191 protein-coding genes and 2 riboswitches (2 of these 193 cut by a window edge) are annotated in these 230,686 nt (G+C 63.8%); of the genes, 74 read left to right on the top strand and 117 right to left on the bottom strand.

All coding sequences use genetic code 11. The features are described 5' to 3' along the window. The 3 genes in view from RHO23_RS17250 to RHO23_RS17260 are tightly spaced (at most 5 nt apart) and all read left to right on the top strand, a layout consistent with a single transcriptional unit that may run on beyond the window. Nucleotides 1-580, top strand: partial view of an urea amidolyase associated protein UAAP1 gene (locus RHO23_RS17250; RefSeq protein ID WP_264920212.1) — the 3' portion only. The gene continues 254 nt to the left of window position 1, outside the view; 580 of the gene's 834 nt are visible here — the last part of the coding sequence; its start codon lies off the left edge, out of view; it ends in the stop codon at nucleotides 578-580. Next, the gene (locus RHO23_RS17255) at nucleotides 577-1,185 is read left to right on the top strand and encodes an urea amidolyase associated protein UAAP2 (protein WP_264920213.1); all 609 of its coding nucleotides are present in this window, start codon (nucleotides 577-579) and stop codon (nucleotides 1,183-1,185) included. The genes RHO23_RS17250 and RHO23_RS17255 overlap by 4 nt, the downstream gene beginning before the upstream one ends. Before the next feature lie 5 nt (nucleotides 1,186-1,190). Further along, nucleotides 1,191-3,173, top strand: coding sequence for a 5-oxoprolinase/urea amidolyase family protein (locus RHO23_RS17260; RefSeq protein ID WP_423489248.1), 1,983 nt, complete (start codon nucleotides 1,191-1,193; stop codon nucleotides 3,171-3,173). A 182-nt stretch (nucleotides 3,174-3,355) separates the two neighbouring features. Here the strand turns inward: RHO23_RS17260 and RHO23_RS17265 are convergent, their stop codons facing one another. After that, nucleotides 3,356-4,684: an alpha/beta hydrolase family protein gene (locus RHO23_RS17265; RefSeq protein WP_423488079.1), complete on the bottom strand. Its 1,329-nt coding sequence runs from the start codon at nucleotides 4,682-4,684 to the stop codon at nucleotides 3,356-3,358. Between the two features lie 102 nt (nucleotides 4,685-4,786). Between RHO23_RS17265 and RHO23_RS17270 the strand changes: the two genes are divergently transcribed. After that, nucleotides 4,787-5,389 (top strand): TetR/AcrR family transcriptional regulator C-terminal ligand-binding domain-containing protein, encoded by a 603-nt coding sequence (locus RHO23_RS17270; RefSeq protein ID WP_423488080.1) that lies wholly within the window; start codon nucleotides 4,787-4,789, stop codon nucleotides 5,387-5,389. Nucleotides 5,390-5,854: 465 nt separating this feature from the next. Here RHO23_RS17270 and RHO23_RS17275 read toward each other — a convergent pair whose 3' ends face one another. The 6 genes from RHO23_RS17275 to RHO23_RS17300 form a co-directional block, all read right to left on the bottom strand. Beyond that, on the bottom strand, nucleotides 5,855-7,795 hold the full coding sequence (locus RHO23_RS17275) for an ArnT family glycosyltransferase (RefSeq protein WP_423488081.1): 1,941 nt from the start codon (nucleotides 7,793-7,795) through the stop codon (nucleotides 5,855-5,857). A 450-nt stretch (nucleotides 7,796-8,245) separates the two neighbouring features. Next, the gene (locus tag RHO23_RS17280; protein ID WP_423488082.1) at nucleotides 8,246-9,724 is read right to left on the bottom strand and encodes a sensor histidine kinase; all 1,479 of its coding nucleotides are present in this window, start codon (nucleotides 9,722-9,724) and stop codon (nucleotides 8,246-8,248) included. 1 nt (nucleotide 9,725) lies between these two features. Then, nucleotides 9,726-10,430 carry a response regulator transcription factor gene (locus tag RHO23_RS17285; RefSeq protein WP_423488083.1) on the bottom strand — a complete coding sequence of 235 codons (705 nt, stop codon included), beginning with the start codon at nucleotides 10,428-10,430 and terminating at the stop codon, nucleotides 9,726-9,728. Between the two features lie 220 nt (nucleotides 10,431-10,650). Beyond that, a complete protein-coding gene (locus RHO23_RS17290) occupies nucleotides 10,651-11,520 on the bottom strand; it encodes a 3-hydroxybutyryl-CoA dehydrogenase (RefSeq protein ID WP_423488084.1) in 870 nt (289 codons plus the stop codon). A gap of 156 nt (nucleotides 11,521-11,676) precedes the next feature. Next, nucleotides 11,677-12,969 carry an isocitrate lyase gene (aceA, locus tag RHO23_RS17295; RefSeq protein ID WP_030096386.1) on the bottom strand — a complete coding sequence of 431 codons (1,293 nt, stop codon included), beginning with the start codon at nucleotides 12,967-12,969 and terminating at the stop codon, nucleotides 11,677-11,679. 271 nt (nucleotides 12,970-13,240) lie between these two features. After that, complete coding sequence (locus tag RHO23_RS17300; protein WP_423489249.1) at nucleotides 13,241-14,005, bottom strand: acyl-ACP thioesterase domain-containing protein; 765 nt, start codon at nucleotides 14,003-14,005, stop codon at nucleotides 13,241-13,243. Nucleotides 14,006-14,248: 243 nt separating this feature from the next. Between RHO23_RS17300 and RHO23_RS17305 the strand changes: the two genes are divergently transcribed. Then, complete coding sequence (locus RHO23_RS17305; RefSeq protein ID WP_423488085.1) at nucleotides 14,249-15,142, top strand: lysostaphin resistance A-like protein; 894 nt, start codon at nucleotides 14,249-14,251, stop codon at nucleotides 15,140-15,142. On the opposite strand, the gene RHO23_RS17310 is transcribed toward RHO23_RS17305, so the two are convergent. The 4 genes from RHO23_RS17310 to RHO23_RS17325 all read right to left on the bottom strand — a co-directional run bounded on the left by RHO23_RS17310 (nucleotide 15,139) and on the right by RHO23_RS17325 (nucleotide 34,466). Next, entirely contained in the window at nucleotides 15,139-15,942 is an 804-nt protein-coding gene (locus RHO23_RS17310) for a GAP family protein (RefSeq protein ID WP_423488086.1), read from the bottom strand. The two genes, RHO23_RS17305 and RHO23_RS17310, sit on opposite strands and share 4 nt — an antisense overlap. 166 nt (nucleotides 15,943-16,108) lie before the next feature. After that, complete coding sequence (locus RHO23_RS17315) at nucleotides 16,109-23,839, bottom strand: amino acid adenylation domain-containing protein (protein ID WP_423488087.1); 7,731 nt, start codon at nucleotides 23,837-23,839, stop codon at nucleotides 16,109-16,111. Continuing rightward, a complete protein-coding gene (locus RHO23_RS17320; RefSeq protein WP_423488088.1) occupies nucleotides 23,836-34,212 on the bottom strand; it encodes an amino acid adenylation domain-containing protein in 10,377 nt (3,458 codons plus the stop codon). The genes RHO23_RS17315 and RHO23_RS17320 overlap by 4 nt, the downstream gene beginning before the upstream one ends. Before the next feature lie 23 nt (nucleotides 34,213-34,235). Further along, nucleotides 34,236-34,466: an MbtH family protein gene (locus tag RHO23_RS17325; RefSeq protein ID WP_005062145.1), complete on the bottom strand. Its 231-nt coding sequence runs from the start codon at nucleotides 34,464-34,466 to the stop codon at nucleotides 34,236-34,238. 646 nt (nucleotides 34,467-35,112) lie between these two features. Here RHO23_RS17325 and RHO23_RS17330 point away from each other — a divergent pair. Next, nucleotides 35,113-35,400 carry a hypothetical protein gene (locus RHO23_RS17330; RefSeq protein WP_423488089.1) on the top strand — a complete coding sequence of 96 codons (288 nt, stop codon included), beginning with the start codon at nucleotides 35,113-35,115 and terminating at the stop codon, nucleotides 35,398-35,400. A gap of 1 nt (nucleotide 35,401) precedes the next feature. Here the strand turns inward: RHO23_RS17330 and RHO23_RS17335 are convergent, their stop codons facing one another. After that, nucleotides 35,402-35,647, bottom strand: coding sequence for a hypothetical protein (locus RHO23_RS17335; protein WP_078321457.1), 246 nt, complete (start codon nucleotides 35,645-35,647; stop codon nucleotides 35,402-35,404). 61 nt (nucleotides 35,648-35,708) lie between these two features. Continuing rightward, entirely contained in the window at nucleotides 35,709-36,488 is a 780-nt protein-coding gene (mtf2, locus tag RHO23_RS17340) for a fatty-acid O-methyltransferase Mtf2 (protein WP_030096379.1), read from the bottom strand. Nucleotides 36,489-36,668: 180 nt separating this feature from the next. Here mtf2 and RHO23_RS17345 point away from each other — a divergent pair, with 180 nt between their 5' ends. Further along, a complete protein-coding gene (locus RHO23_RS17345; RefSeq protein WP_264920316.1) occupies nucleotides 36,669-37,928 on the top strand; it encodes a glycosyltransferase in 1,260 nt (419 codons plus the stop codon). 3 nt (nucleotides 37,929-37,931) lie between these two features. Here the strand turns inward: RHO23_RS17345 and RHO23_RS17350 are convergent, their stop codons facing one another. The 8 genes from RHO23_RS17350 to RHO23_RS17385 form a co-directional block, all read right to left on the bottom strand. After that, nucleotides 37,932-38,720: a TylF/MycF/NovP-related O-methyltransferase gene (locus RHO23_RS17350; RefSeq protein WP_030096377.1), complete on the bottom strand. Its 789-nt coding sequence runs from the start codon at nucleotides 38,718-38,720 to the stop codon at nucleotides 37,932-37,934. A 114-nt stretch (nucleotides 38,721-38,834) separates the two neighbouring features. After that, nucleotides 38,835-39,959 (bottom strand): acyltransferase family protein, encoded by a 1,125-nt coding sequence (locus tag RHO23_RS17355; RefSeq protein WP_046256033.1) that lies wholly within the window; start codon nucleotides 39,957-39,959, stop codon nucleotides 38,835-38,837. After that, entirely contained in the window at nucleotides 39,956-41,224 is a 1,269-nt protein-coding gene (locus RHO23_RS17360) for a glycosyltransferase (protein ID WP_057968086.1), read from the bottom strand. The genes RHO23_RS17355 and RHO23_RS17360 overlap by 4 nt, the downstream gene beginning before the upstream one ends. A gap of 49 nt (nucleotides 41,225-41,273) precedes the next feature. Continuing rightward, a complete protein-coding gene (locus RHO23_RS17365) occupies nucleotides 41,274-42,074 on the bottom strand; it encodes a TylF/MycF/NovP-related O-methyltransferase (RefSeq protein ID WP_030096374.1) in 801 nt (266 codons plus the stop codon). Between the two features lie 219 nt (nucleotides 42,075-42,293). Further along, nucleotides 42,294-43,028, bottom strand: coding sequence for a class I SAM-dependent methyltransferase (locus RHO23_RS17370; RefSeq protein WP_064410442.1), 735 nt, complete (start codon nucleotides 43,026-43,028; stop codon nucleotides 42,294-42,296). 190 nt (nucleotides 43,029-43,218) lie between these two features. Then, nucleotides 43,219-44,346 (bottom strand): acyltransferase family protein, encoded by a 1,128-nt coding sequence (locus RHO23_RS17375; protein WP_030096372.1) that lies wholly within the window; start codon nucleotides 44,344-44,346, stop codon nucleotides 43,219-43,221. A 164-nt stretch (nucleotides 44,347-44,510) separates the two neighbouring features. Then, nucleotides 44,511-45,584, bottom strand: a complete 1,074-nt coding sequence (locus RHO23_RS17380) for an NAD-dependent epimerase/dehydratase family protein (RefSeq protein ID WP_423488090.1) — start codon at nucleotides 45,582-45,584, stop codon at nucleotides 44,511-44,513. A gap of 140 nt (nucleotides 45,585-45,724) precedes the next feature. After that, a complete protein-coding gene (locus RHO23_RS17385) occupies nucleotides 45,725-46,984 on the bottom strand; it encodes a glycosyltransferase (protein ID WP_064409654.1) in 1,260 nt (419 codons plus the stop codon). Nucleotides 46,985-47,448: 464 nt separating this feature from the next. Here RHO23_RS17385 and rfbA point away from each other — a divergent pair, with 464 nt between their 5' ends. Further along, complete coding sequence (rfbA, locus tag RHO23_RS17390; RefSeq protein ID WP_064409655.1) at nucleotides 47,449-48,315, top strand: glucose-1-phosphate thymidylyltransferase RfbA; 867 nt, start codon at nucleotides 47,449-47,451, stop codon at nucleotides 48,313-48,315. A gap of 135 nt (nucleotides 48,316-48,450) precedes the next feature. Next, nucleotides 48,451-48,789, top strand: a complete 339-nt coding sequence (locus RHO23_RS17395; protein ID WP_030096368.1) for a hemophore-related protein — start codon at nucleotides 48,451-48,453, stop codon at nucleotides 48,787-48,789. 95 nt (nucleotides 48,790-48,884) lie between these two features. On the opposite strand, the gene RHO23_RS17400 is transcribed toward RHO23_RS17395, so the two are convergent. Genes RHO23_RS17400 through RHO23_RS17410 form a run of 3 tightly spaced genes read right to left on the bottom strand, consistent with a single transcriptional unit; the run spans nucleotide 48,885 to nucleotide 55,120 of the window. Continuing rightward, nucleotides 48,885-51,818 (bottom strand): RND family transporter, encoded by a 2,934-nt coding sequence (locus RHO23_RS17400; protein ID WP_064409656.1) that lies wholly within the window; start codon nucleotides 51,816-51,818, stop codon nucleotides 48,885-48,887. 9 nt (nucleotides 51,819-51,827) lie between these two features. Continuing rightward, on the bottom strand, nucleotides 51,828-54,707 hold the full coding sequence (locus RHO23_RS17405; protein WP_030096366.1) for an RND family transporter: 2,880 nt from the start codon (nucleotides 54,705-54,707) through the stop codon (nucleotides 51,828-51,830). After that, on the bottom strand, nucleotides 54,704-55,120 hold the full coding sequence (locus tag RHO23_RS17410) for an MmpS family transport accessory protein (RefSeq protein ID WP_030096365.1): 417 nt from the start codon (nucleotides 55,118-55,120) through the stop codon (nucleotides 54,704-54,706). Before RHO23_RS17410 ends, RHO23_RS17405 begins: the two co-directional genes overlap by 4 nt. Nucleotides 55,121-55,654: 534 nt before the next feature. Between RHO23_RS17410 and ramB the strand changes: the two genes are divergently transcribed. Both ramB and RHO23_RS17420 read left to right on the top strand, forming a co-directional pair. Beyond that, complete coding sequence (ramB, locus tag RHO23_RS17415; RefSeq protein ID WP_030096364.1) at nucleotides 55,655-57,085, top strand: acetate metabolism transcriptional regulator RamB; 1,431 nt, start codon at nucleotides 55,655-55,657, stop codon at nucleotides 57,083-57,085. Beyond that, nucleotides 57,082-57,615, top strand: coding sequence for a carboxymuconolactone decarboxylase family protein (locus RHO23_RS17420; RefSeq protein ID WP_423488091.1), 534 nt, complete (start codon nucleotides 57,082-57,084; stop codon nucleotides 57,613-57,615). Before ramB ends, RHO23_RS17420 begins: the two co-directional genes overlap by 4 nt. On the opposite strand, the gene RHO23_RS17425 is transcribed toward RHO23_RS17420, so the two are convergent. Continuing rightward, nucleotides 57,612-58,601, bottom strand: a complete 990-nt coding sequence (locus RHO23_RS17425) for an aldo/keto reductase (protein WP_070932695.1) — start codon at nucleotides 58,599-58,601, stop codon at nucleotides 57,612-57,614. The genes RHO23_RS17420 and RHO23_RS17425 overlap by 4 nt on opposite strands. Before the next feature lies 1 nt (nucleotide 58,602). Continuing rightward, a complete protein-coding gene (locus RHO23_RS17430; protein ID WP_030096361.1) occupies nucleotides 58,603-59,022 on the bottom strand; it encodes a MerR family transcriptional regulator in 420 nt (139 codons plus the stop codon). Nucleotides 59,023-59,253: 231 nt separating this feature from the next. On the opposite strand from RHO23_RS17430, the gene RHO23_RS17435 reads away from it, so the two are divergent. From RHO23_RS17435 to RHO23_RS17450, 4 genes are read left to right on the top strand one after another with little or no spacing between them, the layout of a single operon-like run. Next, nucleotides 59,254-60,786, top strand: coding sequence for an APC family permease (locus RHO23_RS17435; RefSeq protein ID WP_423488092.1), 1,533 nt, complete (start codon nucleotides 59,254-59,256; stop codon nucleotides 60,784-60,786). Further along, nucleotides 60,783-62,042 carry an acyl-CoA dehydrogenase family protein gene (locus tag RHO23_RS17440; RefSeq protein ID WP_423488093.1) on the top strand — a complete coding sequence of 420 codons (1,260 nt, stop codon included), beginning with the start codon at nucleotides 60,783-60,785 and terminating at the stop codon, nucleotides 62,040-62,042. The genes RHO23_RS17435 and RHO23_RS17440 overlap by 4 nt, the downstream gene beginning before the upstream one ends. Next, nucleotides 62,039-63,220 carry a GNAT family N-acetyltransferase gene (locus tag RHO23_RS17445; protein ID WP_423488094.1) on the top strand — a complete coding sequence of 394 codons (1,182 nt, stop codon included), beginning with the start codon at nucleotides 62,039-62,041 and terminating at the stop codon, nucleotides 63,218-63,220. Before RHO23_RS17440 ends, RHO23_RS17445 begins: the two co-directional genes overlap by 4 nt. Nucleotides 63,221-63,229: 9 nt before the next feature. Further along, the gene (locus tag RHO23_RS17450) at nucleotides 63,230-64,558 is read left to right on the top strand and encodes an NtaA/DmoA family FMN-dependent monooxygenase (RefSeq protein ID WP_064409663.1); all 1,329 of its coding nucleotides are present in this window, start codon (nucleotides 63,230-63,232) and stop codon (nucleotides 64,556-64,558) included. Nucleotides 64,559-64,561: 3 nt separating this feature from the next. Here RHO23_RS17450 and RHO23_RS17455 read toward each other — a convergent pair whose 3' ends face one another. Genes RHO23_RS17455 through RHO23_RS17475 form a run of 5 tightly spaced genes read right to left on the bottom strand, consistent with a single transcriptional unit; the run spans nucleotide 64,562 to nucleotide 68,756 of the window. After that, nucleotides 64,562-65,062 (bottom strand): beta-class carbonic anhydrase, encoded by a 501-nt coding sequence (locus RHO23_RS17455; protein ID WP_423488095.1) that lies wholly within the window; start codon nucleotides 65,060-65,062, stop codon nucleotides 64,562-64,564. Between the two features lie 31 nt (nucleotides 65,063-65,093). Further along, a complete protein-coding gene (locus RHO23_RS17460; protein WP_423488096.1) occupies nucleotides 65,094-66,233 on the bottom strand; it encodes an SMI1/KNR4 family protein in 1,140 nt (379 codons plus the stop codon). Nucleotides 66,234-66,287: 54 nt separating this feature from the next. Continuing rightward, nucleotides 66,288-67,685 (bottom strand): dihydrolipoyl dehydrogenase, encoded by a 1,398-nt coding sequence (lpdA, locus tag RHO23_RS17465; RefSeq protein ID WP_046256037.1) that lies wholly within the window; start codon nucleotides 67,683-67,685, stop codon nucleotides 66,288-66,290. 38 nt (nucleotides 67,686-67,723) lie between these two features. Further along, entirely contained in the window at nucleotides 67,724-68,485 is a 762-nt protein-coding gene (locus RHO23_RS17470) for a hypothetical protein (protein WP_064409665.1), read from the bottom strand. Next, nucleotides 68,478-68,756, bottom strand: coding sequence for a putative holin (locus RHO23_RS17475; protein ID WP_030096352.1), 279 nt, complete (start codon nucleotides 68,754-68,756; stop codon nucleotides 68,478-68,480). The genes RHO23_RS17470 and RHO23_RS17475 overlap by 8 nt, the downstream gene beginning before the upstream one ends. Nucleotides 68,757-68,834: 78 nt before the next feature. Between RHO23_RS17475 and RHO23_RS17480 the strand changes: the two genes are divergently transcribed. The 3 genes from RHO23_RS17480 to RHO23_RS17490 all read left to right on the top strand — a co-directional run bounded on the left by RHO23_RS17480 (nucleotide 68,835) and on the right by RHO23_RS17490 (nucleotide 71,998). Further along, a complete protein-coding gene (locus tag RHO23_RS17480; protein WP_064409666.1) occupies nucleotides 68,835-70,862 on the top strand; it encodes a prolyl oligopeptidase family serine peptidase in 2,028 nt (675 codons plus the stop codon). A gap of 59 nt (nucleotides 70,863-70,921) precedes the next feature. Beyond that, nucleotides 70,922-71,359, top strand: a complete 438-nt coding sequence (locus tag RHO23_RS17485; protein ID WP_064409667.1) for a hypothetical protein — start codon at nucleotides 70,922-70,924, stop codon at nucleotides 71,357-71,359. Between the two features lie 447 nt (nucleotides 71,360-71,806). Continuing rightward, the gene (locus RHO23_RS17490; RefSeq protein WP_046256038.1) at nucleotides 71,807-71,998 is read left to right on the top strand and encodes a hypothetical protein; all 192 of its coding nucleotides are present in this window, start codon (nucleotides 71,807-71,809) and stop codon (nucleotides 71,996-71,998) included. A gap of 8 nt (nucleotides 71,999-72,006) precedes the next feature. On the opposite strand, the gene RHO23_RS17495 is transcribed toward RHO23_RS17490, so the two are convergent. From RHO23_RS17495 to RHO23_RS17515, 5 genes are all read right to left on the bottom strand, one after another. Continuing rightward, the gene (locus RHO23_RS17495) at nucleotides 72,007-72,843 is read right to left on the bottom strand and encodes a hypothetical protein (protein WP_064410444.1); all 837 of its coding nucleotides are present in this window, start codon (nucleotides 72,841-72,843) and stop codon (nucleotides 72,007-72,009) included. A gap of 72 nt (nucleotides 72,844-72,915) precedes the next feature. Continuing rightward, nucleotides 72,916-73,782: a polyphosphate kinase 2 gene (gene ppk2 / locus RHO23_RS17500; protein WP_030096347.1), complete on the bottom strand. Its 867-nt coding sequence runs from the start codon at nucleotides 73,780-73,782 to the stop codon at nucleotides 72,916-72,918. A gap of 58 nt (nucleotides 73,783-73,840) precedes the next feature. Beyond that, nucleotides 73,841-75,367 (bottom strand): aldehyde dehydrogenase family protein, encoded by a 1,527-nt coding sequence (locus tag RHO23_RS17505; RefSeq protein WP_057964354.1) that lies wholly within the window; start codon nucleotides 75,365-75,367, stop codon nucleotides 73,841-73,843. A gap of 41 nt (nucleotides 75,368-75,408) precedes the next feature. Then, nucleotides 75,409-75,936, bottom strand: coding sequence for a mycothiol transferase (locus tag RHO23_RS17510; protein ID WP_264920330.1), 528 nt, complete (start codon nucleotides 75,934-75,936; stop codon nucleotides 75,409-75,411). Next, on the bottom strand, nucleotides 75,933-77,126 hold the full coding sequence (locus tag RHO23_RS17515; RefSeq protein WP_044105043.1) for an MFS transporter: 1,194 nt from the start codon (nucleotides 77,124-77,126) through the stop codon (nucleotides 75,933-75,935). The genes RHO23_RS17510 and RHO23_RS17515 overlap by 4 nt, the downstream gene beginning before the upstream one ends. Before the next feature lie 202 nt (nucleotides 77,127-77,328). Here RHO23_RS17515 and RHO23_RS17520 point away from each other — a divergent pair, with 202 nt between their 5' ends. From RHO23_RS17520 to RHO23_RS17540, 5 genes are all read left to right on the top strand, one after another. Continuing rightward, entirely contained in the window at nucleotides 77,329-77,667 is a 339-nt protein-coding gene (locus RHO23_RS17520) for an ArsR/SmtB family transcription factor (protein ID WP_030096343.1), read from the top strand. 58 nt (nucleotides 77,668-77,725) lie between these two features. Further along, on the top strand, nucleotides 77,726-78,169 hold the full coding sequence (locus RHO23_RS17525) for an SRPBCC family protein (protein WP_423489250.1): 444 nt from the start codon (nucleotides 77,726-77,728) through the stop codon (nucleotides 78,167-78,169). A gap of 228 nt (nucleotides 78,170-78,397) precedes the next feature. Continuing rightward, complete coding sequence (locus RHO23_RS17530; RefSeq protein ID WP_423488097.1) at nucleotides 78,398-80,077, top strand: PE-PPE domain-containing protein; 1,680 nt, start codon at nucleotides 78,398-78,400, stop codon at nucleotides 80,075-80,077. A gap of 275 nt (nucleotides 80,078-80,352) precedes the next feature. Continuing rightward, nucleotides 80,353-80,517, top strand: a complete 165-nt coding sequence (locus RHO23_RS17535; RefSeq protein ID WP_044105041.1) for a hypothetical protein — start codon at nucleotides 80,353-80,355, stop codon at nucleotides 80,515-80,517. A gap of 38 nt (nucleotides 80,518-80,555) precedes the next feature. Further along, nucleotides 80,556-82,067: an alpha,alpha-trehalose-phosphate synthase (UDP-forming) gene (locus RHO23_RS17540; protein ID WP_057964350.1), complete on the top strand. Its 1,512-nt coding sequence runs from the start codon at nucleotides 80,556-80,558 to the stop codon at nucleotides 82,065-82,067. Here the strand turns inward: RHO23_RS17540 and RHO23_RS17545 are convergent. The 12 genes from RHO23_RS17545 to RHO23_RS17600 form a co-directional block, all read right to left on the bottom strand. Next, complete coding sequence (locus RHO23_RS17545; RefSeq protein WP_064409673.1) at nucleotides 82,064-82,567, bottom strand: hypothetical protein; 504 nt, start codon at nucleotides 82,565-82,567, stop codon at nucleotides 82,064-82,066. The genes RHO23_RS17540 and RHO23_RS17545 overlap by 4 nt on opposite strands. After that, nucleotides 82,546-83,226: a mammalian cell entry protein gene (locus RHO23_RS17550; RefSeq protein WP_423488098.1), complete on the bottom strand. Its 681-nt coding sequence runs from the start codon at nucleotides 83,224-83,226 to the stop codon at nucleotides 82,546-82,548. Before RHO23_RS17550 ends, RHO23_RS17545 begins: the two co-directional genes overlap by 22 nt. Further along, the gene (locus RHO23_RS17555; RefSeq protein WP_423488099.1) at nucleotides 83,223-84,752 is read right to left on the bottom strand and encodes an MCE family protein; all 1,530 of its coding nucleotides are present in this window, start codon (nucleotides 84,750-84,752) and stop codon (nucleotides 83,223-83,225) included. Before RHO23_RS17555 ends, RHO23_RS17550 begins: the two co-directional genes overlap by 4 nt. Then, on the bottom strand, nucleotides 84,752-85,960 hold the full coding sequence (locus RHO23_RS17560) for an MCE family protein (protein WP_044105039.1): 1,209 nt from the start codon (nucleotides 85,958-85,960) through the stop codon (nucleotides 84,752-84,754). The genes RHO23_RS17555 and RHO23_RS17560 overlap by 1 nt, the downstream gene beginning before the upstream one ends. Then, nucleotides 85,957-87,363, bottom strand: coding sequence for an MCE family protein (locus tag RHO23_RS17565; protein ID WP_046254895.1), 1,407 nt, complete (start codon nucleotides 87,361-87,363; stop codon nucleotides 85,957-85,959). The genes RHO23_RS17560 and RHO23_RS17565 overlap by 4 nt, the downstream gene beginning before the upstream one ends. Next, nucleotides 87,360-88,418, bottom strand: coding sequence for an MCE family protein (locus tag RHO23_RS17570; RefSeq protein WP_264920335.1), 1,059 nt, complete (start codon nucleotides 88,416-88,418; stop codon nucleotides 87,360-87,362). Before RHO23_RS17570 ends, RHO23_RS17565 begins: the two co-directional genes overlap by 4 nt. Then, a complete protein-coding gene (locus RHO23_RS17575) occupies nucleotides 88,411-89,445 on the bottom strand; it encodes an MCE family protein (protein ID WP_030096333.1) in 1,035 nt (344 codons plus the stop codon). Before RHO23_RS17575 ends, RHO23_RS17570 begins: the two co-directional genes overlap by 8 nt. A 2-nt stretch (nucleotides 89,446-89,447) precedes the next feature. Beyond that, nucleotides 89,448-90,647, bottom strand: coding sequence for an MCE family protein (locus RHO23_RS17580; protein ID WP_264920336.1), 1,200 nt, complete (start codon nucleotides 90,645-90,647; stop codon nucleotides 89,448-89,450). A gap of 6 nt (nucleotides 90,648-90,653) precedes the next feature. Continuing rightward, entirely contained in the window at nucleotides 90,654-91,460 is an 807-nt protein-coding gene (locus tag RHO23_RS17585) for an MlaE family ABC transporter permease (protein ID WP_043076719.1), read from the bottom strand. A 53-nt stretch (nucleotides 91,461-91,513) separates the two neighbouring features. Continuing rightward, nucleotides 91,514-92,281 (bottom strand): MlaE family ABC transporter permease, encoded by a 768-nt coding sequence (locus tag RHO23_RS17590; RefSeq protein ID WP_005071300.1) that lies wholly within the window; start codon nucleotides 92,279-92,281, stop codon nucleotides 91,514-91,516. 225 nt (nucleotides 92,282-92,506) lie between these two features. After that, nucleotides 92,507-93,412, bottom strand: a complete 906-nt coding sequence (locus RHO23_RS17595) for a 3-oxoacyl-ACP reductase (RefSeq protein WP_030096330.1) — start codon at nucleotides 93,410-93,412, stop codon at nucleotides 92,507-92,509. A 96-nt stretch (nucleotides 93,413-93,508) separates the two neighbouring features. Further along, nucleotides 93,509-93,700, bottom strand: a complete 192-nt coding sequence (locus RHO23_RS17600) for a ferredoxin (protein WP_030096329.1) — start codon at nucleotides 93,698-93,700, stop codon at nucleotides 93,509-93,511. A gap of 228 nt (nucleotides 93,701-93,928) precedes the next feature. Here RHO23_RS17600 and RHO23_RS17605 point away from each other — a divergent pair, with 228 nt between their 5' ends. The 4 genes from RHO23_RS17605 to RHO23_RS17620 all read left to right on the top strand — a co-directional run bounded on the left by RHO23_RS17605 (nucleotide 93,929) and on the right by RHO23_RS17620 (nucleotide 98,711). Continuing rightward, nucleotides 93,929-95,107 carry an acyl-CoA dehydrogenase family protein gene (locus RHO23_RS17605; RefSeq protein ID WP_057968116.1) on the top strand — a complete coding sequence of 393 codons (1,179 nt, stop codon included), beginning with the start codon at nucleotides 93,929-93,931 and terminating at the stop codon, nucleotides 95,105-95,107. A gap of 16 nt (nucleotides 95,108-95,123) precedes the next feature. Beyond that, entirely contained in the window at nucleotides 95,124-96,245 is a 1,122-nt protein-coding gene (locus tag RHO23_RS17610; RefSeq protein WP_070921005.1) for an acyl-CoA dehydrogenase family protein, read from the top strand. Between the two features lie 9 nt (nucleotides 96,246-96,254). Further along, entirely contained in the window at nucleotides 96,255-97,760 is a 1,506-nt protein-coding gene (locus RHO23_RS17615) for a long-chain-fatty-acid--CoA ligase (RefSeq protein ID WP_423488100.1), read from the top strand. 93 nt (nucleotides 97,761-97,853) lie between these two features. Next, a complete protein-coding gene (locus RHO23_RS17620; protein ID WP_423488101.1) occupies nucleotides 97,854-98,711 on the top strand; it encodes a DUF559 domain-containing protein in 858 nt (285 codons plus the stop codon). Between the two features lie 84 nt (nucleotides 98,712-98,795). Here the strand turns inward: RHO23_RS17620 and RHO23_RS17625 are convergent, their stop codons facing one another. Together RHO23_RS17625 and RHO23_RS17630 are read right to left on the bottom strand one after the other, a co-directional pair. After that, nucleotides 98,796-99,911: an NAD(P)H-dependent flavin oxidoreductase gene (locus RHO23_RS17625; protein ID WP_064409682.1), complete on the bottom strand. Its 1,116-nt coding sequence runs from the start codon at nucleotides 99,909-99,911 to the stop codon at nucleotides 98,796-98,798. A 3-nt stretch (nucleotides 99,912-99,914) separates the two neighbouring features. Beyond that, nucleotides 99,915-101,567 (bottom strand): acyl-CoA synthetase, encoded by a 1,653-nt coding sequence (locus RHO23_RS17630; RefSeq protein WP_070915681.1) that lies wholly within the window; start codon nucleotides 101,565-101,567, stop codon nucleotides 99,915-99,917. Between the two features lie 53 nt (nucleotides 101,568-101,620). Between RHO23_RS17630 and RHO23_RS17635 the strand changes: the two genes are divergently transcribed. Further along, entirely contained in the window at nucleotides 101,621-102,430 is an 810-nt protein-coding gene (locus RHO23_RS17635; protein ID WP_423488102.1) for a crotonase/enoyl-CoA hydratase family protein, read from the top strand. Between the two features lie 15 nt (nucleotides 102,431-102,445). Next, entirely contained in the window at nucleotides 102,446-103,075 is a 630-nt protein-coding gene (locus RHO23_RS17640) for an LON peptidase substrate-binding domain-containing protein (protein ID WP_078353962.1), read from the top strand. Here the strand turns inward: RHO23_RS17640 and RHO23_RS17645 are convergent. Continuing rightward, nucleotides 103,072-104,103 (bottom strand): LLM class F420-dependent oxidoreductase, encoded by a 1,032-nt coding sequence (locus RHO23_RS17645; RefSeq protein WP_046256042.1) that lies wholly within the window; start codon nucleotides 104,101-104,103, stop codon nucleotides 103,072-103,074. The genes RHO23_RS17640 and RHO23_RS17645 overlap by 4 nt on opposite strands. A 77-nt stretch (nucleotides 104,104-104,180) precedes the next feature. Here RHO23_RS17645 and RHO23_RS17650 point away from each other — a divergent pair, with 77 nt between their 5' ends. From RHO23_RS17650 to RHO23_RS17665, 4 genes are read left to right on the top strand one after another with little or no spacing between them, the layout of a single operon-like run. Continuing rightward, nucleotides 104,181-105,170: a Zn-ribbon domain-containing OB-fold protein gene (locus tag RHO23_RS17650; RefSeq protein ID WP_423488103.1), complete on the top strand. Its 990-nt coding sequence runs from the start codon at nucleotides 104,181-104,183 to the stop codon at nucleotides 105,168-105,170. Further along, nucleotides 105,170-106,237: a thiolase domain-containing protein gene (locus RHO23_RS17655; protein WP_057968121.1), complete on the top strand. Its 1,068-nt coding sequence runs from the start codon at nucleotides 105,170-105,172 to the stop codon at nucleotides 106,235-106,237. The genes RHO23_RS17650 and RHO23_RS17655 overlap by 1 nt, the downstream gene beginning before the upstream one ends. Before the next feature lie 2 nt (nucleotides 106,238-106,239). Beyond that, complete coding sequence (locus tag RHO23_RS17660) at nucleotides 106,240-107,436, top strand: thiolase domain-containing protein (protein ID WP_101312035.1); 1,197 nt, start codon at nucleotides 106,240-106,242, stop codon at nucleotides 107,434-107,436. Further along, nucleotides 107,433-107,834, top strand: a complete 402-nt coding sequence (locus tag RHO23_RS17665) for a nuclear transport factor 2 family protein (RefSeq protein WP_057964338.1) — start codon at nucleotides 107,433-107,435, stop codon at nucleotides 107,832-107,834. The genes RHO23_RS17660 and RHO23_RS17665 overlap by 4 nt, the downstream gene beginning before the upstream one ends. 61 nt (nucleotides 107,835-107,895) lie before the next feature. Here the strand turns inward: RHO23_RS17665 and RHO23_RS17670 are convergent, their stop codons facing one another. Further along, nucleotides 107,896-109,242 (bottom strand): FAD-dependent oxidoreductase, encoded by a 1,347-nt coding sequence (locus tag RHO23_RS17670; RefSeq protein ID WP_030096315.1) that lies wholly within the window; start codon nucleotides 109,240-109,242, stop codon nucleotides 107,896-107,898. 123 nt (nucleotides 109,243-109,365) lie between these two features. On the opposite strand from RHO23_RS17670, the gene RHO23_RS17675 reads away from it, so the two are divergent. Next, the gene (locus tag RHO23_RS17675; RefSeq protein ID WP_078353959.1) at nucleotides 109,366-109,836 is read left to right on the top strand and encodes a nitroreductase family deazaflavin-dependent oxidoreductase; all 471 of its coding nucleotides are present in this window, start codon (nucleotides 109,366-109,368) and stop codon (nucleotides 109,834-109,836) included. A 3-nt stretch (nucleotides 109,837-109,839) separates the two neighbouring features. Here the strand turns inward: RHO23_RS17675 and RHO23_RS17680 are convergent, their stop codons facing one another. Continuing rightward, entirely contained in the window at nucleotides 109,840-110,361 is a 522-nt protein-coding gene (locus RHO23_RS17680) for a gamma carbonic anhydrase family protein (protein ID WP_064409687.1), read from the bottom strand. 140 nt (nucleotides 110,362-110,501) lie between these two features. Between RHO23_RS17680 and RHO23_RS17685 the strand changes: the two genes are divergently transcribed. Then, nucleotides 110,502-111,701, top strand: coding sequence for a Rieske 2Fe-2S domain-containing protein (locus tag RHO23_RS17685; RefSeq protein ID WP_070915682.1), 1,200 nt, complete (start codon nucleotides 110,502-110,504; stop codon nucleotides 111,699-111,701). Between the two features lie 52 nt (nucleotides 111,702-111,753). Continuing rightward, nucleotides 111,754-112,185: a hypothetical protein gene (locus tag RHO23_RS17690; protein ID WP_078353958.1), complete on the top strand. Its 432-nt coding sequence runs from the start codon at nucleotides 111,754-111,756 to the stop codon at nucleotides 112,183-112,185. A 1-nt stretch (nucleotide 112,186) separates the two neighbouring features. On the opposite strand, the gene dtd is transcribed toward RHO23_RS17690, so the two are convergent. Genes dtd through RHO23_RS17715 form a run of 5 tightly spaced genes read right to left on the bottom strand, consistent with a single transcriptional unit; the run spans nucleotide 112,187 to nucleotide 117,059 of the window. Next, nucleotides 112,187-112,618 carry a D-aminoacyl-tRNA deacylase gene (dtd, locus tag RHO23_RS17695; RefSeq protein ID WP_078353957.1) on the bottom strand — a complete coding sequence of 144 codons (432 nt, stop codon included), beginning with the start codon at nucleotides 112,616-112,618 and terminating at the stop codon, nucleotides 112,187-112,189. Nucleotide 112,619: 1 nt separating this feature from the next. Beyond that, nucleotides 112,620-113,924 (bottom strand): FAD/NAD(P)-binding protein, encoded by a 1,305-nt coding sequence (locus RHO23_RS17700; protein ID WP_078353956.1) that lies wholly within the window; start codon nucleotides 113,922-113,924, stop codon nucleotides 112,620-112,622. After that, nucleotides 113,921-115,084 (bottom strand): sulfotransferase family protein, encoded by a 1,164-nt coding sequence (locus RHO23_RS17705; protein ID WP_057964333.1) that lies wholly within the window; start codon nucleotides 115,082-115,084, stop codon nucleotides 113,921-113,923. The genes RHO23_RS17700 and RHO23_RS17705 overlap by 4 nt, the downstream gene beginning before the upstream one ends. Before the next feature lie 17 nt (nucleotides 115,085-115,101). Beyond that, the gene (locus tag RHO23_RS17710; RefSeq protein ID WP_070915686.1) at nucleotides 115,102-115,887 is read right to left on the bottom strand and encodes an SDR family oxidoreductase; all 786 of its coding nucleotides are present in this window, start codon (nucleotides 115,885-115,887) and stop codon (nucleotides 115,102-115,104) included. Then, on the bottom strand, nucleotides 115,887-117,059 hold the full coding sequence (locus tag RHO23_RS17715) for a hypothetical protein (protein ID WP_078353955.1): 1,173 nt from the start codon (nucleotides 117,057-117,059) through the stop codon (nucleotides 115,887-115,889). Before RHO23_RS17715 ends, RHO23_RS17710 begins: the two co-directional genes overlap by 1 nt. A 119-nt stretch (nucleotides 117,060-117,178) precedes the next feature. Here RHO23_RS17715 and RHO23_RS17720 point away from each other — a divergent pair, with 119 nt between their 5' ends. From RHO23_RS17720 to cysC, 4 genes are all read left to right on the top strand, one after another. Further along, nucleotides 117,179-118,099 carry an IclR family transcriptional regulator gene (locus RHO23_RS17720; protein ID WP_070921020.1) on the top strand — a complete coding sequence of 307 codons (921 nt, stop codon included), beginning with the start codon at nucleotides 117,179-117,181 and terminating at the stop codon, nucleotides 118,097-118,099. Nucleotides 118,100-118,187: 88 nt separating this feature from the next. After that, nucleotides 118,188-118,565 (top strand): hypothetical protein, encoded by a 378-nt coding sequence (locus RHO23_RS17725; RefSeq protein WP_070921021.1) that lies wholly within the window; start codon nucleotides 118,188-118,190, stop codon nucleotides 118,563-118,565. A gap of 190 nt (nucleotides 118,566-118,755) precedes the next feature. Next, nucleotides 118,756-119,709 (top strand): sulfate adenylyltransferase subunit CysD, encoded by a 954-nt coding sequence (gene cysD, locus RHO23_RS17730; RefSeq protein WP_078353953.1) that lies wholly within the window; start codon nucleotides 118,756-118,758, stop codon nucleotides 119,707-119,709. Next, on the top strand, nucleotides 119,709-121,610 hold the full coding sequence (gene cysC, locus RHO23_RS17735) for an adenylyl-sulfate kinase (protein ID WP_070921023.1): 1,902 nt from the start codon (nucleotides 119,709-119,711) through the stop codon (nucleotides 121,608-121,610). Before cysD ends, cysC begins: the two co-directional genes overlap by 1 nt. On the opposite strand, the gene mycP is transcribed toward cysC, so the two are convergent. From mycP to eccCa, 3 genes are read right to left on the bottom strand one after another with little or no spacing between them, the layout of a single operon-like run. Continuing rightward, the gene (mycP, locus tag RHO23_RS17740) at nucleotides 121,607-123,007 is read right to left on the bottom strand and encodes a type VII secretion-associated serine protease mycosin (RefSeq protein ID WP_070921422.1); all 1,401 of its coding nucleotides are present in this window, start codon (nucleotides 123,005-123,007) and stop codon (nucleotides 121,607-121,609) included. The two genes, cysC and mycP, sit on opposite strands and share 4 nt — an antisense overlap. 26 nt (nucleotides 123,008-123,033) lie before the next feature. Then, entirely contained in the window at nucleotides 123,034-124,512 is a 1,479-nt protein-coding gene (gene eccD / locus RHO23_RS17745) for a type VII secretion integral membrane protein EccD (RefSeq protein ID WP_070921024.1), read from the bottom strand. Nucleotides 124,513-124,517: 5 nt separating this feature from the next. Beyond that, the gene (gene eccCa, locus RHO23_RS17750; RefSeq protein WP_070921025.1) at nucleotides 124,518-128,546 is read right to left on the bottom strand and encodes a type VII secretion protein EccCa; all 4,029 of its coding nucleotides are present in this window, start codon (nucleotides 128,544-128,546) and stop codon (nucleotides 124,518-124,520) included. Between the two features lie 104 nt (nucleotides 128,547-128,650). Between eccCa and eccD (RHO23_RS17755) the strand changes: the two genes are divergently transcribed. Then, a complete protein-coding gene (gene eccD / locus RHO23_RS17755; RefSeq protein WP_070921026.1) occupies nucleotides 128,651-130,156 on the top strand; it encodes a type VII secretion integral membrane protein EccD in 1,506 nt (501 codons plus the stop codon). A gap of 6 nt (nucleotides 130,157-130,162) precedes the next feature. On the opposite strand, the gene eccB is transcribed toward eccD (RHO23_RS17755), so the two are convergent. Further along, complete coding sequence (gene eccB, locus RHO23_RS17760) at nucleotides 130,163-131,677, bottom strand: type VII secretion protein EccB (RefSeq protein ID WP_078353989.1); 1,515 nt, start codon at nucleotides 131,675-131,677, stop codon at nucleotides 130,163-130,165. Nucleotides 131,678-131,807: 130 nt separating this feature from the next. On the opposite strand from eccB, the gene eccE reads away from it, so the two are divergent. Next, the gene (gene eccE, locus RHO23_RS17765; protein ID WP_232784612.1) at nucleotides 131,808-133,526 is read left to right on the top strand and encodes a type VII secretion protein EccE; all 1,719 of its coding nucleotides are present in this window, start codon (nucleotides 131,808-131,810) and stop codon (nucleotides 133,524-133,526) included. Here eccE and RHO23_RS17770 read toward each other — a convergent pair. The 4 genes from RHO23_RS17770 to RHO23_RS17785 all read right to left on the bottom strand — a co-directional run bounded on the left by RHO23_RS17770 (nucleotide 133,523) and on the right by RHO23_RS17785 (nucleotide 136,297). Then, nucleotides 133,523-134,644, bottom strand: coding sequence for a glutamate--cysteine ligase (locus RHO23_RS17770; RefSeq protein WP_030096302.1), 1,122 nt, complete (start codon nucleotides 134,642-134,644; stop codon nucleotides 133,523-133,525). The two genes, eccE and RHO23_RS17770, sit on opposite strands and share 4 nt — an antisense overlap. An 8-nt stretch (nucleotides 134,645-134,652) precedes the next feature. Continuing rightward, on the bottom strand, nucleotides 134,653-135,372 hold the full coding sequence (gene sodC / locus RHO23_RS17775; protein WP_064409695.1) for a superoxide dismutase[Cu-Zn]: 720 nt from the start codon (nucleotides 135,370-135,372) through the stop codon (nucleotides 134,653-134,655). Nucleotides 135,373-135,423: 51 nt separating this feature from the next. Then, the gene (locus RHO23_RS17780; RefSeq protein WP_030096300.1) at nucleotides 135,424-135,888 is read right to left on the bottom strand and encodes a LytR C-terminal domain-containing protein; all 465 of its coding nucleotides are present in this window, start codon (nucleotides 135,886-135,888) and stop codon (nucleotides 135,424-135,426) included. Between the two features lie 61 nt (nucleotides 135,889-135,949). Next, nucleotides 135,950-136,297, bottom strand: coding sequence for a DUF3263 domain-containing protein (locus RHO23_RS17785; RefSeq protein WP_030096299.1), 348 nt, complete (start codon nucleotides 136,295-136,297; stop codon nucleotides 135,950-135,952). Between the two features lie 176 nt (nucleotides 136,298-136,473). On the opposite strand from RHO23_RS17785, the gene RHO23_RS17790 reads away from it, so the two are divergent. From RHO23_RS17790 to RHO23_RS17815, 6 genes are read left to right on the top strand one after another with little or no spacing between them, the layout of a single operon-like run. Further along, complete coding sequence (locus RHO23_RS17790) at nucleotides 136,474-137,067, top strand: peptide deformylase (protein WP_030096298.1); 594 nt, start codon at nucleotides 136,474-136,476, stop codon at nucleotides 137,065-137,067. 14 nt (nucleotides 137,068-137,081) lie between these two features. Then, nucleotides 137,082-137,981, top strand: coding sequence for an N-acetylglutamate synthase, CG3035 family (locus tag RHO23_RS17795; RefSeq protein WP_070923076.1), 900 nt, complete (start codon nucleotides 137,082-137,084; stop codon nucleotides 137,979-137,981). Nucleotides 137,982-137,990: 9 nt separating this feature from the next. Then, complete coding sequence (locus RHO23_RS17800; protein ID WP_070923077.1) at nucleotides 137,991-138,791, top strand: exodeoxyribonuclease III; 801 nt, start codon at nucleotides 137,991-137,993, stop codon at nucleotides 138,789-138,791. Between the two features lie 43 nt (nucleotides 138,792-138,834). Next, nucleotides 138,835-139,518, top strand: a complete 684-nt coding sequence (locus RHO23_RS17805) for a hypothetical protein (RefSeq protein WP_423488104.1) — start codon at nucleotides 138,835-138,837, stop codon at nucleotides 139,516-139,518. Continuing rightward, nucleotides 139,506-140,099 carry a hypothetical protein gene (locus tag RHO23_RS17810; RefSeq protein WP_423488105.1) on the top strand — a complete coding sequence of 198 codons (594 nt, stop codon included), beginning with the start codon at nucleotides 139,506-139,508 and terminating at the stop codon, nucleotides 140,097-140,099. Before RHO23_RS17805 ends, RHO23_RS17810 begins: the two co-directional genes overlap by 13 nt. Beyond that, nucleotides 140,096-140,644: a hypothetical protein gene (locus tag RHO23_RS17815; protein WP_418037188.1), complete on the top strand. Its 549-nt coding sequence runs from the start codon at nucleotides 140,096-140,098 to the stop codon at nucleotides 140,642-140,644. Before RHO23_RS17810 ends, RHO23_RS17815 begins: the two co-directional genes overlap by 4 nt. On the opposite strand, the gene RHO23_RS17820 is transcribed toward RHO23_RS17815, so the two are convergent. After that, on the bottom strand, nucleotides 140,607-141,905 hold the full coding sequence (locus RHO23_RS17820) for a hypothetical protein (protein ID WP_418037186.1): 1,299 nt from the start codon (nucleotides 141,903-141,905) through the stop codon (nucleotides 140,607-140,609). The genes RHO23_RS17815 and RHO23_RS17820 overlap by 38 nt on opposite strands. A gap of 45 nt (nucleotides 141,906-141,950) precedes the next feature. Further along, entirely contained in the window at nucleotides 141,951-143,687 is a 1,737-nt protein-coding gene (locus tag RHO23_RS17825) for an MFS transporter (RefSeq protein ID WP_057964158.1), read from the bottom strand. A 216-nt stretch (nucleotides 143,688-143,903) separates the two neighbouring features. Then, a riboswitch (TPP riboswitch) is annotated at nucleotides 143,904-144,012 on the top strand. On the opposite strand from RHO23_RS17825, the gene thiC reads away from it, so the two are divergent. The 3 genes from thiC (at nucleotide 144,003) to RHO23_RS17840 (ending at nucleotide 147,111) form a co-directional block, all read left to right on the top strand. Continuing rightward, complete coding sequence (gene thiC, locus RHO23_RS17830) at nucleotides 144,003-145,634, top strand: phosphomethylpyrimidine synthase ThiC (RefSeq protein ID WP_057968777.1); 1,632 nt, start codon at nucleotides 144,003-144,005, stop codon at nucleotides 145,632-145,634. (Overlaps the previous riboswitch by 10 nt.) A gap of 2 nt (nucleotides 145,635-145,636) precedes the next feature. Next, a complete protein-coding gene (gene thiD, locus RHO23_RS17835; RefSeq protein WP_423489251.1) occupies nucleotides 145,637-146,470 on the top strand; it encodes a bifunctional hydroxymethylpyrimidine kinase/phosphomethylpyrimidine kinase in 834 nt (277 codons plus the stop codon). Continuing rightward, a complete protein-coding gene (locus RHO23_RS17840; RefSeq protein ID WP_423488106.1) occupies nucleotides 146,467-147,111 on the top strand; it encodes an alpha/beta family hydrolase in 645 nt (214 codons plus the stop codon). The genes thiD and RHO23_RS17840 overlap by 4 nt, the downstream gene beginning before the upstream one ends. On the opposite strand, the gene RHO23_RS17845 is transcribed toward RHO23_RS17840, so the two are convergent. Continuing rightward, nucleotides 147,108-147,728, bottom strand: coding sequence for a TetR family transcriptional regulator (locus RHO23_RS17845; RefSeq protein ID WP_030096286.1), 621 nt, complete (start codon nucleotides 147,726-147,728; stop codon nucleotides 147,108-147,110). The genes RHO23_RS17840 and RHO23_RS17845 overlap by 4 nt on opposite strands. Nucleotides 147,729-147,834: 106 nt before the next feature. Beyond that, on the bottom strand, nucleotides 147,835-149,352 hold the full coding sequence (locus RHO23_RS17850) for a PucR family transcriptional regulator (protein WP_081349466.1): 1,518 nt from the start codon (nucleotides 149,350-149,352) through the stop codon (nucleotides 147,835-147,837). 158 nt (nucleotides 149,353-149,510) lie between these two features. Between RHO23_RS17850 and RHO23_RS17855 the strand changes: the two genes are divergently transcribed. The 8 genes from RHO23_RS17855 (at nucleotide 149,511) to RHO23_RS17890 (ending at nucleotide 161,357) form a co-directional block, all read left to right on the top strand. Then, on the top strand, nucleotides 149,511-150,947 hold the full coding sequence (locus RHO23_RS17855; RefSeq protein ID WP_423488107.1) for a gamma-aminobutyraldehyde dehydrogenase: 1,437 nt from the start codon (nucleotides 149,511-149,513) through the stop codon (nucleotides 150,945-150,947). A 2-nt stretch (nucleotides 150,948-150,949) separates the two neighbouring features. Then, the gene (locus tag RHO23_RS17860; protein ID WP_070941490.1) at nucleotides 150,950-152,893 is read left to right on the top strand and encodes a primary-amine oxidase; all 1,944 of its coding nucleotides are present in this window, start codon (nucleotides 150,950-150,952) and stop codon (nucleotides 152,891-152,893) included. Between the two features lie 2 nt (nucleotides 152,894-152,895). Then, nucleotides 152,896-153,795 carry a universal stress protein gene (locus RHO23_RS17865; RefSeq protein WP_423488108.1) on the top strand — a complete coding sequence of 300 codons (900 nt, stop codon included), beginning with the start codon at nucleotides 152,896-152,898 and terminating at the stop codon, nucleotides 153,793-153,795. Next, nucleotides 153,788-155,329: an APC family permease gene (locus RHO23_RS17870; protein ID WP_423488109.1), complete on the top strand. Its 1,542-nt coding sequence runs from the start codon at nucleotides 153,788-153,790 to the stop codon at nucleotides 155,327-155,329. Before RHO23_RS17865 ends, RHO23_RS17870 begins: the two co-directional genes overlap by 8 nt. Before the next feature lie 136 nt (nucleotides 155,330-155,465). Beyond that, complete coding sequence (gene gabT, locus RHO23_RS17875; RefSeq protein ID WP_057968781.1) at nucleotides 155,466-156,821, top strand: 4-aminobutyrate--2-oxoglutarate transaminase; 1,356 nt, start codon at nucleotides 155,466-155,468, stop codon at nucleotides 156,819-156,821. Next, entirely contained in the window at nucleotides 156,821-158,275 is a 1,455-nt protein-coding gene (locus tag RHO23_RS17880) for an NAD-dependent succinate-semialdehyde dehydrogenase (protein ID WP_423488110.1), read from the top strand. Before gabT ends, RHO23_RS17880 begins: the two co-directional genes overlap by 1 nt. A gap of 52 nt (nucleotides 158,276-158,327) precedes the next feature. Further along, nucleotides 158,328-159,353, top strand: a complete 1,026-nt coding sequence (locus RHO23_RS17885) for an agmatine deiminase family protein (protein WP_070941492.1) — start codon at nucleotides 158,328-158,330, stop codon at nucleotides 159,351-159,353. Between the two features lie 3 nt (nucleotides 159,354-159,356). Further along, the gene (locus RHO23_RS17890; RefSeq protein WP_423488111.1) at nucleotides 159,357-161,357 is read left to right on the top strand and encodes an amidase; all 2,001 of its coding nucleotides are present in this window, start codon (nucleotides 159,357-159,359) and stop codon (nucleotides 161,355-161,357) included. Nucleotides 161,358-161,361: 4 nt separating this feature from the next. Here the strand turns inward: RHO23_RS17890 and RHO23_RS17895 are convergent, their stop codons facing one another. Then, the gene (locus RHO23_RS17895; RefSeq protein ID WP_030096276.1) at nucleotides 161,362-162,312 is read right to left on the bottom strand and encodes a TauD/TfdA dioxygenase family protein; all 951 of its coding nucleotides are present in this window, start codon (nucleotides 162,310-162,312) and stop codon (nucleotides 161,362-161,364) included. Between the two features lie 95 nt (nucleotides 162,313-162,407). Here RHO23_RS17895 and RHO23_RS17900 point away from each other — a divergent pair, with 95 nt between their 5' ends. Further along, nucleotides 162,408-163,124, top strand: a complete 717-nt coding sequence (locus RHO23_RS17900) for an NUDIX hydrolase (protein WP_057968785.1) — start codon at nucleotides 162,408-162,410, stop codon at nucleotides 163,122-163,124. A 7-nt stretch (nucleotides 163,125-163,131) separates the two neighbouring features. Here RHO23_RS17900 and RHO23_RS17905 read toward each other — a convergent pair whose 3' ends face one another. From RHO23_RS17905 to thiO, 8 genes are all read right to left on the bottom strand, one after another. Further along, the gene (locus RHO23_RS17905) at nucleotides 163,132-163,527 is read right to left on the bottom strand and encodes a hypothetical protein (RefSeq protein WP_030096274.1); all 396 of its coding nucleotides are present in this window, start codon (nucleotides 163,525-163,527) and stop codon (nucleotides 163,132-163,134) included. Nucleotides 163,528-163,565: 38 nt separating this feature from the next. After that, entirely contained in the window at nucleotides 163,566-165,062 is a 1,497-nt protein-coding gene (locus RHO23_RS17910; protein ID WP_057968786.1) for a M28 family metallopeptidase, read from the bottom strand. 128 nt (nucleotides 165,063-165,190) lie between these two features. After that, nucleotides 165,191-166,690 carry a M28 family metallopeptidase gene (locus RHO23_RS17915; RefSeq protein WP_423488112.1) on the bottom strand — a complete coding sequence of 500 codons (1,500 nt, stop codon included), beginning with the start codon at nucleotides 166,688-166,690 and terminating at the stop codon, nucleotides 165,191-165,193. Nucleotides 166,691-166,708: 18 nt separating this feature from the next. Further along, nucleotides 166,709-167,461 (bottom strand): ABC transporter, encoded by a 753-nt coding sequence (locus RHO23_RS17920; protein WP_070921042.1) that lies wholly within the window; start codon nucleotides 167,459-167,461, stop codon nucleotides 166,709-166,711. Further along, the gene (locus RHO23_RS17925; protein WP_217340437.1) at nucleotides 167,461-168,414 is read right to left on the bottom strand and encodes an ABC transporter ATP-binding protein; all 954 of its coding nucleotides are present in this window, start codon (nucleotides 168,412-168,414) and stop codon (nucleotides 167,461-167,463) included. Before RHO23_RS17925 ends, RHO23_RS17920 begins: the two co-directional genes overlap by 1 nt. 17 nt (nucleotides 168,415-168,431) lie before the next feature. Beyond that, complete coding sequence (locus RHO23_RS17930; RefSeq protein ID WP_057968811.1) at nucleotides 168,432-169,154, bottom strand: thiazole synthase; 723 nt, start codon at nucleotides 169,152-169,154, stop codon at nucleotides 168,432-168,434. Between the two features lie 65 nt (nucleotides 169,155-169,219). Next, complete coding sequence (gene thiS / locus RHO23_RS17935; RefSeq protein WP_057964150.1) at nucleotides 169,220-169,417, bottom strand: sulfur carrier protein ThiS; 198 nt, start codon at nucleotides 169,415-169,417, stop codon at nucleotides 169,220-169,222. Further along, entirely contained in the window at nucleotides 169,414-170,475 is a 1,062-nt protein-coding gene (gene thiO, locus RHO23_RS17940; RefSeq protein WP_057968812.1) for a glycine oxidase ThiO, read from the bottom strand. The genes thiS and thiO overlap by 4 nt, the downstream gene beginning before the upstream one ends. Beyond that, nucleotides 170,474-170,589: riboswitch (TPP riboswitch) on the bottom strand. (Overlaps the previous gene by 2 nt.) Nucleotides 170,590-170,613: 24 nt before the next feature. Between thiO and thiE the strand changes: the two genes are divergently transcribed. Beyond that, on the top strand, nucleotides 170,614-171,300 hold the full coding sequence (gene thiE, locus RHO23_RS17945; protein WP_264920416.1) for a thiamine phosphate synthase: 687 nt from the start codon (nucleotides 170,614-170,616) through the stop codon (nucleotides 171,298-171,300). Nucleotides 171,301-171,343: 43 nt separating this feature from the next. On the opposite strand, the gene RHO23_RS17950 is transcribed toward thiE, so the two are convergent. Then, on the bottom strand, nucleotides 171,344-171,715 hold the full coding sequence (locus RHO23_RS17950) for a hypothetical protein (RefSeq protein ID WP_264920418.1): 372 nt from the start codon (nucleotides 171,713-171,715) through the stop codon (nucleotides 171,344-171,346). Between the two features lie 9 nt (nucleotides 171,716-171,724). Further along, complete coding sequence (locus RHO23_RS17955) at nucleotides 171,725-172,273, bottom strand: NUDIX domain-containing protein (protein WP_030096264.1); 549 nt, start codon at nucleotides 172,271-172,273, stop codon at nucleotides 171,725-171,727. Nucleotides 172,274-172,349: 76 nt separating this feature from the next. Between RHO23_RS17955 and RHO23_RS17960 the strand changes: the two genes are divergently transcribed. Genes RHO23_RS17960 through RHO23_RS17970 form a run of 3 tightly spaced genes read left to right on the top strand, consistent with a single transcriptional unit; the run spans nucleotide 172,350 to nucleotide 176,940 of the window. Next, nucleotides 172,350-173,678, top strand: coding sequence for a hypothetical protein (locus RHO23_RS17960; RefSeq protein ID WP_064409740.1), 1,329 nt, complete (start codon nucleotides 172,350-172,352; stop codon nucleotides 173,676-173,678). Then, nucleotides 173,675-174,658: a glutamate ABC transporter substrate-binding protein gene (locus RHO23_RS17965; protein WP_217340435.1), complete on the top strand. Its 984-nt coding sequence runs from the start codon at nucleotides 173,675-173,677 to the stop codon at nucleotides 174,656-174,658. Before RHO23_RS17960 ends, RHO23_RS17965 begins: the two co-directional genes overlap by 4 nt. Beyond that, the gene (locus tag RHO23_RS17970; RefSeq protein ID WP_057968813.1) at nucleotides 174,658-176,940 is read left to right on the top strand and encodes a serine/threonine-protein kinase PknG; all 2,283 of its coding nucleotides are present in this window, start codon (nucleotides 174,658-174,660) and stop codon (nucleotides 176,938-176,940) included. The genes RHO23_RS17965 and RHO23_RS17970 overlap by 1 nt, the downstream gene beginning before the upstream one ends. Here the strand turns inward: RHO23_RS17970 and RHO23_RS17975 are convergent. Genes RHO23_RS17975 through fgd form a run of 5 tightly spaced genes read right to left on the bottom strand, consistent with a single transcriptional unit; the run spans nucleotide 176,929 to nucleotide 184,545 of the window. Beyond that, the gene (locus tag RHO23_RS17975; RefSeq protein WP_070915717.1) at nucleotides 176,929-178,047 is read right to left on the bottom strand and encodes an acetate kinase; all 1,119 of its coding nucleotides are present in this window, start codon (nucleotides 178,045-178,047) and stop codon (nucleotides 176,929-176,931) included. The two genes, RHO23_RS17970 and RHO23_RS17975, sit on opposite strands and share 12 nt — an antisense overlap. Further along, entirely contained in the window at nucleotides 178,044-180,131 is a 2,088-nt protein-coding gene (gene pta / locus RHO23_RS17980) for a phosphate acetyltransferase (RefSeq protein ID WP_423488113.1), read from the bottom strand. The genes RHO23_RS17975 and pta overlap by 4 nt, the downstream gene beginning before the upstream one ends. Next, nucleotides 180,128-183,121 (bottom strand): alpha-mannosidase, encoded by a 2,994-nt coding sequence (locus RHO23_RS17985; RefSeq protein WP_423488114.1) that lies wholly within the window; start codon nucleotides 183,119-183,121, stop codon nucleotides 180,128-180,130. The genes pta and RHO23_RS17985 overlap by 4 nt, the downstream gene beginning before the upstream one ends. 31 nt (nucleotides 183,122-183,152) lie before the next feature. After that, a complete protein-coding gene (locus RHO23_RS17990; protein ID WP_030096257.1) occupies nucleotides 183,153-183,503 on the bottom strand; it encodes a nitroreductase/quinone reductase family protein in 351 nt (116 codons plus the stop codon). Between the two features lie 28 nt (nucleotides 183,504-183,531). After that, nucleotides 183,532-184,545: a glucose-6-phosphate dehydrogenase (coenzyme-F420) gene (gene fgd / locus RHO23_RS17995; protein WP_030096256.1), complete on the bottom strand. Its 1,014-nt coding sequence runs from the start codon at nucleotides 184,543-184,545 to the stop codon at nucleotides 183,532-183,534. A gap of 85 nt (nucleotides 184,546-184,630) precedes the next feature. Between fgd and RHO23_RS18000 the strand changes: the two genes are divergently transcribed. Continuing rightward, nucleotides 184,631-185,362, top strand: coding sequence for an MBL fold metallo-hydrolase (locus RHO23_RS18000; protein WP_030096255.1), 732 nt, complete (start codon nucleotides 184,631-184,633; stop codon nucleotides 185,360-185,362). A gap of 24 nt (nucleotides 185,363-185,386) precedes the next feature. Here the strand turns inward: RHO23_RS18000 and RHO23_RS18005 are convergent, their stop codons facing one another. The 7 genes from RHO23_RS18005 to RHO23_RS18035 form a co-directional block, all read right to left on the bottom strand. After that, on the bottom strand, nucleotides 185,387-186,766 hold the full coding sequence (locus RHO23_RS18005; RefSeq protein WP_423488115.1) for an NtaA/DmoA family FMN-dependent monooxygenase: 1,380 nt from the start codon (nucleotides 186,764-186,766) through the stop codon (nucleotides 185,387-185,389). Next, nucleotides 186,751-187,863: an LLM class flavin-dependent oxidoreductase gene (locus tag RHO23_RS18010; RefSeq protein ID WP_057968797.1), complete on the bottom strand. Its 1,113-nt coding sequence runs from the start codon at nucleotides 187,861-187,863 to the stop codon at nucleotides 186,751-186,753. The genes RHO23_RS18005 and RHO23_RS18010 overlap by 16 nt, the downstream gene beginning before the upstream one ends. Then, nucleotides 187,860-188,900, bottom strand: a complete 1,041-nt coding sequence (locus RHO23_RS18015) for an LLM class flavin-dependent oxidoreductase (protein WP_423488116.1) — start codon at nucleotides 188,898-188,900, stop codon at nucleotides 187,860-187,862. The genes RHO23_RS18010 and RHO23_RS18015 overlap by 4 nt, the downstream gene beginning before the upstream one ends. 92 nt (nucleotides 188,901-188,992) lie before the next feature. Further along, the gene (locus tag RHO23_RS18020; protein ID WP_064409746.1) at nucleotides 188,993-189,481 is read right to left on the bottom strand and encodes a GNAT family N-acetyltransferase; all 489 of its coding nucleotides are present in this window, start codon (nucleotides 189,479-189,481) and stop codon (nucleotides 188,993-188,995) included. A gap of 1 nt (nucleotide 189,482) precedes the next feature. After that, entirely contained in the window at nucleotides 189,483-190,415 is a 933-nt protein-coding gene (locus RHO23_RS18025) for an ABC transporter substrate-binding protein (protein WP_423488117.1), read from the bottom strand. Then, on the bottom strand, nucleotides 190,412-191,173 hold the full coding sequence (locus RHO23_RS18030; protein WP_057964143.1) for an amino acid ABC transporter ATP-binding protein: 762 nt from the start codon (nucleotides 191,171-191,173) through the stop codon (nucleotides 190,412-190,414). Before RHO23_RS18030 ends, RHO23_RS18025 begins: the two co-directional genes overlap by 4 nt. After that, the gene (locus tag RHO23_RS18035; protein ID WP_057964142.1) at nucleotides 191,170-192,051 is read right to left on the bottom strand and encodes an amino acid ABC transporter permease; all 882 of its coding nucleotides are present in this window, start codon (nucleotides 192,049-192,051) and stop codon (nucleotides 191,170-191,172) included. The genes RHO23_RS18030 and RHO23_RS18035 overlap by 4 nt, the downstream gene beginning before the upstream one ends. 123 nt (nucleotides 192,052-192,174) lie before the next feature. Between RHO23_RS18035 and RHO23_RS18040 the strand changes: the two genes are divergently transcribed. Beyond that, nucleotides 192,175-192,570, top strand: coding sequence for a PPOX class F420-dependent oxidoreductase (locus tag RHO23_RS18040; protein ID WP_030096247.1), 396 nt, complete (start codon nucleotides 192,175-192,177; stop codon nucleotides 192,568-192,570). Here RHO23_RS18040 and RHO23_RS18045 read toward each other — a convergent pair. Then, on the bottom strand, nucleotides 192,567-193,187 hold the full coding sequence (locus RHO23_RS18045; RefSeq protein WP_423488118.1) for a TetR/AcrR family transcriptional regulator: 621 nt from the start codon (nucleotides 193,185-193,187) through the stop codon (nucleotides 192,567-192,569). The two genes, RHO23_RS18040 and RHO23_RS18045, sit on opposite strands and share 4 nt — an antisense overlap. 97 nt (nucleotides 193,188-193,284) lie before the next feature. Between RHO23_RS18045 and RHO23_RS18050 the strand changes: the two genes are divergently transcribed. Then, the gene (locus tag RHO23_RS18050; protein ID WP_423488119.1) at nucleotides 193,285-194,790 is read left to right on the top strand and encodes a carotenoid oxygenase family protein; all 1,506 of its coding nucleotides are present in this window, start codon (nucleotides 193,285-193,287) and stop codon (nucleotides 194,788-194,790) included. On the opposite strand, the gene RHO23_RS18055 is transcribed toward RHO23_RS18050, so the two are convergent. From RHO23_RS18055 to RHO23_RS18075, 5 genes are all read right to left on the bottom strand, one after another. Continuing rightward, nucleotides 194,764-195,216: an NUDIX hydrolase gene (locus tag RHO23_RS18055; RefSeq protein ID WP_423489252.1), complete on the bottom strand. Its 453-nt coding sequence runs from the start codon at nucleotides 195,214-195,216 to the stop codon at nucleotides 194,764-194,766. The two genes, RHO23_RS18050 and RHO23_RS18055, sit on opposite strands and share 27 nt — an antisense overlap. A 119-nt stretch (nucleotides 195,217-195,335) precedes the next feature. Next, nucleotides 195,336-196,019, bottom strand: a complete 684-nt coding sequence (locus RHO23_RS18060; RefSeq protein ID WP_423488120.1) for a hypothetical protein — start codon at nucleotides 196,017-196,019, stop codon at nucleotides 195,336-195,338. 53 nt (nucleotides 196,020-196,072) lie between these two features. Then, nucleotides 196,073-197,002 (bottom strand): hypothetical protein, encoded by a 930-nt coding sequence (locus RHO23_RS18065; RefSeq protein ID WP_423488121.1) that lies wholly within the window; start codon nucleotides 197,000-197,002, stop codon nucleotides 196,073-196,075. 23 nt (nucleotides 197,003-197,025) lie between these two features. Next, a complete protein-coding gene (locus tag RHO23_RS18070; RefSeq protein ID WP_423488122.1) occupies nucleotides 197,026-197,256 on the bottom strand; it encodes a ferredoxin in 231 nt (76 codons plus the stop codon). 1 nt (nucleotide 197,257) lies between these two features. Continuing rightward, complete coding sequence (locus RHO23_RS18075; protein ID WP_423488123.1) at nucleotides 197,258-198,613, bottom strand: cytochrome P450; 1,356 nt, start codon at nucleotides 198,611-198,613, stop codon at nucleotides 197,258-197,260. A 366-nt stretch (nucleotides 198,614-198,979) separates the two neighbouring features. Between RHO23_RS18075 and RHO23_RS18080 the strand changes: the two genes are divergently transcribed. After that, on the top strand, nucleotides 198,980-199,606 hold the full coding sequence (locus RHO23_RS18080) for a TetR/AcrR family transcriptional regulator (RefSeq protein ID WP_423488124.1): 627 nt from the start codon (nucleotides 198,980-198,982) through the stop codon (nucleotides 199,604-199,606). Between the two features lie 57 nt (nucleotides 199,607-199,663). On the opposite strand, the gene RHO23_RS18085 is transcribed toward RHO23_RS18080, so the two are convergent. The 7 genes from RHO23_RS18085 to RHO23_RS18115 form a co-directional block, all read right to left on the bottom strand. Beyond that, complete coding sequence (locus RHO23_RS18085) at nucleotides 199,664-202,657, bottom strand: RND family transporter (protein WP_423488125.1); 2,994 nt, start codon at nucleotides 202,655-202,657, stop codon at nucleotides 199,664-199,666. A 10-nt stretch (nucleotides 202,658-202,667) separates the two neighbouring features. Continuing rightward, a complete protein-coding gene (locus tag RHO23_RS18090; protein WP_064409753.1) occupies nucleotides 202,668-203,141 on the bottom strand; it encodes a hypothetical protein in 474 nt (157 codons plus the stop codon). A 62-nt stretch (nucleotides 203,142-203,203) separates the two neighbouring features. Next, nucleotides 203,204-204,436 (bottom strand): O-succinylhomoserine sulfhydrylase, encoded by a 1,233-nt coding sequence (locus tag RHO23_RS18095; RefSeq protein WP_423488126.1) that lies wholly within the window; start codon nucleotides 204,434-204,436, stop codon nucleotides 203,204-203,206. Continuing rightward, nucleotides 204,433-204,858, bottom strand: a complete 426-nt coding sequence (locus tag RHO23_RS18100; protein WP_030096241.1) for a rhodanese-like domain-containing protein — start codon at nucleotides 204,856-204,858, stop codon at nucleotides 204,433-204,435. Before RHO23_RS18100 ends, RHO23_RS18095 begins: the two co-directional genes overlap by 4 nt. 11 nt (nucleotides 204,859-204,869) lie before the next feature. Beyond that, nucleotides 204,870-205,319, bottom strand: a complete 450-nt coding sequence (locus RHO23_RS18105) for a nuclear transport factor 2 family protein (protein WP_070915722.1) — start codon at nucleotides 205,317-205,319, stop codon at nucleotides 204,870-204,872. Continuing rightward, a complete protein-coding gene (purT, locus tag RHO23_RS18110) occupies nucleotides 205,316-206,674 on the bottom strand; it encodes a formate-dependent phosphoribosylglycinamide formyltransferase (protein WP_423488127.1) in 1,359 nt (452 codons plus the stop codon). The genes RHO23_RS18105 and purT overlap by 4 nt, the downstream gene beginning before the upstream one ends. A gap of 77 nt (nucleotides 206,675-206,751) precedes the next feature. Next, on the bottom strand, nucleotides 206,752-207,069 hold the full coding sequence (locus RHO23_RS18115) for a UBP-type zinc finger domain-containing protein (protein ID WP_081343238.1): 318 nt from the start codon (nucleotides 207,067-207,069) through the stop codon (nucleotides 206,752-206,754). A gap of 60 nt (nucleotides 207,070-207,129) precedes the next feature. Here RHO23_RS18115 and RHO23_RS18120 point away from each other — a divergent pair, with 60 nt between their 5' ends. After that, nucleotides 207,130-208,710: a Na+/H+ antiporter gene (locus RHO23_RS18120; RefSeq protein ID WP_030096238.1), complete on the top strand. Its 1,581-nt coding sequence runs from the start codon at nucleotides 207,130-207,132 to the stop codon at nucleotides 208,708-208,710. A 4-nt stretch (nucleotides 208,711-208,714) separates the two neighbouring features. Here the strand turns inward: RHO23_RS18120 and RHO23_RS18125 are convergent, their stop codons facing one another. Both RHO23_RS18125 and RHO23_RS18130 read right to left on the bottom strand, forming a co-directional pair. Next, nucleotides 208,715-209,377 carry a PaaI family thioesterase gene (locus RHO23_RS18125; RefSeq protein ID WP_030096237.1) on the bottom strand — a complete coding sequence of 221 codons (663 nt, stop codon included), beginning with the start codon at nucleotides 209,375-209,377 and terminating at the stop codon, nucleotides 208,715-208,717. Beyond that, nucleotides 209,374-210,669: an adenylosuccinate synthase gene (locus RHO23_RS18130; protein ID WP_030096236.1), complete on the bottom strand. Its 1,296-nt coding sequence runs from the start codon at nucleotides 210,667-210,669 to the stop codon at nucleotides 209,374-209,376. The genes RHO23_RS18125 and RHO23_RS18130 overlap by 4 nt, the downstream gene beginning before the upstream one ends. Before the next feature lie 148 nt (nucleotides 210,670-210,817). Here RHO23_RS18130 and RHO23_RS18135 point away from each other — a divergent pair, with 148 nt between their 5' ends. Next, nucleotides 210,818-211,489, top strand: coding sequence for a diacylglycerol kinase family protein (locus tag RHO23_RS18135; RefSeq protein WP_423488128.1), 672 nt, complete (start codon nucleotides 210,818-210,820; stop codon nucleotides 211,487-211,489). Nucleotides 211,490-211,499: 10 nt separating this feature from the next. Beyond that, nucleotides 211,500-212,264 carry a site-2 protease family protein gene (locus RHO23_RS18140; RefSeq protein ID WP_046254975.1) on the top strand — a complete coding sequence of 255 codons (765 nt, stop codon included), beginning with the start codon at nucleotides 211,500-211,502 and terminating at the stop codon, nucleotides 212,262-212,264. Nucleotides 212,265-212,277: 13 nt separating this feature from the next. Here RHO23_RS18140 and RHO23_RS18145 read toward each other — a convergent pair whose 3' ends face one another. Further along, nucleotides 212,278-213,189, bottom strand: a complete 912-nt coding sequence (locus tag RHO23_RS18145) for a cation diffusion facilitator family transporter (protein WP_046254976.1) — start codon at nucleotides 213,187-213,189, stop codon at nucleotides 212,278-212,280. Between the two features lie 141 nt (nucleotides 213,190-213,330). Beyond that, the gene (locus RHO23_RS18150; RefSeq protein WP_030096232.1) at nucleotides 213,331-213,759 is read right to left on the bottom strand and encodes a DUF3151 domain-containing protein; all 429 of its coding nucleotides are present in this window, start codon (nucleotides 213,757-213,759) and stop codon (nucleotides 213,331-213,333) included. Between the two features lie 103 nt (nucleotides 213,760-213,862). Between RHO23_RS18150 and RHO23_RS18155 the strand changes: the two genes are divergently transcribed. Then, nucleotides 213,863-214,642 carry a hypothetical protein gene (locus RHO23_RS18155; RefSeq protein WP_030096231.1) on the top strand — a complete coding sequence of 260 codons (780 nt, stop codon included), beginning with the start codon at nucleotides 213,863-213,865 and terminating at the stop codon, nucleotides 214,640-214,642. Here the strand turns inward: RHO23_RS18155 and RHO23_RS18160 are convergent. From RHO23_RS18160 to fbaA, 3 genes are all read right to left on the bottom strand, one after another. Continuing rightward, nucleotides 214,639-224,778 (bottom strand): hypothetical protein, encoded by a 10,140-nt coding sequence (locus RHO23_RS18160; RefSeq protein ID WP_423488129.1) that lies wholly within the window; start codon nucleotides 224,776-224,778, stop codon nucleotides 214,639-214,641. The two genes, RHO23_RS18155 and RHO23_RS18160, sit on opposite strands and share 4 nt — an antisense overlap. 288 nt (nucleotides 224,779-225,066) lie before the next feature. Beyond that, entirely contained in the window at nucleotides 225,067-225,561 is a 495-nt protein-coding gene (locus RHO23_RS18165; protein ID WP_423488130.1) for a hypothetical protein, read from the bottom strand. 93 nt (nucleotides 225,562-225,654) lie between these two features. Then, a complete protein-coding gene (fbaA, locus tag RHO23_RS18170) occupies nucleotides 225,655-226,698 on the bottom strand; it encodes a class II fructose-bisphosphate aldolase (RefSeq protein ID WP_064410460.1) in 1,044 nt (347 codons plus the stop codon). Between the two features lie 134 nt (nucleotides 226,699-226,832). Here fbaA and RHO23_RS18175 point away from each other — a divergent pair, with 134 nt between their 5' ends. Then, nucleotides 226,833-227,492, top strand: a complete 660-nt coding sequence (locus tag RHO23_RS18175) for a DedA family protein (RefSeq protein ID WP_046256056.1) — start codon at nucleotides 226,833-226,835, stop codon at nucleotides 227,490-227,492. Nucleotides 227,493-227,594: 102 nt separating this feature from the next. Next, nucleotides 227,595-228,059, top strand: coding sequence for a hypothetical protein (locus RHO23_RS18180; RefSeq protein WP_423488131.1), 465 nt, complete (start codon nucleotides 227,595-227,597; stop codon nucleotides 228,057-228,059). 15 nt (nucleotides 228,060-228,074) lie between these two features. Here RHO23_RS18180 and RHO23_RS18185 read toward each other — a convergent pair whose 3' ends face one another. The 4 genes in view from RHO23_RS18185 to RHO23_RS18200 are tightly spaced (at most 31 nt apart) and all read right to left on the bottom strand, a layout consistent with a single transcriptional unit that may run on beyond the window. Continuing rightward, entirely contained in the window at nucleotides 228,075-228,503 is a 429-nt protein-coding gene (locus tag RHO23_RS18185) for an acyl-CoA thioesterase (protein WP_070915729.1), read from the bottom strand. 1 nt (nucleotide 228,504) lies between these two features. Continuing rightward, nucleotides 228,505-229,602 (bottom strand): glycoside hydrolase family 76 protein, encoded by a 1,098-nt coding sequence (locus RHO23_RS18190; protein WP_057966230.1) that lies wholly within the window; start codon nucleotides 229,600-229,602, stop codon nucleotides 228,505-228,507. Nucleotides 229,603-229,633: 31 nt separating this feature from the next. Continuing rightward, on the bottom strand, nucleotides 229,634-230,308 hold the full coding sequence (locus RHO23_RS18195) for a TrmH family RNA methyltransferase (RefSeq protein ID WP_109418781.1): 675 nt from the start codon (nucleotides 230,306-230,308) through the stop codon (nucleotides 229,634-229,636). A gap of 1 nt (nucleotide 230,309) precedes the next feature. Beyond that, nucleotides 230,310-230,686, bottom strand: partial view of a hypothetical protein gene (locus RHO23_RS18200; RefSeq protein ID WP_064409764.1) — the final stretch only. Its footprint extends 538 nt past the window's final position; 377 of the gene's 915 nt are visible here — the last part of the coding sequence; the start codon falls outside the window, past its right edge; it ends in the stop codon at nucleotides 230,310-230,312.

Here is a 230,686-nt window from a genome sequence, read left to right on the forward strand (position 1 = left end):
TGCCCCATGGGAGCGGCTCAACGTCGCCGACACCGTCAAGGTGCCGTGGCAGGCCTATCTCGGCACCGGTCATCCCTTGCTCTCGGATCAGGGCCGGGTGCTGGCCACCATCGTCGCCGACAGCTCCGGACATCACGACACCTTCTGCGGAACCAGCACGCTGACCGCGAATGCCACCAAATATGGAGCGGGCGATCTCTATTCGAATAGTCCCGCGGGCCGCGAGCTGTTCACGCTGGCCGCCGCAAAGCACGGGCTGGCTCCGCGGGACATCGGTCCATCGGTGTCGTTCTTCCACGGGGTGCGTGCCGAGGCCGACGGCGCACTACACAGCACCGGCACCGCCGGCGCGGGGGCTGCGGTGGATCTGCTGATCCACCTGCCGGTGATCGCCCTGCTGGTGAACACCGCCCACCCCCTCGATCCGTCGCCGACCTTCGACACCGGACCCGTCCAGGTGCTGGCCTGGCCCGCGCTCGATGAGTTGGCCGATCTGCCCAACAACGATCCGGAATACCAACGTGCGGTGCTCAACACCGAAGACGCCTGGGCCGCCGCCCGGAACGGAGGAACACTGTGACAAGCACGGTTCTCGACGAAGTCGTCCCTGCCCGTGCCCCGTGGAGCGCTGTCGTCGCCGCCGGTGATGTGCTCACGATCATCGACCTGAAGGGCAACCAGGCCGTCGACACGCTGTTGTATTCGGCAACCGACACCGCAGTGCGCTATTCGGCACAGGCGACCATCGCGGCGCAGTCAAACCTGTTCCTGCGCAGTGGAACAGTGCTGCGCGCAGAAGACGGTAGCCCGCTGATGACCATCGTGGAGGACGAGGTCGGCAGCCACGACACCATCGGTGGGGCATGCTCGCAGGAATCGAACACCCTGCGTTACGGCCACCACACCAAACACCAGCACGCGTGCGTGGAGAATTTTCTGCTGGAAGGCGCCAAGTGGGGCCTGGGTAAACGAGACCTGGTGTCCAACATCAACTTCTATATGAACGTCCCGGTGGATGAGGACGGGACGCTCGGGATTGTGGACGGCCTTTCAGCACCGGGAAAGAAGATCAAGCTCCGGGCCGAGGTGGACACCCTGGTACTGGTGTCGAACTGCCCGCAGATCAACAACCCGTGCAACGGATTCGATCCCACCCCGGTACGAATGGTGGTGGAGAGCGTATGAGCATCATGACGGTCACCGCACCGGGCATGCTCACGACGGTGCAGGACTGGCCCGGACGCACCGGGTACTGGCAGGTGGGTGTGCCACCGTCCGGCCCGATGGACGACCTGTCTTTCCGACTCGGCAACAAGGCCGTCGGCAACTCTGAGGGCGCCCCGGGGCTGGAGGCGACACTCGCCGGTCCCACCCTGCATTTCACCGAAGACACACTCGTCTGCGTCACCGGGGCGCCGGCACTGGTCACCGTCAACGGCAAGCCGGTCCCCCAGTGGCGTGCCGTCACCGTTCCCGCTGGCGGCACGCTCGCAGTGGGTGCCGCGGCCGACACCGGTATGCGGATCTACGTGCTGATTGCCGGCGGCATCGAGGTGCCGCACTTTCTGGGCAGCGCAGCCACCTTCACCCTCGGCGGGTTCGGCGGTCCAGCGGGACGTGCCCTGGCCGCCGGGGATGCCCTCCCGCTGGGGCACTCCGACGGCACCGAACCGCAATGCATTCCCGGTGACGCGCAACCGGCCATCGGCCATCACTGGGAGCTCGCGGTCACCGAGGGGCCACACGGCGCACCCGACTTCTTCACCCGCAGCGATATCGACGAACTGCTGTCCACCGACTACGAGGTCCACTTCAACTCCGACCGCACCGGGGTGCGCCTCATCGGGCCCAAACCTCAATGGGCGCGCACCGATGGTGGTGAGGCGGGCCTGCATCCGTCGAATATCCATGACAATGCGTATTCGATTGGCGCCCTGGACTTCACCGGCGACACCCCCATCTTGCTCGGCCCCGATGGCCCCAGTCTGGGCGGGTTCGTCTGCCCGGTCACGGTGGTTTCGGCCGACCGGTGGAAGCTGGGGCAGCTGCGCGCCGGCGATACCCTCCGATTCGTCAGAATCGAGGCCTCTCGCAGCGCGTCGCTGCGCTCGATCGGTATCGATCGGCGTGGGCACTGGCCCTCGGTGTTCTCCACTCGTGGCGACGGCGACGACGGCGTACTGGCCTACCGTCCGGCACGCGAAGACGCACCCGATGTGACGTACCGGCGCAGCGGCGATGACAACATTCTGGTCGAATATGGCGACATCACACTGGATTTGGCTCTACGCGCGCGCGTCCACGCATTGCACCAGCGGCTCGAGGACACCCACACCAACGGCATCGTCGATCTGACTCCGGGCATCCGTTCGCTGCAGGTGCACTTCGATCCCGACAGCCTGCCCATGGGCAAGGTGTTGGGACTGCTCGACGATATCGACGAGCATCTGCCTGCCTCCGACGAGCTGGTGGTGCCCAGCCGCCGGGTGGCCATGCCTCTATCGTGGGACGACCCATCGGCCCGCGACGCTATGGAGCGCTACCGCCTGGGTGTGCGCGCAGATGCCCCGTGGATGCCATGGAATATCGAATTCATCAGGCGCATCAATGGCCTAGACACCGTCGACGACGTCTATCGCACGGTGTACGACGCGTCATATCTAGTGCTGGGTCTGGGTGATGTTTACCTGGGCGCACCCGTGGCCACCCCCGTCGATCCCCGGCATCGCCTGGTGACCACCAAGTACAACCCGGCGCGTACCTGGACCCCCGAGAACGCCGTCGGCATCGGCGGGGCGTATCTGTGCATCTACGGTATGGAGGGACCCGGCGGATATCAGCTGGTGGGGCGGACCGTACAGATCTGGAACCATCGGCACCCGGACAACGCCGGCGCATTCGAACCCGGAACGCCGTGGCTGCTGCGGTTCTTCGACCAGATCAGCTGGTACCCGGTGAGCTCCGAAGAGCTGCTCGAGCTGCGCGACGAGCTTGCCACCGGACGCGGCACCGGCGGCGTCACGATCACCGACGGTGAGTTCTCCATGGCCGAATACTCAACGTTCCTTGCCCAAAACGCGACGTCAATAGGCGAGTTCCGCGATCACCAACGCTCGGCATACGCGGCCGAGCGCGAAGCATGGAGCACTGCGGGCGAATTCGCCCGGGTCTAGCAAGTGAGCGCCCCGAACCCCTCGCTCGCGAATACCGGGGCGTGTCACTTTGCTGTCTGAATTAACCACCCCAGGCGATCTTGGTCAAGAGAAATGGGCACACCGACATTTCCAGGGCCCAAAAGTAGGGGCTTCCGCCAACAACCCGGCTGTGGCGCGGGCCCTCGCGGGCACCATGTGCGCTATGACGACACCGGTGTCGCCAGCTGCTCCCGCAGAAACCGGACCGCTAGACCGAACCACGCCTCGGCGTTCTTCATTGCGCAGTGGTCATCGTCCGCATACAGCACCAGCTGCGCATTCGGCGCATAGGTCGCGATGTCAACGGAATCTTCCACCCGCACCAGCGTGTCCTTGGCGCCGTTGATGACCAGAAGGGGCATTGTGATGCGCGGCAGATGATCTCGTAGCGTCAGCTGCTTCACCTTCCCCATCATGTCCACCAGGCCTCCGGCGCCGATCGTCCGTTGGATGGTGGACACAATGACTTCGGGCACGCCGAGAGAACCCGAGGGTGCAAGGCTTCTGTCGGCTGGGGCGCCATTTGCGACGACGGCACACAGCCGCGGGTCGACTGCTGCCATACGCGTTGCCCAGTAGGCACCAAAGCTGACACCCAGCATCCCCATTCGTTCCGCGTCCACCCGATTGTGGGCGGCGAGATAATCGATCACCGCGCGATAGACCTGCTCAGACTGCGCTGTCAGGGGTTGGCGGTAGTGATAAGTGCCTGGCATCTCCATGATGAAGTAGGCCATTCCCTCGTCGCGGTACTTCAGCAGAGGCAAGGTCGTTTCGGCCAGTGAGCCTTCCAGTCCATTCGTGATCAGCACGGTCGGCAGCTGGTCCGCACCCTCCGGCGCCACCAGATAGCCACGCACTTCATCGTCACCGCATGGAATCCGCACCATTTCGATAGCCAGCCCCATCGCCGGAGCGAGCGCGGTAAGAACGATCTCGCATAGACGGTGCGAGGTTTCGTAGGCCCGGAGTCGGCTAGGGCTCCACCCTGGCCATGCCGCCGCGAACTCGTACACCAGAGCTTTGATAAGCGCATCCAAGGCCACTGCGGCAGAGAGTGATTCGGGGTGGCGACGAGAGAATTCCGATACGGCACCTGGCGGCGCGATCGCACCTCGATCCGCAAGGATTTCTACCGCCGGCGCGAGGAGTTCACCGAGCCTGCGGGTCTGCTCTGGGCTCGGCGCGTCCAGCAATTGGCGCGTCGAGGGTGCGCCAAGGACCGACAGCGCGCCATCGGCGACCACAAGATGTTCGGTGGCGTACCCCTGCCAATGCTGCGCCCAGCGGTCATCGTCGAACGACCGGCAGGCGGCCAGTTGCGCACTGAACACCGCAGGTTCGATTCCGCCGAGGTAGGTGAATCTGTCGATGAACAACGCGGGCAGGAACGGCGCGGCTCCGAATCGGCGTGCCGCGTACTCGGTGGTGCCAGTGAACGCCATCGCGCTCACGAATACGCGATTCACCTGGGACTTTAGTGAGGCCATGATCTCTTCCATCCAGTCGACATTAACGCAAATAATCTGCGTTAACAGCACGGTAGGCGCACTGGCCCATTAACGCAATAGACCTGCATTACGCTGGCGGAGATGATGCCTCGCGAAGACGAGATTCCGCACGAGGTGCAGCGCCGCCCTGGCGGCCGTTCTGCACGCGTTCGCACCGCGGTTCTGGACGCAGCGCTGGAGGCGATAGCCGAGCTAGGTCCCGGTGGCGTCACGATCAGCGAAATCGCGAGGAGAGCCAATGTCCATGCCACGTCTATTCAGCGACGTTGGGGCACTGCCGAAAACGTCATGCTCGATGCACTACTGGACCGTAGCCAGCAGGAACTGCCGATTCCCGACACAGGCGCACTGCGTGAAGATCTCATCGAGTTCGCCAGCTCGCTTGCCGCATACCTAGCCACTCCCCTCGGTGCCACGCTAGCCCGAACAATGGCTGTGGCCGGAGATGACCCCGAATTATCCCAAGGGCGTCAAAGGTTTTGGCAGATCCGGAACGAGGTGGCACAAGTCTTGATCAACAGAGCGATCGATCGCCGCGAGCTGGCTGCGACTGTCAACCCGGCGCTGGTGGTCGAAATATTGGTGGCACCTCTACATTTTCGGGCCTTGCTGACCCGACAACCGGTGGACGAGAACCTCATTGTGCAGATTGTCGAGACGATACTGCGGGGACTGGCCCCGTAAGGCCCGCATCTGAGCTCTTAGACGAGCATGTGGCCGACGCAAGTGCCGGCCACATGCTCGCGGGTGTGCCTACGGGATGAACGGGCCCCCAGGCGGCGGTGGAACAGCCGGCCCAGGACCGTTAGGCATAGGAAGACCCGGTCCCGGGTTGCCCGGCGGAGGAGGCATTCCCGGGCCGGGAATGCCTGGGCCCGGAATCGGCGGAGGAGGCTCCGCCGAGGCAACGGCGACGCTAACACCTAAGGCGCCCATACCTATTCCACTCACCACGACAGCGCCGCTGAGCACTTTCCTAAGGTTCACTTTGACTCCTTCTCGGTCTGATGAGTCCTCTCGACCCATCGATTACGCACGCTAACGAGGAAGTTCATGAACACCCTTGGTCAGAACTATGTGCACGCTGTGCGATCAGATCTGTTGTGGCGAATTCACGAGACTGGCTATTATCCAGTCGATTTCGCCAGATCAAGGCCGAGGTACGCCGGCCGACTTGATGGTAGTCAAATCATAGAGAGTGACTCCGTCGATGCTGATCTCCTTAAATCTCCCGGTGATCCAGTCGGTGATCTTGTCAGCCTCGGTCGGTTCATCACGCTTGTCCGCTCCCGGCGGGAAGCCCGGGGGCCCGTCATGTGCGGGCGCGATGAAATAGTGAACCTGGCGATCCGCGACGTACTGCTGGAACTGTTCGAGCGTGGGCGAAGGATCACCGGATCCGAATCCGCCAAGCGGTACCACTGGACGATCAGTGGCCAGTTGATACGGCGCCGCATCCATCGAGCCCTTCGCGGCAGCCACCCAGGTGTAGCTCCCCGCGTTGTCCAGCAGCTGCGCAACAATTTTGGCGGTGACAGGTTGCTGCCGAGGCGGACCAGCAGGCATCCCGCTCGGCCCTGGCAGCGGCGGGCCTTGCCTATCTCCGCTGGAGGGCCCTGCGGTGACAATGCCACCGGTGTGCGCGGTGACCAATGTCTGTAGCGAGTAGGCCAACGATCCAGCGCCACCGGCAACGACGGCGCCGATCAACGCGGCATATGTGATGCCGCTCTGAAGTTCGGCGGACAGAGGACGCGCCATACGCAGGACTATCGCCAGCGCCGCGAAGATCCCGGCCGCCAGGACGATCCACCGCAATGCCGGAACGAAATCTGGTGTACGGCTTAATAACACCCACGACCACAATCCGGTGACGGCAACGGCGACGGCAAGAACACAGGTAATCCATCGCCTATCCCGGTACTGCCAGAGATGCGCCACTCCTATACCGGTCAGCGCGGCGATCGCCGGGGCAAGTGCCACGGTGTAGTAGTCGTGATAGATCCCGCTCATAAAACTGAACACGACACCCGTGCTGAGCAACCAACCACCCCATAACAAGTAGTGAGCCCGCACGGTGTCAGCGCGGCCCGCCCCTCGGCGCAGTACCAGGCCCACCATCAGGAAGACCAGCGCGGCCGGGATCAGCCATGAGATCTGGCCTCCTGAACCCGCATTGAACAATCGTGCCCACCCGACTTCTCCACCGAATGGTGGCGCACCCACCATCCCGGGCGGCGGTGCCGGCAGATTCCCATGATCACCACCGCTCAAGCGATCCAGCCCGTTGTACCCAAAGGTCAAGTTCAGGAAGCTGTTGTCGGCAGAACCACCTACATACGGACGCCCGTCCGCGGGAGCGAGTTCCACCAGTAGCACCCACCAGCCGGCCGCACCGACCATCGCCGCAACGCCAGCCACCAACTGCAGGGCACGAGTGCCCCATCGAGCCGGCCCGCAGATCAAATAGGTCAGTCCCAGCGTTGGCACGATCAGCATGACCTGCAACTGTTTGGTGAGGAAGCCTAATCCAATAAAGAGGCCGCACAAGACAATCCATCGTGTCCGCCCGTCCTCCAATGCCCGAACCAGCGCCCACACCGCCGCGATGAGCAGGAATACCAGCAACGCGTCGGGGTTATTGAAACGGAACATCAGTGTGGCCACCGGGGTTAGCGCAAGCGCTGTACCCGCAACCAGGCCTGCGGAGGGCCCGAAGCTTTTCCGCACGACCACGTACAGCAGCGCTACCGAGGCGACACCGAGTAGAACCTGGGGAATCTGGATGGACCAGGTGTTGACGCCGAAGATCCGTGCGGATATCTCCATGGGCCACAATGACGCCGGGGGCTTGTCAACCGTGATCGCATTACCGCCGTCGGCCGACCCGAAGAGAAATGCCTTCCAGCTCTGGGTACCGGCCTGCACTGCTGCCGAGTAATAGGCATTCGCCCACCCATTTCTGCTCAAGCCGTACATCCAGGCGACCGCCGTGACAACAAGCAGCAGCGCAAATCGTCCGCGGCTGCGCCTCGTGGTCGGCGTATCCGCTGGCGATTTCAGGTCCGGGGTGCGGACGGTATCAACCATGCCCAGATTGTCTGAGGGACCGATGGGCGAACACTATGGCCAACCTGTGCGCGCGCTATGAATGCGGACCCCGATTGCCCAGGACCTCATAGCCGCCTCATATCCAAGAACTAGCCGGCGCCCACAGACTCGGCAAAAGATCGTTATCGAAGAACATATTTCACAAGAGAGCGAGGTCTCCACCATGAGAAGAAACATCGCCGATCGCGCCGTCCTGGCCGGCACGATGACCTGTGCATCGGCCGCGATCGCTATCGGGTGCGCCGCCGTGTCCGCCGCCGCACCCGCCTTCCCTCCTCCGCCGCCCGTCCCAGGTCCTGGGCCCATCGTTGGCCCAGGGCCGATGTTCCGACCCGACCCCTTCGGCGGCCCGCAGCCGCCCCCGCCGCTCCTGCCCTTACCGGGTCTTGGTCCATTACTTGGGCACCCACCGTTCTGAGGGCCCGGTGGTTAGGCGACGGCGGCGGGCAGGATCACCACGAACGCGGTGTCACCCGGCGCGCTGCGTACGCTGATCGAGCCGTGGTGCGCCTTGACGACGGCCGCCGCTATCGCCAACCCCAGGCCAGTGCTGCCACCCCGGCGCGACCGTGATGTGTCGCCCCGAGCGAATCGCTCAAAGATCTCCGATTGCTGTTCAGTGGGTATCCCCGGACCGTCGTCGCGCACCATAAGCCTGAGCTGATCTCCCTCAACCACCAGGTGCACGGTGACCGTCGTTCCCGGAGGAGTATGAATTCTGGAGTTGGACAGCAGATTAGCTATGACCTGATGCAGCCGAGCCTGATCGCCGGCGAGAACCACTGGTTCATCGGGCAGGTCGATCAACCAATTGTGTTCCGGTGCGGCGATATGCGCGTCACTGACGGCATCCACCGTCAACTGCGAAAGATCTACCGGCACTCGTTCGAGTGGGCGGCCAGAGTCCAGCCTCGCCAACAGCAGCAGATCGCCGACCAGCTCGGTCATGCGGGCAGCCTCTGATGCCACCCGGCCCATCGCATGGGCCACGTCGGCCGGTACCCGATCACTGTTGCGTTGCGCCAATTCGGTATAACCGCTGATCGCCGCCAACGGGGTGCGCAGCTCGTGGCTCGCGTCGGCGACGAACTGGCGCACTCGGGTCTCACTTGCGTGCCGCGCTGACAGCGCGTCCGCAATCCGTTCGAGCATGCGGTTCAAGGCCGTACCGAGCTTGCCTATCTCCGTATGCACTTGGGCAGGAGACACCGAAACGATGGGCGACGGCAGATTGACCTCACCTCGCTCCAAGGGCATGTCCGCCACCGTGAGTGCCGCGCCGGCCACATCCGACAGGGGCGCCAGCTGGCGGCGCACGACAACAACACCGGCGACGGCGGCGGCGGTCAGCGCCACAGCACCCACCACACAGAAGATCGCGAAGAGTGACAGCAGGGTGTTGTCCACCCCGGAAGCTGGCAATCCAGTGACGATTGCCGTTCCGTCCGCTGCGACGGCCCGAGTGAGTCGATATCTGCCCAGGCCATCCAGCTCCACGGTGGTGCATCCGTCCTCGCCAACCGTGGACAACTGTTGGTACGCGGTCTCCGTAAGCCTTTGTCGGGCACCGGTTACGGTGATCACAGCAGCCTCGGCCGCCCGTCCGTCTCGGATGACGGCGCCCACCGTTCCCGTGGATTGGCCAGGCGCGTCCAGGAAGATCGGTCCCGGTCCGGCCAGCCGTGGCACACCCGGCATCGGCGGCGGCGGACCGAGGTCGAACAAGGTCACCGACCTGAAGCTGGCGTCACGTACTTGCTCATCAAGCTGTTCAATCAGGAAGCGGCTGGTCGCGAGCATGCTCCCTGCACCGATACAGACACACACGAGGGCCAGTAGCGTGACCTGCACCGCCAACAGACGAGCGCGCAACGACCATGCCGAAGGCCTGCGAAATCGTAAAGGCATGTCAGTTAATAGGTTTCAAGACATATCCGGCACCTCGAAGGGTGTGGATCATCGGCTCACGGCCGGTGTCGATCTTCTTACGCAGATACGACACATACAGCTCGACGATGTTGGACCGCCCACCGAAGTCGTAACTCCACACGTGATCCAGGATCTGGCCCTTGCTCAACACCCGTTTGGCATTGCTCATCATGAACCGCAGTAACTCAAACTCTTTAGCCGTCAAGGTAATCGATTCACCCGCACGACTAACTTCGTGGCTGTCTTCGTCGAGGACAAGGTCGCCGACGATGATCCGCGCGTCGGCCGAATCGGAAGTTATCCCCGTCCGTCTCAACAGCGCTCGCAGGCGTAGGACCACCTCTTCCAAACTGAACGGCTTGGTCACGTAGTCGTCACCGCCCGCCGTAAGTCCGGCGATCCGGTCTTCCACGGCGTCCTTGGCCGTTAGTAGGAGCACGGGCATACCCGGGTACATGACACGCAACCTGCCCAGCACCTCCAGCCCGCTCATGTCCGGCAACATGACGTCCAGCACCACCACATCTGGGGTGAATTCGCGGGCGGTGGTGATCGCTGTCATTCCGTCGGAGGCAGTGGCAATGTCCCAACCTTCGTACCGCAACGCCATCGAGATCAGCTCCGCCAGAGATTCTTCGTCATCGACGACAAGCACCCTGATCGCACTTCCATCGAAGCGGGACATCGGAGGTCCTACACCCGCGCGCGAACCCGTTCCACCTGACATGACCACTCACCAATTCTCTCGAACGGGCTATGCATCCCCTTTGTGCAAGCTGTGCGCAGACTGTGCCCGTCCCCTAACCATCAAGCGACGCTATCGCCAAACACGGCGAGGGCGCACCGTTCGCACACGATCGGGCTGAGATCTGTGCGTACGGTGCGCCCTCGCGCAGTGGAGTGGCTTACTTGACCTTGTATTCGTAGAACCCGACGCCACTCTTCTTGCCCAGGCGCCCGGCCTCGACCATCCGGAGCAGCAGCGGCGGGGCCGCATACAGCGGCTCCTTGTACTCGTCGTACATCGAATCGGCGATGAGCTTGAGGGTGTCCAGGCCCACCAGGTCCGAGAGGCGTAGCGGTCCCATCGGGTGCGAGAGCCCCGCCACGACCGCCTTGTCGATGTCTTCGACTGTGGCAAAACCAGATTCGGCCATCCGGATGGCCGCCAACAGGTAGGGAACCAGCAGGAAGTTGACCACGAAACCGGAGCGATCGGCAGCACGGACAACCTGCTTACCCAGCACCTCGCTGGCGAAGGCCTCGGTGCGCGCGGCTGCCTCGGGCGTGGTTACCAGCGTCGAGATGAGCTCGACGAGCGGCAGGACCGGCACCGGGTTGAAGAAGTGCAGCCCCAGCACGCGGCCTGGATTCTTGGTCGCCGCAGCGATCTTCATGATCGGGATACTGGAGGTGTTCGACGCGAGAACCGCATCGGGATCGGTGATCACCTCGTCGAGCTTGGCAAAGATCGAGGATTTGATGGACTCATCCTCGATGACCGCCTCGATGACCAGCTGACGATCAGAGAAGTCGGCCAGGTCGGTGGTGAACTTCAGGTTGGCGACGGCGGCATCGCGCTCACGCTCGGTGATCTTCCCCGCGGAGACGCCGCGGTCCAGCGACTTGGTGATGCGGTCGCGACCGGCAGTCGTCAGCGCCTCGGTGGTCTCGAACACCAGGACGTCGACACCGGCACGTGCCGACACCTCGGCGATACCCGCGCCCATCTGTCCGGCGCCGATAACTCCTACGCGCGTGATTCCATCCGTCATCTTCGTGCTACTCCCTGAACATCGTTGTTAGTTTTGACTTTCCAGCACACAGGCCCCGCCCAACGGGATACGTGGGCGGGGCCTGTGCTGTCAACTCAGTGGGTCACACCGAGAGTCTTGACGTGGGCGCATTGCCCGGCTAGAGCTCGGCTCTGCTTAGTGGAACTGACCCTCTTCGGTCGAGCCCTTCAGCGCCGCGGTCGAGGTGTTCGGGTCCACGGTGGTGGCGATCCGGTCGAAGTAGCCGGCGCCGACCTCACGCTGGTGCTTGGTGGCGGTGTAGCCACGAGCCTCAGCCGCGAACTCGCGCTCCTGCAGATCGACGTAGGCGGTCATGCCCTCGCGGGCGTAGCCGTAAGCCAGGTCGAACATCGAGTAGTTCAGGGCGTGGAAGCCGGCCAGGGTGATGAACTGGAACTTGAAGCCCATGGCACCCAGTTCCTTCTGGAACTTGGCGATGGTCGAGTCGTCCAGCGCCTGCTTCCAGTTGAAGGACGGGCTGCAGTTGTAGGACAGCAGCTGGTCCGGGAAGTCGGCCTTGACGGCCTCGGCGAACTTGCGGGCGACCTCCAGGTCCGGCACACCGGTCTCCATCCAGATGAGGTCGGCGTAGGGCGCGTAGGCCTTGGCACGCGCTATACAGGGCTCGATGCCCTTCTGCACGTTGTAGAAGCCCTCGGAGGTGCGCTCACCGGTGACGAACGGCTTGTCGCGGTCGTCCACATCGGAGGTGATGAGGGTGGCGGCCTCGGCGTCGGTACGGGCGATGACGACGGTCGGGGTGTTGGCGACGTCAGCGGCCAGGCGCGCGGAGGTCAGGGTGCGGATGTGCTGCTGGGTGGGGATCAGCACCTTGCCACCGAGGTGGCCGCATTTCTTCTCCGAGGCCAGCTGGTCCTCCCAGTGAGTACCGGCGGCACCCGCGGCGATCATGGCCTTCTGCAGCTCGTAGACGTTCAGGGCGCCACCGAAACCGGCTTCACCGTCAGCGACGATCGGCACCAGCCAGTTGTCGACGCTGGTGTCACCCTCGACGCGGGCGATCTCGTCGGCGCGCAGCAGGGCGTTGTTGATGCGGCGAACCACGGCCGGCACCGAGTTGGCCGGGTACAGGCTCTGGTCGGGGTAGGTGTGGCCGGAGAGGTTGGCGTCACCGGCAACCTGCCAACCCGACAGGTAGATGGCCTTGAGGCCGGCACGGACCTGCTGCACGGCCATGTTGCCGGTCAGCGCGCCCAGCGCGTTGATGTACGAGTCGTCGTCCTTGGTGACGGCGTCCCACAGGATTTCCGCGCCACGGCGGGCCAGGGTGTTCTCCTCGACGACGCTGCCCTGCAGCTCTTCGACCTGGGCGGCGGTGTAGTCGCGGGTGATGCCCTTCCAGCGGGGGTTGGTGTCCCAGTCCTGCTGGATTTCGGCCGCGGTGCGCGGCTTGCCGACATTCGACATTGGTGCTCCTCTGTTACTTGCCCTGGCGTTTGGCTGTCGCAGACAGATTGTTAACGCCCAGGCACGTTCACTGCGTTGACTGTTACGACGATGTCACAGACCATATGCGCAGGTCCACCCGTTCCCGATGCCAATTTTCGCTAGGTATTAACGGGCTTTTGCTAACCTTGCGAAGCGGCTAATCGTACGCCCGTACTGTTGCTACCGATCGGTAACCAACAATCCCCTGTTCAGAACGCTCGTACTGTTAAACCGTCGACACCGCGTCTAGTTATCGAGCGAATATCGATGCGAGAGCCTTCACTTCGTCGCCAACGACATATGTGAGCGTTGTAACACTGCGACCGGGGACGCCGAGCTCGGTTCCGTCCTCGTAGACGTTGGTGATGATTTCGAGCTTGTCTCCCAGCGAAACCGCGGAGTCGTGCTCGAGGCTCACCCGATAGGGGCCCGACAGCAGCTCCGGATTCCGCGAGAGGTGATCCTCCACGATGCTCCAGTAAACGGAGTTATTCATATGGTCGAACAGGTCCATGTCGGTGAAGCGCACTGGGAAGTCCCGGACATCGGTCGCGGTCTCTCGATTACCGGGCTTGTTGTAGGGCTTCCACCGCAACCGGTCCACCTCCGTGGTGGACGCGACGGTGGCCAGGAAGTCGTCGTCAATACGCGCCGGACCCTGGGTCTCGCGGCTGACGTGAATCCAGAACGCCTCGGACTCGATAAGGCCGCCCGCTCTGCCATCCACCCGCACCCGCATTTGGCACCACCGATTAGAAGTGGCCGAACACCAGCGGCGCAGCCACAGCGCCTCCCTGAACTCAATCGGCTTGATCACGTCGATCATGGTGCGGCGGACTATCCAGTGCGGGTGGCTGTCCTCGGCCTCCACGCCCCGCAGGTGATCTTGGCCGATGTCCTGGATATGCCGAGCGGCCCCATCTAGCCGTAGACGCCCGCCGGAGTCGACGTCGGCGATGCGGACGGGCCAACGCCCTTCGTAGACGTGAGGATGCGCGTGCGGAACGGGCATCATGTCCTTGTCGAGGCCGGTGCTGGCTTCCACGCTCACGGTTCGGTCCTTTCGCGAGGTCACGCCGGCTGCCGGCACGACGGAGACTGCGTCAACCGCGCATTCTTCGCAGTCCATGGTCCCATAACCGAAACCGGCCAAACATCGACAGCATGTCACGGCGTATTCGATTGAGGGCCAATTGATCTCGCATGCTTGACGGCTCGTTCACGCAGCGTGCTCTCCGCTGGGTCATACGATCACCTGGTGGTAGCCACGCGGCCGGAAGGTAACTACCGGGTCGGCCGAGGTCTTCTCACGGCCGCCGGCCTGTTGTTCGTCATCGCCATCGGGGGACTCGCGCTCACCGGACACACCCTGGTCCGATTCTCCTCCGATGAAGCGGCCGGCCCCTATCCGCTGTGGATGCCGCTGGCCTCAACCTTGATCGTGCTGCTGCTCACGCGCCTGGTACCGCCGCATCTTCCGGCGATCGACCCGCTTGCCAGCATCGATCGGCGGCGCCTCATCCGTGAGGTGTGGGTACTGGTGGGAGCGGCCCTCGCGTTCCCCGCCCTGATCGTCACGGCGACGGCCGCTGGGGTACCACGTGATGCCGTGTACAGCTCCATCAAGGTGCTGATGTTTCTCGTGATCCCCCTGTTGGCCTTTCGGATGCTCCGTGGGGACGGCCCCAAGGCTCGATGGAGAACCCGCCTGGACCGCACCCGCATACTGGCGCCGATCGTTCCGGTTGTCGCATGGATCGCACTCGCCCGACTGGGCCCCCTCGCACCGCCGGCCAGCGCACTGTCCGGCCTGCCCGACCCCGTCACCGTGGCGGTGGCATCGCTGATCACGCTGCTGACCGCGGGCGTGCTCGAGGAGGTCTTCTACCGGGGCTTTGTGCAGACCCGGCTGGAATCAGTGGTCGGCCGCTGGCCGGCCATCGCCACCGCGTCGGTGCTCTTCGCCGCCATGCACATCGCCTCGCATGTCCACGCCACCACCGTGGCCGTGGACCTCGCGACCATCGTGGCGGTTCAGGGAACGTTCGGCGTGATGCAGGGCTATCTATGGAGCCGATACCGAAACATCTGGGCTCCGATAGCCATTCATATCGCCGTCAACCTGATCTACCTCGACATGCTCATCAGCTAGACGATGCCTACGCCGGTAAGCACCTGCCAGACCCCGACCACCGCGAAAAGGATGAGCAGCACCAGCTGCCGGTGGGCAAGGGCCCAATTGTGAACCGGTTCCAGCACGGCTTGAGTCCTCGCCGGGGCGATCACGTAGCTGATGAGAGCCACCTCGAAAACAGCAAGCATCGCGAAGACGAAGACGATGGCAGCCAGAACCTGCGTACCCATCGAGGTTCCCGAGCCGACGATGATGGTGTCGACAAGGAGCACCAGCGGAGGCGGCGGCATGTATCCGATGCCGAGGACCAGGGCGACCCACAGCGCCCCGTTTTCCCAGGCGCCCTTGCCATGGTGAAAAAGACGCCGAAACTTCGACACCACAACGGCGATGGCACTTCTGATGCGGCCGACGGACTGGGGTTCGGCGGTCGGCGTCTCCGGATCGAGGACCAAAACCGATGAATCCCCGCCCGCGCCGGCGGCGACGGGCTGATTCTCTCGCTTGCGCGACCGAAGCCGCACCGCGATCACCACGGCGAGCGCAATGCACAACACACCGGTGCCCAGCTGGAGAGGCTTGACGGACGAACCCGGGTCTGCCGTCGCAAGGTTTTTCGCGAAGGACGCGAAACTCGGGACGAGATGCAATGCGAAAAGCGCGATAAGGAAGGACGGCACATTCACGATCAGTGCGCCAACCCAGAAGGCCAGGAGGTTCTGCACCGGGCGAGGCCGGGAGATGACCACCAAAATCAGGCCAAGCAGCACCGGATTGAGTGACATCAAAAATGCCAACCCCAACAGTTCGCGCCACATAACGGTAACCCTACTCTGTTTGCTCGCGAATGGCAGTGCCAGCCGAAATACAATGAATCATGCTGAATGCACTCATGAGACCGCTAGTCATTCCGATAGTGCGCAGCCCAAATAACTTAGCCGTCATGAATCGACGTGCGTTACGGCCCCGACCATTTCTCGCACGTTAAAGCAATCCATGCAATCGCAAGTCGGTCGCGTATTTGGCGATGATTGGCGCCGAGACTTGCGGAATGTCGTGACCGGAACCGATCTTGGCCTCCCGCACCGCGGCCTGGAATCGGTCGGCCGGGGCCATGGACCCCCGCGAGGGATCTGGCGGCTGACCGTCCCAGCCGTGATCCTGCAAGATTTTCAGCATCTGCAACACAGAGCCTTGGCGTTGATGATCCGGCAAAGCGTGCAGGCCGGCCTCAAAGCGCGCCACCCATTCACTGAAATCGCTGACGCGTTCGATCGGGTGACCGGCCTCGATCAACCAATCGACGTACTCGTCGATCCCGATGCCGTCGTCATGTGGATTCATCACGTGATACGTCTCGAATCCGGTGAACGCTCCGGTAGACGAGCCCGCTGCCTGTCCTCCCAGCGTCGTAATCGCCTCGGCGACGAATTCCACAGGAAGGCCGTCGAAGTGCGCGCGTTGACGATCGCCTTCGTCGGTCAGCCGGTAGACGGAATGGGGCGCAACACCGGTGGCGACAATGCTCAGCACCATTCGGGCGACCGTATCGGAGGCATTGACCTGGCCCGCGTAACTGGTACCGACCATGATCATGCCCGAGCGGAACACCCTGACCGGCAAGCCAACCTGCTCGTGGGCCTCGCGGAGCAGCACCTCGCCCGCCCACTTGCTGTTGCCATACCCGTTGGCGTAGCTCCCGTCGGAAGGACGAATGGCGCTGATGAGCCGGATATCGGCGTCCTCGACAAAGGTTGACTTCTCGATCTCGCGCCCCACGTCTGCCGTCGACACAAACGTGTACGGCTTGAGCTTCGAGGTCAGCGCGAACCGGATCAGCTCCGCCGTGCCGACCACGTTGGGCCCGAACAGCTCGCTGTAGGGCAGAACGCTGTTGACCAGCGCCGCGGAATCGACGATCAGGTCGACGGTCTCGGACAGCCGTCGCCAGGTCTCGTCATCCAGACCAAGGCCAGGTTCTGCCTTGTCACCGGCGATTACCTGCAGCCGGTCAGCGGCGAGCGCTTCATAAACCCGGATGAGTTCGGCGTCTCCGCTGTCGAAGGTCTTGTCGAGACGACGTCGAGCATCTTCGTCAGACTTGGCACGCACGAGGCAAATCAGCGTGCCATCAACATCTTCCAGTTCCTTGAGCCATTGCAGCACGAGGTAGCGCCCCAGGAAACCGGTGGCCCCGGTCAGCAGCACAGTCCGCGGACGCGCGTTGGCACGCGGCAGTGCCGGAGCCGCTTGCAGCGTCGCCTCGTCGATGAACTTGTCCAAGGTGAGGTCGCTGGCCCGCACCTCCAACGCGCCGGGTCCGTGCACGGACGCATAGGTCGGCCCGCTGGCTCCGGAGCTTGCGGCGCCGTCCAGATAGACGCTGAGGCTGCGTACCGACGGGGACTCGAACAGAGTTCGCACCGCCAGCTGGGCATCGAGCGACGTGTTGATCGCGGCAACCACGCGCATCGCGGAGATCGAGTCGCCACCCAGATCAAAGAACGAATCGTCGGTCCCGACCCGATCGACACCCAGCACCTGGGCGTAGATGCCGGCGACCGCCTCCTCAATCGCATTGGCAGGCGCGCGGTAGCGGGCCCTGTCGTCGTACTCAGGTATCGGAAGGGCACGCTTGTCGAGCTTGCCGTTGACGGTGAGCGGCAACGCCTCCAGCCGTACCACCGCGGCAGGGACCATGTAAGGCGGCAGTCGCTTGGCCAGGGAGCTGCGTAGTTCGGCGGGCTCACCGGCCCCGATGAAGTAACCGACCAGGCGTTTGTCTCCGGGACGGTCCTCACGGGCGATCACGGCCGCCTGCTCTACCCCGTCCAGGTCGGCCAGAGCGGCCTGGATCTCACCGAGTTCGATGCGGAAACCGCGAATCTTGACCTGCTCATCGGCACGGCCCAGGTACTCGAGCTGGCCTCCGGCGACCCAGCGCACCAAGTCCCCGGTGCGATACATGCGCGCCCCCGGCTCCCCGAACGGGCATGCCGTGAACCGCGATGCGGTCAGCCCTGCACGGCCGACATAACCGATGCCGACGCCAAGTCCGGCCACATACAACTCGCCGACCACACCCGGCGGCACCGGACGCATCCACCGGTCCAGGACAAACAGCGCGGCGTCGGGCACCGGAACACCGATCGGCACCACACCCGATCCGGCGATCAACTCGCCGAACGTGGCATAGATAGTGGTCTCGGTCGGACCGTAGCCGTTGATCATCACCCGGCCAGGTGCCCACTTGTCCACCACTTCGGTGGGGCAGGCTTCACCCGCGACAACCAGCGTCATGTTGTCCAGACCTTCCGGGGACAACATTCCGACCGCCGAGGGGGTTTGGAACAGGACGGTGACCTTCTCCCGGATCAGCAGATCACGGAAATCGTCCGGGGACCGCACCACCGAATCCGGAACGATCACCAACCGGCCACCGTGCAGCAGCGCGCCAAAGATCTCCCACACGGTGATGTCGAAGACAAGAGACCCTGCCTGCGTCCACACCTCGCCCGGCCCGGTGGGCATGTGAGTGAGCGGGAACTTAAGGGCCTGAGTCACATTGGCGTGCGCAATGGCCACACCCTTGGGAACACCGGTCGTTCCCGACGTGTAAATCGTGTACGCAATGTCATCGGGTGCCGGGGTGAGCAGCGGCGTATGGCCGTAAATCGCGCCGGTGGGGTCGTCTTCGGCATCATCGAACTGGACGACGGAGACTCCGGATCCGTCAAACCGTGCGCGCAGCTCGGCGGTCGTGACAGCCGCGACCGGCACGGCGTCGGACAGCATGAACTCCAGTCGTGTATCCGGTACCGAGGGATCGATCGGCAGATACGACGCTCCGGTCTTGAGAATCGCGAGGATCGCCACGATCGCGTCATCGGAGCGGGGCATCAAGAGCGCCACCGACTCTCCTGGACCGGCACCGTAGATCGCCAGCAGATTCGCCAATCTCGTTGCGGCCTCGTCCAACTCGCCATACGTAGTCGAGCGGCCCTCGAACGTCAGCGCCACCGCCTCCGGGGCACGATTGACCTGCTCGGCGAACGACTCCGGAATGGACAGCACCGGCTCCGGCCCCCGCGCCAGCACCTTGCGATTGCCCCAGCCATCAAGCTGTTGGTGCTCGCTGGCCTTCAGCACATCGAGTGCCGAGAGCCGTTGCGAGGCGTCGGCAACCATCGACGTCAGCACCCGCTCGAACCGGTCGAATACGGCCTCGATCTGGGTCGCGTCGAACTTGTCGGTGTCGAATTCGACGCGAATTCCCAACTCATGACCGGGTAACGCCATCACCGACAGCGGGTAGTGGTTGTACTCGCGCGTGACGAACTCGGTGATCGCCAGCTCCTGCACACCCGTGAACGCGCTGGTGTCAATCGGATAGCTCTCATACAGGAAGAGGGTGTCGAACAATTGCTCGTGGCCCGCGATGTGGTGAATCTCGTTAAGGGCCAGATGCTCATGCTCGATGGTGTCGTTGTGGGCACTCTGCAACTGCGCCAACAGCTCTGAGACTGTGGTGGTCGCGGTGGCGCGCGCCCGCACCGGCACCGTGTTGATGAGCAGACCCACGATCGAGTCGGACCCGGCCAGCTCGGCGGGCCGGCCCGAAACCGCCGTACCGAATGCGACGTCGTGCTGTCCGGTCACCACCATGAGCAGCTGCGCCCAGGCGGCCTGCAGCACCGTGCTGATCGTGGTGTGCTGCGACCGCGCGAGATCGGCGAGGGCCTGCGTGGTCTCAGCCGACACCCGATAGGACTCGACACCTCTGGCACCCGGAGGCGCGGGCGGTGCGACGAGCGTGGGAGTGTCGAAGCCCTCCAGCACCGTGCCCCACGCCGAGCGCGCTGCGTCACGATCCTGTTCCGCCAGCCAGCTCACGAAATTGCGGTATGAGGACGGCGCCGGGAGCCGATGCCCGAAGTAGCTCGCGAAGATCTCCTGCAACAGGATCGGCAACGACCAGCCGTCGATGACGACGTGGTGGAACGTCAGCACGAACCGGTGCTTGTTCCCTTGGGTGCGAATCAGCGCTGCGCGCAACGTCGGTCGATCGGCAAGGTCGCAGACCGCGGCACGCTCGGCGGCGCAGAGCCGCTGAATCTCTTCGTCAGGAGTCAGATCGTCCCCACGAAGGTCGAGGTATCGCCATGCGATGACCGGATCGGCAAGAATCACCTGTACCGGATCTCCGTACTGAGTGCAGAACCGGGCCGCCAGGTTGGGGTGGCGGCGCACCACTGAGTGCACCGCGTCGCGGAGCCTGAGCTGGTCCACCAGACCGGTCACCGTGATGTCGAGCTGCACCGCATAGAAGTCGACTCCGGCTGCCTCGTCTTCCAGTACGCCGGCCGCACGGGCGAAAGTGGTGTGGAAGAGCAGACCCTGCTGTATCGGTGTCAGCGGGAGCACGTCAACGATGTTGTGCTGTTCATGCAGCTCATCGATCTGCAGTTGGCTCAACTGTGCGGGCGCGATATCGGACGGAGTCAATCCGCCGCCGCCGTTGCGGACATACGCGCAGATTCCGGCGAGTGCTTCGAACCACAGCTGACTCAGCCGCTGCACCTGGGGTTCGGTGACCGACGAGGGCGCCCATGTCCACCCGGCCCGCAGATGCGCGCCGGATTCGTCACCGAGTCCACCCTCCACGATTCCGGCATTGAGATCCACCGTGTACATCAGCGGCATCGACACCGAAGACGCCACGCTGGTCGAGGTCAAGCTGTCCTCGTTGATCCGCCACAGGTCGTCCCCGAGATCGGCTGCCCCGGCACCAAGGCGCCCGAGATAGTTGAACCCGATGACCGGCTCCGGCGCGGCCAGATCCACATCGCGGTTCAGGTAACGCAGCAGTCCATAGGTCAACGGATCGGGAAGTGCGCGCAGTTGTTCCTTGGCGCCCTTGATGATTGGCCCCAATTCGGCAGCTCCGCCGGCAACTTCCTGCCAGGACAGACCCCGTACGCTCAACGCCACCGGGTACTTGGTGGTGAACCAGCCGACGGTACGCGACAGATCGACATCGTCTGCCAGCTCTTCGTGACGCCCATGACCCTCGACGCCGATGCCGACCGAATCCACATTCGAATCCAGGAATTCGTTCCACGCCAGCCCGAAAGCGATCAGCAGGATGTCTTGCACCCCAGCGTGAAACGCCGCCGGGACTTCACTGAGCAACTCGCGGGTGGTCTCGGCGTCGAGCGATACCGACAACGTCTTGGCAGTGGCGTAGGTGTCCAGCTCGGGCAGCACGGCAGGTAATGGCGCGGGAACCGCGGTCACCTCTCGCCAGGTGTCGGCCGTTGCGAGCACGTCGTCCGAATGCGCGTGCTCGTCGAGCAGCGACGCCCAGCGGGCGAACGAGGTCCCTCCGGTCGGCAACTCCACCGGTTGCCCGCCATGGTGCTGCGCCCAGGCGATGTTCAAGTCTTCCAAGAGAATTCGCCACGACACACCGTCAACGGCCAGGTGGTGAATCATCAGGGCCAGCTGCCGGGTCTCGGGGATCCAGACCGCACTCAGCTCAGCGCCCGCGGCCGGATTCAGCTGCGCGCGGGCCGCCACCAACTCCGCATCGGACAAGGTCTCGGCGACACGCAGGCAATCACGCGCGTTCACCGCCCCCTTCTCCGGGACGGTCAGCGACCACACGTCGGCATCGGGAGCGTCGCTGTCCTCGGCACGCAACCGCAGGGTGGCATGCCGGTCCAGCAGCGCCTGCAGCACGACGACGACGTCGTCCTCGGTCACCCCGGCGGGTGCCTGCAGCACGATCGTCTGATTGAACTGGTCGGTGGGACCTTGTACGCCGTGCAGCCAGTGCATGATCGGCGTAGCCGACACCGGGCCGATGCCCTCGTCGACGACTCCGGACTGGCCGTCCGAGAGCACGGCCACCGCCGCTACCCCACTGACGGTCTGTTCGACGAAGATGTCGCGTGGCCGGCACACCACCCCGGCCGCCCGCGCCCGCGACACCACCTGCATCGACAGGATGCTGTCGCCACCGAGATCGAAGAACGACTCGTCGACGCCCACGCGATCGACTCCGAGAACCTGGGCGTAGATATCGGCCAGGATCTTCTCGACAGGTCCGGTCGGTGCGCGGTAATCCGTACCGACACTGCGATATTCGGGTGCGGGAAGGGCACGCTTGTCCAGCTTGCCGTTCACTGTCAGGGGCAGCGTCTCCAGCACCACCACTGCGGCCGGAACCATGTACGCCGGGAGCCTTTCGGCCAGTGCGGTGCGTGCCTCCACCGGGTCGGCGCTCCCCATGATGTAGCCGACAAGGCGCTTGTCGCCGGGACGGTCCTCGCGGGCGATCACCACCGCCTGCTCGACTCCATCCAGGCGGGCCAGTGCCGCCTGGATCTCACCCAGCTCGATGCGATACCCGCGGATCTTCACCTGCTCATCGGCGCGGCCCAGGTACTGCAGCTGGCCGTCCTCACCCCACTGCACCAAATCTCCGGTGCGATACATCCGCGAGCCCGGCCCACCGAACGGGCAGGCGAGGAACCGCGATGCGGTCAGTCCCGAGCGATGCGCATAACCGGGCGCGACGCCGTTGCCCGCGACGTAAAGTTCGCCGACCACGCCCTCGGGCGCGGGCCGCAGCCACTTGTCCAGCACGAACAGCGCCGCCCCGGGCACCGGCGAACCGATCGGTGCCACATCCGAACCCGGCCTCAGCGGTCCACTCATCGCCGCGTAGATCGTGGCCTCGGTCGGGCCATAGGCGTTGATCATCGTTCGTCCGCTGGTGGCCCATCGATCCACCAGTTCGGTCGGGCAGGCTTCACCGGCCACGATGAGCGTCGTCGACTCCAACCGTTCAGGCGACAGCATCCCTGCGGCCGAAGGTGTCTGGCACAGGACGCTGACCTTCTCGCTGATCAACAGCTCGTGCAGCTCATCCGGTGAGGACGCGATCGATTCCGGGACCACCACCAGGCGTCCGCCGTGCAGTAGCGCACCCCAGATCTCCCACACCGAAACGTCGAAGACCAGCGAATGCCATTGCGACCAAACCTGGCCGGGTCCGGCCGGTAGATCCGCGCGCACCGCGTCCACCAACTGGGTGACGTTGTGGTGGGTGACCGCAACCGCTTTGGGTACCCCGGTCGTGCCCGAGGTATAGGTCATGTACGCGAGGTCATCGGGCTCCGGGGCGGGGAGCGCGGAACTGGGCTGGCCGTCGATCAGGGGATCGTCGATTTCGGTGACCCGCACATCGAGTCCATCGAATCGCGAGCTCAAGTCGGCCGTGGTGAGAACCGCCACCGGTTCGGCGTCCGACACCATGAACTTGATGCGCTCGTCCGGATGGGCAGGGTCGATGGGCAGATAGGCAGCACCCGTCTTCAGCACCGCCAACAGCCCGATGATCGCCTCGCCCGAGCGCGGAACCAGCAGCCCCACAACCTCTCCCGGGCCGGCTCCATTGCCCGCCAACAGATGGGCGATGCGGTTGGTGACCTGATCCAGGTCGCGATAGGTCCAGGACCTATCCCCGCATACCAGCGCGACGGTCTCCGGCGCGCGCTCCACCTGGACCGCGAACAGCACCGGGATCGCGACGGGTTCGGCGGTGGGCTCGGTGAGCACCGCGCGGTTACCCCATTCGTCGAGCCGGTCGTGATCGTCGTCGTCGAGAAGATCCATCGACAACAAAGTCCGGGTGGGATCGGCGCTCATGCGGGCTCCTTCTTGTTCCCTTTGACATCGGATGTCATGGCCTCCAGCACACGCTGGAACCTCTTGACCAACTTTCCAATTCGGACGGCGTTGAAGACGTCAGTGTCAAATTCGACGCGGAGTCCCAGCTCGTGGCCCGGTGTGGCTTGCACCGCGAGCGGGTAGTGGTTGTACTCACGATTACTGAACCCGGTGATGGACAACTCGTGCACACGCGATAGTGCAGCCGTGTCGATCGGGTAGTTCTCGTAGACGAACATAGTGTCGAACAGCTGATCGTGCCCGACAGCATGGTGAATCTCGTTGAGCGCCAGATGCTGATGTTCCAGCGTGTCTCCGTAGGCGCCCTGCAGCTGGTTCAACAGGTCGGCGATGGTGGTGGTCGGCGTGATGGTCGCGCGGACCGGCACGGTGTTGATCAACAAACCGACCATCGATTCGGCGCCGACGAGATCGCTGGGCCTGCCCGACACCGCGGTGCCGAACGCGACATCGTTTTGGCCTGTGAGCCACATCAGCAGCTGCGCCCATGCGGCCTGCAACACCGTACTGACCGTGGTGCGGCAGGAGCGTGCGAGTTCACCGAGTGCCTGTGTGGTCTCAGCGGACACCTCGAAGGACTCCACCCCACGTCGACCCAGCACTATCCGGCCGGGCGGACCGACGAGTGTCGGGGTCTCAAAACCTTCGAACACCTCACGCCAGGCCGACCGTGCGCTGCTGTTGTCCTGTGCGGCCAGCCAGGTGACGAACCGGCGGTACGACACCGGCGCCGGAAGCCGCTCGCCGAAGTAGCTGGCGAAGATCTCTTGCAGCAGGATCGGCTTGGACCACCCATCGAGCACGATGTGGTGATTGGTCAGCACGAACCGGTACTGGTCCTCCCCGGTTCGGGCCAGCGCGGCCCGGAAAGCCGGTTGTCCGGCGAGGTCGCAGACCGCAGCCCGCTCTGCGGCGGAGAGCCGGTCCACCTGTTGCTCCACGTCCAGGCCACCGTCCGCGTCGAACTCGACGTACTGCCACGCGAGTTCGGGAGCGGCGGGGATGAGCTGTATCGGTTCGCCGAATTCCTCGTAGAACGTGGCAACGACGTTCGGGCGCCGCTTGATCGCGGTGTGCACGGCCTCCTGGAGCCGCTTCGGATCGAGCGGGCCGCTCAGGGCGACATCGAGCTGCACCGCGTAGAGATCGTCACTGCCGTCCATCGCTTCCGGTGCCAGATTGGAGTGGAACAACAGCCCCTGCTGCAGCGGCGTCAGCGGCAGCACATCGGCGATCTGATACTGCTCGTGCAGCTGGTCGATCTGCGACTGACTCAGTCGCGCCGGAGCGACATCGGACGGAGTCAGTCCGCCGCCACCGGTGCGCACATGCGAGCAGATCCCGGCCAACGCGTCGAACCAGAGCCTGCTGATCCGGTCGACCTGATCGTGACTCAACGCCGAAAGCGCCCACGTCCATGTCGCGTGCAAGCGACCCGAGTCGGGCCCGGCACCTTCCATCACGCCGGCATTGAGTTCGACGGTGTGCCCCAACGGAGTTGGGACCGAGGTCGCCGCGGCCGTGATCGACACCCCATCCGGGTCTATCCGCCAGAGATCCTCGGACAGATCTGCACCGCCGGCGCCGAGGCGGCCCAGGTAGTTGAACCCGAGCGCCGGGTCCGGTCCCCCGACGCCTGCGTCGGGGTTCAGGTACCGCAAGAGTCCGTAGGTCAGTCCGTCCGGCAACGCGCGCAGTTGTTCCTTGGCGTCCTTGATGATTGGGGCCAGTGCGGAGTCACCGGCCACCACGTGCGCCCAGGACAGCTCACCCACTGCCAACGAGACCGGGTACTTACTGGTGAACCAGCCGACGGTGCGGGACAGATCCGCATCGCCTGCGAACTCTTCCTGCCGACCGTGACCCTCGACGTCGATGCCGATCGGGGCTCCACCCGAGCCGAGGAACTCGTTCCACGCCAGGGCGAAAGCGATCAGCAGGATGTCCTGGACTCCGGCGTGGTACGCCGCGGGCACCTCTCCCAGCAGTTCCCGGGTGAGATCGGCGTCCAGCGAGACCGACAACTGTCCCGCGCTGGCATAGGTGTCCATCGTGGGGTGTGCCGCGGGCAACGCGGCCGGGATCGCCTCTACCTGGCGCCAGGCGTCGGCCAACGCCACCACGTCGGCGGCGCGTGCGTGCTGGTCGAGCAGTGTCGCCCACCGGGCAAATGATGTTCCTCCCGGCGGCAGTTCCACCGGCTGTCCACCGTGATGCTGTGCCCAGCCAATGTTGATGTCTTCCAACAAGATGCGCCATGACACCGCATCCACCGCCAGGTGGTGAACGATCAGCACCAGCCGACTGCTGCCGCGCTCCCACAGTGCGCTCAGCATCGAACCGGTGGCAGGATTCAACCGCGACCGCGCCTGACGCAGCGCCTCATCGGTAAGAACGTCCACGGTAAGCAGGCACTCGCGTGCGTCTACCGCCCCTGCCTCCGGAACCAGAAGCGACCATTCGCCGTCGCTGTCTTCGGCGCGCAGCCTCAGGGTGGCGTGTCGATCCAGCAGGGCTTGCAGCACGGTGACCACGTCGTGATCGGCCACTCCCGCGGGAGCCTGCAGCACCACGGTTTGGTTGAACTCGTCGACCTTGCCGCCGAGCCCATGCAGCCACCGGATGATCGGCGTGGCCACCACCGGGCCTGTGCCCGCGTCGACAACAGCCGTCTCGCCATCGGCGAACACCGCGACCTGAGCCAGCCGCGAGACGGTCTGCTCGACGAAGATGTCACGTGGCCGCAGCAGCAGACCGGCGGCGCGCGCACGGGCAACCACCTGCATCGACGAAATGCTGTCTCCGCCAAGGTCGAAGAATGAATCGTCGACGCCGATCTGTTCGACACCGAGCACTTGCGCGTAGATGCCGGCCAGGATCTCCTCGACAGCATCCTCGGGCGCCCGATAGTGGTCGGCGTCCTGATACTCCGGCGCCGGTAGCGCCCGAGTGTCGAGCTTGCCGTTGACTGTCAACGGCATGGCGCCCAGGACCACGACGGCCGCCGGAACCATGTAGGCGGGCAGTCGCTCGGCCAGCACCGCGCGCACCGCGGCGGGATCCAGGGTCCCCTTGGTTGATTCGGTGATGTAACCCACCAGCCGCTTATCGCCGGGGCGGTCCTCGCGCGCGATCACCGCTGCCTGATCCACGCCTTCCACACGGGCCAGTGCCGCGTGCACCTCACCAAGTTCGATGCGGTACCCACGGATCTTCACCTGCTTGTCGGCGCGTCCCACATACCGCAGTTGGCCGTCTTCGCCCCACTGCACCAGGTCGCCGGTGCGGTACATCCGCGAGCCGGGCGCCCCGAACGGGCATGCGACGAAACGGGTTGTCGTCAGGTCCGAACGCCCCAGGTATCCACTCGCCTGGCCGGACCCCGCCACGTACAGCTCACCGACCACACCCACCGGCACCTGCCGGAGCCAGCCATCCAGCACGAAGAAGGCCAGATGCTCCAGCGGCACGCCGATCGGGCTGCTGTTGCTATCGACGTCTCCGCTTCCAATCTCGCGGAACGATGCGTGCACCGTCGTCTCGGTGATGCCGTACATGTTGATCATCCGGGGAAGCCCGGGATGGCTGTCGAACCAGGGCGAAAGACGCTGCGGTTCAAGTGCCTCGCCGCCGAAGACTACCGTCTGCAGCTTGAGCTGCTGTCCCACTTCCGGTTGCATCGCATCGGCGGTCTGCAACGCGTAGAAGGCCGAAGGAGTTTGGCTCAGGACGCTGACTTGTTCACTGACAAGCATGGCGTGCAGATCTTCAGGGGAACGGACAACCGCGTCGGGCACGATGAGCAGCCGGCCCCCGTACAGCAGCGCGCCCCAGATTTCCCATACCGAGTAGTCGAAGGCCAGGGAGTGGCATTGCGTCCAGACCTGTCCCAGATCCAGTTCTGCGTCAAGCGATTCCAGCAGCTGTGCGACGTTGCGATGGGTAACCGCCACGCCCTTGGGCGCGCCGGTGGTTCCCGAGGTGTAGATGATGTAGGCGATGTCGTCGACAGCGGGGACGGGCAACGCCACGTCGGATTGCCGATCCACGGCGGGATCGTTGATATCGATGGCGGGTATCCCGGACGCGCCCAGTCGCGGCAGCAAGTCCGCCGTCGTGACGGCGGCGATCGGCGCCGCATCGCCCAGCACGAACTCCACCCGGGAATCCGGATGTGCGGGGTCGATAGGTAGATATGCCGCGCCGGTCTTCAGTACCGCCAAGATCGCCGCGATCGCCTCCCCGGTACGGGGGAGCAACAGCGCCACCCGCTCACCCGGGCGGGCTCCACGGCTGACCAGATGATTCGCCAGCCTGTTGGCGGTCGCATCCAATTCGCCATAGCTCCAGGAACGTTCACCACAGGTGATCGCGATTGCTTCCGGCGCCCGTATCACCTGTGCGGCAAAGAGTTCCGGGATCGACGTCAATGCCAGTTCCGGGCGGGTCAACACCGCGCGGTTACCCCACGCATCCAACCGGTCATGCTCACCGGCATCGAGCAGGTCGATCGAAGACAGCCGGGTGGCCGGGTCCGCGACCATGGCCGCCAGCACCTGACGGAACCTGTCAACGATGATCTCGATCGTCGCCAATTCGAATACATCGGTATCGAATTCGACTCGCAAGCCCAGCTCATGGCCCGGCATGGCCACAACCGACAACGGATAATGGTTGTATTCGCGGCTGCTGAAGTCGGTGATGGCCAGCTCCTGCACACCCAGCTGTGCGCCGACGTCGATCGGGTAATTCTCGTACACGAACAGCGTGTCGAAGAGTCTGTCGAGGCCGATCGCATGGTGAATCTCGTTGAGCGCCAGGTGCTCGTGCTCCACGGTGTCGTTGTGGGCACGTTGCAACTGATCCAGCAGATCCGCAACAGTGCTGGCCGCGTTGATGTTTGCCCGCACTGGCACCGTGTTGATCAACAGACCGACCATTGATTCCGCGCCAGCGAGGTCGCTGGGCCTGCCCGACACCGCAGTGCCGAATGCGACGTCATGCTGCCCGGTCAACCAGGTCAGCACCTGCGCCCACGCGGCCTGCAGCACTGTGTTCACGGTGGTGCGCTGCGCACGTGCCAATTCGGATAGTGCGCGGGATATCTGCTCCGGCATCCGATACGACTCCGAGCCCCTGCGACCCGATGAGGCAAGCGAACCAACCAGCGTCGGGGTCTCGAAACCGTCGAGTGCCACACCCCATGCTCTTTGCGCCGCAACGCGATCCTGCGCTGCCAACCAGGTGACGAAGTTTCGGTACGGCGCGGGCGACGGTAGACGCTGCCCGTAATAGGCACCGAATATCTCCTGCAGCAGGATGGGCAGCGACCAGCCATCGATCACGATGTGGTGAGCGGTCAGCACCAGCCGATGCCGGCTTTCCGCGGGGCCACCGAGCCCGGAGATGAGCGTCGCCCGAAAAACCGGCTCGGTGAAAATCCGGCAAACCGCCGCACGTTCGGCCGCACACAGCTGCTCGACTTGCTGATCGACATCGCCAACCAATTCGGCATGCTGCCAAGCGATCACAGGCTCTGCGGGGATGACCTGTACCGGCTCCCCATACTCCTCGCTGAAGCGGGCGGCCAAATTCGGGTGGCGTTTCACCACCGCGTACACCGCGTCACGCAAGCGGCTCGCATTCAGGGGACCTGTGACTGTGAGACCCAACTGCACCGAGTAGACGTCGTCCTCGACGGAATCCCCGGTGGCCTCAGCAAATCCCGCCTGGAACAGCAGGCCTTGCTGCAGCGGGGTAAGCGGCAGCACGTCGGCAACTTCGTACTGCTGCACCAACGCGTCGATCTGCTGCTGAGTCAAGCGTGCAGGCACCAGATCAGACGGCGTCAGGCCGCCTCCGCCGGAACGCACATGAGCGCAGATCCCGCTGAGAGCCTCGAACCACAACCGGCTGAGACGTGCGGCCTGTGCGTCGTCCAAAGCCGAAGGCGCCCAGGTCCAATTGGCCCGAAGTTCTGGTCCGGACTCGGCGTCCGAATTTGTCTCGACGATCCCGGCGTTGAGCTCCACCGAGTGGGCCAATGGCATCGAAATGGCCGCAGCCACATCGGTCATCGACAGGCTCTCGTGGCTTATCCGCCAGAAGTCCTCGGAGAGGTCAGCCGCTCCCGCACCCAGGCGCCCGAGATAGTTGAACCCGATTGTCGGCTCCGACCCGGTCAGCCCGATATCGGCGTTCAGATAACGCAGCAAACCATAGGTCAGCCCATCTGGCAGCGCACGCAGCTGCTCCTTGGCCGCCTTGATCACCTGACCGAGGGCCGACTCGCCCGCTGTCACCTGTGCCCACGACAGCTCCCCTACCGCCAAGGCCGCCGGGTACTTGGTGGTGAACCACCCGACGGTGCGCGACAGGTCGATGCGACGGTGCACGGCTTCGCCGATTTCTTCCTGACGCCCGTGCCCCTCGATGTCGAACGCGATCGGCGCGCCCCCGGCGCCCAGGAACTCGTTCCAGGCAAGCCCGAAGGCGATGAGCAGAATGTCTTGCACCCCAGCATGAAACGCCGCGGGTACCTCGCCCAGCAGATGCCGAGTGGTCTCGGCATCCAATGACAAGGACAGACGTCCAGCGTTGGCGTACGTGTCGGTGGCCGGCTGAACCGCGGGCACGTGTGCGGGCGCGGCCAGCACCTCTTTCCACACGTCGGCCTGCGCCACCACCTCCGTGGACCGCGCGTGTTCGGAGAGCAGTGAAGACCAGCGGGCAAAAGATGTTCCACCGGCCGGCAGCACCACATCGGCTCCGCTGTGATGCTGCGCCCACGCGATATTCAAGTCTTCCAACAGAATTCGCCACGAAACACCGTCGACAGCCAGGTGGTGAATCACCAGCACCAGCTGCTTGGTGTCGGGAATCCACGCCGCGCTGAGCATCGTTCCGGTGGCCGGGTTCAGCCGAGAACGTGCCGCTACCAATGTTTCATCCGACAACGCGTCAACGACGCGTAGGCAGTCGCGGGCGTCTATCGCCCCCGTCTCCGGGACGAGCAGCGACCATTCGCCATCGTCGTCCGTGGCACGTAACCGCAGGGTGGGGTGGCGATCCAGCAATGCCTGCAACACCGCAACCACGTCGTCCTCGGACACGGCCCCGGGTGCCTGAACCACGAGTGTCTGGTTGAACTCGTCGATCGTGCCCGCCGAATCCTGCACACCGCGCAGCCAGTGCATGATCGGCGTGACTTCTACGGGACCGAGACCCTCGTCCACCACATCGGCTTCGCCACCGGAGATTTCGACGACAGCGGCCAGCCGCGACACCGTCTGTTCGATAAAGACATCGCGCGGTCGGCACAGCACGCCCGCCGCCCGGGCGCGCGCGACCACCTGCATCGAGAGGATGCTGTCGCCGCCCAGATCGAAGAAGGAGTCGTCGACGCCGACACGATCGACACCGAGCACCTGGGCGTAGACGTCGACCAGAATTTCCTCGACGGCGGTGGCGGGGGCGCGGTAGTCGGCCCCCAGTCCGCCATATTCGGGAGTCGGCAATGCGCGGGTGTCCAATTTGTTGTTGGACGTCAAAGGCAATGTCTCAAGCACCACCACCGCCGCGGGAACCATGTAGGGCGGAAGGCGTTTCGCCAAGGTGCTGCGCGCTTCGGCGGGGTCGACGGTCCCGGTGACGTAGCCGACGAGACGTTTGTCTCCCGGCCGGTCTTCCCGGACGATCGCGGCGGCATGGTCCACTCCGTCGAGTGCGCTCAACGCCGCTTGGACTTCACCGAGTTCAATACGGTATCCGCGAATCTTGACCTGCTCATCGGCCCGGCCCAGATACTGCAGTTGTCCGTCGTCGCCCCACGAGACCAGGTCCCCGGTGCGATACATGCGGGTACCGGGCTGCCCGAAGGGGCATGCCACAAAGCGGGAGGCCGTCAGATCGGAGCGACCGATGTATCCGGAGGCGACGCCCTCACCGGCCACATACAGTTCTCCGACGACGCCGGCAGGCACCGGTTGCATCCACGTGTCCAACACGAAGAGCGCCGCGCCGGGTACCGGCGCGCCAATGGGGACAGCGGAATCCGGCGCCCCTGCCACCAGCGGCGCACTGATCGCCACGCACATCGTGGTCTCGGTCGGACCGTACGCGTTGATCATCACCCGCCCGGGAGCCCACCGCTCCACGACCGAGGCAGGGCATGCCTCCCCGACCACCGCGAGCGCCGTGGACTCCAGGCCTTCCGGGGAAAGCATGGCCACAGCCGACGGAGTCTGCGTAAGTACGGTGACCTGTTCGGCGACCAGCACGTCGTGGAAGTCCGCGGGTGAGCCCGTGATCGATTCGGGGATGACCACTAGCCGGCCACCGCGCAGCAACGGCCCCCAGATCTCCCATACCGAAACGTCGAACGCCAGAGAATGGCACAGGGGCCATACGCCAGGGTTTGGTAGGCCGGCATCCAGCGACGACATCAGCTGGGTGACGTTGTGGTGAGTGACTGCCACGCCTTTGGGCGCTCCCGTGGTTCCCGAGGTGTAAATGATGTAGGCGATGTCATCTGGTCGAGCACCCGGCGCGGGAGCCGAGGGCTCCGTCTCGGCAGCGGAGGGATCAAGGTCGATGATCGGCAGATCGAAACCGTCCAGTCGCGCCCTGAGTCCGGCTGTGGTGATCGCGGCCGCCGGCGCCGCATCGCCGACGATGAACTCGAGCCGCGACGCGGGTACCGCGGGGTCTATAGGCAGATATGCCGCCCCGGCTTTCAATACGGCGAGTATGCCGATGACCGCCTGAGCAGAGCGGTCCGACAGCAGGACCACGCGGTCACCGGGACCCACGCCTTGCGATACAAGCTGACCCGACAGCGCATCGGCGGCCTTGTCCAGCTCTCGGTACGTCAGAGTGTGCGCACCGAAGGTCAGCGCCGGCGCCTCGGGATCGGCGGCCACCTGGGAGGAGAACAGTTCGGGAATCGATACACGCGTGGCAAGCGGCCCCGCGAGAACCGCACTGTTGCCAACCTCAGCCAAGCTCGTGAGCTCGTCGTTGACCAGGGAATTCAGAGAGGAGAGCCGCCGATCAGGATCGGCCGCCATCTCCGATAAGAGCCGCTGCAACCGCTCCGTGAGGTTCGGCACTCCGAACTTCGAGAACGGCAGTCCGTCGCCCGAGGTGCTCAGGAGTAGTTGGTCACTGGCTCCGATAAAGAAGAGTCCGAAGTGCCCCATGGGGCCGTGGTTGGTGTACGTCGCCGTGGCGGGCACACCAGCGAGGTCCAAGGTGAGTCTCATGGGGATGAAGTTGATGGCGACGCGATTTCCCGCCTGCCGGGGACCCCGGAGACCGAATTCGCCGCCGTCCAGGACATGCGCCGGGAATCGTTGATGCTTGAGCAGTTCGCGAATGCGCACATCGACGTGCTGGCAGAATTCGGCGACTGTGGACTCCGGCGGGGCACTAAGTACCAGCGGCACCACGCCGGCCAGCATCCCCGGAAGCGTCTTTGACTCGGGACGAACACGGCGGCTAACCGGGAAGTCCAGCGCCACTTCCGACCCGCTCGTGGACCACCCGCGCACCAACAACGCACAGGCGGCTGTGATAACCGAGTACCGGCGAACACGCAAAGCCTTTGTCAAGTCTTTGATTTCGCCGACTACCGCGTCATCGATCTGAACCGACGCTGTCGGTGTGTAGCCCTCATGGCCCTCATGGGCATGGGGCGGGCGGGGGTCCAGGCCACTGTCCGGCGGAAGGTTACGGCTCCAGTACTCCCGATCCTCTGCGTAGTCGGTGGAGGCTTCGTACTCCGCCTCCAGCTCGACCAGATCCTGCAGGGTGCCGAAGTAGGCGTCGGGAATCGGATCCCCCGCGACCAGCGCGGAGTAGATCGATGCGATTCGGCGGCTCACGATCGCCATGCCCAAGCCGTCCAAGTTGATGTGATGGCACAGCCCGAACATGTAGTACTGATCGTCGGCCGTCCGGATCAACGCGAATTTCAGCAGTTGGTCGGTCAAAGGCATCAATGTGCGTTGGATCGACGAGGCGATCTGGCGAGCGTGCTCGACAGGATCTTCTGAATCACGGACGTCATGGAAGTCCAACACGAGTTCCGAATGGTCAATCGCCCTCTGAACGATCTGACCATTGACCTCAAGGAAGGCGGCCCGCGCGGGTTCGGCTTCATTGATTGCCTGGCGGACGGCTTGCTCAAGTAGAACTCGTTCTACTTTTCCTTCGATTCGAACCAAAAGGCCAAGCTGCCACTCCGCACCGACGAGACCGCTTTCCTGGGAAAGCCAGATATCCAATTGTCCGCGCGAAAGCGGCAATGCCCCGTCTTCAGACTCCAACATTCGCCTACCCCCTCTCCGAAGGTTCAGCGCCCAAGACCCCCACCCTGCGCCAATCTCTCGCGCAGGCTCTTCGGCCGGATATCGGTCCAGTTTTGTTCGATGTACTCCAGGCAGGCGGCACGGTCCGCTTCACCAAATACAACCCGCCAGCCATCAGGCACATCGGCGAAAGCCGGCCATAGGCTGTGCTGCTCCTCGTCGTTGACCAAGACGAAAAAGCTTCCCTTGTCATCATCGAATGGATTGATGCTCACGCTTTCTCCAGGTTGCTTCGGTGGACATCGCAAACATACGGCTGAATTTATAGCGGCGTAGCGGGTTTCACAAAGTTCTAATCTTCGCAACTTTGACACATCGTTGCTTACTACCGCAACTAATTAGCCACAATATCGGTATGAATGTATTTATCCAGGTCAAGTATGGTTAGATAGATCTCTAGTTGTTGCGATGAACGCGCATATGAGTATACCAAGTCTGAGCACGCCACGTGAGGCGAGCGCGGGGCCGTCAGCGAGAGCAATCAAGTGACCACCGGTTCGCCTATCGTCCAGCAAAGTATGATACTAGAACTGGAGACGCACGTTACCTAATATTGAGGCTTGCTGCGCGTCTTAATCAAGTAACTTGAAGAAGTAGCCCACAGCTCGATATTTGGATGTTTTTCGAGTTCAGGTAACAGGTCGGGCCATTCCGTTACATTGCGCGCTGCGCCGAGAGTGTTACAACCTGGGGCGTATCGAATGAACTCGCCGCGACCTGAATTCTGATTCAGCCGAGAACTGATGGGGCAGAAGCCGCCCTAGCAACAGAATGTGACGGAGTATCGGGTACCTGGAAGTAAATGTGGTGACAAACCACTACGAATTAAGTTCTCGTCTATAAGAAATACCGAAGATATCCATGGCAGTTTGGCCACCTCAGCGGCTCCAGTCGGTGCTGCAACAAATTCCACGAAAAACATTGTTATGCGGGCATCGCCAGAAATATCCTGTGGCCGCGAAGATCGTCCATACCCGCACCGATTACACCGAGCACAGCATCCTCACAGCGTTCCTCGTCGCACATCGCCAAAAGTGTGCGGAAGCCGCGCGCGAGACCGCTTTGACCAACGATGAGAGCGCCCGAGAAGACGATATTTTCATGCGGACCGCGCAGCCCCGGCCCATGGCGAGCCCGCTACCGAAATAGTTCAGTCGCCGAGGTGCTCGGGACGGGCTTGCGTTCCCTCGATGGGCGACGATCCGGCTGGCATCAGCATGACAAACACCGGTAGTCGCACCACGGCACCATTAAGGATCGGCAGCCGGATCGCGACGGAGACGACCTCCAGCTCGAGGCGCTTACCCCGCCGAGTCTCCATCTCCAAGCGCCCGGGTAACTGCCTGGGCGTCGCGAGCCAGTCCAGACCGCGCTCTATCGACTCGACGACGTTCATGCTTTGACTATACCCACTCGACGATGAAAATCCTTGTCGGAAGACGAATCTGCCGCAAGGCCTATGCCTTGGTGAAGCTGTACATCCGATACTCCACCGCTCCCCCGCTCCGTAGGTCCTCGTAAGCACGCTGAGCCGGCGCAAACCTGCGAACCAACCCGCGCAAGAGTCTGGGCGTAGCGCGATCGATCACGTACCGCCAGCGCTCCAGGTTCTTCTCCATCCCGCGCCGGACCTCGACATTGATCCCCCGCTCGGACACCATCCGTAGCGGCGCGTTCGCGAGCGCCACCTTCCACCCAGCGACATCCTGAGCGCTGCGCGCATCTGCGTACAGAAAATGTCCGCCCGGACGAAGCACGCGCGCCACCTCGGTGAGAAACACCGGAAATTGGGGATACAGGTGCGACGACTCGATATTGATCACCGCATCGAAGGACTGATCGGTGAATGGCAGGTTCTGCGCATCTCCGTGCGTGAACTCCAGGCCCGGAAGATTGTGCCGTTTGCGACAGAACTCGATACCGTCCGGATTGAGATCCAGCCCCGTGTAGGACGTCGGATGCAATGTGCGTACGAGGTAGGAAGCTCCGCCGCCGTGTCCACAACCGACCTCCAGCACCCGCCTACCGTCGAGCTCCGTCTGGGTAGCGGTGCTGTGGTAGAGCTGAATGGAATACCGATCGGGCTCATCGGAAGCCGACAACGGCACATCCATCGCCGGATCCTCTTCGTAGCCGTAATTGAGGAACACGACGTTCTCTGTTTCGAGCTTACGGGTGGCATGCCGGTAGATGAACTTCTGCACCGCCTGAGTGAACTGAGCGTTCAGCTTGAAGATGACCCAATCTCGCGACTTCCGAACCGGATGACTGCGCACCATAGACGAATTATGGCAGAGTTCTGAGTTTCAGGCTGGCTTATCGAACTCCGAACTGCCTTGCGACAGTTGGAGAACCAGAGATAATGACTCAGTTATTCGGTCCACCAACGCGACAACGACTGAAGGGCCAGGAACGGAATGAAGTTTGCGCTGGCGTGCTACGGCACTCGCGGCGACGTCGAGCCCTCCGTCAGCGTCGGATGCGAGCTGACCCGACGAGGACACGACGTCTGCGTGGCTGTCCCCCCGGACCTCGTCACCTTCGCGGAGTCGGCTGGACTGGCCGCGGTTCCCTATGGCCCGGAACTACAGGATTTCCTACAGGACGAGTTCCTCCGGAATTTCTGGACTCAGTTGGTACGCAACCCCGTCGGTACGCTGCGTGAGCTTTGGGCGCCGATTGCCCGGTACTGGAGTGACACCAGCGCGACGCTCACCTCGGTGACAGACGGGGCTGATCTGTTGTCGACAGGACTCAACTTCGAGCAATCGGCCGCCAACGTGGCCGAGTATTTCGACATCCCCCTGATGATGCTGCACCACTTCCCGATGCGACCCAACGGTCAACTGCTTCCGATGCTTCCGGCACCGCTCGTACGATCGGGCGGAATGCTCTCCGAATGGCTGCTGTGGCGCGCCACGAAGGACGCCGAGGACACGCAGCGACGCGAGCTCGGCTTACCCGAGGCCACCGGACCCTCGCCGCGTCGGATCGCCCGCAGCGCAGCCATCGAAGTACAAGCCTACGACGCGGTCTCCGTTCCCGGACTGGCCAATGAGTGGGCGAAATGGAATGGCAAGCGGCCTTTCGTCGGCGCCCTCACGATGGGTTTATCTACCACCGCCGACCATGAGGTGGCGTCCTGGATCGCCGCGGGGAAACCGCCGATCTGCTTCGCCACCGGCAGCATTCCGCTCGAATCACCGGCCGCCACCATCGAGATGATTAGTTCTGCGTGTGCGGAACTGGGTGAGCGGGCGCTTGTCTGCGCCGGCGGCACCGATTTCGGTGACATCGTCCTACCCGACCATGTCAAGGTCGTGGGCGCCGTCAACTACTCGGCGGTCTTCGCCGCCAGCCGAGCCGTTGTTCATCACGGAGGTTCGGGCACCACGGCCGCGAGTCTGCGAGCCGGTACCCCCACGCTGATTCTGTGGAGCACTGCCGATCAGCCGTACTGGGGAAACCAGCTCGGCAGGTTGAAAGTCGGTGCTGCTCGCCGGTTCTCGGCGACCAATCAAAAAACACTGGTGGCCGATCTGCGTCGTATCCTGGTGCCCGAGTACGCGGCGGCCGCCCGAGAGTTGGCGACTCGGATGACCAGCCCTGAGGAAAGCGTCACCAAGGCCGCAGATCTCTTCGAGGCCGCCGCCCGCGGTAAGGCAAGTAAGAAATGACCCTTACTGCGGTGGTTTGATAATCAGACCCTGGCCGGTCGGCAAGGCCACGATGTATACGCCCAAATCGCGCGCCACCTCATCCATGGCAATACGCTGTTCGTCGCGACCGCGATTCGCGTAGTCGTCCAGGAGCACAAATGCTCCTGGTGAAAGTCGCGGCCAGAAGTATCGCAGTGTCGCGACTTCGGGTGGTGCGCAGTTCATGTCGATATGCAGGAATGCCACCGCATCGGCGTGGACTTCCTCAAGCGTTTCGGGAACTGCTCCAGCGATGACGCGCTGGTTCTTCCACTGCGCAAAGTTCGCCTTGACGCTGTCCACGGAGCTCACGTACATGCCGTTGCGTACGAGTTCCTCGCTCTTCTCGAGCGCCCCCGAGTCGCGTTCACCCGCGCTGACGAAGCGCGGGTCGAGTCCGGCGAACGTGTCGAGGAGATAAAAGGTCTTCCCCAGCCGATCCCAATCGAGGTACTCCATGATGGCGCTGCTCAAAAAGCCGTAGCTGACGCCACATTCGACGAAGTCACCCTTCACCTTGCTCGCACTGGCAGCCGCCCACAGCCCGACATGTACGCGCCAATGCCACTGATACCAGTCGGTGCCACCGAGCGCGCGGACACCGCGCTGGTATGCACGCTGGAACGCCGGGTCATCGAGGAATGCGTGATTGTTGAAACAAATCAGCGCATCGTTCGAATAGACGTTGGGCAGGAGCGTGCGCGCAAGCCAATATTCCTTGCGAACCGCCCACAGCCAAATACGGGTACGGAGCGTTAGCTCATCTGCCACAGCGGAAACGATAGCATCCGTCGTCAGGTTGGAGATGAGAAAAGCGCGTGGCGAATCGATTCAATCACGTCGAATAGCTATGGCTCACAAGCTGATCGATGCCATATCCGGCCCTCACACCGCATCGCGCTCCACCGGCGCCGCTGGCGCGGTGTCTACCTCTGCGGGACGTTTTCGGTTCAGTCGAGACTTCAGCGAGATCGCTTGCTTTTCCACCACAAACCAACTGAAGGCCGCTAGCGGCACGGTGGCCGCCGTGGCAATAGCGAAGAACAGCAACAGATTCAGACTACCCAGTCCCATGACGACCAGTAGCTGTTGCACGGGATAGGCATAGATGTACGTACCGTAAGACAGGTCGTTGCGCAGGTTCAGTCGTGGATTGTGGATGAGCGAGCCCGACACTATGACCGCATACGCCAACGGCAAAGCCGCGATATCCCGATAGTTCTCCAACAGTCCGGAAGCCAGCACGATCACGACGCTCACCGCAACGAGCGACCAGCGCGCGGGAATGACGTCTTTGTACTGGTTCAGCAGGGCTCCTGCCGCGAACATGACAGCGAACCGTGCCACCATCTGCGCGATAGAAGTCGCCGCGAAGACCGGGTACGAGAGATACGCCGTGGCACAAAGGAATAGCACGAAGGCTGCGGGAACAACCCATCGCCGCTTCAGGAGTCCGACGACGCCCAGCACTGCCACCGCGATGTAGCAGATCATCTCGAAGACAAGCGTCCAGATTGACCCGTTCCACACGCCCGGCCATGGGACACCGCGCGGGGTGCCATCGACACCGGCGTAGTACACGTTCAGTAGGCCATTGTTGATGACGTACTCGACCGGCTTGTGCGACGAGAACAACGCCGAGACCGAGCCGCCCTGGATGAGGACACTGATCGGGGCTATGACGAACGCGATGATCAGTAGACACACCCACAGCCCCGGGAAGATGCGAAGGCCACGGGCAATCGCGAAGTCACGAAGCTTGGGTTTGCGCAGCCAGCTCGCGGTGATGAGAAAGCCCGATATCGCAAAGAAGCCGTCGACGCCGACCTGTTCGATGAGTTGCTCGAATGGGCGATAGGTGATCGTTCGACCGGTCAGCGGCCAGGAGTGCCAGAAGATGACGCTGACCGCCAGGATCAACCGCCATGCGTTGAGCGCATTGTTTCTCGGGTCGAATACCTGGCCGAGCGTCGAGTTTCTCGCTGGCCTCGGCCCCTCGGGCCCACTCACGCGGAACACCTTGAGCGAGCAAACTGCTCCATGGCATCAGCGGCGGCCTCCGCGCTCTCACCCGGTTTGGTCATTCCGTTGGCGAGCTCGCGAGCCCGGTCAACGTAGTCCGGTGCAAGAATCTGGCGCAGATCCGCAATCAGAGATTCTCGCGTGGTGGTCGAAAAACGCCGCGTGGTACCCACTTTCAGCTTCTTTATCTGTCCACCCCAAAGCGTCTGATTGGCATCCATCGACAAGATCAACGTGGGGACCCCGGCGCGCAGGCTTGCCGCGGTTGTGCCGGACCCCCCGTGATGCACGACCGCCCGGCAGGCCGGAAAGACCGTCGCATAGTTGACTGCTCCCACGACCTTCACGTGGTCGGGAAGCTGCGCATCGCTGAAGTCTGTCCATCCCGCGCCTATCAAGGCCCGCTCTCCCAGCTCCGCGCACGCCGAGCCGATCATCTCGAGTGCGGCAGTGGGGGATTCGACCGGCATACTGCCAAATCCGAAGAAGATTGGCGGCGTCCCGGCAGCGATCCATGAGGCGACGTCACCGTCGGCCTCGGCGGTCAACGCCATGGTCAGCGAGCCGACAAACGGCCGCAAGCCATCCCATTCCTTCCACTCCTCGGCCAGGCCTGGAAAACAGACCTCGTCATAGCCCTGGATCTCCAGGGAGCCGCGCTCGGCGATCCGCTGAGGCGACGGCCGTGAGGCCTTGGGTAGGCGGAGCTCACGCCGCTGCGTGTCCTCCACCTTCTTATTCAGGCGCCAAGCAAACCAATCGAACGCTGTCATCGCCGCACGCCCCAACCGGGACGGCAGGATGGTGACAAGCTGACCGTTCGGCCGCATCGGGATGTGATGAAGTGTGACCAATGGAATGTCATGGTATTCAGCGACATTCGCAGCGGGCTCCTGGTAGCTCTGGCCCGCGAACAACACATCGGCATCCTGGGCCGCGGACATCAGCGTGGTGTTCATCTGCGCCCAGCATTCGTCGCTCAGCTCCCACATCTGACGCCACATCGTCCGAATCTCCCCCACCTTCCAGAAGGTGTGGAAGAAGAACGTCCAGAAATTGCGATACACGTCCAGCCAGGTCTTCGTATCCAACCCGTAGGAAACAGTCTCCAGACCAGCCGACTCCGTGAAGCCGATCAGGTCGGGCGGCACAGCCATGACCACATCGTGTCCCCTGCGCTGTAACTCACGAGCCACGACAACAGAGGGCTCGACATCACCCCGGGTTCCGTAGCTCGCCAGCACAAACTTCATCGCCTCTAACGCCTTTCGGGTATCGCGGTTCAGCGGAGTCGGGCCGCCGTCATTCCTTACGCCAGAACACGCCTGTTCCGTCAATTTCCTTGATCTCGGCGGTTATCCCGTGCTTCGTGCGGTAATCGGTGACGGCCTGTTTGCACGAGTCGAGCGCGTGGTAGTCGTCGATGATGCAAAAGCCCCCGGGAGACAAACGTTCGTAAAGCCCGTCGAGCGCCTGGATTGTGGATTCATAGAGGTCGCCATCAAGCCGCAATACAGCGATTTGTTGAATCGGGGCATCATGCAGCGTGTCTTTGAACCAGCCTGGAACAAATCGAACCTGGTCATCCAACAATCCATAGCGCTGGAAATTAGCCCTGACATTCTTTTCGGTCACCGCCAGGATCGGCGCCGCAAGGTGCAGCCTGTCGCCCTTGTCCGCCTTGTAATGCGCGGTATCCGGCGGAGGTACGCCCTCGAACGAATCGCAGAGCCACACGTTCCGCGTGGTGTCCCCATACGCGGCCAGAACCCCGCGCATCAGGATGGACGCACCACCGCGCCACACACCGCATTCGACCAGGTCGCCAGGCACATCATCGGCAAGCACCGTCTCGACGCACTGCTGCAGACTGGTGAGTCGCTGCATACCGATCATCGTCAGCGCATCCGCCGGCCAATCCAGGCCCAAGTCACGCTTGTGCGCGTCGAACGGACGCTTGCGCACAAGCACGTAGTCGCCAAATTTGAAAAAGGGGCGGTGCAGCCAGTTCCAACCCACTGGCACAAGTTCATCAACTCCGTATCGGGTGAGGTCCTGTCGAAGCAGGCCCAGATAAGCGGATCGAGTGTCGTAATCGGTCACGGTCAAGAACTGCCCCTATCTCGAAATGCTGGTGTCCCGTCCCAGCGCTAACAATAGCCGTCTGTGCGACTCCGTCGACACGTTTCGGACCGGGCTACTCCCCTTGTAGGGGCTGCATTTTCAGCAGAATCTGTCAAGAATTCTTGTGAACGAATGTCGCCAAATATCTGCGGCACGCTGGCGATCGGAGATCCTGCCACCCTTCATTAATATTCAGCCTCATCGGAACACGGCACGGGGTAGCCGCTTCGACTCTTCTGCGCGATGAATCACGACTACGGAGTCGAACACCTCGATCCGGTCGATGATGGTGGCCGCGAACGGCACCTCGACTGTCTCAAGCCGCTTGGGATGGTCCTCCATGATCTGGTAGACCGAGCTCATCTCCATATAATGAGCGTGCATAGCGTCCATCAGCCATTTGGTGAAATCGATGAACGATTGGCGCTGGTCACGATAGATCGTCCAGTAGTTCGCGCAGACGTCCTCCACGATGTAGACCCCGCCGGGCCGCAGGCGCGGAAATAGATACCTGAACGACCCGATCATCTGTTTCGGGGTGTGGCCACCATCATCGAGGACGGCGTCGAACGGGCCGAACTCCTCGACCACCGTACCGAGAAAGTGCGGATCGGTCTGATCACCGATCCGCACGTGGATACCGCGCCCCGGATCGTCGTGCTGCGCAGACTTGGGGCTGATGTCCAGGCCCACAATGGTGGCCTGAGGCAGGTGTTCCCGCCACATCTGTAGGGATCCACCCCGATCCACCCCGATCTCGAGCATTCGCTCGATCCCGGTGAGCGCACGCTGGTAGATGGGCAGGTAATGACGCAGCTTGTGGACGTTATCGGTGTTCTCGAAGATCCTCCCGATGGGGGTTTCCGCCGGTGCCGAGTTGTCGGCCCGCATCGAGACCGTCCTGGCCAGGTCCGGCCCCAGCGCACCGAGCATTCGACGGCGGGACCCGTACGGATAACGCCGCGCAATGAACGGGGGTTTGCGCTGCAGTGCCAGACGGAAGAGCGGCATGATCACGAGATCCTTTGCTGTCCTTTGATGTTCGAAGAACATCGCCCATTCTCAGAATCCCGAAATGCCATGCGAATCAGCCTACCGACATATCCATGGCGACACCTGTGCGCTAACTGTCCTCGCGCGGCGATAGAGCCCGCTCTCGCGGCGCGAGGCTATCCGAACCCGCGGGCCCCGCACGCGTCGCTGCCTGATCGGCATGCTTGCGTTTGAGGCGCGACTTGAGCGCGAGGGCACGCTTCTCGACCAGGAACCAACTGAATGCGGCGGGCACCAACGTCGCACCCGCCGAAACTATAAAGAAAACAAACGGATTCAGGCTGGCGAGGCCTGCGACAGCTAAGAACTGCTGCGTCGGCGAGGCATAGATATAGACACCGTATGACAGGTCCGTCTGGATATTCATACGCTTGTTCTTGATCAGCACACCCGAAACGACGACGGCGTAAGCAAGCGGAAGAGCGCCGATGACGCGGTAGTCGGGCAACATGCCCGACGCCAGCACAATCACCACGCTCACCGACACAAGCGACCACCGGGCCGGAATCACATCTCGCCACTGATACAGCAGTGCACCGGCGGAAAACATGATGGCACTGCGCACCGCGAGCTGCGGAATTGTCCACAGCCCAGGGAAGGTCAGCGGCGGCAGGAGAATCGCCGCAATCGTTGCCAGTATCAGTATCACCGGTGCGGTCCAGCGACGGCTAGCGAGCCCGAGCAGCCCCAGCCCCGCTACGGCGATGTAGCACATCACTTCGAATACGAGCGACCACAGGGACGCGTTCCAGATTCCCGGATACGGGATATCGCGCGGCGTCCCACCCACGTCGAACTGGAGCTGAATCAGCGCGCTGTTCTTCAACATGTATTCGATCGGCGCACTGGAGAACAGCAGCCTCGCGGCCGATCCGCCCTGGATCGCAACACTGAGCGGAGCGATGACAAACGCCGTTACCGCCAGTACCACGTAGTACCCGGGCAGGATGCGCAGGGCTCGCGCGATGAAGTAGTCGCGCGAGCTGGGATTACGGAGCCAACTAGCAGTGATCAGAAATCCCGAAAGAGCAAAGAATCCGTCAACTCCTACCGAAAACAGCAGTTGAAGTATCGCCTTGGATTCCACCACGTGACCCGTGAGCGGAAACGAGTGAAAAAGGATCACCTCTGTCGCCAAGGCGAGCCGACATGCGTTCAGCGCGTTGTTTCGCGGATCGAATACAGAACCGAGCTTCATGCGCCTCCACCACTCTTCGCCGGAAGCGTCATCGTATCGTCATCTCAGTTCGAGATCAGGCTTTCCGGTGTTTCCACATGTAGTTGGAAAACATTGTCACAACTGATGATTCATATTCGCGACAGGGTTTCTCGCCACCAGACCACAGTGGGGCGGCGATGTGCTCAAAAGCGATTCGGGCAGTCCTTGTCGATCCATTCCAGAAGTGCGTGCAGGCCATCCTCGAGCGTCCACTTCGGGCTCCACGCGAGCTGCTCGATTGCCGGCTCGACGTCACAGCTCGCGGCGCGCACATCGCCATCCCGAAACTTCCCGACAACGGTGGGCTCGGGCGCCGCACAGATGTCCGCAACCTTACGAGCCAACTCATGAATGGTTGTCGCAGTGCCAGAACCGATGTCGAGAGTGCGTCGCTCGACTGCGGGTGTGTGAACCGCGGCAAAGAGCGCATCGACAACATCGTCGATGAAGACGAAATCGCGAACTATCCGTCCATCCTCGTACACCTCCAAGGACTGCTTCTCGCGTGCCAGACGCGCGAAGAGCGTGACGATTCCGGTGTACGAGTTGGTGAGTGACTGACCGGGCCCATACACATTCTGCAGACGCAGAACGCTGAGGTTGGTGTCATGAGCGGCCGCCCAGGAAGCCAACAGATGTTCTTGGGCAAGTTTCGTACCCGCATAGATATTGGTGGGCCGGGGCTCGGTCCTACTGGCGCAGCTGGCGAGCGGCTCCGAAGGCTCACCGGTGGGACCCTTCGGATCCCACTGGCCGGCAAGTAGCTGGGCATGGCTGCGCGGGTGTGGGTAGAAGACTTCTGCACCGGACCGCCAGGCACCTTCGCCGTACACCGCGCGCGATGATGCAAGTACCAGCTGGTCGGGCACAAACGCCGTACGGCTCAGGGCATCAAGGAGTTGGGTGGTACCCACCACATTGACCGAGCCGTGACGCGTCGCTTCCGAAAGCGACTGCGCGGTACCCGTCTCCGCAGCCAAATGGACAACCTGCGCGGGTTCGAACAACCGCAGCACGGCATCCCAGTCGGGGGCATGGGTCACGTCACCCGTGAACAGCCGCACCGATGGCGGGAGGTCGATGTCCCGGCCCCTGGCATGCACCTGAGGATGTAGGACGTCCATCACCGCGACGTCGTATCCCGCCTGCACGAGGCGGTTGGATAGCGCGGATCCAATGAATCCCGCTCCACCAGAGATGAGTACAGATGTCGACAAAGCCGATTCCTCCCGTTCTTTACGGACCAGCCAGGTAACCGGCACGCACCGGTAATGCGTTCCGGGTCAATGATATCGATGGTCCAGATGACATCGCGCGGGGTTCTTCCCGCATGGACTGCCGCGCGACGACAACTGACCTAAACACGAGCAGCCCGCTCCTCCAAAAGGTCAGCTGCCTTGCCCACACTCTCGTACGGCTTGGACATGTGGGGAGCGATCTCCCGAGCCCGAACCGCATAGTCGGGGCTGAGGATCTCCCGCAGGTCCGAGACCAAGGTGTCCCGGGAAGTGGTCGAAAAGCGCCGAGAGGCGCCCACTTTCATGCGCTTGAGCTGATTTCCCCAGAATGGCTGATCACCGACGGTCCACAGGATCAAGGTAGGTACTCCGGCGCGCAGGCTCGCGGCCGTGGTGCCCGACCCACCGTGGTGAACAATCGCCCGACTCACCGGAAAGACTGCCGCATAGTTCACCACGCCGACCACCTTGACGTGCTCGGGTGGACGCACGGCGCTGAAGTCGGTGGCGCCGGCGCACACCAACGCACGCTCCCCCAATTCCGCGCACGCTGAACCGATCATCTCGACGGTCTCCGCCGGAGATTCCACCGGAATGCTTCCCGAGGCGAAACAGATAGGCGGTGGACCGGCGGCAATCCAGGACATGACCTCGTCATCGGCCGCAGTGGTCAACTCCATGGTCAGTGCCCCCACGAAAGGCCTTCGCTCGCCGTACTTCGCCCACTCATCTGCCAGCCCGCGGAAGCAAATACGGTCGTAGGCCTGGATTTCCAGTGAGCCACGCTGCCCGATCCGCCGCGGCGAAGGGCTTGTCGCCTTCGGTAAACCCAGCTCGCGACGTTGCGCATCCTCCGCCCTCTTGGTCACACGCCAGGTCAACCAGTCGTAGGCGGTCATCGCTGTGCGGGTCACCGGCGGCGGCAGGACAGGAAAGAGCTGACCATTGGGGCGCCACGGCATGGTGTGTAAGGCAACCAGCGGGATTCCGTAGAACTCGGCAACATTGGCGGCCGGCTCCTCATAGCCCACACTGGTCGACAGCAGATCCGCCCCTTCGGCCACCGACACAAGGGCCTTACTCATTTCCGACCACTGTTCGGTTACCAGTTTCAGCGCCTGCTGACACAACGCAACCAAATCCTGAACCCTCCAGAAATGACGGGTCCACGACATCCACAGGTCGCGATACTCATCGAGCTGGGGCCCCACCTGGACGCCATAGGGAACTGCCGAGAGCCCGACCGACTCGGCGAAGCCGATCAAGTCTGGCGGCACCGCCATGCGCACTTCATGGCCTCTGCGCTGCAGTTCTCGTCCGACAGCAACGGCAGGTTCGATATCGCCGCGCGTGCCATAACTTGCCATGGCAAATTTCATGACGGTGTCGACCTCCCCGATATGTTAGGTACTCGCAGAATGGCCGTCGGTGTTGCCGGTCATTATTACCGATCTTGTGCTTCTCGGATAGCCTCACGAGGACAGGCATACATCCGTCTCCAAATTCCAGAACATCAATTCAGCTACAGCCGAAAGAATTCCGCTTCGCGGGTTGCCACACTAAAATCGCTATCGCACAGGAATGCGGCAATGCAATACCGGCCGGCCCAGGTTCGGCAGGTCGCACGATATGCATATACGGCTGCGGGCGCGCCGGAACCACCTTGACATACTTTGTCGCCACGCACCGTTCACCAAAGCGGCCCGCATGCCCGCTGCCGGCGTTTGATTCCGTCGGCATTCCGCCTACATACGCGATAGGGTGGCCTACGGGTTGCGCCACGACAATGTACAAATTGTCCCCGCCGCAACCGAACTCGCATTGTCGTCGAGTAGGAGCACACATGCGCGGCATCATTCTCGCGGGCGGTTCGGGCACGCGCCTGCATCCGATAACGACGGGTGTCAGCAAGCAGCTGCTACCGGTGTACGACAAACCGCTGGTCTACTACCCGCTCTCCACGCTGATCATGGCCGGGGTCCGCGACATTCTGGTGATCACCACCCCCTCGGACGCCTCGGCATTCGAGCGACTCCTCGGAGACGGCTCGGCATTCGGCATCAACCTGACCTATGCGGTCCAGCCCAAGCCCGAGGGCCTGGCACAGGCGTTCGTGATCGGAGCCTCGCATATCGGCAACGACACCGCGATGCTCGCCCTGGGTGACAATGTCTTCTACGGGCCCGGCTTGGGCACGAGTTTGCGCCGGTTCGAGAACATCAGCGGTGGAGCCATTTTCGCGTACTGGGTGGCCAACCCGTCGGCATACGGTGTGGTGGAGTTCGATGCCTCCGGCGTCCCATTGTCCCTGGAAGAAAAGCCCGCGACGCCGAAATCCCACTATGCGGTGCCCGGTCTGTACTTCTATGACAACGACGTCATCGAGATCGCGCGCTCGCTGAAGAAGTCGGCTCGGGGTGAGTACGAGATCACCGAGGTCAACCAGACTTATCTGGACCAGGGACGTCTTTCTGTCGAAGTGCTACCGCGTGGAACCGCGTGGCTGGATACGGGCACCTTCGATTCACTGCTGGACGCGAGCGACTACGTGCGCACCATCGAACGCCGGCAGGGCCTGAAGATAGGCGTACCGGAAGAAATTGCGTGGCGCGCAGGTTTCATCAATGACGACCAGCTCGCTGCGCGCGCTCAGGAGCTGCTCAAGTCTGGATACGGAAGTTACCTACTTGAGCTCTTGCAGCGGAAATAACCCGATCCTCTGGTCGTCGGTAACGCAATGGACGGTGAGACGTATAAATAGTCATGGGTCTGAGAACACCCTGGGCCTTGAGTTTCAGTGAATACGTAAAGTTGATGTGGTCGGTACGAGGAGGCAATTGAGAACATGAACAAAAAGTCATTGACGAAGATTGCGGCGGTGGTAGGCGGTGCCACGCTGGCGTTGAGCGCCGGCGCAGGGCTCGCATCCGCCGACCCCGTTACAGACGAGATGGTGAATAGCACCTGTACGTACGATCAGGCGAACGCGGCACTGCACGCGGAGAACCCAATGGCCGCGGAGTACTTCGACGCGTCGCCACCCAACCAGCAGTTCATGCGAGAGTTCCTCGGTGCGCCGAAAGACAAGCGGATCAGCATGATCAACCAGGTGAGGGGCAATCAGGGGATCGAGTACGTTATCCCCGTCTTCCAGCAGATGGTGCGCAGCTGCCACAAGTACTGAGTCTTCATACGCAAGGGCCGGGCCGAGGTGAACTCGCACCCGGCCTTTTGCGTATGCGCCGCGTCAGGCACAGAATCAGTTGAACGACAACATGATTAGTCGTTGAATTTCGGCAGTTCCGTGGTCGGCTCGTCATCGTCGAGGCGGCCCGGGGCAGGCGCCGCCGGACGCGCACCCACCGGCGCAAGCAGCGCACTCGGCGGACGCGGCCGCACTCGCTGCGGCCACCAGAACCACCGGCCCAGAAGAGCAGCGATTGCCGGCGTCATAAACGAACGGACGATCAACGTATCGAACAACAGGCCCAGCCCGATCGTGGTTCCAATCTGACCGATGATCTGCAGATCACTGACCACCATCGAGGCCATGGTGGCCGCGAACACCAATCCGGCTGAGGTGACGACCTTTCCGGTGCCACCCATCGCGCGGATGATGCCCGTGTTCAGCCCCGCGCCCAGCTCTTCTTTCATACGAGAGACCAGCAGCAGGTTGTAATCGGATCCGACCGCCAAAAGGATGATCACGGACATCGCCAGCACCATCCAGTGCAGATTGATGCCAAGGATGTACTGCCACAGCAGAACGGACATGCCAAAGGACGCGCCCAAGGAGAGGGCCACCGTTCCGACGATCACCAAGGCCGCGATGAAGCTTCGGGTGGTGATGAGCATGATGATGAAAACCAGGCAGATCGCCGCGATGCCCGCGATCAGCAGGTCGTACGTGGAGCCGTCTTTCCAGTCCTTTGCGGTCGACGCGGCGCCGGCCAGATAGATCTTGCCGCCCACCAGTGGCGTTCCCTTGAGTGCCTCTTCTGCCGCGTTCCGAATCTGCTCGATCCGCGTGATGCCCTCCGGCGACATCGGATCACCGTTATGAGAGATGATGAACCGCACCGTCTTTCCATCCGGCGACAGGAACGAACTCATCGCGCGCTGGAAGTCCGGGTTCTTGAACACCTCTGGAGGCAGGAAGAACGAATCGTCGTTCTTGGAGGCGTCGAATGCCTGCCCCATGGCCATCACGTCATTGGTGGATTCGTCCATCGAAGCGAACTGCCCGGACATGGTGGCGTACATGGTGAGTACCGAGGTGCGCATGCTCTGCATGACCGAGATCATCTGAGGGAACTGGACAAGCAGCTGCGGCATGATGGCGTCCAGCTGATCCATGTCCCTGACCAGAACCATCAGCCCGTCATCGAGCGCGTCGACCGCGTCCATCGCATCGAAGATCGATCGAAGCGAGAAGCAGATCGGGATATCGAAACAGTGCTTCTCCCAATAGAAATAGTTGCGTATCGGCCGAAGGAAGTCATCGAACAGCGCGATGCTGCCCCGCAAGTCGTCGGTCAGCTGCTGCACCTCGTGGGTATGGCCCGTCATGCGGTGCGTGGTCTCGGACATCTGCTTCATCACGAGGTACGTGCGCTGCATCGTCGCGATCATCTTCGACATGTCGTCGGCCTGCTTTTGCATGTCGGCGATGCGCTTCTTCTGGAAACGGGTCGCCTGCACCTGGCCGGCGCTTTGCAAGCTGAGCAGGAAGGGCACCGATGTGTTGGCGATCGGAGTTCCCTCGGGCCGGGTGATCCCCTGCACCCGCGAGACTCCCCGCACCTTGAAAATGGCCTTCGCCACCTTGTTCAGCACCAGGAAGTCGGCCGGGTTCCGAAGGTCCCGATCGGTTTCGATCAACAACACATCGGGCGTCAGTCGCGACTCGGAGAAGTGACGTTGCGCGGCAGCGAATCCCTGATTGGCCGGGATATCCCCGGAGATGTACAGCCGGTCGTTGTAGCTCGTCTTGTATCCCGGCAGCGTGGACAACCCGACCAGTGCCACGGCCAGTGAGGCGACCAGGATCGGTGCGGGCCAGCGGACAATGGCCGTACCGAGCCCACGCCACCGCTGAACCCGCAGCTTGCGCTTGGGTTCAAGCAGTCCGAATCGGCTGGCCACCGCAATACCCGCGGGTACCAGGGTCACCGCGACCGCGACGGCCGTCAGCATTCCGATGGCACAGGGGATTCCCATGGTCTGGAAATAGGGCAGCCGCGTGAAATGTAGACACAGAATGGCTCCGGCGATGGTCAGTCCGGAAGCCAGGACGACGGGAGCCACACTGCGATATGTGGTGTAGTAGGCCGTTTCCCGGTCCTCACCGGCCTGGCGTGCCTCTTGATAACGACCGAAGAAGAAGATCCCGTAATCGGTGCCTGCGGCGATGCTCAAGAAGACCAGCATGTTGACGGCGAACGTCGACAACACGAAAACATCGTGGTAGCCCAGGAACGCCACAATGCCTCTGGCCGCGGCTAATTCGACACCCACCATGATCAGCAGCAGGATCACGGTGACAACAGAGCGATAGAGGATCAACAACAGCGTGAAGATGATGACCACGGTGACCGCGGTGATCTTCAGAATCGATTTGTTGCCGGCATGCTGCATGTCCGAAGCGAGCGGCGCCGCACCGGCCACGTAGACCTTCACATCGGTGGGAGCCGAAGGCAGTGTCCGATTGACGATTTCGCGGATCGCGGCCACTGATTCGTCACCCATGGCGGTGCCCTGATTGCCGACGAGATTCAGCTGCACATATGCGGCCTTTTCATCGGGACTCTGCACACTCGACGATGTCAGTCGATCTCCCCATAGATCCTGCACGTGCTCTACGTGTTTGGGATCGTTACGCAGCTCGCGGATCAGTCCGGCGTAGTACGTATGCGCGTCCTCGCCGAGTGGGTCCTTCCCCTCGAGCACGATCATCGCGGAGCTGTCCGAGTTCGATTCGTTGAAGTCCTTGCCCATGCGCATGATGGCCTTGACGGCCGGCGCGTCTTGGGGCATCAGCGATACCGAACGCTCTTCTGCGACGTTCTCCAATGCCGGAATCGCCTTGGTCAAGTCCCAATTGACCGATGCCAGCGTCGTATACAGAATCAGCGCCAGCCAGCCCAGGATGATCAGGGGCGACAGGTTTCGTATGGTTCGCGCGATGAACGGGCGCGACTTCTCGGTACTCATGCGCCGCCGCTAGTTCCTCTGCAGCACGGAACGGACGAGGCGCGGTCCCTTCCACCCGTGCACCGCACCGACCGGCCGGGGCGACACCTGCAGTGGCCACCAGAACCACCGGCCCAGGAGCGCGGCAATGGCCGGGGTCATGAACGCTCGCACGATCAAGGTGTCGAACAACAGACCCAAACCGATCGTGGTTCCCACCTGCCCAAGGGTGAGCAGGTCGCTGACGATCATGGAGCCCATCGTCGCGGCGAAGACCAGCCCGGCAGCGGTCACCACCTTGCCGGTACCGCCCATCGCCCGGATGATGCCCGTATTGAGGCCGGCGCCTAACTCCTCTTTCATGCGCGAGACGAGCAACAGGTTGTAGTCAGAGCCCACCGCGAGCAGCACGATGACCGACATGGCCAACACCACCCAGTTGATCTGGATGCCGCAAATGTGTTGCCAGACAAGCACAGACAGACCAAACGACGCACCCAGCGACAACGCCACTGTTCCGACGATCACCAGCGCGGCAACCAAGCTTCGCGTCATCAGCAACATGATGATGAAAATGAGGCACAGGGCGGCGACCCCCGCGATCAAGAGGTCGTATTTTGATCCATCGACCAGCTCACTGACACCCGCCGCCGTACCCGCCAGGGAGATCTTGGCGTGCTCCAGTGGAGTTCCCTTGAGCGCTTCCTCCGCGGCGGTCTTGATCGGATCCACTCGCGCAATGCCTTCGGGTGTCGCGGGATCTCCACGTTGAGAGATAAGCATGCGCGTCGACTTGCCATCGGGCGACATGAAGATCTTCATGACCCGCTTGAAGTCCTTGTTGTTCAGCACATCCGGCGGTAGATAGAAGGAGTCATCGTTCTTCGATGCGTCGAACGCCTTGCCCATGGCCGTCGAGTTCTCGGTGGATTCATCCATCTGCGCGAAGATGCCGGACATCGTGCTGTGCATGGTCAGCATCGATTCGCGGGTGCTCTTCATGGTGTCGATCATGATGGGGAACTGCTCGAGCAGCTGCGGCATCAGCCTGTCCAGCTCGTCAAGATCGCCCACCAGAGTCTGCATCTTGTCGGTCACCTGATCGACGCCGTCGAGCGCATCGAAGATCGACCTGATCGACCAGCAGATGGGAATGTCGAAGCAGTGCTTCTCCCAGTAGAAGTAGTTACGGATCGGCCGCCAGAAGTCTTCGAAATTCTCGATATGGTCCCGCAGCGTGGACATATCTTTCTGAAGATCGTGCGTGGTGCTGACCATCCGGTGAGTGGTCGCCACCATCTGTTTCATCAGATCGAACATGCGCTGCATGAGCGCGATCGTCGTGCCCATGTCATCGGCCTGCTTGAGCATGTCGTCCATGCGCGCACGCTGGAACGGCAGGCTCAACCGCTGGCTCGCGTTCGACATGCTGAGCATGAACGGCACCGACGAGTGCTCGATCTGCGTTCCCTCGGGACGCGTGATGGACTGCACGTTGGCGATGCCGGGGACCGCGAAGACCGCCTTGGCCAGCCTGTTCAGCACCAGCAGATCGGCCGAGTTACGCATGTCGTGATTGGCCTCGACCAACAGGATGTCGGGCGTAGACATCTTCGATTCCGGGAAGTGCCGTGAGGCGGCCACGAGTCCCTGGACCGCGGGGATGTCCTTCGGTATGTACTTCGCGTCGGTGTAGCTGGGGTTGTATCCCGGCAGCGTCAAAAGCCCGATGAGTGAGATGGCCACCGTCCCGGCCAGGATCGGTCCGGGCCAACGCACAATCGCGGTACCCAGCCGCCGCCAGCGCCGTGTCGTCACCTGGCGCTTGGGGTCGAACAGCCCGAAGCGGCTACCTGCGGCGATGCACGCCGGAACCAGGGTGAGCGCAACCGCCACCGCGACCAGGATGCCGACCGCGCCCGGGATGCCCAGCGGCTTGAAGTACGGCAGCCGGGTGAAGTGCAAACACGCGATCGCACCGGCGATGGTCAGGCCGGATGCCAGCACGACCTTGGCCACCCCGCGGTAGGCGGTGTAGTAGGCGGTCTGGCGGTCCTCGCCCGCCTGACGCGCTTCCTGATAGCGCCCGGTGAAGAAGATTCCATAGTCCGTACCTGCGGCGATGCCCACAGACACGAGCAGGTTGACCACGAAGGTGGTGAGACCCACGATCCCGTGCATACCGAGGAACGCGACCAGTCCTCGCGCAACCTGCAGCTCGATGCCGACGGTGAACAGCAAGATGATGACCGTGATGAATGACCGGTAGAGCAGGAGCAGCATCAGGAAAATCACGCCAACACTCACCAAGGTGATGAGGATGACCGTCCGGTTTCCGCTCTCCGACATATCGGAGACGACGGCGGCGGGACCCGTGACATAGGTCTTGACCCCCGGCGGCAGCCCCGGAGTGTCTTTGACGATCTTCTGAACGGCTTCCACGGATTCGTTGGCATCAGCCTGGCCGAATCGCCCGGTGAGATTCAATTGCACATACGCGGCTTTGCCATCGGCACTCTGGGCGGCGCCGGCGGTTAGCGGGTCACCCCAGAAGTCCTGGATATGCTGCACATGTTTCGGATCGTCCTTCAATTGGCGGACGACGGCGTCGTAATACTTGTGCGCATCGTCGCCGAGAGGGTTCTCCCCCTCGAGCACGATCACCGCGACGCTCTCGGAATTAGATTCCTGGAAAACCTTCCCCATCTGCGTCATTGCTTTGACGGAGGGCGCGTCCGGCGGGCTGAGGGAGACCGAATGCTCCCTTTCGACGATCTCCAGCGGCGGCACCTTGACGGTCAGCAGGACAGTGATCGCAAGCCAGCCCAAGATAATGAATACCGCACCCTTGCGGATAACGGTCGCCATTATCGGTCGGTGTGATTGACCTTTGCCGTCGCCCTCGCTCATGCGGCCTTCAGCAGGCATGAGGTAAAGGCATTGGTCTGATTTGTCACCTTCTCGGACTTAACCTCATCGTCCACGATGATGCGGCATCCGATACTGCGGCCATCCCCCTGCGCCATGATGCTTCCCACCGCTGTCGTCTTACCGATCTCGAATTTCACCGACCATGGCAATGGAATTTTCTGAATGAACAGCGGATCGCCATTGACATCGAAATAGCTGATATCGGCCACATTCCCCGGCGATCCGAAAACCTCGTACGACATCTTCTTGGGATCAAACGATTTGGCGTCACTGACATTCGTATCGGCATACGACGGACGGTTCTCAGAACCGAATACACCGTGAAGCCGCGACACCGTAAAACCGCCGGCACCAATTACCGCGAGCACCAGTAGTGGAATCCACAGACGCATCAAAAGCCGAAGAATCGTAACCCTCCTCGTCTATCTCCGCATCCGGCACCATGCTCGGACATGCACATCCCAATTGCAAAACGCGGAACACCTCAGCGGCGCTCCCCGGCCGTTAAAGATTAGACCATGCATGAGAGTCGCGTATGTACCCGTTGCACACCCGATATGCAATGAGTAGCACGCTATTTTGGATACGGACGTGTACAGATTTACTGCATACCGCCATGGGCAACCACGATCGCCCGATTCTCCAATTCCTACGAATGGGTGAACGGATGGCTAATCAGCAGCTGAGACCCCCCTTTGTGACCTCAGGGCCGAACCAGCAGCCACAGTGGCGCCGGTCATAGCGAGAGACAGCTCAGCCAGCCATGTTCGCCCGTCACCCCCTCTCGGATAGGCCCAGAAAGCAAACCAGCTTGATTGCTCGCTGGCATCCGGTGCGCGCATCGCGATTCGGAGAGCATCCTGGGCCTATCCGAACCTTGCCAAGACTGCGAAGGAGGAGTTCGCAAAGCGCGTAGGCTGGTCAGCGTGTCCAAGACGTACGTTGGAGGGCGCCTACGTCAACTCCGCAGCGAACGCGGGTTCAGCCAAGCTGCGCTCGCCCAGATGCTGGAGATCTCCCCGAGCTACCTCAACCAGATCGAGCATGACGTCCGCCCCCTGACCGTCGCGGTGCTGCTGCGTATCACCGAGGTGTTCGGCGTCGACGCGACGTTCTTCTCCTCCCAGGACGACAGCCGCCTCATCGCCGAGCTGCGCGAGGTGGTGCAGGACAAGGACCTGGATATCGACGTCGATCCTGCCGAGATCGCCGATGTAGTCGCCGGGCACCCCGCACTGGCGCGTGCCATGGTCAATCTGCATCGGCGCTACCGGATCACCACCACGCAGTTGGCCGCGGCCACCGAGGACCGATACACCGACGGCAGCGGCAGCGGATCGATCACCATGCCGCACGAAGAGGTGCGCGACTACTTCTATCAACGGCACAACTATCTCCACGAGCTCGACACCGCGGCCGAAGACCTGACAGTTCGGATGCGCATGCACCGAGCGGACCTCGCCAGAGAGATCGCCGACCGCATCACCGAGGTCCATGGCGTGCAGATCGCCCGGCGCATCGATCTCGGCGACAGCGTCCTGCACAAGTACGACCCGGTATCCAAGACGCTGGAGATCAGCAACCACCTCTCCGGAGGTCAGCAGGTATTCAAACTGGCCGCCGAGCTGGCGTACCTGGAGTACGGCGATCTCATCGACACCATGGTTGACGACGGCAAGTTCACCTCCGAGGAATCACGCAAACTGGCGCGGCTGGGGCTGGCCAACTACTTCGCCGCTGCCACAGTGCTGCCGTACCGGCAGTTCCATGGGGTGGCCGAGGACTTCCAGTACGACATCGAGCGTCTGTCGGCGTTCTACTCGGTGAGCTACGAGACGATCTGCCACCGGCTGTCGACCCTGCAGCGTCCGTCGATGCGCGGGGTCCCCTTCTCATTCGTCCGGGTCGATCGTGCCGGAAACATGTCGAAACGTCAGTCAGCCACCGGTTTTCACTTCTCCTCCAGCGGCGGTACCTGTCCGCTGTGGAACGTATACGAGACCTTCGGCAACCCGGGCAAGATCCTGGTGCAGGTGGCGCAGATGCCCGACGGGCGCAACTACCTCTGGGTGGCACGCACCGTCGAACGGCGTGCGTCGCGGTATGGACAGCCGGGTAAGACCTTCGCGATCGGGCTCGGATGCGAGTTACGGCATGCGCACCGACTGGTCTATTCGCAGGGTCTGGATCTGTCCTCCGAGGGCGCGACGACACCCATCGGCGTGGGCTGTCGGGTCTGCGAACGCGACAATTGCCCGCAACGTGCCTTCCCCGCACTCGGGCGGGCTCTGGACCTTGACGAGCATCGCAGTACGGTGTCGCCATACCTTGTTCAGCAAGAAGGAGCCCGACAATGAGCGATGGTCGCATCCCACCAGGTGGTCTACGCGAGCTCGGACCGATCAACTGGGTAATTGCCAAGGGGATGGCACGCGCGATCAGCGCACCGCAGATGCACCTGGCGACCACGCTCGGGCAGACGGGCACCAGGTTCTGGCCGTGGCTGGCCTATTCCGGCGCCATCCTGCGCGGCACCAAGCTGTCCACCCGTGACACCGAGGTAGTGATCCTGCGCGTGGCCCACGTGCGCGAATGCGCGTACGAGCTACAGCACCACACCCGCATCGCCAAGTCCGCCGGGATAGATCACGCATATCAAGAGCGCATCTTCGCGGGGGCCGGGGCCGAGGGACTCTCCGACAAGGAGCGCGCCCTCATCACCGGTGTCGACGAAATCCTCAACACCAGAACACTTTCCGATGAAGCATGGGAGGGACTCTCGAAGTTCCTGGACCGCCGCCAGCTCATCGGCTTTTGTCTGCTCGTCACGCAGTACGACGGCCTGGCCGCGACCATGTCGTCGTTGCGCATCCCGCTAGACCTCTAATCATCGAGCAAGGCCATCAGATCCTCGTGGTAGCGCTCGCCCACGGCGGGCGCGACCGTCTCCAACTGCGATAACTGCGCATCGGAGAGGACCACGTCCACGGCTGCCGTGTTTTCCTCGACACGTGCGGCCTTCGTGGTCCCGGGGATCGGCGCGATGCCCTCGCCGCGAGACAACAGCCAGGCCAGCGCGATCTGAGCCGCTGTGGCCCCCGTCTCGGCCGCGACGGCTTCGACGGCGCCGACGATCGCGCGATTTCGTTCGAGGTTCTGCTGGCTGAATCTCGGCAGGTTCTTTCGAAAATCGCCGTCTGCCAACTGATCCGCGGACTGTATTGATCCCGCCAGGAACCCACGGCCCAGGGGCGAGTAGGGCACCAGACCGATTCCCAACTCCCGCAGGGTCGGCAGCACCGCGGACTCCACATCCCGCGTCCACAACGAGTACTCCGACTGGACCGCCGCGATCGGATGTACCGCATGCGCGCGGCGGATGGTGGCCGCCGAAGCTTCCGACAACCCGATGTGGCGGATCTTGCCCTGCGCCACCAATTCGGCCACCGCACCCACCACCTCTTCGATCGGCACCGTGGGGTCGACGCGGTGTTGGTAGTAGAGGTCGATGTGATCGATTCCCAGCCGGCGCAACGATCCTTCCACCGCGACAGCAATATTCGCCGGCGAGCTGTCGGGCTGGAACGTCGCACCGGTGGCATGCGAAATCAGTCCGAACTTCGTCGCCAGCACCACCTCATCGCGACGGCTCGCGATGGCCTTACCCACCAATTCCTCATTGGTGTACGGGCCGTAGATTTCGGCGGTGTCGATCAGGCTGACGCCCAGATCGAGCGCGCGATGGATGGCCTGGATGGACCGAGTGGCATCCGGACCGCTTTCCGCGGCCAGAGGTTGATAGCCCGACGACATCGACATGGCGCCGAGCCCGATCCTTGACACCGATAGCTCACCAAGCTGCGTGTACTTCATGTCAGTTCTTCTTTCCTCCGGCGGGTTGAGCCGAGGCGTCATTGACCGACTCCGTGTAGTGCGCAACCTTGAAATCAACGACCGCAAGGTCCTCGGTGAGCCGCTCCATCGTGGCCAGGATTCGGACACGCTGCGCGAACAGCAGCTCCAAACGCTCGGCGTGTGTCTCCGCACCGCCCGACAACAACTCGATGAACCGGCGCATGTCCCGCACCGGCATACCTGTGCGGCGCAGCCGCAGCATCAGCTCGACACGTTCGATGTCATCGGTGCGAAAGCGACGGCGGCCCCCCGCGTCCCTGGCCACCCGGGGAAACAGTCCCTCCCGTTCGAACCAGCGCAACGCATCAATCGACAGGCCAGTTCGTTCGGCGACGTACGAGATGGGGAACCCCTCGTTCTGCGGCTCACTTGTGCTCACAAAAGCCACGGTAGAACCTGGAGTCAACTCCAGGTCAAGTGGAGATTCCGCGCAGGGCGCCACGAAAGTCCGCGCTGGTACCAGCGACGGTGCCACGGAGGCCGTTGACACCTTCCCGATGCCGCCGCACCATCGGAACATGCGCTTGGCCCAGGACTGTAGGTAGGCGCGCGATTTCGTTTGCGCGCTGCCTGTTTCAGCCCATCTCCCGCCAAACGAAGGCCTATCCGCATGTCCGCTTCCGCCCATCAGCTCACCGTCAACGGCAGATCTCTTCAAAACGCCGAATCTCACGGCCTCGAGCGCGACGCCGTCGGCTCCTGGGGCGTCTTCGCACAGGGATTGGCAGCGGCAGCCCCCAGTGTCGCGGTCGCAACGGTGCCGTTTTCGCTGTTCGTAGCGGCCGGCAAGGGTGCCGCCTGGGCCGCGGTGATCGGCCTGGTGGCGGTGATCCTGATCGCCACCACCATCAGCTTTCAAGCCAAACGGACCGTGTCCTCGGGCTCGCTCGGCACGTATGCCGGCAATGGATTGGGCCCCGGTGCCGCGTACGCCGCCGGATTCAGCCTGCTCATCGGATACATCACCTTCGCGACCACCGGGACTCTCGGCGGCGTGCTGTACTTCGAATCCTTCCTTGACGCAATCGGAATCCACTCGGAGGCAACGTTCTTCAAGCTCGCGCTGGTCGCCGTCGTCGTCGCGGTCGCTGTCTATCTGCCCTACCGCGGCGTCTCCATCTCCGCGAAATATGAGCTCGTCTTCGAAATTATCGCCACCGCACTGATTTTGATCATCATTGTGGCCTCGTATGTCAGCTACGGCTGGCGCATCGACACCGAGCAGTGGTCGCTGTCCAACTTGGGTAACAGCACCACCTTCATCGCGGCGGTCACCGCGGTCGGTGCGTATGCGGGATTCGAGAGCGTGGCGTCCCTCGGCGCCGAATCACGCGACGCGCACCGCACCATTGCCCGCTCGCTGCTGCGCGTTGTGCTGATCATCGGCGTGCTCTACATCCTGGCCACCTACCCGCAGATCCTGCAGTTCCGGAACATCGACGGCGACAGCGCGATACTCCCCCAGGTCGCTACGAATTCCGGTGTGGCATGGTCGATCTACCCGATAAGCCTGGCGGTGACCATTGCGTTCATCGTGTTCGTCACCGCCGTCATCAACTCTGCGGCGCGCGGGCTGTTCACCCTGGCCCACGAGGGAGCGCTTCCAGCCACACTCGCCAGGGTCCATCCCGTCTACAAGACCCCTGTCGCCGGCATCTTCCTTATCGGAATCATCGCGGCGGCCTTCTCCGTCACCGCCACCCTCAGCTCGGTAGGCCGCTTGGTGTTCGACGTGTACGGAAACTACGTGGCCAACTGGGGCTTTCTCACCAGCTATCTGCTGGTGGTGGTGGCCACCCCGATCTGGCTGTACCGCATCAGAGCACTCACGCCCGCGCGGCTGGCGGTGTCGATAGCGGCCACCTCGGCCATCGGGTATGTGATCTTCAGCAATTTCTACCCGGTCCCCGCTTTTCCGTTCAACATCCTGCCGCTCATCTTCGGCGCGATTCTGCTCGCCGGGCTGCTGCGCTACTGGTACCTGCGAGCCCGGCGACCCGAAGTCGCGGCCCGGATCGGCTCCATCCAAACACTTTCCGATTCCGAGAGGGAACGGCTGACCGAGCTCGGCATCCTCGAAGTCCTGCACGAGGAGCCGGCCGCCGAACCCAAAACCGCTGATTCAGGAGTTCTCGTCAAATGACCACCGTCGCCTCTTCGCTCACCCGCGCCTACCTGGGAGTCGGCGACACCGAGTTCGCCGCGTGGACGCGGGTCGCCCAACGCGCCGCCGAGCAACTGGCAGCCACCGCGCTGGAAAGAGATCGTGCCAACCAGAATCCCGTCGCCGAGATCGGACTGTTGCGCGAGCACGGGCTACTGTCCTTCGCCACGGCCCACGAATTCGGTGGTGCCGGAGGAAGTCTGACGCAGGCGCTGCAGCTCGGCCGGATCATCGCGGCGGCAGACGGGTCCATCGGCCAGCTGCTGGTCTACCACTACTCCAACGGCGTGTGGACCCATATCCTCGGGTCTGCGGCCCAGCGCGAGCACGTCGCGCGCGGGGTCGGCGAGCACGGCTGGTTCCAGGGCAGCGTCAGCAATCCACGCGATCCGGGCATCACGGTAACCCCGATAGCGCAGGGATACCTGGTCAACGGCAAGCGCACCTTTGCCACCGGGGTCGCGGTGGCCGACCTGATCACCGTGCTGCTCTACGAACAGGAGCCGATCAACGCGATCATCCCCCGCGACCGGGAAGGCCTGCGGTTCAACGACGATTGGGACAACCTCGGGCAGCGTCTCACCGCAAGCGGCAGCGTCGAATTCGACAATGTGCTGCTACGCCACGACGAGGTGCTCACCGGACTTGACGAGTACGGTGACCGCCGCGAGCTCCGTGACGGACTGCGGGCGTTGTTCAGCCAGTTGATCTTCGTCCACCTGTATCTCGGGATCGCCGAGGGCGCACTCTCCGCCGGTGTCACCTACATCAAGGACAAGGGCCGTCCATGGCCCGAGGCGCATTCCACGGAGGTCACCGAGGACCCGTACCACCAGCAGCTGCTGGGGCGGCTGTCCGCAGGGGTGGCCGCCGGGATCGCCTTGGCCGATGCGGTGACCCGAGAGTTCGAACAGACCCTGGCGTCCGGACACGAACTGTCCGCGGACCAGTGGGGTGCGCTGGCGGTTCGCGTTGACCAGGCCAAGTCCATCGCCACCGAGGTAGCCTTGGATGTGACGCACAACATCTTCCAGGCCACAGGGGCTCGGTCGACGGCCAATTCCGTTGGACTGGACATCTATTGGCGCAACGCCCGCACGCACACCACCCACGATCCGCTGCCCTACCGGCAACGCGAGATCGGCCGATATCTATTGACCGGTGAGTGGCCCTCACCGCGCAGCCTCAACGGGCTGGGACGCCTCGCCGAGGCGACACAGGGCAAGCAATCGTGACGGACATCCGCTTCCTGCAGACCTCCGAGGAGCGGGAGCGTGCCTTCGCGGTGTTCTGGCGGGCCATGGTCGGGCTGCCGCCCCTGGGTGATCTCGCGACCGACGGATTGCTGGAACCCGGGCGCTATTTGGGAGCATTCGACGGCACGGAGCTGGTCGGCGGGGCCGATTCCTACACCAGCTGGCTCACCGTCCCCGGTGGTTCGCGCATTCCACACGCGGCAGTCACACATATCGGCGTGCTACCCACCCACACCCGGCGCGGAATCCTCACCACTTTGGTCTCACGACAGCTCGCCGATATCGCGGGACGAGGCGAGGTCGTGGCCAGCCTGCGCGCCTCTGAAGCGGTGATATACCGACGCTTCGGCTACGGGGTGGCAACCAGTAGCGCGACCTATCGCATTCAGCGGCGACGGGCCCTGCCACAGAGCCCCACCGACTCCCGTTCGATCACCCTGCTCGATGCGGCGGCGTCACCTGAGGTGCTCGCCGCGATCTACGACCGTGCGGCATGGACCGGGGCGGTGGCACGTCCACCGCAATGGTGGCGACTACACGAGCTGATCGATGCGTCCGCCCCGGGCAAGCCATATGTGGTCACTCATCCGGACGGCTACGTGAGATACCGCCCGCGCGACACCGCCGAGTGGTTCACCAGCAGCGCACGCACCATCTCCGTCGACGATCTTGTCGCGCACAGCGATGACGCCTACCGCGCGCTGGTCGGTCACCTGCTGGATCTGGACCTTGTCGACGTCATCGAGATCGGCCCCCGCCCCATCGATGACCCGCTCCCCCACCTGGTGACCGATCCCCGCTCGGTGACGGTCACCGGCGTCCGCGACGAGACCTGGCTCCGGCTTGTCGATGTCGAGGCGGCGTTGGCAGCGCGCACGTATGCGGACACGGCACCGGTGGTGATCGAGGTACAGGACGACCTGCTGCCACATAACTCGGCGAGGTTCGCGGTGGGCGCGGACAAGGTTCGGCGTACCCAACACACCCCCGATGTGTCACTCGATATCGCCGCCCTCGGCTCGGTGTATCTCGGTGGAAATTCGTGGACGCAACTGGCGCGTGCCGGACTGGTGTCCGCGCAGTCCGCCGGGGCGATCACCTCCGCCGACGCCCTGTTCTCCACCGGTGCACAGCCTTTCGCCGGTACCAATTTCTAGGAGCGCACTGTGACTGATGGTCTTCGCCAACTTCACCTCCTTGCCTTCGGCAATGTGCGCTCGGGCGGCGCGTGGCGACTTCCCGGCGTGCGGAACGGTCCCGCGAATCAGCTCGATACTCTGGTCGCCACCGCGAGAGCGGCCGAGGCGGCCAAGTTCGATGCCATCTTCTTCGCCGACGGCCTCAACTTCGGCCCGGAGGCCACCTGGGCGCACAAGTCCACCGAGGACTTCGAACCACTCACGGCCACCTCATACCTGGCCGCCGTCACCGAACGGCTCGGCTTGGTCGTCACCGGCTCATCGACCTTTCAACCGCCGTATCACCTAGCACGCCAACTACTATCGCTGGACCACCTCAGTGCGGGACGCGCCGGGTGGAACCTAGTGACGAGCTTCGCACAGGCCGCCGCCGCCAACTTCGGCGAGCGTGGCTTCCTCCCGCACGATGAGCGCTACCGTTTGGCCGAGGAGACTCTTCAGGTGGTGAAGGCCCTGTGGCATTCTCTGGAGGCGGACACCGTCATCGAGGACCGCGCGACCGGAATCTACAATGATGTCAACAAAATTCACGTGACCAATCACGACGGTGAGTTCCACAAGGTCAAGGGCCCGCTGGGCGTCACACCCTCCCGCCAGGGGCAGCCGGTGATCTTTCAGGCCGGATCTTCCACCACAGGTAGAGCGTTCGCCGCCAAACATGCTGAGGTTGTCTTCACCGGGCAGACCGATATCGACCGCGCGAAGAGCTTCTATCGACAGCTCCACGACGAGGCCCGCGCCTCCGGACGGTCCTCGCTACCCTTGGTCACCCCGTCTCTCGGCGTCGTTGTCGGCTCCACCGAGGCCGAAGCACATGCCACGGAAAGCACTGTGTACGAACACTTCATCCCCGAATATCAGGCGGGATGGCTCCTCGAAGTGGACGTCAACGTCGTCGGCGCCGATCTGGACGGTCCCGTGCCCGCGTCCGCGTTCCCGGACAGCACCGAGACCCATCAAACCGCGCTCGCCGGATACAAACACCTTGCCACCGTGGGCAATCCAACAGTTCGCGAGTTCCTCTACCGCACCCTGAACGCGTTCGGCACTCGCTTTGTCGGTTCCGCGGAACAGGTGGCCGATCAGATCGAACGGTGGTTCACCGAAGGTGCGGCCGATGGATTCATTCTGAGCACGTCGGGCCTGCCCGGCCAGTTCGAACTGTTCACCGAACAGGTGGTGCCGATCTTGGTACGCCGTGGCCTCTTCCGCGCCGAATACACGGGAGCCACGCTGCGCGACCACCTGGCCTTGCCCTGGCCCGCCCCGGTGCGTACACCCGCTCTGCTTGCCTGAGCACTAATCCTCAGCGCCGACTTCGCGCAGCGTTCCGTCCTTGACGTCGTAGATGAATCCGCGCACGCTGCCCTTCCACGGGACAAACGGGTTGGCCTTGATCCGCGCCAGGGACTGGCGGACGTCTTCGTCCAGATCGGTGAACGCCTCGGCCGACCACGGCGGTTTGATACCGGTCTCGTCCTGAATCGAACGTTTGAAGGCGTCGTCGGTGAAGGTCAGCATGCCGCAATCGGTGTGGTGGATGAGAATGATCTCCTCGGTTCCCAGCAGCCGCTGCGAGATGGCCAATGACCGGATCTCATCCTCGGTGATCACCCCGCCCGCATTGCGGATGACGTGCGCGTCACCTTCGTGAAGACCAAGCAGACCATACGGATTCAGGCGTGCATCCATGCACGCGACAACCGCGACCTTGCGGCCCGGCGGCAGCGGCAGATCACCCTTGTCGAAGTGGGCCGCATAGGCCCGCGCGTTGTTCAGCAGCTCGTCAGTGGTCGACATGGCGCGAAGCTACGCGCGAGCATATACATGGTCAACGGTTACGAGCGGTCTGATCCCAGATGTGATCGCACACCCTCAACAAGTACTCACGGACGCAGCCGTACGGCGGATGCCAACCACCGTTCAACTCGGACATCGCATCGCGAACCAACCCGCGGACCTCGCCGTCCGGGCGGACGGCAAGTAGCTCGCCAGGCGCAACAGCGAAGGGTACGGCGGAGCTCGAACCCACGATCTGCAGCACCGACAGTCGCTCGCGCGTTCGAGGTCCGAACATGGCCACACTTTGACGTTCGAGTTCGTCGTGGAATTCCTGCGCGCTGAGAATTCCTTCCCGCCAACGACTCCCGTCAAGGATCTGCCCTATGGACAACACCTCGCCGATGTAGCTGCTGGTCAATCCATTAGTGGCCGCCAGGAGTTCCCGGTGTTCGGAATCCAGCGCGGCGCCGAGATGCGCTGCCAGCAAGTTCAATTCGGACTGACTGGCGCCGGGACGGCGCTGCGCAGGAGTCACGGACTTGACAAGCGCTGTCAGCTCCGCAAGCTTCGCGACGATCTCGGCCATCGTCGGTGGTGACGAGCGGATATCGCGCCCCCAGGTTCGGGCATGCGGGCCCATCTCCTGCTCGGCCAGGTACATTCCCTGCTCAAGATTCTCGTGATGTAGATACGAGTACAGGTCCGGCCACATCGTCCGCGAATCGATGTCGAGCCGGAACACACTTCCCGCTCGTGCTTCATCGGACTGCCCGGTGTACAGATAGAGGCAGCCGGCATAGCCGTTGCCGGTATCGGCGATCGGCGCGAACTGGGTCGAATCGTCGGCGACACCCAAGTCTTCGGCGGTATCTGTCTCATCAAACCATTGCGCGATGGTGCGAGCAGTCTCACCCCAGCGATCGCCGACACCAATATGGCTGGTGCCCAACAGGTTCGTACTGAAGTGGTAGCTCTCCCAGCCATCAGCCACACCGAGGAACTCACGGTACTGCGGATCTAACGGACGGCCGAGCCGTTCCTCGGTAGCGCGAAGTTGTTCCTCAGTGGCACCAGGATTTGGGTGGGTCACCGGATACAGTCCGTCGTCCACCGAGGCATGCCGCTGCTTGTTGTCGATCATTGCGTCGAGTAGTTCACGCCAAGCGTGCATTCCAACTGGTTCCGCCACGTTTCCCCCTCTACCGGCCAGCAGATTACGACGGGCCCCCCGGCCCGCGACAGATCAGAAGTTGATCATGTGCCCGGCGAGTCCATGGAACGCCTCCTGCAGCGCCTCGGACAGCGTCGGGTGAGTATGCACGTTACGAGTCAGCTCGTTGACCGTCAGATCCCACTTCTGCGCGAGCGTCAGCTCGGGCAGAAGCTCGGAAACATCGGGACCGATCAGGTGCCCGCCGATCAATTCGCCGTACTTGGCATCGGCGATCAGCTTCACGAATCCGGTCGGATCGGCGAGGCCATGCGCCTTGCCGTTCGCGGTGAAGGGGAACTTCGCGACCTTGACGTCGTAACCCTCGGCGCGGGCCTGCTCCTCGGTGAGCCCGAAGCTGGCCACCTGAGGCTGGCAGAAGGTCGCCCGCGGCATCATCCGGTAGTCGCCCAGCTCCAATGTTTCTGCACCGGCGATGGTTTCGGCGGCAACAACAGCCTGCGCCTCGGCGACGTGAGCCAGCTGCAGCTTGGAGGTGACGTCACCGATCGCGTAGATGTGCGGCACATTGGTGCGCATCCGCTCGTCAATGGCGATCGCGCCGCGGTCGGTCAGCGCGACACCCGTCGTGTCCAGGCCAAAGCCCTCGACGTTCGGCGCAAATCCGATGGCTTGCAACACCTTGTCGGCGACGAGCTCGCTCTCCTGCCCGTCCTTGCTGACCTTGACCGTGACCTGCGAGCCATTGTCGGTGATCGACTCGACCTTGGTGCCCGTCAGGATCTTCACGCCCAGCTTCTTGTACTGCTTCTCGATCTCCTTGGACACCTCGGCGTCCTCGTTGGGCAGCGCGCGCGGCAGGAATTCGACGATGGTGACGTCCACGCCGTAGTTCTTGAGGACGTATGCGAACTCCATACCGATGGCCCCGGCGCCCGCGATGATGATCGATCCGGGCAGCTCGCGGGTCATGATCTGCTTCTCGTAGGTGACCACGTTCTCCGAGAGCGACGTCCCGGGCACGAGCCGCACACTGCTACCGGTGGCGATGATCACATTGGAGAAGGTCAGCGTCTCGGTGGCGCCGTCGGCCTTCTTGACCGCCAGAGTGTTGGCATCGGTGAAGGTACCCACGCCTTCATATTCGGTGATCTTGTTCTTCTTCATCAGGAAGTGCACACCGGCCACACGCCCCTCGGCGACCTTACGGCTGCGGTCGAACGCGGCACCGAAATCGAACGTGGCCTCACCGCTGATGCCGAATGTCTTGGCTTCCTTGGTGAAGATGTGGGCCAGCTCCGCGTTACGCAGCAGCGCCTTGGACGGGATACATCCGACATTGAGGCAGACTCCGCCCCAATACTTCTCCTCAACAATGGCTGTGGTCAGGCCCAACTGGGCTGCGCGAATAGCCGCGACATAGCCACCGGGACCGGCTCCGAGAACGACGACGTCATAGTGTGCAGTCACGAGCTCCACACTAGTAGGACGATGTCAGGTGAGGAGCGTCAAGCCCGGTCTCGATACTGAATGCCCCAACTGCGCAGCGGTTCCGGGCACAGTGACTGAACTCCGGGCACCGAAGGTGCGGTGCACGCCACATAGCCGTACTTGACACCGGCGGCCGCCACCGAGATCGCGGGCGCCGTCAGCACGGCAAAAGCGAGCGCGACCACTATGGGGAGCGGTTCGACCATGGCCAACAGCAGCGCGACCACCACGCAGACAAACACCCAGATCAGAACGTAGGTGACCGCGACCGTCCGGTCGTTCGGCAACAACGTCTCGAACCAGTGCTGGTACAGCAGCAGTCCGACCGCCCCGGCGGGAATCCACACCGCCAGCAACAGCAACAGCAATACCCAGCGCTTCAGGAAGGCTGGTTCCCGTTCGGCGGGCACCCGTACCGGCTTCGCCGGTTCGTCGGCGAGCACCGGAACCGCGCCGGTGTAGGGATCGGGCGTCATCGATTCGGCCGACGTGACCGGCATCGCGCCGGTGCGGTCGCTAGCGACGTCAAACGCTGCGGTCAGCGGCAACGCATCGGTGTCGATGCGGCCGGTGGTCACCAGGTCTTCGTCATCCTTGAACGCCGAGAACGCGGTGAAGGTGGCGGTATCCAATCCGTCTCTGGTCCTACCGCCATCGATCGGCACGGCCAGCGGATCGGCCAGGTCGCCCTCGACGATGCTCGGCTTCTCCGTGTCGTCCACAAGCTCGGCTTCAGCGCTCGTCTTTTCGACGGTGTTTTCTGCATTTTTGTCAGACACTGTGAATCACCTGTATCGCCGCAAGAATCCCGAACCACCCGGGAGAAATCGCCAGCACGAATGCCGCCGCAGCCGTCATCCATTTACGCGTGGATGCGATCAAGATGAAGAAACCGATCAAGCTCGGTACCGCGACAACAACGCCGATGAAGAGGTCGGGCCGCACTGGTTCGTGCGCGATGAACACGCTAGACATCCCAGCGACAAGTCCAACTGCTATCCCCAGCAGCATCGCGCTGGCTACAACCTGCGCGCGTGGCAGTGGTATCACGAGAAAACTCCTGCTCGGTGTTCTGTCCGCCCCCGGGCCACCTTCGACCATACTGCGATCACTGGCACACTGGCTCAAATGACGTCGGCGCGCCGCTCCCTGGACCCACATCTCTGGCTCGAAGACATCGGCGGCGACGAGCCGCTGAACTGGGTACGCGAACACAACTCGATAACAACCGGCGAGTTTTCCAGTGCACGTTTTGACCAAATGCGGGCCGAGGCGCTGGCCATTCTCAATACCGACGCACAAATCCCGTATGTACGTCGGCGAGGCGAATTCCTCTATAACTTCCGACGCGATGCCAACAACGCCCGTGGCCTTTGGCGGCGAACCACTTTGGATCAATACCGTCTCGATGAACCCGAATGGGATGTCATCATCGACCTCGACGCCCTGGCGGTCAGCGAGGATGAGAACTGGGTCTGGGCGGGTGCCACGGCACTACGCCCCGAGTTCAACCGGGCGCTGGTGAGCTTGTCGCGCGGCGGATCCGATGCCGTGGTGGTACGCGAATTCGATCTGCAAACACGACAGTTCGTGACGGACGGTTTCGTGTTGCCCGAGGCCAAGACTCAGATCGGTTGGATCGACGCCGATACCGTGTTCGTAGGCACCGATTTCGGGCCCGACAGTCTCACGGATTCGGGATATCCCCGTCTGGTCAAGCGCTGGAAGCGCGGACAGTCCCTCGATGATGCGGAACTGGTTTTCAGCGGCGAATCCTCGGATGTGATGGTGGGCGCGAGCTTTGACGACACCCCCGGCTTCGAACGCACCCTGATCAGCCGGGCCACCGACTTCTTCAACTCCGAAGTACACGAGCTGAGTGTCGATGGCGAGCTGCTGCATATCGACGTCCCCACCGATGCCTCGGTGTCGGTGCACCGCGAATGGCTCCTGGTCGAACTCAAGTCGCCGTGGCAGTTGGACGGCGCCGAGCACTCCGCCGGGACCCTGCTGGCCGCTCGCTATGCCGATTTCCTCGCCGGGGACCGGACCGTCACCCCGGTGTTCATTCCCGATGAGCATGCGAGCCTGCACCACTACGCGTGGACGCGCGAACGGCTTACCGTCGTGATCCTGCGCGACGTGGTCAGCGAGATCATGGTGTTTACCCCGGGCAGCTGGGACTCCGAACCACTAAGTGGTGTGCCCTCCAACGCCACCACGCAGATCGTCGCGATCGACGACCTCGGCGATGAGATATTCCTTGACACATCGGGTTTCACCCAGCCGTCCACACTGCTACATGGCACAGCAGGCACTGCGGGGGCCTCGGTATCCCCGATCAAATCGGCACCGTCCTTTTTCGACGGCAGCTCCTTTGACGTGACCCAGCACTTCGCACGGTCAGACGACGGGACCGCAATTCCTTACTTCGTCGTGCGCCCCAGCGGATCCACCGAAGCGGGACCCACCCTGCTCGGCGGATACGGCGGTTTCGAGGTCTCCAGAACTCCCGGCTATGACGGCGTGCTGGGCAAACTGTGGTTGTCTCGCGGCGGCACCTACGTGCTGGCCAACATCCGCGGAGGCGGCGAGTACGGTCCGGTATGGCACACCCAGGCAATGCGCGAAGGACGTCATCTGGCGTATGAAGACTTCGCCTCTGTTGCAAGGGATTTAGTGGAGCGGGGCATCACCACCGCGGCACAGTTGAGCGCACAGGGAGGCAGCAACGGCGGTCTATTGATGGGCGTGATGCTCACGGCATACCCGGAGCTGTTCGGCGCGCTGGTGTGCCAGGTGCCACTGCTGGACATGCGGCGTTACCACCTGCTACTTGCCGGCGCCTCCTGGGTGGCCGAGTACGGCGACCCGGACAATCCCGATGATTGGGAGTTCATCTCTAAATACTCTCCTTACCAGAATATTTCGCCCGAGAAGCGCTATCCGCCCGTCCTGGTGACCACCTCGACCCGCGATGACCGCGTCCACCCAGGGCATGCACGCAAGATGACCGCCGCGCTACAAGAGGCCGGGCAACCGGTCTGGTACTACGAGAACATCGAGGGTGGCCACGGCGGTGCGGCCAATAACGACCAGTCGGCATTCAAGGCGGCCTTGGCCATCGAGTTCCTCTGGCGCCAGCTCACACCCTGACCCGAAATCTCAGGGCGATCCCCGATGCGGCCGCGGTGGGCGGAGCAGACAATGGCTCCATGAGCGAATCCAACACCGTTCCACCATGGGTCAACAAGATGGTCAGGGGCCTGCTCCGCAGTCCGCTGCACCCTGTGCTCAGCGGCAACATCGCGTTGTTCACCTTCACCGGACGCAAGAGCGGCAAGGAGTACAACGTGGCCGCCACCTACATTCGCGACGGCGATGTACTGACTGTCTTCACCGACAGGGCATGGGCCAAGAACTTGCGCGACGGGCGCCCCGTCACCGCATTGGTGCGCGGCAAGCGGCTCGATGGCACTGCCGAGTTGTCCACCGGCCCCCAGATCGCCGGGCCACTGGCCGACCTGCTGCACAGAGTGCCGCGCGATGCCAAGTACCACAACGTGCGGCGCAACGCGGACGGCAGCCTCAACCAGTCCGATATCGACAGGGCCGCCGCCACCGAAAGCATGGTGACCGTGCGCCTGTCATGACCCACGTCACTTAACGATGGCGACAGTCTCGCAAATCACGCCACCCAGCCAGACAAGCATCAGCGAATCACGCACTGACACGCATGCAGTTTGCTCGATAGCTTTTTCGCCTCGTCAACCACCACTCCACCCGATCGCAAAACCGCAGCTCACAGGTGCTAACTACTGCAAGCACTATAGGATTCGATTCTTAATTTCCCAGTTCAGAGGCGGGGGAAAATTGAGGGATGGGACCGTGCCATCGGACGCCGTTACCGAAATCGAGACCTATCTGTGACCGTCGCGGGTTGTTGCCGTTAGGTGTGCTCGGCTAGCTTGGTAGCTAGCTGAATTATTGGCCTTGGCAAAGTTGCCTGGCGGGCCGTAGTTATTGACCGACATGAGGCGAGCGCATTGCAGCGCTTACAGATCGTCGGTAGTTGGAGCCAGATTGCCGTGAGGTGCACGATGAGAAACGACTTGTTCATCGGCTTGAGTGAGAACGGGTGGGACCGTGCTCCGTGGGATACCGAGCCAGAGTTTTCGCCCACCGAGCTAGACATCCTGCTGGATCGTCGGCTGTCCGTCAGTGACGCCGCCGAACGTGTCGGCTGCGTGGAGCACGACGTGCAGCGCATCCGCGACGCACACGCCGCCTGACGTTCACGTCAGCGCCGCAACAAACCGCCCACCAGCCCCGACACCACACCCACCACAATCACCAGGCCACCGGCCGCCATCGTGAGGCTCAGCCAGTGGTGGGCATTGCCGATTGCCTGGGTGACCAGGCTGTCGGCAACATCGCGCAGATTGTCGTTGACCCGGCTCAATGGCCGATCCAGGTAGCGCCGCCCGATCTCCAGCCCCGCCCACCCGGCCGTGCCCACCAGTAGTGCCGAAATGCCAAGCCCGACAAGGCCCTTGGCGCGGCTACGGACCGCCAACTGAGTCAGCCCCGCGAGGACGAGGGTCAAACCGAAGGATATCCACACGGCAAGCTGACCGAAGCGCGCCACCGGCACCAAACGACCCGGCGTCAGACCTGCCAGGTTGTCGTCGGTGACCGAGACCTTCAGTGTCTCCGGCGCTTTGATGGAAAGCCCCTGCGGCACCAGGCTCTTGATCATGGGCGCCACATCGATCTGCCAGCTGCCCTGCGAATCACGTTGCGCCGAGTTCGAGTTCGTGAACAACCACTGGTGTGCCATCCGATTCACCGAAGCGAAGTCCGCCCGGAACTGCGGGCCACCGGTGTACGTGGCGGTCAACTCCGCGACCTGGGTCTCGTTGACACGCGAGCCCTGCTTCTTTCCCAGCGACACGATCTGGGTGGTGAGTTCCCCGGCAATCGCCCGCTGCACCCTCGGGTCGTCAGCCGCCGGCGCGGTCAATGCCACATAGCCGTTCTCATCGACAATCCGGGACTGTGTCCAGGCCGCCGTCACCGTCAGAGCCAGCGCGGCAGTGGTCAGCAGCCACAGCAGGACCGCGAACAGGAATCGCATCGAGCCCAGGTTAGTCCGGCCGTCCGCACCGAGGCGACTTCGGGATCTGGAACCGGAGGTCGGCGGCGGGATCTAGTCCGTGAGCGCGCGCCCCAGGATCAGTGGATCGGCCTGACCGACGACGTCGACATCCTTGTCGTCGTAGTCGAACTTGCCCAGAACGTGCCGCATCGCGCTGACGCGGGCCCGCTTCTTGTCATTGCTCTTCACCACGATCCACGGCGCGTGATCGGTGTCGGTGAGCGAGAACATCTCTTCCTTGGCCCTGGTGTAGGCATCCCACTTGTCCAGGGAAGCCAGATCCATTGGTGAGAGCTTCCACTGACGCACCGGGTCAACCTGCCGGATCGCGAAGCGGGTGCGCTGCTCGGCGGAGGACACCGAGAACCACAGTTTGGTCAGGCTGATGCCGTCGTTGACCAACATCTGCTCGAAAAGCGGTGCCTGGTGGATGAATTCGGAATGCTGCTCGTCAGAACAAAATCCCATGACGCGCTCGACACCGGCACGGTTGTACCAGGAGCGGTCGAAGAACACCATCTCGCCGGCAGCCGGCAGATGCGGAACATACCGCTGGAAGTACCACTGGGTGCGTTCCCGTTCGGTCGGCTTCTCCAGCGCGACCACGCGGGCACCACGGGGGTTGAGGTGCTCCATGAACCGCTTGATGGTGCCGCCCTTCCCGGCCGCATCACGCCCCTCGAAGAGGATGACGTGCCGGGCGCCGGTGCGCTTGCTCCAGTTCTGCAGCTTGAGCAGCTCGATCTGCAGCAGCCGCTTCTCCAGCTCGTACTGATGGCGACTCATGCGCTCGTCGTACGGGTAGTTCTCTCGCCAGGTGTCCACCGCGACGCCGTCGGGCGCGATGAGTACCGGATCGTCATCGTCATCGTCGTCGACGGTGTAGCCCTGCGCAGCGGCGGTAATGGTCTCGGTCACCAGCGGAAACTAACCCCGGCAACCGTCGCCAGGGTGGCCGACGAGTGAACGTGAGGTGTCAGCGGCGGAAGGGGCGCAGTGCCTTGTTCGAGAGCTTGGTCAGGCTCTTGAGCGCCACCGGCGCGAGCCAGCTCGGTCCGCTGTACCAGAGCGGCTCACTGGGCAGCGTCACCCGGGTGTCGACGATGGCCTCGGTACGGCAGTACTTGAGCAGACCGCTGGCGCCACCGAAGCGCGATCCCATCCCCGAGCCCTTCCAGCCACCGTGCGGCGCGGTCAGGCAGGACAGGTTCATGATCACGTCGTTGATGTTGACGGTACCGCAATCAAGTTGCAGTGCAATGCGTTCGGCGCGCCTTCGGTCCTTGGTCCAGACGCTGGCAGACAGCCCGTACTCGCTGTCATTCGCCAGGGCGATCGCCGTGGACTCCTCGGAGAACCGCATGATCGGCAGCGTGGGACCAAAGGTCTCCTCCCTCATGCAGTCCATGGAATGGTCCACGTCGACCAGCACGGTCGGAGCGTAGAAGGTACCGCCGCCCGGAACCCGCGCGCCGCCGGTGAGTGCTCGCGCACCCGACGCAACCGCTTGGCGCACATGCCGATCCACGACCTCGAGCTGATTCTCGTCAATCATGGCGCCGACGCTGTGATCCATCCCGGCGCCGATCTCCAGACTGCGCACCTCGTCGACCACCAGGTCGACAAACTGTTCGTAGATCGAGTCGTGGACATACACCCGCTCGACGGAGACGCAGGTCTGACCGGCGTTGAACATGCTGCCCCACACCGCGGCATGGGCGGCACGTTTGACGTCGGCGTCCGCGAGCACCAGCATCGGGTCCTTGCCGCCGAGTTCCAGGCTGACCGGGGTGAGGCGGCGCGCGGCGCGCTCCATGATCTTCTTGCCGGTGGCCGTCGATCCGGTGAACTGGATGAAGTCGACGTTGTCGATCAGTGCCTCGCCGACCTCACGTGCGCCGTGGACAATCTCGAACACCGGCGGCGCTCCGATTTCCTCCCAGCCGCGTGCGATGAGTTCATCGGACAGCGGTGTGCGTTCGGAGGGCTTGAGCAGCACCGAACAGCCCGCCAACAGGGCCGGGATCACATCCCAATATCCAAGTGCCACAGGATAATTCCATGGTGAGATGACTCCTACGACCTTGCGGGGCCGCTGATGCAGGGTGATCTTCTTGGTGTTCATGGCGATGGACGAGGCCGGCCGCGACTCGGGTGTTAAGAATTCCGCCGCACGAGGCGCGTAGTACGCGATGATCGCGAGAATCGACGGAATCTCGATGCCCGCGTCGATCTTGGACTTACCGGTCTCGGCGATCAACTGGGCCTCGATACGCGGCGTGTTATCGGTCAGCCACTGCGCGAAGCGGGCCAGTACCTTGCCGCGCCCCTCGGGCCCGAGTCGCTCCCACGACGGCTGCGCCTTCGCCAGTTGTGTGGTGATCACGGGGATATCCGCGGGATCGGTCCAGTTCACCTGCCCGACGACCTGCCCGTTCGCGGGATTGCGTACGTCGCGGGCGGCGCTGTGGGCGGTGCCGAGGTTTTCAGACGTCGTTGTCATTAGAGGAGTCTGGCACGCGGGGACCCACGTCGCCATCCCCACTAGTTGGTTGGAATCATCCCGCGCAGGTAGGCGGCTTGACCCAGGTGCTGGGCACAGTCGTCCACGATGCTGACCAGCCGGACACTCGCGGTGACCGGCGGATCCCAGTGCTGATCGACAACACGCGCAAGTTCGGAATCGGTCAGGGTGTCGACATAGCGCAGTGTCATTTCGTGCACGTCCTGGTAGTAGCCACTAAGTAGGTCGACCGTCGCGATCACCTTGGCCACATCCTCGGGCGTGTGCCCGTATCCGTTGGAGTCGGCGGGCAGGTCGAGACCGAATCTCGGCTCCCAGCCGCGGGCCGTCCACACCGGCTCGGCACCCGTGATGGCACAGATCTGCACGTCCTGACAGCGCGCCGAATGCCAAATGAGCCAGGAGATGCTGTTCGCGTCCGGCGTGGGCCGATAGGTCACCGCCGTATCCGACAGACCATCGGTCACCTCACCGACATGTTCGATGATCCGGGTAAAGCTGTCACGCAACAGTTCCCGCGCAGACGCGGCTGCCTCGAAGTCCGTCACGGTTTGACGGTACGCCCGGCCTTGGGCGCTGCCTTGGTCGCGGGCGCGCTCATCGTCAGCGCACCTGCCGCACAGCCACAGACAAGCACCGCGAAGATGGGCAGCAGCAAGGCGGTGTTGAGGGACAACGCATCGGCAAGCCAACCGATGAGGGCCGGCCCACCCAGCACCGCGACATAGCCGGTCCCGACCACCCACGACAGCACCCGGCCCTCGTGTTGTTCGTCGATATTGCCCGCCACGGTGAATACCTGCGGAACGCCACCGGCAAGCCCGAGGCCCACGGCCGCCCAGCCCGCCATGGTGAGAGGCAGCGCCGGCGACGCGATGACGGTCAGCAGACCGACCGCGGCCAGCGCACAGCCCCAGCGCAGGACCAGTACCCGGCCAACTCGTTCGACGAGCTTGTCGACGGTGAAACGACCCACCGTCATGGCCGCCATGAACACGCCGAATGTGAACGCACCCCATGAATGGGAGGCGCCCAGGTGCTCCTGTGCGTGCAGACTGCTCCAGTCGGTCGCCGACCCTTCCGAGAGCATCAGCAGCATGGCCAATACGCCCAGGAGAAAGACCTGACCCCGGCGGCAGGTGACCGCGGGCGGCAGCGTGTACGGCACGGTGTCCGGCGCTTCGGCCTCACCGACGCGCAGCTTGTCCTTCAACAGCACACTGGCCGACGATCCCAGCACCACCAGGCACAGCACGGTGACGCCGAGGACCGTGACGAAGACCGGCACGTGCACCGCGAACGCCACGGTTCCGATACCGGCGCCCACCACGTTGCCCACCGAGAACACCCCGTGGAACGAGGCCATGATCGGCCGGCCGTAGAAACGCTCCACGTCGACCGCGGCAGCATTCATCGCGACATCGGTGACACCGACGGCGACACCGCACAGGAACGCGCCCGCTCCGGCGATCCACACATTCGTGGCCGACAGCGGGATATTGACGCCAAGCGCCATCGCGGCGCCTCCGGCAACGGCGATAGGCCCGCTGCCGAATCGGTCGACAAGCACACCGCTGATCAGCATGCCCACCAGCGCGCCGCCACCCAAGACCAGCACCACCAGGCCCAGCGCCGTCGAGGACATCCCCGTGGCCTGCTTCATGGTCGGCAGGTGCACAGCCCAGGTGGCCACCACGAGCCCGAACGATGCGAATACACCGATAACGGCAATCCGCATACGCAGCGGTTTCGTCAAGAAATAGTCCTCACCTCGGCGTTGAGCCGGCGATCACGCCCCCACCGCGACCTCGGCGAGCAGCACTCACCGGTACCTGTTGACCACAGTACTGACCCTGACCATGACGGGCCGCAGCAGCGCCACATCGCCTTCGCCTAATATATATCTTGACATTCATATGATGCCATGGTGATATGAATCCATGGACGCCTTCATGGTGATCGCCGACCCGACCCGACGCCGGATCATCGACACCCTGCGCGAAGGAGCGGCCGATGTCACCACGCTGATCGAACGACTCGATGTTTCGCAGTCCCTGGTGTCCAAGCACCTCGGCGTCCTGCGCGATGCCGGCACGGTTCGCGTGGAGGTCGCCGGGAAGCGCCGCGTCTACCACCTGGCCGACGATCCCCTGCCCGCCGTACTGGCCTGGGTAACGCCCTATCACCGCAAGTGGGCCAACGCGTTCGATCGCCTCACCCATCTCATCGACAGCGACGCCGACGATCATGACAACACGAAGGACGACAACCGTGACTAATCCCCTCGATGCCACCCTCGCGCCGTGCGACGATCACGACGGCAGATGGGTCCTGACCATGTCCCGCGAGTTGAACCATTCGCCAGAGAAGGTGTGGCAGTGGCTCGTTGACCCCGACAAGTTGCGTCAGTGGTCACCCGCAATACCCGATCGCCCACTGGATTCGGTGGGAGCAGCTCAGGTCCGGGAGACCTCCGCAGATCCGGTACTCGACGGTGAAGTGCTCACCGTCGACCCGCCACACGAGCTGATCCATCGCTGGGGCCCCGACGACACCCTGCGCTGGCGAATCGAGCCCACAGAAAAGGGATGTCGGCTGACCCTCGAGCACTCGATGTCCGATCGCGGTAATGCGTCGGGAAATGCTGGCGGTTGGCACATCTGCATGGACACTCTCATCCTCGCCGTCGACGGGACACCGCGCGGCCGCGTGGTTGGACTCGATGCCATGACTCACGACTGGCAAAGCCTCAATGACGGATACGCAAGGATGCTCGGCTGAGCGCTCACAGAATTTGCTGAAAATCCTCGACCACACTGCCGGCGAGCCAGCTAATTTGGATACGATTCTGCGTCTAAATTAACCGTTGACCAGGCACTACAACCGCAGTGGTCAATATGTTCGCTTCGGCTGATTCACCCCTCTCAGAGTATGGCGTAAACGCTTTGCCCTACTTACTCTCATGCCACCGCATTCGGCAACGGCGCCGAAAGCACAGGAGGGGTCCTGATGGCTGCGCAGCATTCGGTTTTGGGGAAACGTCGCTCGCTCAAACGCTCGGTGGCCACCGCCGCCGCGGTGGCGGCGACATGCACCGTGCTGACACCGGTCGCCATCGAGTCGCGAACCATCGCCTCGACGCTCGCGTCCTATGTCATCGGTGTTGGCGGCCGCGGCGACGGCGCTGGCACGAACATTCCCGCCAAGCTCGGCGGCCTCAACGGCTTCTACGACCCTTCTTCCGACACGTACGTCCCCGTTTCCTATCCGGGGACGATGTGGCCCGTCGACGGCCTGCGGGACAAGACCTTTCGCCAGTCTGTCACTGCGGGGCACACGGTACTGGCCCAGGAGATTGCGACCCATCCGGGGCAGAAGGTCATCATCGGCTACTCGCTCGGCGCGGTAGTCGTCAACGAGTCACGCAAAGACCTCGAAGAGCAGTACGGACCCAACGGAAACCCGGATATCCAATTCGTCCTCATCTCCAACGCTTACAAGCCCAACGGGGGCATACTGGCCCGCTTCCCTGGTATCTGGATTCCGTTCATGGATATCTACTCGACCCAGCCTGCGAAACCGGACATCTTCACCACCACGGACATCACCAACGAATACGACACGATCGGCGATTTCCCGGCCTACTTCAACCCGCTGGCCATCGCCAATGCCCTTGTGGCATTTCCGTATACACATCCCGACCAGTTCTATGACGGCACCGATCTGGATAAGTACGACGACGCGAACGCCATTGCCGACACGACCCAGATCGACGGCAGCACGACCAAGTACTACTACGGAGACGGCACGACCAAGACGGTGGTCACCAACGCGAACGGCTCCACATCCACCTACTACGTCGTGCACAACGAACATCTCCCGCTGCTGCAACCGCTGCGCGATCTCACCAACCCGATAGGCGCTTCCTTCGTACTGGATGCCATCGAGCCCACCCTGCGGGTGTTCATCGACATGGCCTACGACCGCGAGACCGGCCCGGGCACCGTAAAACCGTTCAGTCTCTTCACTCCATCGAAGAAAATCGTCGATGCAGTCAAGAAGCTGCCCGGTGCCATCGAGGAAGGCGCCGAGAACTTCCAGAACGGACTGCCCGGGACTGGGGCGCCCAAGCAACCGGCACAGGTCGACAAAACCGCCAGTCCCGCTGCTCCCCAGTTTGATTCCACAACGGCCACACCGCCCGCGGCCCAGACACCCGCACCGACCAAGCTCTCCGATCCGGCCGCAATCGCGGTCAGCGCAAGCACCGTGCCCACCGCGCAGGCCGAGATAGAGACGGGGACCAAACCCGAGGCCACGCCCGACGAGAACCCGGACCATGGCAAGCCTGCCGTCGCAACCGTCAAGGACATCGACACGTCGAAAAACACAACGAGGCCGACCCTGCGCCTTCCGAAGCTTCCCGCGTCACGCCCGGGAACAACACCTAAGAATCCGAAACTCCCGTCGATCAGAGAAGGCCTCAAGTCGATACCGGGCCTGGGCACCCGCAATGCGCCCGGCACCACCGGCACCGGCGGCACCGGTTCGGGGCCCAGCAAGGAAACCGTCGGCGCCGGAGATGGCGGTACTGCCGAATCCGGGGCCCACGCCGGCCCCGGTGACCACGCGAACTCGGGCGATCACGGCAAATCCGGGGACAACCATTCCGGGAGCAACGCGGCCTGACCCGACCGCCGCATCACGAATCAGCCGGATCAAAACCTCCGCGTTCTGGCGCGGGACCGAGTCAACGTGCCGGGGCTGGGCGAAACATGCGCAAAGATGGCTGTGATCAGGGCTTCCGCACCATCAATGCCCTTCCGGAGCGGGGCACATCCCGGAGTATTGGGACCCAAAATGCGGGATCGCACTGGGTCGACGGCAGGTAAGTAGCAACCCCTCAGAGTGATGTGCGCATTCCTCATGTGGGCGCCTGGCACTGCGTCGCCTAGACTGGGTGAATGCCAGCCAAGACCGAACCAGCCGCGATCGACGACCTCGAGCCGCTGGCCGACGAGACTGCCCACCAGGCGCAGCGCGTCGTGGCCGCGTACGCGAACGATGCCGACGAGTGCCGCATGCTGCTCGCGATGCTGGGTATCGGGCCAACCAAGGTCGACGCGTAACTCATACGTCTCCTCGCGATTCGTACTGAGAAACAAACATGGTGCCTCGATCGGATGAGCGATCGGCCGTCGAGCCCGCCTTCGGCGGCTCCGACTTTGTTGTCGTCGCCAACCGCCTCCCGATCGACCTGGTAAAGCTGCCTGACGGTTCTACTACCTGGAAGCGCAGCCCCGGCGGTCTGGTCACCGCCATGGAGCCGCTGCTCCGCAAGCGCCGCGGCGCTTGGGTGGGCTGGCCGGGTGTCGCCGACGCCGATGTCGAGCCGGTCTCCGAGGACGACATGGTGCTCTACTCGGTGCGACTGTCGACCCAAGAGGTCAACGAGTACTACGAGGGCTTCTCCAACGCCACCCTGTGGCCGCTGTATCACGATGTGATCGTCAAACCCGAATATCACCGGGAATGGTGGCAGGCCTACGTCGATGTGAACCGTAAGTTCGCGGAGGCAACGGCGGCGGTGGCCGCCGAGGGCGCCACCATCTGGGTGCAGGACTATCAGCTGCAGCTGGTGCCCAAGATGCTCCGCATGCTGCGCCCCGACCTGACGATCGGGTTCTTCCTGCACATACCGTTCCCGCCCGTCGAACTGTTCATGCAGATGCCCTGGCGCACCGAGATCGTCGACGGTCTGCTCGGCGCCGATCTCATCGGGTTCCATCTGGCCGGCGGTGCCCAAAACTTCATGTACTTGGCACGAAGATTGGTGGGCGCCAGCACGTCTCGCGCATCGATCGGCGTGCGCTCGCGGTTCGGCGAGATACGGGTGGGCTTCCGCACCGTGAAGGTGGGCGCGTTCCCCATCTCCATCGACTCGGCAGAGCTCGACAGTGTGTCCCGCAGTAAGCACATTCGCCAGCGCGCCAAGGAGATTCGTGCCGAGCTCGGCGGTCCGCGCAAGATCCTGCTGGGTGTCGACAGACTCGACTACACCAAGGGCATCGATATCCGGCTACGCGCCTATGAAGAACTGCTCGCCGAGGGCCGCGCCAGCAGCAGCGACACCGTCTTCATCCAGCTCGCCACCCCCAGCCGCGAACGCGTCGAGAGCTACAAGAAGATGCGCGGCGATGTGGAGCAGCAGGTCGGTCACATCAACGGCGAGTTCGGCGAGGTCGGCCATCCGGTGGTGCATTACTTGCATCGGCCGGTACCGCGCGAAGATCTCATCGCCTTCTTCGTCGCCGCGGATGTCATGTTGGTGACTCCACTGCGCGACGGCATGAACCTGGTGGCCAAGGAGTACGTGGCCTGCCGCAGCGATCTGGGCGGCTCGCTCGTACTTTCCGAATTCACCGGCGCCGCAGCGGAACTACGCCAGTCCTATCTGGTCAATCCGCACGATATCGACGGCGTGAAGGACGGAATCGAGTCGGCGCTCAACCAGACCCCTGAGGAAGGGCGCCGCCGCATGCGGGCGCTGCGCCGCCAGGTACTCGCGCATGACGTGGATCGATGGGCGCGCGCATTCCTGGAGGCGCTGGCCACACCGGCCACCGGCGATTCGATCGCGCCGGAACAGCCGGCGGTGCTGGGCGGCGAACCCCTTTAAAGCGGCGTGATGTAGGAGATCAACCACTTGTCTCCTGCGCGCGTGTAATCCACCTGAATCGACGACGAGTCGTACACCGGAGTGCGCGACTGGTCCGTGATGGTGCGATTCATGTACACCACCACCTGCGCCGAGTCTCTATGCGCGGCAATGATTCCGGTGCCCACGATACTGGTCTGGCTGACGATCTTGCGCTGCTTGGCCTGCGGGATGATCTCCCGGTTCGCCTTGTCTTCGAATTCACGCCGGTACTCGGGGGTCAGCCCCGCGTACTGTTCGTCGAGGCTGCGCTCGACGGTCTGATAGTCGTATCCGAAGATACTTCCCACCTGCTTGCCGGCCTGCTTGATCAGTGTCTGTCCCGCAGCCCGACTGGCGATGGTATCGACCCGGTGCCAGTACATGCCGCCGGCCACGGCGGACAGCCCGATCACGGCCAGCACCACAACCGCGACGAAAGTTCTTGTCAGCCAGCGCATCAGCTCTGTCCGTCCGGCCATCTCAGGTCATATGCGGTCATGTTGCCCTGCTGGTCCTCGGCGACGATCATCCGCATGCGGTACGACTTGGAGGGCTCATTGACCCCCGAGTCTGCGTTGGTGAGGGTTACCCGCGCGGAGATGAGTATCGAGGCTTTCTTACTCACCTCGTCGACGCTCTCCAGGCTCGCCTTCTTGATCACCACCTCCGAGCTGGTGCCGGTTTGGTGATACAGCGCTTTGAGATTGGCGGTGTTGTCGGGGTTGAAGGTGCCCCGTAGCGGTCCGCTGGTGCTGTTGACGAACTGGTCGACGTTCTTGTCGATGCTGTCCGGGCTGTAGGTCATCATGTTCGTCACCGTCTGCACAGCAGTGTCGACGAAATGCTGGTCGCGAGCGGCTCGCACGTCATCGCGGTGCTGGGCACGACCCATGAGCGCCAGTGCCGCCCCCAATGCGCCAATCAGCGCCACTGCCAGCACCGATGCCACCCATGCCACAGCGCGCGCGTTTCCCCGTCGACGGGAATCGGAAACGGAGGGTTCGGGTTTCGACCGGACCTCGGTGCGGCCCAGGGACACACTGATGGGCTCGGCACTGGTCTCACTCGTGGGGCCGGCCGGCCGGGCCGCCCGCCGACGCGTTGTCTGCGACGTGGCCTTCGGCTCGTCTTGGGTCATACCGGCTTCGGCCCCAGCATCAAATCCGCCCACGTCTCCGCCTCACTACCGCGGTCCAGCGCGGGCGCGTACACACTCGGCTGGTTGTTGGCATCGAGGAACACACCATTCTTCGGATCATAGGCACGTGCCGCCATCGGCTCCGATTTCGCTGCTACCGGCATCACGTCGCCACCGGCCGGCGGGGCCTCCGGAGCCGGTGGAGGTGGCGGCGGCAGCGTCGGAGTACCCGGATCCGGCTCGGCACCCGGCGGTATGTTCGGGAACTTATTGGGCGGCAGGATGTTCCGCGGATCCTCCACCGGGGTGCCATAGGGTGCGGGCGGGCCGCGCCACGGGTTACTGCCAATCGGCACGTATCCACGCGGGTCACGGCACAGCTGAATGGTCGGTGCCCGCTTTCCGGGGAACTCCTGGCACGGGTAGTTACGCGCGCCGCGTACCGCGCTGGGATCGTTCTGGGCGGTCTTGCAGTACATGTCCCTGGGCAGCTCGCGCAGGGTCTCATCGGCCGGGGTACGCATCAGCGGTGCCGGGACGAAACCGGTCAGGCATGGCGGCGGGTCACCCAGGTTCAGCCGGAAGTCCAGCTTCGCGCCCTCGTCCATCGGGGCACCGCCGGCGACGGTCAACAGCGCGGAGAACAACGCGGGCAGGATCACCAACGACTGCTCGATGGACTTGTTGTAGATGACGCCGACCCGCCCCAGATTGGCCAGGCTCGCCGCGAGCACCGGGAACGACGGGCGAATACCCGCGAACAGTTCGGAGGCTTCCTCGGCGGCACCCGGTGCCACCTTGAGGAACTGCCGCAGCTGCGGGTCGGCCTTGGCGAAATGCTCAGTCAATGCCGCCAGGCTGGAGACAGACCCGCGGATGTTGTCACCGCTACGGATCTGGGCATCCAGCAGTGGCCCCACCTGTTCGATCAGCTTGGTGGTGCTGCCGTAGTCGGCGTTGGCCTCCTGGATCAGCAGCCGCGACGAATCGATCAGCCGGGAAAGTTCCTGACCGGATCCGTTGAATGCCTTGAACGCCTCGGACAGCACCTCGCGGAGCCGGGTGTCCGCGACGGTGTTGACCAGCCCGTCTGCCTGGCGTAGCAGGGTGGACACATCGGTGGGGATGGCGGTGCGATCGGTACCGATCACGTCACCTTGCCGGAGGCTTCCGGCAGCACCCGTGGGGGGCGGCACCAGATCTACGTACTGCTCGCCGATGGCGGAGACGCTCTTGACGACGGCCCGCACATTGCCGGGCACCTTGACGTCGTTGTTGAGCCGCATGCTGGCGGTGACGCCCTCGGGAGTCAGCGCCACATCGGTGACCCGCCCGATCTGCACGCCACGGTAGGTGACGTTCGCGTTCTGATACAGGCCGCCCGAGGCAACGAACTGCGCCTTCACATCGTGTTTTCCGATGCCGAGCGCGGTAGGCACCCTGAGGTAGAAGATCGCCATCAGCGCGACACTGATCACCGTGACGGCCGCGAAAATCATCAGCTGGATCTTGATCAGCCGTTCCATCAGCGACCACCTCCCTGTGGGGCGGCCGGGGCTGCGGGGGCAGGCAAATCGAACGGGCTGGTCTCCTTGCCGTTCAGGTTGGCCATGGATCCGATGAGCCATTCCGGTGGATTCACCACATCGTTGAAATGTTGCATGTTCGGGTCGAAGAACGATGTGGTGAAAAGCGTTTCACCCAGGCGCCGAGCGGTCAGGTCGAACGTCACGAAGACATTCAGGTAGTCACCGCGCACCGCGTTGCGCAGGTACTTGGTGCTGAACGGGAACGTGGGCAGTAGGTCCAGGCTGTCGATCAACACGTCGCGGTTCTCGGCCAGTGCCCGCACCACCGGATACAAACCCTTGAGGTCGGCGACGAGGTCTTCCTTGGTGGTTCGGAGCACCCGGTCAGTGATCTTCGCGAGGTTGCCCACCGAGCGGAACGCCTCGATGATGTTGGCGCGATTCTCGTTGAGCACCTTCAGCGCGGGTTCGATTGAATCGATGGCGCGCCCAAGGCTTTCCTTGTGTTCGGCTAGGACTCGGGAAAACTTGTCGATGCCTTGCATGGCCGAGATGATGTCGTCCCGCTGCGCGTTCAGCGAGGAGATCAGCGTGGCGAGTTTGGGCAGCACCTGGGTCAGGTTGCCGGTACGTCCCTTGAACAGGTTGTAGGTCTCGTCGGTGATGTCTTGTATCGCACCGAGATTGCCCTTGTTGACCACGACGGAAAGCGCGGAGAGCACCTCTTCGGTGCTCGGGTACTTGCCGGTGCGGCTCAGCGGAATCGTGGCACCACCGGTCAGCCTGCCCACCGCGGGCTCGCCGGTCGGGGCGGCCAGCTCGATGTGCTGCGAGCCGAGCAGGCTGGTCTGGGCGACCTTGGCGACCGCATTGGCCGGCAGTTGCACCTCCGGCCCCAGAGACACCTTGACTCCGGCATACCAAGAGCCGTCGGGCTTTTGGTATGCGTCGATGCCCGACACGCTGCCCACCGTCACGTCATCCACCATGACCGGGGAGTTCTGCGGCAGCGTCGTGACATCGGGCAGCTCAACGGTGATGGTGTAGGACCGCGATCCGTGTCCCGCGGTCCCGGGCAGGTTCAGCGAGTTGAGCCCGTTGAACTGGCACCCACTGGCCACCACGGCGACACCGACGCCGATCGCCACGCCGCGCAGTGTGCGATGAGAGCCTCGCGCGAAGAGCGTTGAACTCAGACGGCTCATCGCGGTCCTCCAGGAACAGCAGGTGGTGCGGGCTCATCCGCAGCCGCGGGGAATCCCGGCGGCACCGGTCCTGGCTCTGCGGGACGCAGCTCCGTGCCCGGGGGTGGCGGCGCATTGACTTCCTCGGGCCCGAGCATCAACGCACTGAGGTCCTGTGGTGATGGCTTCGGCGGCGGCGGTGCGCCGTTGGGCCGAACCCACACCAGATCCTCGCGGGGGGCCTCGGACTTCGCCTCCGTCTCAGGAGTGTCGTAGATGATCTGTCCCTTGTACGCCGAGATCTGGTTGATCGGGTGCAGCAGGATCGGGGCGTAGTTGAATGTCGCGCGGCGTAGCACGGGGCCCATCCGTTCACGGCAGATCTCGGCCCGCTTCAAATACTCGGTCTTGGTGCCCGTTTCGAACACACCACCACAGATGAACTGCACCGGGTTGGCCAGGTTCGGAATCGAGAGCATGCCGTTCAACGTGCCTGCCGCGGGGTTGTAGATGTTGTAGAAGTTGGCCAGACCGTTCGGCGCAACGTGCAGGATCTGCTCGACGTCGTCGCTTTGGTCCGAGAAGATCTTCACGAAATCGCTCAGCTTGTTCACCGAGTCGACGAGCGCAGAGTTGGTGTCTCCCAGGAAACCTCGCACATCGGTGAGGGCCTGGTTGAGGGCGCCCAAGGTGGCTCCGAGGTTCTCGGTGCTGGCTGCCAGTACCTTCGACACCGATGCCAGGTGGGTGCTGAACTGCACTATCTGTTCATTGGAGTTCGCCAACGCATCCACCAGCACCTGCAGGTTCTTGATGGTGCCGAACAGGTCCGTGCGCGAGTCACCGAGCCGCCCGGCCGCCTGCGAAAGTTCACGCACCGCGTTGCGGAACGAGTCGCCGTTACCGTCGAAGGTGCTCGCCGCCTGGTTGATGAAATCACTGACCGGCCCCTTGGATTCACCCTGCGGCCCCAGGCTGTCGCTGAGCTTGGCCAGTTCGGTCTTGACCTCGTCCCATTCGATCGGGACGGCGGTCTTGTCCAGCCCCAACGAGGCACCGTCGGCGAGAGCCTGCCCCTCGGTGTAGGCCGGGGTCAGCTGAACAAACCTGGCGGTCACCAGGTTTGGCGCCATGATGATCGCCTGTGCGCCTTCGGGCACCTTGAACTTGTCCGGGAGTTCCATGGTGACCTTCACATCACCCTCGCGCGGCTCGACAGCGGTGATGCGCCCTGCCTTCACGCCAAGGATGCGAACGTCATCACCCGGGTACAGCCCGACGGCCGAGGCGAAATGCCCGATGATCTTGTGGGTGCCGCGACTGGGCCACACCCAGTACAGCAGGCCACCCACGAGGGCCACCGCGAGCATCGCGAAGACACCCTTCTGGATCCAGGGCCTGAGACGGTTCTCCGGTGTTGTCATGGCGATTTCGGCCTCATGACTTGGCGTTCACCGATCAGACCATTCAGGTAGTCCGAGAGACTGGCAGGCAGCTTGCCGGGCTGGAAGTAGGTGTCGAACATGACGGCCGTCAGCGTGGCGGGCGGGAAGCCGTAGACGTTGACGTGGAAGCCGGGTCCGGAGGAGACGACCTCGCCGAGCGCAGTGCCGTATCCCGGCAGACGCTTGAGCGCCTCACTGATATGGGCCTTGCGGTCCAACAGATCATCGAGCACGAGGTTCAGTTTCTCCATGGTGGGCCGGAATTCCTGGCGGTTGTCGGCCACGAATCCACTGATCTGCTGGGACAGTCCCTGCACACGATTGATCAGCTCGGCGATCGCCAAACGCCGCTCGTCGAGCGCCGCGAATAGTTGATTGCCATCGGTGACAAGCTTGTTCACCTGCCCGGCACGCTCGGAAAGAATCCCGCTGACAGACTTGGCACGGCTCAACAGCTGTTCGAGGGCGGCGTCGCGGGCGTTGAGCGTGCGCGAGAGCGAGGCGACACCGTCCAGGGCACCGCGCAGCTGCGGGGTGGCATCACGCATCGCGTCCGTAATGACCTGTAACGACTGGTCCAGCTGCGCCTTGTCTATTCCGCCCGCCGATGCGCCCAGGTCGCTCAGCGCACTGTTCAGTGTGTATGGAGTCCTGGTGCGGCCCAACGGAATCTCGGTGATACGCCCCGCCCCGGCCGGCGTCACCGACAGCGATTTCTCACCCAACACAGTGGTGGTTCTGATTGCCGCCAGCGACTGGTCGCCCAGGCGGATGGAACGATCGACAGTGAAGTCCACGCGAACCTGGTTGCCCGCCAAGGACACATCCTTGACCTGGCCCACCTTGATACCCGAGACGAAGACGTTGCCGCCAGGCTCCAGGCCGCCGGAGTCCGCGAAGAATCCGGTGTACTGCTTGCCCTGCGGCCAAAACGGCAGACCCGTGTAGCCGAACGCGACGAGTACCAACATCGACACCACGGCGATACCGAAGATTCCGGTGCGCACCGGATCTTTCTCTTGGATGTCACTCATTTTTGAAGGAACACCTGCCCTTCGACGGGTCGGGCGGTCCACCGAACGGGATCAGCCAGTCGGTTCCGACGGGGCCGTTGACCTTGATCCGGATAGAGCAGTAGTAGATGTTGAAGAACGATCCGTAGGCACCAAGAGCGTTGAGCCGCAGGTAGTTTTCCGCCAGATTCTCCACAACGACGTTGATATCGGCCTTACGCTCGTCCATCCGGGTGGCCAGCTGGCGAGTCTGTTCGATGGTGCCCTTGATGTACGGGCGGGTGTCCTTGAGCACCGATTCCAGCGACGAGGCTGTCGACGCAAGCGGCGGTAGCGCTCCGGCGACCACGTCGCGCTGTTGCGCCAGACCGGAGACGAGTTGCTGCAGCTGATCGACGCTCGATGAGAACTGGCTGCTCTTCGAGTCGATGGTGCCAAGCACTTCGTTGAGGTGATTGATCACATCGCCGATCAGCTGATCGCGTTCCGCCAAGCCTGAAGTGAACGAGGACGTATCGCCCAACAATTGGGAGAGCGTCCCGCCCTGTCCCTGCAGGATCTGGATGAAAGCGTTGCTGATCTCGTTGACCTTCGCGGCGTCGAATCCCTTGAGCACGGGCCGAAGTCCACCGAGCAGCGCATCCAGATCGAGAGCGGGCTGAGTGTGGTCTTTGTCCAGCGTTCCGCCGTCGGGCAGCTTGCGTAATTCTCCGGGGCCCGACGTGATCTCCAGGTACCGGTCTCCGACCAGATTCTCGTATCTGATGATCGCCCGGCTCGAGCTGTAGAGCTGATACTTCGAGTCGACGTCAAAAGTGACCTCGACATTGTTGTCCTTGGTCAGAGATACGTCCTTGACGCGGCCGACCGGCACACCCGCGATGCGTACCTTCTGCCCCGATCGCAGGTCCGACGCCGTCGTGAACGTCGCGTGATACCGCTTGCCGGAACCGAATCTGAACTCGCCGAAGGTGATGATCAGCCCCGCCGCCACCAACAGCATCACGACGGTGAAGACGATAACTTTGAGCCGCGTCCCTGTGTTCATCGCTAGAACTCACTTCGCTTCGCGAAGGCACCGTTGTAGAGATACTGCAGGGTGTCCGGAGCGTTGACTTGCAGCTCTTCCAGTGGCTTGTACGGGATGTACGCGTTATCGGTCACCAGGAAGGGCGATCGGTACCATGACCCGTTCTGCGCCTTGGTCGGAATATTCGGTAGGCCACGGCAATTCGGGCCACCGGAGCCGTTCACGATGGGCAGGCTGTCCGGATAGGTGTACACCGGCGCACCCAGCGGGAAGCTGTTACTCAGAAACAGGCCGGGCCGTACGCCGCCGATGAGCGGGGTGAAGGTCACCAGCGCCTTGGAGATGGCCTGCAGTGTGCACGGGATTTCCGGTGAATACCTGCCCAGCAGCGTAGTGGGAGCGCGCAGCCGTTGCAGCGCCGCGGTGAGGTCCTTCTCTGCGGGGGTGAGGGTTTCGTATCCGTTGTTACCCAGCCCAATTGCCGCAAGCAGCGTTGCCTTGAGGTCCTGCTGTTGATCCACGACGGTGCGGCTCAGTGTGGGCAGATTGTCGAGGATGCGCACGATGTTCGGCGCGGCATCGCCATAGATCTGCCCCACCTGTCCAGCTTTCTGGAAATCCTGTTGCAGGGTAGGAAGTTTGGGATTCAGCTGATCCAGGTACTGGTCGAGCTCGACGAGCCCCTGCCCGAAGTTGTCCCCGTTGCCGCGCAGCCCCTCGCCGACCGCGGTCAGGGTGGCGTTGAGGTTGACAGGGTCGATCTTGCCGAGCAGCCGGGTCAGGTTCTCGAAAACGGTGTTGACCTCAAGGGCCACCGCCTCGGCGGTCACCGTAGCGCCTGGCCTCAGCGACGAGTCCGACGGCTGTTGCGGGGCAAGGAACTCCACGGATTTCGCGCCGAAGACAGTGGTACCCGCAATGCGGACAGTGGCGTTCGAGGGAATCAGCCGCAGGTCCTTGGCATTGACCGCAAGCTGCAGCTTGGCCTGGTCATTGGCATAGGTGATCGACTTGACCTTGCCGATCTGCAGCCCGTGGAACTTGACCTTGCCGCCCTCCTCCATCACCAGACCCGCACGGGGCGAGACGACGGTGATGGGCTTGGTATCGGCGAAGGCGTCGTTGTACGCCAGGTAGGTCAGCACAGTCAGCGCCACCAGCACGGCGGCGAGCACCGTGCCGGCTAGCCGGACGGACCGGCGCGACGATTCTCCTGACATGTGGCCCTAGCCCGAGAGATTGAAGTTGCCGGACCCGCCATAGACGGCGAGTGAGATGAACAGGGTGACAAGCACAACCACGATGAGGGACGTGCGTACCGCCTGGCCGACGGCGACGCCCACGCCCACTGGTCCGCCGGAGGCATTGAATCCGTAGCTGGTGTGCACCAGCATCACCACGACTGACATGACTATCGCCTGCAGGAATGACCACAACAAATCTGTGGGCACCAAGAAGGTGTTGAAGTAGTGGTCGTACACGCCCGGCGACTGCCCGTTGATCATGACGGTGGTCGCGCGGGATGCGAAGAAGGCCGCCAGCACCGACAACGAATACAGCGGGATGATGGCGATGAGCCCGGCCACCAGGCGGGTGGACACCAGATACGAGACCGCGTGGACCGCCATCGTTTCCAGCGCGTCGATCTCCTCGGCCACACGCATCGCGCCGAGCTGGGCAGTTGTTCCGGCGCCGATGGTGGCCGCCATCGCGATACCCGCCACCACCGGCGCGACGATGCGCACATTGAGGAAGGCGGACAGGAAGCCCGTGAGTGCTTCGATGCCGATATTGCCCAGCGAGGAATAGCCCTGCACCGCGATGACGCCGCCGGAAGCCAGGGTCAGAAACACCGCGACGCCCACGGTTCCGCCGATCATCACCAGGGCCCCGGTGCCCATGGTGATCTCGGCGAGTACCCGGATGGTTTCCTTGCGGTACTTCGTCAACGCCGCGGGGATGTAACTCAGCGACTGAGCGTAGAAGAGTGCCTGCTCGCCGAATTTGTCGAACGAGCGTCCCAGACCACGCATATACCGGACGGTATAGGAGGTCACGGTGTGCGTCGAAAGATACGGTCCGGTCACTAGTGTTTCACCAGGACTCGCACGCCGATTGCCGTCATGACCACGTTGATGACGAACAAACAAATGAAGGCGTAGACGACGGTCTCATTGACCGCATCGCCGACGCCCTTGGGTCCACCTTTGACGGTGAGTCCGCGATAACAGCCGACCAGGCCCGCGAAGATGCCGAATAGGAAGGCCTTGACCTCAGAGATCATCAACTCGCCCAGACCGGTGAGCACCGTGAGGCCGTTGATGAAGGCGCCAGGGTTGACGCCCTGCAGGAACACCGAGAACACGTACCCGCCGACCATGCCGATGGCGCACACCAGACCGTTCAGCAGCAGCGCGACGAAGGTCGAGGCGAGCACCCGCGGCACCACCAGTCGCTGGATCGGGTCGATGCCCAGCACCTGCATCGCGTCGATTTCCTCGCGAATGGTGCGCGCGCCCAGGTCGGCGCAGATCGCCGTGGCACCGGCACCCGCCACCACGAGCACCGTGACAACCGGGCCCAGCTGCGTGACGGTGCCGAAGGCCGTGGCGGCACCCGATAGATCCGCCGCACCGATCTCACGCAGCAGGATGTTGAGCGTAAAGGCCACCAGCACCGTGAAGGGGATGGCAACCAGGAGCGTCGGCAGCAACGAGACCCGCGCGATGAACCAGGTTTGATCCAGGAATTCCTGGCCCTGGAAGGGGCGGCGGAAGATGTTGCGGAACGTGGCCAACGACATGGAGACGAAGCCGCCGACGGCGCGCGCGGGCGCCGCGAGCTGCTGCTTCAACCTTCGCTCCTGTCTCACACATCGTTGCCTCTGCCCGACCACCCGGTTAACGATCGACGTGTACCTACCACGCTGTGAGGCGCATCATATTAACGAGAAAAAATTCTTAGTGTCAATTCATCATTGGGCAGGCAAATCGCACGCAGCGTCCACTTTGCGCTGGGATTTTGATGCGATATTTAGAACCGGTTCTAATCTTGGCCGCGCCCCGTACCGTAACGCTCGTTAACCTTCAGACATCAGCGCGGTCGCCGAGAACGTTCGCTTGGGGTCATGTCCAGCAAAGAAATCGGCCAGCGCCGAATTCAGTGCTGACGGATCCCACGCATCCGACTCCGCAGTGAACTTCGCCTCCACTGTAGGCGCTGCCAACAACGTCACGGTGGGTCCGTACACGATGAAGAGCTGACCGTTCACCTGCTCGGCGGCGGGCGAGGCCAGGTACCGCACCAATGTCACGACATGCTCGGGAGACAGCGGATCGATCGAGTCCTCGGGCGCGTCGCCAAAGACATCGGCAGTCATCGCGGTACGGGCGCGTGGGGCGATGGCGTTGGCCCGCACTCCGTAGCGACCGAGGGCGCGCGCGGCCGACAGCGTCAGCGCCGTGATACCGGCCTTGGCAGCGCCGTAGTTGGCCTGCCCCTCCGGCCCGAGGAGACCGGCCTCAGACGAGGTATTGATAAGGCGGCCGTAGATGGGGGCACCAGCCGCCTTCGACGCACCGCGCCAGTAGGTGGCGGCGTTGCGGGTCAGCAGGAAGTGGCCGCGCAGGTGCACGTGGATGACGGCGTCGAACTCCTCGTCCGACATGTTGAAGAGCATCCGGTCCCGCGTGATGCCGGCGTTGTTGACCACGGCGTGCAGCCCACCGAGCGATTCGGCGGTGGAGATCAGCTCGTCGGCGGTAGAGCGCTCACCGATGTCACCGGCGACGGTCACACCCTTGGAGCCCACCGCGGCGATCTCGTCGAGCACATCGCTGCCCTCCAGGGCGGGCGCGATGTCGTTGACGATGACCGTCGCTCCGGACCGGGCCAGGCCGATGGCCTCGGCGCGGCCGAGCCCCGCCGCAGCTCCGGTGACAATGGCGACGCGGCCACTCAGGTCAGCATCAGCAATCGCGCTCATAGTGTTTTCCCTTCAGTCCCATGCATTCGACGCACCCCGATCACGCCGGCACCGCTTCGCCGAAGGCGAAGCAGGCCGGGCGATTTACGAATGCCTCTAGTCTTTGCGAATCAAAGCGGCGCGCGGACACTCCGCGATCGCCTGTTCGACCAGATCTTCCTGATCGGCCGGTACTTCCTCCTGCAAGATGACGACATAGTCGTCGTCATCGACGTCGAACACCTCTGGAGCGATCCCGAGACACACCAAGTTGCCTTCACAACGGTCAGGAATTACACCGACACGCATTGGAAACCTCTTTCCGGCGCTAAATGACTCGGCGAGCCGACGTCATCGTCTATTTGGGCTGTATCGCCAGACTACGACACGTGACCCACGACACAACCCGGGTAACTCCAGGATCTCTGGGCTCAGTTTGTGCCGTGGCGCCGCGTCTGGACTCCCTAGACTAGAACGTGTTACAACTCTTGTGTCAACGTGGGTCACACCTGAGGGCCACGGCAGCGGAGGTCACACATGCATATCGCCTACACGCCCGAGCAGGAAGAGCTGCGCCGCGAGCTACGCGCGTACTTCGACAAACTGCTGACCCCGGAGCGGCGCGAGGCCTTGGCGTCCAATCAGGGTGAGTACGGCAGCGGCAACGTCTACCGCGAGACCGTGGAACAGATGGGTGCCGACGGCTGGCTCGCTCTGGGCTGGCCCAAGGAATTCGGCGGCCAGGACCGCTCGGTGATGGATCAGCTGATCTTCACCGACGAGGCCGCAATCGCCGGCGCCCCCGTACCGTTCCTGACCATCAACAGCGTCGCGCCGACGATCATGCACTTCGGCACCGACGAGCAGAAGAAGTTCTTCCTGCCGAAGATCGCGGCGGGCAAGCTGCACTTCTCCATCGGATACTCCGAGCCTGGCGCCGGCACCGACCTCGCCTCACTGCGCACCTCGGCTGTTCGCGACGGCGATGACTACATCATCAACGGCCAGAAGATGTGGACCAGCCTCATCGAGTACGCCGACTACATCTGGCTGGCGGTGCGCACCAACACAGAAGTAAAGAAGCATCGCGGTATCTCCATGCTCATCGTGCCCACCACCGCGGAGGGCTTCTCGTACACCAAGGTCCGCACCATGGCCGGGCCCGGCACGAGCGCTACCTACTACCAGGATGTGCGTGTCCCGGTGACGAGCCGCGTCGGTGAGGAGAACGCGGGCTGGAAGCTGGTGACCAACCAGCTCAATCACGAGCGGGTGGCCCTGGTCTCCTCGGCGCCGATCATCACCGCACTGCGCGAGGTACGCGAGTGGGCACAGAACACCAAGGGCCCCGGCGGCCGGATCATCGACGCCGAATGGGTTCAGCTGAACCTGGCGCGCGTGCATGCCAAGGTCGAATACCTCAAGCTGATCAACTGGGAGCTGGCCTCCGCCACCGATGCCGCTCCCTCCCCCGCCGATGCCTCCGCCACGAAGGTCTTCGGCACCGAGTTGGCCACCGAGGCCTACCGACTTCTCATGGAGGTACTCGGGACGGCGGCGACACTGCGTCAGGACTCCCCCGGTGCGCAGCTACGCGGACGCGTCGAGCGGATGCACCGGGCCTGCTTGATCCTCACATTCGGCGGCGGCACCAACGAGGTTCAGCGCGACATCATCGCGATGACTGCACTCGGCCAGCCTGCGGCGACACGCTAGAAGGGACTGCACTGCAATGGATTTCTCCCTGACCGAGGCACAGACCGACCTTGCCGGCCTGACCCGTACCATCGCGTCGGCGATCAGCACTCCGGAGCGCCAGAAGGAGCTCGACAAGCAGGACAGCCGATTCGACTGGCAGCTGTGGACCAAGCTCGTCGAGGCCGACATCCTCTCGACCGCGGCTCCCGAATCGTTGGGTGGCGGCGGATTCGGCGTGCTGGAGCAGTCGTCGATTCTCGTCGAACTGGGCCGCGAACTCGCCGCGGTTCCGTACCTGGAGTCGGTGGTGCTGGCGGCTGGAGCGCTCGCCGCGTTCGGTTCCGAAGCACTGCAGAACGATTGGGCCGCACCGGCCGTCGCCGGTAAGAAGGTGCTGACCATCGCGCTCGACGGCGAACCGGGCGAGGGGCCCGTCGCTGCCCGGGCCGAAGGCGCCGGTCACGTGCTGACCGGCAATCGCGTGCTGGTGCCGTTCGGCGTCGAGGCCGATGCGTACCTGGTACCCGCCGAGACCGAAAACGGTGTCGCGGTCTTTCTCGTGGCTGCCGACGATGCCGGCGTCACTCAAGAAACATTGCACACCACCGGCAAAGACAGCTCCGCTGAGCTGATTCTCTCCGAGGTTCCCGTTCCTGCTGACCGCAAGGTCGGCGGCGTCGAGGTCCTGGAGTGGCTGCGGCTGCGGGAATCTCTGGGGCACAGCGCCTATCAACTCGGCGTTCTGGAGCGGGCGCTGGAGCTGACCGCCGACTACGCGCGCACCCGCGAGCAGTTCGGCAAGCCGATCGGTGGCTTCCAGGCGGTGGCTCAGCGGCTGGCCGACGGCTACATCGACGTCAAGGGTCTGCGCCTCACCCTGTGGCAGGCAGCATGGCGGGTCTCCGAAGATGCCCCCGCAAGCGGGAGGGACCCCCACCCCGCTCTCGTCGACGTCGCCACGGCCAAGTTCTGGGCCTCCGATGCCGGCCACCGCGTCGCACACACCGCAGTCCACGTGCACGGCGGCGTGGGTATCGACGAGGACCATCCGGTGCACCGCTACTTCCTGGCCGCCAAGCGCGGCGAGTTCGCCTCGGGCAGCGCGACGGAGCAACTGCGCCGCATCGGCCGCGAACTCGCCGATACACCTGCCTAGTATCTGGTTGTGAGCACGGCGGAGAGCACAACGGTCACGCAGCTGCTGGCGAACCTGGCCGATGTTGAGGACCGAGGGCTGCATTTCGAGGGTTCGTTCACGTCGTGGCGTGAGCATGTGGCCGAAAGCCGCCGCCTGGCATCGGTATTGCGCGCACGCTTGGACCCGTCGAAGCCGCCGCATGTCGGTGTGATCCTGGAGAACACCCCCGGGTTCGCGCGACTCCTTTCCGCGGCCGCACTAGGTGGCCTGGTGCTGGTGGGTTTGAATTCAACACGGCGCGGATCAGCTTTGCAGCGTGATGTCGAGCTCGCCGACTGCCAATTCATCATCACGGACGAGTCCGAAACCGTTGTCGACCCACAACATCCGCTGATCGAGGTCGCCGATGTGCGACCGGATGAACTGTTCATGCTCATCTTCACCTCGGGCACCAGCGGAGACCCCAAGGCCGTCCAGATCACCCATACCAAGGTGGCCTCGGCGGGGGTCATGCTGTCCTCGCGCTTTGGTCTCGGTCCCGCAGATGTCTGTTATCTCTCGATGCCGATGTTCCATTCCAATGCGGTGCTCGCGGGCTGGTCGGTGGCCGTCGCTGCCGGTGCATCGATTGCGTTGCGCCGCAGGTTCTCCGCCTCGGGCTTCCTCGACGACATCCGCACATACGGGGCAACGTATGCCAACTACGTCGGTAAGCCGATGTCGTATGTGCTGGCGACACCGGAACGGCCCGATGACGCCGAGAACCCGTTGAAGTTCATGTACGGCAACGAGGCGGCTGCCGGCGATACCGACCGATTCGCCAAGCGATTCGGCGCCTTTGTGGTGGATGGGTTCGGGTCGACCGAGGGCGGGGTGGCGCTGGGCTGGGCGCCTGGGACGCCGCCCGGTGCGATAGGCCCCTTGACCCCCGAGGTTCAGATTCTGAATGTTCAGACCGGACAGCCTTGCCCCCCTGCGGTTTTCGACCAGAGCGGCAAGGTGGTCAACGCCGAGGAGGCCACCGGCGAGCTGGTGAATGTGACCGGCCCCGGACGATTCACCGGCTACTACAAGAACACAGAGGCCGATGCCGAGCGCATGGTCGAGGGTAAGTATCGCAGCGGCGACCTCGCCTATGCCGACGAAAACGGGTTCGTATACTTCGCCGGACGCCTGGGCGATTGGCTGCGGGTCGACGGCGAGAACCTGGGTACCGCCCCCATCGAGCGCGTGCTGCTGCGCCATCCGGATATCACCGAGGTTGCCATCTATGGCATTCCGGATCCCACCGTCGGAGATCGTGTCATGGCGGCCCTGATCGTACGCAACGGGTTCGAGGCATCGAAGCTGGGCGAGTTCCTCTCCGCGCAAGAGGATCTCGGACCCAAACAGTGGCCGTCATTCGTCCGCATAAGCACCGATCTCCCGCGTACCGCGACATTCAAGGTGATCAAGCGGCAGCTGTCGGCCGAGGCGTTGGAAACCAGCGACCCGCTGTGGCGGCTCTCCGGGAGCATCTACATTCAGCACTGACGCCCAGTGTGCGGATCCGGTCGAAATCTCGCCGATATTCGACACTATCCGCACACTCGAGAGACTGTCGGTGGTCGGTGCAAGGCTGCCATCATGGGGGACGTACCGTGGCCGTTCATCAGGGATGAGGCGCTCGCGAATCACCTGGTCACTGAGTACGCCCTCCGCGGATTCACCGCGCTGTACCCCGCCATATATGTGCCTGCGGGCGCCGAAGTCACACCGCGCAAGCGAGCCGAAGCGGCATGGCTATGGTCGAGGCGCCATGGCGTGCTCGCCGGTACATCCGCGGCGGCCGTCCATGGCACAAAGTGGCTGCCGCAGAACGATCCCGTCGAACTCATCCACACCAATCGTCGTGCTCCGCGGGGGATCTCGGTATGGAGCGACCGTCTGCTCCGCGACGAGCAGACGGTCATCGACGGACTACCCGTAACCACACCCGCACGCACCGCGTTCGACATCGGACGACGCAACGCGATCGACATGGCGGTGGAACGTCTCGACGCCTTGATGAATGTCACCGGAACATCCGTCGCCGATATCGAAACCGTGGTGGCACATCACCGAGGTGCCAGAGGCCTGACAAGGCTCGCGCATGTCCTCGACCTGGTCGACGGCGGCGCCGAGTCACCTTGGGAGACACGCACCAGACTCATCGTGGTGCGGGCAGGCTTCGCAGCTCCACAGACTCAACTCGTTGTACGTAACCGGTTCGGCGACTTCGTCGCGCGCCTCGACATGGGGTGGAAGGACCATAAAGTGGGTATCGAGTTCGATGGCGCCCAGCATTGGACGGACGCGGGTCAACGCTCCCGCGATATCGATCGCGCCAAGGAACTGGCGGACGAAGGATGGCGCATCGTTCGCGTGAGCTCCGACATGGTGCGCCATCGTGCGGGAACGATCGTCTCCAGGGTCGCTGAAGCATTCACTGCACTGGCCGCGTAAGTCGAGTGTGCGGATCCGGTCGAAATCTCGCCGATATTCGACACTATCCGCACACTCGGCGACTAGGAGGGCGGCGAGTAGAGCCTAGCCGCGGATCTTGTTCAGCTTGTCGACAGTGCTCTCGAAACCGGCCACCAGGTCGGCCACGATCTCGGCGGTAGGCCGAATCTCGTTCATCCGCCCGACGATCTGCCCCGCGGGGAAGCAGACAGTCTCCGGGTCATGCGCACGATTCATCCGCTCGTGTGCCCCGCTGACCAGAATGTTCTGTAGCGGCATCGGCAGCGGCGTGGGCGCACCCTCGGCATCCCAGGCCTGAGTCCACTTGGTCTTCAGCAGTCGCGCGGGCTTTCCGGTGTAGATACGGGTGCGCACGGTGTCGCTGGAGGTCGCCTTCAACAGTGCCTGCTGCACCACGGAATCGCCACCAGCGGTGACGGTTCCAAGGTCATACTCGGCGGCGGTCAGCCAGATAGAGCCGGTCCACACACCCGAGGCACCGAGCGCCAGGGCTGCCGCGGCTTGTCTGCCGCTACCGATACCGCCGGCCGCCAGCACCGGGGCGCTGCCGTCGAGGGCATCCACGATCTCGGGCCAGAGCACCATGGATGCCACATCGCCGGTATGTCCACCGGCCTCATAGCCTTGGGCCACAACGATATCGACACCGTTCTCGACATGCCGTTTGGCGTGTTCGGCCTTACCCGCCAGCGCGGCGACCGGCACGCCGTGCTCGTGCGCCTGGTCGATCACATCCTTGGGCGGGGAGCCGAGCGCATTGGCGATCAGCTTGATCGGATGCTTGAGCGCGACCTCCACATGTGAGCGGGCCACCGAATGCAGCCAGCCCAGCACCCCCGCCGACTCACGTTCGCCCGGCAGTGGGGGCACGCCCAGGTCGGCAAGAGTCTTCTCGACGAAGTCTTTGTGCCCCTGCGGAATCAGTTTGTCGATATCCACCGCGGTGCCCTCGGTGGGCACCTTGGCCGGCATTACGATGTCGACACCGTAGGGCTTGCCGTCGGTGTTCTCATCCATCCAATTCAGAACGGCGTCCAACTCATCGGGATCGTTGAAGCGGACACACCCCAGCACACCCATCCCGCCCGCGCGGGTGATGGCTGCGGCGACCTTCTCCGACGGCGTGAAACCGAATATCGGATAACGGATTCCGAACCGCTCACAAAGGTCGGTATGCATGGCTCAGGCTCCCGTGTTGACGTGCTTGGTGTTCACGAGGTCCACCTTCTCGGTTTCCGAGACCTCTTTGGCCCAGCGGTAGTCGGCCTTGCCCGCAGGATTTCGCTTGACGGTGTCCACAATCCAGACGCTGCGCGGCACCTTGTATCCGGCAATCTCCTTGCGCGCATGGGTGTCCAGGTCTTCGAAAGTGAGCTCCACGCCGGGACGCACCGCGACGACAGCACCCACATGCTGACCCCACTTCTCGTCGGGCACACCGACGACAACCGCGTCGAACACGGCGGGGTGGCCCTTCAGGACGCTCTCGACTTCCTCAGGGAACACCTTCTCGCCGCCGGTATTGATCGACACCGATCCGCGGCCCAGCATGGTGACGGTGCCGTCCGCTTCGACGGTCGCCCAGTCACCAGGGATCGCGTACCGCACACCGTTGAACGTCTTGAACGTCTCGGCAGTCTTCTTCTCGTCCTTGAAGTATCCGACCGGGATGTGCCCACTCTTGGCGATGAGACCCCGCACCCCGGAACCGGGCTGGATCGGAGTGCCTTCCTCGTCGAGAACCGTTGTGGTGGAACTGATCTTCACGGTTGGGCCACCCGGATGCATCTGCCCCTTGGTAACGGTGGACAACCCGCCGGTACCGGTCTCGGAGGCGCCGATCGCATCGGTGATCACCCGGTTGGGCAGCAGTTCCAGGTACCGCTCCTTGACCGTCTGCGAGAACAGTGCGGCACTGCTGGCCAACACCCACAGCGAGGACAGATCGCGGGCGCGGCCCACCTCGGTATCCAACGCGTCGATCAGCGGTCGCCCGATCGCGTCGCCGGCGAAGAACAGCATGTTGATCTTGTGCTTCTCGATGAGTTCCCACACCTCTTCGGGGTTGAACTCGGGCGCGAGCACCGTGGTGCGCCCCTGGAACAGGGCCATGAAGGTCGCGGCCTGGGTGGCGCCGTGGATCATCGGTGGGATCGGGAAACCGATGAATGGAGCGGCCTCGGCTCCCTGCTTGGCCAGGTCCCACTCACCCTCGATGTACTCGCCGGTGACGTAGTTGATCCCGCCGAACAGCGAGCGGTAGATGTCCTCGTGCCGCCACATCACACCCTTTGGGAAGCCGGTGGTGCCGCCGGTGTAGATCAGGAAGATGTCGTCGGGGCTGCGCTCGGCGAAATCACGTTCCGGGGATCCCTGCGCCAGCGCATCTGCGAACGCGACGCCGCCGTACGGCGAGTAGTCGAGGTCGGTTCCGTCCTCGACAACAATCGCGGTCTTGACGTTCGGGGTGCTCGGCAGGACGTTCGCAACCTTGTCCGCATACCGGCGCTCATGCACCAGGGCCGCCATATCGGAGTTCTCGAACAGGTAGTGCAGCTCGGCCTCGACGTACCGGTAATTCACGTTGACCGAGATCGCGCGGATCTTGACGATGGCCGTCAGCGCCACGACGATCTCGATGCCGTTGCGGCAGTACAGGCCGACCTTGTCGCCGGGGCCAACGCCCTGGCTCTGCAGATAGTGCCCCAGCCGGTTGGACTGCTCCTCAAGCTCTGCGTACGTCAGCTTTCGGTCACCGGAAATGATGGCAACACGATCGGGCATAGTGTCGATTGCATGCTCAATGAGGTCGGCAATGTTAAGGGCCATGTCCATAAATTAGAACGTGTTACATTTTTAGACAAGCCCCGGCCCAATGAAGGAGCCTCATGACGGACACAGTGACCGAACAGGACGCCCCGCACGCCCTGGTGGAACTCCGCGATCACGTCCTCATCGTGACGATGAATCGTCCGCACGCACGCAACGCCCTGTCCGGGGAAATGCTGGAAATCATGACGCAGGCCTGGGACCGCGTCGACAACGATCCCGACGTTCGCGTCTGCATCCTGACCGGCGCAGGCGGGTACTTCTGCGCCGGAGCGGACCTCAAGGCCATGAACAAGCGCGCCCCGGGCGACCAGTTCTCCGACGGCAGCTACGACCCGTCCGTCATCCCCGGTCTGCTCAAGGGCCGGCGCCTGACCAAGCCGCTGGTCGCAGCCGTCGAGGGCCCCGCGATCGCCGGCGGCACCGAAATCCTGCAGGCCACCGATATCCGCGTCGCGGGTGAGAGCGCCAAATTCGGTGTCTCCGAGGTGAAGTGGAGCCTGTACCCGATGGGCGGGTCGGCCGTGCGCCTCCCCCGCCAGATCCCGTACACGGTCGCCTGCGACATCCTGCTCACCGGCCGGCACCTCAAGGCCCCGGAGGCCAAGGAAATCGGGCTCATCGGCCACGTCGTACCCGACGGCCAGGCACTGGACAAGGCCCTGGAGCTCGCGAACATGATCGCCGCGAACGGACCCCTGGCGGTGCAGGCGGTCCTCAAGACCATCCGCGATTCTGAGGGCCTGCACGAGAACGAGGCCTTCAAGGCTGACACCAAGGTCGGCATCGGGGTCTTCACCAGTAACGACGCCAAGGAAGGCCCCCGCGCCTTCGCCGAGAAGCGCGCCCCCAACTTCACCGGTACCTAGACCGGCCCACATAGTGTGGGCGGCGTGACGCCCATGTTCCCGCTGCAGTCGGTACTGCTGCCGGGTGAGCCCCTGCCGCTGCGCATCTTCGAGCCGCGCTACGTCGCCCTGGTCCGGGACGTGATGGCCGCCGACCGTACCTTCGGCACCGTTCTGATCGCCCGCGGCAGAGAGGTGGGTGGCGGAGACGTCCGCCACGACGTCGGCACCGCGGTCCGCGTCCTGGACTGCGAGTCCCTCGGCGCGGAGCGCTTCGCGTTGCGTTGTGAGGGCGCACATCGAATCCGCATCAACCGGTGGCTCGACGACGATCCGTATCCGCGTGCCGAGACCGAACCGTGGCCCGATGAACTCGATGAGCGGGTGCTGCCGTTGAGCGCTCTCAACGAGGTGCAGGCACGTATCGAGAACCTGCTGCGCCGGGTCGCGACCGCACAACAGGTGCGCCTGCCCCGCCGGTGGTCCATCGCCACCGGGCTACCCAGCGGCGCCGAGAAGCGGCTGTACGCGTTGGCATCTCGAGTACCGATGGGTCAGGCCGATCGGCACGCCGTGCTGGCAGCACCGACGTTGGAGACGCGGTTTCACGCACTGAATGAGGCCGTCGACACCGTCACCGCGATGCTCGACTTCCGCGAGGTTTAGGTCAGCGCCGCCAGCTGTTTGACGTGCGCGACACTGCGGCAACCGACCACCAGCATGGTGACCCCCGCGGCCTCCCAGGTCTTGATCTGCTCACGTACCTCTGCCTCGGTTCCGACGATGGTGGTGTCGAGCACCAACTCATCCGGAATCACTTCGGCCGCCTTGTCTTTGCGGTTGGTGCGGAACAGCTCGGTGACCTCATCAACCACCTCGCCGTAGCCCATGCGCCGATACACCTCGGCGTGGAAGTTGAGTTCGACTGCGCCCATGCCCCCGATATACAAGGCGGAGAACGGCTTCAGCTGGTCGAGCACCGAGCGGCGGTCGTCGGTGACGATCACCTGCGCGGTGGCGGCGATCTCGAAGTCCTTGCGGCTGCGCCGGGCGCCGGGACGCGAGAAGCCCTCGTCGAGCCATTCGTTGTACATGTCGGCGAGCCGCGGCGCATAGAACATGGGCAGCCAGCCGTCGGCGATCTCAGCGGTGAGCGCCACATTCTTAGGGCCCTCGGCCCCGAGGAAGATGGGGATATCGGCACGCAGCGGGTGCACGATCGGCTTGAGCGGCTTGCCCAGCCCGGTGGCCTTGTCCCCGGTCAACGGCAGCGGATAGTGCGGGCCGTCGCTGCGTACGGGCGCCTCGCGAGCCAATACCTGCCTGATGATGTCGATGTACTCGCGAGTGCGGGCCAGAGGCTTGGGGAATGGTTGTCCGTACCAGCCCTCCACCACCTGCGGCCCGGACACGCCCAGCCCCAGGATATGGCGGCCACCGGAGAGATGATCCAGCGTCAGGGCTGCCATGGCACAGGCCGTGGGTGTTCGCGCCGAGAGCTGAATCACCGAGGTACCCAACCTGATTCGGCTGGTGTCCGACCCCCACCAGGCCAACGGGGTGTACGCGTCGGAACCCCAGGCCTCGGCCGTGAAGACGGCGTCGAATCCGCCCTCCTCGGCGGCGGCCACCAGTTCCGGCGCGTTCTCCGGCGGGGAGGCCGACCAGTACCCCAGCTGCAATCCGAATTTCATGGCCCGACTGTAACCGGCGGGATATGCCGCGACCACCACCCTTGCGAAAAAAACTAGAACTTGTTCTACTCGGAGGTGTGACAGTCAGCCAAAGCAGCACAACCGGGCAATTGCCCCTCCTGACGGCACCCCTCGAACTGTCTTTTGATTACACCCGTTCGGTGGGACCGACCCTCTCCCAGTTCTTCACCGCCCTGCGCGATCGGCAGATCGTCGGCACCCGCGGCAGCGACGGCCGGGTTCACGTACCGGCGGCCGAGTACGACCCGGTGACCTACGCACCCCTGACCGAGGTGGTGCCCGTATCGAGTGTCGGCACGGTCCAGTCGTGGTCCTGGCAGCCCGAGCCGCTCGAGGGCCAACCGCTGGCCAAACCGTTCGCCTGGGCACTCATCAAGCTCGACGGTGCCGACACCGCGCTGCTGCACGCCGTCGACGCAGGGGATGCGGGCTCTGCCGGTATCGAGACCGGTGCCCGCGTCCACGCGGTATGGGCCGATGAGACCGTCGGCGCGATCACCGACATCGCCTACTTCGCACTCGGAGACCGTCCGGCCGACGTGCCCGCGCCCGCACCGGATCAGGAGCCGGTGACCATGCAGGTCACCCCCATCCGGCTGGAAGTTCAGCACATCACCTCACCGGAGGAGAGCGCCTACCTGCGCGCGCTGGCCGAGGGCAAGCTGCTCGGCGGCCGCACCGGCGCCGGTGGACGCGTGTACTTCCCGGCGCGTGGGGCCGATCCGCTGACCGGTGAGCCCACCTCGGACCTGGTGGAAGTGGCCGACAAGGGCGTCGTCACCACCTTCGCGATCATCAACATCCCCTTCCCCGGGCAGCGCATCAAGCCGCCGTATGTGGCCGCATATGTGTTGCTCGACGGTGCCGATATTCCGTTCCTGCACCTCGTCTACGACATCGATCCGGCGGATGTCCGCATGGGTATGCGAGTCGAGGCCGTGTGGAAGCCCAAGGAGGAGTGGGGATACGGGATCGACAACATCCAGTACTTCCGCCCCACCGGTGAACCCGACGCCGACTACGAGACCTACAAGGACCGGATCTGATGAGTTCCGCTGCCCCCGCAGTAGCAGTTGTGGGCTTCGCCCACTCCCCTCACGTACGCAGCACCGAGGGCACCACCAACGGTGTCGAGATGCTGGTGCCCTGTTTCCGGGAGATCTACGCCGACCTCGGAATCACCAAGTCCGATATCGGCTTCTGGTGCTCGGGATCATCCGATTACCTGGCCGGTCGTGCCTTCTCGTTCATCTCGGCGATCGACTCGATCGGTGCGGTGCCGCCCATCAACGAGTCTCATGTGGAGATGGACGCGGCGTGGGCGCTGTACGAGGCCTACATAAAGATCCTCACCGGGCAGGTGGAGACCGCACTCGTCTACGGATTCGGGAAGTCCTCCGCCGGCACCCTACGCAGAGCCCTTGCCCTGCAGACCGATCCATATACCGTCGCCCCGCTATGGCCCGATTCGGTGTCGTTGGCGGCGCTGCAGGCGCGGGTCGGCCTGGATTCGGGGAAGTGGACCAAGGAGCAGATGGCACAGGTTGCCCTCGACGCCCTCGGCCGCGCCCAGCGCGTGGATTCCGAGGCCCCGGCCTCGAGCGTCGACGAGCTGCTGGCGCGCGAGTACTTCGCCGATCCCCTGCACAAGCACGACATCGCCCCGATATCCGATGGCGCCTCGATCATGGTGCTGGCCTCTGGTGACCGCGCCCGCGAGCTACGCGAAAACCCGGCGTGGATTACCGGATTCGAACATCGGATCGAGACGCCGATACTCGGTGCCCGAGATCTGACCACTTCGCCGTCCACGGCTGCCTCCGCGGCCGCCGCGACCGGCGGCGACCCCGGCTCCATCGAGGTGGCCGAGTTGTACGCACCGTTCAGCCATCAGCAACTGATCCTCGCCGAAGCCATTGGCCTCAAGGACTCCACGACCGTCAACCCTTCGGGCGGCACCCTGGTGGCCAACCCAATGTTCTCGGCCGGGCTGGAGCGGATCGGCTTTGCCGCACAACATATCTGGAATGGTTCGGCAGGAAGGGTGCTGGCCCACGCGACCAGCGGGCCCGTACTTCAGCAGAACCTCGTCGCGGTGCTGGAGGGTAAGTAATCGTGGGTGCATCAAAAAACCTCGCTGCTGTGATCGGCACCGGGCAGACCAAGTACGTGGCCAAGCGCCAGGACGTCTCCATGAATGGCCTTGTCCGCGAAGCGATTGACCGGGCAATGACCGATGCGGGTGTCGGCTGGGACGATATCGACGCCGTCGTCGTGGGTAAGGCCCCCGACTTCTTCGAGGGCGTCATGATGCCCGAGCTCTTCATGGCGGACGCGATCGGCGCGACCGGAAAGCCCATGATCCGGGTACACACCGCCGGTTCGGTCGGCGGCTCCACCGGCGTGGTCGCGGCCAGCCTGGTGCAGTCGGGCAAGTACCGCCGTGTGCTGGCACTGGCCTGGGAGAAGCAATCGGAGTCGAATGCCATGTGGGCGTTGTCGATTCCGGTGCCCTTCTCGGTGCCCGTGGGCGCGGGTGCGGGCGGCTACTTCGCCCCACATGTGCGCGCATACATCGAACGCTCCAAGGCTCCGCTGGACACCGGAGCGATCGTCGCGGTCAAGGACCGGCTCAACGCGGCGAAGAACCCACTGGCGCACCTTCACCAGCCGGATATCACCGTCGAGAAGGTGATGGCCTCTCCGATGTTGTGGGACCCGATCCGCTTCGACGAGACCTGCCCGTCCTCGGACGGCGCATGCGCAATCGTGGTGGGAGACGAAGAAACCGCCGATCGCCGTATCGCCGACGGCCATACGGTCGCGTGGGTGCATGCCACCGCGCTGCGCACCGAGCCGCTCGACTACACCGGGCGCGACCGGGTGAATCCGCAGGCAGGACGCGACGCCGCGGCGGCATTGTGGCGTGACGCGGGAATCACCAGCCCGATCGACGAAATCGACGCCGCAGAGATCTACGTGCCGTTCTCGTGGTTCGAGCCGATGTGGCTGGAGAACCTGGGATTCGCGGCCGAGGGTGAGGGCTGGAAACTGACACAGGCCGGCGAGACCGCCATTGGTGGCCGGATCCCCGTCAACGCCTCCGGCGGCGTGCTCTCCTCGAATCCGATTGGGGCCTCGGGCCTCATCCGGTTCGCGGAGGCCGCCATCCAGGTGATGGGTAAGGCCGGCGATCATCAGGTACCGGACGCCAAGAAGGCGCTGGGCCACGCGTATGGCGGCGGTTCGCAGTACTACTCGATGTGGGTCGTGGGAAGCGAAAAGCCCGCAGGGAATGGGAGTAAGGCATGAGCCTCGCAGATGAAGCGGGCAAGCGTTCCCGCGCAGCCGTCGAAGCCCGCGACAAGCAGGCCTGGGTCGATAACTTCGCCGACGACGGCGTAGTGCAGGATCCGGTGGGTCCGTCGCCGTTCGATCCCGAGGGCAAGGGGCATCGCGGCAAGCAGGCCATTGCGGCTTTCTGGGACAACATCATTGCGCCCACCGAGAACCTGGATTTCATCTTCGACGCCACCTACGACTGCGGCACACATCAGGCCAACGTGGGCCGGATCGTCACCACGATGAACGGTTACCAGATGACGGCCGAGGGTGTGTTCACCTACGAGGCCAATGACGAGGGCAAGCTCGTCGTGTTGCGTGCGTACTGGGAGTTCGACAAGGTGGCGGGGACCGCCAAGAAGGTCTGACTCCGCCGAACCACATAAAGACCCCCGCGCTCGCAGCGACGGGGGCCTTTATGTCTTCGCGCTAAGAGGCCTGGCGACCGGCGCTGATCATCTCCTCGCGCGGTACCACTTTGATGCGTTCGCGGCCCTGCTCCTCGCCGAGGGCTACCTCGTGAGCATCGAGCCGTTCCCACTCCTCCCACGTGGTGTAGTCAATCCCGCTTCCCCGTAGATGCGCGAAAACCGCATCGGGGTCGGAGATTTCGGCGGGTTGAATACCCGGGAGGTCTGCAAGCAGGCTGGAAATCGTCTCGGCTGCATCGGATTTGGTGTGTCCGATCAATCCCACGGGCCCGCGCTTGACCCAGCCCGTGACGTAGGTCGATTCGACCGGGATTCCGTCGATATCGAGCACCCGCCCGGCGTCGTGCGGGACAACCCCGGCGTGGTGGTCGAACGGCAGGTCCGCCAGGTGCGAGGAGATGTAGCCGACCGCGCGGTAGACCGCCTGCACCGGCCAGTCGGTGTATTCGCCTGTTCCCCTGACAGTTCCGTCGCCGATGAGTTCGGTGCGCTCGGTGCGCAGGGCTTCGACCCGATCGATCCCCAGCACGGCCGCCGGCGACTGGCACAGGTGGATGTGGATGCGATGCGGCGCGCCGGTGGGCTCGGTGTCCAGGTACTTCATCATGGTGTCGACGACGAGCTTGGTGGCCTTACTGGAATTGATGGCCTGCTGACTGCCCTCGTCGATCTCAAATCCCTCTGGGTGCACGATGACATCCACACTCGGCGAGTGGGACAGCTCGCGAAACTCCATGGGGCTGAACTTGATCTGCGCCGGACCGCGCCGCGCGAAGACGTGTACGTCGGTGGCCTGGTTGAGCGCCAGGCCCTGATAGACGTTGTCGGGGATCTCGGTGCTGAGCTGTTCGTCGGCAGGCTTGGCCAGCATGCGCGCGATATCCAGGGCCACATTCCCGGCTCCCAGCACCGCGACGCTCTTGGCCGTCAGCGGCCAGTCCCGCGGTACATCGGGGTGACCGTCGTACCAGGAGACGAAGTCGGCGGCACCATAGCTTTCCGGAAGGTCGATACCGGGGATGTCGAGATCACGGTCGGCGCGCGCGCCGGTCGAGAAGATCACCGCGTCGTAGAAGCGCCGCAGATCCGAGAGCTTGATGTCGGTGCCGTAGTGGACATTGCCGATGAACCGAATCTCGTCGCGCGAGAGCACCCGGCGCAGCGCCTTGATGATCTCCTTGATGCGGGGATGATCGGGAGCCACGCCGTAACGCACCAAACCATAGGGCGCGGGCAGTCGATCGAACACATCGACCTGCGCCTGCTCGTACTCCTTGGTGAGGATGTCGGCGGCGTAGATACCGGCCGGACCTGCGCCGATAACCGCGACTCGGATCTTCCTCATGCCATCCCCTTTGATTCGGACATCGATTAGGTAAGGCAAGCCTAAAAAGAATTCCGAAGAAAGTGGGACGCACGTCCAGAGATCCTGGTCACACTCCCGATCGCATCTCAGTAGCCTGAACGCGTGCTCATCGCGCTCATCCTCATCGTCGCCGCGGTTCCGCTCGCCCTATTCACACTGCTCGTAGTCGGCATCCGGATGCAGATCCCCGCGATACTCAACGCGGTCCGACGGTTCAATCGCGCCGTGACCAACCCCAGAGTGATGACAACCGCCGGTACCGCATCCACATCAACAGCGGTCATCCATCACACCGGCAGGAACAGCGGACGTGCCTACGAGACCCCCGTCGAGGCCTTCGACACACACGAGAACACCGTGCTCATCCTCTTGCCGTACGGCGCGAACGCCGACTGGGTTCGCAATGTCATCGCACAGGGCGGGGCCGAAATGATCCGGGCCGGGGAAACTCTGCGCCTTACCAACCCACGCGTGGTCCGCACCGCCGAAGTGCGTACCCAGCTGCCCGCCAAGGAACTGCGAATGCAGCGGATATTCAACGTGCCCGACTGCCTGCAGCTGAGCAGGCCATAGCGGTTACGTGTCCAAACCTTCCAGGTAGCGCTTCCCCAGCGCCTGGTAGGCGGCGGGAACGCCCTTGGTGAGGAACTCCGCGGGGGTGCCCGCGACGGGCCCCTTGACCTTGGCGGGTGAGCCCATCACCAGCACGTCCTCGGGGATTTGACTGCCGCCGAGTACCAACGAACCCGCGGCCACCATGCTGCGCGAGCCGATCGAGGCGCCGTCGAGCACTGTCGCGTGATTTCCGATCAGGGCGCCGTCACCCACGGTGCAGCTGTGCACCAGGCACATGTGCGCCACCGTGGCTCCCTCACCGATATCGACCGGCATCCCCGGGTCGCTGTGCAGCACCGACCCGTCCTGGATGTTGGCGCCCGCCCGGATCACAATCGGCGCGTAATCGGCGCGGATGACCGTGTTGAACCAGATCGAAGCGCCGGCTTCCACCGTGACATCTCCGATGAGACAGGCGGTCGGCGCGACGAACGCCTCAGGGTGGACGCTCGGGCTTTTTCCGTCGAGTGAGTACAAAGGCATGCGCAGACCCTAGCCAAGGGCCTTATTTGCGCTTGTGGCAGGCACATTTCTTGCGCCCCGGGGGGCCAAAACTGTAACATGTTCTAGTTGAAGATGGTCGCCACAGCGACCAGCATCGAAACACTGGAGGCAGCCCCGCCATGAGCACAGATACCGCAGGAATCGGCGTTCGCGAGATCGACGTTGGCGAGCTTCCCACGCGCTATGCCCGTGGTTGGCACTGCCTGGGCGTCGCAGAATCGTTCAGGGACGGAGAGCCGCACGCCATCGACGCGTTCGGCACCAAGCTGGTCGTATTCGCCGACACTCAGGGCGATATCAAGGTCCTCGACGGATACTGCCGTCACATGGGCGGCGACCTCTCCCAGGGCAGCATCAAGGGCGACAACGTCGCCTGCCCGTTCCACGACTGGCGCTGGGGCGGCGACGGCAAGTGCAAGCTGGTGCCCTACGCCAAGCGCACCCCCAAGCTGGCCCGCACCCGCAGCTGGACTACCGACGTTAAGAGCGGTCTCCTCTTCGTCTGGCATGACGCCGAGGGCAACGGCCCGACGGATGATGTGGAGATTCCGGAAGTCCCGGAGTTCGCCGACGACGGCTGGACCACCTGGGACTGGAACACCATCGTCATCGAAGGTTCCAATTGCCGTGAAATCGTGGACAACGTCACCGATATGGCGCACTTCTACTACATCCACTTCGGATTCCCGACGTTCTTCAAGAATGTCTTCGAGGGGCACATCGCCTCGCAGTACCTGCGCACCGTCGGCCGTCCCGATGTGCAGCTCGGTGGTTCCTCGCAGTACACCGGCGAGCAGATCCTCGATTCGGAAGCCTCGTACTTCGGGCCTTCCTTCATGATCAACTGGCTGCACAACAACTATGGCGGCTACAAGGCCGAGTCGATCCTGATCAACTGCCACTACCCGATCGACCAGAATTCCTTCGTGCTGCAGTACGGCGTCATCGTGCAGAAGCCCGAGGGCATGGACGAGAAGATGACCGGCAAACTCTCGCGCGCCATGACCAAGGGTGTGGGACAAGGCTTCCTGCAGGACGTAGAGATCTGGAAGAACAAGACCCGCATCGACAACCCGCTGCTGGTCGAGGAGGACGGCGCCGTCTACCAGATGCGCCGGTGGTACTCGCAGTTCTACGTCAACAAGGCCGACGTCACGGCGGAGATGACGGACCGCTTCGAGCTTGAGATCGATACCAGCAAGGCCAATGAGTTCTGGCATGGTGAGGTCGACGAGAACCTGAAGCGGCAAGCGGACGAAAAGGCTTCCGCAGAAGCTCAAGCCGAGGCCGAAGCTCCCGCCGAGGCGACGCAAAGCTAGTGCCATGACCGAAGTTTCAGCATCGACTGAGGCCAACACCAGCCCTCCGAGCGTGGAGGAGCTGGCTCAGTCGATGCTGGCTTTACATGGCGCCCACGACGATCATGACCATGCCCCGACGGGCAGGCCGAACGGCCATTGGTCGAAGGCTCCCGCGTTCGAACACAACCCGGAGCAGGCCGCGCTTCTGCATGAGGCGACCGAGAGCGACAAGCAACGGTATCTGACCTCCGGTCTGCAGGAGGTCGACTGCCGGTTCTGCCACGGCTCGGTAATGGTCAAGAAGCTGGGCGTCAATCACACCGCGGTGCAATGGAATACCGAAGCAGCCGGACGCTGTGCCTACTTCGCACAGATGCGCGAGGAAGGCACGAACACCGCGCGGGTGCGCGGGTGTCCGCGACTGTCCGACAGCATCGCGCATGCCGTCGCCGAGGGGTGTCTCGACCCGATCTGCACGGCGCCCCCACCCGGGGACGGCTGAGCTAGAGCTCCAGCAGCACGGTCACCGGGCCGTCGTTGATCAGTTCAACCTGCATGTGCGCCCCGAAAATCCCGGCTTCCACCTGTGCGCCGAGATTGCGCAGTGCGTCCGCGAATACCGCGACGATGGGTTCGGCGACACTTCCCGGCGCCGCGGCATTCCATGCGGGACGACGCCCCTTCTTCGTGTTGGCATACAGCGTGAACTGACTGACCACCAGTACGGGGGCACCGACCTCGGCGGCCGACTTCTCCTCATCGAGGATGCGTAGTCGCCACAGTTTTTCCGCGAGTTGCGCGGCCGTTTGGGCATCATCGTCATGGGTAACACCCACCAGGGCCAATAACCCCTGGCCTTCGGGGCGGATCGCACCGACCACCTCCCCCTCGACGGACACTGTCGCCGAAGTGACCCGCTGCACCAGAACACGCACGCTACGACCCTATCAGCGCTGCCAGTTTTTCCGCCTGTGCTCGAATCTCCACGAATGCCGTTGTTTCCCAGAGATTTCCACGCCGCAGTGGCCCTATTGCCCACATCGGCACCACCCCAGGCAGCAGCCTTCCATCGGTATCGGTATCCAACCCGAGGTTCAGTGGGCCGGGTCGCGCCAGGCCGTCGACAAGGAGTTGGCTCCACAACCGATCGGCACCGGCGGTGAGATCGTATTGCGGCCCGGTGCAATTGATCACCGCACGCGCGTGGAGAACCTGCCCTGTCGACAACGTCACGGCGACCCCGGAACCCGACGCGACAACGTCCTGCAGTTCCGCACGATGAACACGCAACGCACCGTCTGCGATATCCCCGTCGATCTGAGCAGCAGTGCGCGGCGCCATCCGATGGCGGTGAATGTCCCACAGCCTGCGATATTTTCGCAGGAAACACTCGCGTTCACCCATACTCATACCCGCCCACAACGCACCGGCGTGGGGGCGCAGCGCATCCACGGCCGCACACATGTCGCCGTCCTCGGATATCACGTCCCGGACATAACGCACGGCCTGCTCCAGGACGTCACCGCGCTCTATAACGAACGCTGGAGCCCGCGCCGGAGGGTGTGGATCCAGTCGATGTGCTCGCGGGAGCAGCCCACCACGGGAGATCGCATGCAGGATTCGGCCCGGCCGTCGCAGCGTGCAGGCCAGGTCGGCCATCGTCAGACCGGTTCCGACCAGAAGCAGATCGCCGTCCTCGGGAAGGTTGTCGAGCACGCCTGCGCGCCAGGGATCACTCACAAAGAGCGCACTGCGCCGCAACCAGTCTGGCGCCCAGGAGGTTCCGGGGGTATTCGGCCCGGCCGCCAGCACCACGGTGTCGGCGTGCACCTCGGCGCCATTGCACAAAGCAACCGAGAGCCCGCCGGTGTGCCGAGCCACCGCGACGGCGCGGTGATGGACCCGGGTCACGCGATCACCGCGTGCTCCTTCGAAGGCACTGGAGAGGTAACGTCCGAACAGCTCTCGCGGAACGAAATCCTCAGAGCTCACCCCTGGTACGCCGTTTTCAGCAAGCCAGGCCACAAAATCTGCCGGCTCGGCAGCATCGACACTGAGCTTGCCCGCCGGAACATTGAGAAGGTGACGCGGATCCGTGGTGCGGTAGGGCACTCCCGGCCCGGTCCTCCTATCGGGATCGATCACCGTCAGATGAAGCGCCCCGAGGACATCGCGCCGCAGTAGATGCAGGGCGACAAGCGTTCCCGCCGCGCCAGCGCCCACTACGGCGATACGGATCACAGCCCCGCGAAGCGCTCCATCACCGCTTCCTTACTCAGCCCATAGTCGGCAAGCGAGTAGACATGCTTGGGTGCACGCGGGCCCTTTTGACTCTCGTCGTTCATCTTCTGCATCTCCACCAGAGCGGACGCCGACAGCTCCAATCCAAAGTGCCGGTAGATGGATTCAACGGTGCCGATCGGATCGGAGATGAAGTCGAAGTAGTCGACATCGCAGAACTGCGCCTCGTCGTACTTGGTGCGCGCGGACTTGAACGACTCCAGGCCCCGGGCCCAGGTATCCAGCTGATCGGCGCCGAGGGTGGCACCGACAAAGGTCTGCGACCAGCCTGCCGTCGCATGCTCGTTGAGCGAGCAGACCGAGGCAATGATGGTCTCGGCGGGGCGGTGCGTCTGGATGACCAAGGCATCCGGGTACACCTCCATGAGCGCATCAAGGGCGAAAAGATGACTCGGATTCTTGAGCACCCAACGCTTTTCGATGTCATTGAGGCCGATCAACTGCAAGTTGGCCTTATAACGGCGATAGGCCGGGGTCCAATCCTGCTGCGACAACCACTGCGCGTAGGAGGGCACGTGCGCAAGACACTCATACGAAACCGAGTGCACCGACTGCCGCAGAAGCTGCCAGCATTCCTCGACCTCGGTGGCCGACATGTAATGCAGGCCCATGAATTCCGGGTTCTCCACGTGATGCTTGGAGAACTGCGCCTCCAGCTGTTGGTACACAGGATTGGAATCCCAGGTATCGCGCGCCGGTCGAGGCTGCGGGAAGTCGGCCAGCCACATCTCCAGCCCCTGATGCATCGGATCGGCGTTCAGGAGGCGGTGCAGCGCGGTGGTGCCCGTGCGCGGTAGTCCGGTGACAAAGATGGGCCGATCGATGGCGACCTGCGCATGGTCGGGGTGCGCCTTGAAGGCAGCTTCGCTGAGTAACCGCGCACCCAACGCACCACGCAAGAACACCCGAGACATCTTGGAGCCCAACGGGGTCAGCCCGGCTTCGCTGTGATAGGAGTCGAGCAGCACCCCGAGCGCTTCACGGTAGTTGTCGACGGACCCGTCCCCGAAGTCGTCCAGTCCGATCAGCCGGGTAGCCGACTCGTGCAAATCGTCGACGGTGCCGACACTGGTGCGCTCGGTGTTTGATTCAAGACTCATGTGGATTCTCCTTGTGGCTAAGCGTGGAACTCGCCGCAGTTGACATCGAGGGCCTGGCCGGTGATTCCACTCGCCAGGTTGGACGCAAGGAACAGCACGGCATTGGCCACCTCATCGGTGGTCGGTAGCCGTTTGAGATCGGAGTTCGCGGCCGTGTATTCGTAGATCTGCTCGACGGTGCCGCCGTACTTCTTGGCCTGGTGCTCGAAGTAGCCCTTGAGGTTCTCACCCCACATGTATCCGGGTACCACCGAGTTCACCCGAACTCCCTGTGGCCCCAATTCTGTGGCCAACGATTGGGACATGCCCAGCAGCGCGGACTTGGCGATCTTGTAACTGCCATAACGAATCTGCGAGTGCCGGATGACCATCGAGTTGATGTTGACCACCGCTCCGTTCGATCGGGCGAGCGCGCCCGCAAAGCCCTGCGTCAGCCGCAGCGTACCGACCACCGTGAGTTCGACGCTATCGCGAATATGCTGATAGTCCGTCTTCTCCAGAGACTTCATCGAGGGAATGCTAAAGGCGTTGTTGACAAGTACGTCGATGCTTCCGAAGGTTTCGGTGGCACGTTCGACAAGGTTGGCGACGCTGGCCTCATCGGTGATATCCGTGGCCACCGCAAGGGCCTTGCGCCCGGTCGCGGTGATCTGCTCAGCCACCTCGTCGAGGCGTGACTGGGTGCGTGCCGCGAGGACGACATCGGCACCGGCCGCGGCGAACTTGGTGGCCAGTGTGCCGCCCAGCCCTGGGCCGATACCGGACACCACGACAACCTTGCCGTCAAAATCGAGGAGACTCATCAGCCCAACATCCTTGCCCCGATGGCGGTCTGGCGCTCGGCAATCCGACTGCGCCAACCCTCCGCGCTGATCTTGTTCAGCGCGTAATGCGGCAGTTTCGCGGGGACATCACCGATCGCGACCACCTCGACCGTCGGGCCGTCGGCGGCCGTAAGCGGACGATCGGCCCGCTGCCACCGGAACTGGAGGTATGCACGACGATGCCCCAGTGTCTCAATCCAGTTGGTGATACCAGGATTGGCATTACTCACCACCATCCTGATGTTGCCATCCGGGTCAACCTGAGCCTGACTGGAGTTCAGCGAGGTCTGATGGTTGATGTAGTCGAGCGAGATGTACCACAGGCTTCCGAGCTGAAAACCCTGATACGGCGCATCGGATTTGGGGACGGTGATGATCATCGCCTGGTCGTCGGCCAGGTCATAGTGCCCCACCGAGGAGAACTGGGTGGCCAGACCGCCGGGCGTGAGTCGCGGCTCCGTCATGGTGTTGACGGGCAGATTGTCGTAGAACCATTTGGGGAATTGCAGCCACGTCTTGACTCGGTTCACCAGCTGCTTACCAGCACTGGCGTAACGTTTTTCGATCTGTTCCTTGGTCAGCGGGGCCGGTGCGGTGCCCGCGGTGTCCACCCGTGCGATGGCGAGGGTGCCGCGCTGTGCACGCCAGTCGCTGTACACCTCACGCATGACCAGCTGTGCAGGTCCCGGTCCGAGGGTGAAGTAGTTGGGCCGCGACTCACTTGCCGGTCCGGGGCCGAAACGGACTTCGAAGCTGCCGTCGCTCTCGATATGGATTTCGCGATCGTCGAAGGCGATGGCGCTTCCCGGCACGTTCTTGTCGGTGTACTCACCGCCGCCGAGCACCTGAAAGCTCAAATCCGCAGTGGTGCCGCGCTTTCCGGTGACCACATACTCGAACTCGCCGTTGACCCGCGCGCCGAAGTAGAGGGTGTCGGGGTTGTCCAATCCCATTTTCGTGAATGGCCCCGTGCCGGAGAGAAGAAATGGGTGATCGCGGTCGGTGTGAAACGCCATGTGCGTACAGGCCGCAATCCCCTGCGCCAGATACTGAAGCCCCTCGAGCAGGTCGGCCTCGGTGTCGATATGGGGTGCGGCGACAATCAGCTCCTCGGCTTCCGCGATCGCGGCGGTGAATGCCTCGCTGTACATGGCGCTCCTGACTGGTACAAATGTGTACCGCAGTGGTAGAATCCCTCCAGACATTAGAGCGCCCTGCCAGGTACGTCAAGAATGTCTGGATCTACACAGGGGCACAGGAGGTTTCGCCGGTGGTCGAGGAACGGGACAACGGGGCAGGCAGGACGTCGCCCCCTACCGAACGCGTGATGGCCGTACTCGATTTCCTGGCACGGCACCGCACCGAGCGCTTCGGACTTTCCGAATTGGCGCGCCGGTTAGGACTGAGCAAGCCCACCTGCCTGGGCATCGTGACCACCCTCGCCGAGTCGGGGTATCTCATCCGGGATGACCGCGACAAGACGTACAGCCTGGGCCCGGCGCTCATCCGTGTCGGCAGAGCCGCCCAGGAATCGCTGCGCGCCAAGCCGGCGAGCCGCGATCAATTACTCACGCTTACTCGAGAATTCGGGCACACCGCGGCGTTGTCCGCCGTCGTCAGCGATCGGGTCACGGTGCTGGAGGTGGTTAGCGACCCCGACCATCCGGTCCGGGTCGAGGTAGGCCAGAGTTATCCGTTCACTCCACCGGTGGGCCTGATGTTCGTGCTCTGGGACACCGACGAAACCATCGCCTCCTGGCTGGGCAAGGATCCGACCGCGCCCGGCCGTACCGCAGATGAACGGCTGCGCAAGGTAATCCAGGAGTGCCGTGCCGACGGCTATCTGGTCGAACTGTTGACCCCCGCCGGACGTCAGCTGTACTCACTCATGGCCGGAGTGCCCGGTGACATCCCCAACGAGTTGCGCGCCCTCCTCGGCGAGATCGTGTCGGGAATCGGCGAACGGGTCTACCTGCGCAGCGAGAACTACACCGTCGGCTCAGGGGCGAAAGTACGCCACCGGGTAAACGTGATGTCGGCACCGGTCTACGACCACAACGGCAAGCAGGCAATGGTCGCGAGCCTCTACATCGGCGACGACCTCACCGACGCCGAAATCACCGTGCGCGCCAAGGCTCTGGTACACACCGCGGACGGAATCACCGAACACATCGGCGGCACCAAGCCATAGCAGTAATTTGCTACATGGTACACAAATGCTGTTATATTCATATTCATCATGTAGCCACGTGTGATGGATGTAAATGGGTGGGGCCAGAATGAATTGCCGTGAGACGCTAGCCCGCACCGTCGCCGTCGGCACCGCCGCCGCACTGTTCTCGATCACTAGCCCTGCACCGGCATTCGCTGGCGACCCCTGGGTTCTCGCCGTATGCGGCACAACCAATACTCAGACTGGCGCAGCCGTAGGGTCATGGGCCGGCGCAGGCGCCTCCGACCAAGACGCGGTCGATGACATGAAGGCCAGTGCGCCTTCGGATCTCGACGCCGCGGGGCCGTGCTTCGCGCTCTCCGGGCTGACACAGGATTCCGCCATCCAGTCACGCGACATGACCCGCCAGTACCTGAGCACCCAAAAGCCCGGGAAGGTCTTCGAAATGATCACCGGCAGGCAGCCAGGGCCACCACTGGCGTAGTTATCCGCCCTTCTAGCTCCCGCCAGCTTCCGAGGCGCGCACATACGCGCCCGCCCATTCACGTTTATGTACGCGGTCGTGCGCTCGCGCCCATGTCACCCATTGACACCTAACGAGAACGCGTTCTAATCTGGGCTGGACCGAATACGAACCGATACGGTACATATTTGGACCGAAATGGAGTAATCGCATGCCGACATCGCCCGATGTTCTTCGCCCAAGAAGCTCATCACCCGCCGAGTCGTACGAGTTATCGCACTTGAGCGCGCTGGAAGCCGAGGCCGTCTACATCTTCCGCGAAGTTGCGGCGACCTTTGAAAGGCCGGTGCTGCTCTTCTCCGGCGGCAAGGATTCCGTGGTCATGCTCCACGTCGCGGCCAAGGCATTCTGGCCATCGCCGCTGCCCTTCCCCGTCATGCACATCGATACCGGGCACAACTTCGACGAGGTCATCGCTTTCCGCGACGAGACGGTTGGCCGCTACAACCTGCGGCTGGAAATCGGCAGTGTGCAGGACGACATCGACTCGGGTGCCGTCGTCGAGGAGACCGGACCAGGCGCCACGCGTAACCGCCTGCAGACCGCGACCTTGTTGCGCAGCATCAACGAGCACCGCTTCGATGCCGTGTTCGGCGGCGCGCGCCGCGACGAGGAGAAGGCCCGCGCCAAGGAGCGGGTGTTCAGCTTCCGTGACGAGTTCGGCCAATGGGATCCACGCGCCCAGCGCCCGGAACTCTGGAACATCTACAACGGTCGCCACCGCAAGGGTGAACACATCCGGGTGTTCCCGCTGTCCAACTGGACCGAGCTGGATATCTGGCAGTACATCGAATCCGAGGACATCACGCTGCCTCCGCTGTACTACGCGCACAAACGCAATGTGGTGGAACGCGACGGAATGCTGTTGGCCGACACTAGATTCCTCACCCTGCAGCCGGGCGAGGAACTCGTCGAGAAGTCCGTTCGGTTCCGCACGATCGGTGACGCGACGTGCACCGGCGCCGTCGAATCTGTCGCGTCAACTCCCAGCGCGGTAGTGGAAGAGGTTGCCGCAACCCGTATCACCGAGCGGGGAGCCACCCGCGCCGATGACCGGATCTCCGAAGCCGGCATGGAAGACCGCAAGAAAGAAGGGTATTTCTGATGAGCCCGCAGACCATCGAAACCACAGAACCTGCCCAGGAGCTCATCCGCATCGCCACAGCGGGCAGCGTCGACGACGGCAAGTCCACCCTCATCGGTCGTCTGCTGTACGACTCGAAGTCGATCTTCGCCGATCAGCTGGCCGCCGTGGAAGCCAGCAGCAAGGCTAAGGGCGAGACACATACCAACCTGGCACTACTCACCGACGGGCTGCGCGCCGAGCGTGAGCAGGGCATCACCATCGACGTCGCGCACCGCTACTTCTCCACGCCCGCACGCAAATTCATAATTGCGGACACCCCGGGGCATGAACAGTACACCCGCAATATGGTGACCGGCGCCTCGACCGCAGACCTGGCGATCATTCTGGTCGATGCCCGCAACGGGCTGACACAACAGACTCGCCGGCACGCGTTCATCACCTCGCTGCTCGGTGTCGAGCACGTGGTGCTGTGCATCAACAAGATGGACCTGGTCGACTGGTCACCTCAGCGTTTCGACGAAATCAAAGAGGAATTCCGCAGATTCGCCACCAAACTGGAGCTGCATGACCTCACCGTCATTCCCGTGTCGGCACTCCTGGGCGACAACATCGTCACCCGGTCGGCGAATACCCCTTGGTATGAGGGTCCGTCGTTGTTGCACCATATTGAGCAGGTACATATTTCGTCAGACCGCAACCTGATCGATGCCCGCTTTCCCATCCAGTACGTCATCCGCCCCCAGGGCGGTGCGGCGGCACCGGGCGCCGAGCACATCACCGACCTACACGACTTCCGGGCCGTGGCCGGAACCGTTGCCAGCGGCGTATTCAAGCCTGGCGACGAGATCGTCGCGTTGCCATCAGGTTTCACCTCAACCGTATCGGCGATCTGGGGTCCGGGTGGCGCGGTCGTGGATGAGGCCTTCGCCGGAAGCGCGGTGAGCGTGCAACTTGCCGACCAGCTCGACCTGGGCCGCGGCGACATGCTCTGCCGGCCGAACAATCGGCCACTGGTAGGTGGCCAGATCGATGCCATGGTGTGCTGGTTCACCGATGTTTCCACCCTCTCCGAGGGGTCGCGATTCGTGATGCAGCATGCCAACTCGACGGTGAAGGCCGCCGTTGCCGGCCTTGACTACCGACTCGACGTGAACAGCCTGCACCGGGACCAGGAAGCAAAGGAACTGAAGCTCAACGAGATCGGACGCGTGCAGTTGCGACTGCAGCGACCGATCATGTTCGATCCGTACCGGCGCAACCGGACCACCGGCAGCTTCATCCTGGTCGACGAGGCCACCAACAACACGGTCGCCGCCGGCATGATCTCCGGCCCGACTCTGCACCAGTCCAAGGTGGTCTGGCACTCGTCCGCGATTTCTCGCGAGGAACGCTCCACCAAGGGTGGAACAATATGGATCACCGGGCTCTCCGCATCCGGAAAATCCACCGTGGCAGTTGAATTGGAACGGCGACTGGTGGCAATGGGCATCCCCGCCTATCGGCTCGATGGCGACAACCTGCGGCACGGCCTCAACGCGGACCTCGGATTCTCGGCGGCCGACCGCGCCGAGAACGTTCGCCGCGTGGGTGCCGTCGCCCAGATTCTTTCCGACTCCGGGGTGGTCGCGGTGGCCGCGCTCATCAGTCCGTATCAAGCCGATCGGGACAAAATCCGGGCCCAGCACGAAAGGGCCGGGCTGCCCTTTATCGAGGTGTTCGTCGACACTCCCGTGGAGGTCTGCGAGCAGCGCGACCCGAAGGGCATGTACGCCAAGGCCCGTGCCGGGGAGATCAGCGACTTCACCGGAGTCAACGCGCCCTACGAGGCCCCGGTGAACGCCGAGCTGGTGTTGCGTCCGCAGGAAGGCAATCCAGAACAGCAGGCGGCCGCGATCCTGGAGTACTGGTTGTCTGTCTAGCGCTTGATATCCACGGTTAGTGCGGCATCATCGTCGGTAATTGGTGCTGCCGCCTCCTCACGGCGTCGGTTGGGCAGGAATAGCGCCCAGACGGCGACCATTGCAGCAACACAGATCGCGGTGGCAGTCAACATGATGTCCCGAGCCAAAGTTTCGGCGCGACTCGCCTTCGGCGGTTCGATGACCGACTTATCCTTGTCAGGATCGGGCATCTGATCCGCTGGCGGAACCTCAGCCGACAACGCAGCAACTGGATCTACCATCCCGTATCCAGTCGCGATATTTGGCCCATTACCGGGCGTTCGCGCGGTTCGTTTGATCAAGTCGATGACCTGGCCCGCGTTGAGATCGGGTCGTTGTGAACGCAATAGTGCCACCACACCTGAGACAAATGGTGTGGCAAAGCTGGTGCCGTTCACCGGCGACATTCCTTGCTGACCCATGACTCCGTTGATCAAACCTGGCCCGAACGGATCCAGCGAGGTTATCCCTTCACCGGGTGCAGCCACACCAACCCAAGGACCGCGCAGGCTGAAATCGGCGGGCTCCCCCTCCTTACTCAACGCCGCAACGCTAAGTACATATTGAGAGAAGTACGCTGGTGAGGCGACGGTTTTGACCGTTGCCCAGGCAGTATCGATGGGACGATTGGGGTCGTTGATTTCGTTCTGTGTCTTGCACACTCCTTCCTGACCAGCGTTACCCGCAGCGGCAACTACTACGACATTTCGCTCGTAGGCGTATCGGACCGCGCGTCCGAGCGCTATGTCGTCAATCTGCACACCTGCTGGGGCACAAGCGACTTCGGAGAGGTTTATCACCGTCGCACCAAGGTCGACGGCACGAACAATGGCCAGCGCGAGTGTTGTTGTGTTCCCGTAGCCTGCAGAGTTGGAGTTGGGATCATCTCTGTTCGATCCGCTGCCCTTCACCGAGAATGAGCTGCTGTTCTGACGAATCGACAGAATTGCCGCCTCTGGCGCAACACCCACGAACGCGTCAGTGTCCGAGGGCGCCGCTGCGATGATGCCGGCGACCAAGGTGCCATGGGCATCGCAGTCTTCTAAGCCGTTGGAGCTTGACACGTAATCGCCGCCGGGCTCTAGATGATGCAAACGAGGGTTCGGACTGACACCTGTGTCGATGACGGCGACCTTCTGCCCCATGCCACGGGAAAATTGGTGTGCAGCGGTGAAGTTCAACATGCTGTCGGCGGGCGGATCCAATTCTAGATTAGTACCCGGAAGCAGACCGGTGACCGCGCAAACCTGCTTCTGCTCGGTGGTTTCGGTCGGCCCCACCGCACCGGATGGGGGCGGCCCGGGCTCGACGATTGGCGGCTCGATCGCGAAGGCCGGTGGCGGTGACAAGAGGGATACCAGCCCGACTGTCGCCATCAAAGCGGCGGCGCGCACCGCCACATTCACCACGGTGCACCGAAATGCCGATAAGCACCGGCCACCCACAACCCCAACGGAATCAAAGAGGCCATCAACAAATACTCAAGGTACAAAAGACCAGTAGTGAGGCGCGGTGCGCGGCGACCGCCCGCCAACACTGCGCCGAGCAACGCAGCAACCACACCCAACACAAGTAGGACCCCATAAGTGACAATCCCGATCGGCGTCGAGCCAGGTTGGGCCAATACACACGCCATCACCACGATCGCAACGGCGGGTACTCCCAGAGCGGCCCGCTCCATCCCCGCCGTACGGAGTCGAGCGCGTAGGCCGAGCACGCCCGCAACAGCTGCAGCCAACGCCAATGATGCCCAAGCAACGTTGATGGCGGGATACAGCGTCACCGCGACCCCGATTCCCGCTGTCACCGCTAGGCCGGTGAAGAATGCCGATCGCGTCGTCTCCGCGAGCCGAACACGTTCGCGCACGTTTTCCGCGGTCGGAACGGACTCAACGGAACTCACTTCCGGATGACCATCCGTTGGCGACTTTTGGAAGGGGTTTTCGAAGAACTCCTCTTCTTCGACGATCTCGACAGTCGGCGCCTCGAAGCGGCCCAACGAACTCGTCATGCTGGGCACCACCACAGTCAGGAGAGTCGCGCTCACTGCCAGCGTCGCGCCCGTGATCGAAGTATCCGGCTTCAACGCCCCTTGCACTATGAGCGCCAGTCCACACAGCGCGAAAATCACTGAGCTAGAAAGAAAACCCCAGCTTCCGGTACCCACGAGTCGGTGCACAGCGAAGTTCACGACCAACATCGCAAAACATGCGCCCGCAACACCGAAGTCGCCAAACCCATGCAGGAACGCCCAACAGGTTCCGGCCGCAATGGGGATACTCGCCCAGGCCAGGACGGAGGCGATCTCCGATCGTTGATAAGAGCGGAAGGCCACTGTTGCAGCGGCCAACAACACACCGACCATGACGACCGAAAGCGCCGACACAACCGCCCATTGAGGGCGGAAGGAAAGATCCACCAAGAAATACACAAAAGCTGCGGACACCAGGTACAGCCCGGCAATCCCCATAATCCGCGCAGAAGTTGCGTCCCACGGAGCGTAAGACGACTTATTCAGCCTGGCAGCGGCATCGACGACGTCGTCGTAGAGGGTGGGGGTCGTCAGCGTGCGCTCAGATACGAGGTACAGCAGGTCTCCGTCGCCTACACCGGCCTCGCGTAACGTCGAATGCAGATCGAGCGACACTTTAGAACCGATACGACGGAGCACCCAGTGGGTCTTTCGCTCCTCACGCGGTGCCACGTCCTCATCACGTTTGACATCACGCGAGGACACCAGTTTGGCAAGCTCGGGAACGAATGCCGCAATCGGAAGGTCCAGCGGAAGCGCGATATCGAGCTGCGTTCTGCCGCCAAATACCGAGACGCGGACATGCTCGGCCGCCGCCGAAAGTATCTGGGCCTGGGCCAATTCACTCATGCCCGTCACAGGTCGGGCATCCTCGACAACTGAATGACACCGCTAGACATGCTGCGCGAGATCAGCATGCCGCGCCCCGGCGGCATCTGCATCGGTTTGAATCCACCGAACAATGCACCCTCTTCTCTGGACCCACTCATCACCAGCCCGTTGCACGACAGGTCACGCAGACGGCCGATAAACGGATCGAACATGGCCTTACCTGCTCCGCCGATACGGCGTGTTACCACCACTCGAAGCCCGATATCCCGAGCCTGCGCAAGGAATTCGACAATGGGGGCAAGCGGATTGTTCATGTTGCTGATGGCCACCAAGTCGTAGTCGTCGACCAACACGAAGATATCCGGACCCGACCACCAGGACCGCTCCTTGAGCTGCTGCTGCGTGATGTCGTTGGGAGGTAGTCGGTCTCGCAACGAATTGGCTAAACTCACCATTAACTCACCGCACGACTGCGCTGCTGTGGCGTACCCGCCGAGATGGTCACCGTCTACCGCACCAAGCATGGACCTGCGGTAGTCCACCAAGATGATCTTGGCTTCCTCGGGAGTTGCGTTCTCCATTACTCCTTGAGCGATGTTGCGCAGCAGCGAAGTCTTCCCGCACTCCACGTCCGCGAATGCGACGAAATGCGGCTGGGCATCAAAATCGATGACCACAGGCGCCAGTTCTGCCTCGTCGATACCAATCGCGATCTTCGACTTCGACAGCCGACCCAAACGGCCGGCGGTGCCGACCACCACATTCCGGTCGAGATCGAAGGGAAGCATCCGCACCTGCTGCGCGCCGCGGCCTTGATAGTGGTCACGCATCATCTCGACGGTTGTGGCCACACCTTGTGGCAGGGTCTCAACATCCGAGCTGGAATCCAAACGTGGCAGCGCTAGTAGAATATGCAGCTTCTCGGCGTTGATACCGCGTCCCGGTCTGCCGACTGGGACCAATTCCGCGAACTTACGCCCCATCTCACTGTCAATCGGGTCACCAAGGCGCAGCTCGATCCGGGTACCCAGCATGTCCTTGACCGCAGGTCTCATCTCCATCCACCGAGAGGCGGAGATTGCCAAGTGAATTCCGTACGAAAGTCCTTGGATGGCAATGGATTGCAGAATCGGCTCCAAAGCCTCGAAATCGCTGCGTATTGACGCCCAACCATCGACGACAAGAACCAGATCGCCAAACTTGTCCTGGCTCAATGGATCCTGTGCCGCAACCTCGGGCGGCAACGTAGCCAGGTGAGCCTTGCGCTGACGGAAGTCGCGCATTGACTCGATACCCAAGTCACGGAACCGCAGCTCTCGCGCGCGCAGCAAGCCCGAAACCTCGGCCACCGTGCGCCGGATCCGGTCGGCATCCATGCGGCCCGCCACCGAGCCGACGTGGGGAAGGTTGGTGAGGCTAGTCAGTGTTCCACCACCGAAATCCAAACAGACGAACTGCAACTGCTCGGGGGTGTGGGTGGCTGCGCCCGCAACAATCAAGGTACGCAATGCAGTGGACTTACCTGACTGCGGACCTCCGACCACCACCAAGTTGCCGTTGGCACCGGCCAGATCGACCATCAAGACGTCACGACGCTGGTCGTACGGGCGGTCGATGATGCCCATCGGCATCACCAATCGCCCGTTGATGTTGTCCGGACTATTCCACTCCGGCTCTGGCAGTAGTTGATTGACCGCTGGGCTGTCTTCCAGGGGGGGCAACCAAACCTCATGGGCGGGCCGACCATGCCCCCTGATACGGCCGACGACAACGTCCAACAAAGTGGTCTTCGTCGGTGATTGCGGTAGTTTCGTCGTCTCCTCCGGAACAATCACGGCGGGCGTCTCCGGCTTCGGGTCCTTGGCCACCGGGGACGCCGTGAAAAGCTTCGGGGCCAACGCCCCCAGCTGCGACACACGTCCCGAACGCGCTGTCCCCCTGGGCTTAACGTACTCGCCGGAGACATACGATGCGTTGAAGCGAGTAGGCTCAGCCGAATCGGTCTTCAAATACGCCGAACCCGGCACGCTGGGAAGGTGATACGCGTCAGGTACGCCCAGCACACTGCGCGACTCGCCTGCAGAGAAAGTCTTGAGCCCGATCCGGTACGACAGGTGCGAGTCGAGACCTCGCAGCTTACCCTCCTCCAAGCGCTGCGATGCCAGCAGCAGATGGACGTGCAGCGAGCGGCCCAGCCGACCGATCATCACGAACAGCTCCGCGAAATCTGGTTTCTGCGAAAGCAATTCGGAAAACTCGTCGACCACGATAAACAATGCAGGAAGCGGATCCAGGTCGGCGCCGTTCGCGCGAGCACGCTCGTACTCCGTGACGTTCGGGAAGTTGCCCGCAGACCGCAGCAGCTCCTGACGTCGGTTCATCTCACCAGCTAGCGCATCACGCATACGGTCGACGAGTATGAGCTCGTCTTCCAGGTTGGTAATAGTGGCCGAGACGTGCGGTGCATCGTCCAAGCCCAGAAACGTTGCGCCACCCTTGAAGTCAACAAGCACCAGGTTCAGCGCATCCGGCGAATGAGAAGTGATCATCGCTGTGACTAGAGTGCGCAGGAATTCCGATTTACCGGATCCAGTCGCCCCGATGCACAAACCATGCGGTCCCATTCCGTTTTCGGCGGCTTCCTTAATATCCAGTTCCAACGGCTGCCCGTTCGGAGTGATGCCGATAGGCACCCGCAGACGCTCTCGAGGCGACCGGGGGCGCCACACCTGCTCGGGGACTATCTCTGCGGCGTCAGGGATCTTAAGTAACGCCATCAGTCCCGGATCAACCGCCCGGGAGTCAGATTCGAGGCTGACGATGTGCGCGGCGTTGGCAGGCCGGAATCTGCCAACCCGTCGTGCCGTGGCCTCCGCCTCCGCGACGGTCAGGGCATCCGGGGTGGCGAATCTCTCGACTCCGACGGCGGTGCGGGCACCGATATCTCCCGGTTCGACCATCAGTTGCAAACCCCGTCGAGCCGCGACTCCATCGGTAGGTGCGTTGAGATCCAACACCGTGACGCTATCCAACCCTGCTTCGGTGATCAGCCGTTCAGTTCCAGCAGTGTAACCATCGTCGATGACCACTACGAGATGCTTAATCCCTTGCACTGGTTGTGCGTTTCTGGTGAACCGGCCTCGTTCGCCCAGTTCGGTTGCCAACGAACTCTCGAGCAGCTCAAGAGTCGGGAAAACCAAACGAACCTGTCCCATGCCGTCGCGAGCCGTTGAGTGCTGAGCGTGTGGCAGCCATTTCACCCAGCCCCAGTTCTCACCGTCGGGGTTCGCTGTAACCACGGCGATCTGCACATGATCTGGCCCGTGGAATACGCAGAGCTCAACCAGCATCGAACGCACCAACTGCTGGGTGAGCTTGCGATCGCCTTCCAAATTGATCGCCGGGAATGCGCGCAGCGATACGGCGGTAGGCAGCGCGTGCACCACAGAGTGTGTCTTGACAAACCGTCGCAACGCGACCGTCGAGACCGGCTCCAAATCCTCCGGAGGCCCAGTTTCGGGTGCAAGCAGTCTGGTGGCGAGCCGATGAGTGCCGATCCCAACTCGGACGTGACAGAAATCCGGGTCGGACGGGCGCCTCTCCCACATACGACGCGTCCCCACGACGTCCACCAGAGCACGGGGATCCGGGTGGCTCCACTCCAACGCGGCGCGCTGCCCGTCACCAGTCATGTCGGAGTCGTCGCGCAAATTGGCCAGGTACCGGAAGTAGTCCTTACGCTCTTCGTTGAGTTCTGATGCCGCCTTGCCGGTGCGACCGCCACCGCCCATGAACATGCCGACCATCGACATGATCATCATCATCGGGAACATCATGAACATCGGATTGCTGGCCAAGTTGCGTCCGCCCACCGTGACCATCAACGCGATCATCCCGACGACGGCGACCACCATCACGAAGGGCATCAGTTTCATGAACAGATTCCCCGGAATGACGCGAGGCACCTCCGGCGGCGCCTGCAGGTTGACTTCTCCGCCTGGCATACGAGGCGGAGCGACCCGCGATCGCCGCACGAAACCTTGTGTTCCCACTACTCCCCTCCCGACATGCCCTCAACACCGGCGCTGATCGGTATTCTCACACCGTCCAGCAACGCTATCTGACTTGGCACCCGACTATGGAGGCATTAAAGCCGATGACGCTACCACCGTCACTTGCCGATCTTGAGCCCGACGCTGGGGCAGAACCCGAGCTCAGCCGGATGACGCTGCTGGTCGGCGGTATGCAACTGGACGTGGGCCTGCCTTCCAATGTCGGTATCGGGGCCTTCATCGACGACGTCATCGACATCGCGAACAAACAACTACAACTGCAGTATCTCGGAACCAGCTCCGGTATCGATGCGACAGTGTTCGACAACACTGAGGGGCGATGGAGCCTGGCCAAACTCGGCGCACCGCCGGTAGAGCTGACCAAGTCACTGGCCGATGCCGATATCTACGACGGCGATGTCCTCGTGCTGCGTGAGATAAGCGGAGCCGCAGCCCCGCTGCTGTTCGACGACGTCGACGCCCTCGACGGTTCAGGGCGCCCCGGAACTGATCAGCCCAACCTCTGGCAGCGCAACCGCAAATACATTGCCTACTTCGGGGTGGGCTTGGCTGGCTCGCTGTCCGCGGCGCTGCTGCTGCACCGACACTCCCAGAACATCGCAGCAGGCCTCGCGACGCTGCTGAGTGGCGTAGCGCTGCTAGTGGTCGGTGGAGTACTTGCACACCGAGACCACGATGCACGAACACCGCTAGGCCTATCCGTGGTCGCAACACCGTTGGTGCTCTCCGGTGCGCTGTACGTGATCCCAGACGGGTTTGGGGCAATGTCCCTCCCGATGGCCTGTGCAATGAACGCGCTCGCATCACTGCTAGCCCTACAAATCGGTAGAGAAGGCAGGACCTTCCACACCTTCGTGATCGCACTGTCCGTGTTAGGCGGGTGCACCGCTCTAGCCAATGTGCTGCTGGCGCCGCCATCGCGCGCGCTGGGTGCGGTGTTGGCCACTGTCTCGGTGATTGTGGTGTACATGTCCCCACGCCTGACGATTGTGCTGTCGAAACTGCCGATTCCACGGGTACCGACTGCGGGAGAGCCTCTCGACGACATCGAAACCCAGGGCGGCACCACGGTCGAAGGCGTCAATGCCATTGGCAAACAGATCATCCCGACCGAAGAGGGCATGATCGTGCGGGTCAAACGCGCGAATCAGTATCTCAGCGGCATTCTCGCCGCTGCGGCCGTGACTGCGGCCGTCGGCGCCTACCTCGCGGTGGACGTCAGCAACGGATTCTTCTGGCAGGGAATGGCCTTCGCAATTGCCGTGGCGACAGTGCTATGTCTACGCGGCCGCAGCCACCACAACCTGACGCAGTCAGCGACTCTGATCAGTTCAGGATTGGCCATCGGACTGGCAGTGATGATCAAGTGCGGAACGTATCTTCCGGACTGGGAACTCAATGCGTTAGTGGGACTTGTGATCGTTTCCGCACTCGCAGTGGCCTGTGGTGTGGTCGCACCACTGCTGGAATTCTCTCCGGTGATGCGCAGATGGGTAGAACTGCTGGAGTACTTCGCTATCGCCTTGGTGTTCCCTCTGTGCTTCTGGATCGTCCGGCTCTATTCCTTCGCCCGGGATATGCGCATCTGACTGCGCCTACTTCGGCGGGTTGATCTTGAGGCCATTGGGATCCGCGACCATACCGTCGTGTGCGATAAGAGCCGCTTGCTGGGAGAGTTCGGGGCCCGGTGGCAGCAGCTTAATAATGGGCCAGGGCGCATCCTGCGGATGTTGGGTGTCCTTTTTGTCAGAGGGGGTCCACCCGGTCACACCCAACGCCGCAGCAGACGGGAAGTCCTTGATGTGATAGATCTGCCCGGTATCACTGACGTAGAACTGTTGGCCGTAGGCGCGTGAATCCTCTTCACCACCAGTGGCCATGACGTACTCACCGGTCCCGGGTTTGAGATAGACCTCATCGAGCCCCGGGCCATTCCCGTCTGCGGTGGCCAACTGGACTGGCATCGCATCCTGTGGAATCGGCAGCCGGTGCCCAAGTAACAAACGCATCTTGGCCTCGGGAGCGCCGTTGTCCTTCTCCCACGCCTGGCACACCACACGATCAGGCTCGAGGGGCGCGATGACCGGGGTCACCTGAGGGTATTTGTCGATCGGGAGGGTGTGAACCGTGGGCGTCATGCTCGCGACCACCGGTGGTAGCTTCCGGATCTCACGGACCTGGCCGGTGGGGTCTCCGTAACGAATAATGTCGGCGGTGGCGGGTGAAACAGGCTGAATCCCATCACGCAACACGACGAACAAACGCTTCCCGTTCGAATCCTCGGTCTCAACAATGGACCCGATGCGCACCCCCGATGAACGCAGTGCATCGATGTTGCTCACGTCACCGATACCATCTATGAGGACCCTTTTGATGGGCTCCACTCGGGGAAACGCGTTCAACAGCCCGGGCGAGATCTCTCGGACAGGGGCCTGCTCCAGGTGTAGTGCCTTCACCACTATCGGATCAGTGACGTCAATCGGAGCGCGAACTCCGTCGTAGATCAGGAACATGTTGTCCGCGGATCCAACCAACAGCATGTCTGCCGGACCTGCGGCACGAATCTCCTTGCCCAAGTCAGGTTTGTTCGCCAGCACCGTGGTCTTCAACTTTGAAGACCCGACCGTCTCCCGAATATCAGTCGTGGTGAAGGTATCGCACACGGCCCAATGCGAGGTGCTCAAGTCGTCACCACCGTGGATGGCGTTGGGCGCACCGATAATGCCCACGATCGACCCGCGCGGGAGCGCTCCGAGTTTCTTCTCGTCGACGGCGGCCGGATTATCAGCCTTTCCGGAGATAAGCCGGGCGGACGCAAGGTTCAAAACCGGGTGCACATTGTCGCCGATGCGCACATACATCGCACCGCCCTGCTTGGTGAGCAGAATTTGCGCATTGCCGATGGAGGGCGAGGGCTTGAAGAACGCCAGCACACCGCAGGCACCGGTGATAATGATGCCGACCACCAGCCCGACAACGAGCGATCGCATCTGCCCGCGCATCGGGTCATGGATCATTCGAGAGTCGGCGCGGATCAATGCGTGCTCGAGCCTGCGGAGCAGGAAACGGTACCCATTGACCTGCGCACGCGTGGTAACCTGCGCTGGCATCACCGCTCCCATCTGCATCAATAGGGAGGAACTGTCCCCCCGTGGGCGACGGTAGCGTACCCCAGGCACGGCACCAGCGACCAGGGAAGCGAAACCACACGCGCGAAAGTCGAATTAGGAAGGCGATTACGTGGCAGCTCGTTCTCGCACCGCTAAATCACGGCGAGGCCGGCCCGCACCCATCGAGCCCAGCAAGCTCCTCAACACTACGGACATAGTGCCGCAACGAATGTTGCCCATCGCCGACGTGCTGCTGCTGGAATTCCTGGCAGCGCTGGGCATCGCGATTGCATTGCTCGTCAACGTGCCGTGGTGGCAAGGCGGGTTAGCAGGCTTGGTTGTGTCGCTCGTCTTCGTGGTCCGGCTGCGCGGCACCACACTCCCCCGTGCACTCGGAGCACGGTTCGACTACTTCCGCGGCCAACGCAGCAAGACGCGGAAGAAGACCGCTGCCGAACCGTTCGACGTGCCGCTAGGCGATGATGCACAAGTCGGGTTTCGCTGGGATGGACGAACCCTATTGTCGCTGTTGACAATCGAAGAGAACCCACAAGCACTCACCGTCCTAGAACCCGGAATGACAGTCTCCGGCGAGACGGTGTCGGTGGAGCTTCTCGTCGAATGCCTTCGCCAGTTCGACATCAATCTCGACTCAATCGACGTAATCAGTCAAGGTGCGCGATCGTCCGGACACACCCAGATCGCTGCGGTATACGACGCGGTGCTCGGCCCGCTGCCCGCCATCGCGCAACGCAGCGTATGGATCGCGGTACGTTTCGACCCCGCCCGCTGCGTCGAGGCAGTCAATCATCGCGGCGGCGGTCGGACGGGAATCCTGCGTACCGCGACGACAGCCACCCGCCGAGTCGCCAACCGCCTCACCGAAGCCGGTCTTCGGACCCGGATCCTGACTGCCGCCGAGATCGCCCACGCCACCAACCAGCTCTCCGACGGCGTCAACCTGACCAACATCGATGAAACCTGGACTCACTGCCGCGAAGGCAACTTCCAACTTCGCAGTTACGCCCTGAAGGGCAGCGCCCTGACGACTGCGGGACTGGGAATGATGTGGACCATCCCGAGCTACTCGACCACGGTCTGTGTTTCACTGCAGAATGCCAGCGAAGACGAGTACATCAAGATTCGTGGCTTAGCACGTTTCGATAGCCATGGCGCCGGCAGCCGCATCAACCTCAAGGGCCTGGCCCCGCTGCGCGGACAGCAGTTCAATGCCTTGGTCTCCAGCCTGCCGCTACCACAACCGAAAAGGCCTCTTGGACACTGGGTGTACGGGCGACGCATCGAAGACTTCCGGAATCTGGCGCTGCCCGCATCGGGTTGCGGCCAAGTGATCGGCGCCGACGAATACGGCCGAGCGATCGCGCTACCGATCTTCGGCCCTCAAATCACCCGAGTAGAAATCTCCGGCACCCTGCACCTCGCGCAGCAGGCCGTGCTGCGCGCCCTCGCGCTCGGCGCGCGAGTCCTGGTACACACTCGTCGGCCGGCCATGTGGCGCGACATGGTAGAGGCCGTTGGTGATAACAACCTCCTGTGGGTTGCCGAATTCGACCGGGGCGCCATGCAAGCAGGCTCAGACCGCAACTATTCGGTAGCTGTGTTCGACGGCGCTACCGAACAGCCGGTCCGGGTTGGGATAACGACGATCGTCGTGATGCCGCCCAATACAGTTCCCTCAGCCGACGCCGATGTATCGCTGGAACAGCTGGATCACGATACCGACGCCGTCCAGGTAAGCACACGGGCCGGCTCGGCAATCGTTACCATGGTCGCCACCGATGAGGAAATGCGTTATATCAAAGCCTCATTCGAGGCGCAGTACGCCTAGCGCTCGGTTTCCAATTCGTTGACCACCGAGTCCACGACCGCGCCCAAGTCGCCGTCATGCTCTTCGGCCACACGCCGCTGGCGCTGATACGACCCGCCATGGCGGTAGATATCCTCCACGGCGGCCAGCTCGGTCTCGCATTCCAACAGCCGCGCGATGGGTTGCAGCCGAGTCAGCAGATCGTCGAGGTCCTCGGTCACCAATCTCTCATTGCTGTCCTCATCCAGGATGATGACCGCGTCGAGCCCGTAACGCGCACTGCGCCACTTGTTTTCCTGAACATGCCAGGGCGGCATGGTGGGCAACGACTCCCCCGCCTCCAGCTTGCGGTCCAGGTCCACCACCAGACAGTGCGTCAGTGCAACCAGAGCCTCGAGTTCGGCGACGTTGGAGATCCCGTCGAAGATCCTGATCTCGACGGTGCCCAGTGCCGGTGAAGGCCTGATATCCCAACGGATTTCGTTGAGTTGGTCAATGATTCCGGTCTTCATCTGGTCGTCGACGAAGCCCTCGAACTGCTCCCAGGTCTGAAAGTGGAATGGCAGACCGGCGGTGGGCAGCTGCTGAAACATCATGGCCCGATTACTGGCGTATCCGGTGTCCTGCCCCTCCCACATCGGGGACGACGCAGACAGAGCCAAAAGGTGCGGGTAGTAGTTGAGCATCGAGGTGACGATCGGCATCACCTTGTGCTTGGAGGAGATGCCGACGTGCACGTGCACACCCCAGATCAGCATCTGACGTCCCCACCATTGAGTGCGGGCAATCAGCTCGTCGTATCGCGGCGCATCGGTGAGCTGCTGCGCCGACCACCGGGCGAAGGGATGCGTTCCGGCGCAAAACAGCTCCATGCCCATCGACTGCACGGTCGGTCGCACGGTAGCGAGGGTCGTCTGCAGGTCATCCATCGCCTCGGCGACCGTCCCGCAGATGCCCGTCACCACCTCGATGGTGTTACGCAGCAGCTCCTTGTGCACATGCGGTGTCTCGCCAATCACTTCCAGTACCGCGGAGGCCTCGTTGGTGAGGTCTCTGCTCTGGGCGTCGACGAGCGCAAATTCCCACTCAACCCCCAGCGTGGGTCGCGGTGACCCGCGAAATTCGATCGGGCGGGCCACTCTGGCGGCTAGCCCGCGTCGATGAGACCGCAGGCCACACGCTTGCCCGCATCACCCGTCGACTTGGTGGTGTCGTCGGGGCCTGCCGTGCCGTTGGCCTGGGTGTAGCGCTCGGGCGGAATGTTGGCGAAGTTGTCGGCCTTCTCGTGGATGATGATCGAAGTGCCATTGCCAGCAGTCAGATCATCCTTGGTGAACGAGTCTGCGGTGGTAACCAGCTCACCAGAGCCGTCCTTGAGAATGTTCAGCGACACCAGGTCGCCGCTGGACGGATGACCGGTGTAACCGGGAACGTTGAAATGCCCGCCCGCGGAGAGGAAGTCACCCGGGGTGCCGCCGGCCGGCGCGGTCGAGTTGGGATCGCACTTCTTGAAAGAGTGAATGTGCAGTCCATGGAAACCCGGGGTGAGCTTGCCGTTCTCGGTGGTCTTCACGGTGATGATGGCGTGCCCGTCCTGAAAAACGAACTCCGCGGACGCCACCGGAGTGCCGTCGGCAAGCTTGAGCGTGGCATTGAGCTTCTCGCCCGACGGGATCGGCTGCTCGCCTCCCCCGTGTCCGCCGTGCTCGCCCGCGGCCGACGGCGCGGTGGAACCGGTCCACACCGGAGGCGTGGTGCCCGGGGTGGTGCTGGCGGGCTGATCCGGGGAGCATCCGCTCAGGGACAAGGCAACGGCAGCAAGGGTTCCGGCGGCGAGAACGGCGGGCTTAACCATGGGCCTCATCATGCCATCTCTCCTACAACGCGTAGCACCCGCAGTGCCGATCCGTCAGATCGGTCAGATGGCGACAGCGACAACGACACCCGGCGGCTGTTCCACGAGCTCGGGTGCACGCGGAGCGGCCTGAACACCGAGCACCTTGGCGATTTCGTGGGCGGCCTCTTCTTCTCCGGCGGTCTTGCCGAAGAAGACGGTCGTGACGTTCACCTCGGGCATCGGCAGGTTACCTACCTCGGCCACCTTCCAGCCGGCGGCCGTGACCTGGTCGGCGGCACCCCGCGCCAGGTCGGGCACCGAGGTGGTGTTGTACACACGAACCTCCGGCTTAGGCGCGGGCGGCGGTGTCGTCGACTTGGGGGCTGCGGCGGCGCTGACCGATGTGGACGTCGAGTCCGATGACGCGGACTTGTCCGATCCGAGAGCGTTGAACCCGACGAGCAGGAAAATCACTCCGAGAAACAGCAGCACCATCACCATGGCGCGAAGCGGCAGGCCATGAGAATCGGGTACGCGTTCGTTCATTGTGAATCCACTCTACGGTCCGAGGGCGCCAGCACCTATTCAGCCGGCCGCTCCGAGACAGCTATGTGACCTCAAACCCCAGGCGACGCGCGGCACGGGCCTTCTGACGGCTGGCCCGCAGCCGACGGAGACGTTTAACCAGCATCGGGTCGGCAGCCAGGGCCTCTTGACGATCTACCAGCGCATTCAATACCTGGTAGTAGCGGGTGGCCGACATGCCGAAGAGCTCCTTGATGGCGTCTTCCTTGGAACCCGCGTACTTCCACCACTGCCGTTCAAAGGCCAGGATGTCGTGCTCGCGCCGGCTCAGACCAGCAGCGATCTCGACTCCGTCTGAGCCGACGGCAGGCGAGTCCTGACCAGCATTCGCAGCCTTCGACTGCTCAGCTCGCGCCTGGGCGCCGTCCATAAAAGCTCCTGACCCAACCGGGCGTTTGTCGTCTTGTCTCTTGATCGATCGCGTTCACTGCAACACTGAAAATAACAACACTGTGGTTCGGCGATATTTAACCACGCTCAAACCGCAACTCCGGCTAGCCAACCCCGCGCGTCGGCTCTCAATACCAAGCCGATAGCTTGCCTTCCGTGGCTATTGTTCCTATCCGCATTGTCGGCGACCCGGTGCTGCATGCGCCAACCGAGCCCGTCCCGGTCGGTCCTGACGGTTCGCTACCCGACGATCTGCCCGAGCTGATCGCGAACATGTACGAGACCATGGACGCCGCCAACGGCGTCGGCCTCGCCGCCAACCAGATCGGCGTGCCCCTGCGTCTGTTCGTCTACGACTGCGCCGACACCCGCGGCGGCGGAACCCGCCATCGCGGCGTGGTGATCAACCCGGTCCTGGAAACCTCCGCCATCCCCGAGACGATGCCCGACCCGGATGACGACGAAGAGGGCTGCCTGTCGGTACCCGGGGAGTCCTTCCCCACCGGACGCGCGGACTGGGCGCGGGTCACCGGCCTGGACGCCGACGGCAAAGAGATCACCCTGGAGGGCAACGATCTGTTCGCGCGCATGCTGCAGCACGAAACAGGACACCTCGACGGATTCCTCTATATAGACACGCTGATCGGCCGGAACGCTCGCGCGGCCAAACGCGCGGTCAAGTCCAACGGTTGGGGCGTACCCGGATTGAGTTGGACGCCAGGACAAGTCGCTGATCCGTTCGGACACTAGAGCGACCCGGCGCCGTGTCCCTGCCCGAACTTGGTACGCGGGTCGCCATCCGCAGCCAACGGCCTGCCGGCTCGGTGCCCCCGTTCACCGACACCGTCGGCGAGTTGGTGGCAACGCATCCGGCGGTACGGGTACTGCATAAATCCGGTGCGGTGGTGGATATTTCGCCCCTCGATATCGTCTCAGTGCGCGTATTGCCCCCAGTTCCGGTGCTGAACCGGGACATCAGATCCGCGCAGCGAGCAGCGGCCTTCGCCTGGCCGGGTATCGAACACGCTTGGGTGGACGGATGGTTCGTGCGGGCCGCGGGCGGGTACACACATCGCGGCAACTCTGCTGTCCCACTGGAGCATTCGGCATCCCCTCGGTCGCTCGGCGATGTGGGTGCCTGGTACTCCGCACACCAGCTGCCCACCCTGTTGTGCCTGCCCGACCGGCTGGTGCATCCGCCCGAGACGCTGGTGACGAGCGAGGAAACCGTGGTGATGGTGCGTGATCTGGGCGAGCCGGCTGGCCCGCCCCTGCCTCCGGCACCACCGCCGGATTGGCTTGCCCTGCGCGGAGATAGCCACCCCCTGACGGTGCCGGTGCTGACCGCGGTGATCGACGGGAAACTGGGCTTTGCTTCCGTCGCCGATGACGGTCCCGCCGTAGCCATCGCGCGCGGCGCCGTCACCGAGGGCTGGCTCGGAATTTCCGCGGTACGGGTGGCCGAGACCCATCGACGCCGGGGGCTTGCCCGACGGGTGTGTGAGGTACTGCTGGGCTGGGGGGCCGCGCAGGGCGCGCACCGCGCATACGTCCAGGTACGGGCGGAGAACACGGCGGCGCTCGCGCTGTACCCGAGCTTGGGTTTTACCGAACAACACCGATACCGGTATGCACGTATCGAGGCTGTCAGCATCGAAAAGTAGGGTGACGTCATGCGATTGGCCACCTGGAATGTGAACTCCATCCGCGCCCGTGCCGACAGGGTGATCTCCTGGCTGGAACGCTCCGGCACCGATGTGCTCGCGATGCAGGAGACCAAGTGCTCCGACAAGCAGTTCCCCATGCAGGCGTTCACCGATGCCGGGTACGAGGTGGCACACGTGGGACTGAGCCAGTGGAACGGAGTGGCCATCGCCTCACGAGTCGGGCTGGACGATGTGACCGTCGGATTCGAGGGTCAGCCCGGGTGGGCGTCCGGTGCGGATGTCGAGGAAGCCGCCGAGGCCCGAGCGCTGGGCGCCACCTGCAACGGAGTGCGGGTATGGAGCCTCTACGTCCCGAACGGCCGGACGCTGCAGGATCCGCATTACCAGTACAAGCTGCGGTGGCTCTCTGCTCTACGTGACGAGGCCGCCGGCTGGCTCGCAGCCGATCCCGCGGCACAGGTGGCGCTGGTGGGTGACTGGAACATCGCACCCACCGACGACGACATCTGGAGCGTCGAGGCCTACGAGGGCAGCACCCACGTGTCCGAGCCCGAGCGCACCGCGTTCACCGCGATGAACGACGCCGGATTCGCCGATGTGGTGCGGCCGTTCACTCCCGGTCCAGGCGTGTACACCTACTGGGATTACACGCAACTGAGCTTCCCCAAGAAGCGCGGGATGCGCATCGATTTCGTCCTCGGCTCACCGGAATTCGCCAAGCGGGTGGGCGGCGCGCATATCGACCGTGAGGAACGTAAGGGCAAGGGCGCAAGCGACCACGCGCCGGTCGTCGTCGATCTGGACTGAACTTTCCCATCTTCTCGCCGCATGCGCCCTTTATGATTTGCGCATGCCGGGGGATGGACCAGCGGGCGGCCCGAACAACGAGCCCGATGAACCGCAGAAACGGTCTTTTCTCAACCGCTTTTCGCTCAACAACCTATGGCGCGTGGCCGTTGTCGGCGTACTGGGCCTGACCGCAGGATTCGGAGGACTGGATCAGGCTGATCCTGCGACCCCGATTGAGCTCGGGAATGTCTACGACAACGGGCCGCTGCGGATCACCCCACGCGCCGTTTTTGCGATCTGCCCGGCCTCGAGGCTGGACCCCACGATGATGAGGCGCTTCACGTACCATGCGAGCACCTACCAGTTGATCGCACTGAGTGCGACGGTCAAGAACACCGACAAGATCAACGTCACCCTCGACGACGAACGAAAGAACAGCTCGACGGTGTACCGCGAGATATTCACTCTCACCACGCCGTCAGAGTTCAAATATTACGGTGAATACGCTTCAGACTCCGGTTCCGGAAAAATGTACTCACTTCCTCCAGGAAAAACAGTTGAGCTACTTGCCATTTGGGGAATCCCCTTCGTCCGACCGGGAATCCGCCCCGGAGACAGTATCGCCATCCGGTTGAACGACCTCGAATGGAAACCTGACGCAGCTGGCTCCGAGTCTTGGAAGTCCCCTAAAAGTCATCCGTCTTACGGCGTTCTCCACACCACTCTTCGCGAATGCGACTCATGAACACGCCGAGTAAGGTCGCGCCAGCCACCCTGAGTGCACTACTGCTCGTTGGGGCAATCACGTTGTACACCAACGTTTCCACCCTCCAAGAGTCTTACGGCCCCATTACCGTCCACGGCAGCGCCTCTGACCAGACCCGGGGAAGAAACAACGCAATATCCATCCGCGGCGCGTACTCAGCATCGGCCCTGAAGTACACGTTCAAAGACCGTTCCGAGAACTTCACGGAGCGCACCCAAGGGCAGTGGATCGTGCTGGACGTCGTCTACGAAACCCTGACGACAGTGCAAAACCACATCATGTATCTCGACGCCGACGACCTGAGAATCGAGGCCACCAGGTCCAGGGCGAAGCTCTTCAATCAGCCTGGGATTCCTGAGCGTACGGCGCTGGTGTTCGACCTGCCCGAATCTCCGCGGTCCATGTCTCTCGTCGTTAGGAGCCTGCCCGGTACCAGGAACGCCGATGTCGGAGCCGCTCGCGGCTGGGGTATCGACACGCAGTTGGACATCGACATCCCGACCTCCACGCTTGTTCATCGGGACGTCATCGACCTCTACGAGGGAAAGTTCCCGGAATGACTTGGCTGAAGCGTAACGGTGTGGCGTTCCTGGTGATCGCACTAGCCCTCACCACGTATTGGTTCCTCATTGTTCAACCCCGCCGGGAGCGAGACATCGACAGCAAGCGGCCTGCTCTCGTCGTGCAGCCGGGCGAATCCGCAACGGTCGATGGCATCGACTGGCGGCTCCGGCGGGTCGATCCGCCCCCGCTTGGAAAGTACGACAGTCCGATTCCCAAGGGCACCAAAGCCGTGGTGTTCGTGCTTGACCGGTCTAAAGCGGGCCACCAGCTGTCTTCCGCGGATGTCGAGAAGGTCTCCTGCGACGTCGCAATCGTGGACCGGCGCGGTCGTCGCTGGACCAAACAGAACCATGTCTCAATGTTCTCGATTCAGGATTCCCTGAAGCGGACGGGCTATCGGACGTTCTGCGCCGAACCCGGTCCGTTCATGGTGGTCGGGCTGGTCCCGCCCGACGCTACGGATCTGAGCCTGGAAGTCACCATCCGTAAGTCAAAGTCGGATATCAACGAGGTAGTGCGTTTCGAGTCTCCGCCTGGCTAGCGTGCGCCAGGCTGTACCGCTCGAGGCAATATCCGTATGTTGCCGCTACCAAGCAGACCTTGACCGGCTCGATGAACGAACCAATCGCGACGATGAACACTTGGCCATACACGGACCACCACGAGAGTTCATGCGGACCAAGAAGATTGACTGCTGCGCGCCAGACGAAACCCTCCCCGACCTGCGGTTCGTAGTAGGAACCTGACGGGTAGAGAAACACCAGGAACATGAACGCGAACACATAAGTCGCCACTATCAGCGGACCACCGTGCAAGGTCACGCGAATAGAGTCCGCCAGCTTCTCCAATATCCCAAGAAAGCCGCGTGCGAATTCTGTAGTTCGTGCCTGAATTCCCGACGGAACGCGCGACCACCGCGGCCGGACTCGCCCCATCACCGACTGACCTGCGTTGGCGACTCGGGTCGCGTGTTTCTCGCCGAGGAATGCATGTCCACTCGTCGACCAGGTACCCATCGCCTGAATCCCGTAAATCGCTGCCGCAATAGCAATCCATGTCAAAGGTATGAGGACCGCGGGGATCGCCGCCGCGGTGAATTGCGTTGCCCACTCCCAAAGGTGTCTGAATGGGCCGAGATTCGCGAGCAGGCTCTCCTTTTCATTCAGGTACCACACGACAACACGACGCTCTTTTATCCACTCCGGAGTGCCAAACAGCTTGTCCGCAGCGGCAGTCACCAGAAGAAGCACCCATGCCGCCTCCAAGTACAGGGCGAGCAGTTGTGTCCAGGTGGGCAATTTTTCCCTAAATCGGGTCAGCAGCATCCTGATCGCGAATGCGATACCAATGACGGCATAGATACGCCAGTCGGTCGGACTCAAGTACTGGTTGATCTGTTCGCTTGTCTTAGCCGATGAAAGACCGTCCATAGTCGAGCCGTAGTACTCGAGATACCGCACGTTGAGATACCCGGCACGGTCCTCCAGATGGAGCTTCCAGGCCGCAAACAGCACAAACACCGGAAGTATGGCCCGGAGAACGGTGTTGGTCGCTTCGGTCCAACTTGCCCTGGCGTTTGCCACTGCCCCACGCACCACCCAGAACATCGCGACGTAGGTAAGCAACCGGGCCAGTGGAACCAGTGGGAATACCAGATCACCCCACAGGCCTCCCACGTGTACAGACACAAAGATGGCCAGCTTCAATGCGCCATAACGGGTCAGCCAACCAACCAGGTAGATCGCTACCAACCGCGGCCAGCAGCGCCACCACAAGATCCCCGTACGGCGCAGCAGATCCACCGGACCGGATATCCCCCACGTTGCCATGGGCAGATAGTAGCTAGCTCAGTCCTCCGCGTGGGCGTACTTGCCGCCGGCGCCCAGCGAGGCGAGCGCCGCGATTGCCATCATCAGCGCGGCGGCGACGAACACCACCACCAGACCGGCATGGAACGGCTCGGTGATGAGATTCGGGAAGAACGACTGCCCGGTCAGCTCGGCCGCGTTGACCCCCGGCTGCTCCAGAACACCTGACGGAGCGAGCAATTCACTGATGGGGTTGTAGCCGAGGAATGCCGCGAACAGGCTGCCCACTGGTGGCGTACCGGCCACTTCAGCGGCAGTGGCGGCGGGCACGCCCTGGGCGGTCAGACCCGACTGCATCGCCCCCGGCATCGTGGCCGAAAGCCCGACGATCATGAGCGAGAAGAAGATTCCAATGGACAGCGAGTTGCCCGCGTTGAAGAAGGTGCCACGCACCCCCGAGGCAGCGCCGCGCTGATGGGCGGGCACGCTCGACATGATGGCCGCGGTGTTGGGTGCGGTGAAGATGGCCGATCCCAACCCGTTGAGAAAGATGAGCGCCGCGAAGGCCCAGTAATTGAAGTTCACCGGAATGGCGATGAGCGCCAGGAACGTCACCGCCGACAGCACCATGCCACCGGTGGCGAACGGCCGGGCGCCATAACGGTCCGAGAGCACACCGGCCACCGGGCCGGCCAACAGGAAGCCAAGTGTCATGGGCAGCAGGAAGATTCCCGCCCACAGCGGGGTCGATTCATAGCTATATCCGCGCAATGGCAACCAGATGCCCTGCAGCCAGATGATAAGCATGAACTGCAGACCGCCACGACCCACCGACGCCAGTAGATTGGCCAGGTTCCCGAGGCCGAACGCACGGTTCTTGAACAAGCGCATATCCAGCATCGGGTCGGCCACCCGAGACTCGATCACGCAGAACAGCACCAGCAGAGCGACACCGGCGATCAACGATCCGTAGACCAGCGGGTTGCCCCATCCGGTATTTGAATTGCCGTACGGCTGAATGCCATACGTGATGCCGGTGAGCAGCACAGTCAGCCCCAGCGCGACGGTCACGGTTCCGGCCCAGTCCAGCTTTCCCGGCGTGGGTTGGTCGATCTCGACGAGCGACCGGTACGACCACACGGTGCCCAGCAGGCCCAGCGGCACACCTACCCAGAAGATGGCGCGCCAATCCCATTCGGAGAGCACGCCTCCGATCAACAGCCCCAGGAAGGACCCGGCCACCGCGGCCACCTGGTTGATGCCCAGCGCCAGACCGCGCTGTGTGGAGGGGAAGGCATCGGTCAGGATGGCCGACGAGTTGGCCATCAGCATGGCCCCACCAACCCCTTGCACCACGCGCCAGGCGATGAGCCAGACCGCACCACCGCCGTAGTCGAAGGGGTCGAACGAAAGCACCACCGCCGCAACGGTGAAGACGACGAAGCCCATGTTGTATATCCGGACTCGCCCGTACATGTCGCCGAGGCGACCGAACAACACAACGAGCACCGCGGAGGCCAACAGATAACCCATGAGCATCCAGAGCAGATAGCTCACGTTCCCGGCAGCGAGCGGGTTCAGACCGATGCCGCGGAAAATGGCCGGAAGTGAGATCAGGACAATCGACGAGTTGATGGTCGCCAGCAGCACACCCAGCGTGGTGTTGGACAGCGCCACCCACTTATAGTGCGGATGGTCGCGATCCACCCGCACACGACGTCGGGCGGTTGCGATATCCGCAGCTGTCTCGTCGGTCCGTGTCATCAATTCAGTCATCGTCACCCTTATTGCGCGCTTCTCCCCGACGCGGGCAGCTCCGACCGGCCGTCTGTGGACACCACCGTGCACAACTTTAGCAAGGGAAACTATATTCCCAAAACCGCCGTCCACCGTCTGTCATGTCGAACTGACGATGCAATCTCGCCGTCACGTGCCACTCCGTAGGGCAGGCCGAGGTAGCGTGGCCAGTGTTCGTCAACGAACAGCCCCAACACAAAAAGACACGGGAGCGCACACCAGTGCGCTGAGAGGACGGCTAGGGCCGTCGACCGTATGAACCTGACCGGGTAATGCCGGCGTAGGGAGGAAGAAATGCCTGACCAATCACGTACCCCCGAGACCGTCACCACGGGCCCTATCCAGGGCAGCGAGAAGATCTACCAAGAGCTCGGCAGCGGCCTGCGGGTGCCGCAGCGCCGCGTCAACCTGACCAACGGTGAGCATCTGGACCTGTATGACACCTCCGGTCCGTACACCGACACCAATGCCGTCATCGATCTGCAGAAGGGTCTGCCGCCGCGCGCCGGGATCGTGACCGATCGCGGCACGCAACTACAGCGTGCCCGCGCCGGTGAGATCACCGCCGAGATGGAGTTCATCGCCGTCCGCGAGGGTGTCCCCGCCGAGCTGGTGCGCAGCGAGGTCGCGATGGGCCGCGCGGTGATCCCGGCCAACCACAAGCATCCCGAGAGCGAGCCGATGATCATCGGCAAGGCCTTCGGCGTGAAGATCAATGCCAACATCGGCAACTCGGCCGTCACCTCCTCTATCGCCGAGGAAGTCGAGAAGATGGTCTGGGCCATCCGCTGGGGCGCCGACAACATCATGGACCTGTCCACCGGTAAGGACATCCATCAGACCCGCGAATGGATCCTGCGCAACTCGCCCGTCCCCGTGGGCACGGTGCCGATCTACCAGGCGCTGGAGAAGACCAACGGCGACCCGGCAGCCCTCACCTGGGAGCTGTACCGCGACACCGTGATCGAGCAGGCCGAGCAGGGCGTGGACTACATGACCGTGCATGCCGGGGTGCTGCTGCGCTACGTGCCGCTGACCGCCAAGCGTGTCACCGGCATCGTCTCGCGCGGCGGCTCGATCATGGCCGCCTGGTGCCTGGCACATCACCGGGAATCGTTCCTCTACACCCATTTCGAGGAGCTGTGCGAGATCCTGGCGCGCTACGACGTGACCTTCTCGCTCGGCGACGGCCTGCGCCCGGGCTCCATTGCCGACGCCAACGACGAGGCGCAGTTCGCCGAGCTGCGTACCCTCGGCGAGCTGACAAAGATCGCCAAATCCCATGGCGTGCAGGTGATGATCGAAGGCCCCGGCCACGTTCCGATGCACAAGATCGTCGAGAACGTGAAGCTTGAGGAGGAGCTCTGCGAGGAGGCTCCGTTCTACACGCTGGGTCCGCTGGCCACTGATATCGCCCCGGCCTACGACCACATCACCTCGGCCATCGGCGCCGCGATCATCGCCCAGGCCGGTACGGCAATGCTGTGCTACGTCACCCCCAAGGAGCATCTGGGGCTGCCTGACCGCAAGGACGTCAAGGACGGCGTGATCGCCTACAAGATCGCCGCCCACGCCGCCGACCTGGCCAAGGGGCATCCGCGCGCACAACTGCGCGATAACGCATTGTCCAAGGCGCGCTTCGAGTTCCGCTGGGATGACCAGTTCAATCTGTCACTCGATCCGGACACCGCCCGCGAATTCCACGACGAGACGCTGCCCGCCGAGCCGGCCAAGACCGCGCACTTCTGCTCCATGTGCGGCCCGAAGTTCTGCTCGATGCGCATCACCGCCGATATCCGGGAGTTCGCGGCCCAGAACGGTCTGGAGACCCAGGAGGACATCGACGCGATGCTGGCACGCGGCATGGAGGAGAAGTCGGCGGAGTTCGCAGAACACGGCAACCGGGTCTATCTGCCGATCGCGTGAGCATGAACACCTTCCTGCCCCTCCCGGAGCCAGGAGTCACCCCGGTGCGTGCGATGACCATCGCCGGGTCCGACTCCGGGGGCGGGGCGGGTATCCAAGCCGATATGCGCACCATGGCACTGCTCGGCGTGCACGGATGCGTGGCGGTCACCGCGGTGACCGTGCAGAACTCGGTGGGTGTCAGGGACTTTCACGAGATTCCGCCACAGGTGGTGGCAGCGCAGATGGACGCGGTCATCACCGATATCGGCATCCAGGCCGCCAAGACCGGGATGTTGGCCTCCTCGCCGATCATCGAGGCCATCGCGCAGGCATGGTCGCACCTGGCGCCTGGCGTGCCCCTGGTCGTCGATCCGGTGTGCGCGTCCATGCACGGCGATCCGCTGCTGCACCCCAGTGCGCTGGATGCCCTACGCACACAGTTATTTCCGTTGGCAACACTCGTCACTCCCAATCTGGACGAGGTACGCCTGCTCGTGGACGTCGATGTAGTCGACGAGGAATCGCAAAAGGAAGCGGCGCGAAAACTACATGCCCTCGGGCCCCAATGGGCGCTGGTGAAGGGTGGGCACCTTCGATCCAGCGATACCAGCACCGACCTGCTCTTCGACGGGACCGAATTTCACTACTTCCCCGTCGAGCGGGTGGACACCGGCCATGATCACGGCGCCGGGGACACCCTCGCCGCATCTATCAGTTGCGCACTGGCCCATGGTTTTTCCGTGGTCGAGGCAGTGGCATTCGGGAAACGGTGGATCACCGAGTGCCTGCGAGCCGCGTATCCACTTGGCCGAGGCCACGGCCCGGTATCGGCCCTCTTTAGACTCAACGTGTGAGCACCGAGGAACTTCCGGATATCGCCGGAATTGCGCATCACCCCGACGGGCAGCCGCATGGCGCCGTGGTGCTGACCCACGGCGCCGGCGGTAGCTGCCACTCCCCCATGCTGCGCTTGTTGTGCACGGCGTGGGCCGAACGCGGCTGGCTGGCACTACGTTTCGATATGCCCTTCCGGCGCAACCGGCCCAGCGGTCCGCCCTCGGCCTCATCGGCCGACAAGGACCGCGCTGGTATCGCCGAGGTGATCGAGAAGGCTCGTGCCATGGTGGACGGCCCGCTCCTGGCCGGCGGTCATTCGTATGGCGGGCGCCAGACCTCGATGCTCGTATCGGAAAGGGGACCGATCATCGACGTCCTGACGTTGTTCTCCTACCCGCTGCATCCGCCCGGTAAGCCCGATCGGCTTCGCACCGAACATCTGCCTGGCATCGCGGTTCCGACGGTGTTCACCCATGGCACCTCGGATGCGTTCGGCACCATCGCCGAAATCAAAGCGGCGTCGGTCCTGATCCCGGGCGGAGCGACGATCGTGGAAATCACCGGCGCACGTCACGACTTGGGGTCCAAGACAATCGACGTCCCGGCCCTGGCCATCGACGCCGCACTGACGGTTCTGAACCGAACCGACGGAGCCTAACCCTCGCCGACCGTGCGCCAGTCGCACGTCAGCAACTGCGCCGCTCGCCGCAGGTCGGCCTCGGCCTGCGCCACGGTGAGACCACCGTTGAGGCACACCTGAATGCAGCCGAACCACTGGTGCACCAGCAGCCTGATCACGGCCTCATCCTCTTCGGACGGATCGGAAAGACCGGCCACCTCGGAGATCAGCTCGTGGAATCGCTTCTCGACCTGCATCAGGTCCGGCACCTCGGCCAGCGACGCCGAGTTGGAGGACCGAATCATCGCGATCGCCAGCATGCGGCGCCGTGTCAGGCCGCGCAGCGCCCGTACCAGCGCTTCGCCCACCCGGTCGGCCGCCGTTTCCTTCCCGTCCGGAGAGACGGGAATGCGGCCCACTAGCCGTTCCGATTCCCGGACGAGAGCCGACACGAACAGATGCCGCTTCGTCGGGAAGTAGCGATACAACGTGCCGATGGCAACGTTGGCGTGCTTGGCGACGTCGTGCATCTGGACGTGGTCGAGCTCGCGCGTCATCGCGAGTTCTTCGGCCGCGTCGAGCATGCGCTTGTACTGCTCATGTTGGCGCCGGGTCGACGGCATGGCGGCTGGCCGCACCGGTGACACTTCAACCATGGCGCTCACGATCTTTTCACCTGCATAAATAACCCCGAAACTGGAACCTGTTCTAAATAAGGTAGCACTACCGCAGGCCCGCGCACTGCGATTTCGCGGTCCTGATTCAGATCCCGGTGTTCGGCGTTCCCGCCAGCATCGCCAGCAGCAGCTCCGCGCGTACCCGTGCGATGTCCAGGTCACAGACCAGCAGCGCCTGTACCGTCTCGATACGTTTGCGCAGCGTATGGCGGTGTACACCGACCGCAGCGGCCGCCGATTCCCAATGGCCGTTCGCCTCCAGATAGGCCCGCAGGGACACCATCAGGTCGGTGCCGTGATTGGCGTCGTGCTCGACGATGGGCGCCAACGTCGCATTGGCAACGGCGATCAGCACCTCACGACTCGCGCCGAAGGACAGCAGCGCGCTGCCGGCGAGCGAGGTGAACTCCAGCGGTGTGCCACCGCGCTCGGCCACCGATGCGGCGAGCTTCGCGTTCTGTACCGCATCACCCAACCGCCCCACCGCGTGCGCTCCGCTCAACCCGGCTCGCAGCCCCTTGCGCGTGCGTCCATCCACGTCGATGAACAATTTCCGGGCGAATTCGGCGGTCTCAGATCCCGGCACTACGACGATGAGGCGGGACTCGGCGGCGTGCGCAAAGACCGGGTAGCCCGCAGACTCCATGGCACGGGTGACCGCAGACTGCACCCGCCGCAGCGCCGCCTGTGATTCGGCATCCACCACCAGCGCCCGGATCCGCCCGCGCCCGTCGGCGGCTTGCGCCAGTTGCGCCCATACCGGTTCCAGGTTCCGTTCATCGCCGAGCAGCAGCCCCAGCGCCTGCCCATTCAACTGCCGCTGCGCGTCCTGCAGCCGCGACGGCTTATCGAAATCCAAGGCCAGCAAGGAGTTTGCATGCCCCAGCAGCACCTGATCCACGAAGGTCAAGGGCGTCCTACTGACAACGGCCAGCACTCCGTAAGACGTACCGCCCACCCCGATCGTCTGTTGCGCAACGGCAACTTCCGGGTCCAGTTGTTGCGCGACGGCCGATACACCCGGGGTCAATGCGCCGCGGACCAGATTGATCGTCGCGACATCCAGATTGCGTGGATGACTGGCGATCACCGTGCCACCCGAGTCCAGCACCACGACGTTGGCACGCAGCGACCGCCCGAGCTCCGCCGTGACCGCCTGCACACCTCCGTTGACGATTGCGCGGGTGATCCGGGGCTGCGCCCGCGATGCGCGTAGCACCGCGTCATACTCCAGTTCGGCGATGTGCGTGCTCACCGCCTTGACCACGGCGGCAAAGGGAGTGCGCAGAGGCACCTCCAACAACGGCATACCCAGCTCGTCGGCCGCAGCCACCAACTCCCCCGGCACCTCGTCAAATGTCAGACCGGTACCGAATCCCAGTGCGGCGACCCCATTTTCATCCAGCGCCCGTAGATAGCCCAGCCGTTCCGGCGCCGTCGTGGGCAGACCGATACCGGTGGTGAGCACCAGCTCTCCACCGGATAGCCATTGGGCGGGGTCGGCGAGTTCTGTGGTGAGCGCCAAATTGATCTCGCGCCCCACACCCGCGGCGCCGCCCTTCAAGGTGAGTTTCAGGTCCGGCTGATCCAACACCCAACGCACCGGAACAGTCACCTCACGGGACTGTACAGAATGGTGAAAAACACCGCCAAGATTCCCCGAATTGTCGGATGATCAGGGATGTGTCCTGTCGCACACTGGTTGTCTGCGTGCTTTCTTGACGTGCTTAGACGGATTCCCTCGACGGATGGACGTGCAACATGCCGGACTCGATACTGCAGAACTACATTGACGGCCAGTTCGTCGATTCCTTATCCCTGAAATCTACCGAGCCCATCGACCTGATCAACCCGGTCGATGAGTCGGTGGTGGGGCGCGCCCCCGTGTCCAATGCCGACGACGTGAACGCGGCGGTGAGCGCGGCCGAACGTGCCTTCGCCACCTGGGGCAAGACCACACCCAGCGTCCGGCAGCAGGCGCTGCTCAAACTCGCCGACGCGATCGAGGCGCATATCGACGAGATCGTCGAGGCCCAATGCCGTAACACCGGTCAGCCGAAGGCAGTCATCGCCGCCGAAGAGGTGACGGTGAGCGCCGATCAGCTCCGGTTCTTCGCGGGAGCTGCGCGACTTGTCGAAGGCAAATCTGCCGGCGAGTACATGGAGGGGTTCACCTCCTATGTTCGGCGCGAGCCCATCGGGGTTGTCGGACAGGTGACCCCGTGGAACTACCCATTCATGATGGCCATCTGGAAGATCGGCCCCGCGCTGGCAGCCGGGAACACCATCGTCCTCAAGCCCAGCGACACCACCCCGGAGAGCACACTGGTGCTGGCCCGGCTGACGAAGGGGATCTTGCCCGACGGCGTCTTCAACGTTGTGTTGGGTACCGCGACCACCGGCTCCGAATTGGTGAGTCATCCCGCCATCGGCCTGGTGTCGATCACGGGGTCGGTGCGGGCCGGTATCGCCGTGGCGGCCTCGGCAGCCGAACAGCTCAAGCGCAGCCACCTCGAACTCGGCGGCAAGGCCCCGGTCGTGGTGTTCGGTGACGTCGATATCGACAAGGCGGCCACCGGTATCGCACAGGCCGCCTTCTTCAACGCCGGCCAGGACTGTACGGCCGCCACCCGGGTGATCGTGCACCAGTCGATCCATGGCGAGTTCGTCAGCGCCCTCAACTCTGCGGCACAGACTCTGCGGCCGGGCCTGCCCGATGACGCCGACAGCTTCTACGGGCCCATGAACAACATCAACCACTTCACCGCGGTCACCAAGAAACTCGATAACCTGCCCGCACACGCGACGGTTGTGACCGGCGGAAAACGTTGGGGCGACAAGGGGTTCTTCATCGAGCCCACCATCGTCACCGGTGTGCGCCAGGAGGATTCAATCGTCCAGGAAGAGACCTTCGGGCCGATCTTGACCGTCCAATCGTTTGACGACGCTGACGAAGCCGTCCGGCTGGCCAACGGAGTGCGTTACGCACTGGCCTCCAGTGTGTGGACCAAGGACCACGAAACCGCCGAAAAATTCACGCGTGAATTAGATTTCGGTTGCGTGTGGGTCAATTGCCATATTCCGCTGGTCGCCGAGATGCCTCACGGCGGGTTCAAGTACTCCGGCTACGGCAAGGACCTCTCGGCCTACGGCGTGGAGGACTACACCCGGATCAAACATGTGATGAGCGCGCACTAGCAATGGCAACCGACACCTTCCACCCCCTTGATCCCCTCGCGGCGGAGGAATTCACCACGGTCGCAAAGATTCTGGCGCAGACATGCGACGTCGGAAGCCACTGGCGATACACCTCCATCGAACTCGCCGAGCCCTCGAAGGCCGATATCGCCGCCTTCGACAACAACGGCACCCGGCCTGATCGCCGTGCACTTGCCACCTGCCTGGACACCTCACGCAACGCCACCTACAAGGCGGTCGTCTCGCTGACCACTGGCGAAGTGCTGTCCTGGGAGCACATTCCCGGGGTGCAACCGAACTTCACGGTCGATGAATGGGAAGAAGCGGACGCTGCTCTGCGCCGCCACCCCGAGGTCATCGCCGCACTGGCACAACGCGGCATCACCGATATGGACCTGGTGTTCATGGACACCTGGACCTACGGCGATGCCGTCATGCCCGAGAAGTACAAGGGCAGGCGCCTTGGATGGTCGGATACCTGGGTGCGTTCGAGTGCGGGCGCCAATCCCTATGCCGGCCCCGTCAACGGATTCCACTGCATCATCGATATGAACAGCATGGAGCTGCTGGAGATCGAGGACACCTTCTCCGTACCGCGGCCCGAGATGATGGGCGAATACGCGCCCCGGCACATACCGGAACGACTGCGTCAGCAGAGCACCCGGGAGCCGCTGCAGCCACTGCACATCACTCAGCCCGAGGGCACCTCCTTCACCATCGAGGGAAACAAACTCCAGTGGCAGAACTGGTCCTTGCGGGTCGGCTTCAACTACCGCGAGGGCATGACACTGCATGCGGTGACCTACAACGACAACGGAACGGTGCGGTCGGTCGCCAACCGCATGTCCTTCGCCGAGATGATGGTGCCGTATCGGGACCACTGCGAGGATCACTACCGAAGAACAGCTTTCGATATCGGTGAGTGGGGCATCGGCTTCATGACCACCTCGCTGGAACTTGGGTGCGATTGTCTCGGTGAGATTCGCTACCTCGATGCGGTGCTGCACAACAGCAAGGGCGAGCCGTACACGATCAAGAACGCGATCTGTATTCACGAAGAGGACAACGCAGTCCTGTGGAAGCACGTCGATCACGACCATGGCGCCGAGGTGCGCCGCATGCGTCGGCTCACGGTGTCCTTCCACGTCACCGTCGCCAACTATGAATACCTCACGTACTGGCGGTTCTATCAGGACGGGAACATCGAATGTGAGGTCCGTGCAACGGGAATCATGGTGGTGAGCAACTTCGCCGAGGGCGCGGCGCATCCGCATGGAACCCTGGTCGACAACCGGACGTACGCGCCGTACCACCAGCACTTCCTTGTCGCGAGACTCGACCTGGATATCGACGGCACCGAAAACACCGTCTACGCCAGCGAAACCGAGATCGAGCCCGTCGGCCCTGCCAATCCATACGGGCTGTCCCTGCGGCAGCGCAACACCCCGTTGCGCACCGAATCGGAAGGCAAACAGGACTTCTGCTGGCAGACTCAGCGTGCCTGGAAGGTCGTCAACGACAACACTCGCAACGGTATCGGCACCGCACCGGCGTACAAATTGGTGCCCGGTGCGGCAATCCCGGCGATGTTCGACCCGTCTTCCCCGGTGCTGGCACGTTGCCGCGCCATCGAGCACACCCTCTGGGTGACGCCAAACTCACCCGACGAGCGCTGGCCCGCAGGAGAATTCGTCACCCAGAGCAAGGAAGACCACGGCCTGCCCGCCTGGACTGAGAGCAACCGCTCCATCGAAAACACTGATGTGGTGCTGTGGTACGTATTCGGTATCCATCACATCACCCGTCCTGAAGACTGGCCGATCATGCCCGTCGACACCGTGAACTTCTGGCTCAAGCCGGTCGGATTCTTCGACCGTAATCCCTCGCTCGATGTCGCACCCACCCCGCCGAAGAGCTGTCACACGTCAGGACACGAGGAGGCCTAGCCGTGAACGATGCCGCCACGAGAGGTGCCAAACGGATCGCCGTTGCATACCTGGCCACTCCGGGCGGCGATGACGCGCTCGCCGTCGGCGCACAGATCGCCCGCTCCCCGGGGGCGCATCTCGATCTGTGCATGGTGCTGCCACTGGACCGACCCATCCTGGCACCCCTTCCACAGCAAGAGCGCCAGGACATCTTGTCCGAGAACGCCACTCACTGGCTCAAGCACGCCGAGGCCACCATTCCCGACGATCTCACCGTCGAGACACATATCAGCTTTCACGAGTCGATCGCCGAGGGTCTCATCGCCCAAAGCGAGGCCCTGGGCGCCGAAGCCATCGTGGTCGGTGGCTCTGGCGGCGGGCTGGTCGGCAGTCTCTCCCTGGGATCGGTGGTCAACGAACTCGTGCACTCCTCCCCCATACCTTTGGTGATCTCGCCGCGTGGTGCGCGCTACCAGAAGAACCTGCGCGTTCGGGAAGTCACGTGCGCCATGGGAACCCGGCCCGGCGCACACGTGCTGCTGGACACCGCGTTGCAGGCCTGCCAGCGCGCGAAAGCACCGCTGCGGCTGGTGTCCCTGGTGTCATTCGACCCGATTCCCGGCGGTGACGACGACCAGTCGGCACGTGAACGTGCTGCCATCCATGCCCGACAATCCCTCGAGACCGCCAAACTGATTCTCCCACCGGATTTCCCGGTCACCTCAATCGTCGCCGAAGGACCCACTATCGAAGCCGCCGTGAACAAGCTCGACTGGCACGAAGGCGACATCATCATGGTGGGTTCCAGCCGTCTTGCGCAGCCACGGCGACTCTTCCTTGGATCGACGGCCGCGAAGATGCTTCGGGTGCTGCAGGTGCCCATGGTCGTGATCCCCAAGGAAGAAGCCAACCGTGACTGAAAGTGTTGCCCGCACCGAGCTGGAACAGGCCGAGCAGACCGAGGGACTCATCTCCAAAGGGCTCGCCGCCGGGCGTATCGGAACCTTCACCGGCGCCGTCCTCGGCATCTCCACAGTCGCGCCCGGATACACGCTTACGGCCAGTATCGGCCTGATCGTTGCAGCTGTCGGCCTGAAGATGCCGGCGATCCTCATCGCCGGTTTCATACCGATGTTCCTGACCGCATACGCCTACCGGGAACTGAATTCGCGCGCACCCGACTGCGGCGCCTCGTTCACCTGGTCCACCAAGGCATTTGGCCCCTACATCGGCTGGATGTGTGGCTGGGGAATGGTGATCGCCACCATCATCGTGTTGTCCAACCTGGCGTCTATCGGGGTGCAGTACGGGTACCAATTCCTCGGCGCCGTCTCCCACCATCAGACAATCGGCGAACTCGCCAACAACAAGGCCGTCAACATCATCTCGACCGTGGCGCTGCTGGCGATCGCCACCTATATCTCCAGCCGCGGAATCACCACCAGCGAGAAGGTTCAATATGTTCTCGTCGGGTTCCAGATGATCGTGCTGGTGATCTTCGCGGTCGTCGCCATCACCAAGGCACCCAGCATGGCCGGACATCTCGATTTCGACCTGGACTGGTTCAATCCACTGACCGGACTAACCTTGAGCGCCTTTGTCATTGGGCTCATTGGATCGATCTTCGCGTTCTGGGGTTGGGACACCTGCCTGACCCTCGGCGAGGAATGTAAGGATCCGACCAAGGTGCCCGGCCGTGCCGGACTGTTGTGCGTGCTGTCGATCCTGCTCACCTACCTCCTGGTGGCCGTCGCGGTGATGATGTTCGCGGGCGTGGGCGACACGGATCTGGGTCTTGCGAATGAGGAGAACAAAGACAACGTCTTTGGCGCCCTTGCTAACCCGGTGCTGGGCAGCTGGTTCGGCCCACTGTTGCTGCTCGCGATATTCGCCTCCGCGGTGGCGAGCCTGCAGACCACCTCGCTGCCCGCCGCCCGCACCATGCTGGCCATGGGCACCTACGGCGCCTTTCCGAAAAAATTCGCCGATGTCAGCCCCCGGTTCCTGACACCCACCTTCAGCACCATCGTGGCCGGCGCGGTGACGGCCGTTTTCTACACCGTCGTCAGCCTGCTATCGGACCGCACCCTGCTGGATACCATTGCGGCCCTTGGCATCATGATCTGCTGGTACTACGGCATCACCGCCTTCGCCTGTGTGTGGTACTTCCGCACGGAGCTTTTCCAGAATGCCCACAACGTGGTGTACAAGTTCCTCTTCCCGCTCCTGGGCGGGCTCATGCTGGCAGCGGTGTTCGTCATTTCCGTGCGCGAGAGCATGGATCCGGAGAAGACGGGCAGCGGCGCCTCGATCGGCGGCATCGGCCTGGTGTTCTATCTGGGCTTCGGCATTCTGGCGTTCGGTGCGGTGCTCATGCTGATCATGCGCGTCAAGAGTCCGGACTTCTTCCAGGGCCGCACCCTGACTCGCGACACCGCTCCGCTCGTCGAGTAGGCAGCCATGTCATCGACACAGGTGGCCATTCACGCCAGAACGGCGTATCCAAGAACCATCGGTGGACAAATCGTCCATTCCCAGATGCACTCCACGGCGACACACTGAGATCGCCGGATCGACGACAGGAAGTGCCATGACCGACATCGCCTACCGCCTCGCACAGAAGCGCAACATCGTGACGCCCCTGCCCGGGCCGCGTTCCAGTGCCCTGGCCGAGCGCCGTCGCGCGGCGGTATCCGCCGGGGTCGGCTCGACCGCGCCGGTCTACGCCGTTGATGCCGACGGTGGCGTGATCGTCGACGCCGACGGCAACTCCTTCATCGACCTCGGAGCGGGTATCGCGGTCACCACCGTCGGCGCCTCCCACCCTGCCGTCGCCGCTGCCATCGCCGACCAGGCCGCACATTTCACCCACACCTGTTTCATGGTGACGCCCTACGAGGGATACGTGCAGGTAGCCGAGCTCCTCAACGCCCTGACTCCGGGCGATCACGAGAAACGCACCGCACTGTTCAACTCCGGCGCCGAAGCCGTGGAGAACGCGATCAAGGTGGCGCGGCTGGCCACCGGCCGTCCGGCGGTCGTTGCCTTCGACAACGCCTACCACGGCCGCACCAACCTGACGATGGCGCTGACCGCCAAGTCGATGCCCTACAAGTCGCAGTTCGGGCCCTTCGCGCCCGAGGTCTACCGGATGCCGGCCTCCTATCCGCTGCGTGATGAGCCGGGTCTGTCCGGCGAGGAAGCGGCACGGCGGGCAATCTCCCGCATCGAAACCCAGATCGGCGCGCAATCGCTGGCCGCGATCATCATCGAGCCCGTCCAGGGTGAGGGCGGATTCATCGTGCCCGCACCCGGATTCCTGTCCACGCTGACCGCGTGGGCGCGGGACAACGGTGTGGTCTTCATCGCCGACGAGGTGCAGACCGGGTTCGCCCGCACCGGCGCCTGGTTCGCCTCCGAGCACGACGGCATCGTTCCCGACATCGTCACCATGGCCAAGGGCATCGCCGGAGGCATGCCGCTGTCCGCCGTCACCGGCCGCGCCGACCTCATGGATGCGGTGTACACCGGCGGCCTGGGCGGAACCTACGGCGGCAACCCGGTGACCTGCGCGGCGGCCATCGCCGCACTGGGTGTCATGCGTGAACTCGACCTGCCGGCCCGGGCCCGGGCCATCGAAACCTCGGTGGTGTCGCGGCTGAGCGCGCTTGCCGAGGAGGTCGATGTCATCGGCGAAGTACGCGGCCGCGGGGCCATGCTGGCCATCGAAATCGTCAAACCCGGCACCGGCAATCCCGGAGAACCGGATGCGGCCCTCACCAAAGCCATTGCCGCCGAGGCGCTCTCCCGAGGGGTTCTGATCCTGACCTGCGGAACCTTCGGAAACGTCATCCGCTTGCTGCCCCCGTTGGTCATCGGGGACGATCTACTGGACGAGGGCATCACCGTCCTCGCCGACATCATCCGCGAGAAGGCGAGCCGCTAGTGACTGATCACTCAGCCCTGATCGATGCCATTCCCACCGATCTGTGGATCGGCGGGAAGCAGGTGCCATCGTCCTCGGGCGCCCGGTTCCCCGTGCACAACCCGGCCAACGGCGCGGTGCTGACCACCGTGGCCGACGCCTCGACGGCCGACGGTGCCACCGCACTCGATGAGGCCGTGGCTGCGCAGCCCTCCTGGGCCGCGACCGCGCCCCGCGAACGGGCCGAAATTCTGCGGCGCGCCTGGGAATTGGTCATGGAGCGGCGTGATGATTTCGCACTGGCCATGACCCTGGAAATGGGTAAACCGCTGGCGGAGAGCCAGGGCGAGGTCGCCTACGGCGGAGAGTTCCTGCGCTGGTTCTCCGAGGAGGCGGTGCGCATCAACGGCCGGTACACCTCGTCCCCGACAGGCACCGGCCGGATCCTGGTGGCCAAGCAGCCCATCGGTCCGGCGCTGGCGATCACCCCCTGGAACTTCCCGCTGGCCATGGGCACCCGCAAGATAGGCCCGGCGTTCGCCGCCGGATGCACCATGATCGTCAAGCCTGCCGCCGAGACGCCGCTGACCATGCTCCTACTCGGCCAGGTGTTCGCCGACGCCGGACTGCCCGCAGGTGTGCTGTCGATCCTTCCCACCACCAGCGCCTCCGGTCTGACCGGCCCGCTGATCGAGGACTCCAGACTGCGCAAGTTGACCTTCACCGGCTCTACCGCCGTCGGAAAAGTACTGCTGTCACAGTGCGCCACAAGAGTTTTACGTTCGTCGATGGAGCTGGGTGGCAACGCCCCGTTCGTGGTGTTCGACGATGCCGACGTGGACGCCGCAGTCGACGGCGCGATGGCGGCCAAGATGCGCAACATCGGCGAGGCATGCACCGCGGCCAACCGCTTTCACGTCGACAACGCGGTGCGCGCCGAATTCACCGAGAAGCTCACCGCCCGCATGGGTGCCCTCACCATTGGCCCCGGTGACCAAAGCGGCGTCCAGGTGGGCCCGCTCATCACCGCCAAGCAGCGCGCCTCGGTCGATGAGTTGGTGCAAGACGCCGTCAGCCAGGGTGCCGTCATCACCACCGGTGGCGCGATCGCCGACGGCGAAGGCTACTTCTATCCGCCGACCGTGCTCACGGATGTGCCCTCGAACGCAAGAATTCTCCGCGAAGAGGTCTTCGGCCCGGTGGCCGCGATCACCGGATTCGACGGCGAGGACGCGGGAGTCGCCGCCGCCAACGACACCGAATACGGACTCGCTGCATACGTGTACACCACCAATCTGGATCGCGCACTGCGTGTTTCGGAGTCCGTCGAGTCGGGGATGATCGGCGTCAACCGTGGTGTGATCTCCGATGTGGCCGCACCGTTCGGCGGGATCAAAGAATCGGGCATCGGCCGCGAAGCCGGCAGTGAGGGTATCGAGGAATACCTCGAAACGAAATACATAGCGCTGCCCTAAATACCGCGACCTAGCCGGAATTTCCCACACCGGTGCAACCCGAGAGGCACACATGGCATGGCGGATGCCTGCGGAAACCGAACCGCACGAGCGGATCTGGATGGCGTTCCCGAAGCCCGGCCTCACCTTCGGCGACGATAACGCCGCGCTAGAGGCCGGCTATCAGGCCTGGACGGCGGTAGCTCATGCCGTACTCGCCTTCACTCCGGTGACGATGGTGGTAGACCCCAGCCAGCACGAACGCGCCCGCCGAATGTTGTCGTCGGAAATCGAGCTGTTGGTCGCCCCGCTCGACGACTTTTGGATGCGCGATATCGGACCTACGTTCGTCGTCGACGACGTCACGGGCGAGCTGGGTGCCGTCGACTGGATATTCAACGGCTGGGGGTCGTCAACGCCGCAGGCCTGGTCGAACGATCGTGAGATCGGCCGCACGATCGCAGCGGCCGCCGGCGCGACCCTCGTATCGTCGTTGCTGGTCAACGAGGGTGGCGCCATCCATGTCGACGGTGCCGGCACCGTGCTGCTGACCGAGACCGTGTTGCTTGATCCGCTGCGCAATCCGCACGCCGACCGCAGCCGAGTCGAAGCCGAGCTGGCCCGCACCCTGGGCGTTGAGCATGCCGTGTGGCTACCACGCGGACTCACGCGCGACTACGAGCCGCTGGGCACCAAGGGGCACGTCGACATGGTCGCGACGCTGCCCGCGCCCGGCACCGTCTTACTGCATGCACAAACCAATCCTGACCACCCCGATTACGACGTGTCCGCACAACTGCGTGCCGCGCTCGCCGATGCGGTCGATGCCCGCGGTCGCGCGTTCGACGTCGTCGATCTGCCGGCGCCGGCGACACTGCGCGACGCGGACGGGTTTGTGGACTGGAGCTACATCAATCACCTTGTCACCGGAGACGGCGTGATCCTGTGTGGATACGACGAGCCGGAGGCCGACTCGCACGCCGCAGAGATCATCGCCGATGCCTATCCCGGCCGAGACGTGGTGCTGGTCGATGCGCGTCCGATCCTCGCCGGTGGTGGCGGTATTCACTGCATCACCCAGCAACAGCCAAAGGTTTAGGCAATGGATGTCGTTGAGGCGAGCATCGCCGATCTGCAGGCCGCACTCGCCGCCGGGGAAACGACGTCGGTCGCGCTGGTCGCGGAGTATCTGCGCCGGATCGCCGCCTACGACCGCGGTGGGATCACCCTTAACGCCGTACCCGTCCTGGATCCGCAGGCATTCGCCGCCGCCGCCGAGTCCGATGCGCGTCGCGCGGCCGGTGCCACGCTCGGCCCGCTCGACGGCATCCCGTACACCGCCAAGGATTCATACGCTGCGATGGGGCTGCCGGTGGCAGCCGGATCTCCCGCCTTCGCCCGGCTCATCGCCCAGCGCGATGCGTTCACCATCGCACAACTTCGTACCGCGGGAGCGGTGCTGCTCGGGCTCACGAACATGCCACCAATGGCGAACGGCGGCATGCAGCGCGGCGTTTACGGCCGCGCTGAAAGTCCCTACAACAGTGACTATCTGACATCGGCGTTCGGCTCGGGATCCTCCAACGGATCGGGTACCGCGACGGCCGCCAGCTTTGGCGCGTTCGGGCTCGGCGAAGAGACGTGGAGCTCAGGCCGGGCACCGGCCTCATGTAACGCGCTGGTGGCCTACTGCCCTTCGCGCGGTGTGATCTCGGTTCGCGGTAACTGGCCACTCGTACCCACGATGGACGTCGTCGTTCCGCATACCCGCAGCGTCGCCGACCTGCTGGCGCTCCTGGACGTCATCGTCGCCGACGACCCGGACCAGCGCGGCGATTTCTGGCGTCGCCAGAAGTGGGTCGAGATCCCGCCCGCATCGACACTGCGGCCCAAAAGCTATACCGCACTGAGCAATTCCACTGAGGACACCCTGCGCGGCACCCGGCTGGGAGTACCACGGATGTATATCGGCGACCCCACCAGAGACCGCCCGGTGCAGACCCGTCCCAGCGTTGTCGACCTGTGGCGACGCATCGCGGACGACCTGCGTGCGGCAGGCGCCGAGGTGCTCGAAGTGGACTTCCCTGTCGTCACCAATTACGAAGGCGCGGCGACGATGCTGGACCGTGGGCTCATTCCGTCCGGATACGACGAGCGCGAACTGTGGGACCTTTCCATCTGGGGCTGGGAAGAATTCCTACAGGTCAACGGGGATCCCGAGTTGTCGCATGTGCGCGACGTCGACGGTGCGCTGATCTTTCCGCCGCCACCTGGCGCATTGCCCGATCAGTATGACCGTCATCAACTCGACCTGGAGGTCGATCTCGGCGAGTATCCGGCCCGTGCCGCCGCCGGCATCGCCGAGCTGGAACAGATCCCCCTGATCGCCGACGGCATCGCGGGGCTGGAGGCGACGCGCCGCATCGACCTTGAGGCGTGGATGGACGCGCTCGGACTCGACGCCGTCATCCATCCCGCAGTCGCCGACATCGGCCGCTCGGACGCCGACGTCAATCCGGCGTCGGCCGATACGGCCTGGCGCAACGGCACGTGGGTCGCCAACGGCAACCTCGTGCCGCGGCACCTCGGAATCCCTTCGGTCACCGTACCGATGGGCACCCTGGACGATATCGGGATGCCTGTCGGGCTCACGATCCTCGGTCGCGGCCACGACGATGTCCGGTTGCTGCGTCTGGCCTCCGCCGTCGAAGCCACTCGGCACCGGCGCACCGCGCCGCCGCGGACACCGGCCCTGCCGCCTATCGCATTGCCGGCCGAAGCCGCGGCCGGCGGGATCGCGCCGCGGTGCGTCATCACCGTCGAAGAATCCGACCTCGGCGACGGTGACTGCACCGTCGCTATCACCGTCACCGTCGAAGGTATGCATCCCGTCGCCGACGCCAGACTGTACGTCGACGGCGATGAACTCACGCTCACCCGAGGCGGCGATACGTTCACCGCCTCAACGACTCTGCGTGCGGCGGCATCGCGGCCGCGCCATTCGGTCTGGCGCGAGGCCTACGGCTCCTTGATCGTGGCGTTGGTCCGCACCCACGACGGCCGAACCGCGGGAGCGTGGACGACCGCTTGCGGCATCGCCTGACACATCAGGCGGCGAACAGCTCCAACCGTCGCGGACTCTCGATCCCCGAATAGTGACTGGCATCGCCAGTGAGGATCTGACTTGCCTGACCATAGATGTCCACCGGCACATCGCCGGCCAACGTGACGCGATGGAGCTCGCGCTGCTGGTCGCCGAAGTCGGCGATTCCGTAATGCTGGGTGGCCCGGTTGTCCCAGATGGCTACGTCACCCAGCCGCCAGTTCCACCGGAAGGTGTTCTCCAGCTTGGTGATGCGTGACTGCAGCAGCTGGAAAAGTGTCGCGAACTCAGCGCCGTGAAACTCCGGGAAACTCTTGACGAACTGCCCGAGCAGCAGGCTGCGCTCACCGGTCTCCGGGTGCACCCGCACCACCGGATGCAACGTTTCATACAGAGAGCTGGTGAACTCGCTGTAGTACGCGGCACGGCGCTCGGCGCTCACCCCGCCCGATGCGCCCGCCCCCACGTAGTCATACAGGTTGGTGTGGGTGGCCCACAGGTCGTCGGCAAGCGCACGCAACGGTGCGGGCAGCTGTTCGTACGCCGCGACCGTCGACGCCCAGGTGGTGGCGCCCCCATAGGACGGCAAGGTCACCGGCCGCAGGACCGACGCCTTCGGAATGCGGTCGACGAACGTGACGTCGGTGTGCCAGCCGTTGGCGGCCCCTTCGAGGTTCAGCAGTTCACTGCCGTGAGAGGTCACCGTGGGGTGCGGCAGCGTCGGCTCCCCGAGCAGACTGGCGAATGCGTACTGTCCGGCGTCGTCCAGGTGGTGTTGTCCGGTGAACACCAGCACCTTGTTGACGGCCAGCGCGACGCGGATTGCCTCGGCACGTTCGGCCGGAACATCGGCGCCGAGCTGCACACCGTCGACCCGGGCGCCAATGTGTTCGCCGAGCTTTTCGACGGTGATCCCGGCGTCACGATAGATACGTCGTGTTTCGTTGTCACTCACCCCCGAATCTCAACAATCCCGGCGCCGTATGCCCAGGGATAGAGCCAAGTCGATTCGAAAGGACCGCCGTCGACGACGGCAGATATGGTCGAACGGTGATCGCGTACGACGAGGAACTGCGGGACCGAATTCGCCGATTCCTGGCGGGCCATGACCGCCATACCGTCGATGATCCGGGGAAACGCCGCGCCGCGGTGGCCGTCGTGCTGGTCGATTCGGATCTAGGGGAAGACCGCATCGACCCCGCACCGGTGGAGGACTGGATTGGCGGTCGCGAGATCCCCGAGCAGGGGCTGGACGGCAGGATGGTCGATGTCTCCGGTGGAGCGGCATTCCTGTTATGCCGCAGAACCTCTCGACTCAACTCCCATGCCGCGCAATGGGCACTGCCCGGTGGCCGACTGGATCCGGGCGAGGACGCGGTGCAAGCCGCGCTGCGTGAGCTGGACGAGGAGCTGGGGGTGGCGCTGCCCGATTCGACGGTGCTTGGACTGCTCGACGACTACCCGACACGATCGGGATACGTGATCACCCCGGTCGTGGTGTGGGGCGGCGGCCGCCTGGAGATGCGCCCCTCACCCGACGAGGTGGTGGCGGCCTATCGCGTGGGATTACACCAGCTCCAGCGCGAGGATTCACCGCGCTACATCAACATTCCGGAGAGCCCACGCCCGGTGGTGCAGATCCCACTGGGCAACGACCTCATCCACGCCCCGACCGGGGCCGTCCTGTTACAGGTGAGATGGCTCTGTCTAGAAGGCCGCAGCGACCGCGTCGATGAGCTAGAGCAGCCGGTCTTCGCCTGGCGATAGCCAGCGCTTAGGACACGTTGGCGCGCGCCAGCACCGTCGGCGTCCCGTAGGGCGCGCTCTGTTCCGCCACCCAGCCCGGGTCCAGGTACACCGAGTTCGATGCGATCACATTGCCGTCGCGCAGGATCTCACCGAGGTAATTGCCGCCCTGGTCACTGAATATGCTCACCTGCGCTTCGCGAGCCGTCATCGATATGTCGTGCGTCCAGGGCACGAAGGGATCGAGCCAGGTGTACTTCTCCGCCTTCTCCCCCTTACCCGTGCGGTAGGAGATGACCACCTGACGATTGCTCCCCGGGTCCTGCGCTGTCACGCGGTAGGTCATTTTCACCCCGGGATCGGCATGAACGACCGGGGAAGACGGCAGCCCGATCATGGCACTGGATGCCAGAGCTACCAGCAGCACAAGAATTCTTCGCATGCGCTGGGATGCTAGCCGCCTCAGCGATCTCGCGGAGAGTGTCGCCGAACTTTGCGCTCCGGTACGCCGTTGGGCCCGGTGGTGGACAGCGCATACGTGCCGACGGCAAAGGCCACCGCCGGACCGTTGATCCCTAGCGCCTCCTTGCCGACATTCGCGAGGTTGTCCTTGGGGCCGTGGTAGTTGGGGTCGAATGGCTGACCCGCGCGTCCCTGCCACATCTTGGCTTCCGGGCCGCTCATTCTGTCCAGCGCACCCGAGCTGATTCCGCCCACCGGAATATTGGCGGCCAGGAATGGCCCGTAATCGGACCTGCCGTTGAACTCCTCGGCCGCCGGGCGTTTGCCCGCCAGGTTGAGGTATCCAGCGAAGGTCCGTTCGATACCTGCGGACCCTTCCGGAATGTCCAACGGCGGCCGGTTCGGGTCGGGTTTGGCGGCGGACTGGTCACCGTCGAGCACGAAGTAGCCGGCATTGGGCGAACCGAGCATGTCGAAGTTCAGGTACAGCGCGATGTCATTGAGCTCGTCGGCGTTGCGGCCCTTGGCGTATTCGATCGACCCGGCCAGTCCGTCCTCTTCGGCGGCCCAGAAGGCGAACCTGACGGCGTTGTTGATCACCGGCTTGGGTCCGAGCTGCAGCGCACTCTCCAAGACCGCGGCCACACCGGTTCCGTTGTCGTTGATGCCCGGGCCCTTGGCCACACTGTCCAGGTGCGCTCCGGCGAGCACCACATTCGCGGGGTCACCCGTTGCGGTCTGGGCGATGATGCTGCGTGAGCGCACCTTCGCGATGTTCATGTCCAGCACCAGGGTTATCGGCGACGAATTGCGGCGCAGCAGGGTGTCGACTCCCGAATCAACGATTCCAACCGGAATGGACAGCTGCTCATAGTAATTGGGTGTAAAAAGTCCCTCACCGGCACCGGCCTGCATCACGACCAGCACTGCCGCCGCACCCTTTTCCTTGGCGACATTGTGCTTGTCGACCACCGAGCATCCGGCGCCGTCGACCACCGCGATCTGACCGTCGAGCTTGAGGGTGCCGTAATCGGCCGCGGCACAACCAGTGGCCTTACCCGAGGGCCGGATGATGTTGGCCTTGAGCCCGCCCTTGGGGGTCTGGGCGAAGTAGGAAGCCTGATCCACCGCGTAGGGGCGACCGCCGATGTCGACGAGCGGCTTGCCCTCGGTGAGTACCTTCAGCCTGGACAGCTCCGGGGCCTGTACCTCGAAACCACGATCTTTCAAGGCCTTTGTCACGTAGTCGGCGCTGGCGTCGTAGCCGGGCGTACCCTCGGCACGGTTCCCGCCGTGGGCGTCGGCCGCCTGCTGCAGCTGTTGTAGGTGCGCCATCATCGCGTCCACTGTCACCGAACGCGCAAGGTCGGCTGCGAGATTGGGATTCGGTGCCGCCGGTGCACCGGCACCCGGTGGAGTCGGGTTGGCGCAGCAGCTCGCCACCGCCGCAATCGCAAGCAGGGCGCAACCACGCGCCAGTCCCCGAAACAACGCCATCAAACAAACCTCAATGAAACCTCTTGGAACCCCGGTGGAGTTGTGCGAATCGAGCAATCGCACACGCTACCGCACCAACGTTGGTTCCCAAGGCCTTTCGGGACGTTGCAACGAACCTGTTACCGCCGTTAGTCCTTCAGCTTGTGCCGGGTACGGTCCTCGCGAATGGGCACACCGTTGCGTCCGTCAATGCTCTGCGCGTACAAGCCGATGGTGTAGGCGACTCCGCCGGCGTTGATCTTGAGCGCGTCCTTGTTCACGTTCGCCAGGTTGTCGCCCGCCTGGTGGTAGTTCGGATCGAAGGGCTGGCCCGCCTTGCCGCCCCAATCCCGCGCCTCCTCGTCGGTCATCTTCTCCTCGGCCCCGGAGAAGATGCCGCCGGTCGGGATGCCCGCCCTGCTGAATGCGTCGTAGTCCGATCGGCCGTCGTATTCGGTGTCGTGGGCCTTCTTGCCCTGATCGGCAAGGTAGGCGACCTCGGTCCGCTCGATACCGGCCGAACCCTCCGGGATACGCACCGGAATCTCGTTCGGATCGGCTTCTTCGGACAGGTCGCCGTCATAGGTGAGGTACGCGGCGTTCGGTGAACCGAGCATGTCGTAATTCAGATACAGGGCAATGTTTTTCAGCGCGTCCACGTCCAGGGATTTGACGTAGTCGGTGGAGCCGATCAGCCCTTCCTCCTCCGCGCCCCAGAACGCAAACCTCACCGCGTTTTTCACGTCCGGGTTCGGCCCCAGCTGCAGCGCGGTCTCCAGAACCGCCGCGGTACCGGTGCCGTTGTCATTGATCCCGGGTCCTTCGGGAACGCTGTCGAGGTGAGCACCGGCCATCACGACATCCGTGGTGGCACCCGTCTTGGTCTGTGCGATCACATTGCGCGCCTTGATGTCCTTGGTCTCCGCATCGACCTTGAGGACAACCTGGTCGGGATGTGCGCGCAGATCTGCTCCGGCCGACTTGGTGACGCCGACCACCGGAATCTTCGGGGTGGCGTCCTCACCGAGGGTGCCGCCCGCCTTGCTCTCATCGACATTGTCGGCGACGATCAGGCCGACCGCGCCGCGCTCGGCGGCAGCCCTCTCCTTCTCGGCGAACGGGCACGCTCCACGGTCGACCAGGACCACGGCGCCCTTGACATCCAGACCGTCGTAGTCCTCGGCGGTGCAGCCCGGCGATTCTTCCGCACGGGCCGCGACCAGCCGTCCCTGCGCCTGACCGCCCGGTGAGTACGACAGCACTGCGGCGTCGATCTTCTTGGAGCCGACCGTCAGATCCAACGATTTAGCCTGGAAGTACTTGAAGTCGAACTCGGGCGTCTGTACGTCGAATCCCTTGTCTTTCAGCGTCTTTACCACGTAGTCGACGCTCTGATCGAAGCCGGGAGTGCCCACCGCCCGAGTGTTGTTGTTCTTGTCGGCGATCTCCTGAAGCTCCGAGAGGTGCTTCACGACGTTGTCGACGGTCACCTTCTCGTGTAGCGAGTGCGCGAAACCAATCGCCTCCGCGGAGCCTGCCTGCGGCACCGAGCGGGGTGCGTCGCCGCCATCCCGCTCGCACGCCGTCGCTGTCACCAGTGCGCATACCGTGGACACCGCAACCGCACACACAACCCGCTTGGTCCCCATGGTTCTCCCTTGTCCGACTTAGACGTCGCGTCGCTGCACGACGGCCAGGGCCGCAGCGAGCGTGATGACAACCACGGTAGCAAAGTAGATGAGAGAGCCGGTGGTGCCCCAAACGAAGCGCACACCGTCGGAGGTGTACCACGGCACACCGGTAAACCTGATTCCGTTCGCGAAAGGAAGGAAGGGCTGCAACGCCTTTCCGGCATCAGTGAGCCAGCCCAGCATCAACTCAAGCACCGTCGGCCACAACAGCAGCACCGCAACAGCACCCGCGGTGTGCTTCAGCAACACACCTACCGCCACCGCGAGTACGGCACACAAGAACGCGTACACGCTCACCGAACCAATCGTGTTCCACACGCCGGCACTGTCGAGCGTCAAGTTCGCACCCGCCACCGGTCCGGCCATGGCGCGCACCAGCACGATCGAGGTCAGCGTGGTGACCGCGGTGACCACTGCCACCCAGACCCCCGCGACCAGGGCCTTGGCGCCGATTACCGACAACCTGTTGGGCGAGGCCTGAAAGGTGGTTCGCACCATTGCGGTTCGATTCTCATTAGTCACCGTCATCGCGGCGAGCACCATCAGCAGCGGCACCCCCACGACGGTCGCACCGCCCGCGGCGTCACCAGGGCTGATCGGCGCGTACACAGAGGCCGATCCGCCCTGCAGGCCCGCTAATCCCAAACCCAAGGCCAGGGCAAGCAGGCTGCACCACACCGCAGAACGCGAGGTGGATACCTTGATCCGCTCGGCCGCGATAACGCCCATCAGCGAACACCCTCCGCGTCCGCAACTGCGTCCGCAGACACCTGGCTGCGGTACTGCACGGCATCATCGGTCAGCGACAGGTACGCGTCCTCCAACGAAACCCGTTGCGGGGAAAGTTCGTACAACGTGACGCCACGACGTGCGGCAAGCTCGCCGACCTGTTCGATAAGAGCACCGCTGATTTCCAGCACGCTTGCCTCTCCACCGTGTTCCGAAACGTGCACCGAGAAGCCACTTTCCTCCGCCGCCGTGCGCAAGGTCTCGAGCTGAGGGCTGCGCACCCGCACCACATCGGCACCGGCCCGACTGACGAACTCATGCATAGATGTCGCCGCGATAAGCCGGCCGCGGCCGATGACCACCAATTGGTCTGCCGTGTTGGCCATTTCAGAAAGCAGGTGACTGGAGACCAGCACCGTGCGGCCCTGTGCGGCCAGACTCTGCATCAGAGTCCGAATCCAATGGATGCCCTCGGGGTCCAGGCCGTTGACCGGCTCATCGAACAGCAATACCTGGGGATCGCCGAGCAGTGCCACGGCAATGCCCAGGCGCTGCGACATACCCAGGGAGAAGGTGCCGGCATGACGACCGGCCACCTCGGTCAGCCCGACCATCTCCAGCACTTCGTCCACCCGCCGGGAAGGAATGTCATTGGCAGCGGCGATCCACCTCAGGTGGTTACGCGCCGTCCGATTGGGGTGAAACTGCTTGGGATCCAGCAGCGCCCCAACCTCGCGCAGCGGATGGTCGATCTCGTGATACTGCTTGCCACCGATAGTCGCGGTCCCGGACGTCGGGCGAGCCAGCCCGACGATCATGCGCAACGTCGTCGACTTACCTGCCCCATTGGGTCCCAGGAACCCGGTCACGACGCCCGGCTCGATGGTTACCGAGAGGTCATCGACCGCCGGGGTCTGCCCATAGACCTTGGTCAGCGACCGCAGTTCGATCATGCGGCCCACTATGCCAGCTATTGCACTGGGGGTCCGTCCGGTGCCGGACTGGAGGCCTGCGCCCAAAATCGACGGGGTATGCGGCCGGCGTGACGCGCGAGGTGCCCGGCGGTTACGGCTGCTGCCATGGCCGCGGCCATGCGTTCGGGATCGGCGGCGCGGGTCACGGCCGTCGCGAGCAGCACGGCATCGCAGCCGAGTTCCATCGCGAGCGCGGCATCGCTGGCGGTGCCGATTCCCGCGTCCAGGATCACCGGCACTCCGGCGGCCGCCACAATCATCTCGATGTTATGTGTGTTGGTGATGCCCAACCCGGTGCCGATGGGCGCTCCGAGTGGCATCACCGCGACGCATCCCACATCTTCCAATCTGCGGGCCAGCACCGGATCGTCGGTCGTGTAGGGCAGTACCACGAACCCGTCGTCGACGAGTTGCTCGGCCGCACGCACCAACTCCACGGCATCGGGAAGAAGCGTGCGTTCGTCGGCGATCACCTCCAACTTGATCCAGTTGGTCTCCAGCGCCTCACGGGCCAGTTGCGCGGTCAGCACGGCCTCGGCGGAGCCGCGACATCCTGCGGTGTTGGGCAACGGCATGATGTCGAGTCGCTTGAGCAGATCCAGCACTCCAGTGCCCCCGGAAGCATCCACCCGCCGGATCGCGACGGTGGTCAGCTCGGTACCGGAGGCCAGCAGTGCCCTTTCCAGAATCGAGAGATTCGCGGCGCCACCGGTACCCATGATGAGCCGCGAACCAAATGAGCGGCCCGCGATACACAGCGGTTCGTCTGCACTAACCACAGCACCTACCCCCCTTGCACCGCGGTGACGACTTCGACCAGGGCACCGTCGGAAACCGTGGTGTCCCAATCGGATTTGGGCACCACGGTGTGGTTGATAGCCACCGCGATACCGCACTCGGGAAAGCCCAGTTGGTCGAGCAGCTGCCAGATGTTGGCACCCTCGGTGACCTCGCGCGCATCACCATTTACCTGAATGTTCATCGGGCCTCCTGACTATGTGCCTTCTCAAACCGGCGGGGATCGACGGCATCCGGCGGCTGGCCTCCGTCAAGCACCACCCCGATCGTCTTCGCCGTCCACGGCGCGAGGAGAAATCCCGAGCGGCCATGACCGGCGGCCACGAGAGTCCGATCGTCGATCCTGCCCACCATGGGCAGATTGTCATCGGTCATCGGGCGCAGACCCGCCGCGCATTCGGCGAATTCGTACTCCCCCAGACAGGGCAGCACCGCGCACGCGTCGTCGAGCAGATCCCGCACGCCCGCCACGGCAGGCGCGGTGTCGTGGCCATGCTCGTACTGCGTGGCGCCCACGACGACACCGTCGTGCCGGGGTACCAGGTAGACATGGCGTCCGTGTACCCGCGCCCGGATCACGTTCGCGGGCGGGGGCATCGCGCCGGGTCGCCGTCGCAGCCGCAGTACCTCGCCCTTTACCGGACGAATCGGCAGATTCGCGAGGGTTGCCGCCTGCACCCCGTTCGCGATCACGATCTGATCGGCGGATGCGTCTTCGGCGTGGGTAACCGCAGGGCCCTTACGCACACCGAGCGCCTCGCATTCGGTGGCCAATACGTCCAACACCGCGCGATTGTCGACGGCGAGTTCTTCGGGCGCGGTGAATCCGCGGCGGATGTTCTGCGCCAGCAGCGGCTCGATGTCGCGGGCATTGGTGGTCGCGGCAACGGTATGCCCGCGCCCGGCCAGCCAGTCCGCCATGGTCCTCAGCTCACCGACGTCGGCCGTGTCGACGGCCACGGTAAGTGACCCCCGTGCGGTGATCACCGCGCCTGCTACGTCCTCGTCGATGAAGCCGTCACGCCAGATCCCGAGGGATTCGATACCCAGATCCAGCAGGTCATCCTCACCCGGCCAGGCCTCGCTGTAGGGCGCAAGCATGCCGCCCGCCACCCAGGACGGGCCCTTTCGGCCGTCGTCGTGGACGGTGACCTGCCAGCCGCGGCGGGCAGCTTCACGTGCCACGGAAAGCCCGATGACCCCGCCACCGATGACGGCGACAGAGCCTGGTTGAGACGACATCACAATCGGAGTCACTCCCTTCGCCGGCATGACCCGGATCAGGTCGGACGGTCAGGGCCGGATTCGTTGGCCCACTCTCAGCCCGCTCATCCTGGGGCTCCCGCGTTACTTACACCTACAACGCTAGCGTCTTCGACTATGCACCCGCGTTCGGCCCGGCTTGGGTCTGCTCACCTCTATCTCTGTACCGACGCGCGCCGCGAGCGCGGCGATCTCGCCGAATTCGTGGATGCCGCCCTTGCCGGCGGGGTCGACATCGTGCAGCTGCGCGACAAGGGATCAGTCGGCGAGCAGCAGTTCGGGCGGCTTGAGCCCACCGAAGAACTGGAGTACCTGGCTGTTCTCGGTGCGGCCGCCGCACGTCACGGCGCGTTGTTCGCGGTCAACGACCGCGCCGATATCGCCCGCGCGGCGGGGGCGGACATCCTGCATCTCGGCCAGGATGACCTGCCTCTTGCGGTCGCCAGGGAGATCGTCGGTCCGGATGTGCTGATCGGCCGGTCCACACATGACGCTGCTCAGGCCAGCCAGGCGGCCCTGGATACCGAGGTCGACTACTTCTGCTGCGGGCCGTGCTGGCCGACGCCCACCAAACCGGGCCGCTCCGCGGCCGGTCTCGAACTTGTCAGCATGGCCGCAGCGCTCGGAACTGCCAAGCCCTGGTTCGCGATCGGCGGTATCGACGAGACGCGGGTGCCCGAGGTCGTCGCGGCCGGAGCGTCGCGGATTGTCGTGGTGCGGGCGATCACCGCGTCGGTCGATCCTGGTGCGGCGGCAGCGTCACTTCGCGAGCTAGTTCACCCAGCGCATACCGCACGCACGTAAACCACGCAGATCTGCTGCACCCGGTATGCGCTCGGCGTACCCCTCAGGGCCAGATCTGCGCAGGAGCCTCCGGATACTTCGCCTTCCAGCCCACCCATTGCGCATCGGTGGACCCGATCACGCTCTCGAGAATGGTCCACTTCGGGCCGTTCTTTCTGAGCAGGCCCTCATACCGGGTGGGATCGGAGCCGCCGGTGTCCTGCAGTTGACCGTCGACCAGTGCCCAGTCGTCAGCACTCTTGAACGTCTTCACGTCCAGTTTGACGGGTTTACCCAGGTCGGCCTCGACGCGAGCAAGCGCGGTCGCCACCACCTCGTTGCGCTCGCCCGGTCCGCTCTCGGCTTTCTCTGAGCTGCAGGCACCCATCAGCACGCTCGTGATCACGGCCAGCATCAAGAGAAATCCGGTACGCATAACCGAACGCTACGGCAGTTGCCAGGCGAAGCGCCCGGGCTCGAGCTCGACGGTGCCGGGCCCGGAGAAACCATTCGATGTCCCCTGCAGCGTCGCGACCACCCGCAGCAGCGGCCACGCCGACTTGAACCCGGGATGCAACCGCATTCCCTCGATCTTTTCCTCGGGCACCCATCGCAGCTCGGTGCTCTCGTGATTGGCCTCGGTGGGCAACAACTCGGGAGCATCGGCAACAACCGTCGTGTACGTCCAGTGCGCCTGGCCGTCAATGCGTTTGGTCACCACCGAGGAGCGGATGGTCATGGCGCCCGGCTCGATTCCCGCTTCCTCGGCTGCCTCCCGGACCGCCGCCTGCTCGGCCGACTCATGGCTGTCCCGCGCCCCGCCCGGCAATGCCCAGGTGCCACCCTGATGACTCCACCAGGCCCGGTGCTGTAGCAGCACCGCGGGCTGGCCGCTCGCCAGCGGTGCGCGTAACAGCAAACCCGCTGCACCGAACCGCCCCCAGAATCGCGCACCCGTGTCAGCGACAACCCATCCGTCACCGTCGCCACGCACAGAGTCCACAGTAGAGCCACCTAAGACTAAATATGCTCTTAGACTTCCCATTAAGGCCGGGAGAGGAAGGTAAGAGGTGACTGTCGGGACGACGCGGTTAGCACACCCGTCGACCGAGCCCGTCGGCGCGACAACCCCCGTCGTGCCGGCTCATCCGTGGTGGTGGTTCCTCAAGTCCACTCCCGGCAAGATTCTGATGCTCGGTATCGTCCTGGCCACCGCCGGCGTGCTGTCCGCGGTGGCCACTTCGGCGAGCGTGCAGAACCGGCAACTCGCCCTGAGCACGGTGCTCAACCACACCGAACCGCTGGCGTACTCCGCCGGGCAGCTGTACAGCACCCTGTCGGTCGCCGATGCCGCGGCGACCACCGCGTTCATCGCGGGCACCGAACCACAGGGCGTCCGTGAGCGGTACGAGCAGGCCATCACCGATGCCTCGACCGCACTCGTCGCCGCGTCCAGCGGTCTCACCGACCGGCCGATGCAGGAGCTGCTGAGCCGCATCAACGCCGAACTGTCGGTCTACACCGGACTCATCGAGACCGCGCGCACCAACAATCGGGCCAGTAATCCCGTCGGCGCCTCGTACCTGAGCGAGGCATCCGCACTGATGCAGCACACGATCCTGCCCGACGCGCAGCGTCTCTACGAAGAAACGTCCAACCGCGTCGATCAGGAGACCAGCGCATCCACCCGGGTGCCCTTCCCGGTGATCCTCATCGTGCTGGCCACCATGATCGGTGGGGTCCTGGGTCATCGCTGGTTGTCCAAGCAGACGCGACGCCTCATCAATCCCGGCATGCTGGCGGGGGGCGCGGCCCTACTGCTTATGGTGGTTTGGGTGGGTATCGCACTGGCCGTTTCTGCCTCGCTGGGCACCGACGCGCGCAACGGCGGCGCCCACTCCCTGAAAACCATCACTCAACTGGTCATCTCGGCGCAGCAGGCCCGCGCCGACGAGACGCTGGCACTGATCCGCCGCGGTGATGAAAGTGTGCGCAAGAAGTCCTACTACGACCGCATCGATGAGATGGAACGCAAGATCGGCGAGTACCTGAGCAACCCGGATGCCATCGCCCGCGCGGACCTGGAACGGGCGCAGCAGCTGCTCACCAGATGGCGGCAGGCCGATGACCGCATCAACGCCTACATCGGTGTCGGCAACTACCAGGCCGCCACCCAGGTGGCACTGGGCAGCAGTGAGTCAGACTCGACGCCTGCCTTCGACAGCCTCGATGCGGCGCTGCGCAACGGCGTTCAGGACAGCCGCCGCCAACTCCGCTCGGGTGTTCTCAATGCCGAACGCGCGTTGACCTTGTCCTCCGCGGGCGCGTTGATCCTCTCGGTGGGCGGCGCGATATGCGTGGGAGTCGGTCTGTGGCCGCGGCTGAGCGAGTACCGATGATGAGAACAGCGACGCAGGGCACCGCACGCAGACTTGCCGCGTTGGCGGCTATCGCCACCGTGCTGGCCGGATGCTCGACGCCCGAGAACTCCACTCCGCTGCCACAGCTCACCGTGCCGAGGCCGACCCCTGCCGAGATGACCGAGCAGGAACCCAACCTCGCGCCGCTGACCAAGGTCGACACCTCGTGCGACCCCACCGCGAGTCTGCGGCCCACCAACGACCGGGCCGCCAACGATGACGCGGTCGCGGCGATCCGCAGGCGCGGCCGGCTCATCGTCGGGCTGGACATCGGAAGCAACTTGTTCAGCTTCCGCGACCCGATCACCGGGGAACTGACCGGATTCGATGTCGATATCGCCGGGGAGATCTCTCGCGACATCTTCGGCACCCCCGAGCGGGTGGAGTACCGGATTCTGTCCTCGGCAGATCGCATCGCGGCATTGAAGAACTCGACCGTCGACATCGTGGTGAAGACCATGACCATCACCTGCGCACGGCGCAAGGAGGTCAATTTCTCGACCGTCTATCTGATGACCTACCAACGGATTCTGACCAGCAGGGATTCGGGCATCACCAACGCACAGGACCTCTCCGGCAGACGGGTGTGCGCCGCGCGCGGCACCACCTCCTTGAACCGGCTCTCGCAGATCACCCCGCCGCCGGTCATCATGTCGGTGGTGACGTGGGCGGATTGCCTTGTGGCACTGCAACAACGCCAGGTCGACGCGGTGAGTACCGACGACTCGATACTCGCCGGCCTGATGTCCCAGGATCCGTACCTGCACATCATCGGGCCCAACATGAGCGATGAGCCGTACGGAATCGGCATGAAGCTGGAGAACACCGATCTGGTCCGGTACGTCAATCGCACCCTGGAACGCATCCGGCGCGACGGCACCTGGAATGCCTTGTACCGCAAATGGCTGAGCGTGCTGGGGCCCGCCCCCGCACCTCCGAGCGCAAGGTACCGGGACTGATGAGTAAAGATCCCGGCAGCCTGGAAGACCCAGAGGATCTGGTCGACGACGCGGACGAAGACGAAGGTCCGGGCACGCGGCCCGCATCCCTGGCGGACCTGGATGCGGACTCCGCGTCCACGATGCGCCCCATGGCTACCCAGGCCGTGTTCCGTGCCCCCGATTTCACCCAGCCCACAACCCAACCCACCACACAGCCAGAGGTACGCGCCACCACCACGCGAGTCCGGCTCTCCCCCACCCGCCGACTCGGCGGCGGCCTGGTCGAGATCCCGCGTGTTCCGGAAATCGATCCACTGGCCGCCTTGATGACCAATCCGGTCGTCGAAGAGTCCAAACGATTCTGCTGGAACTGCGGTAAACCGGTGGGCCGCTCCACGGAGGATGGCCCCGCCTGCAGTGAGGGCACATGCCCAGCCTGTGGGTCCACCTTTTCCTTTCTGCCGCAGCTGAATCCCGGCGATGTGATTGCCGGGCAGTACGCCATCAAGGGCTGCATCGCCCATGGCGGTCTGGGATGGATTTACCTCGCGGTGGACCGCAACGTCAATGACCGTCCGGTGGTGCTCAAGGGTCTGGTGCATTCCGGCGACGCCGAAGCACAGAACATCGCGATGGCCGAGCGGCGATTCCTCGCCGAGGTGGCGCACCCCTCGATCGTGAAGATCTTCAACTTCGTCGAACACCCCGACCAGCACGGGAATCCGGTCGGATACATCGTGATGGAGTACGTCGGCGGCACCTCGCTCAAACAGCCCAAGGGCAAGGCCCTACCCGTCGCACAGGCCATTGCCTACATGCTGGAAATTCTTCCCGCGCTGGGCTTTCTGCACTCGGTTGGGCTCACCTACAACGACCTCAAGCCCGAGAACATCATGGTCACCGAAGAGCAGCTCAAACTCATCGACCTGGGCGCGGTGGCCGCGGTCAACGCCTACGGCAACCTGTACGGAACTCCCGGCTACCAGGCACCCGAAATCTCCAGGACCGGCCCCACTGTCGCGTCGGATATCTACACGGTGGGACGCACCCTCGCGGCGCTGACCCTGCGCATGCCCACCCGCAAGGGCCGATACAAGGACGGGCTGCCCAACGAAGATCCGGTGCTCGCCAAGTACGACTCGTATCACCGCCTTTTGCGCCGGGCCATCGATCCCGACCCCACCGCACGGTTCGGCAGCGCCGAGGAGATGGCCACTCAGCTGGTGGGAGTACTGCGCGAGGTGGTGGCGCTGGACTCGGGCACACCACGCCCGGGCATGTCCACCCTGTTCAGCCCGTCCCGGTCCACCTTCGGGGTCGACCTGCTGGTAGCCCACACCGACGTCTACGTCGACGGGCTGGCTCACCCGCCGAGCCTGACGGCGCCGGATATCGTTACAGCTCTTCAGGTTCCGCTTCTCGACCCCACAGACGTGGGTGCCGCCATCCTGCAGGCAACCGTACTGAGCCAGCCGATACAGACCCTCGAATCCCTGAAGGCCGCCCGCCTGGGCCGAATCGACGCCGACGGGGTGGACCTGACCGAATCGATGGAGCTGCCCCTGATGGAGGCACGCGCACTCCTCGATCTGGGCGATGTCGCCAAGGCCAACAGCAAGCTGGATCAGCTCGAGGACCGGGTGGGCACCCCGTGGCGACTGACCTGGTACCGCGGCATGGCGGCCCTTCTCAACGGTGACTACGACCAAGCCACAAAGCATTTCACCGCTGTTCTGGACTTCTTGCCCGGTGAGATCGCCCCCAAGATGGCACTTGCCGCCACCGCCGAACTTGCCAATGACGAGAAGAACCTCGACTTCTACCGCACCGTCTGGTCCACCGACAACAGCGTCATCTCCGCGGGATACGGGCTGGCTCGCACCCTGGCCTCCCGCGGGGAGCGAGCCGAGGCGGTGCGCATGCTCGATAACGTGCCCCCCACGTCGCGCCATTTCACCACCGCGCGTCTCACCAGTGCGGTCACCCTGCTCTCGGGTCGCACGCTCACCGAGGTCACCGAGGACGACATCCGCGAGGCGGCCCGCAGAGTGGAAGCACTACCCGAGACGGAACCGCGTGTACTGCAGATCCGCGCGCTGGTGCTCGGGACGGCGCTGGACTGGATCAAGACCAATCATTCGACCGGACATCACATCCTGGGTGTCCCGTTCACCAAACGTGGCCTGCGCCAAGGTGTTGAGCGGAGCCTGCGGGCGTTGGCCCGCCGGGCCACCGAGCGCGCCCACCGTTACGCACTGGTGGATCTGGCCAACGCCACCCGGCCGACCTCACTGCTCTAGGGCCGCCCCCACCGCCGCCCTGGCGATGGCCAGTTCCTCGTTGGTGGGCACCACCAGCACCGTCACCCGGGATCCATCGGTGGAAATGCGGCGAATCTCGCCGGACCGCACCAGGTTTCGTTCCGGATCGATCTCTATGCCGAGCACTTCGAGTCCGGCCATGGCATCGGCACGCAGCACTGCGTCGTTCTCGCCCGCCCCGGCGGTGAAGGAGATGACGTCGGCGCCACCCAATGTCGCGATGTAGGCGCCAATGTACTTGCGCAGCCGGTGCACATAAACGTCGTACGCAAGCTGCGCCGATGCGTCTCCCGCCTCGATTAGTCGATGAATTTCACGAAAATCGTTGGCCCCGCACAGTCCGAGCATGCCGGAACGGCGGTTGAACACCGTGTCGATCTCATCGATGCTCATGCCGTGGCGTGCCAAATGGAACACGATGCCGGCGTCGATATCGCCGGTACGGGTGCCCATCACGAGGCCCTCCAGCGGAGTGAGGCCCATCGAGGTCTCCACGGCGCGGCCATGCAGGATCGCCGACGCCGATGCGCCGTTGCCCAGGTGCAGCACGATCTGGTTGATGTCGGCGTACGCGCGCCCCAGGTAGCCGGCGGCCTGCTGTGACACGTATTGATGCGAGGTGCCGTGGAATCCATAGCGCCGCACGCCGTATCGCTCGGCGACCTCACGATCGAGCGCATAGGTGGCCGCCGCTGGCGGCAGGCTGTAGAAGAACGCGGTGTCGAACACCGCCACCTGCGGCACATCGGGCAGCAGGCGCCGGGCCACCTCGATGCCCTGCACACCGGCCGGGTTGTGCAGCGGCGCCAGTGACGACAGCTCCGCGATCTGCGCGACCACGGCGTCGTCGAGCACCGTCGGCTCGTGGAACTTCTGTCCGCCGTGCACCACACGATGGCCCACCACCACCACGTCGTCGGTGTTGATGGAGTCGAAAACCAGCCGCAGTGCCTCTTCGTGATCGCGGACCGGCTCTTCACCGATGCGCTCCACCAGCCCGTGCGCGTCCACCCGGCCCGAATCCGGTTCGATGAGCTGATATTTCACCGAAGACGAGCCGCAGTTCAGGACCAGTACCGCGCTCATCGGGTCAGGTCCTGGGCCTGGATCGCGGTGATCGCGACCGTGTTGACGATGTCCTCCACCAGAGCGCCGCGGGAGAGATCATTGATGGGTTTGCGCAAGCCCTGCAGCACAGGCCCGATGGCGATGGCCCCGGCGCTGCGTTGCACCGCCTTGTAGGTGTTGTTCCCGGTGTTGAGGTCAGGGAAAATCAGCACCGTCGCGCGTCCGGCGACCGGGGAGTCGGGCATCTTGGTGGCCGCCACCGAGGGCTCCACTGCCGCGTCATACTGGATGGGCCCCTCGACCAGCAGCTCGGGCTGCCTGGTACGAACCAATTCGGTTGCGATACGAACCTTTTCGACCTCGGCACCGCTACCCGAGTTTCCCGTCGAGTAGGACAGCATCGCGACCCGCGGGTCGATGCCGAACTGGGCGGCCGTACGCGCCGAGGAGATGGCGATATCGGCCAGCTGCTCGGAGGTGGGGTCGGGCACGATGGCGCAGTCGCCATAGGCCAATACCCGGTCGGCCAGGCACATCAGGAAGATGCTGGACACCGTGGAGACATCCGGGTTGGTCTTGATGATCTCGAAGGCGGGACGCACGGTGTGCGCGGTGGTGTGCGCCGCGCCCGACACCATGCCGTCGACGATGTCGTTGTACACCAGCATGGTGCCGAAGTACGAGACGTTACGCATGATCTCGCGCGCACGATCAGGAGTCATGCCCTTGTGCTTGCGCAGCTCGAAGTACTGGCCCGCGAACTGCTCGGCGAGCTCACTGGTCTTGGGGCTGACCACCAGGGCATTCGAGATGTCCACGCCCAGCTCGGCTGCGCGGGAACGAATTTCCGCCTCTTCACCCAGGATTGTCAGATCTGCGACCTGACGCTGCAGCAGCCGCCCGGCCGCCTTGAGGATCCTGTCGTCGTCGCCCTCCGGGAGCACGATGCGCTTACGGTTGTCCCGCGCCCGATCCAGCAGCTGATACTCGAACATCTGCGGCGTGGTGACCGAGGGAATCGGAATGGCCAGCTGCGCGATGAGATCCGCGCCGTCGACATATCGATCCATCAGCGCCAGCGCGGTGTCGATCTTGCGGGCCGAGGCCACCGTGACCCGGCCGCGGGCATGCGCTGCGGCGCTCGCGGTCTCGAACGTGCCCGAATCCGTCTCGATGATGGGCAACCGCAGCCCGATCCCGTCCACCAGGTCGGCGATCCGCGGGTGCAGCTTCAGTCCGCCGTTGAGGATGATCGCGGACAGCGATGGAAATCCTTCCGCCACATGCGCGCTCGCCACCGCCAGCAGCACATCGGATCGGTCGGCGGGGAAGATGACGGCCTGCCCCTCTTGCAGGCGCTCCAAACAATGCTCGGCGGTCATGCCCGCCACCATGAAGCTGGTGGCCTCGCGGGACAGTAGTGCCTCGTCGCCGCTGACCAACGAGCCCTTCACCGCTTTCATGAGCTCTTCTACCGACGGCGAGACCAGCAGCGGTACCTCGGGCAGCACCCAGGCGGGCTTGTCGAAACGCGATAACGCCTGGCGCACCTCGTCCAGCTGATCGGGATTACACCGGTTGGCCACAATGGCGGCGGTGTGCGCACGCTGCACCTTGAGCTCGCCGAGACAGACCTCGGCAAGGGCCGCCACCTCGTCCGGAGTTCGACCGAATCCCTTGATGGTCAACAGAACCGGTGCGCCAAGATTGACCGCGATGCGTGCGTTGGTACTCAGCTCACTGGGACTCGCGACGTCGGTGTAGTCGCTGCCGACAATCACTACGGCATCACAGCGCTCCGCGACCGCGTGGTACCTGTCGACGATCTGGGCGATCGCCGCATCTGGATCCTGATGGAGATCGTGGTACGAGACGCCCAGACAGTCCTCATAGGCGATGTCGGCGGTGCTCTGCTCCAGTAGCAGTTCCAGGATGTAGTCCACACTCTCCCCGGACCGCGCGATGGGGCGGAACACGCCCACGCGTGCCACCGAGGCGGCCAGCCGATGCATCACACCCAGTGCGACGGTGGACTTTCCGGTATCACCTTCGGGTGAGGCAATGTAGATACTGGACGCCTTCAATCCTCTAGCCTCGGTCATGCACGCCTTCCTACACGAGTGAATCGCAGCGTCAGAATCTTGAACGGACGCAATGTCAGTTGAATATCGTTGACCCAGAGTTTGATCGCATCCGGATACTCGATCGGCCGTTCCAGCAGATCGGTCACGGCCACCCCGTCGTGGCTGAAATTCGCGTGGATGCTGACATCGGCCCGTCCACCGCGCGACTCGTAGAGCCGGACGATCAGATCACCGCTGCGGTCGTTGGCCAGCTTCACCGATTCCACGACGACGGCCGGGTTATCCAGGCTGATAAGAGGTTCGACGCTCGCCGCGGCACCCTCGATGACCCTCGTGTCGAGGTTGCGCCGGTATCCCTGCTCGACGGCGTCGCCGATCGTCGCGCCAGGGCGTACCGAGAACCTCAATCGGTGATGTCCCTGATCGCAATCGGGATCCGGGAAGAGCGGCGCGCGCAAAAGGGACATCCGCACCACGGTGGTGGTGCCACGTCTGCTGATGTCGTGTCCGTAGGTCGAATCGTTGGCCACTGCCACGCCGTATCCGGATTCGCCCACATGCACCCAGCGGTGCGCACAGATCTCGAACTTGGCTTCGTCCCACGAGGTGTTGGCGTGCGTGGGACGATACACATGGCCGAACTGGGTTTCCGACGCCGATCGGTCGGCCTGCACGTCGAACGGGAACGCCAATTTGAGCAGCTTCTCGGACTCGTGCCAGTCGATATCGATCTCGATGTCCAGTGCGGGCGCACCATCCTGCAGCGTGATGCGTTGCACAAGATGTGAATTGCCGAATTCACGCTTGATCACCAGCGCACCGTCCGCGGCGGCAACCGAGCTCGCCGGCGTCAGATTGGTGACGGTGTTCCGGTAGAAGCCGTCGATATCCCAGGCGTCCCACTGGTTCGGCGTATCGCGATGCAACTGCAGCAGATTCCCCGGCGCCGCCATGGCCTCCCGGCCACTGGCAGCATCGATGAGGGAGACCAACAGACCGTCGGCATCGAAGGTGGCCGCCAGAATCCCGTTGTCCAGCAGGAACCCTCCGTCACTCGTCACGGGAGTGACGGAGGTGGGCTGATCGGCGACAGCGGCGCCCAGCGCGGGTACCCCGTCGCGATCGTGCGGCGCAGCATTGAAGGCCAGTCTGCGGTCACCCTGGCCCGCCAGGGTGACCGTCGCGGATTCGATGATGGCTTCCAGCCTCGTCGCGATCGCCGCGTAGTTCCGTTCGGCGTCCCGGTGCACCCAGGCGATGGAGCTGCCGGGCAGGATGTCGTGGAACTGCTGCAGCAGCACCAGCTTCCAGATCTCGTCCAGCTCGTCGTACGGGTACTCGTATCCGGCATGCACCGCTGCCGTCGCCGCCCACAGCTCTGCCTCGCGCAGCAAGTGCTCGCTGCGGCGGTTGCCCTGCTTGGTGTTCGCCTGCGAGGTGTACGTGCCGCGGTGCAGCTCCAGGTAGAGCTCACCGGACCAGCGCGGCGGGTTGGCGTACTCGGCTTGGGCGGCGGCAAAAAACTCCGCCGGGGTACCCAGGGCCACCGTGGGTGAGCCTTCCAGCGACCGCTTGCGCGTGGCGTAGGCCAGCATTTCGCGGGTGGGGCCGCCGCCCCCGTCTCCGTAGCCGAAGGGCACCAGCGACATGGTGCCCGCCCCGGAGTCGCGGTAGTTGCGCTGCGCATGCGCGAGGTCGCCGCCGCCCAGATCGGAGTTGTAGGTGTCGACGGGCGGGAAATGCGTGAACACCCCGGTGCCGTCGATCCCTTCCCAGATGAAGGTGTGATGCGGCATCCGGTTGACCGAGTTCCACGAAATCTTCTGTGTCAAAAAGTATTCCGAACCTGCGGCGGTGACGATCTGGGGCATCGCCGCGGAATAGCCGAACGAGTCGGGCAGCCACACCTCTGGGGTGTCGATCCCGAACTCGTCGAGGAAGAACTGCTTGCCCGCCACGAACTGGCGGGCCATCGCCTCCGCGCCGGGCATGTTCGTATCGGCCTCAACCCACATGCCGCCCACCGGAATGAACTGTCCCGCAGCAACTTTCTCCTTGATGCGAGCGAACAGGGTGGGGTACTTGTCCTTGATCCACGCGTACTGCTGCGCCGAGGAGCAGGCGAATCGGAAGTCTGGATGCCGGTCCATCAGGTCGACCATGTTCGAGAAGGTCCGTGCACACTTACGGACCGTCTCACGCACCGGCCACAGCCACGCCGAGTCGATATGAGCGTGCCCGACGGCGGTGATCCGATGGGCACTGGCATATGCGGGGCGCGCCAGCACCTCGGCGAGTTCGGCACGTCCGTCGGCCGCGGTACCCGCGAGATCCTCCGGATCCACCGTGTCCACCATGCGTTCCAGCGCGCGCAGAATCTCGTGGCGGCGCGGCAGATCCTCGGGGAGCGTATGCATCAGCCCGTCCAGGGTGGCGATGTCCTGCTGCAGCCCCCACAGGTTCAGGTCGCGCAGCGCAAGGTCGATACTACCCAGCCGGTACAGCGCCTCATCACCGGAAGTAGCCTTGTCTCCCAATGGCATTGGCGACCAGAAATGCTTGCCGATGTCCGGGTTGGCGGCGGCCTCGATGTAGAAGTCCACCGGGGCGTCCAGATCGTCGATGGGCACGAACGCGTTGCGCGGCGCGATGCCCTTCACCACGGTGCCGTCGGGCCGGTATACCAACCCCTCGGCGTTGAAGCCCGGCCCGCCGGTGAAGCCGAGTTCGACCCTCATCTCCGGGGCACCCTCGGACCGACCGCGCCACCGCTCCGGAACGGTTCCGGTCACGTGCAGCCACATCGTCGACCAGGGTGGTCCCCAGGGCGTCCCGGGAGTGATCTCGGTGAATTCCTGGGACGCCGCCTCGGCGAACGGCACCGGCTCCCCTGGTGCCGTCCACGCCGTCAGTGTCAGCGGCGCCGAATCGACGTAGATGGCGCAGTTCAGCCGCTTATCGACGAAACGCCGAATGCGGTCCTCGACAATTCGCCGGTCGTCATGCATGACCTGACCCTATCGGCTCGCCGACTTCGCTCTAGGAGCTCTCGCCAAGACGAACAGTGACCGTCACGCGGCCGCTGTCGTCTTTGCGTGCGATTCCGTAACCGGGCACATCAACTCCGTTGAGCCGGAGCTGCAGCGGCCTGCCCTCTCCGAGGAAATTGCGCCACCATTTCTTGCTTTCGGGGATGCCGACCCAGATCACGATGTCATCTCCCGAACGCCAGTAGTTCACCGGCGTGCTGAAGATCTGCCCCGATCGGCGGCCGGTGTAGGTGACGACGGTGAAGTAGCGGCCCGCCAAGCTGCGCAGTCCGGGCACGTTCAATGCCATCACCGGCACGGTGTTGACCGCATCGATAAAGCGACGAACTAGGGAACTCATCTGTACCTAACGGTCTTCGCGTAAGCGCTCATCCCAGCTTACGGAGACGAGGCTCAAGATCGTTCTTGAACAGCTCCAGGAACCGCTTCTGGTCGTGTCCGGGTGCGTGGAACACCAGGTGGTTCAGGCCCCAGCCCACGTAATCGGCGACCTTGGCGACCGCCTCGTCCGGGTCGGAGGCAACGATCCAGCGCTTGGCCACCTGTTCGATGGGCAACTCGTCGGCGGCGCGCTCCATCTCGATGGGGTCATGGATGCTGTGCTTCTGCTCGGGAGTCAGCGACAGCGGCGCCCAGAAGCGGGTGTTCTCCAGCGCCTTCTCCGGATCGGGGTCGTAGGAGATCTTGATCTCGATCATCCGGTCGATGTCGTCGAAGTTGCGCTCGGCCAGTGCCGCCCCCTCCTTGACGGCGGGGATGAGCTTGTCCTTGTACAGCTCCTCGCCCTTGCCGGAGGTGCAGATGAATCCGTCGCCGGCACGCCCCGCGTACTTGGCGACGACGGCGCCGCCGGCGGCGATGTAGACGGGGATGCCGCCCTCGGGCACGTCGTAGATGGCAGCACCCTGGGTGCGGTAGTAATCACCCTCAAAATCAACGCGCTCACCGGTCCACAGTTCGCGCATGAGCCGGACCGACTCGCGCAGCCGTGCGAAGCGCTCCTTGAATTCCGGCCATTCACCGATGAACCCGGTGGCGATCTCGTTGAGCGCCTCACCAGTGCCGACACCCAGGAAGATGCGGCCCGGGTACAGACACCCCATGGTGGCGAAGGCCTGTGCGGTGACCGCAGGGTTGTACCGGAAGGTGGGGGTCAGCACCGAGGTGCCGAGCTGCAGGCGCTGGGTGCGCTCGCCGACGGCCGTCATCCAGGCCAGCGAGAACGGCGCGTGACCACCGTTGTATCGCCACGGCTGGAAATGATCACTCACGGTCGCACTGTCGAAACCGTGCGACTCGGTGGCGACCGCCAACTCGACGAGCTCACGCGGCGCGAACTGCTCCGCCGATGCCTTGTATCCCAGCTTCAGTTCCCGTGCCATCCGCGCGCTCCTCGCCTCAAGGGTGCTTACCGCTCATCGCAAGTTCTCCAACCACCCTAACCAAGGACTCATTACTCTCTATTTCATGGTCGAGATCACCCAGGTCAGCGACGCCGTGCATGTGGTCAACGGAGAGGCGGTCAACTGGGTGATCGCATCGGACGATTCGGGAGTCGCGCTGTTCGACTCCGGCTACCCGGGCGATCGCGATGACGTCTTGAAATCCATTGCGGCGCTGGGACACAAGCCACAGGACGTGCGCGCCGTGGTGCTCACGCACGGGCACATCGACCACATGGGGACGGCGATCTGGTGGGCCGCCGAACACGGTGTCCCGGTGTATGCCCACAACGCAGAGCTGGGCAATGTGCGGCGCGACTACGTGGATCAGGCCGAGCCCTTCAAGGTGGTACTGAACCTGTGGCGGCCCGGGTGGCTGCCGTGGGTCATCCACGCGATGCGGCTGGGAGCCGGGGTCCGTGACGGCATTCCGACGGCGGCTCCGCTCGGTCCCGAGCTCGCGGATCTACCGGGTGCACCCGTTCCCATCCCGACCCCCGGTCATTCCGGAGGTCACTGCTCGTTCCTGGTCGCCGGTCACGTGCTGGTGGTCGGAGATGCCATCATCACCGGGCACCCGATCGCGAGCCGTTCGGGACCTCAGCTGCTGCCCACTCCGTTCACCAAGGACATGGAACAGGCACGTCGCAGTGCGCAGGCTCTGGCCGAGGTGGACGCCGATGTGCTGGCTCCGGGGCATGGCCCGGCCTGGACGGGGTCACTGCGCGACGCGGTCGAGATCGCCCTGCGCACCTAGCGCCGAAGGCCGGATTCTCGCGCGCTACGCGCTCGCGGTTTCGCGCGGAAAGCCGACACTCGCACCAGAGATGGCATCCAGTCCCAGGTGTTCGCGCAGCGTCTCGTGTTCATACTCGCTGCGGAAGGCACCGCGTTCCTGTAACAGCGGCACCACGGTGTCCACGAAGTCATCGAGGCCGGCCGGGGTCAGGTGCGGGACCAGGATGAATCCATCGCAGGCGTCGGCCTGGATGTAGCGGTCGACCTCCGCCGCGACCTGAGCGGGGGTACCGATGAACTGCTGGCGCGAGGTGACCTCCTTGATCAGCTCGCGGATCGACAGGTTCTTGGCCTCCGCGATCTCCCGGTACTTCGCGGCAATCTCCCGCGGGTCGCCGTGGCGCGCCTTCCCCCGGGTGATCGAGTCGTCTCCGGTGGGCTCGACATCCGGCAAGGGACCATCCGGGTCGTATCCGGACAGGTCGCGGCCCCAGACCTGTTCCAGATAGGCAAGGGCCGTCTGCGGGCCCACCTGCTGGTCCCTGATGTAGGCGGCCTTCTCGATGGCCTCTTGCTCGGTGTCGCCCAGAACGTAGGTGACTCCGGGAAAAACCTTGAGCTGATCCGGGTTTCGGCCGTGGGCGACCGCACGGGCCTTGACGTCCGCGTAGTACTTCTGCCCCGCGGGAATCGACGAGTGGATGGTGAACAGCGCGTCGGCATGCTTGGCGCCGAAGTCACGCCCGTCGGCCGAATCCCCGGCCTGCAGCAGCACCGGATGCCGCTGCGGAGATGCCGGCGCGGTGGGCACACCACGGACGGTGAACTGCGCACCCCGATGGTTGACCAGTCGCGGCTCACCCGATTCGTCCCAGCTGTCCCAGAACTTGCGTGCCACGGTGATGAACTCCTCGGCCCGGTGGTACCGGTCGGCGTGGTCCAGGAAGCCGCCGCGCCGGAAGTTCTCGCCGGTGAAGGCGTCGGACGAGGTGACCATGTTCCAGCCGGCCCGTCCGTCCGAGAGATGGTCCAGAGAAGCGAATTGCCTTGCCACATTGAAGGGTTCGTTGAAGGTGGTGTTGATGGTGCCCACCAGCCCAAGCCGTTCGGTGACGGCGCCGAGGGCGGCCAGCACTGTGAACGTATCGGGTCGGCCCACCACGTCGAGGTCATGGATTCGGCCACGGTGCTCACGCAGTCGCAGCCCCTCGGCCAGGAAGAAGAAGTCGAAAAGTCCACGCTCAGCAGTGCGGGCCAGATGCACGAAGGAGGAAAAATCGATCTGACTTCCCGAGGCGGGATCAGACCACACCGTGGTGTTGTTGACTCCCGGAAAATGCGCAGCCAGGTGAATGGGCTTGCGGTCCTTGCCTTCCCGAACCTGAATCGGATCCGACGGGGCGCTCATCAGATCAGCCCCCATTCCTTGGCGATGAGTTCATAGGACCTGCGCCGGTCTTCGTGCCGGTGAGTGATGGAGGTGACCACCAGTTCGTCGGCACCGGTGACCCTGGCCAGGGTGTCGAGCCGCTCGGCGACCTGGCCCGCATCGCCGACGAACTGGGTAACGACCCGATCTTCCGACTGACGGCGCTCCTCATCGGTAAGTGGTTGTGCACCATCGGGGTCGGGATACGCAATGGCGCCGTGCCCCGATCGGATCGAGTGCACCCAACGACCAAAGGTGCTGGTGAGATGACGCGCGGTCTGCTCGTCGTCGGCGGCCACGGCGTCCGCCGAGACGATGATGTACGGCTCGGCCAGCGCCGCGGAGGGCTGAAACGCCTCGCGGTACGCCTCGATGGCCTCCAGGGTGGACCAGGGGGTGACGTGGTAGTTCGCCACGAAGGGCAGACCGCGCCGCGCCGCCACCTGAGCCGATTCGCCCTTGCTGGAACCGAACAGCCACAGCGGCAGATCGGCGCCCTCGCCCGGACGGATATGCAGCGCAACACCTTCCGGACTGACATATGTACCGTCAAGAAATGCCTGGATATCGGACACCTGCTGATCGAAATCGGCGATCTGTGCGCCCGGCTGCTGCAGGGCAGCGGCGGTGGCCCGCAGCTTCGGGTTGTCCTTGATGCCGAACTCCGTCGGTGCCTGCGGGATGAACAGCCCATCCACCTCATGGGCGGGGGCAGGTTCGGGCTTCTGCTCATTTCCGGCAAGCCGGTCCCTGATGCGATGGCCCGTGCGCCCGAGTCCCAGGTCGATACGCCCCGGGTAGAGCGCATCGAGGATGCCGAAACTCTCCACCACCGCGGCGGCCGTGGTCGAGGCAACCTGGACAGCACCGGCACCCACCCGGATCCGACGGGTGGCGGCAGCGATATGCGCGATGACCAGTGCCGGAACGGTGCTCGCGACCGCCACGAAGTGGTGCTCGGCGAGCCAGTAGCGCCGGTAGCCCCATTGCTCGGCATGCTGGGCCAGGTCGATCGAATTACGCAGCGCCGTCGCGGCATCCGATCCTTCGCTGACCGGGGACAGGTCGAGAACCGAGAGTGGGACGTTCATGCCGACTTCCTTGCGTAGCGGTTGGTGGCGGTAGGCAGGCCGAGCCGTGCGCGCAGCGTTCCGTTTTCATACTCGGTGCGGAACCCGTGGTGGGCCTGAAGAAGAGGCACGAGTTCGTCAACTATGACGGGAATGTCGAGCGCGTTGATCGCGGGCCGCAGGCGCACACCGTCGATACCCCATTCGTGCCATTGGGCGATGAGATCGGCCAGTTCCGGCGCCTGGCCGGTGAATATGGCTGCATCCGAACGGAACTCGTCCTCCCGGCCAAAGGAGACCACCAGATCTGCGAGCACCTTGATGGTGCGGTGACCTGCCGTGTTGTGCAGGCGGGCAGGGATCTCTGCGGCAGAGGCGCCGTCGTGCGGGGTGACGAAGACGAGGTCCGCATTCTTCGCGGCGAATGCCTGTCCGGGACGGCTGCGGGCGAGTGCCGCGACCACCGACTGCCCCTGCGGGGATCTGGGCGTGATGGACGGGCCCTTCACCGAAAAGAAGCGGCCCCCGAAGTCGGTGTAATGCAGCTTGTCCCTGTCGATGAACCGCCCCGTCGCCAGGTCTCGGATCTCGGCGTCGTCCTCCCAGCTGTCCCACAGCCGCCGTACCACCTCCACAGAGTCGGCGGCCTCCTCCAGCAGGTCATGCAGCGAGAGCACCTTCGTGCGGCCGAAAACGTCGGCCTCATCCTCGGTATCGGCGATGGTCACCTGCCAGCCGGCGCGGCCACCGGACACGATGTCGAGAGTGGCTATCGACTTGGAGAGGTGAAAGGGCTCGTTGTGGGTGGCCGGTGCGGTGGGGATGAGCCCGATACGTGTGGTCGCCGGGGCTACGCGTGCGGCGGTCAGTATCGCGTCCAGGCGTCCGCCGGGGGTGCGGGCGAATGAGTCTTCGAACGTCACGAAATCCAGCAGCCCGTGCTCGGCGTGCTGGACCTGCTCGGTCCAGTACTTTCCGGTCAACGGGCTGCCGGTGTGCTGATCCGCGCTCGGATGCCATCCGTACCCGTCCAGAGCCAATCCGAGCAGTGTCGTCACGGCATGTTCAACGTCCACGAACCGCGTGACGAAGGCGTTTATCTCACCTTGAAGGAAAAGCCGTTCGGTTCTCTGTGCCCAGCCAGGGCCGCCTACAGGTCCTTCTCGAACGGATGGATACCGACCTCGTCCGCGGACAGCGTCTGGTCATAAAGCGGCCGATACCCCGCAGACAGATACAGCGCCTTGGCCTCGGGCTGGCGTGGACCGGTGGTGAGGTAGATGCGCCGATACCCGCGGCTGCGAATCTCCTGTTCCAGTGCAGCCAGGGTGCGCCCCGCCAGACCCTGACGGCGGTGGGCGCTGGACGTCCAGATGCGTTTGAGTTCGGCGGTGTCGGCGTCATATCGCTGAAAGGCGCCACCGGTCACGGCAGCACCGCCCTGTACCCCGATCAGCAGACCACCGTCGGGAGCCGTGAAGTGCGCGGCCGGGTAGTTGACCAGGAACTCGTGGTGCTCATCTAGGGTCCCGCCGTATCGGGTGCTGTACTCCACCGCCAGCTCTGCCAGCAGCGGGGCGGCCAGCGGATCCTGCTGCTCCACCGTCACAAACTGCAGCAGATCCTCACACGCCGTCATGTCATCCTTGCCTGGGTAGTCCGCGGGGGTTGATCTCCGACTTGGCGACAGCCTCGTTCTCCAATCCCCAGCGCTGCAACACCTTACGATACGTGCCGTCGGCTATGGCGTGATTGATGGCGTCCGCGACAGCCCGAACCAGCCCATTGTCCTTCTTGATCAGGACCGCGATCTCGCCCTGCAGCGCATCCCCCGCGCCGGAGAATGTGCCGACCAGCTTGGTCTGTCCGGTCGCCTGGGAATGAAACACCGCTGTGGGATTGGGGCCCACATACGCATCGATGCGACCCGATGCCAATGCCAGGTAGTAGCCGGTGGTCTGCTGGAAGTACTTCAGATCGGCGGCGGGAAGACCAGCCGCGACGTTCTGTTCGTTCCATTGCACCAGCAGTGCCTCCTGGTTGGTGCCCGACCCGACGCCGATGGTCTTGCCGGCGATATCCCTGGCGCCCTTGACCTTCCAGTCCAACGATCGACGCACCTCGAAGGCGACGTTGTCCAAACGGTATGTCGCGAAGTCGAACTTGTCCTTGCGTTCCTCGGTCACCGTCACATTCGAGATGAACGCGTCCACCTCGCCCGAATCCACCTTGACGAAGTTCTGCGCCCAATCCGCCGAACGCAGATCTACACGCAATCCCAGAATGTCTGCCACCAGGTAGGCGAAATCCGTTTCGATCCCGATCATCGTCTTGTCGTCATCAGCGTAAAAGCGCAGTGGTGGTGCGGAATTAGCGTCCCCGGTGACAATCAGCGTACCGCGCCTGCGGATGGCTTCGGGCACCTCGGCCGCGATCGTATCCACTGTGGCCACGCGTACCCGGTCTTGGTCAGGACTCAGATTGAAGGCCGACGACACCTCCGGCTCCGCGCCCGCGCCACAACCGGTGAGGACAACCAGCGCGGCACAGCACAGCGCGATAAGACGTCTCACGCCAACACCTTGGATAGGAAGCCGACCGTGCGCGGATGCGACGGGTTGTCCAGCAGCTGTTCGGGCGGCCCCTGCTCGACGATCGCGCCTCGATCCATGAAGACCACGGTGTCGGCGATCTCCCGGGCAAGGCCGATCTCGTGCGTCACGATCACCAGGGTGGCGCCATCACTGGCGAGCTGGCGGATCACGTCGAGCACCTCGGTAACCAGCTCCGGATCCAGTGCCGAGGTGGGCTCGTCGAACAGAATAACCTTGGGTCGCAACGCCAAAGCGCGCGCGATGGCCACCCGCTGTTGTTGACCACCGGATAGCCGGCGCGGATACTCCGCCACCTTGTCGGCGACGCCGACTCGTTCCAGCAGCCGGGTCGCCTCGGCCACCAGCTCGGCGCGCGGCGCCCGCCGCACCGCCAGTGGCGCCTCGATCACGTTCTCCAGCACCGTCAAATGCGGGAACAGATTGAAGTTCTGGAACACAAAGCCGACCTGCGAACGCTGCCGCAAAATGGCTCGTTCCGAAAGCTCGTAGAGCACCGAACCGCGCTGCCGGTACCCGATGAGCTCGCCGTCGATGCGGATTGTCCCGCCATCCACCTTCTCCAGGTGGTTCAGGGTGCGCAGCAGCGTCGACTTTCCGGAGCCCGACGGCCCGATGATGACCGTCACCTCCCCTTGTTGCACAGTCAGATTCACATCACGCAGCGCCGCCACCTGGCCATAGGACTTGTGCACACCGCGCACCTCGATGGTGCTCATCGATGTGCGCCCCGGGCGTAATGCCGTTCGATGTAGTACTGCACGACGGTCAGTACCGACGTGATCACGATGTACCAGACCGTGGCCACCATGAGCAGTGGCACCACCCGCCCGTTGCGCCCAAAGATGACCTGCACCTGATAGAAGAGATCGGCGATGGCCATGGTGGACACAATGGACGTGCCCTTCACCAGGCTGATCACCTCATTGGCGGCGTTGGGCATGACCGACCGCATGGCCTGGGGCAGCACGATCCGGAAGAACTGGCGGCGCCGGGGAATGCCCAGGGCTGCAGCAGCTTCCAATTGGCCTTCGTCGACGGACAGGATGCCGCCACGGATGATCTCGGCGAAGTAGGCCCCCTGGTGCAGAGTCAATCCGATCACCGCGGCGGTCAGCCCGCTCAGCAGCTCGTTGGTATCGACGGTGATCAGGCTCGGCCCGAAAGGAATCCCGAAACTGATGCTGTCGTACAGGTACGCGATGTTGAACCAGAACAGCAGCTGCACGATCAGCGGTATGGACCGAAAAATCCACACGTACGTCCACGAGATGGCCTGCAAGACCGGATTCTTGGATAGTCGTGCCGCCGCCAGCGCCACACCCAGCACAAACCCGAGCACGGTGCCGTAAATCGTCAGTCTGATCGTCAGCCATAACGCCGCCAGTACCGATTTGGCGGTGAAGTACCGCGCAAATGTCGGCCAGTCCCACCCCGGGTTGCGCACCAGCCCGTGCACGAACATCGCCACGAACAGCAGCGCCACGGCCGAGAGGATCCAGTTGCCCGGACGTGGCCGGCGCCGTACCCGCAGTACCGGCTGGCCAGACTCCTCAGATGCCCGAGCGCGCGGCGGCGCAGCGGGTGCCGATGTCATGCGGTCGAACCTAGGAACACCGACCAGTGCACAACAGTCTTTGGCTCCCGGCGAATCGAACGGCCGCTATCCGTCATGTCCGGCCGGGGAAGAATCCGCGCCGTCAGAGTGTTCAAATAGGCCATGCCAGAAATCCCCGCAGGCTTCGAAGATCTCCTGGAACAGCGCCTCTACGGTCACCTGGCCACGGTCGGTGGCGACGGTTCCGCACAGTCCAGTCCCATGTGGTTCAGCTGGGACGGCGAGCGGGTGCGGTTCACCCACACCAACAAACGGGCCAAGTTCCGCAATATTCAGACCGAACCGCGGGTCGCCTTCTCGATCCTGGACCCCACCAACCCGTACCGATATCTGGAAGTGCGGGGCACCATCGATCAGATCGACGATGACCCAACCGGGTCGTTCATCCAGGAGTTGGCGCACCTGTACCAGGCACCCTGGGCCGGGAAGAGCACCGGCGATGAGGCAGACCGCGTCATCCTCTACCTGCGGCCCACCAAGTTCCTAAGCCACGGCTAGGCCAACGGCCCCAGCAGGCGCATGCACATATCGGTGGCCCTGGCCCCCAGTTCTGCTGCACTGCACCTATTTTCATCGGCAAGCCAGTCCTCCATGAGGAGGGTCACACCGCCGACGCCGAACACGGCCGCCTCCAGCAGCGCCGGCCCCGGCTGGGCAACCTCGGGTGCGATGGTCAGGAGTATCCCGCGCGCGACGCGGTTCTGAAGACTTCGGCGTTTAGCGGCCAGCCCGGGAAATCCCGCGAGGTCGGAGGTCAGAATGCGCAGCACCGCCGGGTCTGCGATGGAGTGCTCGAGGTAAGCCGTAAGCCCGGCTGTCAGCTGCACATGCGGCTGGTCGCCGGCCACTCGACCCGCCGCTGTCATGGCCGCGAACAGTTCGGTGAACACGTCGTCCACGATCTGCAGAACCAGATCGCCGATCGCCGAGAACTGCTCGTAGAAGTACCGATCGGTCAGCCTCGTGCGCGCACAGACACCCCGCACGGTGACCGCGGGCAGCCCACCATCGGCCCATAGCTCGCGGCCCGCCCGCACCAGCGCCACGCGCCGCTCGTCTTGGCGCTGCTCTCGCGTCTTACCACCGTACGTGCGGTGAGTCTGACCGTTCGTCACGCTGAAACGCCCTTCGTCTTGACATAGGCAACCTACTCGCTAATGTTGAGGACACCCGTCATCAGAAACTGCCCGACAACGCGGTCTAGGAGATTTCATGACACTCGCACCCGAGCATTCCGCCTCCGACACGGACTTTGAGGAGCTCATCTCCCGTCCCTTCGAGTCCCAGCTGCGCGAATACGACTACCAGCTCACCGATATCGACGGCGCCTTGCCGCCCGCGCTGACCGGCACGCTGTTTCGCATCGGTCCCGGCAAGTTCGAGGTGGGCACCACCGTGCTGCGGACGATGTTCGACGCCGACGGCATGGTGTCCCGATTCATCCTGGACGGTTCCTCGGTCCGCTTCACCAACCGGTATGTGCGCACCCAACAGTTCCGGGACGGGTTGCAGAGCGGCCCGATGCGCAGGCCCGGGATCACTACCCAGGTGCCCGGAAAACTACTGGCCAACCTCCAATTGCCCGCGAACACCGCCAACACCAACATCGTGTCACTGGCCGGGGAGATGCTAGCGCTCTGGGAAGGCGGGCCACCACATCGGCTGGACCCCGACACTCTGGAGACGCTGGGCACCAACGACTTCAAGGGCAAGCTCGGGTACGTCGGCGCCTTCTCGGCACACCCGAAATGGGACCCCGTCACCGGCGAGATGTTCAACTTCGGCCTGGATGTCTTTCCCACGCCACGACTGCGCTGCTACCGGGTGAGCCCCAGCGGCCAACTCTCGCAGATCAATTCGGTGACCCTGTGGGATATGGGCTGGAACCACGATTTCGCGCTCACCGAGAAGTATCTGGTCTTCGTACTCGACCCGATCCGCCCCAACATAGGCCAGCTGCTGCGTGGCAAGCGTTTCGACGAGAGCCTCGAATACCAGCTGACCAATGGCAGTACCAAGTTCATCCTGGTGCCCCGCGACGGATCCAAACCGATTGTCATCGAACACGCCCCACAGACCCACATCCATGTCACCAACGCCTTCCAGGACGGTGCTGATGCGGTGGTCGAGTTCGTCAGATATGAGAGCCTCGAATTTCTACGGCGGTCGCTGCATGCCGCGATGGGGCCGAAGGACCACCCAAATCCTCACCACCACCTGGTAGTCCGCGAATGGCCGGACAGCCACCTGGTCAGATTCCGCATCTCGCCCAGCGGCAAGATCACCGAGGAAGTGGTGTCACAGTCTGCAAAAATTGAATTCCCGCAATATGACTGGCGGCAATCCACCCGCAATCATCAGATCACCTACACCGCAGGCACGCTGGAACGCCAGGGCCACTACAACGGTATCTTCAAATTCGACCATCGCACCGGCGCCATGACACACTGCGACTTCGGGAAGGCCTCGGTGTGTGAACCCCTCTTTGTGCCACGCCACAAAGACTCGGCACAAGATGATGGCTGGCTACTCGCGGTCAATCACGACCTGGTCGAAAACCGTTCACAGCTGGTCATTCTCGACGCGCGTGATGTCGAGCAGGGCCCACTGGCGGTGGCTCACCTGACACACCACCTGCCGATAGGATTCCACGGCACCTTCAGCCGGCGAGTGGCCAACCCGTTTGCACCGCTACCACATCCGAACCTGGTGGCCTAGGAGGCCGCCATCCTTCAATAGTCCCGTGCCTGAATCCTCTAACCCAATCCCCATCAGCAACGCCACAATTCCAACCAGGGACCCGGCCCCAAGGATCTCGTGCTCCCTGATGAGCGCGGGGATGTCGGCCATGGGAATCCACTGCACCACACTCGGGTCAACAGGCTTAGGCGGATGGTCGACCATGACGGACCTGCGAGCAACGTACACTTTATGAAGCGCGTCCCTCCCGCCGGATGTCGACTGAAAAACAATCAGCTGCTTCAAACCAATTGGTTCCCAGCCTGTTTCCTCAATAGCTCTGCGAGCTGCCGCTTCTGGGCCGGTTTCACTTGCCCGCGCGCGGCCACCTGGCGCCTCCCAGCCCCACACGTCTGTGAGTTGGCAGCGCCATACCAAAAGCACGCAACTCCGTTGATCGATCATGATCGCTGTAGACAGTGTCGGCGGGAACACGGTGCTACCTACAAGGCTCTTTTTGCATAGAACTTATCCTCAACGGTGGACACCTCTGCGTGTCCGACGGCGTGCAGATACGGGCTCTGTCAGAAGACGGGTGTGCGGATCGGCAGCAGTTGCACGAGGGCTTGCGCCATATCCCAGTCAGTGTCAATTCGGGCGATTCTCCATTCGCCATCCTGATGCCGCATCACATAGCGATCCATTCCTGTGATCAGCCAGCATCGCCGAAGTGGGCCAACCTGAAGGAATCTCGGAATCCACCTGCTCCATGCAGCCTCGAACGGTATGCCCCATGGCATCGCAATCCGGACGATGTCGTCGTGAAAGTCAAACACCGGCAGGTCGTCGTGCGAGTCACTCATGGGGCCGAAGATCACCTCGCGGCTAAACGCATAAAGCAGCCGGGACGACACCGTCGCCAATCGAGAGCTGCTCCAACCCACTTTGTGGTTCTTCCATTGGAACTTGAATGTCGCGGACAGGGTAAACACCATGTCTTCGGTGACGCAGGCCAACGCTCTTCGTAGATCAAACTTCGTGTAGTCGTCTTGGTCCCAGGCATGCATGTAGTCGCGAAGAAAAGCGGTTAGCCCTTGAGCTGGGAGCCCGGCAGCCGATAACGCGTCCTCTTGCTCTTGGACACGCTCGAAGAACTGCGGAAGTATTGAATAATACTTCCGCGCGACGGGTGATTTGTAGCGACTGGTGAACGCGAATAGTTCTGTCGCATACTCCGTTTGTTTGAATTCATTTATAGCAGTGGTCATTTCATAATCCCTTCCAAGAAAGTTTCAAAGCTCGACTTTGAGGATCCAGTGACTCACGAAGTGCACAATGCCTCCCCCGAAGGGTTGGCCGCCTCGCCTCTTGATGCCGCAATGCAAGAGTCATCCTTGGGCGGGACCATGAAAAGCATTGCCAAAACTAGCTCTTCGTTGGTCGGCTGACGACATTCACGGATTCTGGTGACAATGGGGTTGTAGATAAGCAGCAGTGGCAGCGCAATGTTCAGCAGTACGCTTCCAGCCGTGGTGATCCAGAGCGCGGGGCCGTAGGTTTGTGTGTGGATAAGGAGGTAGGACCCGCCCGTTGCGGCAATGGCGTAGATCATCAGCCCGAACGGTGCTACGAACGGGGTCAGAGTCCAGCGCCACAGTCCGGCACGCTTGCCGCCGGGATGCAGGGCCAACATCAGCCATCCGATGACGATCATGAAGCCGCCGTTCTGCACGATTGACGACGCCGGAATACCGAAGATCACGTTGTTTCCGTAGTAGTGCATGACATTGAGCTTGGTAGCGATCATCTCGGCGGCTATCTCGGGAATTGCCAACAACGCCCACATGCCAATGAGTAGCTTCGCTGATGCGCCCGCACGCATCAAGGCGTAGATCGAACAAGTGATGATGGGTATGCCAGCGACATAGAATAGAAAAACGAACAGTGGCATGGGTCGCCCGAAGAATTCACCGACGATGTATTTGTGGTTCTTGGGATACCATGTCGCGCCGATGATGTCGCCGAGTGGCTCCACGATCGTCGGGAACACGATGGCTCCGAGAAGCACTAGGATAAACATGGGGCTGCGGGTTCTTTTGGTGACAAAAACACCAAGAATCGCAGTAATCGTCAGCAAGATCGCTGTTCCAATGACGGCAAGGGACGCCCATGTTGAAGCCACCTGCAGTTCGGTTGGCGGCGCTAGAAATCCGCGCTCTCCCAACGGGATCAGGTTCGCGATGTGGTGCATCAATACCTCCCGGCCAGTAACAATCATCGGTCACTTACAGTGATGGCGGCAGCGGGGCAGATCGCGGACGCATCCTCAGCCGCCTTACGAAGCTTGTCCGAAACAGCCAATGGGACTGGCTCTTTCGTCCCCCAGTACAGCTCCGCGACACCTTCGGTGGTCATCCGAAACAACTCTGGGTGTTCGCGCGCGCAGTACCCAGAACCCATACAGACGTCGTGGTCAATGCTGACCGTTACAGAATCCATGGGCATCTCAGGCCCGACTCAAGTTGACAGGTAGCCCGCCATCAACCGTGACCGAGAAGGAGAATTTGTGCTGCGGGGACCAGCCGCGCTGTAGATGCAGGCGATAGCGTTGGAAGATAACGGTGAGCAGGAATTGCGCATTCATATATGCCAGTCCGGTGCCGACACAGTGATGCGGGCCCGACCCGAACGGCATGAAGGCTAGCCGTGGGCGTGCCCGCGTGAGCAATTCGTCGGTGAAGCGCGTCGGGTCGTAGACATCGGGATTGGGCCACCAGCGCGGATCGCGATGAATGGCATACATCGGGGCGCCCACCACCGTGAACTTCGGGACCACGTATCCACCAAGCTCATTGTCCGCCATCGAAAACCGGGGATTTATGGGATGCCCCTGTAACCGTTGCCCCTCATCGAAACAGGCCTTTGCCCATGGCAGCCGGGGAAGATCCTCGGCCGTGGGCACTGCGCCGCCGAGCGAGTCGATCTCGTCGTAGAGCTTGGCTAGGTGCTCGGGGTGAGCCAGCAGTAGTGCCAGAGTCCAGGACAATGACGCGACAACCGTTTCGTATCCGCCACCTATCAAAATGATCAGCTCCATCGCCAGATCTCGTTCCGAAATCGGCGATCCATCCTCGTAGCGTGCGTCAAGCAAGATATCCAGGAGATCTTTAGTATCCACTGGGCTCTCGCGCCGACGGCGAATCAGCCTCCTCGCCAGCATGTAGATCCTGGCCACGGACCGGGGCACGCTCTGGCGGCCTGGCCACGGGAACAACGGTGGTATAGGCATCATCATGGACGCCGCACCGGCAAGCGCCATCCCCATACGTATATCAATATCGGTATTGCGTATCTCATCCTCGCTGATGGAAGAGGAGAACATCGCACGCAGGAAGGCCGGCAGCGTGACTTTGGCGATCTCGTGCTGAAGGTCCACCACCTGCCCCGAGTCTGCCCACCCCGACCACAGGTCGACCCGCTTGACGAACTCATCCGCTATCACATCGCCGATGCGTGCCAGATGCCTGCGAGAGAACATGGGCAGAAGCATCTTTCGACGCTGCCGAAACTTCTCTCCTTCAAGCATCGGAACGGCAGCGCCCACGATCTGTGTGGCCCACCGACCCGGACCGGCCATGCTGTAACGCCCAGTGGGCTCATCCATGAACGCGCTCACCAGGTCCGGATGAGTCACCGCGATCATGTCCATGAAGGGCAGCGGAACACGGAATATGTCGCCATACTCCGTGGCATTACGACGCATGTATTCAAACGGATTCCGGCGCAACTCGAACAACGACCCAAACACCGGCAGACCCTTCGGCCCTGGAGGCAATGGCGTCGGTCTACCCACGCCGCGCATTGCCCCCAAAATTGTTGGGACCGCCAGTCTCGTTGGCCAGTAAGGATCTTGGTTCAACGCGCTCAATACACTCGATCGGCCAGTTGCAGCTCTCCCCAGCTTGTCCCGCTCGGACGCTGCTAGCGGGGCTTGGTTATCGACCCGCATGCGGCCTGACAATGCACCAGGGGGCACCGTTGGTTCAGCATCGATAGGGCAACCAACGTGAGAATCCGCGGATCGCGCCCTAGGCGGTTGATTCATATCAGCTTTCCCCTCGTACGTAGTGGGTGAGCCGGATCATAAGCACACAAAGACAGGCAATGCAACAATGTAACATTTATGACAGATGTTGCATCGCCTCTATGGGCTGTTACAGTTCCGTGCATGCCTGAACGTCAAACTGGCACTGAACCACCACAATTCGGTGCTCTGCTGAAGTTCGATCACGAGACTTCGCGGCTGCTCGATGTGGCGCGATCCGAGTTCGTATCACACGGAATCCGTCGCGCCTCCATCAGCGAGATCGCTAGGCGAGCAGGCGTGTCCCGCCCTACTCTTTTCCGGCGCTGCGGAGACAAGGACGACATTGTCACGGCAGTTGCTGCCCGCGATCTTGTGGAGTTCTTCGCCCGAGCACAAACGGCTTTAAAAGCTTTAGAGTCGTTGGAAGACAAGGTAGTCGAAGCGTTTGTCCTCGGCGTACGCGAAGCGCGCGAGCACCCCATGATTCGAGCTCTCAAGGAATTCGATGACCGGATGTTGTTGCAAAAGCTGCTCGATACAAACTCGCCTAGCGCACGCGTGATGCTGCACGCCATCGCTCAACTCGTTCAGGATGAAGGCGTAACGCCGAGCACCGAAATCGAGAATGCCCTTGAGATCTCACTGCGTATCACGGCAACACTTCTCGCCAGTCCGTCGACAGCGTTGCCTACCGATTCGGATGAGAGCGCCCGTGCGTTTGCACGACAGTACCTCACGGCAATAGTGCACGCCGCGTTGCGGACCTAAACCAAAGCCATGGCTCGTGATTCAAACTTGCCGCCCCACAGTCCCTTCGACGTTTCGTCACGCCTTGGAGGGCCACCAGCTCAGCTTGCCGAAGGCCTGAGCCAAGGTGGGCACCATTAGCGTCCTGACAATGAAGGTGTCCAGCAGGATGCCCACGCCGATGATGAAACCCATCTGCACCATCTGATTGACCGAGCCAACCATCATCCCCAAAAGGCTGGCGGCGAACACCAGACCGGCCGAGGTGATCACCGAACCCGTCTGACGCACGGTCCGGATGATGCCAAGCCGCATGCCCCGGGCACTCTCCTCCCGCAGTCGTGAGATGAACAACATGTTGTAGTCGGCACCGACGGCCACAATCAGCACGAACGTCATGGCCGGGACCGCCCAATCAAGCTGTTGCCCAAGGAGAACCTGGAACACCAGCACGCCGATGCCCAGCGATGCGATATAGGTGAGGAGCACCGTGCCCAACAGGTACAACGGTGCCACTACCGCCCGCAGCAACAGGCACATCACCAGGAAGATGATGAGGAGCGTGACAACGATGATCTCGCGAAGATCGCTGTCGTAGGCCTTCTTCAGGTCGGCATTGATGGCGGGAAAACCGCCCACTGACACCGTGGCACCAGCCAGGGCCGTGTTGGGAGTTGCCTCGCTGCCGACACGCTCCATATCGCGGCTCAGCTGCATCGCTTCGGGCCCATAGGGATTCAGCGGTGACTGAACCAGATACATGGCGGTACGCCCACCGTCCTGTAAGAATGCCGAACTCAGCTCCTTGAACCCAGGGTTCTGCAACATCGCCCCCGGGACGGAGAACCCGGATGCGGCAGGGGAATTGGAGTCCTTCCCAATGGTCTGCAGGGTCACGGCCGCCTCACCCATGGACCGCACGGTGTCCTCAAGTTGGGTGTTCAGGTCGCGGATTCGCACGCCCATCGTCTTGACGGAGTTCATGTCCACACCCAGTCCCTGAAGCTGCTGGAAGTAGCCGGAGATACGTTCGAACTTGCGTTCCATCTCGGGCAATTTCGCGAGTAGTCCGCGAATCTGCTTGAACTGATTGTTCATATCGCCCAGTAACTGGGTGATCGTCTTGCCGCCGGTGACCGCCCGCACCGACTCACGCAGGTTTTCCGCCGAGGCCAGTGGCCCCTTGTCGCGTAGCTCGACGAGCTGATCGCGCAGCTTCACACAATCGGGTTGCACCGGGCAGAAGGGGGATTCGGCCAGCGTCTGGGTCAACGACGCCCCGGCGTCGAGCGCCAAGAAGGTCGCCTCGACCGAGGGGCCCATCTTCGCGAGCTGATCCACCATCCCCGCCACCGTGCCCATCTGCGATATCAGCGACTGATACCGGTCCAACTGCCCTTCAACCTCTTTGGCCATCGACAACATCTGCGGCATCATCTGCTGCATCCGGACCAGATCCCCGTCGCCCAGTTCGTTGGTCATGGCCGACATGACATCGGCGAGCTTGGACATCCGTTCGAGCTGCGGCCGCAGGTCGGCGTTGACCTGCCCGCCTGTCTTGTCGATCTGCGTTCCCATGTATCCGATCTGCCATGCCAACGTCGCCTGAGTGAGCTTGTTGCCATCCGGACGGGTGATGCCGACGACCTTCCCGACTCCCGGGAGTTGAGAGATGCGCTCGGCCATCTGGTCAAGATCGGCCAATGCACGCGGATTGCGCAGATCCGATGGCGCCTGTATCAGGAGATATTGCGGCATCACCGAATTGGCGGGAAAGTGGGCATTGAGAATGTGCATACCCTGGTTCGACTGGGCCGAATCCGGCAGCACCCGCGACATATCGAAACTGGGCCGCATGAAGGGCACGAAGGACGCCGCCGCCAAGAGGATCACGATCGCCGCACCGAAGACGGGCCAGGGGTGCCGCACGATGTTCACCCCCATCCGGTGCCAGTACACGCCGGCCCGATCGGGCCCGGGCAGCCCCAATCCGCGCTGGGCGGCCAGGCTCAGCGTCGCCGGTAGCAGCGTGGTGACCACGAAGAACGCGACGATAACCCCCATGGACACCGCCGGACCGGCCGCCGCGAGGAAGGCCAGCTTGGCGGTCAACTGGGCGATATTGGCGATCGCCACCGTGGCAGCCGTCGCCAGGATGACCCTGGTCATCGAGCCACAGGCATGCGCCAGCGCATCCGGCGGCGCCTCCCCCGCGCGAATTCGCTCGTGGTACCGGCTCACCAGGAACACCGTGTAGTTGACGCTGGCCCCCATCAGCACGGCCATCATCAGCCCGGCAGACACCGAGGACACCGGGACCAAGCCCCGATCGGCAAGTCCGGCGATGACTCCACGTGCGATGAGCAGACTCATTCCCATCACCAGCAGCGGCAGCATCGCGGTGAACCACGAACGGAAGACCAACAACAAGATGAGGCCGATGACGACCACCGTCACCGCGCCGATCTTGGGCAGATCGCCCAGCGCGGCGTTGCCCATATCGGTGATGGTGCCCGCCGCGCCGGTGATGTTCGCCGTGGTGGCCGATCCGGCGAACGTCTGTTTCACCAAATCGTCAACCGATCGATATGCCCTCTGCGCCAACGGAGTACCAAGGTCCCCGGCCAAACCCGCCATCGCGTACCACGTGGTGCCGTCCTCGCTGAGAACCTGCTTGCGCGCCAACGGGTTACTGCGCATCCGCGGATCGCCCAGCTGATCCTGCACGAAGGTGACGTACTCCTTGTTCGCACCCAGCCGGTCGATCAGCGCGGAGTACCGAGCCTGCGACTCGGCATCAAATCCCTTGTCGCTGTGCATAACTATGATGACGGCGTTATCGATTCCGGGACGTCCGAAAGCCTTTCCCATCTCCTTCATCGATGCCAACGCCGGGCTCACTTCGCCCGTCGGCAGTGGACTCACCGAATGTTCGTTGGCGACCCGCTCCAGCTGCGGCCAGGCGGCATTGACCAGAACAGCGACCGCTATCCACGCCAGTATCACCAGCTTTGCGTGCTTGGCCACGAAACGCCCGGCCCGTTCGAACGCCGGACTGTATTGGTGCGACATCCTGGGCTCCTCAGATCAACGGCGGAAAGGTGACACTGGGCATGCCCGGCACGCCGGTCATCGGCATGACGGTGTAGCGCAGGGTGAAGGTTCCACCGAGGTCGTCGCCGACCACCAGCACGGTGTATCGGCTGTTGAGGTAGGCGTCCTGGCCCACGACGGTTTGATGTTCGAATCCCGCATCGGTCAGGAGCTTGCCCGCCGCGGCGACCGCTGAGGCGTCCACGCCGCTGACCGCCAAGGTCCGAGAACTGCCCTCGGCATCCTGGCGATACGTGCCTTTGATGACCGGGATATCCCGCGGAAAGTCTGGGGGCAGAACGTTTACACCGGGCGGGGGCGGGGGAATCGGCGTGACCGGCGGATATGTGGTGCGCTCTACGGCGCCACCCACGAAATCCGACATCGAGCAAGCGCTCAGGGCCTGCGACATCATCACGGCGGCAAACACCAATACCGCGAAATGAACGCTTCGTTGCGTCATGACGGGATACTACAAAGGCTTCGCCCTTAGTGCTAGCCCCTGCTAACTAAAGCTAGCCCGAATTAGCCGAGTGCCCGTTCCAGATCCGCGATGAGGTCCTCGGTGGACTCCAGCCCGACCGATAAACGCACCACGCCATCGGAGAGCCCGATCGCCGCACGTCCCTCCGGACCCATCGCCCGATGGGTGGTGGTGGCGGGATGGGTGATCAGCGACTTGGAGTCACCCAAGTTGTTCGAGATGTCGATGAGCGAGGTCCCGTCGAGCACCTCGAAGGCACGCTGCTTGCCCGCGTCGCCGTCGGCGTCCAGCTCGAAGGTGACGACGGTGCCGCCGCCGCGCATCTGCCGCTTGGCCAGTTCGTACTGAGGATGGCTCGACAGGAACGGGTACCTCACCCAGCGCACCGCGGGATGCTGTTCCAGGAACTGCGCGATCTTGGAGGCGGATTCGTTGGCATGCCGCACCCGAAGATCCAGTGTTTCAAGGCCTTTCACCAGCGTCCAGGCATTGAAGGGGCTCAGCGCCGGCCCGGTGTGCCGCATCAGCGTCTTGACGGGTCCCTCGATGTATTCGGTCTCGCCCAGGATGGCGCCGCCAAGCACCCGGCCCTGCCCGTCGATGTGCTTTGTGCCGGAATAGACCACCACATCGGCGCCCAGCGGAATACCCTGCTGCAACAGTGGGGTAGCAAAAACGTTGTCCAGCACCACCTTTGCACCGGCAGCATGCGCCAGTTGGCACACCGCTTCGATGTCGACGAGTGATTGCATTGGGTTGGAAGGGGTTTCGAAGAAGACTGCCTGTGTAGGAACGGACAGCGCTTCCTCCCACTGGGAGAGGTCTTCACCGTCCACGAACACGGTCTCCACACCCCAGCGCGGCAGAATCTCGTTACAGACCACGAAACAGGACCCGAACAGGCTCCGAGCCGCGACCAGCCTGTCACCGGCACCGAGCAACGCGCCCAGCGCGGTGAAGACGGCCGACATGCCTGTCGCCGTCGCGAATGCCGCCTCGGCACCCTCGATGAGCCGCAGCCGCTCCTCGAACATGGAGATCGTGGGGTTGCCGTAGCGGGAGTACACATACCGATCGACCTCGCCGGTGAAGGCGCGTTCCGCGGCAGCCGCGCTCTCGTAGACGTACCCGGAGGTCAGGTACATCGCCTCGGCGGTCTCCTCGAACTCGGAGCGCAGCAGCCCACCGCGCACACCGATGGTCGCCTGGCTCACGCCGTCGGGCAGCGCCTTGGGTATGCGCACCGAGGGAATGCCGTCAGGAGTCTGGTTCATGACTGCCGCCACGGCAGCCCGATGGCACGCCATCCGACGCCGCCACGGTGCCCGTTCTCATCCAGGTTGCCCTCGAACCCGTCAAGCACGTTGTAGGACGGGGCGATTCCCGCCTCGGTCGCCAGTTCCGCCGAACCGATCGACCGATTGCCGGACCGGCACAGGAAGATCACCGGGCGGTCGTCCCCCTGGGACGGCCCGGTCACGCCCGCGGCCGCCAGCTCTTCCAGAAACTGCTCATTGCGTTCGCCGTTAGAGCGCACCCACTCGATGTACACGACGTCGCGGCCGAGCTCGGTGAGGTCGGGAATCCCGACCCACTTCCACTCCGCCGACGTGCGCACATCGACAAGAACGGCCTCTGGGTTTTCCTTGAGCAGCGCCCACGCCGCCTCCGGGGTGATATCTCCTGCGTAGCCCACGAAGAGCCAGTCTATTGGTACTGGCTGCAGACCCTCCACGAGCCGTCTTCCTTGACGAAGGAGACGTCCGCGGTGAGCTTGGTGTCCTCGGATTTCATGTAGTGATAGGTCACCGCGGCGGTGGCGGTATCCCCGGTGATCTTGACGTCCTTGACGTCCTCCACATACCGGTTTCCGCGCGCCGCCTCGGATTTGTCCTGCGCGGCAATCACATTCTGTTCCGGGCCGATGATGGCTCGGCAGCTGCTGGCCACATAGTCGGCATAGGCATGTCGCTGCAGCGCATCGTTCTGCGCGATGACCGACTGCCCTACCCTGCCCTCTTCGGTGAGACCGTCACCCGACCGGAAGAACGTCGACACCGCAATACCGATCACCACGATTCCAAAGATCACCGCCCCAGCGATGAAGGGGCCGATACTCCCGCGATCCTCGGATTCCACCTGCTCCTCGGGCGTCACCGCAGATGCCTGGCGACCTGATGCGCGCGGCTCATCGCCAGCGCGGTATTGGGTGCGGTGGCCAGTGCCAACCCAACACGGCGGCGCCGATGGATCTCCGAATGCCCGAACACCCGAACATCGCTCTCAGGTATCTGCAACGCCTCATCGAGCTGCCGCGGCGTCGGACCCTGACCGTCGCCGTAGACCAGCTCGGCGGCCGCCGGCGACACCAAAATGGTGTCGATCGGAACCCCCAGCACCGCGCGCGCGTGCATATCGAATTCAGATAGCCGCTGCGATCGCACCGTCACCAGCCCGGAGTCATAGGGCCGCGCACTCACGTCGCAGAAGTAGACTTCGTCGCCGCGGACGAACAGCTCGACACCGTAAACACCGTGCCCACCAAGGGCATTGACCGCGCGGGCGGCAATCGACCGCGCCAGCTCGAGCGCCGCCTGACTCAGCGGCTGCGGCTGCCACATCTGCATCGCGTCGGTGCCACTCTGGCGGTGTGCGATGGGCTCGCAGAAATACAGTCTGGTCGCACCGCCGACCCCGGCCGTGCGCACCGTCAGCAGCGTGATCTCGTAGTCGATCTCCACCACGGTCTCCACCAGCACTCGCTGGATGTCACCGATGTTCGCCGCGACGGCCTGATCCCACGCCGGTTCCGCGTCGCTCTCCCGCAGCACCACCGATTCGCCCTGCCCGTAGGCGGCCGAGACCGGGCGCACCACCACCGGGAAACCCGCGGTCTCGAGAACCTTGTGCAGTTCCTCGACCGAGTTCGCGAACCAGTAGGCGGGCGTGGGCAAGCCGAGTTCCTCGGCCGCCATCCGCCGCATCGCCTCGCGATCGCCCGCCAGTCGCACGGCCTTGGCGGTCGGAATGACCTGGGTGACCTTTCCTTCGGCCAGTTTCTCGAGCGCGTCGACCGAGGCCGTCTCCACCAGCGGCACCACGAACCGGGGCCGTTCCTTCTCGATGAGCTCGAACAGGGTCTCCGACTCACCGATCGATGCGAGCACCGAACGGTCCGCCGCGTCCTGGGCGGGCCCGGGCGTGCCGGTGTCCACCACGACGACCTCGGCACCCAGGCGCTGGAAGGAGATGGCCAGCTCCCTGGCGAGTTCACCCGAACCCAGCAGCATCACCGTGGTGCGGTTCGGGGCGCCAGGCTCCGGTGCGTCCCCGGCAGACGCCGCCGTCTCGACGGCGGGCTTCACCGCCTTGGCGGCCTTGGGCACCTTGGCGCCGTTGGTGGCACGGATGGCGTCCTCGGTCACCGGCGCCGTCTCGGCGGGCCCAGGCTCCACGGTGTCAGTTGACGCCGTCGACCCTTGCTCGCTGGGGGGCGAACCCTCCTGCGTCACCACGATGTCTTTTACGCCTTCCGGTCGGTCTGTTGCCCTGTTGGACCGTGCCTAGCGTGCCAGATTGCCACACATCCTCAACCCAGAGTGCTGTGGATATAACACCAGCGCCAATCCTCACCGGGCTCATGGGAACGCATCACCGGGTGCCCCGAGGCGTGAAAATGTGCGGTGGCGTGCTGGTGGGGACTGGAATCGCAGCAGCTCACCCGGCCGCATTCCAGGCACATCCGCAAATGGGCCCAGACCTGCTCGCCCAGCGCGGCGCAGTCCTCGCAATGCCCGGGGGTCCGGGGTTCAGGATCGGGCCCGGTGGCGGCCACCAGCTCCGGACAGGGGCCCGGCCCCGGTGTCGACGCGGGCGCAGCAGATCCGCGCCGGAACAGCCGCTTCATACATGCCCTCTCAACGTGCCCGCTTAGGTGCCAGGACCACTCTCCGCACAGAATACGAAGGTGAACGTTTCACTGCTGGCAGTACTCACGGCCGCCCTCGTCCTGGCAGCGATTTCCCGGCGATTCGGGCTTCCCACCCCGTTGGTACTGGTCGTGGCGGGTTTGGCGGCTACCGCCATCCCCGGCCTGCCGTCCATCGAGATGGACCCGGACCTGGTGCTGTTCGTGATTCTGCCGCCGCTGCTCTACACCACGGCGCTGGAGAGCTCCTACGTGAACCTGCGCAAGAACGTGCGGGCGGTCAGCAGCCTGGCCGTGGTGCTTCCGCTGGTCACCACGGTCGCGGTGGGCTTCGTGGCGTTCTATGCGGTTCCCGAGCTGCCGCTGGCCGGCGCGATGGTGCTCGGCGCCATCGTGGCACCGCCCGATGCGGTATCGGCCACCGCCATCGGCCGCCGCCTGGGCCTGCCGCGCAACATCATGACGCTGCTGGGCGGCGAGAGTCTGCTCAACGACGCCACCGCACTCACCGCATATCGGGTCGCGATCGCCGCGGCGATCGGGCTCGGCGCCACCGTGGCCGACGGGCTCAAGATCTTTGCGCTCGCGGCCGTCGGTGGGGTGCTCGTCGGGGTTGTCATCGGGAAATTGGTCAACATCATCCGCTGCAAGCTCGACGATCCGCTGTCCGAGAGCGCCATCGGCCTGGTGGTGCCGTTCTTCGCCTACCTGCTCGCTGAGGAGATACACGGCTCCGGCGTGATCGCGGTGGTGGTCGCCGGCCTGATGCTGGGGCACCGCTCGGTCCATGCCGGATACGCCACCCGGCTACAGGACGATGCGGTGTGGAAGGCCGTGCAGCTGCTGCTCGAGTCCTTCGCGTTCCTGCTCATCGGGTTGCAGCTGCCCAAGGTCATCGAGGGACTACGCGGCCTGTCGTTCCAGACCATCCTGCTGTCGTCGATCGCGGTGCTGGCCACCGTCATCGTGGTGCGCATCGTGTTCGTCTTCGCATTCGCCTATATGCGTCCGCCCGGCCAACGCCCGTCGGCACGTGGGGTCTTTGTGGTGGCATGGGCCGGGATGCGCGGTGTGGTGTCGCTGGCGATGGCCTTCGCGGTGCCACTGTCCACCGTCACCGGCGAGCCGCTGCCCGGGCATCCGCACATCGTGTTCCTCACCTTTGTGGTGGTGGTGGGAACCCTTCTGCTGCACGGCCTTACGTTGCCGTGGGTGATCAGGGTGCTGGGCGTGCAGAGCGACGATGAACGCAAGGATGCCCTGGCCGAGGCCGCCGCCCAGGACAAGGCTGCCCGCGCGGCGGCCGATCGTCTCGAGGAACTCCTGGATGACAACGACGGCATCGAGGACACCAACGTGCGCAGCCGGGCCGCGGAGATCCTGCGGCACTGGAACACCCGGCGCCGCAACGCGGCCTGGGAGCGACTCGGACGCAGCGATGAGGATGCCGGTGAGAGCCCGATGGCCGCGTTCCGGAACCTGCGCCTGGAGATGCTCGAGAAGGAGCGTGAAGTGTTCATCGCCGAACGCGATGCGGGCAATATCGACGACGAGGTGCTGCGCACCGTGTTGCGGGGGCTCGACCTCGAAGAGGCCACCATGAATCAGGCCGACAGGTAGCCCGTCACGGCTGGCCGGGCAGCAGCTGCACCATCAGCCCGTTGGCATCGGCCAGCACCGTCCCCTGTGCGTCATAGAGCTCCGCCGAGACGAACGCCTTGCGGCGATCCACCTCGTCGATGCGGCTGCTGGCCGTCAGGGGCACACCGACCGGCACCACCTGGCGGTAGTTGACGTGCAGGAAGGCCGTACGGCTGATGGTGCGGCCCGCCATGATCACCGTCATCCCGAAGAGATGATCGAACAACAGCGGCAGGATGCCGCCGTGTACGGCGCCATTACCGCCGAGGTAGAACCGCGGGAAGTCACCATGCGCCTCGATACCGTCCGGTCCGGCCTTGTCGATGAACCACGGCGGCAGCAATAGGTGCCCGTTGGCGGGCTCGTCGGCGACCCGATTGGCAGGTCCGACACCCTCGGGCGCCTGGTACGGGTCCATCAGCTCGACGAGCTTCTCGGTGAGATCGGCCGCCTCGTCCCAGCGCGGATCGTCCATATCGGCCGACACCGCGAGATCCTGCAGCCGCCGCATGGCGGTCAGGAACCGCCCGAATCCGGGCCCCACCGAGGACGGCGAGTACTGGGGAAAACCCCCGCCACGGATTTCACGGATGGCCCGATTCATCTCTTCATGCAGTGCGGCGAGTCTGTCCCCGTCGGCAGTCATGACTTCGAGAGTATGTCCCGCCGCACAATCGTCTGATCGCGGCCCGGCCCAACGCCGATGCATGACATCGGCGCACCGGCGAGCTCCTCGAGACGCAACACGTAGTCCTGCGCCTTGGCGGGCAGGTCGCTGAACTCGCGAGCCGTGGAAATGTCCTCCCACCAACCCGGAAGCTCTTCGTAAACCGGTGTGGCGCGGTAGATCTCGCTCTGGGTCATCGGCATTTCGTTGGTGCGCTTGCCATCCACCTCGTACCCGACACAGATCGGGACGGTCTGCAGACTCGACAGCACGTCCAGCTTGGTCAGGAAGTAGTCGGTGATGCCGTTGACCCGGGTGGCGTACCGGGCGATGACGGCGTCGAACCACCCGCAGCGCCGGGCGCGCCCGGTGGTGACGCCCACCTCGCCGCCCGTCTTGGCCAGGTAGGCGCCGTGTTCGTCGAACAGCTCGGTGGGGAACGGACCCGAACCGACGCGGGTGGTGTACGCCTTGAGAATCCCGAGCACGGTGGTGATCCGGGTGGGCCCGATACCGGACCCCACCGAAGCGCCGCCGGCCGTCGGATTCGAGGACGTCACAAAGGGATAGGTGCCGTGATCGACGTCGAGCAGCGTGCCCTGCGATCCCTCCAGTAGCACCGTCTCACCGCGTTCCAGCGCCTGGTTGAGCTCAAGACGCGCGTCGGCGATGCGATGCTTGAATCCCTCGGCCTGCTCCAGCACACCGTCGACAACCTGATCCGGGTCGAGCGCCTTGCGGTTGTAGATCTTGACCAGCACCTGGTTCTTGAATTCCAGTGCGGCATGAACCTTTTGGCGCAGAGATTCCTCGTCGAGAACATCGGCGACCCGGATCCCGATACGCGCTACCTTGTCCTGATAGCAGGGGCCGATACCGCGGCCGGTGGTGCCAATCTTCTTGGATCCCAGGTACCTTTCGGTCACCTTGTCGATCGCGACGTGGTACGGCATCAGCAGATGCGCGTCGGCGGACAAGATGAGACCCGAGGTGTCGATACCCCGCTGCTCCAGACCCGCGAGCTCGGTCAAGAGCACGCCCGGATCGACGACGACCCCGTTGCCGATGACGTTCGTCACCCCCGGAGTGAGGATCCCCGACGGGATGAGGTGCAAGGCGAAGTTCTCTCCGTTGGGTAACACCACGGTGTGTCCGGCGTTGTTACCGCCCTGGTAGCGGACTACCCATTGAACCGAGCCACCGAGCAGGTCGGTTGCCTTGCCTTTCCCCTCGTCGCCCCACTGGGCGCCGATCAGGACTATTGCCGGCATGTGCGTTCTCTGCGCTTCCCTGTTGGCAGCCCCCACCGCGGGCCATCGCGGCGCAACGCTGCGCGTGCAAAATGTTGTTCAGCCGGTGAGCCACTGTATCGCAGGCCACGGGCTTTGTACGTATTCGGACCGACGAAGGAGGTCGCTGGTGAGTACCCCGAGCGTCACCGAAACGGCGGCGGCGCGGGTTTTGCTGTTCGGCACCCGCCGACTGCCCCGCATTCTGCGTGACCTCCCCGTGGACCGGGTCGAGGGATCCGACGCGGTGCGCACACTCCTGGATGCGCTTCCGGACGGCACGCTCCGGCTCATCGTGGTCGGCGGAGACGGTGATCTGGGGCAGGTGCTGACCCGGCTGATGCGCGCCGAAAGACTGGACGTGGAGTTGGGTTTCGTGCCAGATCGCCGTTCACGCGCACGCCGGACCTATCGGATCGGGATCGGCGCGGCCCGCCGGGCCCGCACGGGCCGCGCGCACCGGGTGCCACTCATCCGGGACGACACCGGCACCGCCCTCGCCGGGCGCGCCTCATGGCAGGGCACCGACGGCGAAGCGGTCACCGGCGAGGCCACAGTCGATGACACCCTGCTGTTCGAGGGCATGGCCGCCGTCGACATCGAACCCATCGAAGCGCTGCCGGGCCTGCGAGCCGGCGTCCGGGGCCGAGCACGCCTCCTGCCCCGCCGCTGGGTGACCGGACGGGCGGCTCAGCTGGGAACCGAAGGTGCCGTCGTGGTCCGTGACGGTGTCGCGGGCGCTCGTCCCGTCACCCGGTCCACGTTCTATCGGCACCAGCAGGGCTGGTTGCTCGTCCGGTAGCTTCGCACCGGTGAAGACCTCCCAGTCCGTCCGTCCCAGCCCGGTCTTTCTCGCGCTCGTCGCACTCACCGTTGCCGGGGCGGTACTCGCGTGGCTCGGCGGCAATTCCACCGAGCCGCTGGCCCGCGGCGGGGTATTCGTCTTCGTGTTCACCGGCTGGGTGGTGTCCCTGTGCCTGCACGAGTTCGGACACGCGTACACGGCTTGGCGTTTCGGCGACACCCAGGCACGCGGATACCTGACGTTGAACCCGCTGCAGTACACCGATCCCGTCCTCTCGATGGTGCTGCCGCTGGTGTTCATCGCGCTCGGCGGCATCGGGCTTCCCGGCGGCGCGGTGTACGTGCACACCGCCGGGATGACCAACCGGCAGCGCACCCAGGTGAGCCTGGCCGGGCCGAGCGCCAATGCCGCACTCGCGGTGCTGATTCTGGGGACGACAGCGCTTTTCGCCGATCGCGACCATGTGGTGTTCTGGGCGGCGATGGCCTACCTCGGTTTCCTCCAGGTGACGGCGGTGGTGCTCAACCTGTTGCCCGTGCCGGGTTTGGACGGCTACGGCGCACTCGAGCCGCATTTGAGCCCGAAAACGCAACGCACGCTTGCCAATGCCAAGACGTTCGGATTCCTGATCCTGTTCGTGCTGTTGATGTCGCCGCCGATCAACAGGGCATTCTTCGATGCGGTCTACTGGATCGTCGCGTCATTGGGCGTCGACCCCGATCTGTCCCGTATCGGCGGCTGGCTGTTCCGCTTCTGGGGCAAGCTGCTCTAGCCGGAACCGACCGCTACCAGTTGGCGTGTTCCTCGCAATGCTCCTGCGCCTCAGGGGGTTCCACCTGGATGGTGGCATGAGGAAGACCACGCTCGGCCAGTACGGACCGTGCCGCCGCCAGCACCTGCGCTGCGTCGGCCGTGCTGGTCAGGTGCGCGGTGGCCATGTCCTTTCCGGGCACCAGGGTCCACACATGCAGGTCGTGCACGCTGCTCACGCCATCCACCGCCAGTAACGCGGCACGCAGCTCGTCGACGTCGATGTGCTTGGGCGAGGTCTCCGTCAGGATGCGCAGCGCGGCCCGCGCCAGCGAGAACGCGCGCGGCAGGATCCACAGCGAAATCAGGACACCGACCACAATGTCGGCGTATCGCCAGCCGGTGGTCAGGGTGATGATCGCCGCTACGAGTACCCCGACGCTGCCGACGGCATCGGCCAGCACCTCCATGTAGGCGCCGCGCACCGCGAGACTGCTTTCCGCGTGCGAGCGCAGCAGCCAGATCACCACGACATTGGCGGCCAGCCCGGCCAGCGCGACCACCATCATCGGCAGACCCGGCACTTCCGGGGGTGCGCCACCGGTGAGACGCTCCACCGCTTCGTACATGACGAACGCCGCGATGCCGGTGAGCAGCGCCGCGTTGACGATCGCGGTGAGCACCTCTGCCCGGTGCCATCCATAAGTCCGTGCCGCCGAGGTACTGCCGCGGCGCGCCAGCAGGATGGCGCTGAGCCCCATGATGAGCCCGACCAGATCGGTGAGCATGTGGCCCGCATCGGCCAGCAGGGCCAGCGAGTTGATCAGTAAGGCGACGACAAGCTCGAGTACGAAGAAGGAGCCGACGATGCCCAGCGAGACCCACATGCGTCCCACCCGGGCGTCGGCCGGATTGCCTACATGCCCGTGATCGTGACCGGCTCCCACTGTGACTCCTCTCGACCTCTCGAACTTATATGCAAAAGTTCGCATAGGCCAATGGGTCATTCCGCCCGCCGCGCTTCGCCGACACGCCGCGCGGTGGCGGATTCGTATCGCACATTGCCGCCACAAGACGGCGCGTCGACGTCAGGAAGTAAGTAGCGCGGGGCGAGCAGCCGGATCGCAGTCGTCGAGCAGATCGCAGCACCGCGCGAATTCGTGGCTCTCGCCGATCAGCTGGGCGGCGCGCGCCAGGGCGGCCACCGCACGCAGGAAGCCACGGTTGGGCTCATGCGAGTAGGGCACCGGCCCAAAGCCCTTCCATCCGTTCCGTCGCAACTGGTCCAGGCCCCGGTGATACCCGGTACGCGCGAATGCGTAGGCGGTGATGATGCTGCCGACCGAGCCGTCACCGTCCAGCGCGTTCTCCGCCAGTTCGGCCCAGGCGATCGATGCGGAGGGGTACGCCGCCGCGACCGCGGCAGGATCCCGGCCCTCGATCAGGGCCGACTCGGCCTCGGCGTCTCCGGGTAGCAGCACAGGCTCGGGACCCAGCAGATCATGCATTGGACTCATGCAGCCATTCTGACGCCAACCCGATCCCGCGATCGCGATAGGGTGGGCGCGGTCGATCGCGCCTGCGCGAAAGAGCGCTAAGCACGGATAAGGAACGAAACGCATGGCGAACCCCACCGGTGGAAATTCCGAGGCCAAGCCCGACTCACAGGGCGACGAGCCTGTGGACTCTGCCGAGCAGCCGGAAGGCGCCGCGCACACCCCGGAGATATCCGATACCGCCGATACCGGCCCGGTCCCCCCGCTCGACGATGCGCAGACCGTCGTGATGCCTCCGGCAAAACCGGACGTTCCGCGCTATACGGCACCGGGCTTCGATGCCAACAAGACCGAGATGATCGCGCCCGTCGGCGACGATCCGAAGACCGAGATGATCCAGCCACTGGCGACCCAGGCGCGCCCCAAGATCGCGACCCCGGAGACGATCGCACCACGCAAAGAAGAGAAGCGCAGCTGGGGCTGGGTGATCGCGCTGACACTCGTCGTCGCCGCGCTGGCCGCGGTAATCGTGCTCGCGGCCGTCATCATCTCGCGTACCAGCGCACCGAAGGCATCGCAAGAAGAGTTGGTACGCAACAGCATTCAGAACTACGACAACGCCATCCAGACCGGCAATCTGGCGGCGCTGCGCGCCATCACCTGCGGCGAGACCCGCGACGGCTACGTCCGCTACCCCGATGCCGAATGGTCCCAGACCTATCAGAAGGTGGCCGCCGCCAAGCAATACCCCGTGGTGGCCAGTATCGACGAGGTGGTGGTCAACGGCGAGCACGCCGAAGCCAACGTCACCTCTTTCATGGCGTTCGCACCGCAGACCCGCTCATCGCGCAGCTTCGATCTGCAGTTCCGCGACAAGGAATGGAAGATCTGCCAGTCCGACTAACTCCCGGAGCCCGAGGACGAGCCGCCGCCACCGGACGAGGACGAACCACCGGAAGACGAGGACGAGCTCGAACCGCCAGACGAGGTGGAGCCGCTAGGCGAACCGGCGCCCGTCTCACCCGCGCTGTCCCCACCTTCGCCACCAGACTGCTTCTTCGTCCCATGCGATGAGGTACCCGTGCGCGCAGATCCTGCCGGCGTGGACTTGTTGGCGCCACCATCACTGGCACGCGAGCCCGTAGCGTTGGTATGGGATCCGGTGTCGGATCCTGTCGTGGCGGAACCGTCGGCACCCGCACGACCGTCCTTGCCGAATGCACCGCCCTTGCCGCCTACCCCACCGGTCTTTGTGGTGCTCTTGGTGCCATCGCCGTTCGCATCGCCTCCGGCACCACCGCCACCGCCGTTGCCGATGACACCCGAACTTCCGCCGGTGCCGCCCTTTCCGCCCGTGGCCGGTCCGGTCTTCACGAGCCCGCTGGAGGTCTCGGCCTTGCCTCCGGCCCCTCCGCTGCCGCCATTGCCGACGACGGCGTGCGAACTCGCGCCATTGCCGCCATCGCCGCCAACCGCGCTGCCGCCCAGGCTCGACGAAGCACCGCCCACGCCACCGGAACCGCCATCACCGGTAAGACCACCCGAGGCTCCGCCGGTGCCACCGGTACCGCCCTTGGTCTCCCCATAGGTTGTCTTGGCCTCGCCACCGGCACCACCAGCGCCGCCGCTGCCCGCGACCAGGCCGCCGCTACCGCCGGCACCGCCATTGCCACCGGTTCCTGGTTCGGATGCCCTGGTATCAAACGAATTCGAGGTGCCACCCTGGCCGCCCGCGCCACCATTGCCGAGCATGCCCGCACTGCCACCGTCACCACCGGCACCGCCGGTCGACGTTCCGGTGAAGAAGTTACTGCCCTCTCCGCCCTTGCCACCGGCACCGCCGTCACCCGCCAGCGCACCACCCTTGCCACCGTTACCACCCGCACCGCCGACACCGGTCTTGCCATCGGCCGTCGCGGATGCGTCGCCGCCCTTACCGCCCGCACCGCCGGTGCCGATCAGACCGGCGTTACCGCCGTCGCCACCCTTCTGCCCGGGCAGTCCGTCACCGCCGGCGCCGCCGTTACCGAACAGCAGACCACCGTTACCGCCCTTTTGACCGGGTAAACCCTTGCCGCCGTTGCCGATCAGCAGACCGCCATCCTGGCCCAGGCCACCGTCACCGATGATCAGGCCGCCCGGTCCGAACAGCGGGCGCTGGGTGTACACACCGGCCGCGTTGGGTGAACCGTCACCGATGATCAACCCACCCGGTCCGAACAGCGGGCGTCCGCCGAACAGGTTCCATGCCGAGCCCCCGTTGCCGACATTGGTGGCTCCGCACTTGCCCGCCATCCCCGAAACGCAATCGGCATAAGCACGTTCGGCGATTGCCTTTTCCTCAGCCGACTTCGCGGACGCGAGCCGGTCCTTCGCAGCAGCGGCGGCGTAATCCGCAGCGGCCTTGTCAGCTGCCGCCTTGGCCGCCGCGTAGCCGTCGGCCTTCTGTTGTGCCGCCGCGAGTTCGTCAGCGGCCTTCTGCGCATCTGCTCGCGCCGCTGCCGCCTGGTCGGCGGCGGCCTTGGCGGCCGCCTCCGCGGCCGCCCGGTCTCCCGCGGCCGTCTGTGCGGCGGCCGTAGCCTGCGCGGCCAGCGCCTCGGCGGCCTGTGCCGCACGCTCGGCCTCATCGGCCTGTTCCGCGGCGATCCGAGCTGCGGTCTGTGCCTCGGCGACCTCGGGCGCCGGTGCCCCCGTGGTCAATGCGGTATCCAGGGCGGTCTGCGTGGCCGCTGCCTGTTTCGCGGTTTCGACGGCCTTGGCACGAGCAGCCGATGCGTCGGACACCGCACTGCCCGCCACGGCACCCGCACTCGCCGCGGCCGCGGTCTTGTCTGTCACCGCACGCTCAGCGGATGACTGCTGGGTGTCACGCGCCTGCGCCAGCTGCGCGGCCGCACCGACCTGGATCTCGGTGGATTGGACCTTCTGGTCCGCCTGAGCCGTCGGATCGGTCTGAGCCGCAGCCGCAGCCTCGGCGAAGATCGGGCGGCAGTCCGCGGCAATGATATTGAGGCGCTGCTTAGCTTCCTCCGCGGACTTGTCCATCGCCGCCCTGTCCGCGGCAGCCTTCTCGGCCGCCAACTTCTGGAACGCCGCCTGCCCCTCGGCCGCCTGGACCGCTGCCGCGTCGGAAGCACTTGCCGCCTCGAGAGTCGCAGCGGCAGCGCGATCCGCGGCAGCCTTGGCGGAGTCGGCTGCCGCCGCCTGTGCCGAAGCGTCCTTGTCCTTCAACGCCTGATCCGCCGCGGCGCGGTCACGATCAGCGGCAGCCTGAGCTTCGGCGAACACCTTGGCGGCGTTGGCAGCACGCTCGGCGGATGCGGCGGCGGCTTCCGCGGACCGCAGCGCGTCAGCCGCGGCCTTATCGACGGCAGCCTTGTCCACCCCTGCTTGAGTTGCCGCGTCGATGACGGCCTTCTGATCACCGACTGCCCGCTCGGCAGCAGCCTTCGCGGCGGCCGCCGCATCGGTCGCCGCCTGCACCGCATCCGCGGTCTGAGTGGCCTTGGCCGCCGCAGCGTCCTTGGCCGCCTGAGCATCCTGAGCGGCCTTGGCCGCATCTGCTAGTGCCTTGTCGGCAGCAGCCTTGGCTGCCTGAGCATCGGCCGCGGCCTTCGCGTCCTGGGCTGCCTTGTCGCCGGCATTCGTGGCGGCATCCGTGGCGGCCTTCGCCGCCGCGCTGGCATCCGCCAGGGCCTTGTCCGCAGCCGCCTTGGCCGCAGCAGCCGCGTCGGCCGATGTGGTGGCACCGGAAAGCTGTTGATCTGCAGCTTCTTTCGCCGCAGCGGCATCCTTGGCGGCCTGGTCCGCGCCCGCTAGCGCGCCATCGGTAGCGGACTTCGCCGCGGCGGCAGCATCGGCGGCAGCCTTGGCGGCGGCCGCATTCTGGTCAGCAGCGTCCTTGATACCGGCCGCATCGGAAGCTGCCTTTGCCGCATCGGCGGCCTTCTGATCGGCGGCACTCTTGGCGGCCGCGGCGTCGGCGGCAGCCTTGGCGGCATCTGCCGATGCCTGATTCGCCGCATCGGATGTCGACAGGGCGTCCTTGGCCGCTTGATCGGCCGCGGCCAAGGCCTGATCGGCGGCTGTCTTCGCGGCTTGCGCGGCCGCAGCAGCCTGCGCCGCCTGCCCGGCCTGTACACCCGCCGCATCCGACGCGGAAACCGCACCTTGAACAGCACTGTCCGCAGCTGCCAAGGCCCCGTCCGCTGCCGCCTGCGCCGCAGCGGCAGCATCGGAGGCCGACTTGGCCTCGGCCGCCTTCTGATCGGCAGCAGCCTTGGCCGCCAACGCATCCGATGCAACCTTGGCCGCGTCCGTTGCCTTCTGGTCGGCTGCCTCCTTTGCGGATGTCGCATCGACGGCGGCCTGGATGGCAAGAGCGGCCTTGTCCGCGGCATCCTGGGCCGCGGTGCCCGCGTCAGTCGCGCCCTTGTTTGCATCCGTCAGCGCCTGATCGGCACTGGCCTTCGCCGCAGCAGCCGCATCGGAGGCCGACTTGGCCTGCGCCGCCGCCTGATCCGCGGCGGCCTTGGCCGCGCCCGCATCCGAGACAGCCTTACCGGCGTCCGCGACCGCCTTGTCCGCCGCGGACTTGGCCACGCCCGCCGCGTCATCGGCGGCCTGCGCGGCTGCGGACTTGTCGGCGGCATCACTGGCAGCGGCAGCGGCGTCGGCGGCAGCCTTCGAAGTATCGGTGAACACCTTGTCGGCGGCTATCTTTGCCGCAGCGGCAGCATCGGCGGCGGCAGCCGCGTCAGTGGCCTTCTGGTCCGCAGCGGTGGTAGCGGCAGCGGCATCAGCGGCAGCCTTACCCGCATCGGCCAATGCCGTATCCGCCGCAGACTTGACCGCCGCAGCAGCATCGGCGGCTGTCTTGGCAGCGGTTGCCTTGTCGGCGGCGTCGTTGGCGCTGGTCGTCGCGTCGGTGGCGGTCTTACCCGCATCGGCCAATGCCGTATCCGCCGCAGACTTGACCGCTGCCGCCGCGTCGTCGGCAGCCTGTGCGGCGGTGGACTTGTCGGCGGCATCCCTGGCAGCGGCAGCGGCATCGAGAGCGGCCTTATCGGCGTCTGCCAATGCCCCGTCCGCAGCTGCCTTCGCCGCGGCAGCAGCATCCGATGCCGTACGCGCGTCGGCGGCCTTCTGATCGGCAGCCACCTTGGCAGCCGCCGCATCCGCCGCGGCCCTGTCCGCATCTGCCAGCACCCCCTCGGCTGCCGCCTTGTCCGTGGTGGCGGCATCCGCCGCGGCCTTGGCATCGGCCGCCTTCTGATCGGCAGCCACCTTGGCAGCCGCGGCGTCCGCCGCGGCCTTATCGGCATCCGTCAGCGCGGTATCCGCGGCGACCTTCACCGCCGCAGCCGTATCCGCGACCGTCTTGGCGGCGGCGGCCTTGTCGGCGGCATCGCTCGCGGCTGCTGCGGCGTCGCTGGCAGCCTTGGCGGCGTCGGTCAACGCCTTGTCCGCGTTGGTCTTCACCGTCGCCGCATCCGAGGCAGCCGTACCGGCTTCGGTGGCTTTCTGATCGGCGGCGGCCTTCGCAGCCGATGCATCGGAAGCGGCCCTATCCGCATCCGCCAGCGCGGTATCCTCGGCGGCCTTCACCGCAGCGGCAGCATCGGCAGCCGTCTTGGCATCAACAACCTGTTGGTCTGCCACGGTCTTGGCCGCAGCCGCATCAGAAGCGGCCTTACCCGCGTCCGCCAACGCCTTATCCGCGGTCACCTTCACCGCCGCAGCCGCATCCACGGCCGTCTGCGCCGCCGCAGCATTCTGATCCGCAACCGTCTTCGCCGCAGCCGCATCACCGGCAGCCTTGTTCGCATCGGCCAACGCAGTCTCGGCTGCTGTCTTGGCCGCGTCCTTGGCCGACTTATCGGCGTCGGCGGCGGCCTTGGCATCGGTGGCGTCGGTCAACGCCGTGGCGGCGGCCGCGGCCTTGGTCTGCGCATCACCCAATGCCGCGTCCGCCGTCGACTTGGCCGCAGCGGCGGCCTGTGCAGCGGCCTTGGCATCGGTGGCGTTTTGAGCAGCCGCGGAGGCCGCGTCTGCTGCGGCTGTGGCCGCCGTGGCAGCATTCGCCGAAGCCTGATCGGCGGCCGCCTTGGCGGCATCGGCATTGGTGACGGCGGTAGCAGCATCGGCAGCCGCTTGGTCCGCTGTGCTCTTGGCCGCAGCCGCGTCACTGGCGGCCTTGTTGGCATCGGCCAACGCCTTATCCGTGGTGACCTTCACCGCCGCAGCCGCATCCGCAGCCGTCTGCGCCGCCGCAGCATTCTGATCCGCAACCGTCTTGGCCGCCGCCGCATCACCGGCAGCCTTGTTCGCATCGGCCAACGCCTTATCCGTGGTGACCTTCACCGCCGCAGCCGCATCCGCAGCCGTCTGCGCCGCCGCAGCATTCTGATCCGCAACCGTCTTGGCCGCCGCCGCATCACCGGCAGCCTTGTTCGCATCCGCCAACGCCTTATCCGTCACCACCTTGGCCGCAGTGGTATCGGTGACAACTTGCTGAGCGTCTACGACCTTCTGATCGGCGAGGGTCTTGGCCGCCGCCGCATCACCGGCAGCCTTGTTGGCATCGGCCAACGCCTTATCCGTGGTGACCTTCACCGCCGCAGCCGCATCCGCAGCCGTCTGCGCCGCCGCAGCATTCTGATCCGCTACCGTCTTGGCCGCCGCCGCGGCAGCAGCGGCATTCGTCGCGTCGGTCAACGCCTGGTCGGTCACTACCTTGGCCGCAGCGGTGGTGGTGACGGCCTGCTTCGCGGTGCTGACCTGTTGCGCTGCGGCTGTGACGTTGTTGTTCGCGGTGTTCACGTTGGTCTGTGCAGTATTGCGCGCCGCGATCGCCGCGGGCTCCTGGCTGATGGCCGTCGCCGCCGCGGCATCGGCAACGGTCTTGGCGGCAGCGGCGTTATCGGCGGCGGTCTTAGCGGTCGCTTCGGTGGCCTGCGCCTGAGTCACTGCCGCATTGCCTGCCGTGAGCCGCTGCTGGGCTCCGGCCAGGAGGGTGCCCAGGGATGCCAGGTTGGCGGCGATACCGACGAGGTTGGTTGTGTAGTAGGTGACGTCTGCCTGCGCCTGATCGCGCTGCTGCTGCGCCGCAACCGTGGCTGCGTGAGCGTTTTGATAAGCGGTCTGCGTACTCTGGGCCGTCGCGGCCGCGGCGGTAGCGTCGTCCTTGGCCTTCTGGATGGCGTCGACGACCTTCTGTGCATCGCTTAACGCCTTGTCCGCATTCACCTTTGCGGCGTCGGCGTTCTGTTTGGCGGTGTTGGCCGCGGTCAGCGCTGCCTGAGCATCCGACACCGCCTGATTACTTGCGGTGGCATTGGTCTGCGCGGTCGTCAGCGCAGTATCGGCCGCCGTCTTGGCCGAAGCAGCATTAGCAGCAGCCTGATCCGCCGCAGCCTTGGCGGCATCCTTGGCAGCCTTATCAGCATTCGCCGCATCCGACGCCGTCTTGGCCTGCGCCGCCGCCTGATCCGCAGCAGTCTTGGCCGCGTCGGCGCTCTGTTTGGCGGTGTTGGCTGCGGTCAGCGCTGCCTGAGCGTCCGACACCGCCTGATTACTTGCGGTGGCATTGGTTTGCGCGGTCGTCAGCGCAGTATCGGCCGCCGTCTTGGCCGAAGCAGCATTAGCAGCAGCCTGATCCGCCGCGGCCTTGGCGGCATCCTTAGTGGCCTTATCCGCATTCGCCGCATCCGACGCCGTCTTGGCCTGCGCCGCCGCCTGATCCGCAGCAGTCTTCGCAGCCAACGCATCCGCCGCCACCTGATCAGCCGCCACCTTCGCAGCATCCTTAGTGGCCTTATCCGCATTCGCCGCATCCGACGCCGTCTTGGCCTGCGCCGCCGCCTGATCCGCAGCAGTCTTGGCCGCGGCGGCATTAGCGGCAGCCTGATCGGCCGCGGCCTTGGCGGCATCCTTAGCGGCCTTATCCGCATTCGCCGCATCCGAAACCGACTTGGCCTGCGCCGCCGCCTGATCCGCAGCAGTCTTGGCAGCCAACGCATCCGCCGAGGCCTGCGCCGCAGCGGCGTCTTTTTGATCGGCAAGGGTCTTGGCCGCGGCGGCATCTGAGGCCGCCCGGCCGGCATCGGCCAGCACACCATCGGCTACAGCCTTGGCAGCGGCGGCGTCACTCGCCGCCTTGCCCGCATCTATTGCCCGTTGGCCCGCCGCCACTGCGGCATCCGCAGCCGCTCGAGCTGCCGTATCTGCCTGTGCTGCGGCCTGATCCGCCGCGGTCTTAGCGGCATCCTTGGCCGCCTTGTCAGTATCGGCAGCTGTCTTGGCCTCGGTGGCATCGGCCAACGCTTGATTGCTTGCGGTGGCATTGGTCTGCGCGGTCGTCAGCGCAGTATCGGCCGCCGTCTTGGCCGAAGCAGCATTAGCAGCAGCCTGATCCGCCGCGGCCTTGGCGGCATCCTTAGCGGCCTTATCCGCATTCGCCGCATCCGAAACCGACTTGGCCTGCGCCGCCGCCCCATCCGCAGCAGTCTTGGCCGCGGCGGCATTAGCGGCAGCCTGATCGGCCGCGGCCTTGGCGGCATCCTTAGCGGCCTTATCCGCATTCGCCGCATCCGAAACCGACTTGGCCTGCGCCGCCGCCTGATCCGCAGCAGTCTTCGCAGCCAACGCATCTGCCGCCACCTGATCAGCCGCCACCTTCGCAGCATCCTTAGCAGCCTTATCCGCATTCGCCGCATCCGAAACCGACTTCGCCTGCGCCGCCGCCCCATCCGCAGCAGTCTTCGCAGCCAACGCATCCGCCGCCACCTGATCAGCCGCCACCTTCGCAGCGGTGGCCGCAGTCAAGGCGCTTTCGCTGGCGGCGACCCTGGCCTGTGCATCTGCCAGCGCGGTGTCGGCGGCAGTCTTGGCGGCATCCTTGGCCGCCTTATCGGCAGTGGCCGCATCCAACGCAGCCTTGGCATCCTGATACGCCTTATCCCCCACCGCAGCATGACTCTGCGCATTAGCAAAAGCCTGCTCCGCAGCCGTCTTCGCCCCCGCCGCATCCGCAGCCGCCCTGGCCGCATCCGCAGCCTTCGACGCCGCAACATCCTTGGCAGCAGCCGCATCCGACGCCGCCTTCGAGGCATCCGTCAACGCCGCTTCCGCGGCAGTCTTCGCCGCATCCTTGGCGGCCTTATCGGCATCGGCGGCGACCTGCGCGGCGTCCTTCGCTGCCTTGTCAGCGGCGGCCGCATCAGCGGCCGACTTCGCTTGTGTAGCCACCTGATCGGCAGTGGTCTTGGCCGCCAACGCATCTGCGGCAGCCTTATCGGCGGTGGCCTTGGCGGCAGCAGCATCAGCCGAGGCCGCGGCGGCGGCAGTGGCCTTGGTCTGCGCGTCCGTGGAGGCGGCATCCGCGGCGGTCTTGGCCGCCAACGCATCCGCAGCGACCCTGGCCGCATCCGCAGCCTTCGACGCGGCAACATCCTTGGCAGCGGCAGCATCGGTAGCGGCCCTCGAGGCATCCGCCAAGGCGACATCGGCGGCAGTCTTAGCCGCATCCTTGGCTGCCTTATCGGCATCGGCGGCGGCTTTCGCCGCGCTGGCGTCGGCCAGGGCCTTCTCACTGGCGGCAACCTTGCCCTGCGCATCCGTCACTACCGCATCAGCAGCTGTCTTGGCGGCCAACGCATCCGCCGAAGCCTTCGCGGCATCCGCGGCCTTGGACGCGGCAGTGTCTTTCGCGGCTGCGGCATCGGCGGCCGCCCTAGAGGCATCCGCCAGCGCGGCGTCTGCAGCGGTCTTCTGCGCCGCCGCGTCAATGGCCGCCTGCTGCGCCGCAGCCGCCTTTCCGGCCGCCTCGGTTGCCGCGGCGGCCGCTGCTTGCGCGACCCTGTCGGCCTCGGCGCGTGCCGCATCGGCGGCGGTCTTGGCGGCATCCTTGGCCGCCTTATCGGCATTCGCCGCATCCAACGCAGCCTTGGCATCCTGATACGCCTTATCCCCCACCGCAGCATGACTCTGCGCATCGGCAAAAGCCTGCTCCGCAGCCGTCTTCGCCGCCGCCGCATCCGCAGCAGCCCTGGCCGCATCCGCAGCCTTCGACGCCGCAACATCCTTGGCAGCAGCCGCATCCGACGCGATCTTGTCGGCGTTGGCGCGCTCGGTGTCGGCAGTGGTCTTGGCCGCCAAGGCATCTGCGGCGGCCTTGTCCGCCACCGCCTGGGCAGCGGTAGCGTCAGACAAGGCTTTGTCGTTGGCCGCGGCCTTGCTCTGCGCCTCGGCCAGCGCGGCGTCGGCAGCGGCCCTGGCCGCATCGGCAGCTCGCTGTGCGGCGCTGGCGGCGTCGAGCGCCGCCTTGGCATCTTGATACGCCTTGTCCCCCACCGCAGCATGACTCTGCGCATCGGCAAATGCCTGCTCCGCAGCGGCCTTCGCCGCATCGGCGGCCTGCTGCTGAGCTGCGGCGGCATCGGCGGCAGCCTTCGCATCCTGGTAGGCCTTCTCGTTGGCCGCCGCAGCCGCCTGCGCGGCGCTCTGATTGGCGGCCGCGGCTTCGAGAACCGCCTGTGCGTCCAGCGCCGCCCGCGCCGCATCGTCAGCGTCGTGGCGTGCCTGTTCGGCCGCGGCGGCGGCGGCCGCGGCCTGCGCTTGCTTTTCCGCGACCGCCGGATTGGCCGCGGCCTCGGCTGCCGCCTTATCTGCTTCGGCCTTGCGCAGTGCCGCGCGAGCGGCCGCATCGGCGGCGGCCTTGGCCATCAGGTCGGCCACTGCGGCGGCGCCGGCAGCGGTGTCCGCATAGCCCTGCGCTTCGGAGGTCGGGGCCGAATTTGGTGTCACGGCCACCGCGGGCAGGGATCCCGAGTACGCCGTCAGACTGGTGTCGCCGCTGAAGAGTAATCGCTGCTTCTCGATGAGCGACTTGGAGACCGAACTACTGCCACCCGCCAGAAGGACCGCTGTCGCAAATATTGCGAGGACAGTTTGGGATCGCGACGCCTGCATGACTGCCTCACTTGCCTGACCATCCGACACACGCCGATGTGAGCCGGTAACGGCGAGATTAGACGTCATGGCACAAAAATGCGCTGAGAATCAGAAAAGTAACCTGAGAAAATCTTAAACATGCATTTAAGAACGTATAAATGCCCGATTTAGTGAAACTTCAAGGAATTTGCTATTTACCTGACTCCCGAGTCAGGTAATGGACAATTGACAACCGTGTCTACTAAGGATGTAGTGCCGTAGCCACGCGACGCCCCACTGGGATTCGGCGTCCCAGAAATCTCCCGAAAACGAGCGCGCATAGCGAAATATGAACGGCGCGAACAGCATGATCACTGCACACGTGTCAGATAAGTACTATTTGCAGAGTTCGACGATGTGCTTGCTCAGCTCGTCGGCCTTACTCAGCCGCTGCGCCTGCTTCGGGTCGGTGTTCGGTGTCTCAGCGATAGCCGCCGCACCCACGTCCATGAGCGCGTTGCCGAAGTCCCGAATGCTCGCCGCGAGATCGGGCGGCGTCGCGGGGTCCAGCCGCGCCGACAGATACTGCCCGCCATTGAAAAGTGCGATCCGTGCGTTGGCAGCGCTGGCCAGCGTCCCCACCACGCCGGCGTTCTCGGGAAGCGCCCGGTTGGTGTTCAGCATGACGGCGTTACGAACCAGACTCGCGCTGGCACACGCCTGCGTCTTCGCATCGGCCCGCTGCGCCGCCGTGTAATCAGCTTGAGCCGGTGCCCGCCCACGGGATAGGACCAGCACCAACGCCGTCACCGCCAGCACGAGTGCGACCAGGGCCGCCACTCCCGCCGACCGCTCGAGGACCACCAGAACTTTCCGCCAGAGATCCGCCACGACTCCCTCTTCCCGCGGACGTGATCACCCGCGGGAGGAAGTCTCCCACCAGTTGTTGGCCGCTGACAGGAGAACGGGAACGACCGGAGGCGACTAAGCCAATCCGGCCGAGACCGACCGGCCCGCCGACTTCAGGTCGTTGCAGGCCTCGATGACACGCTCAGTCATGTTGGCCTCGGCCTTCTTCAGGTAGCTGCGCGGGTCGTAGGTCTTCTTGTTGCCCACCTCGCCGTCGATCTTGAGCACACCGTCGTAGTTGGCGAACATGTGCCCGGCGATCGGCCGGGTGAATGCGTACTGGGTATCGGTGTCGACATTCATCTTCACGACGCCGTAGCGCAGCGAGTCCTCGATCTCGGACTTCAGCGAGCCCGACCCGCCGTGGAACACGAAGTCGAACGGCTTGGAGCCCTCTGCCAGACCAAGTTTGGCCGAGGCAACGCGCTGCCCCTCGGCCAGCACCTCCGGCTTGAGCTTCACGTTTCCGGGCTTGTACACACCGTGCACGTTGCCGAAGGTCGCGGCCAGGAGGTACCGGCCGTTCTCGCCGACACCGAGCGCCTCGACGGTCTTCTCGAAGTCCTCCGACGAGGTGTAGAGCTTCTCGTTGATCTCGGCCTCGACGCCGTCTTCTTCACCGCCGACCACGCCGATCTCCACCTCGAGGATGATGTGCGCCTTCGCGGTCGCCGCCAGCAGTTCCTGCGCAATCTCGAGGTTCTCGCCGATCGGCACCGCCGATCCGTCCCACATATGGGACTGGAACAGCGGGTTCTGCCCGGCGGCCACGCGCTCCTGGGAGATGGCGATGAGCGGACGCACGAAGCTGTCCAGCTTGTCCTTGGGACAGTGGTCGGTGTGCAGGGCGACGGTGATGCCGTACCTGGCGGCGACCACGTGCGCGAACTCGGCAAGCGCGACCGCGCCGGTCACCATGTCCTTGATGCCCAGACCCGAACCGAATTCCGCACCACCGGTGGAGAACTGGATGATGCCGTCGCTACCCGCGTCGGCGAAACCTTTGATCGCGGCGTTGATCGTTTCCGATGAGGTGCAGTTGATGGCCGGGAAGGCAAAGGAATGCTCCTTGGCCCGGTCCAGCATTTCGGCGTAGACCTCGGGCGTGGCGATGGGCACTTCGACGACCTCCATGTCAGCTCTGCGGATTCGCCCCTCACCATAAGGCAGCCAGGTTTACAACAGATATCGACGGTACTGTTGGCGCCGTGAACTTGCTGGCAGCACCCGGATCCGTCACCACCCTGGCACTCATGCCGGATTTCCTGGATCCGGTCAAACTACTCGGCCACTTCGGAACCCTCGCGCTGCTCGGGTTGCTGGTAGTGATCTTCGTGGAGTCGGGCGTGCTGTTTCCGGTGCTACCCGGTGATTCCTTGTTGTTCGTGGCGGGGATGCTGGCGGCCGGTACCGCAGCCGCCGCCGCGGACGGTGCCCCGCAGGCCAATTTCCAGCTGTGGCAGCTGCTGGTCTTCATTCCCATCGCCGCCATCCTGGGCGGTCAGGTCGGCTACTGGATTGGTCGCGGCATCGGCACGTCGATGTTCAAGCCCGATGCCCGCTTCCTGAAGCAGAAGTACCTCGAGGAAGCGCACGCCTTCTTCGAGAAGCGCGGCCCGTTTGCCATCGTGATCGCCCGGTTCGTTCCGATCGTGCGCACCCTGGCGCCGATCACGGCAGGCGCGGCCAAGATGAGCTACCCGATCTTCGCCCTGTACAACATCCTGGGCGCGGTCGTCTGGGGCGTCGGTCTCACGCTGCTGGGCTACTGGTTGGGTCAGTTCGAGATCATTCAGAAGCTGCTCGAACCCATCTTCATCCTGATCGTGCTGGTCTCGGTGGCCCCGATGTTCTTCGAATGGATGCGCCGTCGTAAGGCCGCGAAGCAGCCGGAGGCCGCTCCCGAGGCTTAGTACGCACTCGAAACAACTCGCCAATCAGATCCACGGCTACCCGCTAAATACGGGTGAATATGCCCAGGTGCGCACGATAGCAAACTACGCTAATGTCGCGCTGTGGGGAAGATCAACAGTTATCTGACAGCGTTGACGGCGATCGCGCTGATGGGTTGGGGCTTTGCGGCGCCCGCCGGCGCCGAGCCCGCACCGGCGGATGTCGCGGGTGCGTCGGAGGCTGTGCAGACGTACATAAACGCAACCAACAATGTCGACGTGCCCCTGATGCGTGCCATGGTGTGCGGTCGCCTTGCCGCCGCCACCTCCGCGGGCACCGACGAACAGGTCCGTCAGGTCATGCAGTCTCAACGCGACCGCATCGGGTTGGCCCACATAGAGGTCTTGCATCCGGTGGAGCTGGGATCACCGCCCGGCCAGGTCGATCTGCTGGCCCAGTTGACTTCCGAGCACCACCCGCAGGATCCGGGCGGCAACGGGATCAACCTGGTCTATCACACCGAGAAGGTCAATGGCTCATGGAAGGTATGCCATGCCCGCAACGAGGGGCGCCTCGACGAACCCTGATAAAGCCCGTCTCAACTAGGCACGCACCGGCGTCGTCTCGAACGCGGCCACCTTGCCCCGAAAATCACCCGGGAACGGGGTGGAGGTGCCGTCGATCGCGTGCACGTACACCGTCTCGCCGGTGATGAGATGCTCTCTGCCGCGATGTATTTCGAAGTGACAGGTCATGCTCGCCCTCCCCATCCGGGCGATGCGCACCCCGATGTCGAGGACGTCGTCGAAGCGGGCGGGCGCGTGATAATCGATGACCGACCTCACCACGTACATGTGCTCAAAGACCCCGTCGCCCTCGGCGTTACGCGCACCGGTCAACGCGGCCCAGTATTCGGTGAGCGCGGCGTCGAAAAACGCCAGGTAGTGGGCGTTGAAGACGACGCCCTGCATATCGACCTCGGCCCACCGCACGCGCAACGGATGAAAGAAGCTGAAATCCTCACGTGCCATGTCAGGCCACCACGTGCGCGGCCTCGAGAAGCATCCACCCGGACAACTGCACCGACAGATCACGCTCGGGGACCTTCGACGGATTGACCGCCCCCGCGATGAACTGCGACGCCGGGGACTGCACGGTCGGCAGCGCGGCCGTGCGAGTCCAATCCGCACCGAACAGCGGAAGGTCTTCCACCGTCAGCCGATTCGCCCAGGCCGCCTCGGCCGAGGTCAGCAGGATGTCACGGGCGACGGCCCGGGCATCGGTGTCCTGCGGGGAGTTCTCCGGCAGCGTGGTGACCACCAACGCCAGATAACGAGCCAGAATGCCGTTGAAGAGCCCGCCATCTCCGCCGCCGCTGCCACGAATCACGCCTTCGGCCGTCATGTGATCCTTGACCGCGTGCACAAGCCGATGCACACGCTCGGCATGCCGGGATTCCCCGGTCCGCACGGCGAGCTCGGTCTCCAGCCCCAGCACCACACCCTGGCAATAGGTGTAGGTGGCCCGTTCCAGGGTGCCGTCCTCCTGGATGCCATCGATCACCAGATGCGATTCTGGATCGACGAGGGTGTTGTCGATCCAGTCGGACATCACCTCGGCCCGCCACACTCTTCCGGTGCGCGCCAACACGATTGCCGCCGGGCCGTTGGCTGGGGTGTTGAAGAACTTGTCCTGTTTGCGCCACGGTATGCCGCCGCCGTACTGCGGCATCCACGCATCGAGGAACTGCTGACGCAGCCGGTTGAGCGCACGCGGACGCTCCAGGCCCAACAGCTCCGAGGCACGCTGCATGGCCAGCGCCAACCAGGCCATATCGTCGTAGTACTGGTTGGTCCACATGAATACATTGCGGAACCGGTGTGCGCGTTGCATATCCGCGATGTACTTGAGCCGGTCCGGACGCGGGTCGCGCAGCTGCGCATCGATCAGGCAGTCCTGCAGATGCGCCTGCCACCAGTAGTGCCAGTTCTTGAACCAGGTAGCGCCCGGCGCGGGCGGCCAGGTCACGATGCCCAGGCGCATGCGTGGCAGGTGCCACAGCGGCGAGAAGTGTCTGGCGGTGATTGCGGCTTCGGCGCTACTGGCGCGGTTGGCCCACAGCACATCCATGCACTTGATACTAGGGGTGGCCCGCCCCGGGCTACCACGCCTTGGTCGGGTCGGCGTGCTGGCGGATCCACGCGTGCATGGCCACACCCGCCGCGACCCCGGCGTTGATGCTGCGGGTGGATCCAAATTGAGCGATCGAAACCGTCATCACCGCACCGACTTTCGATACATCAGTGACACCCGGCCCCTCCTGCCCGAACACCATCAAGCAGTCCGCGGGCAACACCGCGGTCTCCAGGGGCACCGATCCCGGGACGTTGTCAACGGCCACCACCGTCAGGCCGGTCAGCTTGGCGTACTCCAGAAGCTGCTCGGTGCTGTCATGGTGCATCAGATGCTGGTAGCGATCGGTGACCATGGCGCCACGCCGGTTCCAGCGGCGCCGGCCGACAATGTGTACGGTGTGCACCGCGAACGCGTTGGCCGTACGCACCACCGTGCCGATGTTGGCATCGTTCTCGAAATTCTCGATGGCGATGTGCAGTCGATGGCGCCGCGTGTCGATATCGGCGACGATTGCCTCCCGGCGCCAATAACGATAGGCATCAACCACATTGCGGGCGTCACCATCGCGCAACAGCTCGGGGTCGTAGCGCGGGTCTGTCGGCAGCGGCAGGCCCCGTTCCTCCGCCCACGGTCCCACGCCATTGCCGGTGGCACCCCACAGAGACGGCTCGGCCGGCTCATCCCCGCCAGTCTTGGGCACCTCACTCACGAGTCGTCCACACCGCGGCGTGGGTACCGATCACCGAGAGGGTGCCGGCGAGCACCGCGGCGTTGATCTCGCCCTGCAGGCATAACGACGGCTGCATCTGCACAGCATCCAGGGATGAGTCCGGTAGCACCAGCACGGATGCCCCGTAGAGGGCACAGCTGCGCGCCAACCCCTCCCCGGGCAGTGTCGGCGCCACCGTCACCATGAGCGGTCCACCACGCGCCGCCGACTCGTCCCGGTAACGTGCCGCGACTCCCGAAATACTCAGACCCAGTAGTGAGAATCCGTTGCCGTTGAATGCATTCGGATCACCCAGGTCCACCTGGCTGATCTGCTGGCCACTGGCCCGCCAGGCCTCCATGCTCTTGG

This window comes from Mycobacteroides sp. PCS013 (assembly GCF_049532645.1).
GTDB lineage: Bacteria > Actinomycetota > Actinomycetes > Mycobacteriales > Mycobacteriaceae > Mycobacterium > Mycobacterium gwanakae.

What these genes read in the sequence shown, in the direction of transcription:
- RHO23_RS17260 (WP_423489248.1), top strand. Translation starts at nt 1,191, where the DNA reads ATGACGGTCACCGCACCGGGCATGCTCACGACGGTGCAGGACTGGCCC.
- RHO23_RS17265 (WP_423488079.1), bottom strand. Translation starts at nt 4,684, where the DNA reads ATGGCCTCACTAAAGTCCCAGGTGAATCGCGTATTCGTGAGCGCGATG.
- RHO23_RS17270 (WP_423488080.1), top strand. Translation starts at nt 4,787, where the DNA reads ATGATGCCTCGCGAAGACGAGATTCCGCACGAGGTGCAGCGCCGCCCT.
- RHO23_RS17275 (WP_423488081.1), bottom strand. Translation starts at nt 7,795, where the DNA reads ATGGTTGATACCGTCCGCACCCCGGACCTGAAATCGCCAGCGGATACG.
- RHO23_RS17280 (WP_423488082.1), bottom strand. Translation starts at nt 9,724, where the DNA reads ATGCCTTTACGATTTCGCAGGCCTTCGGCATGGTCGTTGCGCGCTCGT.
- RHO23_RS17285 (WP_423488083.1), bottom strand. Translation starts at nt 10,430, where the DNA reads ATGTCCCGCTTCGATGGAAGTGCGATCAGGGTGCTTGTCGTCGATGAC.
- RHO23_RS17290 (WP_423488084.1), bottom strand. Translation starts at nt 11,520, where the DNA reads ATGACGGATGGAATCACGCGCGTAGGAGTTATCGGCGCCGGACAGATG.
- aceA (WP_030096386.1), bottom strand. Translation starts at nt 12,969, where the DNA reads ATGTCGAATGTCGGCAAGCCGCGCACCGCGGCCGAAATCCAGCAGGAC.
- RHO23_RS17300 (WP_423489249.1), bottom strand. Translation starts at nt 14,005, where the DNA reads ATGATGCCCGTTCCGCACGCGCATCCTCACGTCTACGAAGGGCGTTGG.
- RHO23_RS17310 (WP_423488086.1), bottom strand. Translation starts at nt 15,942, where the DNA reads ATGTGGCGCGAACTGTTGGGGTTGGCATTTTTGATGTCACTCAATCCG.
- RHO23_RS17315 (WP_423488087.1), bottom strand. Translation starts at nt 23,839, where the DNA reads ATGAGCGCCGATCCCACCCGGACTTTGTTGTCGATGGATCTTCTCGAC.
- RHO23_RS17320 (WP_423488088.1), bottom strand. Translation starts at nt 34,212, where the DNA reads ATGTTGGAGTCTGAAGACGGGGCATTGCCGCTTTCGCGCGGACAATTG.
- RHO23_RS17330 (WP_423488089.1), top strand. Translation starts at nt 35,113, where the DNA reads ATGGCAGTTTGGCCACCTCAGCGGCTCCAGTCGGTGCTGCAACAAATT.
- RHO23_RS17335 (WP_078321457.1), bottom strand. Translation starts at nt 35,647, where the DNA reads ATGAACGTCGTCGAGTCGATAGAGCGCGGTCTGGACTGGCTCGCGACG.
- RHO23_RS17345 (WP_264920316.1), top strand. Translation starts at nt 36,669, where the DNA reads ATGAAGTTTGCGCTGGCGTGCTACGGCACTCGCGGCGACGTCGAGCCC.
- RHO23_RS17360 (WP_057968086.1), bottom strand. Translation starts at nt 41,224, where the DNA reads ATGAAGTTTGTGCTGGCGAGCTACGGAACCCGGGGTGATGTCGAGCCC.
- RHO23_RS17370 (WP_064410442.1), bottom strand. Translation starts at nt 43,028, where the DNA reads ATGCTCGGTGCGCTGGGGCCGGACCTGGCCAGGACGGTCTCGATGCGG.
- RHO23_RS17375 (WP_030096372.1), bottom strand. Translation starts at nt 44,346, where the DNA reads ATGAAGCTCGGTTCTGTATTCGATCCGCGAAACAACGCGCTGAACGCA.
- RHO23_RS17385 (WP_064409654.1), bottom strand. Translation starts at nt 46,984, where the DNA reads ATGAAATTTGCCATGGCAAGTTATGGCACGCGCGGCGATATCGAACCT.
- rfbA (WP_064409655.1), top strand. Translation starts at nt 47,449, where the DNA reads ATGCGCGGCATCATTCTCGCGGGCGGTTCGGGCACGCGCCTGCATCCG.
- RHO23_RS17395 (WP_030096368.1), top strand. Translation starts at nt 48,451, where the DNA reads ATGAACAAAAAGTCATTGACGAAGATTGCGGCGGTGGTAGGCGGTGCC.
- RHO23_RS17400 (WP_064409656.1), bottom strand. Translation starts at nt 51,818, where the DNA reads ATGAGTACCGAGAAGTCGCGCCCGTTCATCGCGCGAACCATACGAAAC.
- RHO23_RS17405 (WP_030096366.1), bottom strand. Translation starts at nt 54,707, where the DNA reads ATGAGCGAGGGCGACGGCAAAGGTCAATCACACCGACCGATAATGGCG.
- RHO23_RS17410 (WP_030096365.1), bottom strand. Translation starts at nt 55,120, where the DNA reads ATGCGTCTGTGGATTCCACTACTGGTGCTCGCGGTAATTGGTGCCGGC.
- RHO23_RS17420 (WP_423488091.1), top strand. Translation starts at nt 57,082, where the DNA reads ATGAGCGATGGTCGCATCCCACCAGGTGGTCTACGCGAGCTCGGACCG.
- RHO23_RS17425 (WP_070932695.1), bottom strand. Translation starts at nt 58,601, where the DNA reads ATGAAGTACACGCAGCTTGGTGAGCTATCGGTGTCAAGGATCGGGCTC.
- RHO23_RS17435 (WP_423488092.1), top strand. Translation starts at nt 59,254, where the DNA reads ATGTCCGCTTCCGCCCATCAGCTCACCGTCAACGGCAGATCTCTTCAA.
- RHO23_RS17440 (WP_423488093.1), top strand. Translation starts at nt 60,783, where the DNA reads ATGACCACCGTCGCCTCTTCGCTCACCCGCGCCTACCTGGGAGTCGGC.
- RHO23_RS17455 (WP_423488095.1), bottom strand. Translation starts at nt 65,062, where the DNA reads ATGTCGACCACTGACGAGCTGCTGAACAACGCGCGGGCCTATGCGGCC.
- RHO23_RS17480 (WP_064409666.1), top strand. Translation starts at nt 68,835, where the DNA reads ATGACGTCGGCGCGCCGCTCCCTGGACCCACATCTCTGGCTCGAAGAC.
- RHO23_RS17485 (WP_064409667.1), top strand. Translation starts at nt 70,922, where the DNA reads ATGAGCGAATCCAACACCGTTCCACCATGGGTCAACAAGATGGTCAGG.
- RHO23_RS17490 (WP_046256038.1), top strand. Translation starts at nt 71,807, where the DNA reads ATGAGAAACGACTTGTTCATCGGCTTGAGTGAGAACGGGTGGGACCGT.
- RHO23_RS17495 (WP_064410444.1), bottom strand. Translation starts at nt 72,843, where the DNA reads ATGCGATTCCTGTTCGCGGTCCTGCTGTGGCTGCTGACCACTGCCGCG.
- RHO23_RS17505 (WP_057964354.1), bottom strand. Translation starts at nt 75,367, where the DNA reads ATGACAACGACGTCTGAAAACCTCGGCACCGCCCACAGCGCCGCCCGC.
- RHO23_RS17515 (WP_044105043.1), bottom strand. Translation starts at nt 77,126, where the DNA reads ATGCGGATTGCCGTTATCGGTGTATTCGCATCGTTCGGGCTCGTGGTG.
- RHO23_RS17520 (WP_030096343.1), top strand. Translation starts at nt 77,329, where the DNA reads ATGGACGCCTTCATGGTGATCGCCGACCCGACCCGACGCCGGATCATC.
- RHO23_RS17525 (WP_423489250.1), top strand. Translation starts at nt 77,726, where the DNA reads ATGTCCCGCGAGTTGAACCATTCGCCAGAGAAGGTGTGGCAGTGGCTC.
- RHO23_RS17530 (WP_423488097.1), top strand. Translation starts at nt 78,398, where the DNA reads ATGGCTGCGCAGCATTCGGTTTTGGGGAAACGTCGCTCGCTCAAACGC.
- RHO23_RS17535 (WP_044105041.1), top strand. Translation starts at nt 80,353, where the DNA reads ATGCCAGCCAAGACCGAACCAGCCGCGATCGACGACCTCGAGCCGCTG.
- RHO23_RS17540 (WP_057964350.1), top strand. Translation starts at nt 80,556, where the DNA reads ATGGTGCCTCGATCGGATGAGCGATCGGCCGTCGAGCCCGCCTTCGGC.
- RHO23_RS17545 (WP_064409673.1), bottom strand. Translation starts at nt 82,567, where the DNA reads ATGGCCGGACGGACAGAGCTGATGCGCTGGCTGACAAGAACTTTCGTC.
- RHO23_RS17550 (WP_423488098.1), bottom strand. Translation starts at nt 83,226, where the DNA reads ATGACCCAAGACGAGCCGAAGGCCACGTCGCAGACAACGCGTCGGCGG.
- RHO23_RS17555 (WP_423488099.1), bottom strand. Translation starts at nt 84,752, where the DNA reads ATGGAACGGCTGATCAAGATCCAGCTGATGATTTTCGCGGCCGTCACG.
- RHO23_RS17560 (WP_044105039.1), bottom strand. Translation starts at nt 85,960, where the DNA reads ATGAGCCGTCTGAGTTCAACGCTCTTCGCGCGAGGCTCTCATCGCACA.
- RHO23_RS17565 (WP_046254895.1), bottom strand. Translation starts at nt 87,363, where the DNA reads ATGACAACACCGGAGAACCGTCTCAGGCCCTGGATCCAGAAGGGTGTC.
- RHO23_RS17570 (WP_264920335.1), bottom strand. Translation starts at nt 88,418, where the DNA reads ATGAGTGACATCCAAGAGAAAGATCCGGTGCGCACCGGAATCTTCGGT.
- RHO23_RS17575 (WP_030096333.1), bottom strand. Translation starts at nt 89,445, where the DNA reads ATGAACACAGGGACGCGGCTCAAAGTTATCGTCTTCACCGTCGTGATG.
- RHO23_RS17580 (WP_264920336.1), bottom strand. Translation starts at nt 90,647, where the DNA reads ATGTCAGGAGAATCGTCGCGCCGGTCCGTCCGGCTAGCCGGCACGGTG.
- RHO23_RS17585 (WP_043076719.1), bottom strand. Translation starts at nt 91,460, where the DNA reads ATGCGTGGTCTGGGACGCTCGTTCGACAAATTCGGCGAGCAGGCACTC.
- RHO23_RS17595 (WP_030096330.1), bottom strand. Translation starts at nt 93,412, where the DNA reads ATGAGCGCGATTGCTGATGCTGACCTGAGTGGCCGCGTCGCCATTGTC.
- RHO23_RS17600 (WP_030096329.1), bottom strand. Translation starts at nt 93,700, where the DNA reads ATGCGTGTCGGTGTAATTCCTGACCGTTGTGAAGGCAACTTGGTGTGT.
- RHO23_RS17605 (WP_057968116.1), top strand. Translation starts at nt 93,929, where the DNA reads ATGCATATCGCCTACACGCCCGAGCAGGAAGAGCTGCGCCGCGAGCTA.
- RHO23_RS17610 (WP_070921005.1), top strand. Translation starts at nt 95,124, where the DNA reads ATGGATTTCTCCCTGACCGAGGCACAGACCGACCTTGCCGGCCTGACC.
- RHO23_RS17620 (WP_423488101.1), top strand. Translation starts at nt 97,854, where the DNA reads ATGGGGGACGTACCGTGGCCGTTCATCAGGGATGAGGCGCTCGCGAAT.
- RHO23_RS17625 (WP_064409682.1), bottom strand. Translation starts at nt 99,911, where the DNA reads ATGCATACCGACCTTTGTGAGCGGTTCGGAATCCGTTATCCGATATTC.
- RHO23_RS17630 (WP_070915681.1), bottom strand. Translation starts at nt 101,567, where the DNA reads ATGGACATGGCCCTTAACATTGCCGACCTCATTGAGCATGCAATCGAC.
- RHO23_RS17635 (WP_423488102.1), top strand. Translation starts at nt 101,621, where the DNA reads ATGACGGACACAGTGACCGAACAGGACGCCCCGCACGCCCTGGTGGAA.
- RHO23_RS17645 (WP_046256042.1), bottom strand. Translation starts at nt 104,103, where the DNA reads ATGAAATTCGGATTGCAGCTGGGGTACTGGTCGGCCTCCCCGCCGGAG.
- RHO23_RS17655 (WP_057968121.1), top strand. Translation starts at nt 105,170, where the DNA reads ATGAGTTCCGCTGCCCCCGCAGTAGCAGTTGTGGGCTTCGCCCACTCC.
- RHO23_RS17665 (WP_057964338.1), top strand. Translation starts at nt 107,433, where the DNA reads ATGAGCCTCGCAGATGAAGCGGGCAAGCGTTCCCGCGCAGCCGTCGAA.
- RHO23_RS17670 (WP_030096315.1), bottom strand. Translation starts at nt 109,242, where the DNA reads ATGAGGAAGATCCGAGTCGCGGTTATCGGCGCAGGTCCGGCCGGTATC.
- RHO23_RS17680 (WP_064409687.1), bottom strand. Translation starts at nt 110,361, where the DNA reads ATGCCTTTGTACTCACTCGACGGAAAAAGCCCGAGCGTCCACCCTGAG.
- RHO23_RS17685 (WP_070915682.1), top strand. Translation starts at nt 110,502, where the DNA reads ATGAGCACAGATACCGCAGGAATCGGCGTTCGCGAGATCGACGTTGGC.
- RHO23_RS17705 (WP_057964333.1), bottom strand. Translation starts at nt 115,084, where the DNA reads ATGAGTCTTGAATCAAACACCGAGCGCACCAGTGTCGGCACCGTCGAC.
- RHO23_RS17710 (WP_070915686.1), bottom strand. Translation starts at nt 115,887, where the DNA reads ATGAGTCTCCTCGATTTTGACGGCAAGGTTGTCGTGGTGTCCGGTATC.
- RHO23_RS17715 (WP_078353955.1), bottom strand. Translation starts at nt 117,059, where the DNA reads ATGTACAGCGAGGCATTCACCGCCGCGATCGCGGAAGCCGAGGAGCTG.
- RHO23_RS17725 (WP_070921021.1), top strand. Translation starts at nt 118,188, where the DNA reads ATGAATTGCCGTGAGACGCTAGCCCGCACCGTCGCCGTCGGCACCGCC.
- cysD (WP_078353953.1), top strand. Translation starts at nt 118,756, where the DNA reads ATGCCGACATCGCCCGATGTTCTTCGCCCAAGAAGCTCATCACCCGCC.
- cysC (WP_070921023.1), top strand. Translation starts at nt 119,709, where the DNA reads ATGAGCCCGCAGACCATCGAAACCACAGAACCTGCCCAGGAGCTCATC.
- mycP (WP_070921422.1), bottom strand. Translation starts at nt 123,007, where the DNA reads ATGGCGACAGTCGGGCTGGTATCCCTCTTGTCACCGCCACCGGCCTTC.
- eccD (WP_070921024.1), bottom strand. Translation starts at nt 124,512, where the DNA reads ATGAGTGAATTGGCCCAGGCCCAGATACTTTCGGCGGCGGCCGAGCAT.
- eccD (WP_070921026.1), top strand. Translation starts at nt 128,651, where the DNA reads ATGACGCTACCACCGTCACTTGCCGATCTTGAGCCCGACGCTGGGGCA.
- eccB (WP_078353989.1), bottom strand. Translation starts at nt 131,677, where the DNA reads ATGCCAGCGCAGGTTACCACGCGTGCGCAGGTCAATGGGTACCGTTTC.
- sodC (WP_064409695.1), bottom strand. Translation starts at nt 135,372, where the DNA reads ATGATGAGGCCCATGGTTAAGCCCGCCGTTCTCGCCGCCGGAACCCTT.
- RHO23_RS17780 (WP_030096300.1), bottom strand. Translation starts at nt 135,888, where the DNA reads ATGAACGAACGCGTACCCGATTCTCATGGCCTGCCGCTTCGCGCCATG.
- RHO23_RS17785 (WP_030096299.1), bottom strand. Translation starts at nt 136,297, where the DNA reads ATGGACGGCGCCCAGGCGCGAGCTGAGCAGTCGAAGGCTGCGAATGCT.
- RHO23_RS17800 (WP_070923077.1), top strand. Translation starts at nt 137,991, where the DNA reads ATGCGATTGGCCACCTGGAATGTGAACTCCATCCGCGCCCGTGCCGAC.
- RHO23_RS17805 (WP_423488104.1), top strand. Translation starts at nt 138,835, where the DNA reads ATGCCGGGGGATGGACCAGCGGGCGGCCCGAACAACGAGCCCGATGAA.
- RHO23_RS17810 (WP_423488105.1), top strand. Translation starts at nt 139,506, where the DNA reads ATGCGACTCATGAACACGCCGAGTAAGGTCGCGCCAGCCACCCTGAGT.
- RHO23_RS17815 (WP_418037188.1), top strand. Translation starts at nt 140,096, where the DNA reads ATGACTTGGCTGAAGCGTAACGGTGTGGCGTTCCTGGTGATCGCACTA.
- RHO23_RS17825 (WP_057964158.1), bottom strand. Translation starts at nt 143,687, where the DNA reads ATGACTGAATTGATGACACGGACCGACGAGACAGCTGCGGATATCGCA.
- thiC (WP_057968777.1), top strand. Translation starts at nt 144,003, where the DNA reads ATGCCTGACCAATCACGTACCCCCGAGACCGTCACCACGGGCCCTATC.
- thiD (WP_423489251.1), top strand. Translation starts at nt 145,637, where the DNA reads ATGAACACCTTCCTGCCCCTCCCGGAGCCAGGAGTCACCCCGGTGCGT.
- RHO23_RS17845 (WP_030096286.1), bottom strand. Translation starts at nt 147,728, where the DNA reads ATGGTTGAAGTGTCACCGGTGCGGCCAGCCGCCATGCCGTCGACCCGG.
- RHO23_RS17855 (WP_423488107.1), top strand. Translation starts at nt 149,511, where the DNA reads ATGCCGGACTCGATACTGCAGAACTACATTGACGGCCAGTTCGTCGAT.
- RHO23_RS17860 (WP_070941490.1), top strand. Translation starts at nt 150,950, where the DNA reads ATGGCAACCGACACCTTCCACCCCCTTGATCCCCTCGCGGCGGAGGAA.
- gabT (WP_057968781.1), top strand. Translation starts at nt 155,466, where the DNA reads ATGACCGACATCGCCTACCGCCTCGCACAGAAGCGCAACATCGTGACG.
- RHO23_RS17885 (WP_070941492.1), top strand. Translation starts at nt 158,328, where the DNA reads ATGGCATGGCGGATGCCTGCGGAAACCGAACCGCACGAGCGGATCTGG.
- RHO23_RS17890 (WP_423488111.1), top strand. Translation starts at nt 159,357, where the DNA reads ATGGATGTCGTTGAGGCGAGCATCGCCGATCTGCAGGCCGCACTCGCC.
- RHO23_RS17910 (WP_057968786.1), bottom strand. Translation starts at nt 165,062, where the DNA reads ATGGCGTTGTTTCGGGGACTGGCGCGTGGTTGCGCCCTGCTTGCGATT.
- RHO23_RS17915 (WP_423488112.1), bottom strand. Translation starts at nt 166,690, where the DNA reads ATGGGGACCAAGCGGGTTGTGTGTGCGGTTGCGGTGTCCACGGTATGC.
- RHO23_RS17920 (WP_070921042.1), bottom strand. Translation starts at nt 167,461, where the DNA reads ATGGGCGTTATCGCGGCCGAGCGGATCAAGGTATCCACCTCGCGTTCT.
- RHO23_RS17925 (WP_217340437.1), bottom strand. Translation starts at nt 168,414, where the DNA reads ATGATCGAACTGCGGTCGCTGACCAAGGTCTATGGGCAGACCCCGGCG.
- RHO23_RS17930 (WP_057968811.1), bottom strand. Translation starts at nt 169,154, where the DNA reads ATGGGTACCGGTGGCGCCGCGAATCTCTCGATTCTGGAAAGGGCACTG.
- thiS (WP_057964150.1), bottom strand. Translation starts at nt 169,417, where the DNA reads ATGAACATTCAGGTAAATGGTGATGCGCGCGAGGTCACCGAGGGTGCC.
- thiO (WP_057968812.1), bottom strand. Translation starts at nt 170,475, where the DNA reads ATGTCGTCTCAACCAGGCTCTGTCGCCGTCATCGGTGGCGGGGTCATC.
- thiE (WP_264920416.1), top strand. Translation starts at nt 170,614, where the DNA reads ATGCACCCGCGTTCGGCCCGGCTTGGGTCTGCTCACCTCTATCTCTGT.
- RHO23_RS17950 (WP_264920418.1), bottom strand. Translation starts at nt 171,715, where the DNA reads ATGCGTACCGGATTTCTCTTGATGCTGGCCGTGATCACGAGCGTGCTG.
- RHO23_RS17965 (WP_217340435.1), top strand. Translation starts at nt 173,675, where the DNA reads ATGATGAGAACAGCGACGCAGGGCACCGCACGCAGACTTGCCGCGTTG.
- RHO23_RS17970 (WP_057968813.1), top strand. Translation starts at nt 174,658, where the DNA reads ATGAGTAAAGATCCCGGCAGCCTGGAAGACCCAGAGGATCTGGTCGAC.
- RHO23_RS17975 (WP_070915717.1), bottom strand. Translation starts at nt 178,047, where the DNA reads ATGAGCGCGGTACTGGTCCTGAACTGCGGCTCGTCTTCGGTGAAATAT.
- pta (WP_423488113.1), bottom strand. Translation starts at nt 180,131, where the DNA reads ATGACCGAGGCTAGAGGATTGAAGGCGTCCAGTATCTACATTGCCTCA.
- RHO23_RS17985 (WP_423488114.1), bottom strand. Translation starts at nt 183,121, where the DNA reads ATGCATGACGACCGGCGAATTGTCGAGGACCGCATTCGGCGTTTCGTC.
- RHO23_RS17990 (WP_030096257.1), bottom strand. Translation starts at nt 183,503, where the DNA reads ATGAGTTCCCTAGTTCGTCGCTTTATCGATGCGGTCAACACCGTGCCG.
- fgd (WP_030096256.1), bottom strand. Translation starts at nt 184,545, where the DNA reads ATGGCACGGGAACTGAAGCTGGGATACAAGGCATCGGCGGAGCAGTTC.
- RHO23_RS18000 (WP_030096255.1), top strand. Translation starts at nt 184,631, where the DNA reads ATGGTCGAGATCACCCAGGTCAGCGACGCCGTGCATGTGGTCAACGGA.
- RHO23_RS18005 (WP_423488115.1), bottom strand. Translation starts at nt 186,766, where the DNA reads ATGGGGGCTGATCTGATGAGCGCCCCGTCGGATCCGATTCAGGTTCGG.
- RHO23_RS18010 (WP_057968797.1), bottom strand. Translation starts at nt 187,863, where the DNA reads ATGAACGTCCCACTCTCGGTTCTCGACCTGTCCCCGGTCAGCGAAGGA.
- RHO23_RS18020 (WP_064409746.1), bottom strand. Translation starts at nt 189,481, where the DNA reads ATGACGGCGTGTGAGGATCTGCTGCAGTTTGTGACGGTGGAGCAGCAG.
- RHO23_RS18030 (WP_057964143.1), bottom strand. Translation starts at nt 191,173, where the DNA reads ATGAGCACCATCGAGGTGCGCGGTGTGCACAAGTCCTATGGCCAGGTG.
- RHO23_RS18035 (WP_057964142.1), bottom strand. Translation starts at nt 192,051, where the DNA reads ATGACATCGGCACCCGCTGCGCCGCCGCGCGCTCGGGCATCTGAGGAG.
- RHO23_RS18040 (WP_030096247.1), top strand. Translation starts at nt 192,175, where the DNA reads ATGCCAGAAATCCCCGCAGGCTTCGAAGATCTCCTGGAACAGCGCCTC.
- RHO23_RS18050 (WP_423488119.1), top strand. Translation starts at nt 193,285, where the DNA reads ATGACACTCGCACCCGAGCATTCCGCCTCCGACACGGACTTTGAGGAG.
- RHO23_RS18055 (WP_423489252.1), bottom strand. Translation starts at nt 195,216, where the DNA reads ATGATCGATCAACGGAGTTGCGTGCTTTTGGTATGGCGCTGCCAACTC.
- RHO23_RS18060 (WP_423488120.1), bottom strand. Translation starts at nt 196,019, where the DNA reads ATGACCACTGCTATAAATGAATTCAAACAAACGGAGTATGCGACAGAA.
- RHO23_RS18065 (WP_423488121.1), bottom strand. Translation starts at nt 197,002, where the DNA reads ATGCACCACATCGCGAACCTGATCCCGTTGGGAGAGCGCGGATTTCTA.
- RHO23_RS18070 (WP_423488122.1), bottom strand. Translation starts at nt 197,256, where the DNA reads ATGCCCATGGATTCTGTAACGGTCAGCATTGACCACGACGTCTGTATG.
- RHO23_RS18075 (WP_423488123.1), bottom strand. Translation starts at nt 198,613, where the DNA reads ATGCGCGGCGTGGGTAGACCGACGCCATTGCCTCCAGGGCCGAAGGGT.
- RHO23_RS18080 (WP_423488124.1), top strand. Translation starts at nt 198,980, where the DNA reads ATGCCTGAACGTCAAACTGGCACTGAACCACCACAATTCGGTGCTCTG.
- RHO23_RS18085 (WP_423488125.1), bottom strand. Translation starts at nt 202,657, where the DNA reads ATGTCGCACCAATACAGTCCGGCGTTCGAACGGGCCGGGCGTTTCGTG.
- RHO23_RS18090 (WP_064409753.1), bottom strand. Translation starts at nt 203,141, where the DNA reads ATGACGCAACGAAGCGTTCATTTCGCGGTATTGGTGTTTGCCGCCGTG.
- RHO23_RS18095 (WP_423488126.1), bottom strand. Translation starts at nt 204,436, where the DNA reads ATGAACCAGACTCCTGACGGCATTCCCTCGGTGCGCATACCCAAGGCG.
- RHO23_RS18115 (WP_081343238.1), bottom strand. Translation starts at nt 207,069, where the DNA reads ATGAAGCGGCTGTTCCGGCGCGGATCTGCTGCGCCCGCGTCGACACCG.
- RHO23_RS18125 (WP_030096237.1), bottom strand. Translation starts at nt 209,377, where the DNA reads ATGACTGCCGACGGGGACAGACTCGCCGCACTGCATGAAGAGATGAAT.
- RHO23_RS18130 (WP_030096236.1), bottom strand. Translation starts at nt 210,669, where the DNA reads ATGCCGGCAATAGTCCTGATCGGCGCCCAGTGGGGCGACGAGGGGAAA.
- RHO23_RS18150 (WP_030096232.1), bottom strand. Translation starts at nt 213,759, where the DNA reads ATGAGTCCAATGCATGATCTGCTGGGTCCCGAGCCTGTGCTGCTACCC.
- RHO23_RS18155 (WP_030096231.1), top strand. Translation starts at nt 213,863, where the DNA reads ATGGCGAACCCCACCGGTGGAAATTCCGAGGCCAAGCCCGACTCACAG.
- RHO23_RS18160 (WP_423488129.1), bottom strand. Translation starts at nt 224,778, where the DNA reads ATGACGTCTAATCTCGCCGTTACCGGCTCACATCGGCGTGTGTCGGAT.
- RHO23_RS18175 (WP_046256056.1), top strand. Translation starts at nt 226,833, where the DNA reads ATGCCGGATTTCCTGGATCCGGTCAAACTACTCGGCCACTTCGGAACC.
- RHO23_RS18185 (WP_070915729.1), bottom strand. Translation starts at nt 228,503, where the DNA reads ATGGCACGTGAGGATTTCAGCTTCTTTCATCCGTTGCGCGTGCGGTGG.
- RHO23_RS18190 (WP_057966230.1), bottom strand. Translation starts at nt 229,602, where the DNA reads ATGGATGTGCTGTGGGCCAACCGCGCCAGTAGCGCCGAAGCCGCAATC.